Below are 230686 nucleotides of genomic sequence, written 5' to 3' on the forward strand. Positions count from 1 at the left end.
GCTGGATCAACGGCAGCCAGGCCGATCAGGTCGACCAGCTCGTCGATCTCGGCAAACGCGACGTGCTCTTCGTCTACGATTACCGCCGCTACCAGAACGACACCATTCGCTTCGCCCGGCGGGCGGCCGCACAGGGCGCACGCATCGTGCTGTTCACCGACCGCTGGCTTTCGCCGATCGCCGATTTTGCCACCGTCACGCTGACGGCACCGGTCGACACCGTCTCGCCCTATGACACGATGGTGCCGGCCATCGCCCAGACCGAAGCGCTGATCGCCGCGCTGACGGCCCGTCTCGCCACCCAATCACGCGCCCGCATCGAGAAGATGGAGGAGCTGCGACGCGGCTACGCCATCACCGAAGATGCCCTCAACCCGAACGTCGACGACGGCCGCTGACACGCTTGCCGAAAGGCAAAAACCACAACCGAGGAGAATCCCAATGAGTGCCGTTACAGTAAAGGTCGGGGACGACATGCTAAGACGCGACAGCGACTACGAGCGCGGCCGCACCTCCGTGCTGTTCGTCGACATGCAGCGCATCTGGTGCGAACCCAATCTTGATCCGACCCATCCGCAGGACGCCGACAGCTACTATCACAAGCGGCTGCGCCAGACCGTCATCCCAAACCAGGTCCGCATCCTCGAAGCCGCGCGCAAGGCCGGTTGCGAAGTGCTGCACACCGTCATCGAGAGCCTGACGCTTGACGGCCGCGACCGCTCGCTCGACCACAAGCTGTCCGACATGCATGTGCCGAAGGGCTCGCCCGAGGGCCAGGTCATTCCCGAACTGGCGCCTGTAGACAACGAGATCGTGCTGCCGAAGACGTCTTCCGGCGTCTTCAACTCCACCAACATCGACTACATCCTGCGCAACCTCAACACCCGCTACCTGATCATCGCCGGCGTCATCACCGACCAGTGCGTCGACATGGCCGTGCGCGACGCCGCCGACCGCGGCTATCTCGTTACCGTCGTCAACGACGCCTGCGCGACCTACAGCCCCGAGCGCCACGAAGGTGCCCTTCGCGCCTATTCCGGCTACTGCTGGACCACCGATACAGACACCGTCGTCAACCGCCTTCATGGCCTGCGCCAAGCCTGAGCCGCCGTCGAAAATCTTGAGACAAGAGGGGAATTCATGACCGAGAACAACAACGGCAAGGCTCATTCCGCGCTGACGGAACTCGCGACCTTCGTCACCACCGACATCGCCGGCATCACCCGCGGCCGCAGCTTCGCCGCCTCGCAGATCGACGACTATCTGCGCAAGGGCGTCGGCTGGGTGCCGGCCAATCTGGCGCTGACGCCCTTCGACCAGATCGCCGAGAACAATCCCTGGGGCTCGGCCGGCGACCTCCGACTGATGGCCGACCCCGCCAGCAAGGCGCGCATCACCTGCCTGCCCGACGTCACGCCGCTGCATTTCTATCATTCCGATATCACCGACCTCAAAGGCGACCCTTGGGAGTGCTGCGTACGCAGCTTCCTCAAGCGCACGCTTCAAGAGTTCGAGCGCGAGGCCGGCCTGAAAGTCATCTCCGCCGTCGAGCAGGAGTTCCAGCTTCTCGGCGTCGACTGGCCCGACGCGCCGTCCTTCGGCCTGCGCGCCCAGCGCCGTGCCGAACCCTTCGGCCCGCTGTTGATGGCGGCGCTGCAGGAAGCGGGCGCCGACCCGGAAATGTTCCTGCCGGAATACGGCAAGGACCAGTTTGAGATCACCTGCCGCCCGGCGGATGCGCTGACCGCGGCCGATCGCGGCGCGACGATCCGCGCCGTCACCAAGGAAGTGGCCGCCCTCTTCCGCTGGAACGCCAGCTTCGCACCGAAGACGAGTGCCAACGGCGTCGGCAACGGCGTGCACCTGCATGTCAGCTTTACCGATCTCGACGGCAGCCCCGTCACCTTCGACGCCTCGCGCCCCGGTCGCCTGTCGAAGGTCGCCGGATCCTTCGCCGCCGGCGTCATCCGCCACCTGCCGGCGCTGACCGCCTTCACCGCCCCGTCGGTGCTGTCCTACATGCGCCTCGTTCCGCACCACTGGAGCGCTGCCTATACCTGCCTTGGCGAGAAGAACCGCGAGGCGACGCTCAGGATCTGTCCGACGCTCGACCTGCCCGGCAGCAACCCGGCCAAGCAGTTCAACATGGAGTACCGCGCCGCCGACGCCTGCGCCAGCCCGCACCTGTCGCTGGCCGTCCTGCTGAGGGCCGGTCTCGAAGGCATCAGGGCCGGCCTCGAACAGCCGCCGCTGATCAACTCGGATCCCTCCGATTTCTCCGACGAGGACCAGAAGAAGCTCGGCATCCGCCGCCTGCCTGCAAGCCTGCCGGAAGCGCTCGAAACACTTGCCGAAGACACGGTGGTGACTGGCTGGTTCGCCAAGGACTTCCTCGATTGCTACGTCGCGATGAAGCGCAAGGAAATCGAGATCGTCGATGGCCTCTCTCCCGACGAACTCTGCGCCCGCTACGCGGCCGTCTACTGATACGGATAGGCTCCCATGACTTCGACAACGGCCATCAAGAGCCCCGACCGACACGGACGGCACGACCCTCGCCAGCCGCTTCTGGCGATCGACGAGCCGCCGCCCTATGCGGTGTTCAATCCGGACGGAAAATCGCCGTTCCTGCTTTTATGCGAGCATGCGTCCAACCGCATGCCGCGTGCACTCGACGACATGGGCCTGCCCGAACACGAGCGCCGGCGCCATATCGCCTGGGACATCGGGGCCTTAGCGCTCGCTCAGCATTTGAGCCTCAGCCTCGACGCGCCGCTGTTCTTCACCAACTATTCAAGGCTGGTGATCGACTGCAACCGCCCGCTTTCGGCGCCGTCCTTCATTCCGCAAGTGAGCGAAACGACGGAGATCCCGGCAAACAGGGATCTCACTGAAGCGGAGCGAAAGCAGCGGATTGATACGCTGTTCACGCCCTTCGCCGACGCGGTTTCCCGACGCCTCGACCTGCTCGAAGCGAAAGGCGAGCGGCCGTTCGTCGTCGGCGTGCACAGCTTCACCCCGGTCTATTTCGGCAAGCCACGGCCGTGGCAGGCGGGTATTCTCTATCGTGACGCCGAGGCTTTCGCGCAGTCTTTGATCCGGGACTTGAGCACCGAAGAGCAGCTGACGATCGGCGACAACGAGCCCTACAATATTCATCCGGACGAGGACTATACAGTGCCGGTGCATGCCGACGCGCGCAAGCTGCCGGGCGTGCTGATCGAAGTCAGGCATGACCTGATCGATACCGATACCGGCGTCACAGCCTGGGGCGAGCGACTGACCCGTTGTCTCCAGACGAGTCTTGGGGAGTGCCGCCGGTGACCGAAGGCCTCTACGCCAGGGACGGACAGGCGATTGCCGGCCTGCAGAAGCTGCGTTTCTTTCCACTCGCCATCGCTGGCGGCCGCGGCGCACGCCTCATGGAGGAGAACGGTCGCGAGCTGATCGATTTTTCCGGTGCGTGGGGTGCTGCGAGCCTTGGCTATGGCCATCCCGCACTCGTCGAGGCCGTATCGCGGGCCGTCGCCAACCCGGCGGGCGCAAGCGTTTTGTCGGCGGCCAACGCACCGGCGACCGCTCTTGCGGAAAAACTGCTCAGCCTTTTCCCTGGCAAGGGACGAAACAAGGTCTGGTTCGGCCATTCCGGCTCGGACGCCAACGAGGCGGTCTTCCGGGCGATCGCGAAGGCCACCGGCCGCACCGGCGTCATTTCCTTTGTCGGCGCCTATCACGGCTGCACCACCGGCTCGATGGCCTTTTCCGGCCATAGCGTCCAGGCGGGCGCGGCCAAGGCGGAAGGCCTGATCCTGCTGCCCTACCCCGACCCCTATCGACCCTACCAGGGTGATGTCACCGGCGACGCGATCCTCGACCTCCTGAAACAGCGGTTCGCAACGACCGCGACCCCGGAACAGATCGGCTGCGCCTTCATCGAGCCGATCCAGTCGGACGGTGGGCTGATCGTGCCGCCGGAGGGGTTCTTCAAAAAATTCGCCGACCTGTGCCGGCAACACGGCATTCTCGTCGTCTGCGACGAGGTCAAGGTCGGGCTCGGCCGCAGCGGCAGGATGCATTGCTTCGAGCACGAGGACTTCGTGCCCGATATCCTGACGATCGGTAAAGGGCTCGGCGGCGGGCTGCCGCTTTCGGCAGCGATCGGCCCGGCCGAGATCATGGACTGCGCCACGGCCTTTGCGATGCAGACCCTGCATGGCAACCCGGTCTCGACGGCCGCCGGCCTTGCCGTGCTCGAAACCATCGACCGGGAGGGTCTGGTCGGGACCGCCCACCGAAAGGGCGAGCGCCTGCGCGAAGGCCTGCGCCACCTTTCCGGGCGCCACGCCCTGATCGGCGACGTGCGCGGACGCGGCCTGGCCTCGGGGGTGGAGCTGATTGCCGACCGCAACAGCCGGGCGCCGGCAGCGCGAGAAACCGCCAAGCTGATCTACCGCGCCTATGAACTCGGCCTCGTCGTCTATTATGTCGGCATGAACGCCAATGTGCTGGAAATGACGCCGCCGCTGACCATATCGGACACGGACATCGACCGGGCGCTCGACATCCTCGACCGCGCTTTGGGCGATGTCGCAGCCGGCCGCGTTTCCGACGCGGTGCTCGCCGACTTCGCCGGCTGGTAAGAGATCTCCGTCGGCGGGACTGCTCCCTACCAGCCCTCCTCCAGGACCCGTGTCAGCATGTCGGCGAAGAAGTCGGCGCTTTCCCGGCTGAGGCAGAGCGGCGGCTTGATCTTCAAGACGTTCAGATGGTCGCCGGTCGGCTGCATGATGACACCGAGTTCAAGGAGACGATCGCAGATGGCAGCGGTCTCTTCCGTTGCCGGTTCCAGCGTTTCGCGATCGCGGACGAACTCGACGCCGAGATAAAGCCCCATGCCGTGCACGGCGCCGACGAGCGGAAAGCGCTGTTCCAGCGCTTCGAGCCTCGTCTTGAGGTAGCCGCCGACGACACGCGCATTCTCCTGCAGTTTCTCCTCTTCGAGAAGATCGAGCACCGTGAGCCCAACGACGGAACTGACCGGACTGCCGCCAGACGACGAGAAGAAATAGCCTTCCTTCTCCAACGCGTCGGCAATCTCGCGCCGGGTGATGACGGCCCCGAGCGGATGGCCATTGCCCATGCCCTTGGCGACGGTGATAATATCGGGCACCACGCCCTGCTCCTCAAACCCCCAGAAATAGTCCCCGAGCCTGCTGTAGCCGACCTGCACCTCATCGGCGATGCAGACGCCGCCGCGCTGCCGGACCATGGCATAGACGGCGTCGAGGTAGCCTTTCGGCAGGGGAATGCCGCCGGCATTGCCATAGACCGGCTCGCAGATGAAGCCGGCAAGGCCTTGGCCCCCGTCCTCCAGTTCGCGCAGCTTGGTCGCCACCGATCGCACATAATTGTCGGTCGTGTCGGATCCCCGGAACGGGCCACGATAGGTATTGGGCGCCACCACCGCATGCACCCAGTCGGGACGGGTCTCGAGTGCCTGCGGATTGTCGGCGATCGAGGTCGAGACCGCGTCGCTCGCCACCGTCCAGCCGTGATAGGCTTCGAGCAGGCTGACGACGTTGCGCTGGCCGGAAAAGGCCCAGGCAAGCCGCAAGGCGAGATCGTTGGCTTCCGAGCCGCTGTTGACGAGGAAGACCGTATCGAGGCCATCAGGCGCCAGTGCTGCAAGCCGTTCGGAAAACTCGGCGACCGAGGCATAGTGGAAACGCGAATTGGTGTTGAGCAGCGACCATTGCCGGCCGACCGCGGCCGCCAGCCGCGGATGTCCGTGGCCAAGGATGGTGACGTTGTTGACCATGTCGAGATAGGCCCGGCCCTCGACGTCGAACAGGTGCTCCTTCCAGCCGCGCTCGATCTGCGGCGGCGTGCGGTAGTAGTTCTTCTGCGGCTTGGCGAAATGCTGCTGACGGCGATCAAGGAGGTCGGCAGCATGGGGCCTGGGCGCATCGCAGTCGAATCCGAGGATGCCTGATGGTGACGGGCAGAGCACGCGCCAGGCGTCCGCCTGGCGGGCCGGAGCAAACAGCGGTGGAATCAGCCCCGGCTCGCGGCAGAGCTGCACCCGCATCAGGCCGAGCCCGTGGCCGGCCTCGACCGCCACGCCGATCGGCATGCCGGCGGCGACGGTCTCATCCGTATCTTCAGGCGGCTCGAGACCGGAGAGGTGGAGAACCACTGAAGGACCGTTCAGGACCATCCGCCCGTCATGCCATTCGGTTCGGCCGGCAAAAGGTGCCCTGACGACGGTGCCGGTCGGCAGGCAGAGATCGACATGCAGCGCGAAGGTCGGCGCCGGCGTCGATGCCCGAAGCGTGCTCTCGGTCAGCCGATACTCGCCATAGCGGGTCGACGCCATGCCGATCGCATGCGCCGCCGTCTGCAGCAGCGAGGTTGGAAGGCCATCGTGCTGCCAGCGCTCCTCGGGAAGCAAGGGGCTCAGGATCGAAAGATCGATCTGGCGCACCCCGGCCGGCTCTATCTCGATGAGCAGTCCCTCGCCGACCACCGGCGTCGTCGCCTCCGGTGCCGCATCGACGGCACGCAAGATCGCATATTGCATCAGGGCCGGCCGCACGGAGACGGCAACGTCGAAGATCTCGCGCTCATGCGCGGCGTTGCCCTGCACATAGGCGTTGTCGGGGTCGATGGTGAGCTGCTGTTCGGAACTGGCGACCAGGACCGCGGCGCGCGCGACGATCAACGGCCACAACGCCTTCAGTTCGCTTTCCTCAAGCGGGCAGACCGCGTGAAAGGCCCGGACGGCCGGCAGAATGAAGAGAGGATCGCCATCGGCATGGTGCAGCAGCGAGGCGCAGGTGACCGCCAGTTCGGCGACGAGCCAGCCCTTCAGAATATCGCCGAAATCAATGACGCCATCCGGGATCGGTCTGCCGGCGGTATCCGGCTGACCAACGACATTGTCGTCGGTCACGTCGTGGTGGATGGCCTGGATGCGCAGATCGGCTGTCAGGGGTTGAAGCCGGCGCATGGCCCCGACCATGGCCTCGGCAATTCGTTTCTTCAGGCCCTCGTCGGTCATGGCGGCAAGCAGGTGCAGTGCGACCGGTGCGGCGTGCCGCAGGTCCCATTGCAGTTCACGGTCAAGGCCCGGATGATCGAAATCACGGAGCGCCACCGCCAGCCGCCCGGCGATGTCGCCGAGTGCAGCCACCGTTTCCGCCGCCAGATACTTGCGCCGCGTCAACGGCACGCCATCGAGATAGGTCAGCAGACGAACGCGATAGGCCTCGCCGCGCACCGTCACCTCGACGATGTCGTTGCCGTCGAGCGCGCGCACGACCTGCGACGCCCGCACCGAGCCGGCCTGGCGGGCGAGATGCAGCAAGGCGGCGCTCTGGGCCTGCAGCTCCTGCAGGTCATAGGCCGCCTGGCAGATCTTCAGCACGAACCGCGCCTCGCCGGTGTCGATCCGATAGTTGCGATCCTGCTGGCTTCCCAGTTCGGTCAAGGCGCCGGAGAGGCCGAAATGCTCCGAAAGAATGCGCGACGCGTCCTCAGACGTCACATCGGGCCTTGGCAGCTGCGTGCGAAGCTTCAGCGCGTCTTCAACCATAGTGTTGCCTTTCTCACATCCGGCACCATGCCAACTTCCGAATCGACCGAGCGGGTCTGCCGGCTATTGCGACACACCTTCAAGGCGATAACGCGTTCCAGGATAAAGAAGGCGCGCCGTCGTCACATTGGCAGTGTCGGACCAGGTGCGACGCCGGATCATCAGGCAGGGCTCGTTACGATCGATGCCGAGCAGCTTGCATTCCCAAGGTTGCGGCGAGACCGCCTCGACGATCTGTTCGGTACGGGTGATCGGTGCGACCGCCGTCAGATAGGCGTTCGGCGTCATGTCGCGAAAATCCTGCTCCATATATTTCGGGCAGATGGCCGGGTTGACGAACCGGTCTTCGATCTGGATCGGCAGGCCGTTTTCCGAATGGACCATGATCGAATGGAATACCCGGGCTCCCGTCGCAAGCCCGAGCGCATAGCCGATTTCCGAAGGCGCCACCTCTTCCTGCATCAGCGTCATGCGCGAGGTGTGCGCATGGCCGCGTTCACGGATCTCGTCGGCAATATTGCGCACCTCCAGAAGTGCGGTGCTGCCCTTGTGTGCCGCGACGAAGGACCCGACCCCCTGAACGCGGGTGATCGCGCCTTCGGTCGCCAGCTCTCGCAGCGCCCGGTTCGCAGTCATGCGGCTGACGCCGAGATCGGCGACGATCTCGTTTTCGGAAGGGATGCGGTGATGTGCCGGCCATTCCCCGCTGTCGATGCGGGTGCGGATGAACTGCTTCACCGCCTCGTAGCGTGGCACCGGTCCGTCCTCGAATGCGGCCATGTCGTTCCTTCGCCTGGGTGCCGTCATCAGCTCTTGCCCCGTCTTTTCCGGATAGCGAACAAATCATGCGCATCCGGCAATGATTCTTTTCGTTCATTTCGCGCTTGCGCGCCACCGTAAAATATCTATAGTTCCATATACAACTACGTACAGGAAAATCGCAACATGGCAACTTTTCCCGTCAACCGGCTCTTCGCCGACCATGCGCTTCTGCCTACCGGCTGGGCGCAGAATGTCGCCATTGCGCTCGACGCTTCGGGCGGGATCGCGTCCATCAAGGCCGACCAGCCGATCGCCGAAGGTGACGAACGCGTTGCCGGGCCGCTGATCCCCGCCATCGCCAACCTGCATTCCCACGCCTTCCAGCGCGCCATGGCGGGCCTCGCCGAGGTCGCCGGCAGCGGCGATGACAGCTTCTGGACCTGGCGGGAGGAAATGTATCGCACCGTCGGGCTCGTGAACCCCGACGATGTCGAGGCGATCGCCGCCAAGCTCTATATGGAGATGCTGAAGGGCGGCTTCGGACATGTCGCCGAATTCCATTACCTGCATCACACGGCCGATGGCACGCCCTATTCCGATTCGGCCGAGATGTCCCTGCGCATTCTTGCTGCCGCGCAGTCGACCGGCATAGGCCTCACCCATCTGCCGGTCTTCTATGCCCACGCCAATTTCGGCGGCGTCGCTCCGAATGCCGGCCAGCGCCCCTTCCTGCATGATCCCGATCGTTTCCTCGCACTGCTGGAGCGGCTGGCGCCGCTCTGCCGCGACAACGGCCAGACGCTCGGCTACGCCATCCATTCGCTGCGCGCCGCGACGCCGGAAGAGATGCGCACGATCCTCGAACAGGCCCCCGTCAACGGCCCGATCCACATCCACGTCGCCGAGCAGACTAAGGAAGTCGGGGACAGTCTCGCCTGGAGCGGTCGTCGCCCGGTTCAATGGCTGCTCGACGAGATGCCCGTCGACGAGCGCTGGTGCTTGATCCACGCCACCCATCTGACCGACGAGGAGAGACAGCGGCTGGCGCGGTCCGGCGCGGTCGCCGGCCTCTGCCCGGCAACCGAAGCCAATCTCGGCGACGGCATTTTTCCCGCCGTCGACTACATGGCCGAAGACGGCCGCCTCGGCATCGGCACCGACAGCCATGTGGCAACCAGCGTTGCCGAAGAGCTGCGGCTGCTCGAATATGGCCAGCGGCTGCGCGACCGCCGCCGCAACCGGCTTGCCGCCGGCCCGGGCGCCTCGGTCGGCCACACCATTTTCGATGCAGCCCTCAAGGGCGGAGCCCAGGCGGTCGGCCAGAAGACCGCAGGCATCTCGGTCGGCGCGCGTGCCGATTTCGTCGTGCTCGACGGCTCCAATCCGTACGTCGCCGCCGCAAGCGGCAATCAGATTCTCGACCGCTGGCTGTTTGCGCTCGGCGGCGAGACCGTGCGCGACGTCATGGTCGCCGGACAGTGGAAGATCCGCAACGGACGCCACCATCTGGAGGAAGACATCGACCGCGCCTTCGCGCGGGTGCTCATGAAACTGAAGTAGCAATCGAAGCGAATATCAAAAAAGGGGAATGCGCATGTCGATCAGCAAACTGAAACTCACCCTCGCCGCCACCGGCCTCGTGCTTGCCGCTTCCGCCGGCAACGCCAGTGCCTCCTATTGCGGCGACGGCAAGACCGTCACCTTCGCCGGCATCGACTGGGAAAGCGGCGCCTTCATCACCGAAGTGATGAAAACGATCCTGTCCAAGGGCTACGACTGCCAGGTGGATTCGATCCCCGGCAACTCGGTCACGCTCGAACAGGCGACCGCCAACAACGACGTCCAGATCTTCGCCGAGGAATGGCTCGGCCGCTCCGACATCTGGAACAAGGCCGTCGAGGAAAAGAAGGTCGTCGCCGTCGGCAAGACCTTTGTCGGCGCCAGCGAAGGCTGGTTCGTGCCGGAATACGTCATCAAGGGCGATGCCAGCCGCAACATCGAGGCCAAGGCCCCGGACCTGAAGAGCGTCTCGCAGCTTTCCGACGCCAAGATCGTTGAAATCTTCGCCGATCCGGAGGAGCCGTCCAAGGGCCGCTTCCTCAATTGCCCGTCCGGCTGGACCTGCGAAGGCGTCAGCACCGCCAAGCTCGATGCCTACAAGCTCGGCGAGACCTATGTGAACTTCCGCCCCGGCACCGGCACAGCGCTCGATTCCGCCATCACCTCGGCCTATCTGCAGGGCGAACCGATCCTGTTCTACTACTGGTCGCCGACCGCGATCATGGGCAAGTTCAAGCTCGTGCAGCTTGAAGAGCCGGCCTACAGCGAAGCCTGCTGGAAGGAGCTTTCGAGCGCCACCGGCAAGCGCGATGAGGGCTGCGCCTTCCCGTCCGTCGACGTCTCCTACGGCGTCAACAGCACCTTCGCGCAGGAAGCCCCCGAGATCATCGCCATCCTGGAAAAGGCGACCTTCCCGCTGGAAGACGTCAACAGCAGCCTTGCCTACATGACCGACCAGAAGGTCGATGCGGTAGCGGCAGCGGCCGAGTTCCTGAAGACCAAGGGCGACATCTGGGGCAAATGGGTCTCCGACGAGGCCCGCGGCAAGATCGAAGCCAGCCTGAAGTAAAGTCCGTTCGGTCGGCCGGCGCGGGTCCGATGCGCTTCGCCTCTGTCCGAGACAGGGCGGCTCTGTCAGACCCGCGCCGGCCGCACCCTTCGACATCCCGAGGCAAGCGCCATCGGCGGCCGTATCGCGTCCGTCATGGCCCGAGCAAGGAACGACATCCGATGTTTCCGGATTCCCTCAATCTCTCCATCCGCGCGCCGGTGAACGAGTTCATCCAGACGCTGGTCAGCAGCTACGGCTGGGTCTTCAAGGCGATCAGCGCGGTGATTCTGAAAGCCGTGCTGTTCATCGAATGGATCCTGCGCGGCCTGCCCTGGTGGGTCGTCATCCTCGCCTTCATGGCGCTCGCCTGGCAAAGCTCCAAGCGCTGGACGCTGACGGTCGCCGTCGGTGCGCTGCTCTTCTTCGTCGGCGTGCTCGGTCTCTGGGACCTCACCATGCAGACACTGGCGCTGATGCTGATGGCGACACTGGTGTCGGTAGCCATAGGCGTGCCCATGGGCATTCTCGTCGCCAAGAGCCGGCTGGTGCGCAACATCACCCTGCCGGTGCTCGACGTGATGCAGACCATGCCGAGCTTCGTCTATCTGATCCCGGCGCTCATGCTCTTCGGTCTCGGCAAGGTGCCGGCGATCCTCGCCACCATCATCTATGCCGTGCCGCCACTGATCCGGCTCACCGACCTCGGCATCCGCCAGGTCGACCACGAGGTCGTCGAAGCGGCAACGGCCTTCGGCGGCAGTCCCAACCAGATCCTCTTCGGCGTCGAACTGCCCTTGGCGACGCCGACGATCATGGCTGGTCTCAACCAGACGATCATGATGGCGCTGTCGATGGTGGTCGTCGCCTCGATGATCGGCGCGCGCGGCCTCGGCGAACAGGTGCTGAACGGCATCCAGACGCTCGACGTCGGCAAGGGCCTGGAAGCCGGCATCGGCATCGTCATCCTCGCCATCGTACTCGACCGCATCACGCAAGGTTTCGGCAAGAGCCGGACGGAGGATCCCCGCAATGGCTGATATCGAGATCCGCAACGTCTACAAGATCTTCGGCCAGGACGCCAAGGCGGCGCTCGCCATGGCCAAGGACGGCCTCGACAAATCAGAGATCCTTGCCCGCTCCGGCTGCAGCGTCGGCCTCAACGACGTCAGCCTGACGATCGGCGCCGGCAAGATCTTCGTCATCATGGGCCTGTCCGGTTCGGGCAAGTCGACGCTGGTGCGCCACATCAACCGGCTGATCGAACCGACCAGCGGCCAGGTGGTGTTCGACGGCAGCAACATTCTCGAGCTCGACGCCAAGGCGCTCCGCACCTTCCGAATGCACCGCGTCAGCATGGTTTTCCAGAGCTTTGCCCTGATGCCGCACCGCACCGTGCTGCAGAACGTCGTCTACGGCCAGCGCGTGCGCGGCCTCTCCAAGGCCGACAGCCGCGACATCGGCATGAAATGGATCGAGACCGTCGGTCTTTCCGGCTACGATGCCAAGTTCCCGCACCAGCTGTCGGGCGGCATGAAGCAGCGCGTCGGCCTCGCCCGGGCGCTTGCCGCCGATACCGATGTCATCCTGATGGACGAAGCCTTCTCGGCGCTCGATCCGCTGATCCGCGCCGACATGCAGGACCAGTTGCTGCAGCTGCAGCAGAATCTTTCGAAGACCATCGTCTTCATCACCCATGACCTCGACGAGGCTTTGCGCATCGGCTCGGAAATCGCCATCCTGAAGGACGGTCAGGTGGTGCAGGTGGGAACGCCTGACGATATTCTCGACAAGCCCGCCAACGACTATGTCGCCCGTTTCGTCCAACGTCGCCAGGGAAGGCCGGAAGCGCATGACTGAAACCATCCCCCTTGATGGACCGGCGAGCTGGGAGGAAATCGCCGCGGTCGCAAACGGCGGTCGCCTGACGCTTTCCACCGCCGCCCGCGAGCGCATCGTCAAGGCGCGCGCCGTGGTCGAGGCGCTGGTCGATCGCGGCATTCGCGGTTACGGCATCAACACCGGCGTCGGCGCGCTTTGCGATGTCATCATCGACAGGGAAAACCAGGAAGCGCTGTCGCGCAACATCATCCTCAGCCATGCCTGCGGCGTCGGCGAACCGCTGGGGCGAGCCGAGGCACGGGCGGTGATGGCCGCCCAGATCGCCAACTTTGCCCATGGTTATTCCGGTGTTCGCATCGAGACGGTCGAGGCGCTCACGGCCCTGCTCAACGCCGGCCTCATTCCCAATATCCCCTCGCGCGGCTCGGTCGGCTATCTCGCCCATGCCGCCGCGATCGGCCTCGTGCTGATCGGCCATGGCCAGGTAAACGACGGCAAGCAAACCCTAGGCGGTGCCGAGGCGCTGCGACGGCTTGGGCTGCAGCCCCTGCGCCTGCAGGCCAAGGAGGGCTTGAGCCTCGTCAACGGCACGCCCTGCGCCACCGGCCTGGCAGCGCTGGCGCTGTCGCGCGCGCAAAAACTCTTTGCCTGGGCGGATGCGGCAGCGGCACTGACTTATGAAAACCTCGGCAGCCAGGCCAATGCCTTTGCCGCCGGCCCGCTGGCGCTGCGCTATTCTCCAGGACTGCAGGCGGTCGGCAAGACTATGCGCGACTTCCTGGCGGATAGCCCGATGCTGGCGGCAAGCGCCGGCATGCGCACGCAGGATCCCCTAAGCCTGCGCGCCGTGCCGCATGTGCATGGTGCGGCCCGCGACGCCTTCGACCATGTGGCCGAGGTGGTCAACCGGGAGCTTGCAAGCCTCACCGACAACCCCGCCGTATCCGGCACCCCGGAGGCGCCGGAGGTGCACTCGCAGGCCCATGCCGTGGGTGCTGCCCTCGGCCTTGCCATGGACAGCCTCGCGGTCGCCGTCGCCGAAGTTGCGGCCATATCCGAGCGTCGCATCGACCGGCTGGTGAACCCGCTCGTCAGCGGCCTGCCCGCCTTTCTCGCCGGCGACAGCGGCGTCTCTTCCGGCTACATGATCGCCCAATATACGGCCGCCGCCCTTGCCGCGGAAAATCGCCGGCTGGCAGCGCCCGCAAGCCTTGATGGCGGCATCACTTCGGCGCTGCAGGAAGATATCCTGACACATGCCACGCCCGCCGCCTGGAAGGCGCTGGCCATCGTCGACAACCTCGAGCGCATCCTCGCGATCGAGCTTCTGGCCGCCGCCCAGGCCTACGACCTGCAGCCGCGCACAAACGCCAAGGCGAAACGCACCGGGGCGCTCTACCAGCGCATCCGGACCGCCATTCCCGCCTATGCCGACGACCGGCCGATGAACGAGGATTTCGACCGCATGCGGCTCGTCATTCAGGAAAGCACGCCATGAAGTTCCTGCCCGCTTCCGGCCACAAGCGCATGCCCTGGAAAAACGGCGGCGGCGAAACCATCGAGATATCAGTCTTTCCGGACGGTGCGTCACTTTCGGAGTTTGACTGGCGGGTGAGCATGGCGACCGTCGCAAGCGACGGCCCGTTCTCCGCTTTTCCCGGCATCGACCGCACGCTGTCGATCCTTAGAGGCAACGGCATGACGCTGCTGATCGACGGTCGCGACCCGGCCCGGTTGACCGAGGCGGATGCACCCCTTGCCTTTCCCGCCGACGTTGCCACTTCGGCCAGCCTGATCGACGGCAAGATCGTCGACCTCAATGTCATGACACGGAGAGGCAAGCTGACGCATCACGTGCGCAGGCTGGCGGTCGAGGGCGAGCATTCGCTGGCGAGCGAGGCTGCCACCGCCATGGTCTTTTGTCATCGCGGTGCGGTGACGCTGGACGCCAACGGGCAGATGCTTGCGCTTGCGGCCGGCGACGCCATGACGCTCTCCGGGCCGCTTGCCGTCACGTTGAAGGCGCCGGCGCCGTGCGAGCTGTTTTTCATCGAGATCGACACAGCGCGGGGCGTCTGACGCCGGAAACACCGCCGGCCTGCGCCCGGATCAGGTCCGGCGCAGATGCAGCAGCGAATAGGGCCGGCCGTCGTCATCAACAGGCGAACGGCCGGTGGTTTCAAATCCCAGACGGGCGTAGTAGCCTGCACCGGAACGATTCTGCTCGTTGACATCGACCGTCAGCACCGGATGCAGCGTGGCCGCATGTTCGACCAGCACGCGCCCGACACCGCCGCCGCGGGCCTCGGCATGGACGAACAGGGCGTCGATCCGCGCCTCGCTCATGCCCATGAAGCCAAGGGCGACATCGGCGGCATCGACAGCAATCCACAGCGCCGCCTGCGGCAGGTACTGGGTGGCGACCATCTCTTCGATGGCAGCGAAATCTTCGCTTGAGAGAAAGTCATGGGTCGCAACGACGGCGCTGCGCCAGATATCGAGCGTGCGCGGAAAATCGGCGGGACGGGAACAACGAATGGAAATCGTCATCTGAGAAATCACTATGAAATGGCCGTTCGCTTTCGTGAACCACTGACGAAGGCACGCCTGCTGGCGAGTGTCACAGGCGCAAACAGCAATGGGAGACAATAACGCCATCTCGGAACGCATGCGCATGGGCTCGCCACAATACGCACGAAAGCGAATTCTTCAAGCTGGCTGCCGCTCTTGCCTTCAACAAGGGCCCGCGCCAACCCCGTTCCCGTCTCACGCTATGGTGATCTCCACGTGCCGATCGGGCGATGGCCTTGCCGACAGCATTCTCCGTTCAGAAATCAGTAACCATACGGCGTGTTACCCGGGGAACAGCGCAGTCGACGCCACACGATAGTCTCCGTGCCACGGTTTGACAGTCTCCCATCGACAAACACAAGGCTTGGAGGATACGGGCATGATCAAGACCGGTTTCGGCGTTTCCATCACAGTGCTCGCCTTCTCGGTCGCAGTGATCGCCTTCATGCATGTTGCCCTGTCCCAATACCGCACGGATATCACCGCGCCCGATTACAGCGTGATCACCTCGTCGATCCACGAATAACCGCAGCCTCGCGCCGCCGTCTCCGTTCGCCGCCTGAGCGGCGCCGATATCAGCGGCATCGCCTCTCCGCCATTCGACACGGCCCTGTGGCCGACACCGGCGCAGTGAACGGCCGATTGGCGTGTTGGGAGACCCTCACCAACCCCTCCCCCTTGCCGACGTCGACAAAGACTTCCCTTCGCAAAACTTTGCTGCTTGGATGGAGCGCACGGCCGCTTCGTTGCCGATGCCCACCCATTGCCAGAGAGTTTCCGATGTCGAGCGATCATTCCCATCTCTGGCCCGGCGTTCCGCTTGCGCTCGGATCGGCGGTCCTCTTCGGCGCGTCGACGCCGCTTTCGAAGCTGCTGCTCGGCGCTGTCGATCCCTGGCTGCTTGCGGGCATGCTTTATCTCGGCGCCGGGATTGGCCTGGCGATCATCCACCGCGCCCGCGCTCTGGTCGGGCTTGATGGCGTCGAAGCGCCGCTGGCGCGCGCCGACATTCCCTGGCTGATGTCAGTCATCCTGTTCGGCGGCGTGCTCGGTCCGCTGCTGCTGATGTTCGGCCTATCCCAGACCACGGCCGCCTCCGGATCGTTGCTCCTGAACCTCGAGGGCCTGGCAACGATGGCCATCGCCTGGCTGGTGTTTCGCGAGAACGTCGATCGCCGGCTGCTGCTGGGTGCTGCAGCCATTCTCTGCAGTGCGGTCCTTCTGTCGTGGAACGGTGCGGGCCTGAGCCTCGATCGCGGCAGCCTGCTGATATCAGGCGCCTGCCTTGCCTGGGGCATCGACAACAATCTGACGCGAAAGCTTTCCTCCGCCGATCCCGTCCAGATCGCCATGATCAAGGGCTTGGCGGCCGGCGCCACCAACCTCGTGCTTGCCCTGTCGCTCGGCGCCTCGCTGCCGTCAGCCGGCCTCACCACTGCCGCAGCCCTCGTCGGCTTCCTCGGCGTCGGCATCAGCCTCGTCCTGTTCATGCTCGGCCTTCGCCATCTCGGCACGGCGCGAACCGGCGCCTATTTTTCGCTCGCCCCCTTCATCGGCGCGCTTCTGTCGATCGCCCTCTTCCGCGACACGATCACCCTGCAATTCCTCTCAGCCGGCCTCTTGATGGCCTTCGGCCTGTGGATGCACCTGGCCGAGCGCCACGACCACGAACACGCCCACGAGGCGCTCGAGCACGAACACGCCCATATCCACGACGAGCATCACACCCACAGCCACGACGGCCCGGTCACCGAGCCGCATTCCCACTGGCACCGGCACGAACCGATGTGGCACAAGCATCCGCATTATCCTGACCTGCACCATCGGCATCGTCATGGGTGATCGGCGTCGAACTACGTCGACATGGTTGCGCTCTGTCAAGAGCCCGGTGTCTGCCTCCACGCGAGGTGCAGAACGTCGAATATGAGTCGTTCGACATCGCTGTGCCCTTCCTCACCCTCTTGTCCGTGCAGCCGACTCAGCAGATTGTTGGCCGCACATCGCACATTGGAGCCAGCGAGCCGAATGGAGCCTCTCTCTATCGACGGTCGAGCTACATTGCTACCTTGGGTGACGCTGCCCTACCCTGTCACCATCGATGAGTTCACTTTTAGACCGGTTCATATTCAGGCTCTCGGGGAGTTGGTGCATGATACAGTGGCGCAGCGCTTAGCAGCCATAATCTCGGCTCACGTCGATCAACGAGGAGTGCCGTTGCAGCAATGTACCCTATTGATACGAGAGGGTGCGGCAGAGCCTTGGAACGTAGAGCTGGATGCTGCTGCTCAGGGCGCAACGCGAATTTTGGCCATCGCCTGCCTCTCGGAGCAGCGCCTTATGGCGCGATTTTTCCCGCACTTGAACGCGACGATGTTTAGATTGGAAAGTTTCGCGATTTCGTCGAGACATGAGCATTTAGCGCTGCACTATCCGAGGCGAGGCGGCTCGCTACTAGTCGGTGGATACCGCTTCGGTCAGGTGATGTTCCAACAACCCTTCCAGATCGAGGCAACAAGCTGCGAACGTGTAAATGAAGCGTTGGCATGCGCGATTTCCGATGCCGAGACGCAAGCTCCAGAAATCGCCGAGCGCATCCACACTGCGCTCGAAGTTTTTCTTCTGGGGCATTCAGAAACGCCAGACTTGGCGACATCAACGTGCGTCATGCTCTCAGCTATTGCGTTCGAGAAGCTGCTTGGCCCCTTTCCCGGCAAACAAGTCGCGCTGCTGCTGGCAGATGCCGTGACGAAGCTTTGGGCACCATATGCAGACCGATCAATTGCGCAGTCGCGCACCGTAAGAAGGGATCCGGCTTTCCCTGATCAACTGCAATGGCCCGTACATAAAAAATGGGCAAAGGAACTATACGAAGCACGAAGCGCGTCGGTCCATGCTGGAGCGAAAACAAAATTCTCGGTGAATTGGGACCTCGGCCAGCATATGGTAGCCTCAGCTTACGCGTTTCCGCTGCTCATCAAACTCCTGCTTTGCGAAGCGGGCACATATGAGCTGCAAGATGACGACATCTCGGACTGCCAGGTATTCGACCATCTCTTGGACAGCGACTGGGGCAATGGCGCCGACAACGAACCCGAATGGGACTCGATTGTCGTGAGCGGCAGGCAAAGAGTAGGAATACGAACGACAATTCAGCGTATCATGCTTCGCGTGAAGTTGGATGCGACTGAGACCGATGACGCCGAATGACGTATTTCGGAAGAGCGCTCCCTCGCTTAGCAAAAGCCGATGTTAAAAATCAGAACGGCGCATCACGCAACAGCCGGGTCGGACAATGGAGAAATGGTAGCGGAGGAGGGATTCGAACCCCCGACACAAGGATTATGATTCCTCTGCTCTAACCTACTGAGCTACTCCGCCGGGTACCGCGTCAAGGCTTCGAAGGCGAAGCCGTTTTGACTGGACGGGCGGCTTATAAGGCCCGGTTCAGCCAAGTGTCAAGCCAAGTCGCGGGGAAAATGTGAAGTTTTCCCGCGCGATCGGAAATGTCTGCCTCAAGCCGCCGCGGGTGCCGCCAGAAGCACCTTCAATGCGGCTTCAGCACCGGCTTCGCGCTCGGATTTGCGGATGAAGCCGCCGCCATAGACGCGGGCGTCTTCGCCGACGCCGGAATAGAGCGCGCAGGCCTGGCCCGGCGCGATGCCGGCTTCGCCCTCGGCAAGCTCGACATAAAGACCCTCGGCGTCGCGCTTCAGGATGGCGGGTGCCGGCTGGCGGGTGGAGCGGACCTTGGCGAAGCAGTCGAAGCCTTCAGCTGCCACGACTTCGAGATCTTCGTCGCCCAGCCAGTTGACGTCGCGCAGGTAAACCCGGCGCGTTTCCAGCGCTTCCTTGGGGCCGACGATGACGCGGCGCGAGCGGGCGTCGAGATAGACGACATAGAGCGGCTCGCCGGTGGCGATGCCGATGCCGCGGCGCTGGCCGATGGTGTAGTGCAGGATGCCGTCATGGCTGCCGAGCACGCGGCCGTCGAGATGCACGATCTCGCCGGCAAGCGCCGCATTCGGCTTCAGCTTCGAAACGATATCGCTGTACTTGCCCTGCGGCACGAAACAGATGTCCTGGCTGTCGGCCTTCTGGGCGACGACAAGGCCCATTTCCTCCGCCAGCACCCGCGTCTCGGCCTTGGAGAGGTGGCCGAGCGGGAAGCGCAGATAGTCGATCTGCTCCTGCGTGGTGGCAAAGAGGAAATAGCTCTGGTCGCGATCGGCGTCGGTCGGGCGATAGAGCGCCCGCTGGCCGGCATAGCGCGGGTTCGGGCTCGGCCGCGAACGGATGTAGTGGCCGGTCGCCAGCGCATCGGCACCGAGCTCCTTGGCGGTCGCCAAGAGATCGGCGAACTTGACCGTCTGGTTGCAGGCAACACAGGGGATCGGCGTTTCGCCGGCGACATAGCTTTCGGCAAACGGGTTGATCACCGTTTCGCGGAAGCGCGCTTCGTAATCGAGCACGTAGTGCGGGATGCCGAGCGTTTCGCAGACGCGGCGCGCATCGTCGATGTCCTGGCCGGCGCAGCAGGAGCCGGCACGGTGCACGGCGGCGCCATGATCGTAAAGCTGCAGCGTGATGCCGAGAACATCGTAACCCTCGCGTTTGAGCAGGCCGGCGACGACGGAACTATCGACACCGCCGGACATGGCGACGACGACACGCGTATCTTCGGGCTTGCGGTCAAAATCGAAACTATTCACGGGATCCAATCCGGCCTTCGGGTGGCGGCGACAGCGCTCGCCCCTGTTTCACGCTTCATGCGATGCAATGCCGGGCAAATAGCGCGCGGCCCGCTCTCGCTTCTACGGCGCCGCGCGTCTTATCAGTCGCGCAAAGATCGCTGTAGCACTAAAATTTCCAGAACATCTTCTCCGCTTCCTGCGGTTCCACTTGAAAGCGGGATGCTCCAAAGCGCGTCGCGATCCCAAGGATTCGCCTGTTGCGCTTTACGTTCTTGTCTTTGGGCGTGTCGTTATCACAAAACCGCTGCGCATCTTTGCGCGACATGCACTCGTCGCCGACATATAGAAACTTGTCCGCCCGGCGGCAAGGGCGGCGTCATGGCGCAAGGCCGGCCGCGGCGGGCCCGTCTCAGATCAGTTTCAGCCGCATGGCGCGGGCGATCGCCTGCATGCGGTTGACGGCGTCGAGCTTGCGGGTCGCGCTCTTGAAATAGCTGCTGACCGTATAGGTAGAGATGCCGAGAATGATGGCGATCTCGTCGCTGCTCTTGCCGGCGGCCGCCCAGCGCAGACATTCGATCTCGCGGCTCGACAGCTTTTCACGCGCCGAGCTGCCGGTGTCGAAGGTGCGCTCGAGGCATTCGAACAGCTGAACGAGGGAGAGATACAGCGTCGCCTGCTCGACGCCGACCGGCGGCTCCCGCCGCCCGGACAGCATGGCGACGAAGGGGTCGCCGCTGCTGGTGTGCAACTGGACGGCGAAGTGACGCGCCATTTCGGGATGGGCAAGTAGCCGGTGCACCATCGCCTCGTCGGCTGGCTTGCCGGCGGCGTCGAGCAGCTCGGCGCCGCCGGTCACCGGCAGCTTGGTGCCGCGCAGGCGCTCGACCAGCACGCTCGACTGAAAGGTCTCGCAGGCGTCGTATTGGCGCACCAACTCGGACGGCCAATTGCTCAGCACCAGGCGTTCTGAAAAGCGCTGCTGCTCGGCCAGCGGCAGGCGCGCGATCATGAAATGGCCAAAACCGTAACGCGCGATCAACCGCCGCATCAGATGCAGAAGCTCGTATTCGGTGCGGACGGCAGCCGTATCGATTTCGGAAATCATCTCCGCCGTCTCAGCCTCGCGCAGCAAGGCTGGGTCATTCGATTCCTTCATCTCTGATCACCACATCACCAGTGCCAACGCGCCTGGTCGAGAGAATACAACGGCCCCGAAAATCATCCGGCGCATGAACTTCACCCGGCAGCCAGAATACAGCCACCCCCTCCGGCATGCCCGCGAAAGCAACGCGACCGGTTGTGAAAATATGACGATGCACCAAGAATGAATCGGGAGCGCACAAACGTCGCTCATCCTTTATTTCGGCGCCTCGTTACCAAGAATTTTAGTTAAAGTGAAATGTGGTAATTGCATGGCTCCCATGTAAAATCCGCGATAATCCAGAGCTTTCCGGACAATAAGGCGGCTATTGTCGAGCGCGACAGGCGTCGCGATCGCCGGCGGGACGTTGCGGAAGTGATCGAGGGAGTGTGCGGAAGTATTTAAAATTATGAGCAAATCGTTACTGACGGCTTAGGCAAATGTTAAATGTGGCGGGCTAAGGTCAGGCTCATATGGTCTTGAGTTTGTGTAGAGAGTCCCATGACCGAAATGATGCGACCACGTGTAAAATATGTCATCGGCCCCGATGGCAGCCCTCTGACGATTGCGGATCTGCCGCCGGCGAATACCCGGCGCTGGGTTATCCGCAGGAAGGCTGAGGTGGTTGCCGCTGTCCGCGGCGGCCTTTTGAGCCTTGAGGAAGCGTGCGAACGCTATACCCTCACTGTCGAGGAATTCCTTTCCTGGCAGTCCTCCATCAACGATCACGGTCTGGCCGGCCTGCGCACGACACGCATCCAGCAATATCGCCACTAAAAGCCCCCGACAGGGCCATAGGTTGAACGGCGGCCCCGGGATTTCCGGTGGCCGCCGTCTTCGTCTTTTCCATCGCCCGCCTCGCCTGCCAAAAGGCACCATTTCGGCGACAGTGCGTTTCCTCCCGTTTCCGCCAAACCGGTTTCGAACGCTGCAGTCATGCGATAGCATCGTCGGCAACACGCAAACGTTGAATGTGAAGGGATGCTGAGATGGATATCGCCCATGAAGAGACCGGGTCGCACGGCCGCTACTCGACATCAGTCGAGGGATATACCGGCGAGATGACCTATTCTCGGTCATCGCCGAAACTGATCATCGTCGATCACACCCTGGTTCCCGACGAGCTGCGCGGCAAGGGCGTCGGCCAGGCGCTGGCAAAACATGCGATCGACGAAGCGCGCAAGGGCGGCTGGAAGATCATCCCGCTCTGCCCGTTCATGCGCGCGCAGGCGCTGCGCCACCCCGACTGGCAGGATGTGATCCAGGCCTGAGTTGGCCGCCGTCACGAAAGCGCGTCGCGGTCTCCAGGATTGACCTTTTGCGCTTTAGCTCTCGTTTTGCGCATGTCGTTGTCGCAAAACCGCCGCACACTTTTGCGCGACATGCTTCACGCAGTTCCGAAATGGGAAAACCCGCCCGACAGCTGGCTGTCAGGCGGGTTTTTCATAGCTGTGACAATCGTGCCGGATCGGGCCATGCCAGAGGCATCGCCCGACAAAGAATGAAAATCGTCTGCCTCGAAACGACCTACAGGCTTACGCCCTAAGACGCGTCGTTGTGTCCCGTTCCTCGAGCGCCGCCGCCTTCGCATATTCGGCCTGCACTTCTTCGAGCGCGAGTTCGGCAGCGTCCTGCTGCGCCTTCAGCTCACGAATGGAGACCTGAAGATTGTCGGCTCTTTGACGAGCAGCCTTGGCGAAAGTGGGATAGGCAAAATGCGAGGGATCGGAAATGCCCGACTTCTTTTCCTCGAAAACAATCTGATTTTCCAGATCCTTGGTCATCCGTTCGAACTCAGCCATCATCATCTGAAGCTGGCTCAGCTGACGCTGCTTCTCCCTGACCTGAAATTCCTTCAGGCGGACAAGGCTCTCACGTGCTTTCATACGCAATACTCCCGTGGATAACGAGACCCCGGTTACTGATTTGGCCCGTCGAGCCTGCCCCAACAGACAGAAAACGAAAAATCGACAGCGATATTAACAAAAGCCTACCGCTGGTAACCTTTCGTTTACGGGCATCGTTAATCATAGGCGTGATGATTTAAGGCTCCGTAAATACTGAGGCACGAAATATGACGGCCCCGGCATTAACGAGTCAGAAGAGTCAGATAGCGGCATTTCCTCATGTTTCGTATGAAAAGTGCCGTTTTGGATTCACGTTTGAAATCAGGAGACTGCTAAAAATATTTAACAATCTCGATACACCTTGCCAGAGTGAATCAGAATTTGTTAACCATTTGATGGCAGCCTCCAAATCAGGCAACGACTGGATCCGTATCGCGTAAGGGGGCCACGATGACCTTGGGCGGCGGAAAAGGGGAAGAATATGCGGGTTCTACTAATTGAAGACGACAGCGCAACGGCTCAGAGCATTGAGCTGATGCTCAAGTCCGAGAGTTTCAACGTTTACACCACCGATCTCGGTGAAGAAGGCGTCGATCTCGGCAAACTCTACGACTACGACATCATCCTTCTCGACCTCAACCTTCCGGATATGTCCGGTTACGAGGTCTTGAGAACGCTGCGTCTTTCCAAGGTGAAGACGCCAATCCTCATTCTGTCGGGCATGGCCGGGATTGAAGACAAGGTTCGCGGCCTCGGCTTTGGCGCCGACGACTACATGACCAAGCCGTTCCACAAGGACGAACTGGTGGCGCGCATCCATGCGATCGTCCGCCGTTCCAAGGGTCATGCCCAGTCGGTCATCTCGACCGGCGAACTGATCGTCAATCTCGATGCCAAGACGGTGGAAGTCGGCGGACAGCGCGTCCACCTCACCGGCAAGGAATACCAGATGCTCGAGCTGCTCTCGCTGCGCAAGGGCACGACGCTCACCAAGGAAATGTTCCTCAACCACCTCTACGGCGGCATGGACGAGCCGGAACTGAAGATCATCGACGTCTTCATCTGCAAGCTGCGCAAGAAGCTTGCCAATGCTGCCGGTGGCGCCAACTACATCGAAACCGTCTGGGGCCGCGGCTACGTTCTGCGCGAGCCGGATGGTGCGGAATACGCCGAAACCGCCTGATTTTCAGGCTCTCTTCCGGGCGCGGCATGGACCCGCATATCCAGGCATGACGCCAACGGACAATTTTTGAACGAACCCGCCCTTCGAGGCGGGTTTTTTCGTTGCCGCCGACGCTTCGCCGTTCCCACCGGCGCAGTCCTGCTGTTCTGCTCTCGGCTACTGCATAATTCCTTAAATCGGAATCGATTTAAGGAGAAAATTATGCAGCAGGTTTAATGCGTTACAGCGTCCTTAGCGCGTCATATTTGACGCGCGGCGCTGTATCAGATGCTTCGTGGCGCTACCGGATCCTTATCGGGCAGACGGCGGCAGCGACACGTGGCGGAAGTGGCGACACCCACCTGCCCTCGGCCCTGGTCGCTGGCGCCACGCAAGACCGCGAAGGCGGGACAGCAAAAAGCCGCAGCAATTGCCGCGACTCGTTCAGATCCGATGCAGGTTGCGCTCGGCGTCAGGCCGCCATCGACTGGCTGGCAAAGACGCTTGTCAGGATCTTACGATCGAAGGGCTTCAGCAGGAAGTCATCGGCGCCGGCGCGCTTGCCCGCCATCATCTTCTTCAGGTCCGCCTCGACGACGCAATAGTAGATGCGCACCGATGCACCGTTCGGCAGCCGCCTGATATTGGCGATGAGATCGAGAGCGCCGTCCAAACCGGCATCGACGACGAGAATGTTCGGCAGCTCGGCTTCACAGCGCACCAGCGCCTCGAGCCCGCTCGGCGCTTCGTAGACAAGGAAGCCCATCCCGGACAGGATACGTTTCCCAACCTTCCGGACGACATCCGAGCCGTCGGCAATCATCAAGCGCCGCATGTCCAACTCCTTCATGACTTACCTACGCGCGTAGTCGCACGCTTGAAACAACCCTATACAAATTTGGCAAAGATTTCGTTACGGATCATCCTTACCACAGCCTTTCCGGCAGCTTTCAACGTGCTGAAAACATTAATTTTTCAGAGAGCGGTCCAGAAACTGGGAAAAGCAGGCGATCAAACTGCGGGCACACGAATGTCCGGCGCGGGGGCCATTGCCACGCCGCGCCGGACCTGTATCAAAACAGAATAAAGTCGTGCCGACCTTAAGCTTCAGCCGGCGTCATGCGCGCGGTGAAGATGATCTCTTCGCCGGTGGAAACCACGTCGATCGTCATGCCGGCTTCTTCGCCGAGCAGCACCGTGTAGTAGGGTTGGATCGAGTGTGCATCGACCGCTTCTTCCGGCGTGCCGGACAGAAGTTCGACCAGCCGCGGCGGCACGCGCATCATCCGGCCCTTGCAGACCAGCGTGAACACCGCATCAAGCTCGGGATTTTCGAGCGTGATGTCGATGACGCCGCCGCGCGGGATCGCGCCATAGGCGATGAGGAAGAGGTTCAGGAGCAGCTTGACCCGGTTCTTGGCGATGATGGCGCGCGGCCCGTGCCAGTTGACCTCGGTCTTCTTCTCGGCCGCAGCAAAATCCTTGGCCGCCTTTTCCGCTTCGCCGGTGTCGATCGATGCGCCGACCGAGCCGGATGCGCCGAAGGCGAGACGCGCGAACTTCAAGCGGACCGACGCATTGAGCGCGCTGGTGCGGATGAGGTCCATGGCGTCGGCATCGGCACCGCCCTCGTCGAGAAGTTCCAGGCCATTGTTGATGGCGCCGACCGGCGAGATAACGTCGTGGCAAACCCGGCTGCACAGAAGCGCAGCCAGATCGGGTCCCGTCAATGTCAGGTTCGGATTCGTTGCCATCGTCTTTCCTTGTTCGGTTCTATCGGCATGCCGACATGAGGCACGCGCTCGAGCAGAGCCGGTAATGCCTCAGGCGCACAGACGCAAGCCATGGGCTGCCCGGCGCAGCCGTTCATCAGTGGATCATAATGACACCACATTTGGTAAACCGATTGTTAAGACCATCGGTTCAAATTGCAGGGAAATGGTCCAGACCCCCGCTGGCCGCGCCATCACAGGCGATGCCGGCCACAGCAAACCCGCAAGCGAGTGATTTTCGCGCCTGACGGAGGAAACGATGCAGCAGATCATGAAGGCGGCCACGACGGCTGGCCGCGCTATCCTGGCGACGATGTTCCTGATGGCGGGCGCCATATCCGCCGCCCAGGCCCAGCAGGCAAACAACAGCCAGTATTCGATGCAGGAGATCGTCGACGCCGGTCACGGCTTCTTCGGTGAAACCTCGGGCGGTCTCGCCAAGGTGGTGGAGCGCGCCTTTGAGCGCTACGGCCTGCCGAACGGCTACATTCTCGGCCAGGAAGGCTCCGGCGCCTTCATCGCCGGCCTGACCTACGGAGAAGGCGAACTCAACACCAAGAATGCCGGACAGCACAATGTCTTCTGGCAAGGCCCGTCGCTCGGCATCGACTGGGGCGGCCAAGGCAGCCGCACCATGATGCTGGTCTACAACCTGCCGAGCGTGCCGTCGCTCTACAAGCGGTTCGGCGGCGTCTCGGGCTCGGCCTATGTCGTGGCCGGCGTCGGCATGACGGTGTTGACCGACGAACAGATCGTCGTCGTTCCGATCCGCACCGGCATCGGCGCCCGGCTCGGCGTCAATGTCGGCTATCTCAAGATGACGCAGAACCCGACCTGGAACCCCTTCTGACCCCAACGGCGGCGCGGCTTGCGCGAAATCCCGCCTCAAATACTTGCAGCGCACGAAACGTCATGTTTAGTGCAGGGAAGTAATATGAAGCGCCTTGCCCTGGCTGTGACGGTCGGGCGGGGCGTTTGCTTCCGGTCCAGCTTTGAAACGGCCAGCTCGTGATTGAATTCTCGCTCCTCTTTGCCCTGGGCTTCCTGACGGCGATCATCATCGGCCTTCTCGTCGCGCCGGCCATTCACCGCCGCATCGTGCGCTTTGCCGAGGACCGCCTGAAGGCGACCATGCCGCTCAGCCCCCAGGAAGTGCGGGCGCAGAAAGATGCCGCCCGCGCCACCTATGCCGCCGAGAACGCCCGCACGCTTCAAGCCCTGAAGCGCGAGCGCGACAAGGGCGTCTCGCTGATGCTCACCAACGAAAAGACGCTGCAGGAGGCCCGCCGCCTGAGTGGCGAGAACGCCGACCTTCACGCCCAGCTTGCCGACATGAACGTCGAGGCCGCCGACATGCGTTCGGCGATCCGCCAGTTCGATCAGCGGCTGGAGCGCATGAAGGCATCGCTGGAGAGCGTCGAGCGCGACAATGTCGGCAAGACCGAGAATATCCAGACGCTCACCAATCAACTGGCGCAGCATGCCACGGATATCGACAATCTGCGGCTCGACCTTGCAGCACGCGAGACCGAGGTGGAAAACCTCAAGAGCCGCATTGCGGGCCTGCGCGACGAGCGCGAGGCGCTGCGCGTGGACCTGAAGACCGAAAGCGCCCACGCCAAGGAGATGGCGCTGCTCCTCGCACGGGACGAGAGCCGCCTGCAGCGGCTGGAAGACAAGCTTGCACGGGAACTGGCCGCGGGTGCTGATCGCGAAAGCGCGCTCGAGCGACGCGCCGATGAAATCGAACGACTGAAGACCAAGGTGAAAGACGTGAATCAGGACATGCGGGATGCAGCCAGGGCCCTGCGCGCGGCGGGTGTCGCCTTCCCCGCGCGCAAGGACCGTCGCGCGAGCGGCAACGAGCCGCCGCAGGGCGCTGCCACCCGCCCTGCGCAGCTCACCGAGCAACCGGTCGCGATGCCGCTGGAAACTGTCGCCCTTTCCGACGAACTCAAGAACCGCGCAACCGCCCTGTCGGAACGCCTGACCAATTCCAGGACCGCCGCCCATGACGATGCCTTGCGCGAGGAAGTGGCCGAAATTGCAGCCGGCATGGTGGCGCTGACGGCAACGCTCGAAGGTGCGGCCTCGCCGATCCTCAGCCTGCTCGCGGGTGACGAAACGAACGACGCGGCGGGCCGCAGGAGCCTGGCAAAGCGGGCAAAGGAAATCCTGCCGCGGGAATAAAGCATGTCGCGCAAAAGTGTGCAGCGGTTTTGCGATAGCGACACGCCTTATACGTGCGTTCCGCGCGGCTCAGATCCGGCCGTTGATCAAGGCAACCTGATGCAGCGCGATCCCGGCTGCCATCGAGACATTGAGGCTGTCGAGCCCGGGCCGCTGGCGAATGCGCGCGGTGCGGACGGATTTCAGGATGGCCGGCGGCAGCCCCTCCCCTTCCGTCCCGACGAGCAAGGCGGTGCGCATGGCCGGCGGTATACCGCCGATATCGGTTTCGCCGGCCGGCGAGAGGCCCCAGATCGCAAACCCCTCGTCCTGCAGCCGTTCGATCAGCGACGCCGCCGACCCCTCGCGCGCAAACGGCACAGTCAGCACCGAGCCGACGGAAACGCGGATCGCCTTGCGGTACATCGGATCGCAGCTCGTCTCGTCCATCAGCACCGCGTCGACGCCGAAGGCGGCCGCATTGCGAAACAGCGAGCCCATATTGTCGTGATTGGAGATGCCGCAGGCGGCGAGAACCAGGCTTGAAGCCGGCAGCGAGGCGAGAAGCGCGTCCCGACCGGCAATCCCGTCGCGCCGCCCGAGCGCCAGCACGCCACGGTGCATGTTGAAGCCGGCAATCGCATCGAACACCGGTGCCGCCGCGACATAAACGGGCACATCCGCGGGAAATCCCGCCAGAACGTCCTCGATGCCGGCCACGCGGCTTTCAAGAAGCAGGATGGCCTCGGCCGCAAGCCCGCGGCCGGAGCGATGCGCCGCCGCCAGCATGCGCAGCACTACCGTGCCTTCGGCGATGAAACGGCCCTGCCGGCCCGTCAGGTCCCGTTCCTTGATCGACACGAACCCGGCGATGCGCGGATCTGCCGGATCATCGATGCGGATCAGGGGCGAGGCGCTTAAGGCCATACCGTCAGTTCGTCCTGACGGTGATGTCGGCAACGATGCGGCCAGCACCGATGTCGAAGACGATGGCACGCGGTTCGGCGCCAGGCAGATTGCCGTAGAAAAGCACCTGCGAGCCCGACAGCGCGACGTTGGTCACCGTGAAGCCGGCAGGGAGGGCTGCGACCGCATTGACCGGCGCCTCGCTCGGAACGGCAATGGCCGCGGATTGCGCCTGCGCGTTTTCGTCCGTGCGGGTCAGCTTGTAGACAATCGTTCCGAGGACAGCCATAAGCATGACCAACATCACGCCTGCCGAGACGAGCTGCAGCCGCACCATCTTGCGGCGTACGTTCTCCATCGCCGGGTCTAGCGGCTTGTCTTCCTGGTCATCGGGCGCGGTCGCGGTCATGGCTGGCCTTTTATCGGATTTAAAACGGAATGAACGACCCCTTTAAACAAGCAGCAGCCAATAGGAAAGTCCTGACGGCGGGCGAGGACGCCGCAGGGCGGCTCGATTCCTTCCTGACCGAGGCGCTTTCGGGCGAATTTTCCCGCAACCGCATCAAGAGCCTGATCGAGCAGGGGGCCGTTTCGATCAACGGCAAGCCGGTGACGGAGCCGAAGAAGAAGGTCCAGCCCGGCGACCATTTCGAGATCGATTTGCCGGAGCCGGAAGATCCGGAGCCGAAGGGCGAGGACATCCCGCTCGACGTGCTCTATGAGGACGACCATCTCATCGTCCTGTGCAAGCCGGCCGGTCTCGTCGTCCATCCCGGCGCCGGCAACTGGACGGGCACGCTCGTCAACGCACTCATTCACCATTGCGGCAACAGCCTATCCGGCATCGGCGGCGTCAAGCGGCCCGGCATTGTCCATCGCCTCGACAAGGAAACGAGCGGGGTCATGGTCGTCGCCAAGAACGACGCCGCCCATCGCCATCTGTCGGACCAGTTTGCCGATCACGGCCGCACCGGCCCGCTCGAGCGCGCCTACCGGGCCGTCGTCTGGGGACGGCCGCGCCAGTTGAAGGGGACCATCGACGCCCCTCTCGGCCGAGCGGGGGACCGCACCAAGCGCGCGGTGAAGCGCGAGGACAGCGACGACGCCCGCGAGGCGATCACCCATTACGAGGTTGTCGAGCGCTATCTGGAAAAGCCCGACGGCACCAGCCTGGCATCAACAGTCGAATGCCACCTCGAGACCGGACGCACCCACCAGATCCGTGTGCATATGGCCCATATCGGCCACCCGCTGATCGGCGACCCGGAATATGGCGCAGCCTTCCGCACCAAGGCCAATCTCCTGCCGGAGGCGGCAAAGTCGGTGGTCAATCAGTTTCATCGACAGGCCCTGCACGCCTTCATGCTGCAGTTCGAGCATCCCTCGACCGGCGAGATCATGCACTTCGAGGCCCCGATGCCTGAAGACATGGAATCCCTGGTCGAGGCCCTGCGGGGTGGAGCGTAACGCTCCCCTTGAAATTCGACCGGGCGATTCCAATCTTAGATGCGCCTCTATTCGTGATCTGTCTCGCCTCCGGCGTCACATGTTAGTGAAACCGGACTCCTTGAATCATGCTTTCGCCGTACTTATTTTGTAGCCTCGTGGGGTCTTGACGAAGACCCACATGCCCGGCCTGCCGCCCGGAGGCCGGAGACTATAGAGGGGGTGCTTCATGGCCCGAAACAATTTGCCGTCCATTGCCGCTGGTGAAGGCGGCCTCAATCGCTATCTCGACGAAATCCGCAAATTTCCCATGCTCGAGCCGCAGGAAGAGTACATGCTCGCCAAGCGGTATCAGGAGCACGATGACCGCAACGCCGCTCACAAGCTCGTCACCAGCCACCTGCGCCTCGTCGCCAAGATCGCGATGGGCTATCGCGGCTATGGCCTGCCGATCGGCGAAGTCGTGTCTGAGGGCAACGTCGGCCTGATGCAGGCCGTCAAGAAGTTCGAGCCTGATCGCGGCTTCCGCCTCGCGACCTACGCGATGTGGTGGATCAAGGCTGCCATCCAGGAATACATCCTGCGCTCCTGGTCGCTGGTAAAGATGGGCACCACTGCCAACCAGAAGCGGCTGTTCTTCAACCTGCGTCGCCTCAAGGGCAAGATCCAGGCGCTCGACGAAGGCGACCTGAAGCCCGAACATGTCAAGGAAATCGCCACGACGCTGAAGGTCAGCGAGGACGAAGTCATCTCGATGAACCGTCGCCTGTCCGGCGATGCTTCGCTGAACGCCCCGATCAAGGCAAGCGAAGGCGAATCCGGACAATGGCAGGATTGGCTCGTCGACGACCACGACAACCAGGAACAGATCCTGATCGAGCAGGACGAACTCGACAGCCGCAAGGCCTTGCTGGCAAACGCGATGAAGGTGCTCAACGATCGTGAACGCCGCATCTTCGAGGCGCGTCGCCTCACCGAGGATCCGTTGACGCTCGAAGACCTGTCGACCGAGTTCGATATCAGCCGCGAGCGGGTGCGCCAGATCGAAGTCAGGGCCTTTGAAAAGGTTCAGGACGCTGTCCGCAAGGCGGCGCTGGAGCGCGCCCAAGCCTTGCGCGTCGTTGAAGGCGCGTAATCCAGGACTGATAGAATCGAAACGAAAAACCCGGCGAGGTTCTCGCCGGGTTTTTTGTTGCCTTCCGTTCGACCTGTCCGGCGTTACTGCCCGGTCGCCGCCGTGTTGCCTGACGATCCCCAGGCGCGCATAGCCTGGCTGAAAGCCTCGTTGCCGCTCTGGCCCTTTTCGAGCGTCAGCAGTGCACGACGGCCATTCCGGTATGTCAGCGGGATATCGATCCAGCCGCGGCTGCGCAGCAGCTCGGTGTTGCTGCCGACCGCTTCGGCAAGGTCGTTGAGCGCGATCATGTGGAAGTCGTCGGTGATCTTGGCGGGCACTGCGATCAGCGCATCGCCGCGATCCTGCTCCGTCCGCTTCATCGAAACACGCTGCACGCCGTCGATGGCCCCGCCCTCGAAGTTCTGCGGCAGCGAGAACACGAACTCGATCACGTGGCTCGCCGGCAGGGACGGATCCGCATTACGCTTGATCGTCATCAGAGCCGTCAGCCCGCGATCCGGGACGGTGATCTGAGCCTGGATTGCCGGTTCCGGCTTGGCGTCGCCCCCCGGAGACTCCTCCTTGACCGACCAGGCGACCGTTCCCGGAATGGCCGTCGGAGAGGATTGGCCGAGCCGCTCCTCGTAGAGGAACATCTTCTCGCCGTTGGCAACAGCCACATCCGGCTGCGCCGGCTGTGCGCCGGGCTGCTGGCCTGCGGCGGGCGTTCCGGCTTCGGCACCGGGCGTGCCGGCAACATTTTCCTGCGGCTTTCCGGCCTCGGTCTGCGGTGCGACGGACTTGCCTTCCTGCGCGGCGCTTTCACCGTTCACGACGGCCGGGCCGGCATCCGTTTCCGAGCCATCGGCAAGCAGGCGCTGGGTAAATTTCGTCGACGTGTCGTCCGGGACAGCCGTGTCGTCATGCGCGCCGGGTTGTTGCACGGCGGTCTCGCCGGTTTGCGCCGGAGGCGTGCTTTGTTCAGCGGGTGTCTCGCCCGAGCTGGAAACAGCTGATGTTATCGATGCCACCACGCCGGAGATCCAGGCATTGCTCGCTTCCCGGTTCTGCCAGTAGGCAAAGCCTCCGCCACCGAGCGCGAGCAGCAGGCCTGCGGCAACGGCCAAGCGCTTGATGCTGAAGCGCGAAGGCTTCGGCGTCGTGCGGTAAGACGTGGGGCGCGAAGGGGCGGCTGCTGGCATCTCGATGCCGCGATCGGCATCTTTGCCCATTGCGGCTCCCGCCGCCGTGGTCGCACCGCCTTCAAGACCGAGAAGATCGTCGATGTGATCCCAGGCCGTACCCGCACGCTCCTGTTGGCTTGCGGTCTCGGCCGAGCCCGCGGCTGGCGCCGGCGATGTCTTTTCGACCGGCCATGACCAATCGGAAATTTCGGCGTCGCTGGCCTTTTGCGCCGGACGTTCGGTAATCGAGGCAAAGGGATCGTCGTCGTCGAACGACCACGAACGGCTGGCATCCGCCTTCGGCGCCGCCGGTTCGATTTCTACAGGCTTTTCCTCGACCGGATGCATGCCCAGAAGCTCAGGCGTGCCGGCATCGTCAACCACGTCGGCCGGTCTTGCATCCAGCGCGGCAGGCGCAGGAGCGGACTTCGTGTCTTCCCAGTCAGGCAGTTCCCATTCCGAGCGCGCCGGCGTTTCCGCGGCAGGTTCGGCAGCGGGCGCATCCCACGTCACTTCCTCAACCGGCTCGGGTTCAGGCTCGATTGCCGGGGCAACCGGAGCATGGTCATAGCTATCTTCAGCCGCAGGCTCGGCGGCCGCGACGATTTCCTCGTCGTGCACCTCAGCAGCGACCGGCAGCTCGTCCTCGACGGGCGGCTCCCAGGTCGTCACGGGCTGCTCCTCGGCGACTTCGACCTGTTCGGCTGCTACCTCGGCATATTCGGCCGGTGCTTCGACCGGCAGGGGCTCGGCATCGCTGACGGCTTCCGGCGCCGGCTGTTCGGCAGCGGCCGTCGCCGGCTCGCTCTCGGCCTCGACCTGTTCGACAGGCGCCTCGACAGCTTCCACCGGTTCCGCCGCCACCGGCTCGGCCGTTTCCACAACCTCAGCCTCTGGCTCGACCCGGTCGATCGCCGGGAGGGCCTCAGCATATTCGCTGTCGACCTCCCCGATCGCGTTTTCGAGCTTCGCCAACTGACGATTGATCATATCATCCGACGGACGCGGATTCATGTTCTCGAGCTGGCGACGCACGGCGGCGCGCGCCTTCTCGTAGACCTTATCCCGCATTTCAGGTGTGTTTTCCGACAGGCCGTCAACGGTCCTGCGAATAACTGCAACAAAATCCGCCATCAGAACTTTCTCATACGCTCAGGCATGTGTTTGCGATCACGACGCAATGTCAGTCCGCCGACACTAGTCCTCAAAGGGGTCCGTCACAAGTATCGTGTCGTCCCGCTCCGGGCTGGTCGAAAGAAGAGCCACGGGTGCGCCGATGAGTTCTTCGACCTGGCGAACATACTTGATCGCCTGTGCCGGAAGATCTGCCCAGCTGCGTGCGCCGACAGTCGATTCCTTCCAGCCTTCGAGTGTAATATAGACTGGCTTTGCCGAAGCTTGCTGCGCCTGGCTTGCCGGAAGATGGTCGATCTGCTGTCCGTCGAGAGTATATCCGACGCAGATCTTCAGTTCATCGAGGCCATCGAGCACGTCGAGCTTGGTCAATGCGATGCCGGTGATGCCGTTGGCGGCAACCGACTGGCGGACGAGCGCAGCATCGAACCAGCCGCAACGGCGCTTGCGCCCGGTGACCGTGCCGAACTCGTGGCCGCGTTCGCCGAGGAACTGACCGATCTCGTCATGCAGCTCGGTCGGGAACGGTCCCTCGCCGACGCGCGTCGTGTAGGCCTTGGTGATGCCGAGGATGTAGCCGAGCGAGCCCGGGCCCATGCCCGAACCGGCCGCTGCCTGGCCGGCAACGGTGTTGGACGAGGTGACGAACGGATAGGTGCCGTGGTCGATATCGAGCAACGTGCCCTGTGCGCCTTCGAACAGGATGCGGGCGCCCTTGCGCCGGGCCTTGTCGAGCAGCACCCAAACGGTGTCCATGAACGGCAGGACCTTGTCGGCAACCGAAGACAGTTCGAGCATGATCGCATCATGGCTGATCTCCGGCTCGCCGAGGCCGCGACGCAGCGCGTTGTGGTGCGTCAGCAGGCGATCGACCTTGGCCGGCAGGGTTTCGAGATCGGCAAGGTCCATCACGCGGATCGCACGGCGACCGACCTTGTCTTCATAGGCCGGGCCGATGCCGCGGCGGGTGGTGCCGATCTTGGTGCCGCTGTTGGAGGCGGCGTCTTCGCGGATGCCGTCGAGTTCGCGGTGCAGCGAGAGAATGAGCGTGGCGTTGTCGGCAACGCGCAGGTTCTCCGGGGTAATCGTGACGCCCTGCTTGCCGAGCTTGTCGATCTCGGCGATCAACGCATGCGGGTCGATGACGACGCCGTTGCCGATGACGGCGAGCTTGCCGGGACGCACGACGCCGGACGGAAGCAGCGACAGCTTGTAGCTGACGCCGTCGATCACCAGGGTATGGCCGGCGTTGTGACCGCCCTGAAAGCGCACGACGATATCCGCGCGTTCCGAGAGCCAATCTACAATCTTGCCTTTGCCTTCATCACCCCACTGGGATCCGACCACCACGACATTCGTCATAATTCTCTTCCTGTTGACGGGCGCAAGTAGGGTTGCGCTGTTCTCAAAACCCGCGCATCTATACTGTGTTGTCTCCGGGAAAGCGACCCCGTTATGACGGGCGTTCCGCCCTTTTTGCATGACAAGCGCTGGATTTAGCGCCTATATCTGGCGTCTCTCCCGCCCTTTCGGCAATCGATCCCCGTCATCCCAGCAGGTTGCAGCATCGTGAATTCCAGGGCCTATTTCTATCTCTGCGTCACAGCACTCTTCTGGGGCGGCAATTCCGTGGCCGGAAAAATGGCCGTCGGGCATGTCAGTCCGATGATGTTGACGACCCTTCGCTGGGTGTTTGCGCTCCTCGTCATCCTCGTGCTGATGACGCCGCAGATCCGTCGCGACTGGGAGAAGATCAAGCAGCATTGGCTGCAGCTGCTCGCCTATGGGGCGATCGGCTTCACCACCTTCAACGCCCTGCTCTATTCCGCGCTGAAATATACGAGCGCGATCAACGCCGTCATCCTGCAGGCCGGCATTCCGATGCTGATCTTCCTGTTCAACTTCATGCTGTTTCGGACCCGCGCTTCGATCGCCCAGGTGATCGGCTTCACCGTGACGCTGGTCGGCGTGCTGATCACCGCCGCGCACGGCGACATCGCCAGCCTGCTGCAGTTGGAGTTCAATTTCGGCGACGCCCTGATGATTGCCGCCTGCATCGTTTATGCCGCCTATACCGTCGCACTGCGCTGGAAGCCCGCGATGCATTGGCAGAGCTTCATCGCGGCCCCCGCCTTCGGCGCGCTGCTCAGCGCCGTTCCGCTGCTGTTCTGGGAAATCGGCAACGGCACGGCGATCGTTCCTGACATGACCGGCTGGATCATCGTCCTCTACGCCGCCATATTCCCGTCGTTGATGTCGCAGGTGCTCTACGTGCGCGGCGTCGAGATGATCGGCGCCAACCGTGCCGGGCTCTTCATCAATGCCATCCCGGTCTTCGGCACGTTGCTGTCGGTGATGCTGGTCGGCGAGACATTCCATACCTTCCATTTCATCGCCTTGCTGCTTGTTCTCGGCGGCATCGCCATTGCTGAGAAGGGTCGGCCGAAGCACTGATACCAACCTGCGCGCCTGCGTAGTGAAGTGCCCGTATTGCAATCTCTAGACCTGGGGAGACACTTTAAGGCTTGGTTAGCAGATGAATGTTTCTGTCCGACCCAGATTTTCTTCCCGGGGCTAAGGCAGTGAAAAATATTAGAATTTCGACACGTATCTACTTGCTGACGGCGAACAGTCGGTCGGGCTTCGCGAGATCAACACCGCCGTCAACCAGATGGATCAGATGACGCAGCAGAACGCCGCGATGGTGGAGCAGACCTCGGCTGCCAGCCAGACGCTCGCCTCGGAAAGCAGCGTTCTCGCCGGCCGGCTGGCGCATTTCACCGTCGAGGAAAAGCAGTGGCGTCCTGCCGCCCGTCATGCGGCCTGATTCCATAGGGGCACAACCGAGACTAAGGCGCCGGCCGAGCCGGCGCCTTACAGCGCCGCGCGTCTGTTGAGACGCGCAAAGGTCGCTGTAACACTTTGAGTTGCTGCATAATTTCGTCCTTAAATCGATTCCGATTTAAGGAATTATGCAGTAGTTGTTTCAGGCGAGTGCGCGTTCCATGTAGACTGCATCTTCGCCGTAGCTTGCAAGCTTGCTTGCCAGCCGCGCGTCCATGCGGACCGAAAACCCTTGCCGCTCCCAGAAGCCGCGCGAGCCGTTGACCGAGACCAGCGACATCGAGCGATAGCCTTCCGACCGGGCGATATCGGCAAGCAACGGGACGACGTTGCCCCCTGCCCCGGATCCGCGCGTCTCCGGTAACAGCGCCAGATCGTGAATGTACCAGGTGTCGGCGGCTGCCGGGATCTCTCCCAGCATCGAGTTCAGCGAGGGCGGCGCCCGCCTGACCCAGGGATGGCTCAGCACATAGCCCTGGGCAACGCCGCCGACCTCCAGCATGAAGCAGCCCTCTGGGCTCAACTCCAGCCGGTCGGCAAGCACGTGGCCGTCCTCGGGAAACGCCTCATGTACCACCAGCTGAATTTCAGAGACCGAAACGAGATCGGGAAGGCTGGCTTCGCGCCAGCGGAATGTCTGTCCTGCCATGGCTGTCATCAACATTTCAAACCGAAAGAACGCACCGGCTTGTCCCGATGCGTTCCTGGTCGTTCTCGAGTTTAATCTTGGCCGTTTGTCGCAAAGCAGGCCGTTCGCTAAAGCGCATCGCGATCTATAGGATTCGCTTGCTGCGCTTTAGCTCGTGTTTCTGCGCATGTCGTTATCGCAAAACCGCTGCGCACTTTTGCGCGACATGCTCAGCGCATCGGCCCGAAAATCATGCCCGGTTTGCGCCCGCAAGCCTCGCCCACCACCCGGCGGGCAAGGCTGATGCATCGGTGCTCATTCGACGTTGAACACCAGCGGCTTTGCCTGGCGGATAGCGGCGTTGGCGCGCAGCTTGTCAAGCACGACCTCGGAAACCGGGCCGTCAACATAGAGCAGTGCGATCGCGTCGCCGGCTTCCTTCTCGCGCCCGAGCTGGAAGTTGGCAATGTTGACGCCGGCATCACCGAGCGTCATGCCGATGAAGCCGATCATCCCCGGAACGTCTGTGTTGGTGATGTAGACCATATGGCTACCGACATCCGCGTCAAGGTTGATGCCCTTGATCTGGATGAAGCGCGGCTTGCCGTCGGAGAACACCGTGCCGGCGACCGAGCGGGTCTGGTTGGCGGTCTTGACCGTCAACTTGATGTAGCCGTCGAAGACGCCGGTCTTGTCGCGCTTGACCTCGGAAAGGATGATGCCCTTTTCCTTGATCATGATCGGTGCCGAAACCATGTTGACGTCGGCAACCTGCGGCCGGATGAGGCCGGCGAGCACGGCGCTGGTCAGCGCCTTGGTGTTCATCGACGCGGTCGCACCGTCGTAAAGGATCTCGATTTCCTTGATCGCGCTTTCGGTCACCTGGCCGACGAAGGCGCCAAGCACGTCGGCAAGCCGGATGAAGGGTTTCAGGATCGGCGCTTCTTCGGCAGTGATCGAGGGCATGTTGATCGCGTTGGAGACGGCACCCTTGATGAGATAGTCCGACATCTGTTCGGCAACCTGCAGGGCAACGTTCTCCTGCGCTTCCGTGGTGGAGGCGCCGAGATGCGGGGTGCAGACGACGTTCGGCAGGCCGAAGAGCGGGCTTTCCGTTGCCGGCTCGACCTCGAACACGTCGAAGCCGGCGCCGGCGACATGGCCGGACTTGATCGCGTCGGCCAGCGCCTTCTCGTCGACGAGACCGCCACGGGCGCAGTTGATGATGCGCACACCGGGCTTGGTCTTGGCAAGCGCTTCGGCATTCAGGATGCTGCGGGTCTTGTCCGTCAGCGGCACGTGCAGGGTGATGAAGTCGGCCTGCGCCAGCAGCTCGTCGAGCTCGACCTTGGTGACGCCCATTTCCTCGGCACGCTCCTTCGACAGGAACGGGTCATAGGCCAGCACGTGCATCTTGAGGCCGATGGCGCGCGAGCAGACGATCGAGCCGATGTTGCCGGCGCCGATGACGCCGAGCATCTTGCCGGTGATTTCGACACCCATGAAGCGGGACTTCTCCCACTTGCCGGCCTGCGTCGAGGTATCGGCGGCCGGAAGCTGGCGAGCAACGGCAAAAAGCAGCGCTATCGCGTGTTCGGCGGTGGTGATCGAATTGCCGAAAGGCGTGTTCATGACGATGATACCGCGGCGCGAGGCCGCCGGGATATCGACATTGTCGACGCCGATGCCGGCGCGGCCGATGACCTTGAGGTTGGTCGCAGCCGCGATCAGCTTCTCGGTCGCCTTGGTGGCCGAGCGGATGGCAAGGCCGTCATAGTTGCCGATGATTTCGGCAAGCTTGTCCTTGTCCTTGCCGAGCTTCGGCTGGAAATCGACGTCGACGCCGCGGTCGCGGAAGATCTGGACGGCGGTTTCCGACAGTTCGTCGGATACGAGAACGCGAGGTGCCATGATGGCCTCCTTGAAAAGATCAGGTCTGAACGGGAATGCGGTACAAGGGCTTCGCTCCCCATCGAGAGCGAAGCGGATCACTTGGATCAGGCCGCTGCCTGCGACAGCGTCGCCTTCTGGGTCTCGAAAGCCCAGGTCAGCCACGGCATCAGCGCTGCCATGTCGGATGCCTCGATCGTGGCGCCGGCCCAGATTCTGAGACCGGAAGGTGCGTCGCGATAATGGCCGACGTCGAACGCGACACCTTCCTTTTCGAGCAGGGCAACGACGCCCTTGGCAAAGGCCGCCTGTCCGTCCGCATCAAGTGCTGCGACGTCCTTGTCGGCTATCTTCAGGCAGACCGACGTATTGGAGCGGGTCTCGTCCTTGACCGCCAGATTGGCGATCCAGCCGTTGGCTGCAACGAAGTCGAAGATCACCTTGGCATTGGCGTCGGCACGCGCCATCAGACCCTTGAGCCCGCCAACCTTCTCAGCCCAGACGAGCGCGTCGATATAGTCTTCGACGCAGAGCATCGACGGCGTGTTGATGGTCTCGCCGGTGAAGATGCCTTCGATCAGCTTGCCGCCGGAAGTCATGCGGAAGATCTTCGGCAGCGGCCAGGCCGGAACGTAGGTCAGCAGGCGCTCGACGGCACGCGGCGAAAGAATGATGACGCCGTGTGCACCCTCGCCGCCGAGAACCTTCTGCCAGGAGAAGGTAACGACATCGAGCTTGGCGAAATCGAGGTTCTGCGCAAAGGCGGCAGACGTCGCGTCGCAAATGGTCAGGCCCTTGCGGTCGGCCGGAATGAAGTCGGCGTTCGGAACGCGGACGCCCGAAGTGGTGCCGTTCCAGGTGAAGACGACGTCACGGTCGAAATCGATCTTGGAGAGATCGGGAAGTTCGCCGTAACCGGCTTCGAACTTGCGCACATCGGCGAGCTTCAGCTGCTTGACAACGTCGGTCACCCAGCCGGCGCCAAAGCTTTCCCAGGCGACCATGTCGACGCCACGCTGGCCGAGCATCGACCAGAGCGCCATTTCGACGGCGCCGGTATCGGAAGCCGGCACGATGCCGATGCGGTAATCGGCCGGCACTTCAAGAATGTCACGGGTAAGATCGATGGCCTGCTTGAGCTTCGTCTTGCCGACCTTGGCGCGGTGCGAACGACCGAGCGGAGCGTCGGAGAGAGCATCGAGCGACCAACCGGGGCGCTTCGAGCAAGGGCCAGAAGAAAAATGGGTGTTGTTCGGACGGGTGTCCGGCTTGGCAGGCTTCGTCATGTGCTATCCTTCCAGATAGATAGCCCTTCGTTGGGGAAGGGTGTCCCGCCGTCGGAAATATTGCGGGTCCGGAAGGAAGTCAAGCGACTTGTGTCGCAATCGAGAAAATTTATGGCGCCGGGGGCAAGATCAGCAAAGGCAGAACCATACCCGCCGACCGATTGTTACCAGAACGAGAACCGCAGGCCCGCTCTGATCTCGTGACGGGAAAGACCGTCGTCGAAGCCTTTTGCGCCGCTCGCCCCGGCAAGCGCCTCGGCGCCGAAGCCGAACATCTCGCCGTCGCCGATATGCGAATAGCGGTAGCCGACATCGAGCTTCAGGCGATCGCTCAGATCGTAGGAGACGCCGGCCATCAGCGCATAGGTGAAGCGCCAGCTGTCGCGACCGTCAAATGAGGTTGTGGCCGGAGCACCGGCGCAGGCGCCGCCACCAGCAACGCAACTCTCGCTCGCAAATGCTGTATTCCAGCGCAGATTGGTCACGCCGATACCGGCGCCGAGATAGGGCGTGAAGCCGGCCAGGGTTCCGAAGTCGACATAGGCGTTCGCCATCAGGCCCAGCGCGGAAAAATCTGCCGTCGTGGAAAAGGCGCAGGACGTGCCCGCCCCCTGCCCGGCGCAGGGGTTGGCGCCAAGCGACGAGCCGTCGAAGCGACCCTCGAAATAATCGGCCGTGAGGTCAGCGCGGAAGGTGTCGGTGATCTGGTAGCCGAGGCCGATCGTGCCCGAAAGCGGCTTGCCGAAGCGTGCACCGTCGAAGGGAATATTGCTGTAGCTGCCGGTTCCCGCGTCGAAGGTGCGGTAGGAGGGATCGCCCTCGTCGCGCCAGCCGCCGTAACCGATGTCACCACGCAGATAGAGGCCGCTGCTGCCGGTTGCTTCCCGGGCAATCGTGATTTCGGGGGCGTCGATCAGCGCCTCGTCTGCGGCAAGCGCAGGACCTGAGAGGAACAGACCGATGAACGCGGCTCCGCAGATCCCGTTTCGCCATTCCATGCCCATGCCCTTTCGCTGCAATTACCGTCGCCGGACGGGCTGCACCCACCGGCTGCTTTGTTCGGCGTTAACTATTGCAGACGGAGGTTAACTCCCGGTTAACCATGCCCGTTAGGAGTTGCGCAAAGCTTTGGGCAAGACGACAAAGACCGCCCAAGGGCGGCCTTTGCGATTTTCGGTATTGCGTCGCTTACTTGTAGACGATCGGCTCCGGTGGCGGTTCGTAAGGAACTTCGCAGACATTGCCGAAGGAATAGCGCAGACCGGCGCGCGCCTCATGGATGTAGAAGCCCTCGTCGGAACCCGGACCGCCACCGTTGGCGTAGCCGAACATGTCGCCATCATCGACCTGGCGGAAGCGGTAGCCGACATCTGCCTTGAGATTGCAGGTCAGGTCGATGGCAGTACCGGCCATGAGCGCGTAGGTAAAGCGCCACTTGCTCTCGCCATCGTGCTCCGTCGTCGGGTCGCACCTACTGGGGTCCCCGATTACGCAGCTGGTGTTGCGCAGCTTGCCCCACTTGACGTGCGTGGCACCGATACCGGCGCCGACATAAGGGGTGAAGGCGCCGTAGGTGCCGATGTCGACATAGGCGTTGGCCATCAAGCTCCAAGCGGAAACCGAGCTTACATCGCGCGACCTGCAGGGCTCGCCCGGGAAGCTGCCGCATTCGCCTAAGGTCGAGCCGGTAAAGTCGCCGTCGCCCCAATAGTCGAGCGTGACGTCGGTGCGCAGGTAGTTGTTGAACTGGTAACCGACACCGCCGCCAATCACCCAGGAGTCATCGATATCGGCCGATTCGAAGTCGGTTATGGAGCCGCTCGGCCCCCCCTGGTAGAAATGCGCACCCCGCAGTTTGTTCCAGGCATAACCGACGTCGCCACGCAAATACCAGCCGCTGGTCTGGATCACTTCAGCCGGCTGCTCGACGATCGGTGCTTCCACGGGGGGTTGGTAAATGTCGGCAGCAAAAGCTGCTGTGCCGCTGAGCAAGACTGCAACAACGCCACTCAAAATTCTCTTCATGGCCCACTCCAATACATTCGTTGCTTGGCGCACCATGAAAATGGCGTCCAAATCCTGACGTTGGCTATGGATAATGAGGGGGAAAGGTTAAGCTCCGATTAACTACAAAAGTTTACCGTGTGCATTAACGAACGTTAATACTCCAAGCTGTTGCATGTTGTTCTTGGCAGACAAAGAAAAGGCCGGTGAATCTCACCAGCCCTGGAGGAAACTGCCGGATGTGTGCTTTCAGAGCGTTTCCGGTTTAGATGGAATCGCAGAAACGCTCTATCTCTTTGTTTTACGCATTTCCTGACGGAAAACCGCTGCGCACTTTTCCTGGAAAGCTTTAGGCAGCGTTGCGCGCGCTGCCGATGACATTGATCAGCCCGTCGACGATCCGCTCGACCTGGCTGCGGTCATCGCCCTCGGCCATCACCCGGATCAGCGGCTCCGTGCCTGACGGACGGATCAGCAGGCGGCCGGACTTGGCAAGCTCGGCTTCGGCATCGGCGATCGCCTGCCGCACGGTTGCGTCCTCAAGTGGCTTACCGGCCGAAACCCGCACGTTCTTCAGCACCTGCGGCACCGGCTCGAAGCGATGGCAAACCTCGCTCACCGGCTTGCCGAGGCGCTTGACGACCGCAAGGATCTGCAGCGCGGCCACGAGACCGTCACCGGTCGTGCCGAAGTCCGACAGCACGATGTGGCCGGACTGCTCGCCACCGACATTCAACCCCTCCTGGCGCATCTGCTCGACGACATAGCGGTCGCCGACCTTTGTGCGATGCAGGTCGATGCCGCGGCTCTTGAGATAGCGCTCCAGACCCAGGTTGGACATGACGGTTGCGGCAATCGCGCCGCCGCGCAGCGTGCCGTCCTCGGCCCAGCTGTCGGCGATCACAGCCATCAGCTGGTCGCCGTCGATGACAGTACCGTTTTCGTCAACGATCAGAACCCGGTCGGCGTCGCCGTCAAGCGCGATGCCGATGTCGGCGCGCACCTCATGCACCTTCCTGGAAAGCGCTGCCGGATGGGTCGAGCCGCAATCGAGGTTGATGTTCACCCCGTTCGGCTCTGTGCCGATCGTCACCACTTCGGCGCCGAGTTCCCACAGCGCCTGGGGTGCAACCTTGTAGGCGGCGCCGTTGGCGCAATCGATGGCGATCCGCAGGCCTTGAAGGGTGACATCGCGCGGCAGAGTGCGCTTGGCATGTTCGAGATAACGATAAATGTCGCCGTCGACGCGCTTGGCGCGGCCGATGTCTTCGGCCTTGGCGAGCTGCCCCGAAAGATCCTGGTCGAGCAGCGCTTCGATCTTGGCTTCGATATCGTCGGAGAGCTTGTAGCCGTCGGGGCCGAACAGCTTGATGCCATTGTCCTGGAACGGATTGTGTGACGCCGAGATCATCACGCCGATATCGGCGCGCAGCGAGCGCGTCAGCATGGCAACGCCGGGCGTCGGGATCGGTCCGAGTAGAAACACGTCGAGACCTGCCGCCGTGAAGCCGGCGACCATGGCGTTTTCAAGCATATAGCCGGAAAGACGCGTGTCCTTGCCGATCACCACCCGGTGGCGGTGGGCGCCATTTCGGAAGATCGTGCCAACGGCGATGCCGACCCGCATGGCGAGATCCGGCGTCATCGGAAAAATGTTGGACTGACCGCGGATACCGTCCGTGCCGAAATACTTGCGCTTCATAAGAACTCCATCGTTCTGCTGGGTCAATGCCGGCTTTGCCTGCTTCACCTGTCTGCGCGCGCCGCGACTGGGTTTCATTGACCAGACCTCATATCATTCCGGCTGTTGCCGTTGCTCGCCCATGACTTCGACACCGAAGCAAAGGCTGAGAGCATTTCGATTCTTCTTTGACACAAAACCAATGCAAACGGCAGCGACGATAGCATCAGAAATCATTACATCGCGTTACCAAGTGCAATTCGGTGCGGGGCAACAAAAAGCCGCCGCACCCTCCGGCGCGGCGGCTCTTGAGATAAGCGTCTGAACCAAGACCGCTATTGCGGCTGCGGCTCGAAACCACCTTCGGACTCTTCGCCCTTGCTGCCCGACGAGCCCTCTTTCTTGACCCCGGCCGAAGGCACGGCGGAGCCGCGATGCGGCGGCGTGTCGTCGCCAAGGTCGCGCGCCGGCTTTTCGCCGCGGATCAACGACTTGATCTCTTCGCCCGTCAGGGTTTCGTATTCCAGCAGGCCTTCCGCCAGTGCCACAAACTCGTGGTTCTTCTCGGTCAGGACCGTGCGCGCTGTTTCATAGGCTTCATCGATCAGACGACGGATTTCGTTGTCGATCTTCTGAGCCGTTGCTTCCGAAACGTTCTTCTGCTGGGCGACAGAATGGCCAAGGAAGATTTCCTGCTGGTTCTCGCCATAGGAAACCTGACCGAGCTGGTCGGAGAAGCCCCACTGTGTGACCATCGCACGGGCAAGCTTGGTCGCCTGCTCGATGTCGGACGATGCGCCGGAGGTAATGTTCTCCTTGCCGAAGGTCAGTTCTTCAGCGACGCGTCCGCCCATCATGATGGCAAGCCGCGAGACCATCCACTTGTAGCTCATGGAGTAGCGGTCGCCTTCCGGCAGCTGCATCACCATGCCCAGCGCCCGTCCGCGCGGAATGATCGTCGCCTTGTGCAGCGGATCGGCCGAGGGAACGTTGAGCGCCAGGATCGCGTGACCGGCTTCGTGATAGGCGGTCAGCTTCTTTTCCGCTTCGGTCATGGCGGAGGAGCGGCGCTCCGCACCCATCATGATCTTGTCCTTGGCGTCTTCGAACTCAAGCATGGTGACGACGCGCTTGTTGCGGCGCGCAGCCATCAGGGCAGCCTCGTTGACGAGGTTCATCAGGTCGGCGCCGGAGAAGCCGGGCGTGCCGCGGGCCAGAACCTTGAGGTCGACGTTCGGCGCCAGCGGCACGTTGCGAACGTGCACCTTGAGGATGCGCTCGCGACCGTTGATGTCGGGGTTCGGCACGACGACCTGACGGTCGAAACGACCCGGACGCAGAAGGGCCGGATCGAGAACGTCGGGGCGGTTGGTCGCCGCAATCAGGATGATGCCTTCGTTGGCTTCAAAGCCGTCCATCTCGACCAGCAACTGGTTGAGCGTCTGCTCGCGTTCATCGTTGCCGCCGCCGAGACCGGCGCCACGATGGCGACCGACCGCGTCGATTTCGTCGATGAAAATGATGCAGGGCGCATTCTTCTTGGCCTGCTCGAACATATCGCGCACACGGCTTGCGCCGACGCCGACGAACATTTCGACGAAGTCCGAACCGGAGATGGTGAAGAACGGAACATTGGCTTCGCCGGCAACCGAGCGGGCAAGCAGCGTCTTACCGGTACCGGGAGGGCCGACGAGCAGCACGCCGCGCGGAATGCGGCCGCCGAGGCGCTGGAACTTCTGCGGGTCGCGCAGGAATTCGACGATTTCTTCCAGGTCCTGCTTGGCTTCGTCGACACCGGCGACGTCGTCAAAAGTGACGCGGCCATGCGCTTCCGTCAGGAGCTTGGCCTTGGATTTGCCAAAGCCCATCGCGCCACGCGAACCACCCTGCATCTGGCGCATGAAGAACAGCCAGACGCCGAGGATCAAAAGCATCGGCAGCAGCGTGCCGATATAGCTCAGGAACCCGGAGGAACCGTCGGTTTCCGGACGAACGGTCACCGTCACGTCCTTGGCTTCCAGACGCTCGGTGAGCGCGGTGTCGACCGAAGGCGCATAGGTCTGGAACGTCGCGCCGCTTTCAGAATAGCTGCCGATGACCTTCGAGCCGGTGATCACGACTTCCTTGACGCGGCTCGCATCGACGTCCTTGAGGAACTGCGAGAACGGAATCTCGCGCGAGCCGGTGCGCTCGGTCGGCTGCTGAAACATGCTAAACAGCGCGATCAGCAAAAGCGCTATGATTGCCCATAGGGCAAAATTACGAAAATTAGGGTTCATCGAACTCCCCGGAACCTGTCACAACCCGCACATTTCGCCGGGCCGCTTTCTTGCCCCTAACATAGGGTTCTGGCGGCGCCTTGCCAAGGCAAACCGCCAACTACCGTTCCATTTCTGTCAACAGATCGTGAACCGGCGACCGAACATAGGGCTGACGCCCGAACAATCCGGCAATCATGTCTGCCATGATCAGGTCGAAACCTGGCAAAAAGGTGTCGTAGGGGCCAATGCGAGGCTCAATGTGGGCTTCCGCGATGCAATTGTCGTCAGTGGATACAACATGAGGCGCGGAAAACGACGCCCGCTTGGCAACGCCCGGTGGCAGTCCTGCGGCAATAAGTCTCTCCTGTTGCAGGCCGCCATCGCCAGCAGCGCTTATCTGCACCATGCCATTTCCGACATTTCCAACCGTAAAGCGGCCATCCCAGATACCGGTCGCGCCGGGCCTCAGCACCAGAAGCGGCAGATCGCGTGCCTCGCGATAGAGGTAAAGGCCGGTCGCGCGCCTATCGAACACCACCCGCCCAGCGGTCAGCCGCCCCGGCTCGCCCCGCTCAAGGAACGCCACCACTCGCGTGACCGTGTCCGCGGCCAAGGGATGCGTCCGACCGCCGACAACAGTCGCCATCGCCAGAAGTGCGCGCCGGCAGTCGGCGTCGACACATCCGGCGACAGCAGCATCGGCAACGCTTACGACCAAGCTTTCGTGAACGCGAGCGTGAAGCTCGAGCCAGGCGGCCGCCCTCACCGATGAGCGGGCCCGGAAAGCCGCGTCCCATGTGGCAACCGCTTCGTCATCTGCGTCAGCGAGGCGCTCGCGGGTTCGCACCCGCTCGAAACGCATATTGACGTTGCTCGGATCGTCGAACCAGCCGACGCCCTCGGCGGTAAGAAATGCCCGGATGTCGGCGCGACGCAGGCCGAGGAACGGGCGCAACACCCAGAAGCGTCTGTCGTAGAGCGTTTCGTCGGCCATTCCTGCGCCGCCGGGTCCCTGCCCGCGCTCGGACCGCATCAGGATCGTCTCGCGCTGGTCGTCGAGCGTATGTCCGGTGACGATGCAAGTGGCGCCAAGATCATCGACAGCGCTCGCCAGCAGCTGATAGCGCTTTTCGCGCGCGGCGGCCTGAATTCCGGCGGAGGGTTTTGGGCCATCCCAGCGTTTGGTGACATGCGCGATGCCAAGGCTGGCGCAGAAGCCGGCCACGGCCTCCGCTTCGTCGGCCGAGCCGGGCCTCAGGGCATGATCGACCGTGCAGGCAGCAAGGGAAAGGTCGGCATTGCCGGTTGCCTCGATCATCCTGTTTAGGGCGAGAAGCAGTCCTTTGGAATCGCTGCCGCCGGAGACGGCTACGAGCAATCGGGCCGGCCGATTGAAGGATGAAAGAAATCGTTTCGCCGTTTCGAGAACGGCCAGGTTGACTTGCGTCTCAGCAGCCAAAGCGGCTTTGCTCGCTCGTCACCTTTGCGCGCACGGCCGGTGAGGCCTTCGGGTAGCGCTTGTTCACCTCGCGCAAGGTGGCGCAGGCGGTTTCCTTGTTGTCGAGTGCGCCGAGCGACATGCCGAGTTTCAAAAGCATCTCCGGAGCCTTCGGCGACTTGGCGTGCGCCTGGTGCGCATTCAGGAACGTCTTGGCGGCTTCGCTGTATTTGCCCTGCGAATACTGCGCCTCGCCCATCCAGAAGCTGGCATCGGCTGCCTTTTCGCCCTGCGGGAACACGTCGAGATAGTCGCGGAATTCCTGCTCGGCGGTGCTGTAGTCGCCGGAAAGCACGTGGCCATAGGCCGACTGATAGAGGTCGCCGGGGTTGTCGAGCGCTGCCGTCTGCTGCTCGCTATCCGGGTTGGCGTTGAGCCCGCCACTGTTGCCCGGAAGTGCCACGCCGGTATCGACACCGGGAGGCGTGGCATTGGCGCCCGGCTGTGCGTCAGTCGTGGTCGAAATGGGATTGCCGCTCTCGTCAAAGACAATCTGTCCGAGCGTCGTCGGAGGTGCGGCACCGGGTGCGCCCTGATTAGTGCCCGATGCGGCCATGCCGGTGCTGGGATCGACAGGCGCCATCGTCTGGCTATCCGTCACCCCCGGGGTGACGGACGCCTGATCGCTGGACTTCGGCGTCTGCAGTGCGCCGCTCTTCTTGGGGGAGGCCTTGCCGCTTTCCAGATCCTGGAAGCGGAACTCGTTGTCCTCCTGGAACTTCCGGATCTGCTCCTGCATCTGCAGAAGCTGGAAGCTCATTTCTTCGATACGCCCGTTGAGCGAGCGGATCTGTTCTTCAAGTTGCCCGACCCGTGTGGTCTCGGAGGCCTGTACCTTCACGACGGGAAGACTGTGCGAGCCTGCCGTGTCGGCGTTTGTCGTTCGGGCCGAAAGCCCGGAAAGCGGCATGGCGTTTACTGTCTGGCCAAAGCCCGAAAGGGCCGCGAGACCAAGCAGTCCAGCCACGACAAATTTCTTCATTTCATTTGTCCTGTTCGAATACCGGTTTTCCCACCCTGGAATCGGGGCCCGCAATACATCTCGCCGATTCATCTGGATGATTGCCGCACAGTTTTCCAATTACCCTGAAAAAGCAACGGAGTTCGGCCAAAGTGTGGTAAAAAAGCAAAGGGCGGCACAAGGCCGCCCTTTTAATTTAGCGATGCGTGATCGGAAGATCACATGCCGGCGCCACCGAGGACGGTTACGGCGCGGCGGTTCTGCGACCAGCACGAGATGTCGTCGCAAACGGCGACCGGCTTTTCCTTGCCGTAGGAGATCGTCTTCAGGCGATTGGCAGGAACGCCGCGCGAGATCAGATAGTCCTTGGTGGAAGCAGCGCGGCGAGCGCCAAGTGCCAGGTTGTATTCGCGGGTGCCGCGTTCGTCGGCATGGCCTTCGACGGTGACGGCGTAGTTCGGATACTTGGCAAGCCACTGAGCCTGGCGGTCGAGCGTCTGCTGGGCGTCGGCGCGGATCGAGGTCGAGTCCGTGTCGAAGAAGATGCGGTCGCCGACATTGACGGTGAAGTCCTGCTGCGAACCCGGCGTTGCGGAACCAGCGCCGCCGAGACCGAGCTCGTTGGCGTTGTTCGGAAGGTTCTTCTTCGAGGCGCAGCCAGCGATGGCAAGGGTCATGACAAGTGCGATCATGACCGGGTTGCGAGCGATGGTCTGCATGCGGCCTGCGGCCGGGGTGTCAATTCGGCTCATGCGCCGGTCTCCTTGAGAAGTGTCTGAATTCACGGTTGCCAGACTGTAACCGGAAGCGGTTAATCGCTTTTCAACAGTTATGGTTAACAAATCGATAATTTAAGCGCGGCGCCTGCTAGACCAGCACTTTGCGGCGAGAAGGCGGCGTCACTGCCACAATCCCCGCCGCAAAGGCGAGCCTGCTATTCAAGCCGCGGAGACCAGGCCGGGTCCGAGGCAAAGCCCTGCGTCGGGACGGCCTGCTCGTTGTAGCCGGTGAGGTCGATCGAGTAGAGTTGCGGTCCGCCGGCACCGGCGTTCTGGCGGAAGAACATCAGCACGCGGCCGTTCGGCGCCCAGGTCGGGCCTTCGTTGTGGAAGCCCGTGGTCAGGATGCGTTCGCCCGAACCGTCGGGCTTCATCACGCCGATCGAGAACTTGCCGCCGGATTGCTTGGTGAAGGCGATCAGGTCGCCGCGCGGAGACCAGACCGGCGTCGAATAGGAGCCGTCGCCGAAGGAGATGCGGCGCTGGCCGGACCCGTCGGCACCCATCACGTAGATCTGCTGGCGGCCGCCGCGGTCGCTTTCGAAGGCGATCTGGCTACCGTCAGGCGAATAGGATGGCGCCGTATCGATCGCCGCCGTGCTGGTGAGGCGCGTGGTCGTGCGCGAGCGCAGGTCCATCGTATAGATGTTGGCGTTGCCCTCCTGCTGCAGGCTCATGATGACGCGCTGGCCGTCCGGCGAGAAGCGCGGCGAGAAGGTCATGCCCGGGAAATTGCCGACCACCTCGCGCTGCCCGGTTTCCAGCTGCAGCAGGTAAACGCGCGGCTGGTTGTTTTCGAACGACATGTAGGTGACTTCCTGACGGTTCGGCGAGAAGCGCGGCGTCAGAACGAGGTCGTTGGAGTTGGTGAGCGCCCGGGCATTTGCCCCATCCTGGTCCATCATCGCGAGCTGGCGCTTGCGGGCAGTCTTCGGGCCGCTTTCGGCGACATAGACGACACGTGTATCGAAATAACCCTTTTCGCCGGTGATCCGCTCATAGATCGCATCGGCGATGATATGCGCGACTCGGCGCCAGTTTTCAGGCTGGGTGAAGAACTGCTGGCCGGTCATCTGTGAGCCCGCAAACGTGTCCCAAAGACGGAACTCGGCCTTCAGACGGCCATCGGCCTCCTGCGTCACGCGACCGGTGACGAGCGCCTGGGCGTTGATGACCTTCCAGTCCTCGAACCGCGGTGCCGCGTCGGGGTTGCTGATCTTTTCGATGAAGGCGCCCTTGTCGATCGGCGCGAACAGACCCGAACGCTTGAGGTCGGCTGCGACCACGTCGGAGATCTTCTTGCCGAGCTCACCCTGCAGGAAGTCGGTGATCGCGATCGGCAGCGGCTCGACATTACCCTTGTTGATGTTGATTTCGACGACCGCGTTCGCAGGCGTCGCCGCCACAACGGCGGTCAACATGCCGACGGCGACCATCAGGGCACGGAAAAGAGAGCACTTGATCATAAAGACAAGCCTTTCAGCTTAGTACGAAGGTTTGCACGGTTTGGGTTTGCTATCCGGCATGGATTCCAATCCCGGCAGCTCACAGTGCGAACTCGGAGGGGTCGAAGTTCAGCACGAGGGTATTCCATCCTTTTTCGCCGTCATATTTGTCCGGCGGCAGGTTCTGCAGCGGCGACGAGCGGCGAAGCGCACGCAGCGTGCTGCTTTCGACGGCGCGGCGCGTTCCTTCCGGTCCGCCGGTAGCGGTCACCTCCGGCTCGCCGACGATGTTGCCGGCCGGATCCAGCTGGACCCGGATCGAAACCCGCACTTCCGCGACACCGGTCAACCCGGCAATCAGCGACCAATTGCCCTGGATCTGGCCCTTCACACCGTCGATCTCGTTGGCGCTGAGACCGACGCCGATGGTCTTCTTGCCACCGAGCGCCGCCTCGTCCGATGAGCGCTTCTTGCCGCCGGCGGACGGATCCTGCCGGTTGAGAAGGGCGGCAATTTCGTCAGCGTTGAACTTGCTTTCCTCGCTGGAAGTCGCCTTCTTCTGTTCCTTCGGCGTTTGCTCGTTCTTGCGGTCGGGTGTCTTTGCGGACTGCGCCGGCTTTTCCACCTTGGGCTTGGCCGCCGGCGTCGGCACCTTTTCCGGCAGCGCTTCGGCTTCCGGATTTTCGGCCGGCTTTTCTTCAGCGGGCGCCGGTTCCGGCTTGGTCTCTGGCTTTACTTCCTGCTTGGGTTCAGGCAGTGCGGCAACCTCCGTCGCCGGTTCGGAGGCGGGCTTCGTCTCCTCGACCTTCTTGATTTCTTCCTCGACCGGATCGGGCGTCGGTTCGGGCTTCTCGTTCTTTTCCGGCGCGGCCGTGGCCTCGCTCTTCGACGGCTTGGCGTTCGGCGTCGGCGCCGTCTTCAGGTCGACATCGTTGTCGCCGATGTTCTCGGCAGGCTCGTTCGTCGCGGGCCGCTTGGTCGGAACCGGCGAGGATTTCTCTTTGACCGGCGCCTTCTTGTCGCCTTGCTGGACCTGCGTCATTTCCGAATAGGGTACGATGTCGACAGGCAAGGCTTCGACGTCAGCGACCTCGAAGTCAGCCGGACTGCCGAGCGAAACCAGCGCCCAGGTCAGGACCAGAGCGTGCAGCAGACCAGATGTGGCGAGACTGCCCTTCATGGCCAAGGATCACTTTTCCTGTTCTTGCAGCGTCACGAGGCCGAGGTTCTTGAACCCGGCAGCGGAGATGCGCGCCATGACCTTCATCACCGTGCCGTAGTCGGCATTGGTGTCGCCGCGGACATAGATGCGTTCGTTGTAGCCGGTGGTGGCAATCGCCTCGAGCTTCGGCACGACCTCTTCGATCGCGATCGGCGTTTCCTGCAGGTAGATTTCACCAGCCGGGTTGACCGACACGGTGATCGGCTGCGTATCGGAATTAAGCGCCTTGGCCTGCGTTTCCGGCAGGTCGATCGGCACGCCGACCGTCATCATCGGTGCGGCGACCATGAAGATGATCAGCAGCACCAGCATCACGTCCACGAAGGGCGTGACGTTGATTTCGCTCATGATCGCTTTCTTGCCGCCCCGGCGACGACGACCGCCGCCCGAACCTTTGGCTCCGCCAACCGACATACCCATCAGCGTGGTCTCCGTGCTCTCTGGCGATTATTGCGCGGCCTGGCGCGGGTTCTGCAGCTTCTCGTCGATCTGCCGCGACAGGATCGCGGAAAACTCGTCGGCAAACGCTTCCATGCGCGCCGACAGCTTGCCGGCGTCTGCAGAAAACTTGTTATAGGCGATAACGGCGGGAATAGCGGCGAGCAGACCGATCGCGGTTGCCAAGAGCGCTTCGGCAATACCCGGCGCCACGACCGCAAGGTTGGTCGACTTCGAACCGGCGATCGCCTGGAACGAGGTCATGATACCGACGACTGTACCAAAAAGACCGATGAAGGGTGCGGCCGATCCGATGGTCGCGAGCGAGCCGAGGCGCGCTTCCAGCGATTCCGATTCACGGGCAAGCGTCACGTCCATGGCCCGGTCGATACGCATCTGCAGACCGATCGGCGAGCGTGCGCCGCGCTCGAAGCTTTTCTTCCATTCGCGCATCGCCGAGACGAAGATCGCGCCCATGCCCGAAGTCTGGCGGTCGGAGAGCGTACGGTACAGCTCTTCCAGCGACTGGCCCGACCAGAACACCTGCTCGAAGCCGTCGAGCTGGCGACGGGCACGGCCGTAGTTCAGCGTCTTGTCGACGACGATCGCCCATGTCCACACCGAAGCTGCAATCAGCCCCAGCATGACCAGCTTCACGACAAAGCCCGCTTGCATGAACAGCGACCAGAGGGTCACATCGTGCGTCGCAGCGGCCAATCCAACCTGTTCCATCGTTTTCAGTCCCCGAATCCAAACACCCGGCAAGAGCGGCTCATGCTCGTGACCGGGTAGCCCAAACGTCCTGTTGCAAGAATGCCCCGGTGCCGCCGCTGGTCGCACCATCGCGACCTTTATTAGCTTATGGTTGCCTTCTTGCCGTCAATTTTGGTCAAAGGATGACGTGCACTGCACAAATCCTGATGGGCTGATTAAGACACCATTATGGTTAAGGGAGTGTTACCATGACTGTGTCTTTCCGGCCGCACTTCCGGGCCGCGGCCGCATCTCGGAACCACACAAACGACACGACATCGCAGCTTCGATTAGATTGAGGCTTTCAGGGCAGCATGTTCGGCGGGCTGATGGGAGAAAACTCCGATGGCGCGCCATCGATCGGCAGCTCGCGCGGCAGCTTGAGCATCGGACACATGCTCGCAAAGAAGGCTCCTTGGCTTAGCCGACGCTTTGCCTTGCCCGCGTGAACTTCGTCGCCAGTGCCTCCGGCAGCCGGCGGGGACGGCCCTGGCCGTTGATCACGGCGATGATCACCTTGGCGGCGATCAGCAATTGCTCATTGCAGCGGATTTCCTGCAACAGCACCATCTTGGCCCCTCCGGCCTTCTCGGTGACCGTGCCGATCGTCAGGATATCGTCCATGCGCGCCGGTGCCTTGAAGTCGATCTCCATGCGATGCACGACGAAGACGAGGCCTTCGCTATCTCCCTCGATCGCCAGCGTCGCCTGCTCGACACCGAGCAGTCGCAGGAAATCGGTGCGGGCGCGCTCCATGAAATGCAGGTAGCGGGCGTGGTAGACGACGCCGGAAAAATCGGTGTCTTCGTAATAGACGCGCTGGACCAGTCGATGGCCGTCTTCGGTCAGTTCGCCTGCAAGCGAGATCAGGGACATGCTTCTCTCCGACAAGAATTTCCCAAATCCTGTGCAGGAACAAAAAGGCATTTGCAAGCATTGCAGCTTTGTCACAAACCTATCCTACACGTGACACAGCTTTCCTTCCTGATCAGGAGATCCGTGCATGAAGATTGCGATCCTCGGCGGCGATGGTTTCATCGGCTGGCCAACGGCCCTTCATCTGTCCGACGCCGGCCATGACATCCATATTCTCGACAATCTCTCACGCCGCTGGATCGACACGGAACTCGGCGTTCAATCTCTGACCCCGATGGATTCGATCCAGGAGCGCACCCGCATCTGGCATGCCGAAACCGGCCGCCGCATCCATTTCAACCTGATCGATCTTGCCCGCGACTACGAGCTTCTGAAGAACTGGCTGGCGGAACATCGTCCCGACGCGATCGTGCATTTCGCCGAACAGCGCGCCGCGCCCTATTCGATGAAGAGCGACCGGCACAAGAACTACACCGTCAACAACAACGTCAATGCCACGCACAATCTGCTCAATGCGCTGGTGGAACTCGAGCTCGATGCGCATCTGGTGCATCTCGGCACCATGGGCGTCTATGGATATTCCACGGTCGGGGCGGCGATCCCCGAGGGCTATCTGCCGGTCGGCATCGAAACGATGTCAGGCGAAACCGTGAGCCAGGAGATCCTCTATCCCTCCAATCCTGGTTCGATCTACCACATGACCAAGTGCCTGGATCAGTTGCTGTTCCAGTTCTACGCCAAGAACGACGGCCTCAGGATCACCGACCTGCATCAGGGCATCGTCTGGGGCACCCACACGGAGCAGACCCGGCGTCACGCCCAGCTGATCAACCGCTTCGACTACGACGGCGACTACGGCACGGTGCTCAACCGTTTTCTCATCCAGGCGGCGATCGGCTATCCCCTGACCGTGCACGGCACCGGCGGCCAGACACGCGCCTTCATCCACATTCAGGATTCGGTGCGCTGCATTGAACTGGCGCTGAAGAACCCGCCCGCCCGTGGCAGCCGTGTCGAGATCTTCAACCAGATGACGGAAACCCATCGGGTGCGGGACCTGGCCGAAATGATCGCCGCGATCTCCGGTTCGCAGATCGCCTGGCTGCCCAATCCGCGCAAGGAAGCGGCGGAAAACGAACTGGTCGTCCACAACGAAAAATTCCTGGCGCTCGGCCTCAACCCGACCCTTCTCAGGGATGGCTTGCTTTCCGAGATCGTCGATGTCGCCAGGAAATTCGCCCATCGCGTCGACCGTTCGCGCGTTCCGGCCGTTTCCGCCTGGACCAAGGATATTGCGACACGTATCAACCACGACCCTGAGGGCAAACGGCTGAAATCCGTTTCATGACATCGATCGAGAGCAAACCGGAGGGGCTCGCTCCCTCCTCCCCTGCCTCCTCGCACCATGCATTCGTGACGCTCGTCACCAATGCCGACTACGCGCTCGGCGCCCGCGCGCTCGCCCGCTCGATCCGCCTCACGGACACGCCGGCCGATATCGTCGTTCTCCACACGGGGGGCGTATCGGCCGACGCCCTCGCGCCGCTGGCCGAATTCGGCTGCCGCCTGGTCGAAACCGAATTGCTGCCGCTCTCGGATGCCTTCAACGAGCGCCACGCCCGCCGCAACGTCCACGACAAGGCTCCGTTCACCAAGGGGCGCAAACCGGCGTTTCATTCGCCTCTCGACAATTTCTGCAAGCTGCGGCTTTGGCAACTGATCGACTATGTCAGTTGCGTGTTCATCGACGCGGACGCGATCGTCCTCAGAAACATCGACCGGCTGTTTCACTATCCGGAGTTTTCCGCGGCCCCTAACGTCTATGAGGGCCTCGCCGATTTTCACCGCTTGAATTCCGGCGTCTTCATCGCCGAACCATCCGTCGCGACTTTCCGAGCCATGCTCGACAGGCTCGATGCGCCGCAAGCCTTCTGGCCGCGCACCGACCAGACCTTTCTGCAGACCTTCTTTCCCGAATGGCACGGCCTGCCGGTCACGATGAACATGCTGCAATATGTCTGGTTCAACCTGCCCGAACTCTGGGATTGGTCTTCGATCGGCGTGTTGCACTACCAATATGAAAAACCGTGGGAGAAGGACCACCCGCGCACCGAGCAGCTTCGACCGTTGATCGACCTCTGGTTCGCCTATCTCACGGGCGATGATATCCCTGACATCGCAACCCTTGCCAATCCGGCCCGGTCATGAGGCGCGTGCTTGTTTCCGGCGGCACCGGTTTTGTCGGACGCTTCATCGTCGAGCATCTGATGGCGAGCGGATATGAAGTGGTGGTCGGCGGCCGCACGCCACCCGCATCCGCCTTCTTTTCGAAGCCTGTCGCTTTCGTCCCGCTCGCGCTCGCCCCGGATATCGACCAGAGTGCTGCCTTCCGGCACATCGACCACTTTGTCCACGCCGCCTTCGAGCATGTCGCCGGCCGCTATCGTGGCGGTGAAGGCGACGATCCGGAAGGGTTCCGCCGCAGCAATCTCGATGGCTCCGTCCGCCTGTTTCAGACGGCTCGCAATGAGGGCGTGAAGCGCTGCATCTTCCTGTCGAGCCGCGCCGTCTATGGCGAGCAGCCGCCGGGAGCAGGCCTCTTTGAAGACATGCCCTGCAATCCCGAAAGCCTCTATGGCGCGCTCAAGCTGGAAGCCGAAAACGAACTCGACGCACTGGGCACAGCCGCATTCAAGACTGTGAGCCTGCGTGTGACCGGCGTCTACGGCGTACCCGGCGAAGGTGCTGCTCACAAATGGCAGCCGCTTTTCGATGACTATCTCTCGGGCCGTGTGATCGCGCCACGTGCCGGCACGGAAGTGCATGGTGAGGATGTGGCCACCGCCGTGCGCCTTGCCCTGCAAACACCATTGGATCGCCTGCAGGGCGGCGTGTTGAACGTCTCCGATGTCCTCATCGACAATCGTGCCATTCTGGCAATGGTTCAGGATATTACCGGATCCAGGCAAGCCCTTCCGGGACCGGCCGCGCTGACCGCGTTCAACGCCATGAATACCGAGAAGATCCGGGCACTTGGCTGGCAACCGGGCGGGCTGGAGCGATTGCAGGCAACGGTCAGAAGTCTGCTCGCCTGACGCTGCTGGCACGCCCGGCCATGGGCATCCATAAACAGAAGGGCCCGGCGTCGAGGACGACGCCGGGCCCTTCTTTTCAGTCACGTACCGGCTAAATCAGGCACGCGATCCCCCAGCTCAAGCCACCGAGGGCAGGCCCATCATCGGCTCGATCCGCGTTTTCGTCTGCTTGGCCGGCACCTTGTCCGCCGGCAGCACGAAAAGAAGGCTGTGCGAGATGACGATCGCCGCTGCCAGCAGTAAGCCATAGGCCATCAGGATCACCGTCATCGGGACGACGAAGTTGAGCTGCGGCAGGGCACCGAGCATCAGCGGCACGTACCACGAGGTTGCCGAGACGGCACCGGAGATGAGGAAGGTGCTGCGCTGTTTGGTCGACATGCCTTCCATCAGCGAACGACCGATCTGCATCTTCACCTTCGGCAGGATCACCGCATGGATGAAGGCCCCATTGACCGTCAGGATGGCGACGATGGTCATCTTCGCCCAGACCTTCTCATTGCCGAGCTTGATCGGCTCGAAGTAGCCGTAGTAGGTCATGAAGCCAAAGCCGGTGACCCACAAGAGGATCAGGCCCCAATTGACGATCTTCGACCCGAAGTGGAACACCGCCCAGTGTTCCGGGGTCACTTTCCCCTTGATGAAGAATCTGACGATCATCAGATCCAGAACGGTTGCAGCGCCCAGCCCCAGCGCCAACCCTATGAAGTGGAGTATGCGTAGACCCGTCTTGAGCGCGGCGACGGGATCGAGGCTCAGCGTATTGATCAGAAACATGAGACCCATTGTAAAGTACCTTTTCGATATCGGCAGGATCACATGGGAATGGCGCCACCCCGAATGGCGCACCCTGCAAAATTCCCTCAGACTGAATGAAATCGACGCTGAACTAAAACCGCTTCTGTCTGTCCCTGGACGGCACGTGATACTGCTAATGCCCTTAATCGCCCGGCGTCTTGTTACTGTCGAAATCGGCTCAAAGCGCGGCACAGATGTGGCAATAATGAGAATACAATAAAGTAGGCATATGCCATGCACAGATATTCAGTGCCTGCCTCGGCGACATAGCCTGAAATCGCGACAGTAACGACGGCCGGCGTTGACCCTAGCCTATGTCGATGGCAACGACCTCCGGCGGCGATCCGATCCGCACCGGCAAATTCGAAAGACCCAATCCGCCTGAGACGATCATGTGGCGATCGTCCTCGATGATATGCCCGTAGGCATAGCGGTTGCCGTATCGCGACGGCACGAGCGGCGCATAGCCCAAAAACCTCACCTGCCCGCCATGGGTATGACCGGCCAGCGTCAGCGACACGCGCTGAGGCACATCGACGAAGATATCCGGTTCGTGCGCCATCAGAATGATCGGATCGTCACCGTCAATGCCGGCCAGAGTGCCGGGCAGGTCATCGAGCCCATCGATCATGCCGGCACCATCCGACGCCGGATAGGAGGGCTCGAGCTGATCCGCCAGACCGGCCCTGCGGATCATAGCGAGCACGCCGTCCCGCCGAAATACGCCATTCGGCCGCGCGCCTAAGCCATGCGGCCGGGCCGCCTCAGCCAAGGTCGATGACGACGATCTCCGGCGGCACGCCGAAGCGGACCGGCGCAATCGAGCAGCCGAGCCCGCCGGAAACGATCAGGCTGCGATCCGCCTCGACCATATGACCGTAGGCGTAGCGATCGCCGAAACGGGAGGGAACGACGGGAGCATGGCCGAGAAACCGGACCTGCCCGCCATGGGTATGGCCGGAGAGCGTCAAGGCGACGCGCGACGGCACCTTCGGAAAGATGTCCGGTTCGTGGGCAAGCAGGATCACCGGCGCGTCGTCGCCGACCTGCGCCAGCGTGCCGTCGAGATCGTCGAGGCCCTGCATATGCGTGCGTATCCATTTCCTGCCCGGCACCAGGGCAAGCTGGTCTTCGAGGCCGGCGAGCCAGAAGCCGAGGCCATTCTTTTCCAGCCGAACGGCGCGATTGCTGTAGACGCTGATGCCGACGTCGGCGAGCGCCTTGTGACCGAAGGTGAGACCGCCGCCGTTCTTCTGCGCGGTCCTGTCCTCCCACCAGTCGTGATTGCCCATGATCGCATGCACGCCAAGCGGCGCCTCGAGCGTCGCAAGTGCCTTCGACCATTCGCTGGAATGCACGTAGCGGGTCACCAGGTTCATGCCGGCGGCATAGTCGCCGAGAAGGACGGTGATATCACCACCAAGCGCATTGGCTTGCCGGCAGATCGAAGCGATGCGGTTGGCCGACATCCACGGCTCGCAGGCATGGATGTCGGCAAGGGCCACCACGCGCAGCTTCAAGCCGGGCGTCCAGCCCGGTGGCGTCAGCGAATATCGCGTCACGTTCAGCCGGGCGAGCGGCTCGATCGCAAAGGCATAACCGCCAAGTGCCGCCATGCTGGCTATGCCACCGCCGAGAAACTTCAGAAGTCCGCGGCGCGTGATCATTTACTCGTCCTCGAGCGTCAATCGAAACTGGGTCGCCTCGAGATCCCTAGGTGGATTGAGGCCGAGATGCTTCCAGGCGTTGGCGGTCAGCACGCGGCCGCGCGGCGTACGCTGGATGAAGCCCTGCTGGATGAGATAGGGCTCGATGATGTCCTCGATCGCGTCGCGCGGCTCGGAAAGCCCGGCGGCAATGGTCTCGATACCGACCGGCCCCCCGCCGAAATTCTGTGCGATCATCGAGAGGTAGCGGCGATCGAGCTGGTCGAGCCCCATGCTGTCGACAAGAAGCCGCGTCAGCGCCTCGTCGGCGATCTTCTTGGTGACCGCTTCGGCTCGCGCCACTTCGGCAAAATCGCGCACCCGCCTAAGCAGGCGGCCGGCGATGCGCGGCGTGCCGCGCGCGCGGCGGGCGATCTCGCGCGCGCCGTCGTCGGTCATGCCGAGCCCCATCAGCCGGGCCCCACGGCGCACGATCGATTCCAGCTCCTCGACCGTGTAGAAATTGAGCCGGACCGGAATACCGAAACGGTCACGCAAAGGCGTCGTCAACAGGCCGAGACGCGTGGTCGCCGCCACCAGCGTGAACTTCGACAGGTCGATCTTCACCGACCGCGCCGCCGGCCCCTCACCGATGATAAGGTCGAGCTGGAAGTCTTCCATCGCGGGATAGAGGATTTCCTCGACCGCCGGGTTGAGCCGGTGGATTTCATCGATGAACAGGACGTCGCGCTCTTCAAGATTGGTCAGAAGTGCGGCCAGATCGCCCGCCTTGGCAATGACCGGCCCGGAGGTGGAGCGGAAATTGACGCCCAGTTCCTTGGCCATGATCTGCGCCAGCGTCGTCTTGCCGAGGCCGGGCGGCCCAACGAACAGCACGTGATCGAGCGCCTCGCCGCGGTTCTTCGCCGCTTCGATGAAGATCTTCAGGTTGGCGCGCGCTTCCGCCTGGCCGGTAAATTCGTCCAGCGACTGCGGACGCATGGTCGCATCGAGATCTTCGCCGCGCTTTTCCGGCGTTATCAGGCGTGCGGCTTCAGTCATCCATCCGTTCCAATCGATCGGGCATTCTTGCGCAGGGCGTCAAAGGGAATGCCCGTTTTGCATCGACCGGCACGACAACGCAAGGAATCATCGCGCCAGTTCCTTGAGACCCAGCCGGATCAACTTGGCACTGTCCGCATCCTCGCCGCCGTTCTTCAGCGCCGCGGCAACCGCATTGGCGGCCTGGTCGCGGGAATAGCCGAGATTGGTCAGCGCCGACACCGCGTCTGCAACTGGCGCCGAGGCAACACCCTCGCCCAGTTCCTGCTTAAGCCCGAGCGAGGCGGAGATTTCGCCGGCGAAAGCCGGCGCCTTGTTCTTCAGTTCGGTGACGATGCGCACCGCCACCTTCGGACCGACGCCGGGCGCGCGCGACACCGAGGTCTTGTCCTGCAGCGCAATCGCGTTTGCGAGCTCGCCCGGCGTCAGCGTCGAAAGGAGGGCGAGCGCCACCTTGGAGCCGACGCCCTGCACGCTCTGCAACAGGCGGAACCACTCGCGCTCCAGCGCCGTCAGGAAGCCGAACAACTTCAACTGATCCTCGCGCACATAGGTTTCGATAAACAGCACCGCCGCCTCTCCCGCCGAACCGAGCTTCGACAATGTGCGCGCCGAACAATGGGCGACATAGCCGACGCCATGCACGTCGAGAACGACGTGATCCTCGCCGATTTCGTCGATAGTACCCTTCAATTTGCCGATCATGTGGCGTCGTCTCTCATGGATGGATTGCGGGATGATCGGACCGACCATCGGAAATTAACGGCACCAGTGCAACTACCCCATCAGGGCGGCAAGCCGGCTGGTCACCGACAGGCGGTTGTGCGCGTGGCAAATGGCGATCGCCAGCGCGTCGGCAGCGTCATTGCCCTTGAACTCCGCCTTCGGCATCAGGACCTTCAACATCATGTGGATCTGCTGCTTTTCGCCATGGCCGACGCCGATGACGGCCTTCTTCACCGCATTCGGCGCATATTCGGCGACCCTCAAGCCCGCGCGCGCCGGCACCAGCATGGCGATGCCGCGTGCCTGCCCGAGCTTCAGCGTCGCCGTCGCGTCCTTGTTGACGAAAGTCTGCTCCACAGCCGCCTCGTGCGGCTGATAGCTGTGCACGACTTCAGCGAGGCCATCATGCAGCTGGCAGAGACGCGAGGCGAGATCCATGTCGCCGTCCGATGTCACCGTCCCGGACGCGACGAAGCGCAGCGAATTGCCGAGCGTTTCGATGATGCCCCAGCCGGTACGGCGAAGGCCCGGATCGATGCCGATGATGCGAATCGTGGTCTGCATGAAATTCACCCTATGCTGCGCGCCTGGACGCTGCCAGCAAAAAGTGAACAAAACAAAAACATCCACACAGGGAAAGTGCCCCGGCCGGAAATCTCGGTGACCACCCTTGGATTGAGGAATTTTGACCTTACATAGGCATTCAATCAATTTCGCTCAACAAAGGCCTTGCTCATGGCGACGTTCTCCGTCCTCGATCTCTCCCCGATCACCGAAGGCGGCAGCGTCGCCCAGTCGCTCGAAAACTCAAGGCGGCTGGCGCAGGCGGCCGAGGAAAACGGCTACAAGCGGTTCTGGCTGGCCGAACACCACGGCATGAAGGGCATCGCCAGCGCTGCGACCTCGATCGTCATCTCCCATGTGGCCGCAGGAACGAAGACGATCCGCGTCGGCTCCGGCGGCATCATGCTGCCGAACCACTCGCCGCTGGTGATCGCCGAACAGTTCGGAACGCTCGCTGCGCTGTATCCCGACCGCATCGATCTCGGCCTTGGCCGTGCGCCGGGCACCGACATGCGCACCGCCCAGGCCTTGCGCCGCAACATGGAAGCGAGCGCCAACAACTTCCCCAACGACGTCGTCGAACTGCAGGCGCTGCTCGGCCCCGTCGCCGAGGATCAGACGATCATCGCGGTTCCAGGTGCCGACACCAATGTGCCGATCTGGCTCCTGGGCTCGAGCCACTACAGCGCCCATCTTGCCGGCATGCTCGGCCTGCCCTTCGCCTTCGCCTCGCATTTCGCGCCCGACATGCTGCTGTCGGCCCTCGAAATCTATCGCGAACGCTTCACGCCCTCGCAAACGCTGGACAAGCCGCATGTGATGGTCGGCGTCATGGGCGTGGCGGCGGCCACCGATGAAGAGGCGAACTATCTCTTCACGTCGATGCAGCAATCCTTCGTCGCCTTGCGACGCAACGCCCGCGGCCGGTTCCCGGCACCGGTCGCGTCGATGGATGGGCTGTGGAGTTCGGATGAAAAGATCTTCGTCGATCACGCGATGTCCTACGCCATCGTCGGCGGACCGGAGACGATCCGGAGGAAGATCGAAACGTTCCTCGGCCAGACGAAGGCCGACGAACTGATCGTCTCGATGCCGATCTTCGACATGGATGCCCGTCTCAAGTCGCTCCGCCTCTTCGCCGAGGCGCAGCGAGCTTGACGCCTTACTGCATAATTCCTTAAATCGCAATCGATTTAAGGACAAAATTATGCAGCAACTCCAAGTGTTACAGCGACCTTTGCGCGTCTAAATAGACGCGCGGCGCTGTAAAGCATGATGCGTCAGCACTCCGTGACCCGAAAGGCCGGCGGGATCTCGTCCATGCGGTCGAAGAAACGATCCGGCCCGAGCGATTTCAGAAACGTCGGGTCGGCATAGCCCCAGCCGACGGCGCCGGCCGCGATCCGCGCCTGGCGGGCAGCCTCGATGTCGCGGGCCTCGTCGCCAATCGCAAGGATGCGCGACGGGTCGATGCCGGCGAACTTGACGACCCTCTTGAAATGCTGCGCCTTGCCGAACAGCGTGGAGCCGCACTCAAAAAGGTCGACAGCAGCGGCGGTCTCGCCCAGCGCCCTGCGGATGGCAGCTTCGCCATTCGAACTGACGACGGCAATGCCGACTCCGGCCGACTTCACCCCCGTCAGCATTTCCGGAACGCCGGGGAAAAGCTGGATTGCCTGCGCTTGGGTGGCCATCTCCTGCCGCATGAAGGTAGCAATCCGCGGCAGCTTCCACATCGGCACGCCCAGATGCGCGATGATCTCGCGACTGCCCATGGCGCGCAGCCCCTTGAACTCCTCCACCGACAACTGGCGAAACCCGAAGTGCGCGGCCGCAAGGTTGCTCGCCGCCATGAACCACGCCGCCGTATCGGCAAGCGTGCCATCGAAATCAAAGATCGCGAACTCATACTTCATCGGTGGTACCCAAAGAAAAACCCGTGCCCTACCGGACACGGGTAAATCAAAATCTTCTAGGCGGAAAGATCCGGTTCAGGCGGAAAGCTTCGCCATGACTTCGTCGGACACTTCGAAGTTCGAATAGACGTTCTGGACGTCATCGTCGTCTTCGAGGATGTCGATGAGCTTCATCAGCGACTGTGCCTTCTCCTCGTCGACCGGCACGGTGTTCTGCGCCTTCCAGATCGCATTGACGGTTTCAGCTTCGCCGAGCGTGTCTTCGAGCGCCTTCGAAACTTCGCCGATCGCCTCGAAGCCGCAGATGATCGTGTGGCCTTCCTCGTCGGTGGTCACGTCGTCGGCACCGGCCTCGATCGCAGCTTCCATCACCTTGTCCGCGTCGCCGACCGAAAGCTTGTAGGTGATCTCGCCAACACGGTCGAAGGAGAAGGAAACCGAACCGGTTTCACCGAGCGCGCCGCCGGCCTTGGTGAAGGTCGAGCGGACATTGGAGGCGGTACGGTTGCGGTTGTCGGTCAGCGCCTCGACGATAATGGCGACGCCGCCCGGGCCGTAGCCTTCGTAACGGACTTCTTCATAGTTCTCCGCATCGCCGCCGGATGCCTTCTTGATCGCGCGTTCGATGTTGTCCTTCGGCATCGACTGCGCCTTGGCGTTCTGAATCGCCAGGCGCAGGCGCGCGTTCATTGCCGGATCGGGCATGCCGGTCTTGGCGGCAACCGTGATTTCGCGCGCGAGCTTGGAAAACATTTTCGAGCGCACCGCGTCCTGACGGCCCTTGCGGTGCATGATGTTCTTGAACTGTGAATGGCCAGCCATGGCACCCTCTGCATGCATGAATTTGAATGGAATGGGGCGCCTTATAGTTTTATTGCCGCTTTCCGTCCAGCAGGGGGCGTTTCTTTTCAGTTGGCGGAGATGCTCGCGCGGCTGAGAACGAAGGCATGGCCGTCCTCGCGGCGGCAGGAAAGACCCGTTCGTTCCGAGAGGCAGGAAAAGGGACCGCCCGACCATGTCGCCCCGTATTCGAGCACCGGCCCGGCGGAACAGCAACTGGGATCGCCAACCTCGCGATTGATCGTTGCCGCACCGGCGCGCCCGAGCATTGCCCTGACATAACGCGGCGCGATGATATCGCAGGCGAGTTCCGGCCCGCCGTCGGCCGGCTGGTAGGTCGCCGTGCCGCCCGCGGGCGTATAGATGCAGCCGATATTGCCGGACGGCATCACGAACTCCTCCTGCTCGGCAACGGGCGCGGCAGTCGCCAGGGGAACGCTTTGCGGTTGCTGAGTATCGGGAGACGGCATGCGCGGCGCCGGCGCGCCGCCGGCCTGTGCCATGGTTGAAAGGGACAAAAAGACGAGTACGCCGACCACTGACAACTTCATTGGGCAATCCCGATGTTCAGACGCCCTGGAGAATATAAATCAGTGGTTTGCTTGGCAAGGAACGCAGCGAAACTTTGACGCTCGCCCCCGTCGCAAAGCTCCTGTCGAAATCATCGCCGAACATATCGAGGAAGGCATTGATCGGGGGCCCGCGCCGATGCATTGGCAGGATCAGTGCTGCGCGCAGTCGCGAAACCACACGGCTCATGCTTTCGGCTCCCATCGTCAGCCCGCCATCGACCGGCACCATCAAGATGTCAAGCCTGCCGATCTGCCGGTAGTGGCTGTCGTCGAGCTCATGGTGCAGATGGCCGAGATGGCCGATGCACAGGCCCGCCACCTCGAAGATGAAGATGGAGTTGCCATCGTGCTCCATCGTCGTGGCGCCGGAGCGAATGTCCGTGGTGACATTGCGGATATAGGTGTCGCCGACGACGAGGTCGTGCCGAGCCGGCTCGCCATCGTCACCCCAACCATGCAGCACCGTGCGGATCGCCGGATCCGGCGTCAGTGTGTAGTGGCTGGAATGCGCCTTGTTCATCGTCGCCACCGTCGGCGGCGCCGACGGGCGGAACCAGCCGTTATAGTCCGTGGCGATCGAGACGCCGCCGGGCGTCTCGATCAGAAAGGTGGAATGACCGAGATAGGTGATCGTCACTTCACCAGCGGCCGTCTGCCCTTCGGTGGCGGCGGCCGGTGTGAAACTGGCGAAAGTGGCCTGCGGCAACGTCTCGGCAATCGCCTGGCATTGGCTTACCTGCGCAGGCGCTGCCTGTGCATGCGCGACCGATGGCCAGAAGGTATGCAGAAGCCAGATGGCAGCAAAAGTGTAGGCAAGGTAGCGGAGCATCATCCTTCACCTTTCACACCTCGCGCATGCCCTGTGCTCAAGCAGATTTCGGCATGGGTACAGGTCGTGCGGCCGTTCGACAGTATCGGCAGCGAACGCGTCTACTGCATAATTCCTTAAATCGGAATCGATTTAAGGAGAAAATTATGCAGCAAATTAAGAGCGTTACAGCGTCCTTTGCGCGTCATATTTGACGCACGGCGCTGTAGGTCGAGAAACGCCGCCGTCACGGGCGAAGGGAGGATTGTTCAAGCGCGCCGTCACGTCCAGCGACAAAGGTGCGGCCAGCGCTCACGTTTGCGTCATTGTGCTGGCATTGCGAACAGTATCGGTCGCCCCGCTCACAACGCAGCGCCCCGGCGTTTCCGCCGGGGCGCTGGATCACAAGCAGCGTTGCGCTCGTGTTACTCGGCCGGCGTCGCCATCGGTTCGGCCGCCGAAGCCGGCTTGCGCCGGCGCAGCGAACGCAGCGCGACGTAGAAGACCGGCGTCAGGAACAGGCCGAGGAAGGTCACGCCCAGCATGCCGGAGAACACCGCCGTTCCAAGCGACTGGCGCATTTCGGCACCCGGTCCCGTGGCGATCATCAACGGCACGACGCCGAGAATGAAGGCGAAGGCCGTCATCAGGATCGGCCGCAGGCGCAGCTGGCTCGCCTCCACTGCCGCCTCGACCGGCGTCTTGCCTTCGTCCTCGCCTTGCCGTGCAAACTCGACGATCAGAATCGCGTTCTTGGCTGCAAGGCCGATCAGCACGATGAGCCCGATCTGGGTCAGCACGTTGTTGTCGAGACCACGGGCGAACACGCCGACCAGCGCTGCAAGCACGCCGAGCGGCACGATCAGGATGATCGCCAGCGGCAGTACCCAGCTTTCATACTGGGCCGCAAGCGCCAGGAACACGAAGACGACCGACAGCGCGAAGATGAAAACCGCGGTGTTGCCGGTCTGGCGTTCCTGGAAGGCGAGTTCCGTCCACTCGAAGGTCGTTCCCTGCGGCAATAGCTGGGCGGCGAGCGCCTCCATCTTGTCGAGAGCCGTGCCGGTCGAAATGCCGGGCGCAGGATTGCCCTGTATCGGCACCGATACGTACATGTTGTAGCGCTGCACGAGGGCAGGACCCGCCGTGTCGCGGATCTCCACCAGCGTGCCCATCGGCACCAGGGCGCCAGTGGCCGAACGGACTTTCAACGCCAGGATATCGTCCCGCTCCAGACGGTATTGCTGGTCCGCCTGCGCCCGCACCTGATAGACGCGGCCGAAGGCGTTGAAGTCGTTGACATAGGAGGTGCCGAGGTTGATCGACAGCGCCTCGAAGATATTCGGGATCGGCACGTTCAACGTCCTGGCCTTGTCGCGGTCGATCGCCAGGAAGTATTGCGGGCTCGACGCCGAGAACGTCGTGAAGACCCCGGTCAGCCCCTCGGTCTGGTTGGCAGCGCCCATCATCTGGTAGGCAAGCCCCAGCACGCGGCGCATGTCGGCGCTCTGTCGATCCATGATCTGCATCTTGAAGCCGCCGGAGTTGCCGATGCCGCGCACCGACGGCGGCGGCACGGCGATGATGAAGGCCTCCTGGATGCTCTGCAGGCTGCCATAGAGCTGACCGATGATCTGGTTGGCGCCCTGGCCGTGTTTCAAGCGCTCTTCGAAACTCTCGAAGGAGGCAAAGATGACGCCCGAATTGGAGGCGTTGGTAAAGGTCGCACCGTTGAAGCCTGCGAAGGCGACGGCGCTCTTCACGCCGGGCACCTCCTGGATGATCTTCGACGCGCGCTTGACCACTGCATCGGTACGGTCGAGCGAAGCCCCATCCGGAAGCTGAATGACGACGATGGCGTAACCCTGGTCCATGGTCGGCACAAAGCCGCTCGGGACGATCTGCGCCATGTACCAGGTGGCGCCAAGCAGGCCGACGAAGACGATGAGCGCCGCAGCGAGCGCCGTTCTTGTCGAAACCAGCTTGCGCACGATCCAGGCGTAGCCTTCGGCCATGCGGTCGAAACCGTTGTTGAATCCATCAGCCAGCGACCGGCCAAACCGGGTGAGCGGGTTACGGCTTTCGTGATGGCCGTTCTCATGCGGTTTCAGCAAGATCGCGGCAAGCGCCGGCGATAGCGTCAGCGAATTGAAGGCGGAGATCACCGTCGCCACCGAAATCGTCACGGCGAACTGCAGATAGAACTGGCCGGCAATACCGGGGATGAAGGCCGTCGGGATGAAGACGGCGGTCAGCACCAGCGAGATCGCGATGACCGCTGCCCCCACTTCGTCCATGGTCACGTGCGACGCCTCGCGCGGGGTCATGCCGCGCGCCAGGTTTCGCTCGACGTTCTCGACCACGACGATGGCATCGTCGACAACGATGCCGATTGCCAGCACCAGACCGAACAATGTCAGCATGTTGAGCGAGAAGCCGAAGGCGTAAAGCAACGCGAAGGTGCCGACCAGCGACACCGGGATCGCCACGATCGGGATGATCGCCGTGCGCCAGGATTGCAGGAAGACCAGAACCACGAGCGCCACCAGAATAGCGGCTTCGCCGATCGTCTTGTAGACCTCGTTGATCGACTCGGAGATGAACTCGGTCGGATTGTAGACGATCCGATATTCGAGGCCGTCTGGAAAGTCCTTCGAAACGTCCGTCATCACCTTCTGGATGGCGTCGGCCGCGTCGAGCGCATTGGTGCCCGGCCGCGAGAAGATGCCGAGCGCCACTGCCGGACTGCCGTCCAGATAGCTGTTGTTGACATATTCGCGGGCACCAAGCTCGATGCGCGCCACGTCCTGCAGCTGCACCAGACGTCCGCTCTCGGTCGCCTTGACGATGACGTAGCGGAACTGCCGGGCGTCGCTGAAGCGACCGTCGGTCGTGACCGTGTACTGGAATGCGCTGTCGCCCGGTGTCGGCGGTGCGCCGATCGAACCGCCCGAGACCTGCACGTTCTGCTCGCGCAGCGCCTGCACGACGTCGCCGGCCGTCATCGCGTAGGCCGAGAGTTTTTCCGGATCGAGCCAGACGCGCAGCGCATATTCCCGCTCGCCGAACAGAATGACGTCGCCGACGCCGTCGAGGCGGACCAGCAGATCGCGGATGCGGGTGCGGGCATAGTTCGAGACGTAAAGCTGGTCATAACGTTCGTTCGGCGACAGCAGATGCACGACCATCATCAGGTCGGGCGAACTTTTCGCCGTGGTGATGCCGATGCGCCGGACATCTTCGGGCAGGCGCGGTTCGGCGATGGACACGCGGTTCTGCACCAGAACCTGGGCCTGATCCAGGTCCGTTCCGAGCTTGAAGGTGATCGTCAGCGCCATCGAACCGTCGGCGGTCGAATAGGAGGACATGTAAAGCATGTTCTCGACGCCGTTGATTTCCTGCTCCAGCGGCGTTGCCACCGTATTGGCGATGGTTTCGGCGTCCGCACCCGGATAGGCCGTGCGAACGACGATCGTCGGAGGCGCGATTTCCGGATACTGCGCCACAGGCAGCTGGAAATAGGCAATGCTGCCGACGATCAGCAAGACGATCGAAAGCACCGATGCGAAGATCGGGCGGTCTACGAAGAAATGGGCAAACCTCATTGCGCGCTCTCCGTCGCCTGAGCTTCGGGAGGCAGCTCAACGATCTCAGGCTTCACCTTGGTGCCCGGGCGTGCCCGCATCAGGCCGTTGACCACGATGGTTTCGTCGCCGGTCATGCCGCTGCGAATGACGCGGTAGCCGTGCAGCTTGGGACCCAGCCGCACCGGCTTGGTCGCGACGGTGCCGTCTTCGCGCACCTCGTAGACGATGCGTTCGTTCTGGTCGGCGCCGATTGCTTCATCCGGAACGAGCACGGCCTTGTAGGTGTTCGAGCCCTCCAGTTCCGCACGGCCGAAGAGGCCCGGCTGCAGCACGTAGTTGGGATTGTCGAAGCGGGCGCGCACCCGCATCGTGCCGCTTGCCTGGTCCAGCCGGTTCTCGGCGAAATCGAGCTTGCCCTTGAACGGCGCCTCGTTGGCATCGGCGATCGTGACCATGACCTCGAGCGAGCCGCCGCCCTCCTGCAGGGCGCTGCCGCGTTCGCGGGCAACGCGCGCGTAGGAAAGCAGACGTCGCTCATCCACGTCGAAGTAGAAGTCGATCGGATCTAGCGAAACGATCGTCGTCAGCACGGTCTGGTCGGCCTGAACGAGGTTGCCCGTCGAGATCAGCCGGCGGTCGACACGGCCAGTCAGCGGCGCGCTGATCGTCGTATAGTCGAGATCGAGCTTGGCGCGTTCAACCGCGGCTTCCGCTCCGCGCACGCTGGCCTGTGCCGAAAGCAGTTCACGGCGGTGATCGTCAAGCGTCGAGACCGAGAGCGTGCCGGTCCCGGTCAGGGATTCCGTCCGCTTGAACTGCGTTTCGGCAAAGGCAAGAGACGAACGCGCCGACTCGAGCGTCGCCTCGGCCTGCGACAGCGCGGTGCGATAGGGGCGCTGATCGATGACGAAGAGTTTGTCGCCCTTCGTCACCAGTGCACCATCGGTGAAATTGACCTCGTCGAGGTAGCCGCCGACGCGGGCGCGGACGGAAACCTCATCGACCGCTTCGAAACGGCCGATGAACTCGTCGCTGTCGATCACATCGCGAACGACCGGCTTGGCCGCGGTGACGGTGGGAAGCTGCGCATCCTGCGCGACCACGTTCGTCACCGAGAGAAGGGAAATCGAAGCGCCGAAAATCATCGGCAAATGCCACTTTGAAAACATGCACGCTCTCCGAATGCACCGACAGCGCCGCGCGTCAAATATGACGCGTAAAGGACGCTGTCACGCTTGAAACTCGCTGCATAATTTCCTCCGTAAATCGACGCCGATCCAAGGAATTATGCAGTAAAATCGAGAACGCCCGGCATGGGACATTGGTCGTCCGAATACCTGCGGCGACATTTCGAACCCGCAATCCTGTGCTGCGGATGGTATTCAATATGGAAGACTTGCTGACGTCGGCCGCGTCCGAAACGGCGCTGACGTGGCGTTACCCTGCCATCATTTCGCCGGGTTGTCACCTTGAAAAAGATCAATTCCGGGAAGGTGATACGCAAACAAACCCGCGCCTTGGTCAGGCGCGGGCGAGACGATCCGGCGGCCGGAAATCGTCAATCCGAGGATGGCTCAGGCCCAGAAATCCGGGATCGTTTCTGTCAATCTCGGGCCGAGGCGCAGCGGCGCGATCTTTTCGGCGAGGCCGGTGCGGTCGGAAATCTCGACGCCGAGACCGCAGATGGTCGCCGGCCCGGACGCCGCCTCGAAGCGCCCCTTCGGCATCTTCGAAATGAAGCGGTTGAGCGGCTCTTCCTTGTCCATGCCGAGCGACGAATCATAGTCGCCGCACATGCCGGCGTCGCTCATATAGGCGGTGCCGCCATTGAGGATCTGATGGTCGGCCGTCGGCACATGGGTGTGCGTGCCGACGACGAGGCTCGCCCGTCCGTCGACGAAATGACCGAAGCACTGCTTCTCGCTCGTCGCCTCGGCATGAAAGTCGAAGACGATGGCGTCCGCCTGCTCGCCAAGCGGGCAGGCATCGAGGATCGCCTCGGCCGATTTGAAGGGATCGTCTAGTTCAGGGTGCATGAAGACGCGGCCCATGACATTGGCGACGAGCACGCGCGCGCCGTTGCGGGCAAAGAACAGGTTGGATCCGCGCCCGGGCGTGCCCGCGGGATAATTGGCCGGCCTCAGGAACTGATCGTGCCGCTCGCAGAAGACGACCGCCTCCTTCTGGTCCCAGACGTGGTTGCCGGTGGTGACGACATCGGCACCGGCATTGATCGTCTCGAGAAAGATATCCTCGGTGATGCCGAAGCCGCCGGCGGCGTTCTCACCGTTGACGATGACGAAATCCAGCTTGAGGTCACCGACCAGTCCCGGAAGACGCTCCCAGACCGCCGTGCGGCCCGTCTTGCCCACCATATCTCCCAGAAACAAAAGCCTCATGCCCGTTCAATCCCACCAGAGCAGTTCGAGCAAAAGTGCGTAGCGGTTTTGCGTCCGGAACTGCGTAAAACAAAGAGATAGAGCGTTTCCACGCATCCGTGTTTGCCTGAAACGCTCTAGAAATGTCGAAACCCGCTCTCCGTGAGGACGGCGTCCAGCGCGACGTCGTGCGGTTCAGCGGGCACTGATGCCACTTCCTGGCAGTCGAATGCAATCCCGATCAGCTTCGGCAGGTGGCCTTTGTTGCGCAGTCTGTCGATGGCGCGGTCGTAATAACCAGCGCCGTAGCCGATGCGATGGCCGGTCGCATCGAAGGCCGACAGCGGCACAAGCATGATGTCCGGGTCGAGTTCCGGCGCGTCCGGGCCGGGCCCCGTGGTGCCGAAGCCGGTCTCGATGACGGAAGCGCCGTTGAGCAATTCGCGAAACACGATCGTCTTCTTGTCCATGATCACAGGCAGGCAGAGCCGCGCGCCGCGATCCCGAAGGCGCGCCATCAACGGCCGGATGTCCACCTCGGAACGGATCGGCCAGAAGCCGGCGACGATGTGGCCGGGATCAAGCGCAATGACATCGCCGGCGTGATCGGCCATGGTCAGGCTCGCTTCGATACGGATCTCGGGCGCCATCGCGTCGCGAAGCGCCAGACTGTCCTTGCGCAAGGCGGCTTTCAGATCCCTTGGTGACATCATTCCCCTCCGACAGACTACACGCAAACATTTCGACCGGCGTCACATTCTTTTCCCGAAATGAAACAGAACGCAGTTTTCCGGTCGATTTCCCGCCTCGACGTCTGTGGCATAGCGCGTGGCGGTCTTTAGCTCGAACCACGTCACCGCCGGTTTTGCAACAGTTTGCGACAGTCGGACGCCCCTTTCCCGCAACGGCACAGAGTTAGCGTTCCGTTCATCATGGGCCACGGTTCCGCTTTCGCATGAGTGGAGCCGCGTGCAAATACAGACATGATTTCAAACAATTAGCAGGAACTAATGCCCGCGTTCGATGTATGGACGCGCTCCTGCAGGCAGCAGTGGAAAAGCCGACGTCCATGAAGGACCAGATGAACGAACTCGATCCGTTGGAATTGCGTTGCCTGACGCTGGCCGCCCGTGGCCGCACGCGCCAGGACATGATGCGCGAGACCGACATCCCGCTCGATCGTATCGACAGAGCGCTTCAGGACGCCATGCGCAAGCTGCAGGCAGGCAACCTTGCGGAAGCGATCTTCCGCGCCGCCCGGCTCGACATCATTTCATAACATCCAGAGCGAACGATAGACCGGATCCCGACCTGTCCCCTCCCGCCAGCAATCATCAAGCCGCAGGTCACCGAGCCCGGCATCATGCAGCAGATGCGGTCTATCATGCGGGATCGCAGGCGGCGGCTCCGCAGAAGCGGCTCGCAACATCCGCCGGGCTTTTGATCCGAGCCGGGCACGGAGTGTGGTCTGGAGATCTGAGAAGAAGACAAGAGCAAGAACGCTCATCGGGACAGCCTTGATCGATAGAACGGACTGATTGTCCTCGCCTCATTGACATCCGACAAACGAATTGCAAGCATGGCTACCATCAGAAACTCTGATGGCAGAGACAATGTCCGCTCCACTCGACAGTGATCTTCTAAGGACTTTTCTCGCCGTTGCCGACGCCGGCAACCTGACGCGCGCCGCCGACAGCATCGGGCGCACGCAGTCTGCCGTCAGCATGCAGCTCAGGAAGCTCGAGGACATGCTGGGCGACGCGCTGTTCGAGCGTCATTCGCGCGGGGTGGTGCCGACGGCGCAGGGCTTACGCCTCGTCGACAACGCCCGGCGGATCGTGGCGCTGCTCGACGATACCGCAGCATCGATGCGCCTGCCGGCGCTCGATGGGACGGTCAGGATCGGGATTTCGGAGGAATACATCAACTCCACACTGCCGAAAGCCCTGGGCGCCTTCGCCGCCGTTCATCCCGGCGTGGAAGTGACGGTGCAGCAGGGCGTGTCGATGTCGAACGTCAACGCCCTTGCCGCCGGTGAAATCGACATCGCCGTGGTTTTCGAGCCCGGCGGACCGACGAGAAACGAAGTCCTCATGGTCGATCCCACCGTCTGGGTGACCTCGGACCAGCACGCGGCCCATGAACGCCGGCCGCTGCCGATCGCCACCTACACCTATCTGGCAGGCGGGTGGTGCGATGACCTTGCGATGAAGAGCCTGAGGAAGCGCGGGCTCGAAAGCCGAGTCGCCTATGCCAGCCGCACCAGCAACGGCCTGATCGCCGCCGTGATCTCGGGGCTTGCCATTGCGCCGCTGTCGCGCAGCGCCATCCCGGCCGGTTGCCGCGAACTGACCGAGGAAGACGGTTTCGGCGTCATCGATTTCTCGAATGTCGTGCTGCGCACCCGGCCGGGCAATCGATCGCAGACCGTCGATGCGATGGCCGACGCCATCCGCAGCGCTTTTGCTGCTGGCTGAGATCGTTTTTGAAGGGGAAAAGTGCGATCCACACAACCGATGGATATTTTACGATCCCGGGTGCCTACAAAGTAGGTGGGCGCCATGTGTCCGGGCCCACGAGCCCAGCCAGGGACGGCTCCCTAGAGATCGAGTAAGGCCCCGGGGATTGTGGATCCTGTCGGGAAGCGCAGACCGCAGCCAACATATAGAGCCTATCCGTGCGTCGCGCCAGTGGCGGCCCGACGAAAGAGCTCAGTTTGTCGAAGATGTCGTCCGGCCATTGAGCTTGGCGGCAATGGTGTGGATCTGCGATGTGACTTCGGTCAGCGCCGAGGCCAGGAGCTCCTCGCTTCTTGCCTGGTCGGTAAGAGCGCTGTCGCGCCCTCGCTTGAGGGTGTCGACTTCGGCTTCGAGCGCCTTCAGCCGGCGGTTCACTTCGCTGAGCTCGTCCATGACCATGATGCCGGCCATAACAGTCAGACGCAGATCGCCGATCTCGCCGAACTGGGTCTTCAAGTGACCGACATACTGATCGAAGTTCGTGGCCAGTTCGATCAGATGATCTTCCTGTCCTTCTTCGCAGGCCATGCGATAGGCCTTGCCGTCGATCGATACTGTCACCTGCGCCATGTCGCTTAAACCTCAGCGGTCGAGCACCGCTCGAATGGTTTCCATCGCCGTCACGAGGCGTCGGGAAACCTCGCGGTTGACCTCTTCAAGTCGGTTTGCCCGGAATTGGGATTGGTCGAGTTCCTGTGCCAGCCGCGACCGATCCGTATTGACCCGTCGGACCTCGCCCTCAAACTCACCGAGATCGCGTTCCCTGTCAAAACGGCTGTCGATCGCGTTTTCCAGGGACTGAACCGCGTTCTTCAGTTCGTCGATCGCCGCTTTGACCGTCTTTGCCGGCATGTTTTTCGATACCTCGCCCGTGAGGCCGAATCGCCAGAATCCTGTCCGCCGCTTCGGCTCACTCCTTTTTAAACCTATTACGCAAATCTCAACAATGCCAACTACAGCAAAGGATTACGGAAGCTGTGGATGGTTTGTATAGCCGGCTCATCCGGCCGCAGCGCAAAAACTCTGCTGCAACGCGAGATCACCCCTTGAAAACCATGCTGCCAATGGCCGCGGAAGGCCTGTATTTGTTGACTCGCGCGGCGCAGATGCTATGTGTCTGCCGCTTCTTGCACGGTCTTTGGAGGATAGAGACCGTCCCCTGACCACCGAACTCAAAACGGAACAGTCATGATCTCTCGCGAAAAACACGACCGGATGGCGAATGCGATCCGTTTCCTCTCCATGGACGCCGTCGAGAAGGCAAATTCAGGTCATCCCGGCCTGCCCATGGGTGCGGCTGACATAGCGACAGTCCTCTTCACGCGCTTCCTCAGCTTCGACCCCAAGAACCCCTCCTGGCCCAACCGCGACCGCTTCGTGCTGTCGGCCGGCCACGGCTCGATGCTGCTTTATTCGCTGCTCCATTTGACGGGCTACGAAGACATCTCCATCGAAGAGATCAAGAAATTCCGCCAGCTCGGCGCCCGCACCGCCGGCCACCCGGAATATGGCCATGCCGCCGGCATCGAGACGACCACCGGTCCGCTCGGCCAGGGCATTGCCAACGCCGTCGGCATGGCGATCGCCGAGCGCAAGCTGCGCGACGAGTTCGGCAAGGACCTGATGGAGCACTACACCTATGTGCTCGCCGGCGACGGCTGCCTGATGGAAGGCATCAGCCAGGAAGCGATCTCGCTTGCCGGCCACCTCAAGCTCAACAAGCTGATCGTCTTCTGGGACGACAACAACATTTCGATCGACGGCCCGATCTCGATCGCCGACTCGACCGACCAGCACGCCCGCTTCCGCGCCAGCAACTGGAACACCATCGCCGTCGACGGCCATGATCCAGAAGCCATTGCCGCTGCGATCGAACAGGCGCAGAAGTCCGACAAGCCGACGATGATCGCGGCTAAGACGACGATCGGTTTCGGCGCACCGAACAAGGCCGGCACCCACAAGGTTCACGGTTCGCCGCTCGGCGCCGAGGAAATCGCCGCCACGCGCGAGGCGCTCGGCTGGGAATCTGAAGCTTTCGTCGTTCCTTCCGACGTGCTCGACGCCTGGCGCCTCGCCGGCCTGCGTTCGACCAAGACCCGCAAAGATTGGGAAGAGCGCCTCGACAAGAGCGACGCCGAGAAGAAGGCACAGTTCGTTCGCCGCTTCTCCGGCGAACTCGAAGGCCGCCTGGCCTCGGCGATCGACGACTACAAGCGCAAGCTTGCCGAAACCAAGCCGTCGCCGGCAACCCGCAAGGCCTCCGAAGACGCGCTCGAAGTCGTCAACGGCGTTCTGGCCGAAACGATCGGCGGCTCGGCCGACCTGACCGGTTCCAACAACACCAAGACCAGCCAGACCAGGTCGATCACCCCGGACGATTTCTCCGGCCGCTACATCCACTGGGGTGTGCGCGAACACGGCATGGCGGCTGCCATGAACGGCATGGCGCTGCATGGCGGCGTCATCCCCTACTCCGGCGGCTTCCTGATCTTCTCGGACTATTGCCGTCCGTCGATCCGCCTGGCGGCCCTGATGGGCATCCGCGTCATCCACGTGCTGACGCATGATTCCATCGGCCTTGGCGAAGACGGCCCGACGCACCAGCCGGTCGAACACATGGCGGCGCTCCGCGCGATCCCGAACCTCCTGATGTTCCGCCCGGCGGACGCCACGGAGACGGCCGAGTGCTGGCAGCTGGCACTTGAAAGCCACAACCGCCCGTCCGGCATCGCGCTCACCCGCCAGAACCTGATGGCGGTGCGCACCGAGTATGAGGAAGAGAACCTCTGCGCTCGCGGCGCCTACGACCTGATCTCGGCAAGCGACGCCAAGGTGACGATCTTCGCCACCGGCTCCGAAGTCGAAATCGCCGTCAAGGCCTGCCAGGCACTAACGGCCAAGGGCATCTCGACCCGCGTGGTCTCGGTTCCCTGCTTCGAACTCTTTGCCGAACAGAGCGAAGACTACCAGCAGGCGATCATCGGCAACTCGCCGGTCAAGATCGCCGTCGAAGCCGGCATCCGCCAGGGCTGGGACCATTTCATCGGCAGCGACGGCGCCTTCATCGGCATGTCGTCCTTCGGTGCCTCCGGCCCCTACAAGGAACTCTACAAGCACTTCGGCATCACGCCCGAGGCGGTTGTCGCCGCTGCGGAAGCCAAGCTTTCCTGATCACGCCGCGGGGCGCGTTTTCGAGCGCGCCCCGCTTTTTTCCGACCATGCCATTCAGACAGGGAGAGACCCGATATGACAGTGAAAGTCGCCATTAACGGTTTTGGCCGCATCGGCCGCAACGTGCTGCGCGCCATCGTTGAATCCGGCCGCAAGGATATCGAAGTCGTTGCCATCAACGACCTCGGCCCGGTCGAGACCAACGCGCACCTGCTGCGTTTCGATTCGATCCACGGCCGTTTCCCGGCTGACGTGAAAGTCGAGGGCGATGCGATCGTCATCAACGGCGGCAAGCCGATCAAGGTCACCGCGATCCGCAACCCGGCCGAACTGCCGCACAAGGAACTCGGCGTCGACGTCGCGATGGAATGCACCGGCATCTTCACCGCCCGTGACAAGGCTGCCTTGCACCTGGAAGCCGGCGCCAAGCGCGTCATCGTTTCGGCTCCGGCCGACGGCGCCGACCTGACGGTCGTCTACGGCGTCAACCATGACAAGCTGACGAAGGATCACCTCGTCATCTCCAACGCCTCGTGCACGACGAACTGCCTTGCACCGGTAGCCAAGGTCCTGAACGATGTCATCGGCATCGACCACGGCATGATGACGACGATCCACTCCTACACCAACGACCAGCCGTCGCTCGACCAGATGCACAAGGATCTGTACCGCGCCCGCGCTGCGGCCCTGTCGATGATCCCGACCTCGACCGGCGCTGCCAAGGCCGTTGGCCTCGTTCTGCCGGAACTGAAGGGCAAGCTCGACGGCTTCGCCATGCGCGTCCCGACCCCGAACGTCTCGGTCGTCGACCTCAAGTTCGTCGCCAAGCGCGACACCACCAAGGAAGAGATCAACGCTGCGATCAAGGCAGCGGCTGACGGCCCGCTCAAGGGCATCCTCGGCTACACGCTCGCTCCGAACGTCTCGATCGACTTCAACCACGACCCGCATTCCTCGGTCTTCCACATGGATCAGACCAAGGTGATGGAAGGCAAGTTCGTGTCGATCCTGACCTGGTACGACAACGAGTGGGGCTTCTCCAACCGCATGTCCGACACTGCGGTTGCGCTCAGCAAGCTCATCTAACTCGGATGTTTCGCGCCCTTTCCCAAACGACGGTCCGCTGGCGTCCGCTGGAGGGGGAAGGGCTCGAACATCTGACGCTGACACAAATCGACACAGCTGACGGCGCGGTCATCCGCGCCGTCAGCGTTCTGATCGGCGAGCGCGGCGGTGCGCCCTACGGCGTTCGCTACCGGATCGATTGCGATGCCGCCTGGCGCGTCCGGGACTTTTCCATCGCCACCACCGACGGCAAGCGCCTGCATCTTCGGTCCGACGGGCATGGCCACTGGCGTACGGAGGCGGGTATCCCCCTGCCCCTTTTCGATGGCTGCATCGACATCGACCTTGCCGGCACGCCGTTCACCAACACCCTGCCGATCCGCCGCCTCGGCCTTGATCGCAAGGCAGGTAAGGCGCGGCTGAAAATGCTCTATGTACCGTTCGACACCCTCGAACCAGTGGTCGACGGCCAGCACTATACCTGCCTCGATGATGGCAGGCTCTATCGCTACGAGGCCGAGGACCGGAGCTTTGCCGCCGACCTGCCCGTGGACGCGGACGGCCTCGTCATCGACTACCCCACCCTTTTCCTGAGACTATCACCGGAGACTATCTGATGACTTTCAAGACCCTCGACGACCTGACCGACATTGCCGGCAAGCGCGTGCTTGTGCGTGTCGACCTCAACGTGCCGGTCAAGGACAGCGTGGTCACCGACGCAACCCGCATCGAACGGGTCGCGCCGACCATCCACGAGCTGTCGGAAAAGGGCGCCAAGGTCATTCTGCTGGCGCATTTCGGCCGCCCGAAGGGTGAGCCGGTCGCCGACATGTCGCTGAAGACGATCGCGCCGGCAGTGGAAGACATCCTCGACCAGCGCGTTCACTTTGCCGCCGACTGCATTGGCGACAAGGCCGCCAACGCCATTGCCGAAATGAACGACGGCGACGTGCTGCTGCTCGAAAACACCCGTTTCCACAAGGGTGAAGAAAAGAACGAGCCCGACTTCGTCAAGGCACTTGCAGCCAACGGCGACGTCTATGTCAACGATGCCTTTTCCGCCGCCCACCGCGCCCACGCGTCGACCGAGGGCCTCGCCCACCACCTGCCCGCCTATGCCGGCCGCACCATGCAGGCCGAGCTCGAAGCGCTTGAAAAGGGTCTCGGCCAGCCGAAGCGCCCGGTCGTTGCCATCGTCGGCGGCGCCAAGGTCTCAACCAAGATCGACCTGCTGCAGAACCTCGTGAAGAAGGTCGACGCACTCGTCATCGGCGGCGGCATGGCCAACACCTTCATCGCCGCAAAGGGCATCAATGTCGGCAAGTCGCTTTGCGAACACGACCTTGCCGATACCGCCAAGGCGATCATCGCCGCTGCAGCTGAAGCCGGCTGCGCCATCGTTTTGCCGGAAGACGGCGTCGTCGCCCGCGAGTTCAAGGCCGGTGCCGACAATGAAGTGGTCGACGTCGACGCTATTCCCGCCGACGCGATGATGCTCGACGTCGGCCCGAAGTCGATTGCTGCGGTCAACGACTGGATCTCCAAGGCGGAGACGCTGGTCTGGAACGGTCCGCTCGGCGCCTTCGAAATCGCGCCCTTCGACAAGGCGACGGTCGCCGTTGCCAAGCATGCGGCTGCGCGCACGCGCCAGGGTTCGCTCGTGTCGGTCGCCGGCGGCGGCGATACGGTTGCCGCCCTCAACCACGCCGAAGTCACCGACGATTTCAGCTATGTTTCGACCGCCGGCGGCGCGTTCCTCGAATGGATGGAAGGCAAGCCACTGCCGGGCGTCGACATCCTCAAGCAGCAGAACTAAGCCAAACGCTCAGGCGCGCGGGTTACCCGCGCGCCTGAGACACAGAAAAAACCAAGACAATTCAAACGATTAAAATAATTTAAATCGTTTCAGCCGCTTTTCCTGCCTTTTTCCCGGACAATTTCTCCTGTTACTCGCGCCTCGTTTGGGGGCGTGGCGGCCGCTTGCGTACCGTCGGTCCCGAAACTGTTTCAGTGGTCGCCTGGTCCTTGTTGATCGGCACTGAGCGGGATGAGGAAAAGTGTGTGCGGTTTTCCGCCCGCATCCCGCTCTACTTATTGGGAACGATCACGTTTATGATATGGGCCGGCCCGGCCCAAATCATCGTGACCTAGGGAGAAAAACATGAGCGAAAGACTGGAAGACATCGCGGTTGCCATGGTCGCAAACGGCCGGGGACTGCTTGCCGCCGACGAGTCCACGGCGACGATCAAGAAGCGCTTCGACGGCATCGGCCTGGAATCGACGGAGACATCGCGGCGCGACTATCGCGAGATGCTGCTTCGGGCCGACGAGGCGATGCGCAAGTACATTTCCGGCGTCATTCTTTACGAGGAGACCCTGTTCCAGAAGGCTGCCGACGGCACGCCGCTGGTGGACGTCATCCGCGCCGTCGGCTCGATCCCCGGCATCAAGGTCGATGCCGGCGCCAAGCCGATGACCAATTTTCCAGCGGAAACGATCACCGAAGGTCTCGACGGGCTCGCCCAGCGGCTGACGAAATATTACGAAGCAGGTGCACGCTTTGCCAAATGGCGCGGGGTGATTGCCATTTCGGACACATTGCCGAGCCCGGGCGCCGTCAAGGCGAACGCCCATGCGCTCGCGCGCTATGCCGCCCTCTGCCAGGAAGCCGGCATCGTTCCGATTGTCGAGCCGGAGGTGCTGATGGACGGCGCACCCGGCGATCACTCGATCGATCGGTCGCAGGACGTCACCGAATGGACGTTGCGTATCACTTTCGAGGCCCTCGCCGAGATGCGCGTGAAGCTCGAAGGCATGATCCTCAAGCCGAGCATGGTGATCGACGGCAAGAAGGCGCGCAAGGCGTCCGTTGCCGAAGTGGCCGAGCGCACGATCAAGGTGCTGCGACACACCGTGCCATCAGCCGTTCCCGGCATCGCCTTCCTGTCCGGCGGCCAGACGACGGAGGAGGCAACGGCCCATCTCTCGGCCATGAATGCGGCCCACGATCTGCCCTGGAAGCTTACCTTCTCCTATGGCCGCGCCCTGCAGCAGGAAGCGCTTTCCGCCTGGAACGGCAAGGCCGAGAACGTCGCCGCCGGCCAGCGGGCCTTCTCGCACCGCGCCGAAATGTGCAGCCTGGCTGCCAAGGGCAGTTGGAAGAAGGACTTGGAGAAAGCCGCCTAAATGGGCTTTGCGCCCAGTAGAGGACAGGATGAGGGGCCGATTGTCGGCCCCTTTTCCTTGCGGCAAGCAAAGTCTGTCGCCCGCCGCGAACCGGAAGATGCCGAACTTGTCACCAAGACAAGTTGGCGACTTTGCCCACCCCGATGCCTGCCTTAAACCTTTCGCTCCAGGCCATCAGGCGGCGCGGATCGCCGCCGCACCCAGCGGAAGCGAGCGTTTATGACTTCTTTTGCCCCCCTGCGTTCCGTCGACTATGTGACCGTCGACGTTTTCACCGAGGATCGTTTCGCCGGCAACCAGCTCGCCGTCATTCCTGATGCTCGGGGTTTAAGCGATGCGCAGATGCAGGCGATCGCGACCGAGTTCGGCTATTCCGAAGTCACCTTCGTGTTGCCGCCGGAAGATCCTGCCAATACGGCCCGCGTGCGCATCTTCACCCCGACGATCGAGATCCCCTTCGCCGGACATCCGAATGTCGGCACTGCCTTCGTCATCGGCCAGCAGGCAGAGCTTTTCGGCCGGGCCACCGGCGATCACCTACGGTTTGAAGAACTGGCCGGCCTGGTCGAAGTCGTCTTGTCGCGGACGGGCGGCGCTGTGACGGGTGCGCGTATCGCCGTGCCGCGCGCCTTGAGCATTGGACCGAGCATCGATGTCGAGACGATCGCCGCCTGCGCCATGCTTCCGTCCGATGCCGTCTGCACACACAGCCATGCGCCGGTGCGCGTTTCCGTCGGGCTGCCCTTCGCCGTTGCGGAGCTGAAGGATGTCGCTGCACTGTCGGCGGCACGTCCCAACGTCACCGCCTTCGAGGCGGCCAATGGGCGCTACAAGCCGGATGAGGACAGCTTCAGCCTGTTTCTCTACGCCCGTTCGGCCGAACGGCCATGGCAGCTGCGCGCCCGTATGTTTGCACCGCTCGACAATGTCATCGAAGACCCGGCGACCGGAAGCGCCTCGGCCGCCCTTGGCGCCTATCTCGTCTCGCTTGTCCCCGAGGAGACTATCGACGTCGATCTGACGATCGAGCAAGGCGTCGAGATGGGTCGCCGAAGCATCATTGAGGTCAGCGTCAGCAAGCAAGGCGGCACCGTGCGCCGAACCAGTGTTGCCGGCGCCTGTGTGACTGCGATGCGCGGTGCCATCGCGCTTTAAACCTGACAGGACAGGCATTCATGAGAGCGCCTCGGTCACTCCCGGCCGGCGCGCTTAACGACCTCATCGATGAATTGCGTCTTGGCTTCGGTGTAGCCGTCGCCATCGAAGGCAAATGCCGCCGCAAGGCGCCGCTTCAACGTTGCGTAAGCGCCCGCCATCTCGCGGCTTCGGCGCAACTGATCACGAAAGATCAGGCGGCGCAGGTGAGTGTCGCTGAAAGGTGGGCAGAGATAGACGCGCTGCCCCGGCGATCCCTGTTTGGCAAAGGCCCAGACGCCATCGTCATATCTGTTGCCCCGTGGCAGTCAGGCGGTTTCCTTCGGCACCAGGGCAACGATATCGCCGAAGATATCGCGCCATTCCGCGTCGTCCATTTCGATGAAGCCAAAACTGCGCAAGAGGAATGCGCCTTCGGTTGCCAGAAAGGCGAGACGCGCGCGGCGCCCCTCCTCGGTCGACAGATCGAGACTGTCGAGCCGTCCACGGTACCAAATCCGATTCTTCTCCATATGCTCTTCACGCTGCAGCAGTGCTGCCATCATCCCCGACGTTCGAGCATTCTCCGCCGTATTCATGTGCTCCGTCACTTCCGCGTGCGCGCGCATCGCCGTCGACGCGTCCGAAGCATCGCCCACTTTCGTCGCCACCGCGCTGTCGAACTGGTTGAACCAGCGCTCCATCATCGCGTCGATCAGGCCATCCTTGTTGCCGAAGCAGTATTGCACGCCACCCTTGGTGATGCCCGCCGCCTTGGCCACCGCGTCGATCGTCAGGCCGGCGGCACCGACGGCGCTCACAGTCGCCTCCGCCGCATCCAGCACCTTGTCGCGATCGATCGTCCGGCGTCGTCCCATTTCCGATTCCCTCTTTCAATTCCATACGTATGTATTTATATAACCGCTCTGACGTTAACAAGGCCATAGGTCCCGCAGGCAGCGGGTCGGCCACAGAGGTGTACCATGTCCCCGCATAACCGCTGGCTCATTCTTGCCATCGTGTCGAGCGCGCTGCTCCTGATCGTCGTCGATATGACCGTGCTTTACACGGCCCTTCCCCGGCTGACCCACGATCTCGGCTCCTCCGCGTCGGAAAAGCTCTGGATCGTCAATGCCTATGCGCTGGTCGTTGCCGGCCTGCTTCCTGGGCTCGGCACGCTTGGCGACAGGCTCGGCCACAAGCGGCCGTTCATTGCCGGTCTCGCGGTGTTCGGCCTCGCCTCGCTACTGGCTGCCTATGCGCCGAACCCGTCGATCCTGATTGCCGGCCGCGTGCTTCTCGCGGTCGGCGCCGCCTTGATGATGCCGGCGACGCTCTCGATCATCCGGCTGACCTTCACCGACGAGCGCGAGCGGGCGCTGGCGATCGGCGTCTGGGCCGCCATCGCCTCCGGCGGTGCGGCGATCGGCCCGGTGCTTGGCGGTTTCCTGCTCGAATACTTCTGGTGGGGCTCGGTCTTTCTCATCAACGTGCCGATCGTTGCCGTGGCATTGCTGCTCGGCGTGGTCGTGCTGCCCGACAGCAAGGGCAACAAGGAGCACCCGTGGGATCCGCTCGGCTCCTTCCAGATCATGATCGGCCTGGTCGGGCTTGCCTATGCCATCAAGGAGATGAGCAAGCGCGAACCGTCGGCTGAAGCCGGCCTCATCGCCGCCGTGATCGGCGCCGTAGCGCTCGTTCTCTTCGTGCGCCGGCAGAGGCGCAGCCCATATCCGATGATCGACTTCGGCCTGTTCCGCAACGCCGCCTTTTCCTCAGGCGTCGCCGCAGCCCTGGTGGCATCGGCAGCGCTCGTCGGCGTCGAGCTCGTGCTCAGCCAGCGGCTGCAGCTTGTCACCGGCTATTCGCCGCTTGAGGCCGGCATCTTCATCCTGCCGATCCCGCTTGCCGCCTTCGTTGCCGGGCCGCTCACGGGCATGGTGCTGCCGCGTCTCGGCGCCGAGATGGTGCTGCGCACCGGCCTTATCACTGCGGCTGCCGGCCTCGGCGCGTTTCTTGCCGTGCACGAAGCCGGCGTGCTCGGTCAGATCGTCAGCCTGGTCGTGCTCGGCCTCGGCATTGGCGCTTCGATGACAGCAGCCTCCAGCGCCATCATGTCCAACGCCCCGCCGGAACGCGCCGGCATGGCCGCTTCCGTCGAGGAGGTTTCGTTCGAGCTGGGCGGCGCGATCGGCATCGCGGTGCTCGGCAGCGTCATGTCGGCGGTCTACACCGCCTTCGTCATGCTGCCGGAAGGGGCGGGCATATCGCCGGTCGCACGCGACAGCCTGGACGAGGCGCTGATCCTGGCGGCAACGCTGTCGCCCGATGCGGCCGAAAGCCTGGTGACACTCGCCAGATCGGCCTTCGAAAAAGCATTTGTCGCCGTCGTCCTGTTGTCAACGGGCCTCCTGTGCACCACGGGTGCCGGCATCTGGTGGTTCACGCGCGGCAAGCCGCGGCAGCCGGCCGCATCCTACCGCGCCCATTGACCTCGGATGATCAATGCTGCGTTGCCTCGCATTGGGCAATCGCCGCCACCATGGCCTGGAAGCGCACATGGTGGCGAACGGCATCCAGATCGGAATCCTGCTTGAACCACAGCAGCTGGTAGCAGGAACTCTGGGGCAACAGGCTCTCGAGCATGTCGAGCGCCGTGTCGACATCGCCGAGGATCGAATAGACGCAGGCGGTGTTGTAGCGCGCGACGACATCGTCCGGATCGATGGCGATCGCGCACGCCGCCCATTCGCGCGCGCGGTCCGCCTCGCCCATATGGGCAAGTGCCAGTGCGCCGCGATGCGCCGGACCGGAATTTTCCGGGTGCAGCTCCAGCGCGCGCTCCGCCCGGGAGATGCCGATCTTCGCCCAGTGTCCGCGCTCTGTTTCCTGGCCGAGCGACTTGTAGGCGCTCATCAGGTGGATCGGCGAGAGGTAGTCGTCGGGACGGATTTCCGCCGCCCGCTTGAAGAACTGGATCGCCGTTTCGAACTCGCCGCGCATGAAGAGAAAGCGCCCGTAGTGAAAGTTTGCCTCGTAGAGCTGGGGTTCGAGCGCCAGCGCGCGCTCGAACTCGGCGGCGGCTTCTTCGCTTTGCCCGTCCTGATGCAGGACCAACCCTCGGGAAGCGTGCGCCTCCGCCAGGTTCGGGTCGAGCGCCAGCGCCCGCTCGCTCGTGCACAGAATGCTCTCGAGTGGGAACTCGTGCTCGTGCCAGTCACGCAGCGCCGACTCGCAATCGGCGATGCCGGCATAGGCACGGGCAAAGTTCGCATCGAGTTCGACGGCCTTCAGGAACATGCGTCGGGCGAGCAGCAGATAGGAGCGGGTCCAGGCATGCGAGAACTGCCGACCGCGCAGATAGTAGGTGTAGGCTTCGACGCTCGTGGTCGGATCCCGTTCGATCGCCTTCTTCTCCTCCGGCAACAGCTTGATGCGCAACTGATTGACGATCGCGTGGGTGATTTCGTCCTGAATGGCGAAGATGTCGGTGAGATCGCGGTCGTAGCGATCCGCCCACAGATGCGTGCCGGTCAGCGCGTCGATCAGCTGCCCGGTGATGCGGACGCGCGTGCCGGCCTTGCGCACGCTGCCTTCGAGGATGAAACGAACGCCGAGCTCCTGCGCCGCCGTTTTGACCCTGACCGACCGCCCCTTGTAGGTGAACACCGTGTTGCGGGCGACGACGTGGAGCTGCGAGATCTTCGACAGATCGGTGATGATGTCTTCGGTGATGCCGTCGGAGAAATACTCCTGTTCCGGGTCGTGGCTCATATTGGTGAAGGGCAGCACCGCAACGGACAGGCCGTAGCCGTCGTCCACCGTCACCGTATGGGTCCCGTTCAACACCTTGGCAGTCTTTGTGGGCGCCCCCACGGCCACCGAATAGACATGCACGCCCGCCGCGATGTTCTTCAGCGCGTGCTGCCCCTTGTCGACGAAGCCGACATCCAGCCTTGAGCCGACATGATCACGAACCGAAGCGGAGACCGCGATGCCGGAGGGCTCGGCCAGGCCTTCTAGCCGGGCGGCGACATTGACGCCATCGCCGAAGATATCGCCGTCCTCGACGATCACGTCACCCAGATGCACGCCGATGCGCAGCTCGATGCGCTTCAGCTGCGGCACGTCTTCGTTGCGGATGAGCATGCCGCGCTGAATGTCGACGGCGCAGGCGACCGCGTTCACCACACTGGCGAACTCGACCAGAATGCCGTCGCCGGTCAGCTTGACGATCCGGCCCTTGTGTCGACTGACCTTGGGATCGACCAACTCGTTCTTGTGCCGCTTCATGGCGGCCAGCGTACCGGTCTCGTCAGCACCTATGAGGCGGCTGTAGCCCACGACATCGGCAGCAAGGATGGCAGCAAGGCGGCGTTCCAAGTAACCCCCGAATTCATCTCCTTGATGAAGCGGACAATCTAGCGCGTTCTTCATGATCTGTCCTGCGCACTTTTCCAGCTACTACTATTGATCGAGTAACGGGATAGCAGAGTAGATCGACCGGCACAGTTTCCAAAGGCACAACCGTGGCATCGCACTGCGATGAATTGGACCCGTCAGGGTCGAACAAGGACCGTAACCATCATCATGACGATCGCGAACACGGCGATCTTCCAGAAATCGCGACGCTGCCTCAGACCCGGCAGGCCGATCGGCCAGATCAGCTGGATGGCCATCGCCAGAAGCAGAATGAGCGCCAGCGCCTTCGACATATCCAGCCTATCCCCGCGGAAGTTCCCGCAACCCGGCGGAACTGTCACGCCGCCGTCACCTTGTCGTCGCATGTAGCAGCGCACGCCGCCTCGGCGCGCAACTGCTTATGATCCCGAAATTCGATTCCGATTCTTGGGATGATGCATTAGAGGGCTATTGTTTCCGCCGCCGATTTGCAATGACCGGCGGGACAGAATCCGGCTGGCAATTCAGGGCGCACCGCCCTAACTTGCTGACGGCAGAACGATTTTCGGATGGATAATGAGAAAGAACCTGCTCCCCGTTGCCTCTCTCCTGCTGGGCACGCTGTTTCTCTTTCTGGGCAACGGCCTGCAGGGCTTGCTTCTACCGGTCAGAGGTACGGCCGAGGGCTACCCCACCACCATCCTTGGCCTGATCGGCACGTCCTGGGCGGCCGGCTTCGTGCTTGGCTGCTTCCTCGCACCGAACGTCGTCAAGCGCATCGGCCACGTGCGCGCCTTCAGCGTCTTCACGTCGCTGATCGCCATCGTCGCGCTGATGACCGGCATCCTGATCGACCCGACCTGGTGGCTGATCCTGCGTGCGCTGACGGGCTTTTCCACGGCCGGCACCTCGATGATCATCGAAAGCTGGCTCAACGAACGCGCCACCAATGAGAGCCGCGGCGTCATCTTTTCCCTCTATATCGCCATCACGCTTTTCGGCGTCGTCGGCGGCCAGATGATGATCCCGTTCGGCGACACGTCCACCAGCATCTTCTTCATGATCTGCGGCATTCTCTACTGCGTCGCGATGCTGCCGACCCTCTTGTCGAAGGCGGCCTCGCCGCAGCCGCTGAAACAGGTCCAGCTCGACCTGCGCGGGCTTTACAGCAATTCGCCCGTCTCGTTTCTAGGGATCCTGCTCGTCGGCATCGCCAATGGCGCCTTCGGCACGCTCGGCGCCGTCTTCGGCCGCCAGGCGGGCCTCTCCGACAGCACCGTCGCCGCGATGATGAGCGTGGCGATCTTTGCCGGCGCGGTGATGCAGTTGCCGGCCGGACGCCTGTCCGACCGCATCGACCGGCGTTATGTGCTTGCCGCCCTTGCCGGCGTCGGCGCACTTGCCGGGCTCCTGATCTTCCTGGTCGAACCGAGCCAGGTCTGGATCGTGCTGACGCTGATCGCGATCTATGGCGCCGCCGCCAACGCGCTCTATCCGATCGCCGTCTCGCATGCCAACGACTTCGCGACGGCCGAGGATTTCGTCAAGGTTTCCGGCGGATTGCTGCTGCTCTACGGCATCGGCACCATCATCGGCCCGACGATCGGCGGTCCGGTCATGACCGCGACCGGCCCCTATGGCCTGTTCATGATCACCGCCTGCGCCCATATCCTCATCACCGCCTATGCGATCATCCGCAGCCGCATGCGCGCACCGGTTCCCGTCGCCGAGCGCGATGCCTTCTCGCCGATCAATGCCGGAACGGCAACGACGCCAGAGAGCCTGCAGCTCTCGCCGCGCGCCGCACCGTTCGATGAGACACATGCTGCCAACGACGGCGATACCGACCCTGAACAGGAGGATAAGTCGAATGGGCACGTTTGACGAAGACCAACCCAAGAAGAAGCTGGCGCATGAGATCGGCAGCGACCTGTCGTTGCTGTCGGTCGACGAACTCACACAGCGCATTGCGCTCTTGAAAGAGGAAATCGCCCGGCTCGATGCCGAACGGGAACGCAAATCCGCGAGCCGATCGGCGGCGGAGAACCTGTTTCGCTGACGGTCGCGCAAGGAACGATCGACCCGAAACGGCGCCTTCTTAATGGCATATTAAGCATTCTCTGCGATTGTTTGATCATCCGGAGCTTTCCGGACTCAGACAATTTCTCCGACTGGCGAATGGGTCTGATTTTTCTCCCTGTTTTACCTTGAGAGCCGCTTTCCGCGGCTCTTTTTTTGTTTTGATATATGTTGCCGTAAAGAATTGTGGAGATTAACCCTTTCTTAAGAATGCTCTTGCGCGAAATGCGCTATGGCATCATTCTTCAGGCATAGAGGCCGGCAAGGAAATTTTTCCCAAAGCCGCCCGTTACCCGACTGTCGTGATGCGTTTGAACCAGGGAAAACAGGTCATGTCCGAAAGAGGATTGAATACCGTCAGTTTCGCGGGACACGCGGCGGCGTCGGCGCAGTTCAAGGCGCTGTATTCGGAAGGCATGGGTCTGGTCGAAGAAACCGCGAGCTATCTCGACGGCCCGGGTCGCCTGGCATCCAAGGTCCTGCCGCGCATGGCATCGGTCCTCTATGCAGCAGAATCCATGCGTCTGACCACCCGCCTGATGCAGATGGCATCCTGGCTCCTGCTTCAGCGCGCCGTCAACAACGGCGAGATGAGCCGCGACCAGGTGCTTTCGGAAAAGAGCAAGGTCCGCCTCGACAGCTTCAACGTCGACCGCAGCGCGCCCGGCTGGAGCGAACTGCCGGAGGCCTTCCGCGACCTTATCGAGCGCTCATTGCGCCTGCAGAACCGCGTCGCCCTGCTCGACCGCGAGATCTACCGCCCGCAGGAAGCCTCGACCTTCGTTCCCGACAACCAGAACGGCGTCAAGGCGCAGATCAAGCTCTTGCAGACCGCCTTCGGCACCAACTGATTCAGGCAAGATATTCGGCAGCTTGCTACCACCGACACGAACCCGGCCATTGAGCCGGGTTTTTTCATGCGCGCCGCTCAAGCAGGCTTGCATGCGAGCGGCCATCGTTGGCCCATTCCCAGGCCGGAAACGGAAATCCGGACAACAAAAAGCCCGGCAGGGCCGGGCTTCGAAAACGCGCCAAGAGGGCGTGCGATTAGAGGCCGAGGCCTTCGAAACGCTTCTTGAACTTGGAGACGCGGCCGCCGCGGTCCATGAGCTGCTGGTTGCCGCCCGTCCAGGCCGGATGCGACTTCGGGTCGATTTCCAGGTTCATGGTGGCGCCTTCCGAACCCCAGGTCGAGCGGGTTTCGTATTCGGTGCCGTCAGTCATGACCACCTTGATCAGGTGATAGTCGGGATGGATGTCTGCCTTCATAACGATCTTCCTAGAGTTCCAGGGTCCAATTGTCGCAAGGCATTGCGACTTCGAGACCGAACACGTAAATGAAGCCGCGGACCGGCTGATGGGCCACGGCTTCCCAATTCGATGCCGTGCCTATACATCAAGGTCTGCGGGATAACAAGTGCCGCGCGGAAGACTCATGGGCAAACCCGCCCCCTCCGTGGTTGGCGAACGGGGGTCATGTGTCCGAACGAGAAAACCAGTCGCCAGCGCGCAAGTCCATTCGCCCTCTCGCCACGCTGCTGCCCTACCTCTCGCGCTACCGCCATCTGGTCATCGGCGCCGGGATTTCGCTGGTTATCGCTGCGGTGACGACCCTGACGCTGCCGCTCGCCGTCAGGCGCATGGTTGACAACGGCTTCTCCAATTCCGATAGCGGCTTCATCAATACCTACTTCGCGATGCTGATGATGCTCGCCATCATCCTCGCTCTGGCCAGTGCCGCGCGTTATTTCTTCGTCATCACCCTTGGCGAGCGCATCGTCGCCGATCTCCGCCGCAACGTCTTCCAGCACGTCACCCGGCTTTCCGCGTCCTTCTTCGACGTCAACCAGTCGGGCGAGATCGTCTCGCGGCTGACGGCCGACACCACGCAGATCAAGTCCGCCGTCGGCGCGACGGCGTCCGTCGCGCTTCGCAACCTGATCCTGTGTCTCGGCGCCATCGGCATGATGGTCTATACCAGCCCGAAGCTTTCGAGCCTGGTGCTGGCCGCAATCCCGGTCATCGTGTTTCCGCTGGTGGGCTTCGGCCGCTCCGTTCGCCGCCGGTCACGCGAGGCACAGGACACGCTGGCGACGGCATCGGCCTATGCCGGCGAGGCGATTGCCGCCTCGCGCACAGTGCAGGCCTTCAACAGCGAGGACATCGCCAACACCCGCTTCGGTACCGCCGTCGAGGATGCTTTTGGCGCCGCGCGCGCGGCCATCAAGGCACGCTCCGTGCTGACTGCCTTTGCCATCACCATGGTGTTCGGCAGCGTCGTTGCCGTGCTCTGGTTCGGCGCGCGTGACGTGTTGGCAGGCAATCTCTCGGCCGGCACCCTCAGCCAGTTCCTGCTCTATTCGGTGTTCGCCGCCGGCAGTCTCGGCTCGCTGTCGGAGGTCTGGGGCGAACTTTCGCAGGCAGCCGGTGCTGCAGAGCGGTTGAATGAACTCCTGACCGAAGTTCCCGAAATCAAGGCGCCCGAAAACCCCGTCGCCATGCCGTCGCCGGCGCTCGGCGCCATCAGCTTCGACGAAGTCTATTTCGCCTATCCCGCCCGTCCCGACTACAAGAGCCTGAATGGCCTCAGCTTCACGATCAAGCCCGGCGAAACCGTCGCCATCGTCGGCCCGTCCGGTGCGGGCAAGAGCACGGTCTTTTCGATGCTGCTCCGGTTCTACGATCCGGCAAAGGGCGCCGTTACTGTCGACGGCGTCGATATCCGCACCGTCGACCCGAAGGACCTGCGCGACCGCCTGGCAATCGTGCCGCAGGATGTCACCATCTTCGCCTCCTCCGTTCACGACAACATTGCCTTCGGCCTGCAGGGCGCAAGCCGCGAGGCGGTGCGCACTGCTGCCATCGCCGCCCAGGCCGACGAATTCATCGGCCGAATGGAAAAGGGCTACGACACGCTTGTCGGCGAGCGGGGCATCACGTTGTCGGGCGGTCAGCGCCAGCGTATCGCCATTGCCCGCGCCATCCTGCGCAACGCGCCGATCCTTCTGCTTGACGAGGCAACCTCGGCACTCGACGCCGAGAGCGAAACGCTGGTGCAGAAGGCGCTTGAAGGCCTGCTGCATGAACGCACGACTGTTGTCATCGCCCACCGGCTTGCAACCGTCCTGAAGGCCGATCGCATCCTCGTGATGGAGCATGGCCGCATCGTCGAAGAGGGAACCCACGCCTCGCTGATCCGGCAGGACGGGCTGTACGCCAAGCTGGCCCGGTTGCAGTTCAACCACGGCGCCGAGGAGCTGTTCCTGAACACAAAGAAATAAGGCGACCACTACGATAGTCTCATGCCGGCATGTCCGGCACGCCATTGCAGCTGGGAAGCCGGACCCTATTCTATAGGTGCCGGTCTTTTCGGCCGCCACGACAGGCGTGGACTGTTCAGGGAGGAACCTTAATGACGTTTTCGAAGTTGACCCGACGAGCGGCGCTTGCGCTCGGCTTCACCGCACTTACCGTTCTCGGCTCAGGTATCCAGGCAGCCGCCCAGGACTTTCCCGATCGCCCGGTAACGCTCGTCGTACCCTTCGCCGCCGGCGGCTCGACCGACGTCGTAGCCCGGATCGTGGCGCAGAAGATGTCGGAGGATCTCGGCCAGCAGGTCATCGTCCAGAACGTCGCCGGCGCCGGCGGCAACCTCGGTGCCGACAATGTCGCCCGCGCCGATCCGGACGGCTATACGATCCTCATGGGCACCGTCGCCACGCATGCGCTCAACCCGCTGATCCTCAAGACCAGACCCTATGACCCCGAAAAGGACTTCGCTCCGATCTCGCTGCTGGTCGTCGTGCCGAATGTGCTGGTGGTCAATCCGGAACTGCCGGCCAAGACCGTCGAGGAATTGCTGGCACTGCTCAAGGCCAAGCCCGACGAGTACGCCTACGCCTCTTCCGGCAACGGTACGCCCCTGCATCTGTCTGGCGAACTCTTCAAGAAGATGGCCGGCGTCAGCATGCAGCATATCCCCTACAAGGGCGCTGGCCCGGCGCTGAACGATGTCATCGGCAACCAGGTGCCGATCATGTTCGACAACCTGCCCTCCTCCTCCAGCCACATCAAGGCCGGCACCTTGCGGGCGCTTGCGGTCACGACGGCCGAACGCGCGCCATCCTTCCCCGATGTCCCGACGGTCGCCGAGTCCGGCATACCAGGCTATGAAACCTATACCTGGAACGCGCTGTTTGCGCCGGCCAACACGCCCGAGCCGGTTGTTGCGCGCCTGAACGAAGCCGCCAACAAGGCCCTTGCGGACCCGGCCGTGGTCGAGCGCATGAAGGAATTCAGCGCAAAGATCGTTGGATCGACGCCGCAGGAACTCGCCGCGCACGTGAAGGCAGAGCTGGAAAAATGGACGCCGGTCGTTCGCGACGCCAACATCCAGATGGATTGATCTAAGGATATGCGGAGCCGCCCCTCATCCGGCTGCCGCCACCTTCTCCCCGCCTGCGGGGAGAGGGCTAGGGTGAGGGGCAGCTAAGGACACGTCATAAGACGCAATCACGCCCCGGCCGCACCCCGTCCGGCCACCCGGCCGGAATAGATGCAGCCGCCGAGGAACGTGCCTTCGAGCGCGTTGTAGCCATGCATGCCGCCGCCGCCGAAACCTGCGACTTCGCCTGCGGCGTAGAGACCCGGCACCGGCTCACCCGACTGTTCCAGCACCTGGCCCGACAGATTGGTCTGAAGACCGCCAAGCGTCTTGCGCGTCAGGATGTGCAGCCGGACGGCAATCAGCGGCCCGGCCTTGGGATCGAGCAGGCGGTGCGGCTTGGCGGTACGCAGCAGCCGGTCGCCGCGATAGGACCGCGCCCCGCGGATCGCCGTGACCTGCGCGTCCTTCGAGAAGGGATTGGTGATCTCGCGGTCGCGAGCCTCGATCTGCTCGCGCAGGTGATCGACCGACAGCCGGTTCTCGCCGGTGAGGGCGTTCATTGCCGGTACGAGATCGTCGAGCCGATCGCGAACGATGAAGTCCTCGCCCCTGTCCATGAAGGCCTGCACCGGCCCGGGCGGATTCTTGCCCAACCGCTTGAGCAGAAGCGAGATGCTCTTGCCGGTCAGGTCCGGGTTCTGTTCGGAACCGGACAGGGCGAACTCCTTCTTGATGATCGCCCGCGTCAGGATGAACCAGCTGTAGTCATGGCCGCTGTCGCGAATGGCCCGCAAGGTGCCGAGCGTATCGAAGCCGGGCATCGCGGGTGCTGAAAAGCGATTGCCGTCGGCATCGCACCAGAAGGACGACGGACCGGGCAGGATGCGGATACCGTGGTCCGGCCAGATCGGATCGAAGTTCTTCAAGCCCTCGGTATAGTGCCACATGCGGTCGGAATTGATGACCGAACCGCGGGCACGCCCGGCAATCTCCAGCATGCGGCCATCGACATGGTGCGGCACGCCGCAGACCATCGTCGCCGGCGGCTGGCCCAGCCGCTTGCGCGGCCAGTTGCGCCGCACCAACTCATGGTTACCGCCGATGCCGCCCGACGTCACGATCACCGCGCCTGCCGATATCTCGAAATCGCCGACGACATCGCGCGAGCTGCGCTCACCCCGGCCAACCGGATCGGCCTTGAGCACCGAACCGCGCGCGCCGGTAACAGCGCCATCCGTCGTCACCAGTTCGTCGACGCGGTGGCGGAAACGAAAGCGAACGAGGCCGCGGCTTTCTGCCTCCCGCGTCAGCCGCACGAACGGCTCCAAAACCGCAGGACCCGTGCCCCAGGTGACGTGGAAGCGCGGCACCGAATTGCCGTGCCCATGCGCAAGACCGCCGCCGCGCTCGGCCCAGCCGACGACGGGAAACCAGCGCATGCCGAGCGAATGCAGCCAGCTGCGCTTCTCGCCGGCGGCGAAATCGAGATAGGCATCGGCCCACAGCCGTGGCCAATGATCTTCGGGACGATCGAATTGCGACGAGCCCATCCAGTCCTGGCGGGCGAGCTGGCGGCTGTCCTTGACGCCCATGCGCCGCTGCTCGGGACTGTCGACGAAGAAGAGGCCGCCAAGCGACCAGAAGGCCTGGCCGCCGAGGTTCTGCTCCCCTTCCTGATCGAGAACGATCACCTTGCGGCCAAGTGCCGCCGCTTCCGACGCTGCCACAAGGCCGGCAAGCCCTGCACCGACGACCAGTACATCACAATCCATCAAAGGCGCCCTCCCCTGCATCCCCGGGGGCGCAAGCTTTCGGCTGCGTCCCAGGGCGCAAGTGTTACGCGTACGTCAAGGTCAATTCAAGGGCGGTGGACTGCTGGCCTACCTTGGGCCGCGCGCCTATTTTTCCGTCAGCTTCAGCTCGATGCGGCGGTTCTGCCCCCGCGCCTCGACGCTCTCGCCCTCGGCGATCGGCTGATATTCGCCGAAGCCAGCCGCAACCAGCCTGTCGGCCGGCACGCCCTTCGAGATCAGAAACTTGACGACCGATGTGGCACGGGCCGAGGAAAGTTCCCAGTTGTCGGCAAAACGGCCGGTACCGGAAAGCGGGACATTGTCCGTGTGCCCGTCGACGCGCAGCACCCAGTTGATCTCCGCCGGAATCTCCTTGGCGAGATCGAGAAGAGCCGAGGCGAGTTTGGCCATTTCTACCTGGCCCTCGGGATTGAGTTCGTTGCCGCCGGAAGGGAAAAGCACCTCCGACTGGAAGACGAAGCGGTCGCCGACGATGCGGATGTTTTCGCGATCGGACAGGATTTCGCGCAGCCGCCCGAAGAAGTCCGAACGATAGCGGTTCAGTTCCTGCACCCGTTGCGCCAGCGCGACATTCAGCCGGCGGCCGAGATCGGCGATCTTGGTCTGCGAAGACAGGTCCTTGGCTTCCGACGCCTGCAACGCCTCTTCGATTGCTGCGATCTGGCTGCGCAGCGCCGCGATCTGCTGGTTCAGAAGTTCGATCTGGCTGATGGCGCGTGCGCTCGTCTGCCGTTCGGCGTCGAGCTCCGCACCGATACGCCCCAGCTTCTGGTTGGCGGCATCCGTGCTGCCGGCGCCCTGATCGAGCAAGGCCTGCAGACGAGACCGCTCGCCTTCAGACTGGGACAGGGAAGCCTGCAGATTGGCGAGCGAATCCTCGAGATCCTGCTTGCCGCTCTTTTCAAGCGCCAGCAGTTGCGTCAGCTCGTTGATCTGGCTGTTCAGCCGGTTCAGCACTTCATCCTTGCCGCTGATTTCGCGGCTGAGCAGAAATTGCGCCAGCACGAAGACGCTGAGCAGGAACATGATCGACAAGAGCAGGGTCGACAGCGCATCGACGAAACCGGGCCAATAGTCGATCGTGCGCTGTGTACGGCCTTTACGGGCGAGCGCCATGGATCAATCCCCTCCGGAATCGTCGGCATGGCTGAGCTTGGCCTGCGATCCGGATTTCTCGCCGTTCACCGAAATGCGCTCGGTGTGGCCGATGCGCGTCGTCAGCTTGTCCAGCGTCTTGCGCATGGCCTTCGCCTCTTCCTGCTGCGCCTCGATCCAGTCACGCAGCATCTGCTGCTCGCCGCGCATGTTCTTGACCAGTCCTTGAATGCCCTCGGCAAGGCTCGCCATCGCCGCCGTCGTGCGATGGCTGGAACCGCCTTCATGGTTGAGGCGCACAAGCTGGTCCGTCAGGCGCTTCAGCTCCTCGACCGGCGCGCCGGCCGACAGGTCGCCGGCAATGGACAGTTCCGAACCGACGTCGGTCACTGACGACAGCCAGTTTTCAAGCTCGGTGTAGAAGCGGTTCTGCGCCCGGCCCGCTTGCAGATCGAGAAAACCGAGGATCAGCGAGCCGGAAAGGCCGAAGAGCGATGTGGAAAACGCCGTGCCCATGCCGGCCAGCGGCGCCGACAGACCGGTTTTCAGGGCGCCAAGCACGTCTTCGGTGCTGCCGGAACCGGCATCCAGTGACTGGATGACGGTGTTGATGGAGCCGATCGTGCCGAGCAGGCCCCAGAAGGTGCCGAGCAGGCCGAGGAAGACGAGAAGGCCGGTCAGGTAACGCGTCGTGTCGCGCGATTCATCCAGACGTGTTGCGATCGAATCCAGGATCGACCTCAGCGCGGTCGTCGAGATCGCCGTCTGGCGACCGCCGATCAGCGCGCGCATCGGCGCAAGCAGGACCGGGTCCCGTCCGACCTTGTCGGCACTGCCGGCGGCGCGGAAGGAATTGAACCAGCGCACCTCGGGGCGAAGCCCGAGCACATGATTGAATGCCAGCAGGATGCCGATCAGCAGCACCCCGAGGATCAGGCCGTTCAAGCCAGGATTGGCGAGGAAGGCATTGTGCGCCTGGCGGAAAAGGATTGCGCCGACGAAACCGACGATGATCAGGAAGATCGCCATGGTCCAGAAAAAGTGCATGGGGCTCGAAAGCTTATGCGGATTGTAGTCTGCTTCCACGCCTTCCCGACCGTCCCACCCGGACAGATGCAGTTTCGTCATGGGTATACCATTCTCCCGGTTGCATTTGGCGGAACGGTGCCGCGACGTGTCGGAGCCTACTGCATAATTTCTCAAATCGGAATCGATTTAAGGAGAAAGTTATGCAGCAGGTTTGAGGCGCTACGGCGTCCTTGGCGCGTAACACAAGATGCGCCGCGCTGTAGTGAAACTTTGCGCCGAATTGAAGGAAAAACAAAAGCCCCCGACGCATGGCGCACCGGAGGCTTGCAGCAAAAGCCGGACGGCCGCCATTTACTTCGACGGGATCGGACGGTGAACGACGTCACGCAGCGCCTTGGTGATGTATTCGTTGCCGCAGATGATCGAGCCCTCGTCGACCGGCTTGGCGCCGCCATCGATATCCGTCGACCAGCCACCGGCTTCGCGGATCAGCAGCACGCCGGCCGCAATGTCCCAGGCTGCCAGGTCGCGCTCCCAGTAACCGTCGAAACGACCGGCGGCAACATAGGCGAGATCGAGCGATGCCGAGCCCATGCGGCGGATGCCGGCGACTTCGCCCATCACGTGGCGCAGTTCGATCAGGTATTTGCCGTGGTTACCACGACCGAGATGTGGCGTGCCGGTGGCGATCACCGCATCCGACAGGGCCTTGCGCGAAGCGACGCGCAGGCGACGGTCGTTGATGAAGGCGCCGCCGCCACGCTCGGCCGTATAGAGTTCGTCCGTCGCCGGGTTGAACACGACAGCGCCGACGATCTCGCCCTGGCGCTCAAGCGCGATCGAGACAGCGAAATGCGGAATGCCGTGCAGAAAGTTGGTGGTGCCGTCGAGCGGATCGACGATCCAGCGATGCGCCCCATCGGTACCGATGATCTCCTCGCCCTCCTCGCCGAGGAAGCCGTAGGTCGGGCGGGCTTTCAGCAGTTCTTCGCGGATCAGCTTTTCGGCCTTGCGGTCGGCCTGGGACACGTAGTCGCCCGGTCCCTTGAGCGAGACCTGCAGGTTCTGTACTTCACCGAAATCGCGTGCCAGCGACTTGCCGGCCTTGAAGGCGGCTTGAACCATGACATTGAGGAGAGCTGAACGGGCCATCTGGCGATCCTTGTGAAGCGAAGGCCGATCGAGCCTTCTCGATCGGACATTGAACCTGTGTGACGGAACATGGGGTAGCGCCTGCCGAATGGGCAAGGCCTGTCATCGAGTTCCGTCGTCAAAAAACCGAGTGAAGATCACTCCGCCCGAGACGCGCCGGAAGACCATGGCGCCAAGGGCAAAAACCGGGGCTTCAAGACCACAAAAGCCCCGGAAGTTCAAGAGAAATAGCGCCCAGCCCCGCCAAGCCGGCGAGATTCGGGCGCCTGGAAGGCCGGTCAGGTCGAGCGGAACTTGTTGGCCGCGCTCAATGCCGCCTTCTGCTGCTGTTCGTTGAGACCGAGATAGAAGTCTTCCAGCGCATCGTCCTTGAGCCCGGCGCGGCGCGACAAAACATACCACTTTGCCGCTTCGACCGGATTGGGGCGAGTGCCAATGGCGTTGACATAGAGATGCGACAGCCGGTTCTGAGCCACGACATTGCCGCCTTCCGCCGCCCGCTTCATCCAGCCGAAACCGTCCTCCAGGTTGCGATCGCCGGCAATGCCTTCGATCATCCAGATGGCGATGTCGAGCTGCGCCGTGTCGTAGCCGGCATGGGCCGCGCGAAGCAGCCACTCCCTGGCCCGCGCCCGCTTGGCCTCGTCGAGGCCGTCGACGTTGAGATAGATCTGCGACAGTGCATATTGCGCGTCGGCGATCCCCTGCGCGGCCGATTTTTCGTAGTAGGGCATCGCTGCCTTCAGACCCTTCGGCCCTGGACTGTCGGCCACCAGCGTCTGTCCGTAGTTGAACTGGGCGGAACCATTGCCGAGATCGGCGGCCTTCTTCATCAGCTCGTCGGACTTCTTGCGGTCGCGCTTGACGTATCGCCCCTCCATCAGGATCAGCGCATATTTGAACATCGCCGCCGGGTCTCCGTTTTCGGCCGCCTGCCCATACCAGAACGCCGCCTGCTTGGCATTGCGCACGACGCCGAGGCCCTGCTGCAGGATTTCGGCGACGAGCGTCTGGGCGGCAGGATCACCGAGCTGCGCCCGCGGGAGCGCCAGATCCATCGCCGTCAGATAGTAGCCGCGCTGGAAGGCGCCGTAGGCGTCGTCCACCTTGCCGGCGAACGGCTTTTCCGCCGGCAAAGCCGGCAGTTCGGCGCCCATGCGGTCGAAGACATTGACGCCCTGTGAGGGCACCGTGCCGTCGCCGGCTTTTTTCTTGTCCGCCGGATCGGCCGGTTTGCCTCCAGGCTTGCCCTCTTCCGGCATGGCTGCACCATTGAAGGGGGTGATGCGGCCGCGCTTCGCAGCGCCGCCGTCATCGGCATTGACGCCTTGCTCCTGCACAGAGGCTGGCTCCTCCTGCGCGGGAACCGGTTGTTCCTGCCCGGGAACTGGCTGTTGCTGCGCACGCGCCGGCATCGCCACGGCAGCGGCGACGACAAGAAGGGCAACGCCCCAGCTGAGCTTTGACGACAGTCGGTTTAACATCGACACGTCTTAATCTTCAAACCGTGGCGCTTTTTCGTCAAGAAGCGCGTTGACGGTCGCAACGACCGACGGCGCCTGCTCGGGCTCGCCGAAGACGGCCAGTCGCAGCGCCACGAACTCGGCGCCGGTCTCGGCGGCCGCCAGCGCAGATTGCGGATCCGTGCCGCCCATGACGATGCAGGGGATCTCGATCATCGAGGCCCACCATTCGGCCAGCGCCAGGTTCTTCGGATGCGCATCCGGCTTGATGTCGCCATCGGTCTTGCCGAAGAACACGTAGTCCGGGCGCACTTCGCCGATTTCAAGCGCGTGGTGGCGGTCGGCGGCATTGCCGCCGCCGACGATGAGCTTCGGCGTGTGCTTCTCGACCGCCTCGCCGAGCACTTCGGCATTGCCGGAAATGTGCAGGCCGTCGGCCTTGGCGCGTCCCGCGACACGGGAATCGCCCTCGATCAGCGCGGCAGCGCCGGCCTCCTGGATGATCGGCACGAGGCGCTCGGCGTGTTTCTGGAACTCGGCGTCGTCGAGGCCGTATTGCGGCACGATCACCGAAGCGACGTCGCCGCCCTTCAAGGCGTCGGCAAGCACCTTGGCGCGATCCGCCAGATCAGCGATATCGGGCGCGATCAGCACCAGGCGGCAGCGTTCTATTGTCTTGCTCATGACATCCATTTCCGGCTGTGCCCGCATGTCGGCGGAAACCAGCGCTCGATTTCGTTTGGGAAAACCGATAGACGGAGACGTCAAAAGGATCAACCGCCACCGATGCTTCCCGACCTGGACTTCTATCTCGTCGCCATCCCGGCGGTTCTTCTTGTTGGCCTCAGCAAGGGCGGCATGGGCGAGGCGCTTTCACTGATGGGCGTGCCGATCCTGTCGATGGCCGTCTCGCCGGTCCAGGCTGCGGCGCTGTTGCTGCCGATCCTGATCGCGATGGACCTCGTCTCGCTCTGGATGTGGCGCAAACACGGCGATCGCAAGACCCTGGTCATGCTGCTGCCTGGCGCCATCGCCGGCATTCTCATCGGCTGGGCGACGTCAGCCTATGTCTCGCGCGACTATCTGCGCCTGATCATCGGCCTCATCACCGTGCTGTTCGTCTTACGCTATGTCTACAATGTCTGGCGCATGCGCAACGGAATAACGATCACGCCCAAGAAGCAACGGGCCGGCCCCGCGACGCTCTGGGGCTCGTTTGCCGGCTATGGCAGCTTTGTCGCCCATGCGGGCGGCCCGCCCTTCCAGATTTACGCCCTGCCGCTTCAACTCGACCCGCGCGAATACACCGGCACGATCGTACGCTTCTTCGCCATCCTCAACGCCGTCAAGCTCATCCCCTACTTCGCGCTCGGCCAGCTCGACATGAGCAACCTCAAGATCTCGGCGACGCTGTTTCCGCTGGCGATCATTGCCACCATCTGCGGCGCCTTCATCGTTCGCCGCATGAAACCGCAGATCTTCTATCCCTTCATGTATACGATGGCTTTCATCGCCGGACTGAAACTGCTGTGGGATGGCCTGAACAGCCTGCTGGCCGGCGCCTGAACGCATCCAAGCAAGCCATCATATTGCGAAGCAATACGGAAATGCCGCAGCGCACAAATTTCTTGCCGCCTGCGGAGAATTCGCTTAACGTCCGGACATGACCATTGCGGACCCTTTCGATGCCATCGCGGATCCCAACCGGCGTTACCTGCTGGAGGAACTGCGGCGCGCGCCGAAGACGGTCAACGAACTGGCTGAAGGATTGCCGATCAGCCGACCGGCGGTATCGCAGCATCTGAAGGCTCTGCTGGACTGCAATCTGGTCTCGGTTTCGGCCAATGGCACCCGGCGCATATACGCCATCAACCGCCCTGGCTTCGACGGGCTCAACCTTTGGTTGGATCAGTTCTGGGCGTGAGGGGCTGACGGAAGCGTAACCGCCTGCTGACACAAATCGACCGGGTCTCAAACCCGGTCGAGCGATCCGTATATTCCGTTGAGGGGATTGGTTGTGAACCTTGTTGCGTCGTCTCCGCGGAGAGGACACCTCCCGTTGTTACTGGGAAATACCGTTCATAATCAGTGAGTTGAGGAGCGAAGCCTTTCGATTTCGTCCTTGATGCGCAGCTTCCTTCGCTTGATGTCGCTGATCATTTCGTCCTCGGTGGACGGCTGGTTCATTGCTGCATGGAGCTCCTGCTCCAGTGCGCCATGTTTTTTCTCAAGCGTTGCAAGATGAGCCTCAATGGTCATTGGCAGTCCCTTCCTTTTGCTTGCATCCGGCAGGTAAATGCCGGATGTTCCATGGTTGTAACCTTACTACTGTGCCACGCCATTTTTCATTTGTCGAAGGCGAAATGATGACGACGGATAACTTCCCGTTACCGCCCAAGATGTGATAGAGCGGCGCATGAAATTCCGGTTCGAGGAGGACTTCGCAACCGGGCTGATGGGGATCGCTTTGCATGCCGGACCAGGACCAAGCCGAACTCAGATTGACCGCCGCGCGGCTGAGGCAGGAACATGAAGACTATGATGCTGCCATCAACGCCATGATCGAGACCGGCTGCGATGCGCTGAGAGTTCAGCGCATGAAGAAGAAGAAGCTGGTCATCAAGGACAAGATCACCAAGATCGAAGACCAGATCATTCCCGACATCATTGCCTGAAGCGGAACTTTAAAGACGTGCTCGACACCACGACCCCACCCGTCGCCATCATCATGGGAAGCCAGTCCGACTGGGAGACGATGAAGAACGCCGCCGATACGCTCGACGCGCTCGACATTGCCTATGAGGCCCGCATCGTTTCTGCGCACCGCACGCCTGACCGGCTGGTCAGCTTTGCCAAGGGCGCGCGCGACGAAGGTTTCAAGGTCATCATCGCCGGTGCCGGCGGTGCCGCCCACCTGCCGGGCATGTGTGCCTCGATGACGCCGTTGCCGGTCTTCGGTGTGCCGGTGCAGTCGAAGGCGCTTTCCGGCCAGGACAGCCTGCTGTCGATCGTGCAGATGCCGGCCGGCATTCCCGTCGGAACGCTGGCGATCGGGCGCGCCGGGGCGGTCAACGCCGCGCTGCTGGCCGCAGCCGTGCTGGCGCTCAGCGACAACGACCTTGCCGACCGCCTCGACGACTGGCGCGAGCAGCAGACCGTCGCCGTCGCCGAGTATCCGGTGGACGACGCATGACAACCGTTGGCATCATTGGCGGCGGCCAGCTCGGCCGCATGCTGGCCATGTCCGCTGCACGGCTGAATTTCCGCACCATCGTCCTCGAGCCGCAACCCGACTGTCCGGCGGCACAAGTGGCAAACGAACAGATCGTTGCCGCTTATGACGATGAGAAAGCGCTCGACGCGCTGGCGGCCGCTTGCGATATCGTCACTTACGAATTCGAGAATGTGCCGGTCGCAGCCGCCGAGAGGCTTGCGCGGGCCCGGCCGGTATTTCCGCCGCCGAAGGCGCTTGAAGCCGCCCAGGATCGCCTGGTCGAAAAGCGCTTTCTCAATGACAGCGGTATCGTTACCGCCCGCTTCCATGCCGTCGACAGCCAGGCTGATCTTGAAGCAGCCCTTGCCGACTTCGACGGTTCCGGCGTGCTGAAGACCCGCCGCCTCGGCTATGACGGTAAGGGCCAGCGGGTGTTCCGCTCTGGGCAGGACAGCCCGCAAGGAGCCTTCGCGGCGCTCGGTTCCGTGCCGTTGATCCTCGAAAGTTTCGTGCCGTTCGAACGGGAAATCTCGATCATCGCTGCCCGCGCAGCCGATGGCACGGTCGCCTGCTACGATCCGGCTGAGAATGTCCACCGCAACGGCATTCTTCATACCTCCACCGTGCCCGCCGCCATCGGGCCTGCGACGGCTGAGACGGCGCGCGTTGCAGCCAAGGCGATCCTCGACGCGCTCGGTTATGTCGGCGTCATCGGCGTGGAGTTCTTCGTGCTGGCCGACGGCAGCCTGGTTGCCAACGAAATGGCGCCGCGCGTGCACAATTCCGGCCACTGGACGGAAGCGGCCTGCATCGTCTCGCAGTTCGACCAGCACATTCGCGCCGTGGCCGGCCTGCCGCTCGGCAATCCCGTTCGTCACTCCGACTGCGTGATGCAGAACCTGATCGGGGACGATATCGCCGAGGTGCCGGGCTGGCTTGCCAAAGACAATGTCTTCGTCCATCTCTACGGCAAGACGGAAGCGCGACCGGGCCGCAAGATGGGTCACATCACCCGCCTGACGTGAGCCTGAAAGCCACAGAAATGCGGGGCAAGGCGCCAAAATCCGGTGTCTTGCGGTTGACACAACTGGGGTGACACGGTATTTGCCATCCCACCTTACGGAGCGCGCTGCATGGCGCGCTTTTGATTGTTAGAAATACCGGGCGAATTTTGTTTCCCCGAAACCTGCGGATCAGGAAAATGAAGATCAAGAATTCGCTCAAGTCGCTGAAGACCCGCCACCGCGAAAACCGTCTGGTTCGTCGCAAGGGCCGTATCTACATCATCAATAAGCAGAACCCGCGCTTCAAGGCACGTCAGGGCTGAGGCTCCGACTGGTTTCTGTTTGGCACCTCGCTTCGGCGATGTCCCAAAATTGATTTTGATCTTATTCCGTGGCGAGCTAACATGCTCGCCATGCGAGTTTTTGTGCCTTTGATTCTGGCGTGTTTCGCCCTTCTCGCCGCCTCTGTTGGAGCCGGCACCCTGAGTTTCGCCGCAGAACCAGCGCCGGAAACCGAGGCCGCCAGCCTCACCACCCCCAAGCAACGCCTGGACGCCCTGTTCTCCGACCTGAAGAAGGAACGGGACGCCGACAAGGCGCGCGAACTCGCCAACCAGATCCGCCTGGAATGGCAGGATTCCGGCAGCGCGACGGTCAACCTGCTGATGCAGTGGGCCGACAAGTCGATCACCGACAACAAGCAGGCGGCCGCCCTCGATATCCTCGACCAGGTGATCACGCTTGCACCCAGCTACGTCGAAGGCTGGAACCGCCGCGCGACCCTGCACTACACGATGGGCAACTATCGCAAGTCGATGTCGGACATCAATCATGTCCTGTCACTCGAGCCGCGCCACTTCGGCGCGCTCGCCGGCATGGCCGCGATCCTCGGCTCCGCCGGCAAGGATGAGCTGGCGCTACGGGCCTGGGAGCAGTTCCTGGAGATCTATCCCGCCGATCGCAGGGCGCAGGAGCAACTGGGCGAACTGACCGAAAAGCTTGCAGGCAGCAAGACGTAGTCGGGCGGATGCCGAAGCAAGCACGGACCCCGCGATGACGCCTTCCACGGAACTGACCGCCGTTCGCAACCTTGCCGTAGCCGCGCGCCAGTTCATGGAGCCGATCTGGCTGGAATGGCATAGCGCCTGGAAAGGCGATGCGCCAACCACGCCCTCCCAATGGACATGCGGACGGACAAGCCTGTTTCTGTCGCGTGCCCTGACGGCTGACGGTTTCGAGGCTTCGTGGGCAAGCGGCACGCCCCGTCTGTCACCGTCGGGGGCGGCGCTGGGCGATTTCGGCTTCCTCAGCGACACCGGCTGGCAAAGCCACGCCTGGGTCGAGTGCGGGGACCTCATTGTCGACATTACCGCCGACCAGTTCGGCGCCCCTCCCATCCTCATCACCGATCGGCACGATCGCCGCTACGGCAACGGCGCCCGCGACACGGCACTGCCGGAGTTTATTCGGGCTCGTGAGCGCGCAGTCGACGAAATCTGGCCACGATGGCTCGGCTTTACAGCGCCGCGCGTCTATTTGGACGCGGAAAGGACGTCGTAGCGCTTTAAACTTGCTGCATAATTTTATCCTTAAATCGGATCCGATTTAGGGAATTATGCAGTAGATGTCTGCGGACACTGCCGAACAAGAGGAGCCGCCGAGACAATGTTTCTAGCCGCCCTGTTCATCGTTACCCTCACGCTCGCGGGCATCGTTTACAACCTGCGCAGTGCACGCGACATCAGTGCGCGGTTCCCGAACGCGGGCGAACTGATCGACGTCGGCGGCTTCCGCATGAACAGCGTCCACCTCCCGGCTAAGGCAAGGGCCGACCTGGCGCCGCTCGTCTTCATCCATGGCGCCAGTGGTAACCTGCTCGATCAGCTGCATGCCTTTGCTCCTGCCTTCGAGGGCCGCGCGGAGATGCTGTTCGTCGATCGGCCGGGCCACGGCTACTCTGAACGCGGCGGGCGGGCGAACGACCGCCCCGACGGCCAGGCGGACGCGATCGCAAAGCTGATGGAGAAGAGAGGCATGACCCGGGCGATCATCGTCGGCCACTCCTTCGGCGGGGCGATCGCCGCAAGCTTCGCCCTTCGCCATCCGGAGAAGACGACCGGCCTCATCCTGCTGGCGCCGGCGACCCATCCCTGGCCAGGCGGCATCGACTGGTATTACCGGCTGACGGCCCTGCCCTATGTCGGCTGGCTGTTCGCCCATACGCTCGCCGCGCCGATCGGCCTCAGGCGGATCGACAGCGGCACACGTTCGGTCTTCTACCCAAACCCAAGGCCCGTCGACTACATCGACAAGACGGCGCCGCACCTCGTGCTGCGGCCCCTCGCCTTCCGCAACAACGCCGTCGATGTCGCCAATCTGCATGCCTATGTCAGCGAGGTCGCGCCGCGGTATCAGGAGATCACCGCGCCGACGATCATCGTCAGCGGCGACAGCGACGACATCGTGCTCGCCGATATCCATTCGCGCGGTCTGGCACGCGACATTGCCGGATCGGAACTGCTGTGGATCGGCAACCTCGGCCACAAGCCCGATTACGTCGTCACCGATGTCGTGGTTGCCGCAGTCGAGAAGCTCGCGGGCAAACCCAGGGATCTGGGCGCCGCCGTGAGATTTGCGGAAGAAAGGCTCAACGACGGCAAGGCACTCTGATTGGAACCAAGCTTTGTCCTAACCGATCGAGACCTGTGCGGTTTCATGGTTTGCCGAGCGTTTCGACGAGATAATCGATGAACACGCGAACCTTGGGCGAAAGATGCCGTCGGCTCAGGTAGACGGCATAGAGGTTGAACGCACTCAGATGCCAGCCTTCCAGGAGGGGGACCAACCGGCCCATGGCTATATCGTCTTCGACGATGAAGTCCGGCTGCACGATGACCCCGCCACCAGCAAGTGCCAGCGCGCGAAGCAGGTCACCATTGGTGGCATGCACGACAGGGTGAATCCGAACCTGCGTCTCGCGCCCCTCGACATCGTAAAACATCCAGCTATCCCCGAGCGAGAGATAGGAATAGCTAAGCGTCTCATGGCTGCCGAGATCGGACGGTTGCCGCGGTGTGCCGCGGCGCGCGAGGTAGCCTGGTGACGCACAGGCGATCATCCGCACCGGTGCGATCTTGCGGGCGATAAGGTTGGCGCCGGGGGCGCGGGCAATGCGCAACGCGACGTCGACACCGGAATGGGCGAGATCGACAAGCACATCGGTCAAGTCGACATCGAGGGCGGCACCGTGAAGACGGAACATTGGCTTTGCCAACGGAAAGGAACCAGCCATGAAAAGAGTGTTTTCGGCGGTGGCCGCGACGGCATTGATGCTTGGCGGCGTGGCCGGCGCGGCATTCGCCCAGGATGCCGGGGCGGAAAAGGCGATGCCAGCCCTGATGGAAGAGCTGGCAAAATATCAGGCCGGCGAAAAGACCATCGCCAAAAATCTCGCGACGTTCGACACCCTCGACTTCGACGTCTACACCAACCAGAAATGGGACAGGCTGCACGAAAGCCACGCAAAGGATATTCTCGTGCACTATCCCGACGGCCACACCACCAAGGGCATCGACGCTCACATTGAGGAGCTAAAACCGATGTTCGTCTTTGCCCCGGACACCCGGATCGAGCAACATCCCGTCCGCTTCGGATCAGGCGAATGGACCGGCGTCATCGGCGTGATGGAAGGCACCTTCACCAGGCCGATGCCCATCGGCGGCGGCAAGACGATCGAGCCGACGGGAAAGGCGTTCAAGATCCAGATGGCAACACTGGGTCACTGGACCAAAGAAGGTGTGATGGATGAGGAATACCTGTTCTGGGACAACCAGGGCTTCATGAAGCAAATCGGCCTTGCCCAATAGGCAGACAGAAGCCCCGGGAGCAGATTCAACGCTCCCGGGGCCTCATCGCATTCTGAAACGACCGACGAGCGTCAGATACCGCTCATGCCGTCCGAGCCGATATAGGCGATGCGCAGCATGTTGGTGGCACCAGGCGTGCCGAGCGGCACACCGGCCGAGATGATCACGCGTTCGCCGGGCTTGCCGAAACCCTCGTGAGCAACGATGCGGCAGGCGCGGTTGACCATGTCGTCCAGATCGGTCGCATCCTCGGTGACGACGCAATGCAGACCCCAGACGACAGAAAGACGGCGGGCGGTCTGCACGATCGGCGAAAGCGCGATGATCGGAACCTGCGGACGCTCGCGGGCGGCACGAAGGCCGGTCGTGCCCGACGAGGTGTAGCAGACGATCGCAGACAGCCGGAGCGTCTCGGCGATCTGGTGGGCCGCCAGCGAAATCGCGTCGGCACCGGTTGCCTCAGGGGGCGTGCGCTGAGCGTAGATGATGCTGGAATAGTGCGGGTCGCGTTCGACGTTGCTGGCAATCGACGCCATGGTGGCAACGGCTTCCACCGGATACTCGCCGGAGGCCGATTCTGCCGACAGCATGATCGCGTCGGCGCCTTCAAAGACTGCAGTCGCCACGTCGGAGACTTCAGCGCGCGTCGGCACCGGCGCCGAGATCATCGATTCCAGCATCTGCGTGGCGACGACCACCGGCTTGCCGGCGCGGCGACAAGCCCGCGTCAACTGCTTCTGCAGGCCCGGGACGGATTCGAGCGGCATCTCGACGCCAAGGTCGCCGCGCGCCACCATCAGCGCGTCGGAAAGCTCGATGATCTCGTCGATGCGGTCCAGCGCCTGCGGCTTTTCGATCTTGGACATCAGGCCGACGCGGCCACGGGCGATCTTGCGGACCTCGGCCAGATCTTCGGGGCGCTGGACGAAGGAAAGCGCCACCCAGTCGAACTCTCCGGTCGCCAGAACCGCGTCGAGGTCGGAGCGGTCCTTGTCGGTCAGAACGCCGACGGCCAGCAGCGTGTCGGGCAGGCTGACGCCCTTGCGGTCGGAAATCTTCGTGCCGGCGACAACCGTCGTGACGATGCTCTTGCCGTCGGTCTTTTCGGCGCGCAGGTGCAGCTTGCCGTCGTCGATCAGCAGGCGATGGCCCGGCTTAACCGCTTCGAGGATCTCCGGGTGCGGCAGGAAAACGCGGGTACTGTCGCCGGGCTCGTCCTTGTTGTCGAGGGTAAAGGTCTGGCCGACCTTCAGCTCGACCTTCCCCTCGGCAAACTTGCCAACGCGCAGCTTCGGGCCCTGCAGGTCGCCGAGAATGCCGATCGGGCGGCCACAGCGCGCCTCGACCGCGCGGATGCGCTGCACCAGCGTGCGCATCACCTCATGGCTTGCGTGGCTCATGTTGATACGGAACAGATCAGCGCCTGCCTCGTGCAGCTTCTGGATCATCTGCTCGTCGGAGGACGCCGGCCCGAGCGTGGCGAGGATTTTGACTTTTCTGTTCCGCTTCATCAATTCTGGCTTTCCTGCGTGCCGGGCGTGTCGGAGAGCTGAACCATCCAGCTCCCTTGCCGCCCCGTGTCATATTCCTTGAATCCCATCCGCTGGAAGCCGCGGGCAAAGCAGTCCTGCACGCCCGAGATCTTGAATTCGTTTTCGGCGACGCACATGTTGACGTCGCCGGTCCAGCGGCCGCCACGGGCCGCGTCTTCAGCGTAGAGATAATAGTATCGCGATTGGAGTTCGCCCTCGATCAGGGTCGCGCAGGTGGTCGCGGGAACCTGCCACCACCCCTCGGTTACCCAGCCTTCCTTGGCGCGGTAACCGATCGCCACGCCGACCAGATTTTGCGTGCCATTGCAGACGCGAAAATCGGCACGGGCCTCGCCGGCGAAAAGAAATGAGCCTGAAATTGCCAGGGAAAACAGGAGGATCCCCCCCAATGTCGACAGCCCCGGCTTCGCTTTGGAAAATGGATATCTGGACACGGTTTCCGATGGAACTCCGTTTTGATTTGCGTGGCCTTTCTTGCGACGGCCAGCCCGGAAAGTCAACGTAACTCTAATCGATTACATCGGGCCGATTGCGTGTCGATTGCGCAAAACAGTTGCGTTTTTCTTGTGAATGTCGCCGACGCATGCAATCAAAAGCACACCGCCCGAAAGCAGACTGGAACGGCATGCAGCACCATTCGCCCTGTGAGATCATCGAAGCCAACCCCACAACCGGGCTCGTCCTTCTCGCCGATCACGCCATGAATCGCCTGCCGGAAGAATATGGCAGGCTCGGTCTGCCGGAGGCTGCGTTTCAGCGACATATCGCCTACGATATCGGCGTCGAACATCTGGTCCGCCGGCTCTCGGCCGCGCTCGACGCCCCGGCGGTTCTCGGTTGCTTCTCGCGGCTCCTGATCGACCCCAATCGCGGCGAGGACGATCCGACGCTGATCATGAAGATCTCGGACGGCGCGATCATTCCGGGAAACCACCCGATCACGGAGCAGGAATGGGACAACCGGCTGAACCGTTTCCATCGCCCCTATCACCGTGCTGTCGCCGCAACGCTGGAGCGCAGTGCCGTGGCCTCAGGCAGCGCCCCGCTGGTCATCTCGATCCATTCCTTTACGCCCGCATGGAAGGGCGTCGCCCGTCCATGGGACGCCGCCGTGCTCTGGGACAACGACCCGCGCGCGGTCCTGCCGCTCATCGAAAAACTCGAGGCATCGGGCGATATCGTCGTCGGCAACAACGAACCCTATGATGGCGCCCTGCGTGGGGATACGATGTTCCGGCACTGCATGGCACCAGGCATTCCCCATGCCCTGATCGAGGTTCGACAGGATCTGATCTCCGACGAGGCCGGCATTGCCGCATGGGCCGATCGCCTGGCTCCGATCCTTGCCGGTCTCAACGCCCGCCCCGAACTGCATCGCTACGAGCGGCACCCTTCACGCACCGGCGCCTACGACGTTTAGAGCGCCGCGCGTCAAATATGACGCGCAAAGGACGCTGTAACGCTTTAAACTCGCTGCATAATTCCTTAGATCGAATCCGATTTAAGGAATTATGCAGCAGGACGAGGAAGACAAGATCATGACCGAGCTTACCCCGGACCAGCAGACCGCCTTCGAGGCCGCCGCCTTCCGGCGTCTCGTCGAGCACTTGCGCGAGCGCAGCGACGTGCAGAACATCGACCTGATGAATCTCGCCGGCTTCTGCCGCAACTGTCTGTCCAACTGGTACCTCGAAGCGGCCAACGAGGCCGGTGTGGCGCTCGACAAGGAGCAATCCCGCGAGATCGTCTACGGCATGCCCTATGACGAGTGGCGGGCGCTGCACCAGAGGGAAGCCTCGAGCGAGCAGAAAGCCGCCTTCGAAACCAACCGCCCCAAGGAATAAGGCTTAAAGCGCGCCGCAAACTCCAGGATTCGCTTACTGCGCTTTAAGCTCTTGTTTTTGTGCATGTCGTCATCGCAAAACCGCTGAACACTTTTGCGCGACATGCATTGGCAGCGAGCAACCGCCACGGAAATGCCAGCGTTGTTGCGCAATGGCCCTTGACCTTGGCCGCCGTTCGCGGCACGTCACGGCACCCGAGAATTTCATTCCCCGCAAAAGGAGAAGAACATGTCAGATGCACACGGCGTCGCACGCGACCAGCTCCGCGCTTTCATCGAACGGATCGAGCGCCTGGAAGAAGAAAAGAAGACCATCGCTGACGACATCAAGGACGTCTACGGTGAAGCCAAGTCCACCGGCTTCGACGCCAAGATCCTGCGGAAGGTCATCTCCATTCGCAAGCAGGATGCCGACGAGCGCATGGAACAGGAAGCGATCCTCGACACCTATCTGCAGGCGCTCGGCATGATTCCTGCCGCGGCTGAAGAAGAATAATTTCTTCTGCGATATGCAGCAAAAAGCCCGCCGGTATCACCGGCGGGCTTTTTTGTTGGGTCTCATTTGCGCGAAGCTCAGTTGGTGCTGAACTTCTTCACTTCCATGAAATTGACCGCGTTGCCGCTGAAGCGGGCTGTGTCGACGGTCCCTGCACCACTGCTGAAGCCTGCGGCATAAACAGTCGTTGGGGCGGTGCGCAGCGTCTTGCTGACGAAGCGCGGTGCCTTCACCGGTTTCGAAAGCGTCGCGACGCGGCCGGCCGAAAGGGCCCATTCGGAGATGATCTTCTGCGTCAGCTTCGGCTCTGTACGAACCGACGAACGGGTCGCTGCGTCGGCATCGTGCTTCTTTGGACGGCCACCCTTTGCCGGGGCTTCGGCCTGAGTGTCGAAGGCGCTGTCAAAAACATCGGCGCGGCCATTCGTCGAGGTCTGCGGCGCATAGGCGGCCATTTCGACCGGCTGGGCCACGGGCTCGCGCTGGGCCTGTGTCGGCGCCGCAAGTGCGACGCGCGTCGATGCCTCGGCCGTCGTATCACGCGGCGGCTCGGCCGAAGCCAGAACCGGACGTTCTGCAAAGGCAGGCACGGCAACCTTGGCGTCAGCGACAGCGGCAAGAGCCGCATCGCCCGCCGGGCGCATGGCCGGCACCGGCACGAAGCCGAGCGCCTGCATGTCGGTTGCCAGAGGATCGACCGATGCCACGAGCGTCTCACCGGCAGCGGCGTTCATGCCACCACGATCAAGCATCTGCGGGACCGGCACCTTGACCGGCGCGAGATCGGCAAATTCGCTCGGCATTTCCGGCGTCTGCGGCAGGGCAGCAGCAAGTGCTTCCTGGGCAGCGTTCTTCTGCGGCGCGACCAGTGCCACTGCTACGCCGCCATTCTCAGGCGCATCCTTGAAGGCCGGGCGAACGGCCGGAACCGGCGCATTGATGTTCTGATCGGCCGTGGTCGTCTCGCCGGCAACCGAACCGGCAACCCCCGGAAGCGCTTCCTGGGCGGCAGGAGCCGACGCCGTCTGAACCTTGGCCGGAGCGGCTTCTTCATCGCTCGGGCCGGCAGCGATTGCCGAGGGCTCTTCATCCTCGTCGCCGCCACCGCCAAAGAGCATGGCGAACAGGTTGCCGCGGCGCTTGCCGCCCTCGGCATCGCCTGCGCCCTTGGCGCCACCACCGGCAACTTCGATCGCCGAGGCGCCGACGCGACGCTTATAGTCGGCGACGGCCTGGTTATAGCCTGGCAGCGGCTTGCCGTCGGAGGGAACGTGCATGGTCTTGCCGTCGGGGAAGAGGCGGGCCAGTTCGTTGCGGGTCATGCGCGGCCAGGCGCGAACGCCGCCGACATCCATGTGAACGAACGGCGAGCCTGAAGTCGGGTAGTAGCCGACGCCACCGACCTGGAATTTCATGCCGATTTCGCGCACCGTCTTCAGCTTCACGTCGGGAATGTAGAAGTCCATCGCCTTGCCGAGCATGTGCTGGCTCTTCTTGGCGACACCCTTGGAGCGCGAACGCAGCATGCCGTTGGTGGACGGCGAACGGTAGGCCGAAACAACGTGGATGTAATCGCGCGAGCCGCTCTTGGTATAGACTTCCCACACGAGGTCGAGCAGGCGCGGATCCATCTTGGTCGGTTCGTTGCGACGCCAGTCGCGCAGGAAACGGTTGATCTGCTGCAAGCCCTTCGGGTCATAGCGACCGTTGCGCTTGAAGGTGATCTGCGCCTTCTCCTGCGTGTGGATGAAATAGAGCTTGAGTGTGCGCGTCTGACCGGCGGCCTCGACGGGAGGTGCCATGCCGGGCGTGACCAGTGACACCGCAAGCGCGATGGAAGTCAGAACCTGCGGCACCTTACGGGTCATCGCCGAGCAGAGTCTGCTAGCTAAGGAGCCGAGAGGCTTCTTAAAACCGAACAAATTTGGCATTCAATCCCCGTCCGACGGACAACCGTGCTTCGCTGTCTCAGATGACTGTCAAATAAGGTGACAGAATGGCAAATATGCCACAGTCGTCACCGCCCCTTATAATATAGTGAATACTTCACTAACAAGGTCTAAACGGCGGTGACCGAATTGCACGGCTAATGAGTTGTGAATGCGTCGATTTTACGCCGCCTCGCGCAGGGGATTATCGGGATCGATGCCATAATCCTTGAGTTTGCGGTAAAGCGTCGATCGGCCGATGCCGAGCTTGCGCGCCACCTGGCTCATCTGGCCGCGATAGAATTTCAGCGCAAAACGAATCAGTTCCTCCTCCACTTCGGCAAGTTTGCGCACGTCTCCACCCTCGTCGACGCTGGCAATTGCATTCTCCATGCGGCCGTCATGCGCGGCATCGGCCTCCATCGATTTCGCCGTGCTGGCAAAATCGGGATAGACGCTCGTGGCCGGATCGGCAGCAGTGGGGCGCTCGGGGCCGGCATCGCCCCAGGAAAAGCCCGAGCGGTCGGAGACGACGTAACCCGGGATCTGCGTGGCGATCTGCGGGAAGTCCTTGACCGTCAACTCGTTGCCTTCGGCCAGAACGACCGCGCGGAAGATCGCGTTTTCCAGCTGGCGGATGTTGCCAGGCCAGTCGTAGGCGGTGAGCAGCGCCATCGCACCGCTCGAAACGGTGAGCGGCGTGCTGAGCCTCTGCTCGGACGCGAACCGGTCGACGAACGAGCGCACGAGGACCGGGATGTCCTCCTTGCGCCGGCGCAGCGCCGGAATGGTGATCGGGAAGACGTTGAGGCGATAGTAGAGATCCTCGCGGAACCGGCCCTCGCGCACCTCGTTGATAAGGTCCTTGTTGGTGGCCGAAATCAGCCGCACGTTGACCCGGTGCGGATGGCGTGCGCCGATCGTCTCGATCTCGCCCTGCTGCACCGCACGCAGCAGCTTCACCTGCACTTCGAGCGGCAGGTCGCCGATCTCGTCAAGGAATAGAGTGCCGCCATCGGCGTCGACGAACTTGCCGGTATGTTTTTCGGTCGCACCGGTGAAGGCGCCCTTCTCGTGACCGAAGAGAATGCTCTCGACCAGATTGTGCGGGATGGCGCCACAGTTGACGGTGATGAACGGCTTGCCCGAGCGGTCGCTGGCCGACTGGATCGCCCGCGCCACCATTTCCTTGCCGACGCCGGATTCGCCTTCGAGCACGATCGGGATATTGGACTGCGCAGCCCGACGCGCGAGGTCGATCACCCGGATCATCGCCGGGCTCGCCGACACGACGTCATCGAAGCCGACGGCACCGCCGCGCGGACGACGCGAGGTTTTGACCTTGCCGTCGCGGCTGGCCATCTTCAGCGCGTTGCCGAGCGCCACGGACAGCCGCTCCGGAGAAACCGGCTTGACCAGGAAGTCGAAGGCGCCAGCCTGCATCGCATGGACGACGGTCTCGATACCGCCCTGCCCGGTCTGCACGATGACAGGCGTATCGACGCCCCGTTCCGCCAGCGCCTCGAGAAAGCCGTGGCCGTTCATTTCGGGCATCAGCAGGTCGAGAAGGATGACGTTGATGATGCCGCCCTTGCGCTCGAGCAGCTCCAGGCCGCTGCGGCCGTTGTCGGCGAGATGCGCGACATGACCGAGACGCTCGATCATGTTCGTCAGCAACCGGCGCTGCACCGGATCGTCATCGATGACAAGAATGTGTGATGTCACGGAAGCCTCCTGCTTTGGACACGCGGTACTTTTGGCCAACGTCATGTGCCAAATCACGTCAGGCATCTGTGCCATAAAGGGCTGAACATCATGTTTTGAGAAATGCTTGCATTTTATCCATTGCCGGCGATAGCAATGGGACCCGTATCGCTTGCCTCTTCCCGTCACGAACAAGAGAAATCCGACGATGACCTTCCGCACCCTCTCCCTTGAGAAAACCGTCGTCCGTGCCGCTACCGGCCCCGCCCAAGGCGCTGTGGCCGAGCTCGGCGATCTGCCCTCGTGGCGGCTGGAGGACCTCTATCCCTCAGCAACCTCGGACGCCTTCCGCTCCGATATGAAGAAGGCCGAGGCGGATTCGATCGCGTTTGAAACCAAGTGGAAAGGCAAGCTTGCGGCCGCCGCCACGAAGACCGGCAACGACGGGATCGGCGCCGCCGTGAAGGAATTCGAGGCGCTGGAAGACATCATGGGGCGCATCGCGTCGTTTGCCGGCCTCACCTATTTCTCCGACACCTCCAAGCCGGAAAACGGCAAGCTCTATGGCGACGTGCAGTCGAAGCTGACCGACATGTCCGCGCATCTCCTGTTCTTCTCGCTCGAACTCAACCGCATCGACGATGCCGTGATCGACGCAGCACTCGCCAATGACAGCCTGGCCGCGCACTACAAGCCCTGGCTTCTCGACCTGCGCAAGGACAAGCCCTATCAGCTCGACGACAAGCTCGAGCAGCTGTTCCTCGAGAAGTCGATGACCGGAGCGGCCGCCTTCAACCGCCTGTTCGACGAGACCATGGCGTCTCTGACCTTCACCGCCGACGGTGAGACCATGCCGCTCGAAATCGCCCTGAACCTGCTGCAGGATCCCTCGACCGAGGTGCGCAAGAAGGCGGCGATGGCGCTTGCCGAAACCTTCAGGGCCAATATCCGCACCTTTACGCTGATCACCAATACGCTCGCCAAGGACAAGGAAATCTCGGACCGCTGGCGCGGTTTCGAGGATATCGCCGACAGCCGGCACCTCGCCAACCGTGTCGAGCGCGAGGTCGTCGATGCGCTCGCGCAGGCGGTGAAGTCAGCCTATCCGCGCCTCTCGCACCGCTACTACGCCATGAAGGCAAAGTGGCTCGGCATGGAACAGATGGAGTTCTGGGATCGCAACGCGCCACTGCCGGAAACGCCGAATGCGCTGATTTCCTGGAACGAGGCGAAGGACACGGTGCTTTCGGCCTATCACGCCTTCGATCCCGAGATGGCCGCGATCGCCCGTCGTTTCTTCGACGACCGTTGGATCGACGCGCCCGTGCGCCCCGGCAAGGCCCCAGGCGCCTTCGCCCACCCGACCGTTCCGTCGGCGCACCCCTATGTGCTCGTCAACTATATGGGCAAGCCGCGCGACGTGATGACGCTCGCCCACGAACTCGGCCACGGCGTGCATCAGGTGCTCGCCGGCGAACAGGGCGCGCTGATGGCCTCGACGCCGCTGACCCTTGCCGAGACGGCATCGGTGTTCGGCGAAATGCTGACCTTCCGCGCCCTTCTCAACCAGACGAAGGACAAGCGCGAACGCAAGGCCATGCTCGCGCAGAAGGTCGAGGACATGATCAATACGGTCGTGCGCCAGATTGCCTTCTACGAATTCGAACGCAAGCTGCACACGGCCCGCAAGGAAGGCGAACTGACCGCCGAGGATATCGGCAATCTGTGGCTTTCGGTGCAGGCGGAAAGCCTCGGGCCGGCGATCCGGATTTCCGAGGGCTACGAGACCTATTGGGCCTATATCCCGCACTTCATCCACTCGCCGTTCTACGTCTATGCCTATGCCTTCGGTGATTGCCTGGTGAACTCGCTCTATGCCGTCTACCAGAACGCCGAGAAGGGCTTCCAGGAGAAGTATTTCGAGCTTCTGAAAGCCGGCGGCACCAAGCACCATTCGGAATTGCTTGCTCCCTTCGGCCTCGATGCCACCGATCCGTCGTTCTGGGCACAGGGGCTGTCGATGATCGAAGGGCTGATCGACGAACTCGAGGCGCTTGATAAGGCGTGATCCGACGCGGGCCGAGCCCGCGGTCTGGAGCCTTTCCAGGAAAAGTGCGAAGCGGTTTTCCGTCCGGAAATGCGAAAAACAAAGAGATAGAGCGTTTCCATAACTCCGGTTAAGACGGAAACGCTCTACTGCATAATTCCTTAAATCGGAATCGATTTAAGGAGAAAATTATGCAGCAAGTTTAGGGTGTTACAGCGTCCTCAGCGCGTCAATTTGACGCGCGGCGCTGTAGGGATGAATGGGCTGGCAGCGAAGCGGCATTGATGAACGAAAACGCACCTTATGTGCTTTTCCGGGACGACAGCGAAAATCGGACCACGGTTTTCGCCGAGCCGGAGCGCGTCGTCACGGCGCGGACCAAAGCCGAATTCCACCGCGGCCTCGCCGAGCTTGAACGCGCCCATCAGGCGGGTAAATGGATTGCCGGCTTCATGGCCTATGAGGCCGGTCACCTCTTCGAGGAGAAGCTGGCGCCCTTTGCCGAGGAGGGTCGCGAAACACCGTTGATGTCCTTTGGCATCTTCGACGCGCCGAGCGACGAGCATCGGCTGGCAGAGCCGCAACGGCGGATGGAGAACGAGCCTTTTCTTGCCGAGCCGCGTGCCGCCTGGGATTTTTCTACCTATCGCGAGCGGTTCGACCGTCTGCATCAGCACCTGCGCCAGGGCGATTGTTACCAGGCGAACCTGACCATGCCGATCCGCGCCCGCTGGTCCGGCGATCCGCGAGCCGCCTTCTGGTCGCTGATCGAGCGTCAGCCGGTCAAATACGGCGCCCTCGTGGCGCTCGACGGCCCGATCCTCGTCTCACGCTCGCCTGAGCTTTTCTTCCGGGTCGATGCGGACAGGTGGATCGAAACGCATCCGATGAAGGGCACGGCGAAGCGCGGCGGCTCGGCGCAGGAGGATGCCGACATCATCGAGGCCATGCGCGCCGACGAGAAGACGCAAGCCGAAAACCGGATGATCGTCGACCTCCTGCGCAACGACATCTCCCGCATCACCGAGGTTGGGACGCTCGACGTCCCGAAACTCTTCGACATCGAGACCTATCCGACCGTGCACCAGATGGTCAGCCATGTCAGGGCCAAGCTGCGGCCCGACGTCGGCATCACTGATATTTTCACCGCGCTCTTTCCCTGCGGCTCGATCACCGGCGCGCCGAAGATGCGGGCGATGCAGATCCTGCACGAGCTCGAAGACGGCCCGCGCGACGCCTACTGCGGCGCGATCGGCTTCATCGCGCCCAACGGCATCATGCGCTTCAGCGTCGCGATCCGCACCATCTCGCTGTTTGCCGATGGAGAGGCCGTCTTCAATGTCGGCGGCGGCATCGTCTTTGATTCCGGCGCCCAGTCCGAATATGACGAATGCCTGCTGAAGGCGCGCTTTGCCGTCGGCGATGCCGAGATCGCGCGATGACGGATTTTTCCCTGATCGAGACCCTGCGCTACGAGCCCGATGCGGGCTTCGTTCGGTTGAAATTGCATCTCGCCAGACTGAAACGATCCGCAAGGCGGTTGGGGTTTGCCGGCGCTGACCGCGCCGAGGCCGAGTTGTATGCCACCGTTCAAGGTGCAACGGGTCCCCTCCGCGTCCGCCTGACGCTTGACCGCAACGGCGCGATCGCCGTCACCACGGCGCCCTTCACACCGCTTGCCGGAGACACTGTCTGGCGCGTGCGTTTTGCAGAAACGCGGCTCTCCTCCGAAGACAAACTCCTGCGCGTCAAGACCACGCGGCGCGGTGTCTACGAGGCGGCGCGTGCAGAATACCCGGCGACCGAGATCGACGAGGTCCTGCTGCTCAACGAAAAGGGCGACGTTTGCGAGGGAACCATCACGTCGATCTTCCTCGACGACGGCAGCGGCCCGCTGAAGACACCGCCGATCGCCTGTGGGCTTCTGGCGGGGGTGCTGCGGACGGAACTCATCTGCCAGCGGCGGGCGCGTGTCGCCCGCCTGTCGCTCGGCGATCTGGCAAAAGGCCAGCTCTATGTCGGAAATTCGCTACGGGGCCTGATCCGGGCGAAGCTCGGGGTCTGATCCCGGCAAGGTGTACCGCTTGACCCGGTCGCGCCCGTCGCGTTTGGCGAGATAGAGCGCCTCGTCGGCGCGGGCATAGATGTCCTTGACGCCGTCGCCTTCCCGATACTCGGCCAGCCCGACCGAACAGGTGTAGTAGAACTCCGGAATACTTGCGAGCGGCCTGGCGCCGCGCACCTTGTCGAGCAGGCGGTCGAGAATGAGGTTGCCTTCGCTGATGGTGGTGTCGGGCAGGATCAGCATGAACTCTTCACCGCCGATGCGGCCGAAGCAATCGGAGCGGCGCACGAACTCCTGCATCTGGCGGGCAAAGTCGAGCAGCACCTCGTCGCCCTGATGGTGACCGTAGCGATCGTTGATGGCCTTGAAATAGTCGATGTCGATAATGGCGACGCACCCCCACATATGCGGGTTCTGCGCGCAGTTGGCGATGAATTCGCCGAGCCGCCCCATTGTGTAGCGCCGATTGGGGACATTGGTGAGTTCGTCGACCTGCGAGGCACGCAGCGCGAAATCGCGATCCTGCCGCAGCTCGCGCTCTTCGACACGAATGGTGGTGATGTCGACGGCGACGCAGAGCATCCACCCCTTGGCATCGACGGTTTCCGTCATCCATAGCCAGCGGCCGTCATGCAGGTCGGTCTCCATCGCGCGAAACGGGATCTTGCCGCGTCGATTGACCGTTGAGGCTATCCAGGCATTGATGTCGCTGGTCTTGAGCACGGTTCCGCGACCGGCGACATGGTTGCGCCGCATGATGTCGGCCCAGGTCGGCGTCTCGTCGGCGCCGATGAAATAGGCGGCGCGAAAAGCCTCATTGGCAAATTGCAGCCGGTCGTGCTGATCGTAGAGCGCCATCAGCACGGGCGTTTGGGCCTGCAGGCCCATCAAGGTCTTTATGTGGTCGCCGGTCACGTTCAGTCTGCAACGCCTCCAGGTTGGCAAGGAAACAACAATCATGGCGCGAGGCGGATAGTTGTATCAAAGCTATAGCACGGAGAGCTTGTGACAAGCTTGGCGCCATGCGAAACGATAGGGAATATGGTTAAATCGCGCGAATGATCCGACCAGTCCGCATGAAGCACACACCTTACGACGGCTCCTCCAAGCCCTTCACCATCGGCCTGACGCAGCTTGATCCCGATCGCTGGATCGAGCCGGATGATCAGCTGCAGCACTATCTCGACCAGAAGGCGCAGTTGCTGGCACGGTCCCGCAGCGCCGTTTTCGTTGCCGAGGACGGGACGCAGCAGGCGCAGAATGAACTGCTGCAAATCCTGTCCGACTACCTGCCGGCTCGATATCCCGACATCTACTGTCGGCAGGATGATGCGATGATGGTCAGCGGGCGACGGGTGGCCCTGTCCGGCGACGACGCGCTTGTGGTTGCGGGCTCGCTCGTTCAGGACGACCTGGCGATCATGCAGCGCGGCGACCGCGGCTGGCGCCTTGGCGCCGCCTACATCGCCTTCCCTTCATCCTGGTCGCTTGCCGAAAAGTTCGGGCGCACGATGGAGGAGATCCACGCCCCGGTTCCCGGCTTCGAGCACGGCACGCGCAACGCCGAACTCATCAGCCGCATGTTCGACAACCTGCCGCCCGGCCGTTTCGTCGAACGCTTCAACTGGGCCGTCAATGTCGACGGCTCCCTGCATCTGCCGAAGTCGAAATCGGAAGGGTTTTCGGCAGGTGCCGTCGAGCTGACCGAAGAGCGCACCTTCATCCGCATCGAGCGCCAGACGCTCAGAAAATTGCCCGAGACCGGCGCGATCGTCTTCACCATCCGGATCTATTCCGATCCCTTGGCGCTGCTGCGACAGCGAGCGGATGCGGCCACGCTGGCCCTTTCCTTCGTCGAGCAGTTGCGCTCACTCGATCTGCCGCAGGCGGCCTACAAGGGCCTCGTCAGCAAGCGGGATGCCCTGATATCGGCCCTGCTTTCCATCGCCGGTTAAGCAATATCGCAGATCAGCGTTGACCCGCCAGCCCTTTATTGTGACAGCAAACTATGCTCTAGGGCCTATCGCACGGCGCGAGCCTTATTTTCAGATACTTTCAACACCGTCACAGGGAAAGTTTCCTCAGGAGAAAGACCAAAATGGCAGACACCACCTACCCGGTTTACGGCGAGATCACCGGCCCGATCGTCATGATCGGCTTCGGTTCGATCGGCCGCGGCACCTTGCCGTTGATCGAGCGCCACTTCAAATACGACAAGAACCGGTTGATCGTGGTCGAGCCGCGTGAGGATGCTGCCGACAACGAGCTCTTCGAGCGCCACGGCGTCCGCCACGTTCGCGCCCATGTGACGAAGGACAACTACAAGGAACTGCTGAAGCCGCTCCTGACCGAGGGCGAAGGCCAGGGTTTCTGCGTCAACCTGTCGGTTGACACCGGCTCGCTCGACCTGATCAAGATGTGCCGCAAGCTCGACGTTCTCTACATCGACACGGTCGTCGAGCCGTGGCTCGGCTTCTACTTCGATGCCGAAATGGACAACGCCGCGCGCACCAACTATGCGCTGCGCGAGACCATGCGCAAGGAAAAGGACAAGAACCCGGGCGGCACCACTGCCGTTTCGACCTGCGGCGCAAACCCAGGCATGGTCTCCTGGTTCGTCAAGCAGGGCCTCTTGAACCTCGCCAACGACCTCGGCGTGAAATACGACGAGCCGCATCAGGACGATCGCGACGGCTGGGCCAAGCTGATGAAGAAGGTCGGCGTCAAGGGCATCCACATCGCCGAGCGCGATACCCAGCGCACCAAGAACCCGAAACCCTACAACACCTTCTGGAACACCTGGTCGGTGGAAGGCTTCATCTCCGAAGGCCTGCAACCGGCCGAGCTCGGCTGGGGCACCCACGAGAACTGGATGCCGAAGAACGCCAAGAAGCACAAGAAGGGCTGCAAGGCGGCAATCTATCTGGAGCAGCCGGGCGCCAACACCCGCGTGCGCACCTGGTGCCCGACGCCGGGCCCGCAATACGGCTTCCTCGTCACCCACAACGAGTCGATCTCGATCTCGGACTTCTTCACTGTTCGCGACAAGGACGGCGAAGCGACCTATCGCCCGACCTGCCACTACGCCTACCACCCGGCTAACGACGCCGTTCTGTCGCTGCATGAGATGTTCGGCAGCGGCGGCAACGCCCAGCCGATGCATCACGTCCTCGACGAGAAGGAACTGGTCGACGGTATCGACGAGCTCGGCGTACTGCTCTATGGCCACGACAAGAACGCCTACTGGTACGGCTCGCGCCTGTCGCTGGAAGAAACTCGCCGCATCGCCCCTTACCAGAACGCGACCGGCATGCAGGTGACCTCGGCCGTGCTCGCCGGCATGGTATGGGCGCTGGAAAATCCGAAGGCAGGCATCGTCGAAGCCGACGAGATGGACTACAAGCGCTGCCTCGAAGTGCAGTTGCCCTATCTCGGCCCAGTCGAGGGCCACTACACCGACTGGACTCCGCTTGACGGCCGCCCGGGCCTGTTCCCGGAAGAGATCGACACCAAGGATCCCTGGCAGTTCAAGAACATCCTCGTTCGCTAAACCGCTGACATTGCGAAGCATCCGGCCCGGGGCATTTCTGCCCCGGGCTTTTTATCGATATGGGAAAAGCCCGGCGCGCCGACCCGGCCGCTCTTGCTTTCAACTCTTGATCGCGGCATGGTTCGGCGAAACGAAACAGACGCTCGGCACAAAGCGAGGGAAATCGCCAATGAAGCCATTCGCAATTCTGACCCTTCTCGCGACCGCCGCGGCCCTGGCCTCCTGCCAGTCGTCGCCACGGGAGATCGGAGGGGCACCGCCCGCTCGCCAGGCAGCGGGTGTCGAAGGCTCATGGACGGATCCGAACGGCATCGTGTCGACCTTTGCGGGCGGAACCTTCTCGACCCGCACCACCGACAGCAACCAGTTGTTGGCTTCCGGCAACTACGTGAAGCTCAGCCCGACGCTCGTCGAGATCAACATGACCTCGCTGGTGCGCAACACCCAGTCCAAGGTCAATTGCGCGCTGGTCACGACCAACCAGCTGAATTGCACCACCGATGCCGGCGCGCAGTTCTCGCTGGCGCGACGCGGCTGAGACACGCGTTGGGACACAGATCAAAGCCCCCGCAAGGGGGCTTTTTTATTGCCTTTTCCCTGCTTAACCCTGCTGCATGTTTCCTTAAATCGCAGTCGATTTAGGGATAAAAACATGCAGCAATTCAAAGTGCTACAGCGACCTTTGCGCGTCTGAGAAGACGCGCGGCGCTGTAGTTGCAGATGCGGCAACCGGAGGATGGTTTTAGCGCTTGAAGTCGCCTCGAAGTGATGAAAACATCCGCCCCGGCAAAGCCGCCCCGGCCGTGGGGACCAGATCCGTGACACGGCTCTGCAATCGGTCGGCAGACAACAGGCAAAACAGGAGAACATCATGATCAGACACATGCGGACCGGCCTGATGACCGCGTCCATCCTTGCCCTCTCCTCGGGCGCAGCCTTCGCCGATTATGAACTGAACATCCTGCACATCAACGATCTCCATTCCCGGATCGAATCGATCAACAAGTTCGATTCGAGCTGCTCGGCCGAAGAGGAAGGCAAGAACGAGTGCTTCGGCGGCGTCGCGCGCCTGAAGCCTCTGATCGACCAGAAGCGCCAGGAACTGTCGGGCAAGAACGTGCTGTTGTTGAACGCCGGCGACAATTTTCAGGGCTCCCTGTTCTTCACCACCTATAAGGGTCTGGTCGAAGCCGAATTCCTCAACCTGATGAAATTCGACGCCATGACCGTCGGCAACCATGAATTCGACGAGAGCGAGGACGGCCTTGCCGGCTTCCTCGACAAGATCGAATTCCCGGTGGTGACCGCCAACGTTCTGCCGAGCCACAAGTCGAAGATCGGTGACCGGATCAAGCCGTCGATCGTTCTCGAAGTCGGCGGCCAGAAGGTCGGCATCGTCGGCGCCGTCGCCAACGACACGCCGGAACTGTCCTCGCCCGGCCCGGATATCCTGATCGGCGACGACGTCGCCACTACCACAGCCGCTGTCGAAGAGCTGAAGAAGCAGGGCGTCGACAAGATCATTGCGCTCACCCATGTCGGCTACCCCCGTGACCTTGCCGCGATCGCCAAGATCCCCGATGTCGACGTCGTCGTCGGCGGCCACTCGCACAGCCTGCTGTCGAACACCGACGAAAAGGCCGAAGGCCCCTACCCGACGATGGTCGACAACCCCGGCGGCTACAAGGTTCCCGTGGTTCAGGCCGGTTCCTACACCAAATATCTCGGCGACCTCGTCGTCACCTTCGACGACAAGGGCGTGGTGAAAGCTGCCAAGGGCGATCCGATCCTGGTCGATTCCTCCATCAAGCCGGACCAGTCGGTGCTCACCCGCGTGGCCGAACTCGGCAAGCCGATCGAGGAACTGCGCTCCAAGATCATCGGCAGGACCGAAGCGCCGATCGACGGTTCGCGCGACAATTGCCGCGCCAGGGAATGCGAAATGGGCAGCCTCGTCGCCGACGCCATGCTCGACCGCGTCAAGGGCCAGGGCGTGACGATCGCCATCACCAATGGCGGCGGCCTGCGCGCCTCGATCGACGCCGGCGACGTCTCGATGGGCGAAGCGATCACCGTGCTGCCGTTCCAGAACACGGTCGCGACCTTCCAGATCAAGGGTGACGGCATCCGTGAAGCGCTGGAAAACGGCCTCAGCAAGCTCGAAGAGGCAGGTGGCCGCTTCCCGCAGGTTGCCGGGCTCAAATATTCCTTCGACCGTTCGAAGCCGGTCGGCAGCCGTGTCGTCTCGGTCGAGGTGAAGGAGGGCGAGGCCTATGGTCCGCTTGATCCGGCAAAGACCTACTCGCTGGTCACCAACAACTACATGCGCAATGGCGGCGACGGCTACGACGTGTTCAAGGCCAAGGGCGAAAATGCCTATGACTACGGTCCGGGTCTGGAAACCGTTCTGGCCGACTACCTTGCGGCGCATCAGCCGTTCAAACCTTACACCGATGGCCGCATCACCGAAGTTGCTGCAGCCGCCGGCGCGACGACCGACGCAACGCAGCCGGCTGCCGGCGCTGCCGCCGCCACGCCGGCTTCCGGTCCGCAGAAGCATGTGATCGCCAAGGGCGACACGCTTTGGGATCTCGCCAAGTCGTTCTACGGCGACGGTGCGCTGTGGGCAAAGATCTCCGAGGCCAACGGCAAACCGGCACCGCGCCACCTGCATGTCGGCACCGAACTGGAGATTCCGGCAAAGTAAGACAATTTGCCTCCCCTTCGAAAGCCGGCGCGGGCTTCCCTGCGCCGGCTTTTCTTCTTAGAAGGACGTGAAGCAAATGCGTGTCCCGACGGATACGCGACCATGAGGATCGAGATGACCAACACGCCCGCTGCGATCACCCCCAGCGATCACCCGACCGTTAAATCCGGAAAGGTCGGCGTTCTGCTCGTCAATCTCGGCACGCCCGATGGTACCGACTACACCTCGATGCGCCGCTATCTCAAGGAGTTCCTGAGCGATCGCCGCGTCATCGAATGGTCGCGGCTGTTCTGGTATCCGATCCTCTACGGCATCGTGCTCAACACCCGCCCCGGCAAGGTCGGCAAGGCCTACGAGATGATCTGGAACAAGGATCTGAACGAGAGCTACCTGCGCACCTACACCCGCAACCAGGCAACCTTGATGGCGGAAGCCTTCGCCGATCAGCCGCACATCGTCGTCGATTGGGGCATGCGCTACGGCCAGCCTTCGATCGCCTCGCGCATGGAGGCGCTGCAGAAGGCCGGATGCGAGCGCATCCTGGTGTTCCCGCTCTATCCGCAATACGCCGCGGCTACCACCGCCACCGTCAATGACAAGGCGTTCGAAGCCCTGCTCAAGATGCGCTGGCAGCCGGCGTTGCGCACCGTGCCGCCCTATCATGACGATCCGGTCTATATCGACGCACTGGCAACCTCGATCACGCGGCATCTGGCGACGCTCGACTGGGAGCCGGAAGTGGTGCTGACCTCCTTCCACGGCATCCCGAAGAGCTACTTCGAAAAGGGCGACCCCTATTATTGCCAGTGCCAGAAGACCGCCCGCCTGCTGCGCGAAAAGCTCGGCTGGTCCAAGGACAAACTGCAGGTGACCTTCCAGTCCCGCTTCGGCCCGGAAGAGTGGCTGCAACCCTATACCGACAAGACGGTGGAGAAGCTGGCGCGGGACGGCGTCAAGCGCATCGCCGTCATCAACCCCGGCTTCGTTTCCGACTGTCTGGAAACGCTCGAGGAAATCGCCGAGCAGGCGGCCGAAAGCTTCCATCACAATGGCGGCGAGAAGTTTTCCCACATCCCCTGCCTCAACGACAGCGCCGAAGGCATGACCGTGCTCGAGCATGTCGTGCGGCGGGAGCTAAGCGGCTGGCTTTGAAGCCGAAATCTGCGGCAACCGCTTGAAATAGACTGGCCAATCCCCACGTCTGGGTTAGAGTGTCACCTCAAACTGGGGTTGTGAACATGGGGGACTTGTCTTTGGGCGGCATGGATATTGCGGTCATCGCATTTGTGGTTCTTGTCGTTCTGGTCCTCTTTGCCGGAATCAAGACTGTGCCGCAGGGCTATCGCTATACGGTGGAGCGCTTCGGCCGCTACACCAAGACGATGGAACCGGGTCTCAACATCATCATTCCGTTCATCGATCGCATCGGCGCCAAGATGAACGTGATGGAGCAGGTCCTCGACGTTCCGACCCAGGAAGTCATCACCAAGGACAACGCCAGCGTGTCGGCCGACGCTGTCGCCTTCTATCAGGTGCTGAACGCGGCGCAGGCCGCCTATCAGGTCTCGAATCTCGAAAACGCCATTCTCAATCTGACGATGACCAACATCCGCTCGGTCATGGGGTCCATGGATCTCGACGAGCTGCTGTCGAACCGCGACACGATCAACGACAAGCTGCTGCGCGTCGTCGATGAAGCCGCCAACCCCTGGGGCATCAAGATCACCCGCGTCGAACTCAAGGACATCGCGCCGCCGAAGGACCTCGTCGACGCCATGGCGCGGCAGATGAAGGCCGAGCGTGAAAAGCGCGCCCAGGTGCTGGAAGCGGAAGGGTCGAGAAACGCCCAGATCCTGCGCGCCGAAGGCGCCAAGCAGTCGGCGATCCTGCAGGCCGAGGGCCAGCGCGAGGCCGCCTTCCGCGACGCCGAGGCGCGCGAACGCCTGGCCGAGGCCGAAGCCAAGGCAACGCAGATGGTGTCGGCAGCGATCGCCGCCGGCGATGTTCAGGCGATCAACTACTTCGTCGCCCAGAAATACACCGAAGCGCTTGCCTCGATCGGCACCGCCAACAACCAGAAGATCATCCTGATGCCGATGGAAGCGTCCGCGCTGATCGGCTCGCTCGGCGGCATCGGCGCGATTGCCAAGGAAGTGTTCGGCGACAACCAGGCGCCCGCCCCCCGGCAGCGCCAATCGACGACGCCACGCACCGGCCCGGCCTCCGGTCCGTTCGAACCGCAGGGACAATAGGCGATGGTCCAGCGCATCATCCTTGAACTCGGCCCCTGGAGCTGGTGGGTTCTCGGTCTTGCACTATTGGCCGCCGAAGTCGTGGCACCCGGCGTCTTCCTCGTCTGGATCGCCATTGCCGCGCTCATCACCGGTGTTCTGTCGCTGCTGCTGTGGGACACCGTCGTCTGGGGCTGGCAGGTTCAGCTCATCGTCTTCGCATTGCTCTCCATCATCGCCGTCCTCGTCGGGCGGCGCTTCATCTCCTCATCGTCCGGGGAGACGGACGAACCGCTGCTCAACCAACGGGCCCAGAGCCTCGTCGGCCGGACGGCCGTGCTTGAGAAGCCGATCGCCGAGGGCCACGGCCGCGTGCGTCTGGACGACACGATCTGGATCGTCGAGGGCCCCGATCTGCCCGCCGGCACACGTGTGCGCATCGTTGCCAGCCACGGACGCCATTTGACGGTCGAGAGCGCCTTGCCATCTCCCCGTCGTTAATGCGTTTTTCCCGTTTGGAAACGATTGGTTAACCACGCGGCTTTACGATTGCGAAAGGATTGCAATCAGGCTCGCGGACAAACGGCAGATGGTGCCAGACAACTCTCGCTCGACCGGAAGAGACGCGCGGCGTTTGACGCTGATGGCGTTGTTGCTGGCCGGCACCGCGATGGCTGTACCACTGTCGGCGCGCGCCCAGACCGTCGCCAACTCCGCCGTGCCGACGACCCCTGGCGTCGTTGCCCCCGGCACCGCAGCGCCGGCGATCGCCGACCCGCAGGTGACGGGAACCGTCAGCGCCGACGATCTGTCTCCGGCTTCCGACGAAGACCTCATCCGTCTCAACCGCCGCGAGGAAACGGTCGACGGCTTGCGGGCGCGAATAGATCCCGAAGACGACCGCGCACCCGGCGTTCGCATCGGCACGTTCACCTTGCGGCCGACAATCAGCGAAACGATCAACCACGAATGGCGCAACGACGGCGATACCAAGCAAAACCGAGGCTATCTCGAGACCGGCATCGGCGGCACCTTGACGTCGGACTGGTCCCGCCATGAGCTGACGGTCACGGGTGCCGGCGTGTTGCAGAACAATATTTCCGGCGAAGGCGAGGAAGAACCGCGCGCCGACATCGACGCGGAACTGCGCCTCGATCTCTGGGATGAAACCGTTGCGCGCCTGCGAGCAGGCTACAGCTTCGAGCGCGAGGACGCCGACGATCCGAACGCGATCTCGAATGCCAGGACACAATCGGGCGTCAACACCTATCGGCTCGGCGCCGCCATCGAGCGCGACTTCGGTCTCATCCGCGGCTCGGTCGGGCTCGATCTCGACCGTCGGACCTATGGCGACGTCGAGCTGGAAAACGGTACGACGCTTTCGGTCGAGGACCGCAACCGCAACAGCGGGACCCTGACGGCACGCGTCGGCTATGAAATGTCGCCGGCATTGATCCCGTTCATCGAGGCCGCGGTCGGCAGGTCGACTTACGATCTTCGCCAGGACACGCTCGGCTTCGAACGATCCTACCAAAGCTACGCGACACGCGGCGGCCTGGAGGTCGACCTCGGCGAAAAGCTCAACGGCGAGCTCGCCCTCGGCTACGAGACCTATCGTTTCGAGGACGACCGGCTCAGCGACGTCAGCGGCCTGTCGGTCGACGGCCGCCTCAACTGGTCGCCGCAACGCGGCACGGATGTGCTCTTCGGACTGTCGACCGGTCTCAACCCGTCGACGACGGCGGGTGTCTCCGGTTCGATGGACTATGCCTTGACCAACATCATCACCCACGAGATGCGCTCCGATCTGGTCGCACGGCTGTCGAACACCCTGATCATCCGCAAATATCCGTCGGACTCCCGCTCCTCCGACGAGACGACCTGGCGCACCGGCGCCGGCCTCACCTGGGATATGAACCGTTACCTGGCACTGACCGGCGACGTCAGCTACGAGCGCACCACGCCCGACGTCGGCGATCCGACCGACATCACCCGCGTCGGCGTCGGCCTCGTCCTGCGGCGCTGAGGCAACGGCCCCGCGCCCCCGAACACCGGGCGGACACGATACTCAATGCAAACCTCGAAAAGAAAAAGGCCGCGTCCCCCGGGGAACGCGGCCTTCTCGTTTTGGATGGACCGGAATTACTTCAAGCTGCTCAGCAGCGCCTTCAGCGGTCCTTCGACGGTCGGGCGGATATCACTGCGTTCGAGCGCGAAGGCGACGTTGGCGAGGATGAAACCGTCCTTGGCGCCGCAGTCATAGGTCTCGCCGCGGAAATGGTAGGCGGCGAACTGCTGGCTCTCGGAAAGCTTGAGCATGCCGTCGGTCAGCTGGATCTCATTGCCGGCGCCGCGCTCCTGCTTCTCCAGGATCGGGAAGATTTCCGGCTGCAGGATGTAGCGGCCGTTGATGAAGAAGTTCGACGGCGCCGTTCCCGGTGCGGGCTTCTCGACCATCTTGGTGATCTTGAAGCCGTCGCCGACCTTGTCGCCGACACCGACGATCCCGTATTTGTGGGCCTGATCCGGTGCGCATTCCTCGACTGCGATGACGTTGCCGCCGCTCTGCTCATAGAGCTCGACCATACCCTTCAGGCAGCCCTTCTCACCCTTCATGATCATGTCGGGCAGCAACAGCGCGAACGGCTCGTTACCGACCAGTTCGCGGGCACACCAGACGGCATGGCCAAGGCCGAGCGGCGCCTGCTGGCGGGTGAAGCTTGTCGTGCCGGCCTTCGGCAGAATGTTGTCGAGAAGCTCGATCTCGATCTTCTTGTTGCGTTCGCGCAGGGTCTGGTCGAGCTCGACCTGGATATCGAAATAATCCTCGATAACCGCCTTGCTGCGGCCGGTGACGAAGATCAGGTGCTCGATACCGGCTTCCATCGCTTCGTCGACCACGTATTGAATGACCGGCTTGTCCACCACCGTCAGCATTTCCTTCGGCACGGCCTTGGTGGCCGGCAGGAAACGCGTGCCCAGACCAGCGACCGGGAACACGGCTTTGCGGACTTTACGCTTGTCGGTCATCGGTACCTCCTTCAATCGGATTTCAATCCTGAGTGTTGCTGTAGGAATCCTTAAATCAAAATCAATTTAAGGAATCGTGCAGCGCTTTGCAGTGCGGCGGCAATCTCTACGTAACGATGTGAACGCACGCTGAACCGGGACGAAAAAAATCCTGATATCGACGGATTCGCATTTTCTTGCCCCGGAAGAAGCGTTTTCTTCGGCGGAAGACGCAACGGTCTTTTCATGGTAAAGGGTTTGTTGACCACGTTTCTGTAGATTCGTCCTAAGTCCGGCGCTGCATCGACTGCGGCCGGATCCGAGAACGGGAACCGCCGGCGGTCGACGAACCGCAAGGCCGGCTCCAGACTGCCACCATGCGGAGATGTCCCGGCTATGACGGCTGAGGCTCCGCAGAGAAACGGAACCGACAGCTGATGATCAGAACCCGCAGGACGTTTTTCCGTCATATCGCAGCCGCCTTCGTCCTATCCGCCGTCGCGCTTGGCACCTCCCCTGCGCGCGCCGATGCCGGATTCCAGAGCTGGATCAACAACTTCTATGCCACGGCTGCAAAGAGCGGCATCACGCAGGCGACCTATCGCAAGGCCTTCGCCGGCGTGAAGACCCCGGACGCGACCGTCATTGAAAAAGCCAATTACCAGCCTGAGTTCAAGCACAAGATCTGGGAATACATCGATTCCCGCGTCAATCCCTACACCAAGCGCGTCGGCCAGGAGATGGCCGCCAAGCACGCCCGCACGCTCAATGTGCTCGAAAAGCACTTCGGCGTCGACAAGACGATCCTGCTGGCGATCTGGTCGATGGAATCGAACTACGGCGCCGTTCTCGAAAAGGACGACCGTCTGCACTACGTGCCGCGGGCGTTGGCAACCCTTGCCTATGCCGATCCGAAGCGTGCGAAATACGCCAAGACGCAGTTGATTGCCGCACTCAAGATCCTGCAGAGCGGCGATATCACCCCGCGCGAACTGACCGGCTCCTGGGCCGGCGCCATGGGACACACGCAGTTCATCCCGACGAGCTACCTGCTTTACGCGATCGACGCGGACGGCAACGGCCATCGTGACATCTGGAACTCGGTGCCCGACGCGCTTGCGACAGCCGCCAACCTGTTGAAGAAAAACGGCTGGCAGTCGGGCGAAACCTGGGGCTACGAGGTCGCGCCGCCGGCCAATGCCGCGAAATATTCGGGGCAGACGAAGACGCTGGCCCAGTGGGCAGCACTCGGTTTCCTCAGGCCGAACGGCAAGGGCTTCCGCAATGGCAATTCGCGCGCCGAACTGAAGCTGCCGAGCGGCGGCGAAGGTCCCGGCTTCCTGATGACTAAGAACTTCTTCGTCATCAAGCGCTACAACGCGTCGGATAGCTACGCGCTCGGCGTCGGTCTTCTTGCCGATCAGATCGCCGGGTACGCCGGCATGCAGCAGCGGTGGCCGCGCCCCGATGGCTCGCTCGATATCAGCGAGAAGTTCGAGTTGCAGAACCGCCTGAAGGAACTCGGCTATTACAGCGGCGAGGTCGACGGCAACTTCGGATCCGGCTCGAAGGCTGCGATCCAGGCGTTCCAGTCGCAGAACGGCTTGGCGCCGGATGGGCAGCCGACGCAACATCTACTGCGCGCCCTGCGCAACTGACGCGCACGCCCGAAACGCGACGGCGGCCTTGCCGCCGCCGTCCGTTCGATGGATGATCAGACATGCAAGCGAAAACCAAGGCCCACATGGCAGGTGGCGGAATGCCCTTGAGGATTGCGACGGTGATCATCGCTGCGGCCGCGATGCTGTTCGTCGGTTTTGCCGCAAGCTATGCCGAGGCCCAGGAGCGGGTGCCGCGGCGCAACCTCTTCCAGATGCTGTTCGGCGGCCTCGCGCGCGAGCGGCGGCCGGTTATCGACGAGCGATACGAGTTTCCGCAACAGCCGCGGCCCAGGCGCGCGCGCCAGGCCCAAACCCCACAGCGGCAGAAGGCCCCGGGCCAGCAAAAGGCAAAGCCCGCCATTGCCGATGCGGCTCCGGTGCCGCAGCCGGTCGAAAAGGCGCCGGACGCCAAGAAGGTTCTGGTCGTCGGCGACTTCATGGCCGGTAGCCTTGGGGATGGCCTGAAGACCGCATTCGAGATGACGCCGGGCATTACCATCGAAACGCGCGCAAACGGTTCGTCCGGCCTGGTGCGCGAAGACTATTTCAATTGGCCGGTGACGCTGCCGAGCTATGTGGGCGAGATCAAGCCTTCCGTCATCATCATCAGCCTCGGCGCCAACGATCGCCAGCAGATGCAGATCGGCAGCATCAAGGAAAAGTACCGCACCGATCCTTGGACCGAGGAATACCGCAAGCGTGTTCATGCGCTGGCAGAGCTCGCGCACAAGGAAAAGCTGCCGGTGCTGTGGGTCGGCATGCCGCCGTTCCAATCCGCGGCGATGACAGCCGACATGGTGACGTTCAACGGCCTCTATCGCGAGGAAGTTGAAAAGGTCGGCGGCCAGTTCGTCGATATCTGGGACGGTTTCGTCGACGAAGCCGGCAAGTTCGTCCTGACCGGCTCCGACATCAACGGCCAGCAGGTCCGGTTGCGCGGCGCCGACGGGATCAACCTGACCAAAGCAGGCAAACGCAAGCTCGCATTCTATGTCGAAAAGGACATTCGCCGCCTGCTCGGGGATGCCGCCGCAACCGACAATGACGTGCCGGGCGCCGATGGGCTGAAGGATCTGGTCGTCACCGCGCCGCTGGCCAACGAGGACATCGTCAAGACGCAGCCGATCGGCCTGACCGATCCGGAACTCGATGGCGCTGCGGCACTGCTCGGCGATGCTGCGCCCAACAAAGGCACCGGCAAGAGCCCGCGCGACCGGCTGGTCGACAAGGGCGATGTGGCGGCCGCCCCGGTCGGCCGCGTCGATGATTTCCGCCTTGCCAAGCCCGGGACCGTCATCAGCAATCCGGTGATCCGGAACTAGAGCGTTTCCGGTTTAGACGGAGTCGCGGAAACGCTCCATCTCCTTGTTTTTACGCATTTCCTGACGGAAAACCGCTTCGCACTTTTCCTGGAAATGCTCTAACCCTCCTTCTGGCGACTGAGTGCTGCAAGCGACGCCCCGGCGATCCCGTTCGCCGAAGAGACCGACCTTGAAAACGAAAGGGCTCCGCCATCATCTGGCGGAGCCCTTTCATGTTTGTGAGCGACTGGTTTCAGCGCGGCAGGATCGTTGATCCCATCAGCGCCTCGTCGATCGCGCGGGCGGCCTGGCGGCCTTCGCGGATCGCCCACACGACGAGCGACTGGCCGCGGCGCACGTCGCCTGCCGTCCAGAACTTGTCGACCGAAGTCTTGTAGTCGCGGTCGTTGGCAACGACATTGGTCGAGCCGCGACGGTCGGTGTTGAGCGTCAGCTTGTCGCCGAGATCCTTCACCACGCTATCGGTGAAGGGGCCGCTGAAGCCGATGGCGATGAAGGCGAGATCGGCCTTGATGATGAACTCCGTGCCGGCGATCGGCTTGCGGCGATCATCCACCTGGCAGCACTTGACGCCGATGAGGTTCCCGTCCTCGTCGCCGACGAACTCCAGCGTCGCGACCTGGAATTCGCGGATCGCGCCTTCGGCCTGGCTGGACGAGGTGCGCATCTTGGTCGCCCAGAACGGCCAGACGGCGAGCTTGTCTTCCTTTTCCGGCGGCTGCGGGCGGATGTCGAGCTGGGTGACCTTGACGGCACCCTGGCGGAAGGCGGTGCCGACGCAGTCGGACGCGGTGTCACCGCCACCGACGACGACGATATGTTTGCCGCCAGCCAGAATGGGCGCGGACGGCCAGCCGGTGCTGTCGATGTTCTCGCGGCCGACCCGCCGGTTCTGCTGCACGAGATAGGGCATGGCGTCATGCACGCCGGCAAATTCGACGCCGGGGATGCCGGCATTGCGCGGCGTCTCGGAGCCGCCGCAATAGAGCACTGCATCGCTACCGTCGATCAGGTGTTCGACCGGCAGGTCGACGCCGATGTTGATGCCGCAATGGAACGTGACGCCCTCGCCCTTCATCTGCTCGACACGGCGGTCGATGAAGTTCTTCTCCATCTTGAAGTCGGGGATGCCGTAGCGCAGCAGGCCGCCGGGCTTGCTCTCGCGCTCGTAGACGTGAACCTCGTGACCGGCACGCGCCATCTGCTGGGCAGCAGCCATGCCGGCCGGGCCGGAGCCGATGACGGCGACCTTCTTGCCGGTCTTGGTCACGGCCGGCTGCGGCACGATGTAGCCCATTTCATAGGCCTTGTCGGCGATCGCCTGCTCGATGGTCTTGATCGCGACCGGCGCATCCTCGAGGTTCAGCGTGCACGCTTCCTCGCAGGGCGCGGGGCAGACACGGCCGGTGAATTCCGGGAAGTTGTTGGTCGAGTGCAGGTTGCGGATCGCCTCGTCCCAGTTGCCGTTGTAGACCAGATCGTTCCAGTCGGGGATCTGGTTGTGTACCGGACATCCGGTCGGCCCGTGGCAGTAGGGGATGCCGCAGTCCATGCAGCGCGCCGCCTGCTTCTGCACTTCGGGTTCCGACATCGGAATGGTGAATTCGCGGAAATGGCGGATGCGGTCGGACGCCGGCTGGTACTTTGCCACTTGCCGGTCGATCTCGAGAAAACCAGTTACCTTACCCATCGTATCATCCTGATAGCTTCGCGTCTGAACAGGCGCTTGAGACAAGCGCGCGTGATGAGCCCCCGAACCCTTCTTAGAACCGGGAGCCCTTTTCACCGGGGCCTCTATTCGGCCGCCTCTGCCATTTTCATGCGTTCCATGTCTTCGAGCGCACGACGATATTCGACCGGCATGACCTTGCGGAATTTCGGCCGGTAGTCTGCCCAATGATCGAGGATCGCCTTCGCCCGGGGCGAGCCCGTGTGGTGCAGGTGATTGGAAATCAGCTGGTACAGCCGCTCTTCGTCGTGACGTGTCATATCGCCGGATACGTCGACCATGCCCTTGTGCATGATGTCGCCGCCGTGGTGATGCAGCTTCTCGAGCATGTCGTCTTCTTCCGGCACCGGCTGCAGCTCGACCATCGCCATGTTGCAGCGACGGGCGAAATCGCCTTCTTCGTCCAGCACATAGGCGACCCCGCCGGACATGCCGGCGGCGAAATTGCGGCCCGTTGTGCCGAGAACGACGACGACACCGCCGGTCATGTATTCGCAGCCGTGGTCACCCACGCCTTCGACGACGGCAATGGCGCCGGAGTTGCGCACGGCGAAGCGTTCGCCGGCAACGCCGTTGAAGTAGCATTCGCCCGATATCGCGCCGTACAGCACCGTATTGCCGACGATGATGGAGTCTTCAGGCACGATCCTGGCGTTTTCAGGCGGCCGAACGATGATGCGGCCACCGGAAAGCCCCTTGCCGACATAGTCGTTGCCGTCGCCCACCAGGTCGAAGGTGATACCGCGCGCGAGGAATGCGGCGAACGACTGGCCCGCCGTGCCCTTGAGGGTGACGTGGATCGTATCATCCTTCAGGCCCTTGTGGCCCCAGCGCTTGGCAAGCGCGCCCGAAAGCATGGCGCCGGCCGACCGGTCGACGTTCTTGATCTCGGCTTCGAAGGCAACGGGCGCCTTGGTTTCCAGAGCTGACTTCGCCTTCTCGATCAGCGTGCGGTCGAGCACGTCGTCGATCGGGTGCTTCTGGCGGCTGGTCCAGTAGGTTTCTTCCTTCGGAGCCTCGACCTTGTGGAAGATCTTCGAGAAGTCGAGACCGTTGGCCTTCCAGTGGGCGAGCGCGCCGTCCTTCTCCAGGAGTTCGGAAGCGCCGATAATTTCATCGAGCCTGCGAACGCCGAGCGAGGCGAGGATCTCGCGCACTTCTTCTGCAACGAAGAAGAAGTAGTTGATGACGTGCTCGGCCGTACCCTTGAAGCGCTTGCGCAGCACCGGATCCTGGGTTGCGACACCGACAGGACAGGTGTTGAGGTGGCACTTGCGCATCATGATGCAGCCGGCGGCAATCAGCGGCGCGGTGGCGAAACCGAACTCGTCGGCGCCGAGCAGCGCACCGATGATGACGTCGCGACCGGTCTTCAGGCCGCCGTCGACCTGAAGCGCCACGCGCGAACGCAGACCGTTCAGCACCAGCGTCTGCTGGGTCTCGGCAAGTCCGATCTCCCAGGGGCTGCCGGCATGTTTCAGCGAGGTCAGCGGCGATGCGCCGGTGCCGCCGTCGAAACCGGCAACGGTGATGTGGTCGGCGCGCGCCTTGGCGACACCGGCAGCAACCGTGCCGACCCCCACTTCCGAGACCAGCTTGACCGAAACATCGGCTTCCGGGTTGACGTTCTTCAGGTCGTAGATCAGCTGTGCCAGATCTTCGATCGAGTAGATGTCGTGATGCGGCGGCGGTGAAATCAGACCGACGCCCGGCGTCGAATGCCGGGTCTTGGCCACGGTCGCATCCACCTTGTGGCCGGGCAGCTGGCCGCCTTCGCCGGGCTTGGCACCCTGGGCCACCTTGATCTGCAGCATGTCGGCATTGACCAGATATTCGGTGGTCACGCCGAAGCGGCCGGAGGCGATCTGCTTGATCGCCGAACGTTCCGGGTTGGTCGAGCCGTCGGGCAGCGGCAGGTAGCGGTCGCTTTCCTCGCCGCCTTCGCCGGTGTTCGACTTGCCGCCGATCCGGTTCATGGCGATCGCCAGCGTCGTATGGGCCTCGCGGCTGATCGAGCCGAAGGACATGGCACCCGTCGAGAAGCGCTTGACGATGTCGGTGGCCGACTCGACCTCGTCGACGGAGATCGGCTTGCGGCCGGCAGCCTCCGCGTTTCTGACGGTGAACAGGCCACGGATCGTGTTCATCCGCAGCGCCGAGTTGTTCACCATCTCGGCGAACTCGCGGTAGCGGTCCTGGGCGTTGCCGCGCACCGCGTGCTGCAACGAGGCGATCGCATCCGGCGTCCAGGCGTGGCTTTCGCCGCGCATGCGGTAGGCATATTCGCCGCCGATATCGAGCGTGTTGGCAAGCACCGGATCGGCACCGAAGGCCGCCTGGTGGCGGGCGACGGTTTCGGCGGCGATCTCTTCGAGGCCGATGCCCTCGATCGTCGTTGCCGTTCCGAAAAAGAACTGCTCGACGAGCTTCGACGACAGGCCGACTGCGTCGAAGATCTGCGCGCCACAATAGGACTGGTAGGTCGAGATGCCCATCTTGGACATGACCTTGAGGATGCCCTTACCGACAGCCTTGATGTAGCGGTAGACCACTTCGCTGCCGTCGACTTCCTTGGGGAAATCGCCGCGCTTGTGCATGTCGGTGAGCGTATCGAAGGCGAGATACGGGTTGATCGCTTCGGCGCCATAGCCGGCGAGCAGGCAGAAGTGATGCACTTCGCGCGGTTCGCCGGATTCCAGCACGATGCCAACCGAGGTGCGCAGACCCTTGCGGATCAGGTGATGGTGCACGGCGGCTGTGGCCAGCAGCGCGGGGATAGCGACGCGGTCCGGACCGACCTGGCGGTCGGAAAGCACGATGATGTTGTAGCCGCCCTTGACCGCCGCTTCCGCACGCTCGCAGAGGCGGTCGAGCATTTCTGGCATGCTTTCGGCACCGCGCGAAATGTCGTAGGTGAAGTCGAGCGTCTTGGTGTCGAACCGGTCCTCGGTGTGACCGATCGAGCGGATCTTTTCCAGATCGCCATTGGTCAGGATCGGCTGGCGCACTTCAAGCCGCTTGGCGTGCGCCATGCCGGCATGGTCGAGCAGGTTCGGGCGCGGACCGATGAACGAGACGAGGCTCATCACCAGCTCTTCGCGGATCGGGTCGATCGGCGGGTTGGTGACCTGCGCGAAGTTCTGCTTGAAGTAGGTATAGAGCAGCTTGCGCTTGTCCGACATTGCCGAGATCGGCGTGTCGGTGCCCATCGAACCTATGGCTTCCTGGCCGGTGGTGGCCATCGGCGACATCAGGATCTTGGTGTCTTCGAGCGTGTAGCCGAAGGCCTGCTGGCGGTCGATGAGGGAAACATCGCGACGCAGCGCGCGCGGCTCCACCGGCTTCAACTCCTCGAGGATCAGCTGGGTATCGTCGAGCCACTTGCGGTAGGGATGCTTGTCGGCAAGCGAAGACTTCACCTCCTCGTCGGAGATGATGCGGCCCTGCTCCATGTCGATGAGCAGCATCTTGCCCGGCTGCAGGCGCCACTTCTTGACGATCTTGCTCTCGTCGACCGGAAGCACGCCGGCTTCCGAAGCGAGGATGACGCGATCATCAGAGGTGACGATATAGCGGGCCGGGCGCAGGCCGTTGCGGTCGAGCGTCGCGCCGATCTGGCGACCATCGGTGAAGGCAACGGCTGCCGGTCCGTCCCACGGCTCCATCAGGGCTGCATGATATTCGTAGAACGCCTTGCGCTCGGGCGACATCAGCTGGTTGCCGGCCCAGGCTTCGGGGATCAGCATCATCACCGCATGCGAGAGCGAGTAGCCACCCTGCACCAGGAATTCGAGCGCGTTATCGAAACAGGCGGTATCCGACTGGCCCTCATAAGAAATTGGCCAGAGCTTGGAGATGTCGTCGCCGAACAGTGGCGAGGACACCGAGGCCTGGCGGGCCGCCATCCAGTTGACGTTGCCGCGCAGCGTGTTGATTTCGCCGTTGTGGGCGACCATGCGATAGGGGTGCGCGAGCTTCCAGGACGGGAATGTGTTGGTCGAGAAGCGCTGGTGAACCAGGGCGACGGCCGACTGGAAACGCTCGTCCTCCAGATCCTTGTAGTAGGCGCCGACCTGGTAGGCCAGGAACATGCCCTTGTAGACGATAGTCTGCGTCGACAGCGACACGACGTAGAAGCCGAGATCACCGCCTTCGGCTTCCGCATAGATGCGGTTGGAGATCACCTTGCGCAGCGTGAACAGGCGGCGCTCGAACTCGGCGTTGGTTGCGGCATCGCGGCCGGCACCGATGAACACCTGGACATGGTGCGGCTCGGTCGCAGCGATGTCAGGGGCCTTGGAAAGCGACGCGTTGTCGACGGGCACGTCGCGGAAGCCGAGCACGTGCTGGCCCTCCTCGGCGACGACTTCATTGATCACGTCCTTGAAGTGGGCGATCAGCTTCTCGTCGCGCGGCATGAAGAGATAGCCGACGCCATACTCGCCGGCCTTCGGCAGGGTGACGCCCTGCTTGGCCATTTCCTCGCGGAAGAAGCGGTCGGGGATCTGCACGAGGATGCCGGCGCCATCACCCATCAGCGGGTCGGCACCAACGGCACCGCGGTGCGTCAGGTTTTCGAGCATGAAGAGGCCGTCGCGCACGATCTGGTGCGACTTCTCACCCTTCAGATGCGCGACGAAGCCGACGCCGCAGGCATCGTGTTCGTTGCGCGGATCATAGAGACCCTGTTTTCGCGGCAGGCCGGACGGGAATGCGGGCGTTTTTTCAGCCGTCGCAACAGTGTGTGCGAGGTTGAGCCCAGATTGCTGTGATGGCGTGTGATCCGTCATCGTCTTCCCTCCTGTTGAACCCGGCACGTCCGGGCATACCTGCGCCCGCGCATGGCTCTCCGTCGCACGCATCCGCGTGCCGCAAAGCCGGGGCATTCATCGTCTCATGATCCTGATCAGGTCGCAAATAATGCACGGCATCATCAGGCATTGATGTTAGTGACCATCCTGATGGCAGGCGTTAACAACCGGATGAAATCCGGCGGATCCCCCTGCGCCACACGCCGATTGCCGATTTTTTGGGCACTTGCGGCGATTGTTCCGGTCCCTAGACCGAAATAGGACAGCAAGACTGTCCTATTTCATGCGCTCTATGCCAGAAACCGCCCCCCTCCGCAAGGGGCATATGAGCAAATATTAGAAGAGATTTTGCCGAACATTGCCGGAAATTTCCCGGTTTTATAATTTAATTACGGCAAACCGACGTTTTCTTCCTTTTGGTTTCAAACTGGTATCCTGTTGGCTTTCATGGCGGACACCGCGATTGATCCGGCTAGGAAGTGGGTTATGGTCGCCCGAACGACGTCGATACGACCGTGAAACAGGACGACATGTGATGATTTTTTCCTCTGACAACTGGGCCGGCGCCCACCCGACCATCGCCCAGAGCCTCGTAACCCATGCCGATGGTTACGCATCCGCCTACGGCACCAGTGAGCTCGACCGCAAGGTGGAGAAAAAACTGTCGGAGGTTTTCGAGCGTGATGTCGCGGTCTTCTTCGTCGGCACCGGAACCGCCGCCAATTCGCTGGCGCTGGCCAGCACCAACCGCGCCGGCGGCGTCACGTTCTGCCACCGCGAGGCCCATGTGACCGCCGACGAATGCGGCGCTCCTGAATTCTTTACCCACGGCTCGAGGCTGAAGCCCGTCGACGGCAAACACGGCAAGATGGACGCATCCCGTCTGGAAGCGGAAATTCGCCGCTACCCGCTCGACAATGTCCATGGCGGCCAGCCGATGGCGGTCACGCTGACACAGGCGACCGAAAGCGGCACCGTCTATTCGCTCGGTGAAATCGAAGCGATCGCAGCGGTCGCCAAGGGGCACAAATTGCCGCTGCACATGGACGGCGCGCGCTTTGCCAATGCGCTGGTCAGCCTTGAGGTGACACCGGCCGAGATGACCTGGAAGCGTGGCGTCGATCTCGTTTCCTTCGGCGGCACGAAAAACGGCTGCTGGTGTGCCGAGGCCCTTGTCCTCTTTGATCTGTCCAAGGCGCATGAGATGCATTTCCTGCGCAAGCGCTCGGCGCAGCTGTTCTCGAAATCGCGCTTCGTCTCCGCCCAGTTCGACGCCTATCTCGCCGGCGACCTCTGGCTCGACCTCGCCCGGCGTTCCAACGCCATGGCACGGCGCCTTGCCGACGGCATCGCCGCGTCGCGCAACAGCCGGCTCGGCTGGCCGGTCGACGCCAACGAAGTGTTCGTCATCCTGAAAAAGGACGTAGCGAAGAAGCTGCAGGAGCAAGGCGCGGTCTTCTACGACTGGCCGGTTCCGCACGATCTCGCCGGAAGCCTGGCGGCCGACGAAGGCCTCTATCGCCTGGTGACGAGCTTTGCCACGAAGACTGACGACGTCGACCGCTTCGTCGCTGCCTGCTGAGGCGAATGCGTAACTCTCCAAACCGGATTCGAAGCGCGGCGCTGTAGCTCAAGCCTGGCCCTGCAGCGTCCGCACCTTCGACAGGATCTCGGTAGAGAGCGCCGCGATCAGCTTCTGATCGGCGCCCTTGCTCGGGACCAGCACGAACTCGACATCCTCCAGCGGCGGCAAGGTACCGGCGGGTATTTCCCGCAGGCCCTGCGGCGCCATGCTGCGCGGCTGGACGAGCACGCCCATGCCCGCCTGGGCCGCGGCCGTCAGCCCGCTGAGGCTGCCGCAGGTGCAGACGATCCGCCACGGCAACCGATGCCGGTCGAGCACCTCGAGCGCCACGCTGCGCGTGATGCTCGGCGGCGGAAAGGCAATCAGAGGCAGCACTCTGTCGCGTTTTATGCGCTCGGGATCGCGCGCCAGCCAGACCAGCGGCTCGCGATAGACCAGCTCGCCACGCGGATCGCCCAGCCGGCGCTTTGCCAGCACCAGGTCGATCTCGCCGCCATCCTGCATCTGGTAGAGCACGCCGCTGAGCGCTACTGTCAATTCGAGCTCCACCGAAGGATGCGCCCGGACGAAATCTTCGAGCACGCCCGGCAGCCGGCTGGTGACGAAATCCTCCGACACGCCCAGCCTCAACCGACCACGAAGGTTGCTTTCGGCAAACAGCGCCTTGACCTCATCATCGATCGCCAGCATCGAACGCGCATGGGCAAGCAGGGCCTGACCATCCGTGGTCAACGCCACCCGGTGCGTGTCGCGGGCAACGAGCTTGCGCCCGAGCGAGGCCTCAAGCCTTTGAATATGCTGGCTGACCGTCGATTGGCCAAGCGCCAGCCTCTCGGCGGCGAGGGTGAAGCTGCCCATCTGTTCGAGCGCCACGAAGCTGCGCAGTTGCACGAGGTCCAGCATGTATTATCCAACTTCGCAATAACTGTTATTGCTTGCATCCTGCTTCATAATGACCTTTCTCGGCAAGACGTCTTTCCATCGAGTCAGTCACAGACATGCGCCGCTACCTTCCCGACACGTTCACCCTGCTTCTGCTCCTCACCGTGCTTTTGGCATCGTTGCTGCCGATCCATGGCGAGGCGACCGCCTGGTTCGCCATCGCGACGAAGGTGGCCGTGGGCATGGTCTTCTTCCTGCATGGCGCGAGGTTGTCGCGCGACGTCGTCGTCGCCGGCTTCCTGCATTGGCGGCTGCATCTGGCGATCCTGGCATCGACCTTCGTGCTGTTCCCGCTTGTCGGCCTTGCAGTCGGCTTCATGCCGTCATCGATCCTGCCGCCGGCGCTCTATACCGGCATCCTGTTCCTTTGCGTGCTGCCCTCGACGGTGCAGTCGTCGATCGCCTTCACGTCGGTTGCCGGCGGCAATGTCCCGGCAGCGATCTGCTCCGCATCCGCCTCCAACATCTTCGGCATGTTCCTGACGCCGCTTCTCGTCGGCCTCCTGTTTTCCGCCGGCGGCCATGGCGGCGTGTCGCTGGATGCGCTGGAACAGATCCTGCTGCAACTGCTGGCACCGTTCATCGTCGGCCAGCTGTTGCAGCCCTGGATCGGCGGCTGGATCCGGGCGCGCAAGGGTTTGCTGTCGCCCGTCGACCGTGGCTCGATCCTCATGGTCGTCTATCTCGCCTTCAGTCAGGCCGTCACATCGGGACTATGGCAGACGTTTTCGCTCGCCGATCTCGGGGGGCTGGTGGCAATCGAAGTGGTCATGCTGGCGCTCGTGCTCGCCGTCACCATGTTCGGCAGCCGCCTGCTCGGTTTCAACCGCGCCGACGAGATCGCCATTACCTTCTGCGGCTCGAAGAAGAGCCTTGCGAGCGGCATTCCGATGGCGAGCGCGATCTTCGCCGGCCAGAACATCGGCGCGATCGTGCTGCCGGTCATGCTGTTCCACCAGATCCAGCTGATGGCCTGCGCGGTGATCGCCCAGCGTTACGCCGCCCGCAAGGAGCCCGACACAGTCGCCGAACCCGTCAGCACATAACAAAAAAGGCGGGGCCCTCGCGGGCGCCGCCTCTTCAGACATAGGGGGCTTGCGGATTAGAGATTCTGAGCCTCGATCTGCTTCGGCTGCGATGCGACCGACGTGATGTCGATCCGGCGCGGCTTGGCGGCTTCCGGGATCTCGCGGGTGAGGTCGATGTGCAGCAGGCCGTTCTTCAGCGAAGCGGACTTGATCTCCACATGGTCGGCGAGCTGGAAGCGGCGCTCGAAGGCGCGCTTGGCAATGCCGCGATGCAGGAACTGGTTTTCCTCGCCCTTGTCCTCGCTCTTTTCGCCCTTGATCGTCAGCGTATGTTCGCGCGCTTCGATCGACAGTTCGGTTTCGTCGAAGCCGGCAACCGCCATGGTGATGCGGTAGGCGTTCTCGCCGGTGCGCTCGATGTTGTAGGGCGGATAAGTCTGTGCCTGGTCAGGCTGGCCGAGGCTGTCGAGCATCGTGAAGAGGCGATCGAAGCCAACGGTGGAGCGATAGAGAGGGGAAAAATCAACGTGACGCATGGTGTCCTCCTGGGAGCAACTGTTTGCGATGTCTGGTCTGCCACCCCATCCAGGCAGCGGCGCGACCGGTGAGCGGACCCGTCATCGGCGTCCGTGAGCAAAACATGGGAATGCGATTTCGTCAGTTCAAGGCATGCCGCCCGAAGATTGTTGGCAGGTGAATGGCGGATGAATGGCAGGTTCGGCCGCGGTTCAGATCGTGGGCGTTAGAACAACCACACTGGGAGGAACTCTCCTGGGGCTGAAGTGACATGTCCCTTCTCCTTCAGCGGCCGGAAACGGTGATCGTCCGGATTTCACCCACCGTTTCCGGCTTTTTTCTTTGACGGCGCCAAGCCCGCCGCCTATCCCTGATGATACCGATCAACGCGCCTTCACCCTGGTTTCATCAGTCATGACCACGATCCTCCGCTCGACACCTGATAATCCGATACCGGACAATCACGTGGCGGGCTTCTTCGATGGAGCCGGTGGCCGCAAGATCCGCTATGCCATCTTCAAGACCAGCACGCCGGTCGCGCGCGGCACCGTGGTCGTGCTGCAGGGCCGCAACGAATCGATCGAGAAATACTTCGAGACCATTGCCGAACTCAACGCTGCCGGCCTCTGGGTCGCCACCTTCGATTGGCGCGGCCAGGCGGGCTCGGAGCGGCTCCTGCCCGATGCCCGGCGCGGCCATGTCGAGCGTTTCTCTGACTACGAGCGCGATCTGACCACCTTCCTCGAGCAGATCGTGCTGCCGGACACCCGGCTGCCCTTTTCCATCGTCGCTCACTCCATGGGCGCGCTGGTCGCGTTGTCGCTCGCCCCGCTGCTTTCGAGCCGCATCGATCGATTGGTGGTGCTCGCCCCCTTTGTCGGCCTCGGCGGGCAGGTGATCGGCGGACGCAGCATCGCCAGCATGGCAACAGTTATGCGCTGGCTCGGCCTTGGGCGGCTGCCGCTGCACGCCGACAAGGGCAATCGCCCCTTTGAAAACAATGTGCTGACCGCCGATCGCCGGCGCTATGCGCGCAACCTGGCCATGACAGAAGCCTATCCGGAATTGCGGCTTGGGCCGCCGTCGGCGCGCTGGCTGACTGAAGCGTTTCGCGCGATGCGACGTGTCGCCCGACGCGAGCACCTCACCCGCATCACCCTGCCGACGATCATCCTGGCACCGACAGCCGACCGCCTGGTGCCGCATCTCGCCGTCGAGTGGCTCGCCCGCAATTTCCGCGCTGCCCATATGATCCCGATCGATGGCGCGCGCCACGAACTGCTGCACGAGGCCGATCGCTATCGCGCCCAGGCCATGGCGGCAATTCTTGCCTTCGTCATTCCCGAGGAGGACGACAAGGACGAAGGCGAAGCGGCCTGACAGAACTCATACCAACCTGCGTTGGTATCAGCCTTTCAGAGTTTCCAGCGCCTGCGCATGCAGCGCGGCGCTGCCGGCAGCGATGACCTCGCCGCCCATTTCCGCCGGGCCACCCTGCCAGTTGGTGATGATGCCGCCGGCCTGCTCGATCAGCGGGATAAGGCCGCCGACGTCATAGGGCTTCAGCCCGCACTCGATCACCAGGTCGACGTGACCGGCCGCAAGCAGCGCAAAGGCGTAGCAATCGCAGCCGTAGCGGAACAGACGCACCTTGTCCTGCAGCGCCTCGAAGCGAATCTTGTTGTCGCCGGTGTAGAGATGCGGCGAGGTCGTGAACAGCACCGCGTCGGAAAGCGTGTCGCAGGCGCGGGTCGAAAGCACCTTGTCGCCGTCGGGGCCGCGATAGAGCGCCTGCTTGCCATCGGCAAGGAAGCGTTCACCGGTAAACGGCTGATCCATCAGGCCCATCACCGCATCGCCATTGCGATAAAGACCGATCAGCGTGCCCCAGACCGGCAGACCGGAGATGAAGGCGCGCGTGCCATCGATCGGATCGATCACCCAGACATATTCGCGATCGAGCCCGACATTGCCATGCTCCTCGCCGAGGATGCCGTGACCGGGGAAATTCGCCTCGATCAGGGCCCGGATCGCAGCTTCCGCCGACTGATCGGCTTCCGTCACCGGGTCGAAACCGCCCTCGAGCTTGTTGACGACGCTCGTGCCGATACGGAAGCGCGGCAAGGTTTCCGCCTTGGCGGCATCGGCGAGACGATCGAAAAAGGAGCGGTCCGGTAGCATGTCACTCTCTTTAGGGAAGGAAACAGGAAGGTCCGACCTGCATAGACGAAATTTGCAGAAAGGCAAACGGCCAGGCGGCAGGCCGTCACCGATCGGACAAGGCGTGGCGTGCCTACTGCATAATTCCTTAAATCGGATCCGATTTAAGGATCAAATTATGCAGCACGTTTAAAGCGTTACAGCGTCCTTTGGCGTCATATTTGACACACGGCGCTGTATCGTTTCAACGCTGTCGATGCAGTGAAATTCCTTTGATGCACTGCAAAAGTTTTCACTGGCTCAACTTGACAATTGTGCAGTGCAATATTAGGGTTTTTCTGCAGTCACTCGTGACTGTAAATACCCTCCTTGGGTGTTTCCTCCCTAGACTTAACCGCGCCACTGGCGCGGTTCTTTTTGAGGTCTACTCCGCGGCAAGCGGCAGATAGGCGCCATAATCCTCGACATGACGCGCCAGCGAAGCAATAAAGCTGGTGAGATCGGCGACCAGCGCGCCGAAACCGGGCTTCCTGGCCAGCGTCGTCTCATCGACATAAAGCCCGCGATTGATCTCGATCTGCAGCGCGTGCAGGCCGCGGCTCGGCCGGCCGTAGTGTTCGGTGATGAAGCCGCCGGCATAGGGCTTGTTGCGGGCAACGGTGTAGCCGAGTTCCTGCAGCAGATCGACGGCCATCCTCGACAGCTCCGCCGCAGCGCTGGTGCCGTAACGATCGCCGACGATGAAGTCCGGCCGCTGGGGGCTGCCCGGTAGCTGCACGTTGCCGGGCATCGAATGGCAATCGACCAACACTGACAGGCCGAACTGGACATGCGTGCGGGCAATCAGCTTGCGCAAGGTGGCATGGTAGGGCTTGTAGATCGTCTCGATCCGCGCCAGCGCCTCTTCGACGGGAAAGCGGCCGCGATAGATTTCCATGTTCTCGGCGACGAGCCGCGGCACGGTTCCAAGGCCGCCGGCCACCCGCATCGAACTGATGTTGGCGTGCGGCGGCACCGGTCCGTCGAACATGCGCGGGTCGAGTTCGTAAGGCTCGCGATTGACGTCGAGGAAGGCCCGCGGGAAGTGCGCCAGCAGCATCGGCGCACCAAGGAACATCGCATTCTGGAACAGCTCGTCGACGTAGTGATCTTCGGAACGGCGGATCGCCAGCGCATCGAGGCGCGACTGATCGAGAAAGGCCTGTGGATAAGAGCGGCCGCTATGGGGCGAGTTGAATACGAAGGGAATCCGCTGACTTGCAGGTTCCAGAACCTCAAACAGCTCCCTCTCCGTCATCTCCCCCATCGGAACCCTTTTTACCATGTCCGGTTCTTGCTGTTGTCATCATGTTGCCAGTTGGTCGGCTCTGTGTCCATAGTGCGCCCACTCCGGTTTCTGGGGAGTTGACGCGCCGCGTTCACGAGATATTTACCCCGTTGCGGTTTGGATAGAACGCCGCAATCCATACGCAATGAATAAAGAGAAGCAACGGCCGAGTTCATGACTGTGAAAATCCTTCTTGCCGAAGACGACAACGATATGCGCCGCTTCCTGGTGAAGGCGCTCGAAAAGGCTGGCTACAAGGTCATGTCCTATGACAACGGCGCCAGCGCCTACGACCGCCTTCGCGAAGAGCCGTTCTCGCTTCTCCTGACCGACATCGTCATGCCCGAGATGGACGGCATCGAGCTTGCCCGCCGGGCGACCGAACTCGATCCGGATCTCAAGGTGATGTTCATCACCGGCTTTGCCGCGGTCGCGCTGAACCCGGATTCGAAAGCCCCGAAGGACGCCAAGGTCCTGTCGAAGCCCTTCCACCTTCGCGACCTCGTCGACGAGGTCAACAAGATGCTGGCCGCCTGACGCCAGACATTTTTTCCACAGCCGCCGCCGCCGTCCGCGACACTTGCTCCGGATCGGCGCGGTTTTCAGATCGACCGCCGCGATCCACAGGGATCTTCGGCGGTCTTTTCATTTCAGTGACTTAGCGTAAAGCCCGGAAATCCGGGGCTTCCCGCGGGCTATAACAGGCGGCGTGCGGCGGCTGAAAACGACCAGACAAATTTCTGTCAAAAAACCTTCGAAAACCCTATTGACGCGACAGCGGGTTCTATGGTCTATGCGCCTCATCGGATGGGCGTGTAGCTCAGCGGGAGAGCACTACGTTGACATCGTAGGGGTCACAGGTTCAATCCCTGTCACGCCCACCATCCTTACTCAGGCGAACCTCCCGATCGCCAGAAACTTTCAAACAGACGAAGAACGAAACGCAGGCTCGGCGATCAACCGCCGCCGCTGTCTATCGCTGATACATTCCCGAATGCAGCATCTGACCCCGGCCAAAGACCGACGAGCACAGATCGGAAACCGGCGCCTTGACGGCATTACCACGCAAGACGCCGAGCGATGGCACCGCAACCGGAGCCGCTGCACGAAATAGTGGGGCCGCGTCATGGATCGGCCTGTCTTGCCGCCCTACCTTGCTCCCGCGAGCTCAGCGCGCCCCCCGACATGAGGCAAGTGCCCTGTCGGCGGTAAAGTGCCCAGGCTTCGAGAGCCCGAGCGGGAAAGAAAGGAACGGACAATGCCAGCCATCAAGAACATCGTCCTGGTACACGGCGCCTGGGGTGACGCCTCGCATTGGCGTCACGTCATACCGCCGCTGCACGCCAAGGGCTACAGGATCGCAGCGGTTCAGAACCCGCTGACGTCGCTTGCCGACGACATCGACCGGACAACGAAACTTGTGGCGGCACAGGACGGACCGACATTGCTGGTCGGCCATTCCTATGGCGGCGCTGTGATCACCGGCGCCGGCCACGCACCGAATGTTGCCGGTCTGGTCTATATCGCCGCTTTCGCGCCCGACGAAGGCGATAGCCTCGGCAGCATCTTCGCCCGCCGCGACGCCCCGTCCGGCGCAGGCAGTATCCGGCCCGACAAGGACGGTTTCCTCTGGCTCGACCAGGCGACGTTCCGCCAGAGCTTCGGCCAGGATCTCGGCGAGACCGAAGCGCTTGTCATGGCCGTCACGCAGAAGCCGATTGCCGGACGTTGCTTTGAAGACAAGTCCGGCCCGCCGGCCTGGAAGGTGAAACCCAGCTGGTATCAGGTGTCGAGCCGCGACAACATGATACCGCCGGAAACCGAACAGTGGATGGCCGAGCGCATCAAGGCGAAAAAGACGATCACGCTCGACGCGAGCCACGCGTCGCTGGCCTCTCACCCGACAGACATCGTCGCGCTGATCGATGAGGCGATCGCCTCGCTCGGCTAGAGCATCTCCAGGAAAAGTGCGAAGCGGTTTTCCGTCAGGAAATGCGTAAAAACAAGGAGATGGAGCGTTTCCGCGACTCCGTCTAAACCGGAAACGCTCTAAACGCGCTGTGGCAACGAAATCCCCGTCGATCGCATGGACCGGCGGGGTTCATGTCGAACAGGCTGCCCGACGACCGAAGACGCCTTCAATGTGCGACGGCGGAAGCGACGGACATCAGTTCTTCGCGGCGCGGTACGCCGAAGAGATTTTTGCCGCCATCCGGCACCTCGGTGAAACTCCAGCGCACGACGCCGTCACGATCGAGTAGGAATTCGCCGACGAGTTGCCCCGTCCCGGTCGCCATCATGCGTTCGTCGGCGTCGGTGATCTCGTAGGCGTCCGCCTTGTCGAGATAAGCCGTCGCTGCCATCGGGTCCATCGGTTCCGGCAATAGATCAGGCATGTTCACCTTCATCGCCATCATCGTCTTCTGGGCCATCTTGTACGGCCAGACGTCCTCGTCCTCGGTGAATTCGAGGTTGGGCAAGCCGAACGCCCGATGCGAGACCCGCTCCGGATCGGAAGCCGCCAGCAAATGCGGCAACGGGTGGTAGCGGAAATAGAGCCGGGCCCGCTCGATCGGCGTGTTGACGATCGTCAGGCTCTCGATGCCCTTTTCGCGCAGGGCCCCGTCGAGCTGCGCCATCGCGGCGATCTGGCGCCTGCAGAAGGGGCAATGCAGGCCGCGGAACAGGCCGACCAGCACCGGCTTGCGGCCGCGAAAATCGTCAATGGAAATCTGCCCGTCCTGGGTAATCGCATCGAGCACCACGTTCGGGGCCCGGTCACCGGGCTGTAGTGGTCCATTGTGTTGTCCAACCATGATTTTGTCTCCTCATGCCGGTCGTGGGTTACGGAGATGCAGGGGCAGGTCTCGCGCAATGACATGAACGCAACCGCCTCGTCCGGTGCAGAACCGATTGGCGACACAGGTCTCTCTTTCGGAAACCGTCGGCGGCCGATCATGCAATCTGGATCTTCGTATTTACCTTCGACGGACCTGCCCTGCGGCGCCCTAGTCGAGGAACGGCAGTATCATCAACGCTTCGGGATCAAGACCGTGCCGAGTGCATATGTCGCGAGCCGAGGCGAAGTGCCTTTCCGCACCATCGAGATCACCCGCATCAAGACAGAGCGTCGCCAAACCATCATAGCACGGAAACAGCAGCTGCGCCTCTCGCGTTTCGAAAGCGAGTTCGAGTGCTTCCTCGTACAGGAGACGCGCGACATCGGGGCGACCGTGACACTGGTCGATCTGTCCCAGTACCAGCAGCGATACCGGCAGGTGATCGCGCTGATCGAGTTCGCGGTCGATGGCGATCGCCCGTTCGGCCGCCGGAATGCCATCGGCCGCACAGCGGTCTGTGAAGGTGCAATAGGCCACGGCCAAATTGGAAAGAAGGCGCGCCTGAAAGCCGAGATCCCGTATACGCTGCGCCAGGTCGAAGCCGAATTTGCAGACTTCGATTGCCCGTCGCGGCTCGATGATCGTGTAGAGAACGGCAAGGTTAGTGTAGCCTCGGCAAGCTGCATTGAGCAGATCGGCCGCCTCGGCGACCGCGACACTGCGCTCGATCGTTGCAATTGCCTCGGTGCCGCGGTTAAGGCGCGCCAATGCCACGCCTTTCGTATTGAGTGCTTCCGCCGTTACGCGATCCATCTCGCGTCGAGCGTCCAACGCTTCGGGCGCCAAGGTCCCGACACGCTTCAACGCATCGTCGGCCCAGGCCATGGCGTCGACATAGTTGCCCATGCGAAAGGCCAGGTGACCGCGCTCCTGCGAGAGGTGGGCGCTTTCGATCGGCGCGTCCGCGTTCTCCAAAAGAAGGGCAGCCGCCGCGAACGCTGCCAACGCCTCGTCGCGCCGCGCCGTTTCCCATAGGAGATGTCCAAACTTGCGCTGAATGCGAGCGGCGGAGACCCGGTCGTCGGTGGTGCGATAGACGTCGAGGAGCCAAGCATAGTGCCCTGCAGCCGCGTCGCGCTGGCCCGAAGGACTGAGCAGATCGGCGACTCGCTCGCGGGCGGCAAGCCATTCGGCCCCTTCCTCGCCAACCGCTGCCCAGGCGGCCATGGCCTGCTTGTAGAACCGGATGGCATCGTCGTTCGCATAGATCGCCTGCGCGTGTTCTCCAGCCGCCATCAGATAGTGTGCGCCTTTCGACTTTTCCTCCGACTGGCTGAAATGGTGGCCAAGCAGCGCCATCTCCTCCAGCCTTGTGGTCTGTGCGCCGTAGCGTCGCTCGAGACTTTCGGCGACAACGGCATGAATCTCCGCGCGCCGACGCAGAAGCAGGTTGTTGTAGACCACCTCCTGCAGCAGGGTCTGGGTAAAGCGGTAGGTCTGCACGCCCTGCAAGCGGCCGTCCCGCGTCTCCTCGATAATCTCGGTATCGCACAGAAGATCCAGCGCCGCATCGATCGTGGTTTCGTCGCCGGCAACGATCCGCAGCAAGTCGACGTCAAACCGCGGACCGATGACCGCCGCATAATGAAGCAGTCTGCGCGATTGCGGCTGCAGCCGGTCGATCCTGCCCAGCAACATGGCTTCGATGGTCACGGGAATATCGACGCTGGCCTCGCGCTCGACCACCCGCCAGGCGGTCCCGTGGTGCTTCAGGGCGTCGACTTCAATCAAGCCGCGTACGATTTCCTCGATGAACAGTGGATTTCCGCCCGCACGTGCCAGTATACGGCCGGCCAGTCCCCGGTGCAGGCCATCCGCACCGAAGAAGGCTGAAAGCAGCCTGCGCCCCTCAGCCTCGGTCAGCGGCGCGAGTCGCAACGCCGTGAGGCTCGTTCGACCAGGCTTCAGCCGCTCGACCGCCGTGTCGGGGCGCTGCGTCGTCAGCATCATCAACGGACCGCCCTCCATCCGGTCGAGGGCAAAAGCAATGGCATCGAGCGACGCGGCATCAGCCCAATGCAGGTCCTCGATCACCAGCAGCAGCGGCGCGCGTGACAGACGCCGCTCGAAGATGGCTCTAACCGCCGCAAAGAGTTGGCGACGCATCTGCTCCGGCTCCACATGCCGCGACATTTCGTCGTGCGTCCCCATCCCCAGGATGCGAAGGAAAAGCGGCACAAGCTGTTCCAGCTTTTCTGGCGTAAAGCCGATCTCCGCCAGCCCTGCAGTGAGAAGCTCGGTGGTTCGCGCCAATGTGTCGAAGGTCGAAATGCCGTAGGCCCCGCGCAAGACAGACGCCAGAACCCCGTAGGACGGCTCGCCCAGCGACGAAGAGCTTGCGCGACGAACGACGACGTGGCCGAAGCGCGGATCGACGGCGACCAGCGCCAGAAACGCGTTGACGAGCCGCGATTTCCCCATCCCCGCTTCACCGGACAGCTGCACCAATTGCGCGGTCCCGTCACAGGCAAGTTCCAGACAATTGAGCAGACGCTTCATTTCCCCATCGCGCCCGACCAATGGCGCTGTCAGGCCCAAGGCCTCCAGACCGCGTGCGGCCCCGGGTGCATCAAGAACCTCGATAAGCCGGTACACCTCGACGATGCCGGCCTTGCCGCGCAATGCGGTTGCACCCAGCGCTTCATAAGCGAAGGCATGGCGGGTCACGCGATATGTGACCGGTCCAACGAGGATCTCACCGGGCCCGGCCATTGACTGCAGGCGCTGGGCGGTGTTCACCGCGTCGCCCGTGACCGAATAGGATTTGCTGTCTCCGGCTCCCAGGCCGCCTGCAACCACGGTACCGGTATTCAACCCGATATGCAGGTTCAGCGGCGCACCGATGCGATCCTGCCAACGTTCACCAATCAGGCTCGCGCGCGCGATCATATCGATTGCCGCCCGAAGGGCTCGCTCGGCATCGTCCTCATGCGCCACCGGGGCGCCGAAGAGGGCGAGCAGCGCATCGCCGATGAATTTGTCGACGAAGCCGCCATAGGCTTCGACCGCTTCTGTCAACTCTGCAAAGAACTCGTTCTGAAACGTCTGCAGGATCTCCGGATCCATATGTTCGCCAAGGCCTGTGAAGCCGCACAGATCGGCAAAAAGGATGGTTGCGGTGCGGCGGTCGGCATCTTCGTTGTCGCTCGATGCCGGTACGGATGAATCCCGTGCCGCCCTTGGCACCGGCATCACCGCAGCCTGCCCAGACACCAAAACCTTTGCTGCCGCCGGCTTGTCCATCGGCGTGCCGCAATTCGGGCAGAAAGCGAAACTGGGGAGACAGTCCGCGCCACAGCGCGGACACTGGCTCCGCTGCTTGGCTCCGCATCTCGGGCAAAACGAAAATCGCCCCTCGATCTCGCAACCGCATTCATGACAGTTCATCAATGGCGAACCTTCGAAGAGGCCCGGCGTGCCGCATGCCATCCAGAGCCGTTTGGACACAATCAACGCAAAAGAATGGACCCGCTCGCACGGCTTTGCAAGCAAGCACTAACATTAAGACATCAGCGGCTGACAGGATCCGAACAGGCCGCACCATGCCCCCTTGGGAGGTATGCTGCATTCTGTTTCCGTCGGTTGCGCGATCCCTCGACCGACGGAAACAGGGGCTTAGAGATCAGGAGTGGGCGCGGCGTTGAGCGTGTCTGCGCCGCGTCGGCCGCCTCGCAAATATCCCAAGATCGATGGCGGTGCCGTCCGGCGCGCAGCAAACCTCTTCGGGATGGCGATCGCTTGCTTCCATTGCGAAATGGATCGCCGCCGCCTCGTTGGTGAAGAGCCCTCCGACCAACCCCTTGCGGTCGGAGACAACCCACCATCCGTGGCTATCGCGCCCGACGACGAAACGCGCGCGTGCCAGCAAACCGCGACGTACCTGCTGCATACTGCCCATGATCGAATGTTCCTTGTTGACGAATGGTGCGGCGGCTCAGCCGGCGACCCAGGGAATGACGGTCTGGATGCCGTAGGCGAGCCCGAGCACGATACCGAGGCGGATGCCGATGCCGAGGAAGGCGTCGCGAACCGCACCGTTGTCGGCGGGATAGCTGTCGGTCCCCTGCGACCGGCGTCTTTGTTCCGCCTGTGCGGCAAGATGGGGAAAGCGTGACATGGTCTGTCTCCTTTGTTGTGTTTGATACGAAGCTCGTGCCGTGCCGGTCGTGCACAGCGGCAAGAGCCGCCCAATCTGCGATGACATGGAACCGCCCCGTCGAAGGCCGTGGCCTCAGCTCGCAAGCGCGAGGGGCAGGCGCGGGCTGACATGTTGACCGCCACGAACCTCGATCAGCGGTTCGAGCGCCGAGCGGATCTCGGCCGCCGTCTCCGGCGACACCGTCGTCAGCGGCAGCCGGACTTCGGGGCTTAAGCCCCGTGCCAGGTGCAAGGCGTATTTGATCGGGCCCGGATTGGTTTCGCGTTCAAGCGCGGTGAACAAGGGCTGGAGCCGCTGATGGATGGCGACGGCTGCCTGGCTGTTGCCGGTTGCGATCGCGTGATGCAGGGAAATCATCAGCCTCGGCACCACATTCGCCGCCACCGAAATCGTGCCGTGCCCACCGCAAAGATTGAACGGCAGCGCCGTCTGGTCGCTGCCGGAGAGTTGGCAGAGCCGCGCCTTGACCGATGGCGGCGATGCGAGGAAGCGACCGATGTCGCCCGTCGCATCCTTGATGCCGACGATGCCGGGTAGCTGCGCCAATCGCTCGAGCGTGCGCGGCGCGATATCGACGCCTGTGCGCGAGGGCACGTTGTAGACGATGACAGGCAAATCGACCGCCCGGACGACCGCCTCATAGTGGCGATAGATCCCTTCCTGGGAGGGCTTGTTGTAGTACGGCGCAACGATGAGCGCAGCGTCGGCGCCGAGCGCCTTGGCCTCAGCGGTCAATCCGATCGTCGTTTCGGTGCTGTTCGTGCCCGTGCCCGTGATAACAGGGATCTTCCTTTCGGCGACCTCGACACACCGTTCGATGACCATCGATCGCTCCGCGCGGGAAAGCGTCGCCGCTTCGCCGGTGGTTCCGCAGGCGACGATACCGGAAATGCCGTGGCGGATCTGCCATTCGACGAGCGACATCAGGCCGATGGTGTCGACCTTGCCGTCCTTGAATGGCGTGACCAACGCCGTGATCGCCCCTTCGAGGCGAAGCGAATGATCGCTCATGAAAATGTCCTTCAGGTTGGGAAATGGCCGCGGCGAGTGCTGTCGCTTTCGATGGAAAAGCGAAAGGCGCGGCAGCATTGCAGGAAGGCCGAAAGGATCGCCGATGCCAGATCGGCGTGGCGGGCCTTGAATGTCAGGCGGCCGGCATCGGCCGGTGCGTAGCGAAGCGTGCAGGTCCACAGGCCGCATTCATGGCTGAGGGTTCGCAGGCAGAGCTTGGCTTCGGTCGCGGTCGTCAGATGGATCACCGCGTCGACGAGCGCGTCGGCGGCCATGAGTTCGCGGAAACGGCGCGACGGCCAGTCTTCGGCGACCAGCTCGGGCATGTCTTGGAGCAGCCGCACAGCCTCCCAGACGTGGTGTTCACGCAGGCGACGCACCGCCGCGATGCGCAGGAGCAGGAGCTTCAAGGCATCCGGCCCGCTTTCGGCGCGGTCCGCCCCCTCGAAGCGATCGATACCGGGTTGACGATCCGGTGCCTCGGGACGATGGCGAAAGCTGAAATCGTGAAGGGTCATGGTGCTCACCCGTTGTCGATGAGTGAAGGCTAACCCCGCCTCGCGTCCGGTTTCGATTGCGACTTGCATCCGGCGGCATAAGATTTTCATAAGGGAGATCAAATGCCGGGTGTCCAAGCCAAAGGCACCCGGCTACAGTGCCGCGAGGGGCGAATATCCGGCCGAGATGCGGGCAGCGCGGCGTCGAAATATTCTGACGCAAAAGATGACGTGCACGCAATTTTGCGCTAGGTAGCCCCTGCACTGGCGGTCGGTGACCGCCATACCAGCACAATGACATTTCGTCCTTGAAGGAAACCGTCCATGCCTGCCTATCGCTCCCGCACCACCACCCACGGCCGCAACATGGCCGGCGCCCGCGGCCTTTGGCGCGCGACGGGCATGAAGGACAGCGACTTCGGCAAGCCTATTATCGCGGTGGTCAACTCGTTCACGCAGTTCGTGCCGGGCCACGTGCACCTCAAGGACCTCGGCCAGCTCGTCGCCCGCGAGATCGAGGCGGCCGGCGGCGTTGCCAAGGAATTCAACACGATCGCCGTCGATGACGGCATCGCCATGGGCCATGACGGCATGCTCTATTCGCTGCCGTCGCGCGAGATCATCGCCGACAGCGTCGAATACATGGTCAATGCGCACTGCGCCGACGCCATGGTCTGCATCTCCAACTGCGACAAGATCACCCCCGGCATGCTGATGGCGGCACTGCGCCTCAACATCCCCGCGGTCTTCGTGTCCGGTGGCCCGATGGAGGCCGGCAAGGTCGTCCTGCACGGCAAGACGCATGCGCTCGATCTGGTTGATGCCATGGTCGCTGCCGCCGACGACAATGTGTCGGACGAGGACGTCAAGGTCATCGAACGCTCCGCCTGCCCGACCTGCGGCTCCTGCTCCGGCATGTTCACCGCCAATTCGATGAACTGTCTGACCGAAGCGCTGGGCCTGTCGCTGCCCGGCAACGGCTCGACGCTCGCGACCCACGCCGACCGCAAGCGCCTCTTCGTCGAGGCCGGGCATCTGGTCGTCGACATCGCCCGCCGCCACTACGAGCAGGACGACGAAAGCGTGTTGCCGCGCAACGTCGCCTCCAAGCAGGCCTTCGAAAACGCCATGGCGCTCGACATCGCCATGGGCGGCTCGACGAATACCGTTCTTCACATTCTCGCCGCCGCCCATGAGGGCGAGGTCGATTTCACCATGGCCGACATCGACCGGCTGTCGCGCAGGGTTCCCTGCCTGTCGAAGGTGGCGCCGGCCAAGAGCGACGTGCACATGGAAGACGTGCACCGCGCCGGCGGCATCATGTCGATCCTCGGCGAACTCGAAAAGGGTGGCCTGATCAACCGCGATTGCCCGACCGTGCACAGCGAAACTCTCGGCCACGCCATCGACCGTTGGGACATCACCCGCACGACGAGCGAAACCGTGCGCAATTTCTTCCGCGCGGCCCCCGGCGGCATCCCGACCCAGGTCGCCTTCAGCCAGGAAGCCCGCTGGGACGAACTGGACACCGACCGCGAAAAGGGCGTCATCCGCTCGGTCGAACACCCCTTCTCCAAGGACGGCGGCCTCGCCGTGCTCAAGGGCAACATTGCGCTCGACGGCTGCATCGTGAAGACCGCCGGCGTCGATGAGAGCATCCTGAAGTTCTCCGGTCCGGCACGGGTGTTCGAAAGCCAGGACGCATCGGTCAAGGCCATCCTCGCCAACGAGATCAAGGCGGGCGACGTCGTCGTCATCCGCTATGAAGGTCCGAAGGGCGGCCCGGGCATGCAGGAAATGCTCTATCCGACGAGCTATCTGAAGTCGAAGGGCCTCGGCAAGGCCTGCGCGCTGATCACCGACGGCCGGTTTTCCGGCGGCACGTCGGGCCTCTCGATCGGCCACGTCTCGCCGGAAGCGGCGAACGGCGGCACGATCGGCCTAGTGCGCGAAGGCGACATGATCGACATCGACATCCCCAACCGCACGATCAGCCTGCGCGTCGACGAGGCAGAACTTAGCCGCCGCCGCACCGAGCAGGATACCAAGGGCTGGAAGCCGACCGAAGTGCGCAAGCGCAAGGTGACGACAGCACTCAAGGCTTACGCCGCCTTCGCCACCTCCGCAGACCGCGGCGCGGTTCGCGACCTCGGCGATCGCTGAACGCTCGACAATTTGAGAAACAAAGGCTCCCGCTCGTGGGGGCCTTTTTTGTGCGCTCTATGCCCTCATCATGTCGATGCGAGTTGGAATCCCAACTGGGGCACTTCGGACCTGATCCGCCCCTATATTCTGGACGGCAAGCAACTGGTGATCCACAGCGCTCCGGGTATCGATCCGACCACGGGCGAAGAGGTCACCTACCACCTTGAGTTCCAAAAGGTTTGAAGATCGGCCCTGCGGCCACTCCGATGCACGACGACCTTAGAGATGACGCGTTTCGGCCGGCGGGTGGAACCAGTTGTTGTTGCGGCCGTCCATATATTGCACCGGCGCTTCGGCAAGCACTGCCGGATCAAGATCGTCGAGGGCGGCCAGATTGACGGAATAGTAGGCGCCGCCGATCTCCTCGATATAGCCGTGACCATAGGCGGCGATGCCACAGGTCTTGCAGAAGCGGTGATGCCCGCTGAAGCTGCCGAACTGGTAGTCGGCGATATCGACTTCCTCGGCCTGAAGCCGGAACGCATCCGGTTTCACGATCGCGCCCCAATAGCGCTTCTTCCAGCAGATCGAGCAATTGCATTTGCCCGTACCGGCGTCGAGATCGATATCGGCCTCATAGCGGATCTTTCCGCAATGGCAGCTACCCCGATAGGTCAGTTTCATCACATTCACTCCCAATTCGAGACCCGAACAGCGCACATTTCAATGCGGCGACACGACAACTTATTGTCAATTCACTTATCGCATGATGACAACATATTGTCAATTATGCGCGCTACGGTTTTCAGAAGGCGGAAGCAGGCGGGTGAGTGCTATGTCCACAAGATGCATCTGATCTCGAGATGCCTGATCTCCGAAGGGGTACTGGCTGGCAATTGCCCTTGTAGGTCCGCTTGGCCATTCCCATTTTCTCTTCCTGCGATCAAAACGCTTGCGACAAGCGCGCCACAATGACAACATGCTGTCATTATTCACCGTGACACAATGGTAGTCGCTGTCAACATGGATGACCCTGTCCGCACCCCCGCCGGCGACGCCTTCGCCCAGTTCGCCATTTCGGTGCTTCGCCTGGCCGGTCCGTTGACGGCAGCAGGCGACGTGCTCGCCAAACCTTCAGGCCAGACGAGTGCACGCTGGCAGGTATTGGCGGCCGCGAGCCACGCCCCGATGTCGGTCGCCGATGCCGCACGCGCGCTCGGTCTTGCCCGGCAGGGTGTGCAGCGCATCGCCGACCTGCTCGAACAAGAAGGACTGATCACCTATGGCGACAATCCCGCACACCAGCGGGCCAAGCTGATGGTACCGACGCCGCGCGGCGAAGAGGTGCTGGATGAAATCAAGGCCAGGCAGACCGTCTGGGCCGATGCCTTTGGCGCGGAGCTCGGCGAGGAGCGGCTGCAGCGGGCAACGGCATTGATCGTCGAAGCCATCGCGCTGCTGCGGGATCGCCCGACCACAGGCTAGAAGCATCGCGTGCAAAAAGTGTGTAGCTTGGGAACCAGGTTACATCGATCCGCTTGCGCAGCGTGTCCTAGGCAAACAGCTGGAGATCAGCACGCAACCGCTCCGGCCCGCCTTGGCCGAGCCTCTCGTCGACCATCTGGTGGGCCGCCTTCCAGATCGGTACGGCGCGCGCCAGCAGGCGCTCACCCGCTGGCGTCAACCGCAGCCGACGCGACCGTCGATCCCCTTCGTCGGCAAAAATCTCGACCAGCCCGCGCCGCTCCAGCGGCTTCAGTGCCGCCGTCAGCGTCGTGCGATCCATGGCGAGCAGCGAGGCCACGACACCCATGTTCGGCGGCGCCGGGCGATTGAGCGACATCAGCAGGGAAAACTGGCCGTTGGTGATATCGAGCGGCCGCAAGGCATCATCGAATTGGCGGGCGATCGCACGGGCGGCACGCTGGACATGCAGGCACAGGCAGGTGTCCTTTACGAACAATGTGGTCTCGAACGGGATGACGGGCGATTTTGACATAAGTGATTAATGTTGATATCAACGTAATTAGTCAAGTGCAACGTTGGAAGGAGGAACGGGCATGAGACAGGATCATGCGGTCGTATCGCCACAGGAATGGCTGAAAGCGCGAAAGGCGCTTCTGGCCCTGGAAAAAGAGCACACCCACCTCAGAGACAAGGTCAACGCGGCGCGCCGTGCCTTGCCCTGGGTGAAGATGGAAAAGCCCTACGTCTTCGACACGCCGAACGGACAGAGGTCGTTGGCCGAACTCTTCGACGGACGCAGCCAGCTTGTCGTCTACCACTTCATGTTCGGGCCAACCTGGGAGGCCGGCTGCCCCGGCTGCTCGTTCCTCGCCGACCATTTCGGCGGCATGCTGCCGCACCTCAATCACCACGACGTCACGTTGATCGCGGCATCAAACGCCCCGCTTTCGAAGCTCGAAGCCTACAAGAAACGCATGGACTGGCATTTCCCCTGGGTCTCGGCCGAGGGAAACGGCTTCAACAGCGACTTTCACGTCACCTTCACGCCGGCCGAACTCGCTGAGGGCAAGGTCGTCTACAACTTCACCGAGACGGAAAGCGCCAATGCGCACGAGGAACTGCCGGGCCTCAGCGCCTTCCAGAAGGCCGACGACGGCACCGTCTACCACACCTATTCCACCTATGCCCGCGGGCTTGAGGAACTGGTCGGCACGCTGATGCTTCTCGACCGCGCACCAAAGGGGCGAAACGAGGACGGCACGCAGGGTTTCGTGCGCCGCCACGACGAATACGAGCATGCGCCTCGACGCAAAGCCGGTTAAGCCTCCCGGCACCGCGCCCGGAACGGAACCTTTTGGCTCCGGGCGCGTTTCTTCCCGCTCGTATCTCTGATTGAACCGGTCGTATCTCTGATCGAATTTTAGGCATCGCTGGGAGAGGAGACTTCGGTGAAGGCAGAACCGGAAGAAGCGCATCGCTGGCTCGAACAATTGCTCGGCGATTGGCAGGTGCGCACATCAGGCGCACCTGAAACGGACACCCCATGGACCGAACATGTTCGCAGCCTTCGAGGTCTCTGGACGGTCTGCGAAGGTCAGGGCACGATGCCCGACGGCAACTTCGGCCAGACCTTGATGACGCTCGGCTACAACCCCGAAACACGACGCTTCATTGGAACCTGGGTCGGATCGATGATGACCCACCTGTGGATCTATGACGGCGAACTCGAGCCCGACGGGCTGACGCTGTCACTCTACAGCGATGGGCCGGACTTCGATGTTCCAGGCAAACAGGCCAGGTATCGCGACGCAATAACCCTTGACGGCCAAGCCCGACGCCTGCTGACGGCGCATGTCAGGACGGATGACGGGACCTGGAAGGAAATGATGACGGCGGAGTACACCCGCCTCTGACATAGGATTTCACGCATCTTACCCCGCACGGCCGACCTCGGTCGGCGCAGCTTCCAATTTTGCAACCGGAGGACATGAGATGGCAGGCCATCACGGCAAATTCGTCTGGTACGAACTGATGACGACGGACACCAAGGCGGCAGAAACCTTCTACAAGGACGTCGTCGGGTGGAATGCCCGCGACGCCGGCATGCCTGGCGTCAGCTATACCCTGTTTACCTCAGGCGACCACCAGGTCGCCGGCCTGATGACCATGCCCGAAGGCGCGCTGGAGATGAACGCGCCACCCGCCTGGCTCGGCTATGTCGGCGTCGACGATGTCGATGCGGTTGCGGCGAAGGTTGCGGCCAAGGGCGGCAAGATCCACCGGGCGCCCGACGATATCCCCGGCATCGGCCGCTTCGCCATCGCCACCGACCCGCATGGAGCGGTTTTCGCCCTGTTCACCGGCACCGGCGAGCCGCCCCCCCCTGTCGACCCGATGACGCCGGGGCAGATCGGCTGGCATGAGCTGATGTCCGGCGACCTCGACGCGGCCTTCCCCTTCTATGCCGACCTCTTCGGCTGGACCAAGGATAACGACATGGATATGGGGGAGATGGGCACCTATCGGATCTTTGCCATCGACGGGGTCCAAGCCGGCGGCATGATGACCAAGCCGAAGGATATCCCGTCACCCTATTGGCTTTACTACATCAACGTCGCAGCGCTCGACACGGCCATCGAGCGCATCAAGTCCGGCGGCGGCAAGATCGTCCTTGAGCCCATGGAAGTGCCGGGTGGAGCCTGGATCATCCAGGCGCTCGACCCGCAAGGCGCCCTCTTCGCCCTTGTCGGCCAGAGAGGCTGAACACAATCGCAATCGAAACGGACCTGCCTGGTATCCATCGATAGGCTCCAGGCAGGCCGAACCGCCCCCCGTCCGGCATGCCCCTGGCAATTGCGCATGGCGTGCGCCGCACGCATCCCTCAGTTGCGGTTTTACCCATGGTATTTTAGGGTATTTCAGGGATATTTAACACCTTATGCGATAGTACTGCGGCCTGTATCACTGATCGCGGAAAAGCATTCCTTCTCCGCGGCAAGAAATTGTCGCGACTCCGGCACGATGACCGGTAGCATTGGTGGACCAACTTCGCGCAAATGACCAAGTACACCCACAATGAGCGACAGGCCAGCGAGAGTGGTCGCGACATTCGCTCCGCCAAGATGCTGCGCCGCAAACTGCAGTGGCTGGTTGCCATCGTGGTGGCCTGTACGGGCGTGCTTGCCACTGAAATCATCGCTGCCTCCTATTCCGACTTCGTCATTGCCCGGCGCAACCTTAGGGAAGTCATCGCCTTCTGCCAGGTTCTCGACACGGCAACCTATCTCTCGGCCGAGCGCGGGCCGTCGAATGGCGTGATGGGTATCGGCATCGCCCCTGGCTCTCCGGTTCAGGCGCGCCTTGCAGAATTCCGGGCGCGCAGCGATGCAGCGCTTGCCGAAATCGTGGCCGGCGCGACCGATGACAGCCGGTCTGAGCCGGCGGCGGCACTCTCTCCTATTCTCGTCGAAGTCCAACGCCGCCTTGGCGCCGCCCGTGCCGAGATCGATCGCATCGCCGCCATGCCGCCGGAACGCCGCGACCTGACGGAAATCCAGATGGCGATCGAGGGTATGTTCGCGGTGATCGACGCGATGCGCCCCGCATTCGACTGGAACATCCAGCGCCTGACGAACACCGATCCTGATCTGGCGGGCATCGCCATCGCCGCCCATATGCTCGCCAATCTGCGCGAGGACGGTGGCCGCCTTGCATCTCAGCTTATGGCTCCGGTCGCAGTCGGAAGACCATTGCAGGCCAAGAACATAGCCGACAGCGAGCGAACGCGCGGCCGCCTGCAGGAAATCTGGTCCGTCGTCGGCAAGCCGGGCGCGCTGCCGGGGTTGAAGCCGAAGAACATTGCCGATATCGCCGCGATCGAGCACCAGTTCTTTGGTGAAGGCTTTGCAATCGTCGACAGCGTCGTGTCGGTCGGCAGGCATACCGGGCATTACCCGATGACGGCAGAACAATTCACCGACCGCTACGTTCCGAAGATGAAGCCGCTCGAGATCCTTCGCCGCGACTTCATGGACGCCACGGTGGAGAGGCTCGCCACCAGCAAGACGCAGGCCTCGATAAAGCTGACGATCGCCACCACGGCAACCTTCGCCTTGTTCATCGTTCTCCTCATCCTCATGCGTCGCGCGCGATCGCTGGTCTTCGAACCGCTGCTGCTTGCGCGCCACAGCATCATCGAGCTTGCCAATGACCGCCCGATCGCGCGATTGAGCGGCAAGGGTGGCGAAGGCGAAATGGGACGGCTCTTCGATGCGATCGACGTGCTGCGACAGCGGCTCGACGAACGCACCCTCCTGATGAAGCACCTCGAACGCCAGGCCGAAACCGACGAGCTGACGGGGCTGCTCAATCGTCGTGCGCTGGAACTGATCGGCGGCGCCGAGGATCAGGCAGGTAGCGACAAGAACGCCTGCCTGATCCTCATGGATATCGACCACTTCAAGCAGATCAACGACACCCACGGCCATCTCGTCGGCGACATCGTGCTGAAGGAAACCGCCCGTATCCTTCGCTACTCCGTGCGCTCGTCCGACCTGGTCGCGCGTTTTGGCGGCGAGGAATTCGCCGTCATCACGCCGGGCGACGATATCGATGCGGCCCGCGCCCTTGCGGAGCGCATCCGGTCCAACCTTGCGGGTGCGCCGATCACCGTTGCCGACGGCCGGGAACTGAACGTCACCGCAAGCTTCGGCGTCGCCGGCGCCAATGCCAATCCGGGCTGGAAAGGCCTGATCGAAAGCGCCGACACCGAGCTTTATCGCGCGAAATCCGAAGGCCGGAATCGCGTCTGCGGCTAACTGACAGCTGAGCGCCTCGTCTCGTCATCAGCCGGACAGCCGTGCCCGCGCTGCCAGAAAATCGAGCATCACCCTGACGCGCGACGGCAGCGCACCGCCCTGGCCCTGAAACACGGCGTGAAACGTCTCGCGATCTCCCGGATTGAGATGTTCGACAATGGGCACCAGCCGGCCGGCATCGATGTCGTCCCGAACCGTGAATGTCGCCATCCGTGCCAGTCCGACGCCTGCAAGCGCCAGACGGCGCAACCCCTCCCCGTCGCTCACCCGCACCCTTTCGCTCGGCGGAAGCAATATTGCTTCGCCATTGGACAACAGCGGCCAACCATCGACGGCCCTGATATAGCTGAGGCTCAGGCGGTTGTGCGCCATCAGCTCGTCAAGGCTCTCGGGCTTGCCGCAACGCTCGAGATAGGAGGGCGCCCCGACGATGGTCATCGACGTACTGCCAAGCTTGCGCGCAATCAGCCTCGACGCTTTGAGCGGCCCGGCGCGGATCGCGATGTCGACGCGCTCCGCCATCAGGTCGACGACGGCATCGGTCTGGATGATGTCGACCGAAAGCCCCGGATAGGCGCTCAGAAATTCCGGCAGCAGTGGCATCAGCACATGGGTGGCAAAGGACGCGCTGGCATTGAGGCGAACACGGCCCGCCGGCATATCGCCGGCCGCCGCCTGTCTCTCCGCGTCATCGATATCGGCGAGAATGCGGGCCGCCCGCTCGTGGAAGGCGCAACCCTCCGGCGTCAGCTGCAATTGCCGCGTCGACCGGTTGATCAGCCGAACGCCGAGCCTCTCTTCCAGCCGCTGCACCAGTTTGCTCACTGCCGATGGCGTCATGCAGCATTCGCGCGCCGCCGCGGAGAAGCCGCCGAGTTCGACGGCCCTGACGAAGACGGCCATTTCGCCGGAGCGGTTGATCGAGTGTCGCGACATGTGACTTCAACTCACAAATGATGTTCCGGCAGATGGTCTACTTCTCAAATCAACGAGACACCACCTTTCTCTTGCCAATACAGGCATGACCGCAACGAGGAGTTCGAATGATGGAATACAGACGGCTTGGATCGTCAGGATTGAAGGTTCCCGTGCTGAGTTTCGGCGCTGGCACGTTCGGCGGCAAAGGCCCGCTTTTCAGCGCCTGGGGCAACAGCGACGATGCCGAGGCGCGCCGTCTCGTCGACATCTGCATTGAGGCCAGTGTCAATCTGTTCGATACGGCAGACGTCTATTCGGATGGCGCATCCGAAGAGGTACTGGGTGCGGCAATCAAGGGACGGCGCAACGACGTGCTGATCTCCACCAAGATGTCGCTGCCGATGGGCGATGGTCCGAACGATGCCGGTTCCTCGCGCTCGCGGTTGATCAAGGGGGTCGACGATGCCCTGCGCCGCCTCGGCACCGACTACATCGACCTGATGCAGTTGCACGCCTTCGATGCCGGCACGCCGGTCGAAGAGGTGCTTTCGACGCTCGACACCTTGGTGCGCGCCGGCAAGCTGCGCTATGTCGGCGTTTCCAATTTCGCCGGATGGCAGCTGATGAAGTCGCTTGCTGCCGCGGAAAAGCACGGCTACCCGCGCTACGTCGCCCATCAGGTCTACTATTCGCTGGTCGGACGCGACTACGAGTGGGAGCTCATGCCGCTTGGTCTCGACCAGGGCGTCGGTGCGCTCGTCTGGAGCCCGCTCGGCTGGGGGCGCCTGACCGGCAAGATCAGACGCGGCCAGCCCTGGCCGGAAGGAAGCCGCCTGCACGATACCGCCTCCTTCGGCCCGCCGGTCGATGACGAGAAGCTCTACGATATCGTCGACGTGCTCGACGCACTGGCAGGCGAAACCGGCAGGACCATCCCCCAGATCGCCATCAACTGGCTGCTGCAGCGCCCGACCGTGTCGAGCGTCATCATCGGCGCCCGCAACGAAGAGCAGCTGCGCCAGAACTTGGCCGCCGTCGGCTGGTCGCTGACCGCCGAACAGACGGCACGGCTCGACAAGGCCAGCCAGAAGACCGCCGCCTACCCCTACTTCCCCTATCACCTCCAGGAGGGCTTCGCGCGCCTGAACCCGCCGGCGGTGTGATCGCCTACGTCTGCCGATCGACGCGCCGGAGAAATCCGGCGCTGTCTTTCGCGCTTGCTTTCTCTCTTCGCATTGCACAAACTTCCCGGGAATGGCGGCGTAATAACGACCTGCCATCAAGGGGACAAAATCCGGTATGTCGATCAAGGCCAGCATCTACCACCTGACCCACTATACCTATGACCGCCCGATCAGGCTTTCACCGCAGATCATCCGATTGAAACCGGCGGCCCATTCCAAGACCAAGGTCATCAGCCACTCGCTGAAAGTTTCGCCGGCCAACCACTTCGTCAATCTGCAGCAGGATCCCTACGGCAACTACCTCGCACGCTACGTGTTCCCGGAACCGGTCACCGAACTGAAGATCGAAGTCGACCTCGTCGCCGACATGACCGTTTACAATCCCTTCGACTTTTTCATCGAGGAGGAGTCCGAGCACTGGCCCTTCGCCTACCCGCAAGACCTGATCGACGACCTGAAGATCTACATGACGCCGGAGCCGATGGGGCCGGCGCTGTCTGCGTTCACGGCGGCGGTGGACCGCTCGCGACAGCGAACCATCGACATGGTCGTCGGCCTCAATGCCAGGCTCCAGCAGGAAATCGGCTATGTCATCCGCATGGAACCCGGGGTCCAGCCGCCTGAGGAAACGCTGACATCGGCCAGGGGATCGTGCCGCGATTCGAGCTGGCTGCTCGTCCAGATCCTACGCAATCTAGGTTATGCCGCCCGCTTCGTCTCGGGCTACCTCATCCAGCTTGCACCTGACCTCAAGGCGCTCGACGGCCCATCCGGCACCGAGCACGACTTTACCGATCTGCACGCCTGGGCCGAGGTCTACCTGCCCGGCGCCGGCTGGGTCGGGCTTGACCCGACCTCCGGCCTCCTAACCGGCGAAAGCCATATTCCGCTTGCCGCCACGCCGCATTACCGCAACGCCGCCCCGATCTCCGGCGGTTTCTTCGGCGATCCAGAGACCCGCACCGACTTCGCCTTCGACATGAAGGTCTCGCGCGTCGCCGAGCATCCGCGCATCACCAAGCCGTTTTCCGACGAAAGCTGGCAGGCGCTGAACGCGCTCGGCGAACATGTCGATCGGGTGCTGTCCGAAAACGATGTGCGCCTGACGATGGGCGGCGAGCCGACCTTCGTATCGATCGACGATTTCGAAGCCGACGAGTGGAACACCGAGGCCGTCGGACCGACCAAACGCGAGAAGGCGGATATCCTCATTCGCCGACTGCGCGAACGCTTCGCGCCCGGCGGATTCCTGCACTACGGCCAGGGCAAATGGTATCCGGGCGAAAGCCTGCCGCGCTGGACCTTCTCGCTCTACTGGCGCAAGGACGGCGTGCCGATCTGGCGTCAGGCGGATCTCATCGCCGAGGAGAACGGGCGGCATGACGTGACGGCAGAGGACGCCGAACGCCTGCTGCATGGGGTGGCAAGCGAGTTGAGCGTACCGGCCGAGATGGTCGTGCCGGCCTTCGAAGACCCCGCCGACTGGTTGCTCAAGGAAGCAAACCTTCCCGACAATGTCGATCCGGCCAACTCCAAGCTGAAAGACCCCGAGGAGCGCAGCCGCATGGCCCGGGTGTTCGAGCGCGGCTTGACGGCACCGACCGGCTACGTGCTGCCGGTACAGGCCTGGAATGCGCGTGCCACCGGCCTGCGATGGATGAGCGAGAAATGGCAGACCCGCCGCGGCCGCATCTTCCTCGTTCCCGGCGACAGCCCCGTCGGTTATCGCCTGCCGCTCGGCGCCCTGCCCTATGTCGCTCCGTCCGCCTATCCCTATATCCATCCCGTCGACCCGACCGTTCCGCGCAACGACCTGCCTGATTTCGCCGAAACCAGCGTTCGCCCGCAGCATTCGCGCTTCCAGGCATCGGAAGCGCCGGAAACCCCACAGCCGCAGCCACGCGACGAAATCGCCGGGTTGGTGCGCACGGCCATCAGCGTCGAGCCGCGCGACGGCAGGCTCTGCGTCTTCATGCCGCCGACGACAAGCATCGAGGAATATCTCGACCTGATCGCGTCAACCGAGCGCGCCGCGGCAGCGCTCGGCCTGCCGGTCCACATCGAGGGCTACGCGCCGCCCCACGACGAGCGCATCAATGTCATCCGCGTGGCGCCCGATCCCGGTGTCATCGAGGTCAACATCCATCCCGCGGCCAACTGGCGAGATTGCGTCGATATCACCACGGCGATCTACGAAGAGGCGCGCCAAAGCCGGCTCGGCGCCGACAAGTTCATGATCGATGGTCGCCACACCGGCACCGGCGGCGGCAATCATGTCGTCGTCGGTGGCGCCAATCCCAATGACAGCCCTTTCCTGCGCCGGCCGGACCTGCTGAAGAGCATCGTCCTCTATTGGCAGCGCCATCCGTCGCTCTCCTACCTGTTCTCCGGCCTCTTCATCGGGCCGACCAGCCAGGCCCCGCGCATCGACGAAGCCCGGCACGACCAGCTCTACGAGCTGGAGATCGCACTCGCGCAGGTGCCGCTGCCCGGTTCCGCGACGCCGCCGCCACTGCCCTGGCTGGTAGACCGGCTGTTCCGCAACCTGCTCGTCGACGTCACCGGCAACACCCACCGCGCGGAAATCTGCATCGACAAGCTGTTTTCGCCGGATGGCCCGACGGGCCGCCTCGGCCTCATCGAATTCCGCGGCTTCGAGATGCCGCCCAACGCCCGCATGTCGCTTGCCCAGCAACTGCTGGTGCGCGCGCTCATCGCCCGTTTCTGGAAACACCCGCTCGACGGCCGCTTCGTGCGCTGGGGCACCGCACTTCATGACCGCTTCATGCTGCCGCACCATGTCTGGCAGGATTTCCTCGAAGTGCTCGCCGACCTGCGCACCCACGGGTTCGATCTTCGACCGGAATGGTTCGAAGCCCAGCTCGAGTTCCGCTTCCCCTTCTGCGGCGAGGTCGAATACGAGGGCGGCAGGCTGGAAATCCGCCAGGCGCTGGAACCCTGGCATGTCATGGGCGAACAGGGAGCGATCGGCGGCACCGTGCGCTATGTAGATTCCTCCGTCGAGCGGCTGCAGGTCAAGCTCGATACGCCCAATCCCGAGCGCTACACGGTCACCTGCAACGGCCGGCCCCTCCCTCTTGCCAAGACCGGCACCAACGGCAGCGCCGTTGCCGGCGTTCGCTACAAGGCCTGGCAGCCGGCCGCCGGCCTTCACCCGGTTTTGCCCGTGAACACTCCCCTTACATTCGATATCTATGATACATGGTCGAATCGGGCGATTGGCGGATGCGTCTACCATGTCGCCCATCCGGGCGGGCGCAGTTACGAGACATTTCCGGTTAACGGCAACGAGGCAGAAGCGCGGCGACTGGCGCGGTTCGAGCCCTGGGGCCATACCCCGGGAGGCTACCTGCTTCATCCGGAAAGCCCGTCGATGGAATTTCCGATGACGCTTGATCTCAGGCGTCCGCCAGGAGCGTAAATGGCGAAGAAGCAGAGAGCAGCGGCCGGCCGGCTGGGCATCGATGACGATCCGGTCTTCGGCTACCGTGCACTTCCCGGCATTGCCGACGAGATGCTGGACGCGCATGGCAACGTGCGGCCCGTCTGGCAACGGCTGCTTTCGACGCTCGGCCGCCTCGACGAAACGGATCTCGCCAATCGCTTCGCGCGCGCCGACCGCTACCTGCGCGACGCCGGTGTCTTCTATCGGGTCTATGGCGGCAAGGACAGCTCGGAGAGAAGCTGGCCGCTGTCGCATATTCCGGTCCTGATCGACGAGCACGAATGGGCGGCAGTCTCGCAAGGCCTCATCCAGCGCGCCGAACTTCTGGAGAAGGTGGTCGCCGACGTCTATGGCGAAAACCGCCTGGTGCGCGAAGGCCTGCTGCCGCCGGCGCTGGTCGCCTCCAACCCCGAATTTCTTCGGCCGCTCGTCGGCGTCAAGCCGGCCGATGGCCATTTCCTGCAATTCATCTCCTTCGAGATCGGCCGTGGCCCGGACGGCAACTGGTGGGTCCTCTCGGATCGCACGGAGGCGCCGTCCGGTGCCGGCTTCGCGCTGGAAAACCGGGTCGCCACCACCCGCGCCTTCTCCAATCTCTATGCCGAAACGCATGTGCATCGCCTGGCCGGCTTCTTCGGCGCCTTCCGCGACACGCTGCAGGCGCGCAAGCTGCATCCGGACGATCGCATCGCCGTGCTCTCGCCCGGCATCGCCAACGAGACCTATTTCGAGCATGCCTATATCGCCCGCTATCTCGGTTTCATGCTGCTGGAAGGCGAAGACCTGACGGTCGTCGGCGGCCGGGTGATGGTGCGCACGGTCGCGGGGCTTAAACCCGTCGGCGTGCTCTGGCGCCGCCTCGACGCCGCCTTCGCCGATCCGCTGGAACTCAACCAGTCCTCGCACATCGGCACCCCCGGCATTGTCGAGGCCCTGAGGGCCGGATCCCTAGCGATCGTCAACGCGCTCGGTTCCGGCATCGTTGAGACGCGCGCCTTCTTGGCCTTCATGCCGGCCATCTGCCGGCATCTTCTCGGCGAGGAACAGAAGCTGCCGTCGATCGCCACCTGGTGGTGCGGCCAAACATCCGAGCGCGCGCAGGTCGCCGCCAATATCGAACGCATGGTCATCGGCCCGGCCTATGCGACGCGCCCCTTCTTCGACGACAACGGCCAATCGGTGCTCGGGGCGTCGCTGGCCGAAACGGACGCGGCAGCGATTTCCGGCTGGCTCGATGCGGAGGGCGGAAAACTTGTCGGCCAGGAGGCGGTCACGCTGTCGACCACGCCGGCCTGGGTGCGCGGCCGCCTGACGCCGCGACCGATGAGCCTGCGCGTCTTCGCCGCCCGCACCCGCGACGGTTGGCAGATCATGCCCGGCGGCTTTGCCCGCATCGGCTCCGGCGACGATGTTGCCGCCATCGCCATGCAGGCCGGCGGCACGGCCGCCGACGTCTGGATTGTCAGCGACCGGCCGGTCGAGCGCACCACCCTGTTGCCGGCAGAAGAAAGCTTCACCCGCAACATGCCGGGAAGCCTGCCGAGCCGGGCTGCCGACAACCTGTTCTGGCTCGGCCGTTACATCGAGCGGGCGGAAGGGGCGTTGCGCATCCTGCGCGCCTGGCACGGCCGGTTTGCCGAGACCGCCGACCCGAGCCTGCCGCTGCTCCAGGACGTCACCGATTATCTCGCCGCCCTCGATATCGATACCCACCAGGCGGTACCTGACAGCCTGCTGGCCAATATTTCCAGTGCGCTTTTCAGCGCCGGCAACATCCGCGACCGCTTCTCGCCAGACGGCTGGCTGGCGCTCAACGATCTGTCGCAGACGGCCCGCAAGTTCCACGCGACCGTGCAATCGGGCGACGATGCCACCCGCGCCATGACCGTGCTTCTGCGCAAGCTCGCCGGCTTTGCCGGTCTTGTGCACGAAAACATGTACCGCTTTACCGGCTGGCGCTTTCTCTCCATCGGCCGCTACATCGAACGTGGCCTGCACATGACGCGGCTGCTTGGCCATATGTCCGGCCCGGATGCGCCTGACGGCGCCTACGACATGCTGCTGGAGATCGGCGACAGCGTCATGACCCATCGCCGGCGCTACAACGTCAACACGGCAGCGCTGACCGTGACCGACCTGCTGGCGCTCGACCCACTCAACCCGCGCTCGGTGCTCTACCAGCTCAACGAAATCAAGAACGAGGTGGAGCTTCTGCCCAACGCCTATGTCAACGGCCAGATGTCGCCCTTCTACCGCGAGGCCATGCGCCTGCATTCCGGCCTTGCCGTCATGACGCCGGAGGCGATGAACCTTAGCGTCTACAACAGGCTGGAGCGAGATCTGGAAAAGCTCTCCAACATTCTCGCCAACACCTATCTCGGCTGACCGGCAGGACACGCCCATGCTCTACGACATCAGCCTGAAGATCACCTACGGCTACGAAGTGCCGGTGTCCGGCGGGCGCCATCTGGTGCGTGTGATGCCGGCGACGCTGCCCGACCGGCAGCGCCTCGTCGTCGGCTCGGTCAGCTGTCACCCGATGCCGGCGGAACGCTCCGAAAGCGTCGACTTCTTCGCCAATCCCTTCACCGCGATCCTGTTTCGCTCCGCCCATGACGACCTCGTGATCCGCATGCAGGCGCGGGTGCAGGTGGAGCCGCTGCCGCTGACGGCCGATTTCTCGGCAGATCTTTCCCGCTTGCCGGCGGAACTGGCCGCCTGCTGGTCCGTCGACCCGGACGCACCGCATCATTTCGTCGGCCCGAGCCCGCTATTGGCAGAGGTGCAGGCGATCGCGGCCTACGCGCGAGCCTTGGTCACGCCCGGAATGACGATCCGCCAGATCGCCACCGCGATCTGTGCGCGCATTCACCGGGACTTCGTCTACGACAGCGAGGCGACGACGGTGAACACCACACCGGCAGAGGCGTTCCAGCTCAAGCGCGGCGTCTGCCAGGATTTCACCCATGTGATGATCGTAGCGCTCAGAAGCCTCGGCATCCCCGCCGGGTATGTCAGCGGCTTCTTAAGAACAATCCCCCCCGCCGGCAAGGAGCGCCTGGAAGGGGCCGATGCCATGCATGCCTGGGTTCGCATCTGGTGCGGCACTACCGCGGGCTGGCTTGAACTCGACCCGACCAACAATATCCCGGCCGGAACGGACCATATCGTCGTCGGTCACGGCCGCGACTACGGCGACGTCGCACCTGTCATCGGCGTGCTGAAGAGCTACGGCGGGCAGAAGACCGAACAGGCCGTTGACGTCATTCCGGTCACCTGACCCGATTTGAGACATGGCATTCCCGTTTTCAAACACCACAGCATCCCCGGAACCCGCTGTAAGCACTGGTTTTCCTGTATTCCGCTAAAATTGAATCTATCACCTGAACGATATCGTAAGCCATCGCCGCTAAACGTCGCCTTCAAGTTTGCAACGTGTTCCTTGGGGTGTGCAGAGATGGGAAAACGATCCACGATCAACCGGTCCTTCATGGCGATGCTGAAGGATCGTGGCGGCAATTTCGGCATGATGGCGGCCTTGGTAATGCCATTGGTCCTTGCCGCCGGTGGCGTTGCCATCGACATGGCCAAGATGGTGACCACCAAGAATCAGATGCAGGACGCGGCCGACGCGGCAGCACTTGCGGCGGCTTCCGCCTTGGTATCGAAGGAGAAGCCCGATATCGCAAAGGCAAAGGAAATTGCGACCAACTTCCTGAAGGCCCAAACCGCCGGCGGCAATAGCGTCGACCTTCCGGCCAACGACGATGGCGCAACGGCCAGCGGCTTTGCCGCATCGGCCAATGCGGCTCCGATTGAAGAACTGGAAGTCAATTCCTCGACAGTCGACATCATCGAGAGTGCCAACGGTGCAACCGGCAAGGCCTTCAAGGTGACGGTCGCCAACAAGCAGACCCTTCAGTTCAATGCGATGACACGCCTCCTTGGGCAGAAATCGATACTGATCGAGACCCGCGCCACGGCGGAAAGCGCCACAGAAACCAAGAATGCGCTGTCGATGTATCTCGTGCTCGATCGCTCCGGCTCGATGGCCTGGAAGAGCAATACGCAGAACACGGCCAAAAGCTCGTGCCCCAACTATACCGAATCAAACTGGGGCAAATACCCCAATCTGGCAGCGACCAGTCCTTGCTACGTGACGAAGATCGACGCGCTCAAGACCGCGGTCAAGGATCTGCTCGCGCAGTTGAAAGCTGCCGACCCGAAGGATCTCTATGTCCGCACGGCAGCCGTTTCCTATAACTCGGCGCAGGATACCGCCGGCAATATCGCATGGGGGACTGCCGGAACGGGAACCTACGTCAACGCCCTCGTCGCGACGGGCGGCACGGCATCCGGCAATGCCTTCAAGACCGCCTACAGCCGGGTAACGGCCACCACCGAGGACACGGCGCACAAGACCAAGAATGGTCAGGTTGCGACGAAGTACATCGTCTTCATGACCGACGGCGCCAACAACAACACGAGCGATGACACAACGACGCTGCAATGGTGCGATACGGCGCGCAAGAACAACGTTCAGGTCTATACCGTGGCCTTCATGGCACCCGATCGCGGAAAGGCATTGCTCAAGTCCTGCGCGACCACGGTAGCAAACTACTTCCAGGCGGAAGAAGCAGCCGACCTGATTGCAGCCTTCAAGGCGATCGGCGAGAAGGCTTCGGCCATGGCGACCCGCCTGACAAAGTAACCAAAGAAAGCGCGCGCCACCATGCCGCCCGGTCCCGCCGGGCGGCATTTTTCGTTTGGGGCGGCGAGGTAAGCCACGGCTCTTTGCCAGACATCCCTTCTATTCAGGCAATTCTAATCCTTTTAAAAACACCTGTTGCAAGCGCTTCGGATCGATGCATAAATTGCCCATCCCCGGTCGGTTCCGGCCTGCGACCTCCCAACGCAAAAGGGTAAGACAGTTCTGATGATGAACAAGATTTCCGCCAACGAACTGCCGCAGCCCGCACTTCGTTCTTCCGAACCCGACCAGCTTGCAGTCGAAATCCTCGAGCGCTTGAAGTACCGCATCGGCAAGGATCCCAAGGTCGCCAAGCCGCACGACTGGCTGACCGCCGCTATCCTCGTGGTGCGTGACCGCATCACCGACAAGTGGATGGATTCGACCCGCCAGACCTACGCGACAGGTGCCAAGCGCGTTTATTATCTCTCGCTCGAATTCCTCATCGGCCGCCTGATGCGCGACGCCATGACCAATATCGGCCTGATGGAGGAGATGCGTGATGCGCTCGCCTCGCTCGGGGTCGATATCGACGTCATCGCTCTGCTTGAGCCCGACGCGGCACTCGGCAACGGCGGCCTAGGCCGACTTGCTGCCTGCTTCATGGAATCGATGGCGACCGTCGATGTGCCCGCCTATGGCTACGGCATCCGCTACATGCACGGCCTGTTCCGCCAGCAGATGGCCGATGGCTGGCAGGTGGAACTGCCGGAGACCTGGCTTGCCCATGGCAACCCCTGGGAGTTCGAGCGGCGCGAAAGCTCCTATGAGATCGGTTTCGGCGGCGTTGTCGAAACCGCCAATGTCGACGAAGAGATCCAGCGCTTCGTCTGGAAGCCGGCCGAGCGCGTGATTGCCACCGCTTTCGATACGCCGGCCGTCGGTTGGCGCGCCAAGCGCGTCAACACGCTGAGGCTCTGGACGGCGCAGCCGATCGACCCGATCCTGCTCGATGCCTTCAATGCCGGCGACCACATCGGCGCGCTGCGCGAAAGCAACAAGGCGGAAAGCCTGACCCGCGTGCTCTATCCCGCCGACGCGACGCCGGCCGGCCAGGAGCTTCGTCTGCGCCAGGAGTATTTCTTCTCGTCCGCCTCACTGCAGGACATCCTGCGCCGGCACCTGCAGCAATATCCTGATTTCACCTCGCTGCCCGATGCCGTCGCGATCCAGCTCAACGACACCCACCCCGCGGTCTCGGTCGCCGAACTGGTGCGCCTGCTGACCGATCTGCACGGCCTCGATTTCGAACAGGCCTGGGATATCACCCGCAGAACCATTTCCTACACCAACCATACGCTGCTGCCGGAGGCGCTCGAAAGCTGGCCCGTGCCGCTGTTCGAACGCCTGCTGCCGCGGCACATGCAGATCGTCTATGCGATCAACGCCAAGATCCTGATCGAGGCACGCAAACAGAAGGGCGCCACCGACGAGGAGGTCCGCAGCATCTCGCTGATCGACGAAAGCGGCGACCGCCGGGTGCGCATGGGCAACCTTGCCTTTGTCGGCTCTCATTCGATCAACGGCGTGTCGGCGCTGCACACCGAACTGATGAAGGAAACGGTGTTTGCCGACCTGCACCGGCTCTACCCCGATCGAATCAACAACAAGACCAACGGCATCACCCCGCGCCGCTGGCTGATGCAGTGCAATCCCGGCCTGTTCAGCCTGATCCGTGAGGCGATCGGCGACGAATTCATGGACAATACCGAGGCGCTGCAGGCACTCGATGCCTTTGCCGACAAGCAGGATTTCCAGGAGCATTTTGCCGCGGTCAAGCGCGCCAACAAGGTGAAGCTCGCGCAACTCGTTCAAAGCCGACTCGGCATCAGGCTCGACCCGTCGGCGATGTTCGACATCCAGATCAAGCGCATCCACGAGTACAAGCGCCAGCTCCTGAACATCATCGAGGCGGTGGCGCTCTACGACCAGATCCGCTCGCATCCCGAACTCGACTGGGTGCCGCGCGTCAAACTGTTCGCGGGCAAGGCGGCGCCGAGCTACCACAACGCCAAGCTGATCATCAAACTGGCAAACGACGTCGCCCGCGTGGTCAACAACGACCCGGCCGTCCGCGGGCTTCTGAAGATCGTCTTCGTGCCGAACTACAACGTCTCGCTGGCCGAGATCATGGTCCCCGCTGCCGATCTGTCCGAGCAGATCTCGACGGCCGGCATGGAGGCCTCCGGCACCGGCAACATGAAGTTCGCGCTGAACGGCGCGCTGACGATCGGGACGCTTGACGGCGCCAATGTCGAGATGCGCGACTGGGTCGGCGAGGAGAACATCAAGATCTTCGGCCTGACGGCCGAGGAAGTGACGAATGCGCGTGCCGAGGGTCACAATCCGCGCGCCATCATCGAGGGATCGCGCGAGCTGTCGCAGGCGTTGCAGGCGATCGCTTCGGGCGTGTTTTCGCCCGATGACCGCAACCGGTTCACCAGCCTGGTCGATGGCCTCTACAATCACGACTGGTTCATGGTCGCGGCCGACTTCGAAGCCTATGCCAAGGCGCAGCGCGAGATCGACCAGCTGTGGACGACGCCGTCGGCGTGGTATTCGCAGGCCGTGCGCAACACCGCGCGCATGGGCTGGTTTTCGTCCGATCGTACCATCCGGCAATATGCCGGCGAAATTTGGAGAGCCGGATGACCCCTTCGGCCGGCAAAGACCCGGAACCTCCAGCCTCAGCCCTGCTGTCAATGCCGGCCATTGCGGCCATCCTCACAGGCACGCACCACGATCCCTTCGCCATACTCGGCGTGCAAGCGGTCGGGAAAGGCTATGTCGCCCGCTGCTTCATTCCGGGCGCCGACAGCGTCGTTGCGGAAACGCTGTCCGGGCAGGAACTCGGCGTCCTCGAGCGGCGCGACGACGCCGGCTTCTTCGAGGGACCGGTCTCGCTGCGCAAGATCCAGCCGGTGCGCTATCGCGCGCGCAACGATGGCGGCGAGTGGATCGTCGTCGATCCCTACAGCTTCGGGCCTGTGCTTGGGCCGATGGACGACTACTATATCCGCGAGGGCTCGCATCTCCGGCTGTTCGACAAGATGGGCGCCCATCCGATCGACCATGAAGGCGCTCAAGGCTACCATTTCGCCGTCTGGGCCCCGAACGCCAAGCGCGTCTCCGTCGTCGGCCAGTTCAATGACTGGGACGGGCGTCGCCATGTCATGCGCCTTCGCACCGACACCGGCATCTGGGAGATCTTCATCCCCGGCGTCGAGGCAGGCCTTGCCTACAAATACGAGATCCTCGACCGCCAGGGTACGCTTCTGCCGCTGAAGGCAGACCCCTTCGCCCGCCGCTCGGAGCTTCGCCCCAACACCGCCTCGGTGACGACACCTGAGATCGCGCAGGTTTGGGAAGACGATGCGCATCGAGCCCATTGGGCATCGGCTGACGCCCGCCGCCAGCCGATCTCGATCTACGAGGTGCATGCCGGCTCGTGGCAGCGCCGCGACAACGGCGACATGCTGTCCTGGGACGAGCTTGCCGACCGCCTGATCCCCTATTGTGTCGACATGGGCTTCACCCATATCGAATTCCTGCCGATCTCCGAATTCCCCTACGATCCCTCCTGGGGCTACCAGACGACCGGCCTCTATGCGCCGACGGCACGCTTCGGCGAGCCGGAGGGGTTCGCGCGTTTCGTCAACGGCTGCCACAAGGTCGGCCTCGGCGTCATTCTCGACTGGGTCCCGGCGCATTTCCCGACCGACGAACACGGACTGCGCTGGTTCGACGGCACCGCACTCTATGAGCACGAAGATCCGCGCCAGGGGTTTCATCCCGACTGGAACACGGCGATCTACAATTTCGGCCGGCAGGAAGTGCTGTCCTTCCTCGTCAACAACGCGCTCTATTGGGCGGAGAAATTCCACGTCGATGGCTTACGCGTCGATGCTGTGGCCTCCATGCTCTACCTCGATTATTCGCGCAAACACGGCGAATGGGTGCCGAACGAATACGGCGGCAACGAGAACCTGGAGGCGGTCCGCTTCCTTCAGACGATGAACACCGAAATCTACGGTGTTCACAAGGGCATCCTGACGATCGCCGAAGAATCGACGTCCTGGCCCAAGGTTTCCCACCCGGTCCATGCCGGTGGTCTTGGCTTCGGCTTCAAGTGGAACATGGGCTTCATGCACGACACGCTGCAGTACATGTCGCGCGAGCCCATCCACCGCCGCTTCCACCACAACGACCTGACGTTCGGTCTGCTCTACGCCTTCAGCGAGAACTTCGTGCTGCCGCTGTCTCACGACGAGGTCGTGCACGGCAAGGGTTCGCTCATCGCCAAGATGACCGGCGACGACTGGCAGAAGTTCGCCAACCTGCGCGCCTACTACGCCTTCATGTGGGGCTATCCCGGCAAGAAACTCCTGTTCATGGGGCAGGAGTTTGCGCAGTGGCGCGAATGGTCGGAGGAACGCGCGCTTGACTGGAACCTGCTGGAATATCACCTGCACGAGGGCATGCGGCGGCTGGTGCGCGACCTCAACGGCACCTACCGTTCAAAGCCGGCGCTGCACGCGCGCGACTGCGAGGGCGATGGCTTCGAATGGCTGCTCGCCGACGACCGGGACAATTCGGTCTTTGCCTGGCTGCGCAAGGCGCCGGGTGAAAAGCTCGTCGCCGTCATCACCAATTTCACGCCCGTTTATCGGGAAAATTACACGATCCCGCTTCCGGTCGCAGGTCGCTGGAAGGAAATTTTGAACACCGACGCGGAAATCTATGGGGGGAGTGGCAAGGGCAACGGCGGCGCCGTTCAGGCACAAGAGGATCAGACAGGCGCAATAACGGCAACCATCACCTTGCCGCCCTTGGCAACGCTGATGCTGGAGCAGGATTAAAGCATGTCGCGCAAAAGTGTTCAGCGGTTTTGCGATGACGACATGCGCAAAAACAAGAGCTTAAAGCGCAGCGCGCATCTGAAAGATCGCGACGCGCTTTAGAGCATTTCCAGGAAAAGTGCGTAGCGGTTTCCGCCAGGAAATGCGTAAAAACAAAGAGATAGAGCGTTTCTTCGACTCCATTTAGATCGGAAACGCTAGCGTGTTCCAGCCCGACGGAATGAAGCGGGAGGCGGGAGCACAAGAAGAAATTTCGAGGGCCGCAAGGCGTCGCAAAAAGTCGCCGTGACGATCCCGAAGAACAATGATTTTGGGGAGGACAAATGGTGGAAAAGCGTACGCAACCTCTGGCCCGTGATGCCATGGCCTATGTTCTCGCAGGCGGCCGCGGCAGCCGCCTGAAGGAGTTGACCGACCGACGGGCAAAGCCGGCCGTCTATTTCGGCGGCAAGGCCCGCATCATCGACTTCGCACTCTCGAACGCCTTGAACTCCGGTATCCGCCGCATCGGCGTCGCCACGCAGTACAAGGCCCATTCGCTGATCCGCCACCTGCAGCGCGGCTGGAACTTCTTCCGCCCGGAACGAAACGAAAGCTTCGACATTCTGCCGGCAAGCCAGCGCGTCTCGGAAACGCAATGGTACGAAGGCACCGCCGACGCGGTCTACCAGAATATCGACATCATCGAGGATCACGGCGTCGAATATATGGTCATCCTCGCAGGCGACCACATCTACAAGATGGACTACGAATTGATGCTGCAGCAGCACGTCGATTCCGGCGCCGACGTCACCATCGGCTGCCTCGAAGTGCCGCGCATGGAAGCAACCGGCTTCGGCGTCATGCATGTGGACGACAAGGATCGCATCATCGCCTTCGTCGAAAAGCCGGCCGACCCGCCGGGCATTCCCGGCAATCCCGAGATGGCCCTTGCCTCGATGGGCATCTATGTCTTCCACACCAAATTCCTGATGGATCTGTTGCGGCGCGACGCGGCCGATCCGAAATCGAGCCGCGACTTCGGCAAGGACATCATCCCCTATATCGTCGAGAACGGTAAGGCGGTCGCCCATCGCTTCAACCGGTCCTGCGTGCGCTCGGATTTCGAAAGCGAGGCCTATTGGCGCGACGTCGGCACGATCGATGCCTATTGGCAGGCCAATATCGATCTCACCCATGTAACGCCGGAGCTCGACATCTACGACAGCACCTGGCCGATCTGGACCTTCGCCGAGATCAAGCCGCCGGCCAAATTTGTGCATGACGACGAGAACCGTCGCGGCTCGGCGACCTCCTCGCTCGTATCGGGCGACTGCATCATCTCAGGCGCTGCGCTCAATCGCAGCCTGCTTTTCACCGGTGTCAGAGTAAATTCGTATTCCCGACTGGAAAATGCCGTCATCCTGCCCGATGTGAAGATCGGTCGCCACGCGCTGCTCAGCAATGTGGTAATCGACAGCCGCGTGGTCATTCCGGAGGGCCTCGTCGTCGGCGAAGATCCGGAACTGGATGCGAAGCGCTTCCGTCGTTCGGAAAACGGCGTTTGCCTGATCACCCAAACGATGATCGACAAACTGGGAATGTAGGTCCGCCGCTGATGAACATCCTCTCCGTTGCGTCCGAAGTGTATCCGCTGGTCAAGACCGGGGGGCTCGCCGACGTCGTCGGTGCCCTCCCGGCAGCACTGTCGCCGCACGGTATCCGTACCCGCACCTTGGTGCCCGGCTATCCCGCGGTGCTGCAGAAGCTGAAGAAGAAAAAGAAGGTCGGCAGCTTTGTGAACCTGTTCGGCAGCCCGGCCTCGGTTCTCGCAGCCGATCTCGACGGGCTCGACCTGCTCGTGCTCGATCTGCCTGTTCTCTACGAGCGCGATGGCGGCCCCTATGTCGACGCCACCGGCCGCGACTATGTCGACAATTTCCGCCGCTTCGCCGCCCTGTCGTTGGCCGCGGCCGAAATCGCCGCCGGCGATGTGGTGTCCGGCTGGAAGCCCGATCTCGTCCATGTGCATGATTGGCAGACAGCGCTGACGCCGGTCTATATGCGTTTTGGCCGCGCAGCCGCGACGCCGACGGTGATGACGATCCACAACATCGCCTTCCAGGGGCAGTTCGGCCCGGAGATCTTCGCCGAGCTCGCGCTTCCGCCCGAAGCCTTCTCGATGCAGTTCGTCGAATATTACGGCGATGTCGGCTTCCTCAAAGGCGGTCTGCAGACCGCAAGCGCGATCACCACCGTCAGCCCGTCCTATGCGCAGGAGATCCTGACGCCGGAATTCGGCATGGGCCTCGAAGGCCTGCTCAAAAGCAGGCTTTCCGACCTCGTCGGCATCGTCAACGGCATTGACGCCGATGTCTGGAATCCGGCGAGCGACCCGCTGATCGCCCAGCATTTCAGCGCGACGACATTGAAGCAGCGCGCCGCCAACCGGCACGCGCTCGAAGAGCGTTTCGGGCTGGAACAGGGCAATGGCCCGATCTTCTGCGTCATCAGCCGGCTGACCTGGCAGAAGGGCATGGACCTCGTGGCCGAAGTCGCCGACGAGATCGTGGCGATGGGCGGCAAGCTCATCGTTCTCGGCTCCGGCGACACGGCGCTCGAAGGCGCGCTCCTCGCCGCCGCCTCGCGCCACCGCGGCCATGTCGGCATGGTCACCGGCTACAACGAACCGCTCTCGCACCTGATGCAGGCCGGATCGGACGCGATCCTCATTCCGTCGCGCTTCGAGCCCTGCGGGCTGACCCAGCTCTATGGCCTGCGCTACGGCTGCGTGCCGGTGGTCGCGCGCACCGGCGGACTTGCCGACACCATCATCGACGCGAACGAAGCCGGGCTGTCTGCCAAGGTGGCGACCGGCTTCCAGTTCACGCCGGTCAGCGCCGACGGGTTGCTTCTTGCGATCAGGCGCGTCTTCCGTGCATACAACGAACCGAAAGTCTGGGCGCGTCTGCAGACCCAGGGCATGAAATCGGACGTTTCCTGGGCCAGAAGTGCCGAGCGCTACGTCTCTCTATATTCCGGTCTTCTCGGGAAAGGCTAAGTCAGAATGATAAGAACAGTCACCACCACACCCTATGGCGACCAGAAGCCCGGCACGTCGGGCCTGCGCAAGAAGGTTCCGGTGTTCCAGCAGAAGAACTACGCCGAGAACTTCATCCAGTCGATCTTCGACGCGCTCGAAGGCTTTGCCGGCCAGACCCTGGTGATCGGCGGCGATGGCCGCTTCTACAACCGCGAAGTCATCCAGATCGCCATCAAGATGGCGGCCGCCAACGGCTTCGGCCGCGTGCTGGTCGGCCGCGGCGGCATTCTGTCGACGCCCGCCGCCTCCAACGTCATCCGCAAATACGAGGCCTTCGGTGGCATCGTGCTCTCGGCCAGCCACAATCCCGGTGGCCCGACCGAGGACTTCGGCATCAAGTACAATATCGGCAATGGCGGCCCGGCACCGGAGAAGGTCACCGACGCGATCTATGCCCGCAGCCAGGTGATCGACACCTACAAGATTTCCAATGTCGCCGACGTCAATCTCGATGCCGAAGGCTCGCAGCAGATCGACGGCATGACCGTCACGGTCATCGACCCGGTGGCCGACTATGCCGAACTGATGGAAAGCCTGTTCGACTTCGGCGCCATCCGCAAGCTGATCTCGGGCGGTTTCCGCGTCGTCTTCGATGCGATGAGCGCCGTCACCGGCCCCTACGCCAAGGAGATCATCGAGAAGCGTCTGGGCGCGCCGAAGGGCTCGGTCATGAACTTCATTCCGCTGCCGGATTTCGGCGGCCATCATCCCGACCCGAACCTCGTGCACGCCCGCGCGCTCTACGAAACGATGATGGCGCCCGATGCGCCCGATTTCGGCGCCGCCTCCGATGGCGACGGCGACCGCAACCTCGTCATCGGCCGTGGCATCTTCATTACCCCGTCCGACAGCCTGGCAATGCTGGCGGCTAACGCGCATCTGGCGCCGGGCTACGCCAAGGGGCTTGCCGGCATCGCCCGTTCGATGCCGACAAGCGGGGCGGCCGACCGGGTCGCCGAAAAGCTCGGCATCGGCCTCTACGAGACGCCGACCGGCTGGAAATTCTTCGGCAACCTGCTCGATGAGGACATGGCGACGATCTGCGGAGAGGAAAGCGCCGGCACCGGCTCCAACCACGTGCGCGAAAAGGACGGCCTCTGGGCGGTTCTGCTGTGGCTCAACATCCTTGCCGCGCGCAAGGAAAGCGCGCTCGACATCGCCCGCAAGCACTGGGCGACCTACGGCCGCAACTACTATTCGCGCCACGACTACGAAGAAGTGGATTCCGATGCCGCCAACGGCCTGGTTAAGGCGCTTCGCGACCAGCTCGCAATCCTGCCCGGGAAATCTTTCGGCGCGCTCAAGGTCGCGACCGCCGACGACTTTTCCTACCATGATCCAGTCGACCATTCCGTCAGCAAGAACCAGGGCATCCGCATCCTGTTCGAGAGCGGATCGCGGGTCGTCTTCCGCCTGTCGGGCACCGGCACCTCTGGTGCGACGCTGCGCGTCTATATCGAGCGCTTCGAGCCGGATCCGGCCCGCCACGACATCGACACCCAGGAAGCACTCGCCGACCTCATCGCCGTTGCCGACGAAATCGCCGGCATCAAGACCCGCACCGGCCGCACCGAGCCGAGCGTGATCACCTGACGGAGCGCCCCATCCGGGGCGCGCGAAGACCTGACATTGCTACTGCATAATTCCTTAAATCGGAATCGATTTAAGGAGAAAATTATGCAGCAGATTTAAAGCGTTACAGCGTCCTTTGCTCGTCATATTTGACGCGCGGCGCTGTAAGAAAAAACCGAGGGGTGCCTGATCGATGCCGACCGCCGGACTGCCACCCCTCGGCACCACCTTAACCCCGCAAGGCACGCGCTTTGCCGTCTGGTCGCGCAATGCCGCACGCATCGACCTCTGCCTGTTCGACAAGGCGGGCGCCAAGGCCCTGCGCCAACTGCCGATGGCGCGTGACGGCGACGTGCACAGCCTCGTGGTTGCCGATGCACCGAAGGGAACCCGCTACGGCTTTCGCGCCGATGGCGTCTATTCGCCCGACCATGGCCTCTGGTTCGATCCATCAAAACTGCTCGTCGATCCCTACGCCGTCGAGCTCGACCGGCCGTTCCGGCACGATCCCAGGCTCACCATCTTCGGTGAGGACACCGCCGATCTCGTGCCGAAGGCGATTGTCAACGACGTCGGGACAGCCAAGCCGAAGCCGCCGATCTTTAGGGCGGGTGGGCTCATCTACGAGATCGCGGTCAAACCTTTCACCATGCTGCATCAAGGTATTCCCGAGGCAAAACGCGGCACGGTCGCAGCGCTCGCCGAGCCTGTCGTCATCGATCATCTGAAGCGCCTTGGCGTTGCCGCCGTCGAACTGATGCCGATCGTCGCCTGGATCGACGAGCGCCACCTGCCGCCGCTCGGGCTCAGCAATGGCTGGGGCTACAATCCGATCGCACCGATGGCGCTCGATCCACGGCTGGTGCCGGGCGGGATTAGGGAATTGCGCCAGACCGTCGAAGCACTGCGCAAGGCAGGCATCGGCGTCATCCTCGATCTCGTCTTCAACCATTCCGGCGAAAGCGATCGGCTCGGCACGACGCTGTCGATGCGCGGGCTCGACAATCTCACCTACTATCGCCACGTGACCGACAGGCCCGGCGATCTCATCAACGATACCGGCTGCGGCAACACGATCGCCTGCGACCACCCGGTCGTCCAGACACTGATCCTCGACAGCCTGCGCCACTTCGTGTTGGCCGCCGGCGTCGACGGTTTCCGCTTCGACCTTGCCTCGATCCTCGGCCGCGACATGGGCGGTTTCCATCGTGATGCCCCCCTGTTTGAGGCGATTGATGCCGATCCGGTTCTTGCCGATCGCGTGCTGATCGCCGAGCCCTGGGATGTCGGCCCCGGCGGCTACCAGCTCGGCAACTTTCCCGCTCCGTTTCTCGAGTGGAACGACCGGGCGCGCGACGACGTCAGGCTCTACTGGCGCGGCGACCGGCATGTGATCGGTGCGCTTGCGACCGCTCTTGCGGGCTCTTCCGATACGTTCTCCCGCTGGGGCGACGCCGGCACCCGAACGGTCAACTTCATCGCCGCCCATGACGGCTTTACCCTTGCCGACATCGTTGCCTATGCCGGCAAGCACAACGAGGCGAACGGCGAGGAAAACCGCGACGGCCACAACGAAAACCACTCGTGGAACAACGGCGCCGAGGGCGCGACGGCCGATCCCGAGATTACGGCTGCGCGCCGGCATGATGTCATGGCCCTGCTCGGCACGCTGTTTGCCTCCCGCGGCACGATCATGCTGACCGCCGGTGACGAGGGTGGGCGCACCCAAAGCGGCAACAACAATGCCTATTGCCAGGATAATGACACCACCTGGATCGACTGGAGCGCGATGGACGAGGCGCTGGTCGCCCATGCGGCAGCGCTTTCAACGCTGAGAAAGCGCTTCGACGTCTTCGGCGAGACGGCCTTCTTCACCGGCAAGGGCGATGTCGAATGGCTGCGCCTCGATGGCCGCGCTATGGCCGTGGCGGATTGGGAACACCCGGCAACGGACAACCTGATGATGGTGCTCGCCACCCGAGACGGCAAGAAGAAGCGGCCGACGCGGCTTGCCGTCGTCGTCAATCGCAGCCACGCGCCGCACCCGATCCATCTGCCCGAAAGCCTCGACGGCCGCTGGCAGGATGCGCTTTCCGATAAGCCTCCACCCACCTTCGTGCCTCCTCGCTCGGTTTGCTTCTTCGTCGAAAATTTCTGAACTATTCCGACCACTTGCTAGAACTCACCCGACCGTCCTATAGATTCGTCGGGGGGCCACTTTCAGGACAGTCACATGCTGAAGGACATTTCACTTTCCGAAATCAGGTCGCGCGTCGGTATGGAGATCGGCGTCTCCGACTGGATCACGGTCACGCAGGAAACGATCGACAAGTTCGCCGAGGCAACCGGCGACTATCAGTATATCCATGTCGATCCGGTGCGTGCCGCCGCCGAAACGCCGTTCGGCGGCACGATCGCCCATGGCTTCCTGTCGCTGTCGCTGTTGTCGGCGATGAACTACAGCTGCCTGCCGAAGATCCGCGAACAGACGATGGGCATCAATTACGGGTTCGAGAAGGTGCGCTTCATCGCTCCGGTGAAGAGTGGCGCCCGGGTGCGTGGACACTTCACCATGGCCGACGCGCGCTTCCGTGGCGGCAGCATGCTGATGATCACCTATGATGTCACGGTCGAGATCGAGGGCGAGCGCAAGCCGGCGCTGACCGCCACCTGGCAGACGATCATCCAGTTCGATCCCAAGGATCGCCCCGCCGATGCCTGAGGCAGAGGCAGAGGCAGAGGCAGAGGCAAGCGAACAGGGTGTGTGCAGTGCGTTTACAGCGCCGCGCGTCAAATATGACGCGCAAAGGACGCTGTAACGCCTTAAATCTGCTGCATAATTTTCTCCTTAAATCGATTCCGATTTAAGGAATTATGCAGTAGCGACCAGCCGAAATCCTGAACCGATCGAGCGCGCTGCTGGCAGAATGTGCGATCGCATCGTTGAGATGCGGTGCCTGTTCGACGCCACCGCGGCTTGACCGCCGCTTCTCGACGCTCAGGATCTGGTCAGAACGTGATCACGTGGCGGATGACCTTGCCCTGGTCCAGGAGGTCGAACGCCTCGTTGATCTCCTCAAGCGGACCTGTGCCCGACAACAGCCTGTCGACGGGCAGCGTGCCGCGTCGATAAAGCCCGATGAACCGCGGAATATCGCGGCTCGGCACGCAGCTTCCCATGTAGCTGCCGCGAAGCGTACGCTCTTCGGCGACCAGGCTGACGGCCGGGATGGCGATCTGGCTTGAAGGATGCGCAAGGCCGGCTGATGCGGTCGCCCCGCCGCGTCGAGTGATGCGATAGGCAAGCTCGAACGCCTTGACCGAACCGGCCGCTTCCAAGGCATGATCGACACCGCCTGATGTCACCTCGCGGATCGCATCCCCCACATCAGGATCGGTGGCGACAAAGGTGTCGGTCGCGCCAAGGGAACGTGCCAGCGCCAGCTTGTCCTCGGAGAGATCGATCGCCACCACCCGCTCCGCGCCCGACGCGACCGCTCCAAGCACGGCGGCAAGCCCGACGCCGCCGAGACCGACCACGGCAACCGACTGGCCCACTTGCACGCGGCAGGTATTGACGATCGCGCCGACGCCCGTCAGCACGGCGCAGCCGAAAAGCGCCGCCTCGACCAGCGGCAGATCGGCGTCCACCTTGACGGCCGAATGGCGTGAGACGACCGCATAGTCGGCAAAGCCGGAAACGCCGAGATGATGGTGAACCGGAACGGCGTCGCAATGGATCCGACGCTCCCCGGAAAGTAGCGTTCCCTTGCCATTGGCCTCCGCCCCGGGGATGCACAATGCCGGACGACCTTCTGCGCAAGGCAGACAGTGACCGCAGCTCGGCATGAAGCTCATCACCACCCGGTCGCCGGGCTTGAGGTCGCGCACCGCGCTGCCGACCGTCTCGACCGTGCCTGCCGCCTCGTGACCGAGCGCCATCGGCACCGGTCGTGGCCTGTCGCCGTTGATCACCGAAAGATCGGAATGGCAGAGACCGGCAGCGCCGATGCGCACCAGCAGTTCGTCCGGGCCCGGCGGATCGAGCTCGACGATCTCGATCGAGAGTGGCCGCGACCTGGCATAGGGCCGCTCGAACGGCGCGTGCCTCAGCACTGCTGCACGTGTTTTCAAACTATCCTCCCGCAACAGCGCCGCGCGTCAAATATGACGCGCTGGGACGCTGTAATACTTTAAGATTGCTGCATAATTCCTTTAATCGATTCCGATCTAAGGAGTTATGCAGCAGCAATCGGGGGCAGCTTAGCCGCCGGAGAACTCCGGCGGCAAGATCACATCGCGCACTCGGCCACAGGCATTGCGGATCCGCAAGCACGCACGGGAAATCGCTGGCGTGAGAGCGTTTCCATCCTAAACGGAGTCGTGGAAAAGCTCAGTGGCCGGCATCCGCCGCGCCCTCGGACAGCATGCCGAAGACGTAAGGGGAAAACGACCGCCAGCATTCGACGCGGAACGTGTCCTCGGCGATGCGCGAAAGCACGATCTCCACCTTGCCGAGGATCGTGCGCGAGCAGGCGCCGACCGGAAAGATCGGCAGCGACAGATCCTGCGGGCAGCCGCTGTTGATGGCCACTTCTGCACCAGGGCCGCTGACGATGACGGCAACGTTGCGATGAGACACGTCGACGGCCGAGTGCAGCGTGCCGCTCGAGGCAGCCGCGGCCATCAGGTCGCCTTCGCCCTCGTCGATCAGCAGCCACTCGTCAGGCCCGAGCCAGAGCGCATGGCGCTTGCCGCTCAAAGCCGAGGTCTTCGGCCGCGTCGGCAAGGTGACGCCGAGGGCCGCCGAAAGACCCGGCAGCGCATCGGCGCCGGCCCTCAGCGAAAGGCGCGACGCGGCAGGTGCCGGCGTCAGGACCACCTCGGCGAAACCGCCGCGGGTCGTAAGAGCGGCGTTGCGGGTTGCAATTGCCAGATCAGCCATGGAGGCGACCCCCTTCCTTGTCAAAGAACACCATGTCGCTCACCTCAACGGCGATCGTCCTGTCGGCCATCGGCACGTAAAGCGTCTGGCCAAGGCGCGCGCGTCCACCGGCAACGACGGCCAATGCGATCGAGCGGCCGCAGTTTTCCGACCAGTAGGACGACGTCACGTGGCCGAGCATCGTCATCGGCTTCGGCTGGTTCGGATCGGCGACGATCTGTGCGCCCTCCTCCAGCACCACCTTCGGGTCCTTGGTCAGCAGCCCGACGAGCTGTTTGCGACCGTCCTTGACCAGGTCCGGGCGCTTGAGGCCGCGAATGCCGACGAAATCGGCCTTCTTCTTCGAGACCGCCCAGGAGAGGGCGGCATCGTCGGGGGTCAATGTCCCGTCGGTATCCTGGCCGACGATGATGTAACCCTTCTCGGCGCGCAGCACGTGCATGGTCTCGGTGCCGTAGGCGCAGGCGCCCATCGGTTCGGCCCGCTCCCAGATCGCTTCCCAGATCGCCTGGCCGTAGTCGGCAGGCACGTTGACTTCGAAGCCGAGTTCGCCGGTGAACGACATGCGGAAGAGCCGCGTCGGCACGCCGCAGATCTTGCCCTCGGCCACGCTCATATGCGGGAAGGCCTCGTTGGAAAGATCGATGCCTTCGACGAGCGGGGCAATGATCTCGCGCGCCTTCGGACCCTGCACCGCAATGACGGCCCATTGTTCCGTCGTCGAGGTCAGCCAGACCTTCAAGTGCGGGAACTCGGTCTGCAGGTAATCTTCCATGTGGTTCATGACGCGCGGCGCACCGCCGGTCGTGGTCGTCACATGGAAGCGATCCTCGGCAAGCCTGCCCACCACGCCGTCGTCATAGACGAAGCCGTCGTCGCGCAGCATGATGCCGTAGCGGCAGCGGCCGGGCTTCAGCGTGTCCCAGGCATTGGTGTACATCAGGTTGAGAAACGCGGCCGCATCCGGGCCGACCACCTCGATCTTGCCGAGCGTCGAGGCGTCGAACAGGCCGGCAACCTCGCGCACGGTCTTGCATTCGCGCCCGACCGCCTCATGCATGCCCTCGCCCGCCTTCGGATAGAACCAGGCACGTTTCCAGTTGCCGACATCCTCGAACTCGGCGCCGTGCGCCTCTTCCCAGGGGTGGATCGGCGTCTTTCGGGCGGGATCGAAGAGGCTCCCGCGCGAGTGGTTGACGATCGCGCCGAAGGTCACCGGCGTGTAGGGCTGGCGGAAGGTCGTCAGACCCACCTGCGGGATGTCCTTGCCGAGCGTTTCGGCGGCAATGGCAAGGCCATGCATGTTGGACAGCTTGCCCTGGTCGGACGCCATGCCATTGGTGGTGAAGCGCTTGATGTGCTCGATCGAATGCATGCCTTCGCGCACCGCAAGCCGGATATCCTTGGCGCAGACATCGTGCTGGAAGTCGATGAAGGCCTTGACGGTGGTGTCCGGCCCCGCCCCTTCGGCAGCGCCGATCATGCCGCCGGTCCAACTGAACGCATTTTCGCCGTGGAGCGTCACCTGGGCGCCGCCCTCGGCCCCTGCAGCACGTGCGGTCAGTTCGCCGGCAGCCAGTGCCTCGTCGATCGTTGCCTGCAGGTCGTCGGTGCCGTTGCAGGCGCCGATCGACAGGCAATCCTGCAGATAGGTGCCGGGCAGGAAGCGCTGCGTCGCCGCATCGAATTTCACCTTGCCGCGCGACTGCGAGAACAGGTGCACCGACGGCGTCCAGCCGGACGACACCAGCAGCGCGTCGACTGCGATCTTGCGCGCCGATCCGCCGCCGTTGCGGGCAACGCTGATCGAGGAGACGCGCAGCTTGCCGCCGGCATTGACGACGGAGTGTCCCGTCAGCACCTCGATGCCGAGGTGGCGGGCTTCCGCCAGCACCGCTTCGCCCGGATTGTCGCGGCAATCGACGATGGCCGGAACGGCAACGCCGGCCCGCTTGAGATCGAAGGCGGCCTCATAGGCGGAATCGTGTGCCGTGTAGACGCCGACCTTGGAGCCGACGGCCACGCCGTAATGGTTGAGGTAGGTACGGCCGGCCGAGGCGAGCATGATGCCCGGACGGTCGTTGTTGGCGAACACCATGTGGCGCTCGATCGAGCCGTTGGCGAGGATGACCTTTTTTGCCCGCACCTGCCAGAGGCGCTCGCGCGGCAGCGCCTTGTCGAGGGCCGGCAGATGGTCCGTCACTCTTTCGACGAGGCCGACGAAGTTGTGGTTGTAGTAGCCGAAGCCGGTGGTGCGCGTGAGCACCGTGACGTTGTCCATCGCGGCCAGCGTCCTGGCCGCCGCCTGGGCCCAGTCCCAGCCTTCCTTGCCGTCGATCGTCGTGCCGCGTTCATAGCGCAGCGCACCGCCGACTTCCGGCTGCTCGTCGCAGAGGATCACCTTGGCGCCGGCCTTGGCGGCGGCAAGCGCTGCGGAGAGGCCGGCAGCACCGGCACCGATCACCAGCACGTCGCAGTGGGCATAGCGGCTGGCATAATGATCCGGGTCGGCTTCCGTCGGCGCGACACCGAGACCAGCCGCACGGCGGATGAACGGCTCATAGATCGCATGCCAGGCCGCCTTCGGCCACATGAAGGTCTTGTAATAGAAGCCGGCGGCAAAGAACGGCGACAACAGGTCGTTGAAGCCGCCGACGTCGAAGGCGAGCGACGGCCAGCGGTTCTGCGATTCCACCTTCATGCCGTCGAAGACTTCCTGCACCGTGGCGCGCACGTTCGGCTGGCGACGGGCAGCGTCACGTGACACGTCGAGCAGCGCGTTCGGTTCTTCGGCGCCGGCCGACAGGATGCCGCGCGGACGATGATACTTGAACGAACGGCCGACCAAGTGAATGCCATTGGCAAGCAATGCCGAGGCGACAGTGTCGCCTTCCAGTGCCGTCAGCGTGCGTCCGTCGAAGGTGAAGCGGGCGGTACGCGCCGGCGTCAGACGGCCGGCACCTGCAATACGATTGGCGCCGCTCATCGTGCCGCTCCCTTGTCCTGCTCGCCCTTTAGAATGGCGGCAACATCGGGCTTTGGCTCGCCCGCCTTGTAGGTGGTGTAGAACCGGTCGCTCACCGTATCGCGCGCGGCGTTGAAGAACCGACCGCAGCCATGGATATGGCGCCAGCGTTCGAAGATCAGGCCCTTGGGGTTCTGGCGGAGGAAGAAGAACTCCTCGAACTCCTCGTCGCTGATTTCGGCAATGTTGGCCGGCCGGACGATATGGGCGTCACCGGCATTGCGGAACTCGAGCTCGGAGCGCTCTTCCTCGCAATAGGGGCAATAGATCAGAAGCATCTCGAAATCCTTGGCAATCAGTGCGCAACGGCGGCGGCGGCCGCCTCGTCGATCAGTCGGCCGGTGCGGAAGCGGTCGAGCGTCAGCCCGGCGGCCAGCCGATGCGGTTCGCCCCTCGCGATGAGGTGCGCAAAGAGGTTGGCCGAGCCCGGCGTCGCCTTGAAGCCGCCCGTACCCCAGCCGGCGTTCAGGAACAGGCCTGGAACCGGCGTGATGCCCTGGATCGGCGAGCGGTCCTGCGTCACGTCGACGATACCGCCCCACTGCCGCATCATCTTGACGCGGCGGAACATCGGGAAGAGCTCGCAGATCGCATCCAGCGTATGGGTGATGATCTGCAGGCCGCCCGTCTGGGAGTAGGAATTGTACTGGTCGGTGCCGGCGCCGATGACGAACTCGCCCTTGTCGGATTGCGAGATATAGGCATGCACGGAGTTCGACATGACGACGCAGGGGAAGATCGGCTTCAGCGGCTCGGACACCAGCGCCTGCAGCGGCTGGCTCTGCAGCGGCACGCGCACGCCGGCCATTTCCATCAGCACCGACGAATGTCCGGCAGCGGAGACGCCGATCTTCTTGGCGCCGATGAAACCGCGACTGGTATCGACGCCGGTCACCCGGCCGTTCTCATCACGGCGGATGCCGGTCACTTCGCAATTCTGGATAATGTGCACGCCGCGATCGGACGCGCCGCGGGCATAGCCCCAGGCAACGGCGTCGTGTCGGGCCGTGCCGCCGCGCCGCTGCAACGCCGCGCCGTTGATCGGGTAGCGGGCATTCTTGGCGATGTCGAGCGGCGGGCAATAGGCCTTAGCCTGTTCCGGCGTCAGCCATTCATTGTCGATGCCATAGAGACGGTTGGCATTGATATGGCGCTTGAACGACTGCTGGTCATGGATGTTGTGCGACAGCATCATGACGCCGCGCGGCGAATACATGACGTTATAGTTCAGATCCTGCGACAGGTTCTCCCAGAGCTTCAGCGAATGCTCGTAGATGTCCATGCTCTCTTCATAGAGATAGTTGGACCGAATGATCGTGGTGTTGCGGCCGGTGTTGCCGCCGCCGATCCAGCCCTTCTCGAGCACCGCGACATTGGTGATGCCATGCTCCTTGGCAAGGTAGTAGGCAGCGCCCAGGCCATGGCCGCCGCCGCCGATGATGATCACATCATAGTCCTTGCGGGGCTCGGGCGAGGCCCACTGCGGGCCCCATCCCTTGTGGCCGCGCAAAGCCTCGCGCGCCACGGCAAAAACTGAATATTTGCGCATCCGCCTGTTACTCCATGAACCCCGGTGATCATTCTCGTTGGCGTTAGAAATCGCAAATCCGGCGCCCGCGCAACGTTTCTTTTGCGACGCAAACGGGCGGACTTGCGCGGAGTTGCGACATCGCGACATCACACCATCTGCGACGCGATGATACACATGCCGGGCCACCATTGCGGTTTTTTCCGCACAGCCTCATGTCCTTGCTGGACTTTCCGTGAGCGATCTGGTATCCGCACCTTCAATCGTCGAGCTTTCGGCTCAGCGAACGTAGCTTTTTTTTGCCTCCGACACCTGACGTGAGGCAACAACTCGAAACAACCAAAGGAACGGGATTCACGTGCAGGTACTTGTCCGCGATAACAATGTTGATCAGGCGCTCCGCGCTCTCAAGAAGAAGATGCAGCGCGAAGGCATTTTCCGCGAAATGAAGATGCGTGATTTCTACGAAAAGCCGTCCCAGAAGCGCGCCCGCGAAAAGGCTGAAGCCGTTCGCCGCGTTCGCAAGCTGGCGCGCAAGCGTGCACAGCGCGAAGGCCTCGTGGCCCGTTAATTTGTCGATTTTTCGACGCTTTTCGATCTAAGTCGTGGCGGGGGCGAAATATCGCCGCCGCCTTTCTTTTGGTATGGACATCTTTTCCGTCGTCGGGCTAGCGTGACAGTCGCAGCCGGCAACGGTGGCCGGTCGCGGCGTTTGACGCCGAACGGTTTGCCGCAGGCCCTGGTAGCCTCGGCTGTGGGGCCCCGCGAATTTCGCCGGCCTCCTTGAACGGGAAGCCGATGGCTTTCGGACCTAGTCGCATTGAGGGATCGACCTTTGACACTTGCTGCCATGACTGCGGACGTCGCCGGTTTCACCACCCAAGAGGCGCGCCGCCGCCACCAGCGCAAGCCGAAGCTTGCCGCCTTGTTCCTCCTCGGATCGGCTCTGCTTCTGGCGGGATGCCAGACCGACGGACCTGAATCGATGGCCAAGGTCGAGCGCGAACAGGGCTCGCAGGGAAATATCGCATCGCTGTCGAGCGTGATCGCCTCCAACCCGAGCGACCCGGAGGGTTATAACGTCCGTGGCTCCGCCTATGGCCGTGCCGGCGAATACCGCCGCGCCATCGCCGATTTCGACCAGGCGATCCAGCTCAACCCGCGCTTCTACCAGGCCTTTGCCAACCGTGCGCTCGTTCACCGCAATATGGGCAATACCCAGGCCGCACTTGCCGACTACAACATGGCGCTGCAGTTGAACGCCAACTATGACGTCGCCTATATCGGCCGCGGCAATCTCTACCGCCAGGCCGGCCAGCTCGATTCCGCCTTCAACGACTTCAACAAGGCGATCCAGCTCGACACCACCGACCCGCGCGCCTACCACAATCGCGGCCTGATCTACCAGGCGCGCAACCAGCACGGCCAGGCGATCGAAGACTTCTCGACGGCGATCTCGCTGTCGCCGAGCTCGCCGGAGCCCTACAACGGTCGCGGCATTTCCTACGTCGCCCAGGGCGATGACGACAATGCATTCTCCGACTTCAATACCGCCATCACGCTCGACGGCAAGGTTGCCGAATCCTGGGCGAACCAGGCGCTGGTCTATGAGCGCAAGGGCGATAAGGCCAAGGCCTCGAAGTCCTACTCGCACGCCCTGCAGCTCGACCCGAAATACGAGCCGGCGCGCGCAGGCCTCGCCCGCGTGAAAGCCTCGTAAGAAGCAACGGCTCCTCTCTTGTTTCAACGCCCGCGACCACGTCGCGGGCGTTTTCGCTTGTCCGTCAGGCCATTGCAGCGCCGAGCGTCCAGTATGACGCGCAAAGGACGCTGCAACGCTTTAAACCTGCTGCATAATTTTCTGCGAGCCTCGCCATTGGCGGCGGCGCCAAGGTGATCGGCGGCGGCACCAATAAGGCCTTCATGCTGCAGCCGGTCAATGTGCAGGTGCAGGAGGGGCTGAACATAGCGATTGGCATCGACGAACTGACGCTCGCCCCCGCAAGCTGATGAGGCGAGCTGATGAAATGTCGGCGAGATGATCCTCGCCGGCAGTTCGACGCGTCAAACGAAAACTCCCGCCATAGGGCGGGAGTTTTCTATTCCAGCATCGCTTGCAGCCGCTTAGTGGTTCAGCGCCTTGACGATGTCTTCCGTCACCTTCTTGGCGTCGCCGAGCAGCATCATGGTGCCGTCCTTGTAGAACAGCGTGTTGTCGATGCCGGCGTAGCCGGAGCCGAGCGAGCGCTTGACGAACAGGCAGGTCTTGGCCTTGTCGACGTCGAGGATCGGCATGCCGTAGATCGGCGACGACGTGTCGTCGCGCGCGGCCGGGTTGGTGACGTCGTTGGCGCCGATGACATAGGCGACATCCGCCTGGGCGAACGCCGAGTTGATGTCTTCAAGCTCGAACACCTCGTCATAGGGCACGTTCGCTTCAGCGAGCAGCACGTTCATGTGACCAGGCATACGGCCGGCAACCGGATGGATCGCGTATTTCACGTCGACGCCCGCCGCCTTCAGCTGGTCGCCGAGTTCGCGCAATGAATGCTGCGCCTGGGCAACGGCCATGCCGTAGCCCGGAACGATGATCACCTTGGAGGCATTTGACATCAGGAACGCCGCATCGTCGGCTGCCCCCTGCTTGACGGTGCGCTGGACGCCGTCGTCGACGGCGGCTGCCGCCGCTTCGCCGCCGAAGCCGCCGAGGATGACCGAGATGAACGACCGGTTCATGCCCTTGCACATGATGTAGGACAGGATCGCACCGGACGAGCCGACGAGCGCGCCGGTGACGATCAGCGCCAGGTTGCCGAGCGTGAAGCCGATACCGGCCGCGGCCCAACCCGAATAGGAGTTGAGCATCGACACGACCACCGGCATGTCGGCGCCGCCGATCGGGATGATGATCAACACGCCAAGCGCCAGCGACAGCGCGACGATCAGCCAGAACACGGTCGTGCTCTGGGTGAAGACCAGCATGATCACCAGGACGACGAGCGCGATCGCAAGGCCAGCGTTGACGAAGTGACGCCCGGTCAACAGGATCGGCTTGCCGGACATGCGTCCGTCGAGCTTGAGGAAGGCGATGACCGAACCGGTAAAGGTGATCGCGCCGATGGCGACGCCGAGCGACATTTCGACCAGAGCCTGGGCGTGGATGTCGCCTACGGCGCCGATGCCGAAGCTTTCGGGCGTATACATCGCCGCGGCGGCGACCATGACTGCCGCCAAACCGACGAGCGAGTGGAAGGCGGCGACAAGCTGCGGCATCGACGTCATGGCGATGCGCCGGGCGATCACCGCGCCGGCACCGCCGCCGATGGCAAGGCCGAGCACGATCAGCAGGAAGCCGCCGAAGGTGGGCTTTGCCAGAAGCAGCGTGGTGACGATGGCGATGCCCATGCCGACCATGCCGTAGGTGTTGCCCTTGCGGCTGGTGGCCGGGTGCGACAGGCCGCGGAGTGCCGTGATGAAGAGCACGCCCGAGACGAGATAGAGGAAGGCTGCGAAGTTAGCGTTCATCGGCCGGCCTCACTTGTCTTTTTTCTTGTACATGGCGAGCATGCGCTGGGTGACCAGAAAGCCGCCAAAGATGTTGACCGAGGCGAGCACGAGCGCGATGAAACCGAAACTGGTCGCAAGCCCCGAGGCCGAGATCCCGACGGCGAGCAGTGCACCGACGACGATGACCGAGGAGATCGCGTTGGTGACCGCCATCAACGGCGTGTGCAAGGCCGGCGTCACCGACCAGACGACGTAGTAGCCGACGAAGATCGACAGGACGAAGATCGCCAGTCGGAAGACGAACGGGTCGATCGCACCGCCGGTGGCGCCATGTGCGAGCGCGCCGGCTGCTTCAGCGGTATCGGGAAGGTTCAACGCTGCCTGCTGGACGGCCGCAACCGCCTTATCGAGCGCATCGAGCGCTTTTTCCAATGCTTCGTTCGCCATCAAAGATCCCCCTTCTTCTTCGGCTCGAAATTCGGGTTGACGATGGCGCCGCCATGGGTGAGCGCCGTCGCCTTGACGAGCTCGTCTTCCATGTTGAGCGCCAGCGCCTTCGTTTCCTTCGAGACCATGGTCTCGAGGAAGGTCACGAGGTTCTTGGCGTAGAGGCCGGACGCCGATGCGGCGATCCGACCGGGCACGTTGAGGTGGCCGATGACCTTGACGCCTTCGACATCGGCAACCTTGCCGGCTTTAGCGCCCTCGACGTTACCGCCGCGCTCGACAGCAAGGTCGACCGCGACCGAACCGGGCTTCATGCTTTTAAGCATGTCGCGCGTGACGAGACGCGGCGCCGGGCGGCCCGGGATCAGCGCCGTGGTGATGACGATGTCCTGCTTGGCGATGTGTTCGGCGACGAGTGCCGCCTGTTTCGCCTGATACTCCTTGGACATTTCCTTGGCGTAGCCACCGGCGGTTTCGGCCGCCTTGAATTCCTCGTCCTCCACAGCGATGAACTTGGCGCCGAGCGAGGCCACCTGCTCCTTGGCGGCGGGACGAACATCGGTCGCCGAAACCACGGCGCCGAGACGGCGGGCGGTGGCGATCGCCTGAAGGCCGGCAACGCCGGCACCCATGACAAAGATCTTGGCGGCCGGAACCGTGCCTGCGGCCGTCATCATCATCGGCAGCGCCCGGTCGTATTCGCAGGCGGCATCGATAACCGCCTGGTAGCCGGCAAGGTTTGCCTGGCTCGACAGCACGTCCATCGACTGCGCGCGGGTGATGCGCGGCATCAGCTCCATCGCAAAGGCGCTGAGGCCGGCCTTGGCCATGTCGGCAACCGCATCCTCGTTGCCGTAGGGATCCATGATGGCGATGACGATGGCGCCGGATTTGTAGCCGGCAATTTCGGCACTGTTCGGCCGGCGCACCTTGAGGACGACATCGGCCGTCTTCGCATCGGCGATCGCGCCGATCCTGGCGCCGGCCTTCTCGTATTCCGCATCCGGAACGCGCGACAGAAACCCGGCGCCGGTCTCGACGACGACGTCGAAGCCGAGCCCTTTGAGTTTCTTCACGCTATCCGGTGATGCCGCAACGCGACCCTCATTCGGATCCGTTTCCTTGGCGATAAAGACAATTTCGCTCACAAGTCCCCTCCCTGGCCGCAATCGAGCCAAGGCTGGAATGCGGGCATCCTGTCCGACTGCAAAGCGGCCGCTCATGCGAGCAGGCGCCCTCCCATGTGCAAAGCACACATTCCCCTGGAGACAGGCTCGGCCTGTCCTCCACTCCCCCTCACGCGGTGAGGATAAAGCGCCGCGCGTTCTCCAACGAACGCATCGAGGCGCTGCGAACTTTCAAGAGCCGAAACACTGATATCGACGCTCCCGGTCGATGTCATGCGGCTCCAATCCGGACCTCAAGTCCGGCAGTCAAGGGCAAACCTCCACCCGGCCTGTCCCTGGCTAGACGTGTCACTGCATGTTGCCTTAAATCGTATCCGATTTAGGGATAAAAACATGCAGCATTTCAGAGTGCCACAGCGACCTTGGCGCGTCTGATAAGACGCGCGGCGCTGTAGTAATGCCGATTAGCGAAGGAAGAAGAAACCGGCGACGTTGAGAAGGATGAACAGCACCAGCGAGCTGAAGAAGCCCATTGTGGTGAAGAAGCCGGCTGCCATGGCGATCAGCAGAGCCACGCAGAACAGCGTGCCGTACTTCGTTGCACTGAGGAAGAAATCGTAGGTCTTCTCGTGTTCCGCATAATCCATCGGAGCGCCCATCTCGACCGGTCCAGAATGATGCTCAGCCATCGTCCAATTCTCCCAGAATGCTGCGGCGCGACCATTGGCCTTCGCCGCCCTTCAACCTTGATCCAAGAATGGCCTTGGCGGAAAACCGCGCAGAAGCCCTTTAGCTGCCCATACACAATGCCGGGCCCGGGCGCAACGAAAACCCGCCGCCGCGCCCGGCCACCTGGGGCGATATGCCGCGTGCGTCTCTAGCGGAACACGGATGTGCGATAGGAACGGCCGGAACCGTTCTGCGCGATACGCGCTGTCGGCAGAATCGTCAGTGGCGCGAACGGCACTTCCTGGCGGTCCGCGAACATCAGGCGACGCTCGAACGATTCGGAATCGAAGATCGGGTAACGGTCGAGGATCGAAGGCCGCTGCCCCCTAACCTGCGCAACCAATAGCGCTCCGTCGGCATTGTAGACGCCGAGGTTCTCGCGCTTGGCGACAACGGTCTCGGAAGCAAAGATGCGCTTGTAGAACGCCGCGTGCCGCGGCCGGCAGGCGGTCAGGCACCGGTCGGCGGTGAAATACTCACACGCCATCGCCACCGGGCGCAGCGTCAGGTAGGGAAGTGCCCGCATCTCGTCGCCGGTGACATCCGGATCGACCGCCAGCCGGCCGGGATCGACCAGCACCATGCCCGCGTCGAGAAAGACATCGATCTCGGGCGCAAAGATCAGCCCTGACGTGCTGGCCCTGTGCTCCGGTGTGACATGATGAACGCGCACCGTGCTGACCAGGTTCTCGTCGAGATAGATGCCGAAGACATAGGCGTGACTGTCGAAGTCGAGATCGTCGATCAGGGTCGAGCCGGTCAACTCCATCAGGTTGACGGCCTTGTAGGCCTTGTAGCGAAGCCGGGCGATGTCCTCCATGTCCTCGCCCGTCTCGACCCGCCGATATTCGACGCGATCCAGAAGAAGCATCAGCTTCTCAGAAAAACTCCCAGGCTCCGCCCGGTGAAGACCTTCACCCATTTCCTGACCCTCATGGTTAACAGATCGTTAACCTATTGACGGTCAGTCCGGCAGCAACAACAAAATGGCACAACTCGCCTTTAACTTATTGTTAACCTTAATACTTCGTTAATTTTTGTGGTTAACAGGGCGTTAACGCGCAACAAGGCAGCGCGAACCATGCGGCGGTACAAAGACTGACGTGGAGGAGACGATCGCGGAGTAAAAAACGAAGCGGCGCAGCCCAAGTGTCAGGCGATGCGCTTGCTCGTCGGCGTGGTGACCGGTTTCTGGACACCATTCTTGCAGAATGCCTCGATGGCGGACGCCGGCATGGGGGCCGCGAACACGAAACCCTGTATCAGGTCGGCGCAGTGGTAGTCGTTGATCAGCTGCAGCTGGTCCGCCGTCTCCACACCCTCGACGACGATCTTCAGGCCCAGAGCACGACCGAGGTTGGCCGTGCCGCGCAGCAGCTTGAAGCGTCGCGAATCCTCGCGAATGTTGCGCACGAAAGAGCGATCGATCTTGATGATGTTGACCGGCAACGCGTCGAGGTAGCTGAGGCTGGAATAGCCCGTACCGAAATCATCTATGGCTATTGTGATGCCGCTGTCGCGCAGCTCGGCAAGGATGGCCTGCACCTTGACCGGCTCATCCATCAGGCAGCTTTCCGTGACCTCGAGATGCAGACGAGAAGCATCAAGCCCGGTCGCCTGCAGTATGTCGGCCACCACGGTGACGATATCGTTGCTGCGCAGGTCGAGCACCGACAGATTGACCGAAACGGAAACGTGGCCAGGCCAGCTCATGCAATCCTCGCACGCCTGCTCCAGCACGAAGCGGGTGATCTCGGTGACGAGGCCCAACTCCTCGGCAAGCTGGATGAAGACGTTCGGCGGCACCGGCCCGCGCTCGGGATGCGTCCAGCGCGCCAAAGCTTCGCAGCATTCAAGACGCGCGCCGTTCGGTGTGAACATCGGCTGGTAGGAAAGCGTCAGCGCGCCAGCGTTGATCGCATCGCGCAGATCGCTCTTCAGCTTCTGGCGGTCGAGATAGCGCGCGTCCATCTCGTCTTCGAACACAGTGCAACCGCCCTTGTTGCGCGCCTTGGCCTCCGACAGCGCAAGATCGGCCTTGATCTGCAGCTCTTCCAGCCGGAAGGCGCTGCTCGGCACGAGAACGACGCCGGCGCTCATGGTCATGTTGAAGGTGAAACCGCTCGCCACATAGGCGCCGCGCAATCCGGCGTGGACCGCGCGCATCTGCTCTTCGAGATCGGGCAGGTGCAACCTGTTGGGAAAGAAGACGACGAACTCGTCGCCCATCAGGCGGGCGGCGATCGCCGTATTGCCGACCAATGTCTTCAGCCGCCCGGCAATCGCCTGCAGCAGCCGATCGCCGACGATGTGGCCGCGCATGTCGTTGACATGCTTGAACTCGGCGACGTCGAGCACCATCAGGCCGACCTCGACGTCCTCCTTGCCCTCGAGCGCCACGGCGCTGTGGGCAAGTTCGGCGAAATAGTCGCGGCTCGGCAAGCCGGTCAGCGTGTCGAAGCGCACCATTTGAAGAATCTGCCTGTCGGCCTGAACACGCGCCGTCACGTCCTCGAAAATCAGCACGACCTCGCCGTTTTCATGCCGACCGGCGGAAAACTCGAGAAACAGATCATCGGTCACCGGGACCAGAACCTGGGTCTTCTTGCCCTTGATCAGGAGGTCGAGCTGCCGGGAGATCGCACGCGTCTCTTCGACGCTGAGCGACATGCGCCTGACGCCGCGACGCACGACATCGTCCAGCAGCCGATCCCGAAGGTCAGCCTTGTCGCCGAGCATCAGCAACTCGCAGGCGCGCTCGTTGGCAACGACGATCCGATTGTCGCGGTCGAGCATCAAAAGCCCGTGCGTCATGTTGTTGAGCGCCGCATCGAATTGGCCGGCAATCGTTGCTATCTCTCGGGCCGCCAGCACGTTCTCATAGAGAAAGGCGCGCACATTGTTGGCCATCATCCAGGTCGAGAAGATGAAAGGCAGGATCAGAACCGCCAGGACGAGCATGAATCCATCCTGCAGCGTGATCAGCCCGATCACGATCGGCAGGCAGGCGGACGAAGACAGAAGCAGCACCGCCCGTTCGGAGCCGTAGTTTCGCCCGACCAGCGAGATCATCGACGCGAGCGTGACGGAGATACAGGCGAGTTCCGAGAAGGAATCTCGGCTGACGGCGATCGCATAGCCGCAGGCAATCCCGCAGGTGAGCGTCACGCCGACGCCGCCGAGAATGTAGCGGTTCTCCCATTTTCGAACGGTGGCCCGGTCGGCATTGGAGAAATCCTGGCGATCAAAGCGCGCCATGTCCAGATTGCGCAGCACCCAGAACACGACGATGGCTGCGGTGCAGATGAGATAGAGCGGATCGGAAGTCTTGAGATAGACGAGCGCGAAAGTCACGACATGCGAGAGCATGCCGATCAGCAGAGTCCTGCGATGTTCGTAGAGCGAGCTCACAGACGACAGATAGACATCCGTCGGGAGAGCGCCCCGTTCATTGCGCGTCATGAACCCATAGCTCCGGTTTTCCGGATTTTTAGAGGCGATGATTTAACGAAAGATTTCGGGAAAACACCGCCTCGAAGCCTTGTATTGCAACATTTAAACGGTGCCCAGCGGGAGCTTTTCCGAAACTCAACCTAATATTGCGAAACCAACGAACAGAAGATGCTTTCCACAACCATGCATAGACAAAACCACGTTTACTTTCTGACATCGTATTTAAGGCGATTCTGCTTAGCAAACATCATATCCACCGATTCACTCGGGATGTGGTTACCCAAACCTAAAGAAAAGCCACTAATTCCTGCCACGCACATGCGAACCTTACCCTGGACGGCGTCAGCTTCACATCAGTGAGCTTCCCAGTTGACTTTCAGCCGCATCTGGCGGCAAGGCTTTGCAAAGCGAGATACGGAGCCTGATGATGTCGAAACCTGTCGTTGCCATCCCCTGCGATTTCCGCGAATTCGACGGCAATGTCTGGCATGTCGTTGCCAATCAATATGTTCGCGCCGCCGTCGAAGGCGCCGGCGTCATGCCCTTCCTCATTCCAGCGCTCGAGACCGGCAACGATATCGACGAAATTCTCGATCGTGTCGACGGCGTGCTGGCAAGCGGCGCCCGCTCCAATGTTCATCCCTCGCTCTACGGCCGCGAGGCCAAGGACACCGACGGCCCCTTTGATCCAGGCCGCGATGCCACCAGCCTGCCTTTGATCCGGCGCGCGCTCGAGCGCGGCGTTCCGCTATTTGCCATCTGCCGCGGCATCCAGGAGCTCAACGTTGCGCTTGGCGGCACGCTGGCAAGCGAAATTCAGGAACAGCCGGGCGTCTGGGATCACCGCAAGCCCGACGTTTCCGAGCTGGATGTCGCCTACGGCATCCGCCAGGACGTGATTGTTAGGGAAGGCAGCTGTCTCGCGCCGGTGCTCGGTGCCGGCCGCGTGCGCGTCAATTCCCTGCATCGGCAGGCAATAGGCGCTGCGGCCCCGCGCCTGGCCATCGAGGCGGTGGCCGACGACGGCACCATCGAAGCCGTCTCGGTGATTGGCGCCAAGGCGTTCGCCGTCGGGGTGCAATGGCATCCGGAATATTGGGTGCGGACGGACGCTCCGTCGGCGAGCCTGTTCAAGGCATTCGGCGATGCCGTGCGCGCCTACGCGGCGCGGCGGATGGCGGCATAGAGCATTTCCAGGAAAAGTGCGAAGCGGTTTTCCGTCAGGAAATGCGTAAAACCAAAGAGATAGAGCTTTTCTGCGACTCCGTCTAAACCGGAAACGCGCTAACCTGCGCGCTGGGTGAACGGCGTTTCCGGCACCGGCGTCAGTGCCTTGCCAGTCGAGAACCAGGCCTTCAGGTTATCGACGACCAGATCCGCCATGGCGTTGCGGGTGACCACCGACGCCGAAGCCACATGCGGCAACAGCGAAACATTCGGCAGCGCCAGTAACGCGTCGGGCACATGCGGTTCGTTGTCGAAAACGTCGAGCCCCGCCCCCGCAATGACGCCATTCTCAAGCGCCGCGACCAGCGCTGCCTCATCGACAGTCGAACCGCGGCCGACATTGATCAGAACGCCGTTGCTTCCGAGTGCCGAAAGCACCCCGGCATTCACCGTCTTTCGTGTCGCCTCCGTTCCCGGAACGATGACAACAAGCGTATCGACGGCGGCGGCAAGCCCTTCGAGCGTCGGATAGTAGGCATAGGTCAGGCCATCGCGTGGGCTGCGGGTGTGATAGGCGACCGAAACGCCGAAGGCTTCGAGCCGCTTGGCAATCGCAAGCCCGATGCGCCCGAGACCATAAAGCCCGACCGTGCGGCCACGCAGCGACAGGGGCGACAGTGCAAAGGCGCCGTCCCGCGCCCAGCGACCCTGGCGCAGCCATTGCTCTGCCTGCGGTAGCTGCCGCAGCGTATTGATCAGCAGACCGACGGCGGTGTCGGCGACCTCTTCTGTCAGAACGTCGGGGGTATTGGTGACGACGATACCCTTGGAGGCGGCATGCTTCACATCGACGCCGTCATAGCCGACACCGAAATTGGCAATGATTTCGAGACCGGGCAGCGCATCCATCAGGCCGGCGGGAACGCGACCGGAGACGGCAATGCCCCTGACGTCGACCATGTCAGCGGTCACCAGGTCAGGGTCCGCACGTTCCAGCCGCACGATTTCAAACGTGTCGGGCAGCCGCTGCAGCACTCGTTCGTTGATTTTTCCGGGCACGAGGATGCGGGGAAGGCTCGAGGACATGGGTACTCCTGGTATTACTGCATAATTCCTTAAATCGGATCCGATTTAGGGATAGTCCTTTGCGCGTCATATTTAACGCGCGGCGCGGTAAAGCGCGTCGCGATCTCCAGGATTCGCTTGCCGCACTTCAAGTTCTTGTTTTTGTGCATGTCGCCTTCGCAAAAACCGCTGCACACTTTTGCGCGACATGCATTAGGGATTTCTTCAGGCGGTGACGCGCAGCGGGCCGGTCGACTGACGGATGCGCATTTCCGGCTTGATCAGGTGGATGCCGTCGGGCTCGTGGCTGCCGGAAAGCCTGTCGAGAAGCGCGCGCGCCGCACTGCGGCCGACATCGGCCTGGCCGTTCCAGACGGTGGTCAATGCCGGCGTCGCGATCGACGCCTCTTCCAGGTCGTCATAGCCGGTGACGGAGATATCGACGCCGGGAACAAGGCCGGCGCGCGCGATGCCGTTCATCATGCCGATCGCCACCAGGTCGTTCCAGCAGACGACCGCGGTCGGCTTCTGCGGCAGCGACAGCAGATGCACCGCCGCCTCGAAGCCGCCCTGCTTGGAGCGGGGCCCAGGAATGCGCAACTCTGGATCAACCTCGATGTTGGCCTTGCGCAGCGCGTTGACATAACCCTGATAGCGGTCGCGACCGGTCGAGGTCTGGTCGGTGCCGCCGACCATGGCGATACAGCGGTGGCCAAGGCCGATCAGATGGTTGGTCGCCAGCGAGATGCCATAGGCGTCGTCGCCACGGAAGATCGGCACGTCCAGCCCCTCGATCGATCGGGCGATCAGGATCGCCGGCATGCCGTTGTCCTCGGCAAGCTGGATATCCTCCGGCGGAGTGCCGATGGCCGGGGACATGATGACGCCGTCGCCGCCGAGTTGCAGCAGCGTCTCGATGAAGTCACGCTGCTTGTCGACCGAGTCGTAATGGTTGGAGAGGATGAAGGTCTGCTTGTCGCGATCGAGCTCCGCTTCGATCGCCTTCAGGATTTCCCCGTAGAACGGGTTCATGATGTCGTGCACGACGACGCCGATGATGCCGGAGCGCGACGTCCTGAGGCTGGCAGCGCGGCGGTTGTAGATATAGCCGAGTGTGCGGGCCTGTTCCTTGATCTTGTCGCGTGTGAGGGTCGCCACCAATGGGCTGTCACGCAATGCCAGGGATACCGTTGCCGTCGAAAGACCGAGTGTTTCCGCGATCGTCGAAAGCTTGACCTTTTGCGCCACGATGCCCCCTGTTTAAGCCTAGTTGCCTATCCTCAAATTTAAATCCCTATTTAAACTGTTTAAATCGCCGCCGCAATATGCCGCGAAACAAGCCTCAGTCGGCTGCGCGCGCTGCCTGCAGATTGCTATCGACAGCCCGCAAAAGCTTCATCAGCGTGCGTACCTGCTTGTCCGTCAGCCCGCGTGTCGCCAGATTTTCCGAATGCTGTCCGGCCTCCGCGATCGTCTGCAGCCGGTTGCGCCCAGGCTCGGTGAGATAGACCTTGGTCAGCCGCGCATCGTCATCATCAGGACGACGTTCGAGGAAACCCTGCGCTTCCATGCGGCCGATCGTGCGCGTCATCGTCGGCGCCTTGACGCCAAGCTTGGCTGCAAGCCCGCCTGCCGTCAGCCCGTCCGTTTCGGCGAGCGCCAGCATCACGCCGTCCTGGCCGGCATAAAGCCCGCTTTCGAGCAGGTTGCGCGACAAGACCGTGCGCATGGAGCGTGCCGCCTGGACAAGGATCGAGGCGAGATCGTGCTGTTCGGCGAGAAGCTCGTCCTTCTTCTTGCCGTTCTTGCCTTTCTTTTCGGCCTTGTTCTTCTTGCCCATTGGACCTCCTGCCGAATCCCGTCTTAGACATTTATAGCAATACAGCTTGCGATTACGAACTGTATGACTCAAATAACATTTTTACGACGATTGACGTGAAGGATCGAAGAGAAATGTCGATGCCCCAGGCCCGATGGCAGGACAATCCGACCGACCTTCCGCGACAAGCCCGGCGCGACTGGATCGCCGTGCTGCCGCTCGGCGCTCATGAGCAGCATGGCCCGCACTTGCCCTTCGACACGGACACGCTGATTGCTGCGGGCATCGTCGCGCGCAGCATCCCTGTTCTGCCGGCCACCCTGCCCGCCACCTTCCTGCCCGTAGAGCCCGTCGGCTATTCGATCGAGCACATGGATGTCGCCGGCAGCCGGTCGCTCGCCTACGACGAGGCTGTCCGCCGTTGGCTCGGCATCGCCGAAAACCTGCACGGTCTAGGCATCCGCAAGTTCGTGATGCTGAACGCCCATGGCGGCAACTCGCCGTTGATGACGATCGTTGCGACCGAGGCACGGGTGCGTTTCGGCATGCTGGCGGTTGCGACCAGTTGGACCCGCTTCGGCCAGCCGGACGGCTGGATCACGCCCGAGGACAAGGCGATCGACATTCACGGCGGCGATATCGAGACGTCGGTGATGCTGGCGCTCCATCCGGAAAAGGTCGAGATGGCGAAGGCCCGTGCCTTCCCCTCGCGCCAGAGCGACTATGCCGGACGCTTCAGGCATTTGCGCGCCTATGGCCCGCATGCCTTCGGCTGGAAGATGTCCGACCTCAACCGCGAGGGTGTTGCCGGCAATGCTTCAGCGGCCACCGCCGCGCGCGGCGAGCAACTGCTGTCCCACGCGGTCAAGGGCGTGATCGAGCTTTTGACCGATGTCGCCGGCTTCGACATGGCCGAACTTACCTGAAGAATTGGGTGGGCTGTGCCGGCAAACACTTTGTTTGTGCTTTTGCGCTATCAGCATGAGCAGCAGCAAACGACGACAGGCGGCGCTAAGCCGGAAACCCATGGCGAAGATCATCGCGCTCGGCGCCTATTTCTATCAGGCCCTGATCGCCTTCGGCCTGTTGATCATCGTCGCCCATTGGCTGGCCCCGGCCGACTATGCCGGCTATTCGCTCTTCATCTCGCTCAGCCAGTTCGGCGCGATCGCCGCCTTCGAATGGGTGCGTTTCTCCTGCATGCGGTTCTACCCCGGCCCGTCGGCGGAAAGCGAAGCGGCGGAGCGGCGAACGATCGTTGCGGAGGCAGCGGCCTGCGCGCTTTTCTGCCTTCTGGCTGCGACTGTGTCGCTCGCCTTCGGCGTCTCGCCGCCGGTGGCGCTCGTCGGCGGCCTCGTTGCCGTCGCGCAAGGCGGCAGCGACCTGCACCTGACCATGCTGCGCTTCCGTCAGGATTTTCGCGCCTTCTCGGTGCTGCAAGGCTCCCGCGCCACCATCCTGGCGGCGGGAACATTGCTCGGTGCGGTCGTGTCGCCAACGTTCCTGTCGACGGTCACCGGCCTGCTTGGCGGTTATGCCCTCTACGCGCTGCTCGCAGCGCTGCTGTCGCGCAGAGCAGGGCCGCGGCCTTCGGCATCGCTCGAGATGGCGCGCGTGCGAAAGCATCTGGTCTATGGCAGCGTTTCCGCGGGTGCGGCCACCGCCTCGATGTTCGCGCCGCTCGCGCTCAAGGCGATCGTCACCTCGGTCCTTGGGCCCGGCGGTGCGGCCGGTGCGCTGCTCGCACTCGATCTGTTGCAGCGCCCCTTCGTCCTCATCGTCTCCGCCCTGCAGGCGATCCAGTATCCCGAGATCGTCGCCGCGCACGACAAGGGCGGCGAAACGCCGGTGCTTCGCCGCCAGCTCGGACAGTATTACGCCCTGCTGACCAGCTTCGCGCTGATGATGGCGGCCGGCATCTTCGCGGTGCTGGTGCCGGCGACATGGCTGGTGATCAGCCCGAGCCTGCAGGCCGGATTCCTTGCGACCGCCCCCTTCGTCATCATCCTCTCGCTTGCGCGCGTGCTGACGCAGATCATGCTGCCGACACCGCTGCACCTGAAGCAGCGCCTTACCTCGATCTTCGCGCTCGCCGCCATCGACTGCGCGCTTCTCAATCTTCTTGCCCTTGCCAGCGGCTTCCTGCTGGCGCTGACCGACGCCGTCATGATGGCCGGTGGCGCGCTCGGCGCCATATTCGCATCGTTGATCGGCCTGCGCCTGATGGCGACCTTGGCCTTCGATTTCACCTGGCCGCCGGTCCTCTTCGCCGCCGCGGGCCTGGCGGTAACCATCGTCGCCTTCGTCCTGTCGTACCAGTCCGCTTATGTCGCCACAGCAGCCGGCATCCTTATTGGTGGGGCCTGCTGCCTCTTGGCGCTCGATCGCCTGCGGCTTGGCATGCGCGCGTGACCTCAGGCACGATAAGGAAAACTGAACCTCTTTCCGCTTATATCTGAGCCAACGTAGAGGCGAAGAACACCATGAAGATCATTGTCGGAATAGCCACGGCGGGCCGCCGCGAGGTGCTGTCCGAAACGCTGCAGCACCTGACCCGGCAGGATCGCAAACCGGACGCCATCCTCGTGTGCCCGTCTTCGCCGGACGACGTGGATGAAACATTCGCCGAAACACTATCTGTTCCGGTGACGATCGTCGCGGGTGAGCGCGGGCTGACCAAACAGCGAAACGCCATTCTGTCGTCGATCGACGCCGGCGACCTGCTCGTCTTTTTTGACGACGACTTTCTGCCGCAAGTCGCCTTCCTGGCAAACGCAGAGACGCTTTTCCTCAAGGAACGGGATATCGCGGTTGCAACGGGGCTGGTGCTGGCGGATGGCATTCATGGTCCCGGCATCCCGGTCAAGGAAGGGCTGGAAATCCTCGATCGCGATCGGACGACAGGCAGCCTGGCCACGCTCGAACCTGTTTACAACGCCTATGGCTGCAACATGGTATTCCGATTGTCGGCAATTGAAGCCGACGACACCCGGTTCGACGAACGACTGCCGCTCTACGGCTGGCAGGAGGATGTCGATTTCTGCCGCCGTCTCGCGCGTTACGGTCGCATCGTTCGAAGCGGCGAATTGCGTGGCGTGCACCTCGGCAGCAAGCGCGGCCGCACCTCTGGCCTGCGTTTCGGATATTCCCAGGTGGCCAACCCGCTCTACCTCTTCCGCAAGGGCAGTGTCAGCTTGAGGTGGACCATCCGTCTCATGGGCAGCAATGTCGCAGCAAACACGATCGGCAGCCTGGGACGTCAAGGGCTTGTCGATCGACGCGGCCGGCTCAAAGGAAACCTCATTGCCTTCGCCGATCTCCTGCGCGGCAGGATCGACCCCCTGCGCATGCTCGAACTCTGACTGGGCATTCAGCTCCGACCAGGCAAGCTGGTCAGCCCCGTCCTGCCGCCAGCAGGTTAAGCAGAACGACCGCACTTGCGTTCCATGAGAACCGCTCGGCATTCTCGTGCCCGGTGCGCACAAGCTGCCGCCGAAGGGCAACATCGGCGGATATGTGCCGCATGACCTCGATCAGAGTTTCCGCCTTCGTCGGATCGAAATAGAGAGCCGCCTCGCCGCAGGCCTCCCTGACCGGCGGGATGTCGGCAGCAAGTACCGGACACCCTTGCGTCATCGCCTCGAGCGGCGGGATACCGAACCCTTCGTAGAGGCTCGGGAACAAGAAGGCCGTGGCGTGGCGCTGCAGCCCGGCGATCTCCGCGTCGGTGAGGCGCCCGGGAAAAATCAGGTTGCCGCGCGACGTCGGAGCGATGTCGCGAAAGACGCTCGGATCCGTGCCGCCAACGACGACGAGCTTGCTGCCGGTTGCGCCCAGGGCCTCGAAGGCACGCACCGCGAATTCGACGTTCTTGTTGGGCTTCAAGGTGCCGACGAGAAGGAAGAAGGGCGTATCGGCAAGGCCAAGCTTCGCAACGATTTCCCGATCCGGCTGCAGGCCCGAAAAATGGTCGGTGGCATTGTAGATCACGTCGATGCCCGTGGCCGGGACGCGAAAAATGTCTGCCAGCTCGCCACGAGAAAAGTACGAAACGGTGCCGATCTTCGCGCGCCGCGTCAGGATGTAGCCGAGCGCGCCATGGAACAGACGGTAGCCGCGACCGAAGGAGGCCGGATGACGAAAGAGCGTGACGTCATGGATCACCACCACCTGGTCGGAATGCAGCACCGGTCCGCTGCCGCCAAGGCCGATCAGCGTGTCACGACGCGCTCGCCAATAGAGTGGCCCCTGCTCCCAGAGATGGCCCGGTCCCGAACCGAAGCGCTCGATCGATATCGCCGATAGCTGAAGATCATCCGGTGTCGACGCCGGAGCCAGCAACCGCCAGCGCACATCCTTCAACGCTGCCGGCACATCGCCTGCGGCAATGCGGGCATCGAGCGCGCGGGTGATTTCGCGCGCAAAACGCTGCACGCCGGTGAGCGGTTGGGTCAGAAACCGGCCGTTGATGGAAATCGTCTTCACGCACGCACCCTTGTCGATAGGACGCGAACTCTCCCTGATTTTGATGAAAGGAGCGTTATCGCTGCCCGGCTGCCCCGTCTTGGTGGCGGCAAAGGCGCGGCCAAAATGGGCTTCGCCATTTGCGCATCGCCGCCGCATCTCCTATATGAAGCGCGACATGGATGCCCGCTTCCCGCATCCCGAGATACCAGAGGTTCCCATGACCGAAACATCCCCGCAGAAGCCGATTCCCGTCACCGTGCTCACCGGATATCTCGGCGCCGGCAAGACGACGCTGTTGAACCGCATCCTCAGCGAGAACCACGGGCGCAAATACGCCGTCATCGTCAACGAATTCGGCGAGATCGGCATCGACAACGACCTGATCGTGGAATCCGACGAGGAAATCTACGAAATGAACAACGGCTGCGTCTGCTGCACCGTGCGCGGCGACCTGATCCGCGTGGTGGAGGGCCTGATGCGCCGCCCCGGCCGCTTCGATGCGATCATCGTTGAAACCACTGGCCTTGCCGACCCGGTCCCGGTCGCCCAGACCTTCTTCATGGACGATGACGTGCGCGCCAAGACCGAGCTTGACGCCGTTGTCGCGCTGGTCGATGCCAAGCACCTGCCGCTCAGGCTGAAGGACAGCCGCGAGGCGGAAGACCAGATCGCCTTCGCCGACGTCGTGCTCCTGAACAAGACCGACCTTGTCAGCCCGGAAGAACTCGACCGGATCGAGGCGACGGTTCGGGTGATCAACCCGTCGGCCCGCATCTACAAGACGCAACGCTCCGACATCGACCTCACCAAGGTTCTCGACCAGGGCGCGTTCAACCTTGAGAAGGCGCTGGAAAACGACCCGCATTTCCTTGAGCAGGACGATCATGAACACGATCACACCTGCGGTCCGGATTGCGGCCACGATCATCACCACGATCATGACCACCATGATCACGATCATCACCACCATGACCACGCCCCGTCGCCGATCCATGACGTGACGGTGCAGTCGATCTCACTGCGCGGCGGCGAGATGAACCCTGATCGCTTCTTCCCCTGGATCCAGAAGATCACCCAGACGGACGGCCCGAACATCCTGCGGCTGAAGGGCATCATCGCCTTTGCCGGCGATGCCGAGCGCTATGTCGTGCAGGGCGTGCACATGATCATCGAGGGCGACCACCAGCGCGCCTGGAAGGAAGGCGAGAAGCGCGAAAGCCGCCTGGTCTTCATCGGCCGCGACCTCGACCGCGAAAAGCTGGAGCGCACGTTCAAGGCCTGCGAAGCTTAAAGCCTGATACTGGAAGCCGTGATCCGGCTCCAAGATCAAATAAGTGGAGCATGATGTCGGCCGAAAACCGCTTACACTTTTCGACATCGTGCTCTACTGCATAATTCCCTACATCGGATCCGATGTAGGGATAAAATTATGCAGCGAGTTTAAAGCGTTACAGAGCCCTTTGCGTGTCATATTCGACGCGCGGCGCTGTAAGGCCTGCCGAACCAGGGGACCATAACAATCTGATGCCGACAGTCGCTCCGCTTGATCTTGAAGGCCACGTCGTTGGTGTAGCCTTTCTCAAGGGCATACCTTTCTTCGCCGAAGCCACCGGCGCCATCCACCGTCTCGACCATGGCCACAAGACGACGGAAGTCCATGAGGGCCTGCTGTCTCTGGTTGTCGACGAGGCGAACGACACGCTGCTGACCGGCGGCGAGGACGGCAAGGTGATGCGTACGGCCGCCGACGGCACGGCGACGCTGGTTGCCGAAGCGCCGCGCAAGTGGATCGCCCAGGTCGCCGCCGGACCGCAGGGAGCCGTCGGCTATGCCTATGGCAAGACCACGCATGTGCGGCTGGCCGACGGCACGACGAAGGAATTTACCGAAGAGCGCACGGTCGAGGGCGTCGCCTTTGCACCGAAGGGCCTGCGCGTTGCAGCGGCCCGCTACAACGGCGTGTCGATGCACTGGGTCGCGACCGCGGGCCAACCGATCGATCTCGACTGGAAGGGTGCCCATACCGGCGTCACCTTCTCCCCCGACGGCCGCTTCCTCGTGACCACGATGCAGGAAAATGCCCTGCACGGCTGGAAGCTCGATGCCAAGCCCGGCGCCGAGGCGCGCCACATGCGCATGACCGGATATCCCGCCAAGGTGAAGTCGCTCTCGTGGTCCGCCAAGGGCAAGTGGCTTGCCTCCTCAGGCGCGCCGGCCGCCATCGTCTGGCCCTTCCAGGGCAAGGACGGACCGATGGGCAAGGCGCCGCTGGAACTCGGCACCCGCGCCGACACCATGGTCACCTCCGTTTCCTGCCATCCGGCCGAGGACATCGTCGCGATCGGCTACCAGGACGGCATGATCCTGGCCGCCCGTTTCGCCGACAGCAAGGAAGTGCTGCTGCGTCGCCCCGGCAAGGGCGCGGTCACCGCCATGGCCTGGAGCAAGGACGGGCGCCAGCTCGCCTTCGGTTCGGCCGAGGGCGACTGCGGCGTCGTCGATATCGCAGGATAAAGTCTGCTCCATGCCGCACCGCCTATGCCGCACGCTGGCATCTGCCCCCTCACCCTAACCCTCTCCCCGCAAGCGGGGCGAGGGGACGTGGCATACGCTTTATCACGGATACCGAACAAATGGCCGGGTGAAACCGCGCCACAAGTTCCTTCTCCCTGTCCTGACGGGGAGAAGGTGGCGGCAGCCGGATGAGGGGCTGCCTCATCACTCACGGGCCCCTACCCCAAACAATCAGATCTTCACAAGCGTCGCCGTCACGTACATGAAGGCCACGCCAGCAGCGAGCAGGTGATGCCACGAAGTCCGAATTGACCGGCACGCCTGATTGCGAACCGTTCGCAACTACACTGATAATGCAAATGCAACTCATTCTCACCTGATGAAGACGCAGGCGGATGCGATGAACGGATTGGTGCATCGGTGGGTATCGTTGCGGGAAAAAGCGCGGCGGCTGCTGCATAATTCCTTAAATCGGAATCGATTTAATGAGAAAATTATGCAGCAGATTTAAGGCGTTACAGCGTCCCTTGCGCGTCACAGTTGACGCGCGGCGCTGTATGTCTCCGAAGCGCTCGGCTTCGGAGACATAGGCTGACCAACAAATGCCCGCAGGCGGCAACCTCAATGGCTGAGGCGCAACCGCAGCGAGGGCTGCTCACCATTCGAGTTCCAACTGCGAACGGCCGTTGGACGTCTTCTCGATCGTACGCCCGGTCTCGTCCACAGTCGCCGTCACCCGCTGGCGAAACGCAGAGAAGCTCTCGAAGGTCACGACATCCACCGGCTCGTCGAACTTCATCGTCAACCGGTAGCGCCCGGGCTGGGCCGTCAGCGCCTGCACCGAAAGGATCTCGCCTTCGAATGGCTGGCCGAGGTAAAGACCTTTGACGCGCGAACCGAGCATCCAGGGATTGAACGGCGGCCGATTGCCGGCGGCAGCATGAAGGGTATTCCAGTCGCGGTAGCCGTACTGGGCGGCGATCAATTCGAGGGAACGGGAGTGGCTGATATCCTCGCCTTCAGAGGATAACCGCGATCGCAGGCGTTTTGCCTGGTCCTTGAGGGCATTGAGCTGTGGTAGCGTGTCTGATCCGCGCATTGACAGGGTCTCCTGCTGCGGCATGCATTTTCAGGGATGGGAGCCCGCATTGCCACCGGTTCGCATGCCGTTTCGGCTGACCGTGTCTCAACGAAGGGCTTCACCAAAGCATGACGCTCGCGGACGGCAGGGGCCCTCGCCCTTCGCGTCCATTAGGGGAAGCGACGCGAACTGTCAAATGTCCGCCTGCTTCCTGTTGCGCAGGAACCTGAGGTGTGAAACGACTTCCTCACTACGCTGGAGGATCTCATGAGTGAAATCACCATCCTCGCATTCGCCTTTGTCGCTTTCATCGGTATTGCCACTCCCGGCCCGACCGTCCTGCTGGCGCTCACCAACGGCTCGCGCTACGGCATCAAGCGCGCACTTGCCGGCATGGTCGGCGCCGTCCTTTCGGATTTTGTGCTGATCGGCGCGGTGGCGCTGGGCCTCGGCGCCCTGCTTGCCGCCTCCGAGTTCTGGTTTACCGTGGTCAAATGGCTCGGTGCCGCCTATCTCACCTTTCTCGGGGTCATGCTGTTGCGGTCGAAGGGAACGCTCGACGTTTCCGTCGACAAGGACAGTGCCGATGCCACGGCGCCCACGATTTTTCTGAAGAGCTTTCTGGTCGCCGTCACCAACCCGAAGGGCTATCTCTTCTTCTCGGCCTTCATGCCGCAATTCATCGACCTCGCCTTGCCGCAGGCACCGCAATATGCAGCGCTTGCTTTCGTCTTCGCGCTTGTCGATTTCGCCGTCATGCTCGGCTACGCCCTGCTCGGCTCTCAGGCGGCTCGCTTTCTCAAGCATTCCGGGGCCGTCTGGCTCGAACGTATCTGTGGCGGCGCCCTGCTGGCTCTCGCCGGTTCCCTCGCTTTCTATCGCCGCGCCACCAACTGACATGCTGTTCGGCAAGGCCATCCTCGACCAGATTGCCAAAGGAGACGTGACGCTGGCCTTCCGGCGCTGGACGAGGCCGACCGTCAAGGCCGGCGGCAGCCTGCGCACGGCGGCCGGCCCATTGTCGATCGGCACGATCGACGTCATCAATGCCGAAGACATCAGCAAGGAAGATGCACGCCGCGCCGGCTACCCGACGCGCGAGGTGTTGCTTGCCGAGCTCGACGATCGCCCCGACGGCACGCTTTACCGCATCGCCTTCCATCGCGCGGGCGATGATCCGCGCCTGTCCCTGCGCGATGACACGACGCTTGGGAAAGCCGACCGGGCCGCAATCGCCGGCAGGCTCGCACGCTTCGACGAAACCGCCGGCCAGACATGGGCCGAGCCGACACTCCGCCTGATCGCTTCGCGCGACGGCATCACCGCCGCCGAGATTGCCGAACAGGTCGGCATCGATAAGCTCAAGCTCAAGGCGCGCATCCGCAAGCTGAAGGAACTGGGACTGACGGAAAGCCTGGCGGTCGGCTACCGGCTGTCGCCGCGCGGCCGGTCCTTCCTTGGTCAGGTTTGAGCGATGCCAGGCAAGACAAGGGAGAAAACATGATCGGATATACGATGGTCGGAACGACCGACCTCAAGCGGGCCGAACGGTTCTACGATCCGCTACTGCATAATTCCTTAAATCGGATCCGATTTAAGGACAAAATTATGCAGCAGGTTTAAAGCGTTACAGCGTCCTTTGCGCGTCATATTTGACGCGCGGCGCTGTAATGGCGCTGATCGGCCAGGAACGCTGCTGGTGCGACGAGCAGGTGGCATCCTGGGGACGCAGGGATGACGACCGCGCGCCGCGCTTCTTCACCGGCTATCCCTTCGACGGAAATCCCGCCGGCATCGGCAATGGCGCCATGACCGCCTTCCTCGCACCAAGCGCTGCGGTGATCGACAGGCTGTTTGCAACGGCAATCGAACAAGGCGGCAGTGTCGAGGGCGAGCCAGGCTTCCGCCCGCAGTATGGCGAGGGTTTCTACGCCGCCTATGTGCGCGACCCCGACGGCAACAAGCTTGCCTTCGTCTGCTACTGCATAATTCCTTAAATCGGAATCGATTTAAGGACAAAATTATGCAGCAACTCAAAGTGTTACAGCGACCTTTGCGCGTCTAAATAGACGCGCGGCGCTGTATGACGCGCGGCCGTCTGCCGCCGAGGCGTGATTTCCTGTTCATATGACCTGCTCCCCCACCTCTCGCATGAGACAGATGGGGGAGCAGCGAAAAATCCGCCTCCGCAGGGTTGGAGACGGAAAGAGATCAGGCGGCGCGCTTGACCGGCGGCAACGCCAGCTTGCGCCCGCTGGCAACGATCAGGCCCGCTGCACCTTCGAGCCAGCCATCGCGAAGCTCAAGCGCCAGGAAGCGGTTGCGTTCGAATGGGCCCGGCATCACCAGATGCTGCGTGCGCGCGGTGAAGAAGCCGAAACGCTCGTAATAGGCCGCATCGCCGACCAGCAGGATCGCGCCGTGGCTGCGGTTCTTGGCCTCTTCGATGGCTGCACGCATCAGCATGCCGCCGATGCCCTTGCCTTCATGGCCAGGATCGACCGCAAGCGGGCCGAGCAGCAGCGCAGGAATGCTGTGACCCTCGCGGTTGACGCCGGCCTCGACATTCCACAGGCGAACGCTGCCGATGACATGGCCGTCGAGATCGCGGGCGACGAAGGCAAGACCTTCGGCCGGCACGCGGCCGCTGCGCAGCTTTTCCGACGACTTGCGGCGCCGCTCCGGCCCCATCGCCCGGTCGAGCAGGTTTTCGCGGGCAACGACGTCACCCGGGTTTTCGTTGTCGATAACGAATGTGGACGGCGCGAAAAACGCGCGCAGGGCATCAACAACAGCGGCCATCCGGGCCTCCCGTCATCAAAACCGCTTCAGGCGGCATCTAAGAAAATTGTGAAGTGGCGCTCCCGACCGAAGACGGGAGAGGCCGGATCAGATCACGTAGGACTTCAAGGGCTCGAAGCCGTTGAAGGCGACGGCCGAATAGGTCGTCGTGTAGGCGCCGGTGCCTTCGATCAGAACCTCGTCGCCGATCGAGAGCGTGATCGGCAGCGGATACATGTTCTTCTCGTACAGCACGTCGGCCGAATCGCAGGTCGGGCCGGCGAGCACGCAGGGCTCCATTTCGTCGCCGTCACGGGCCGTGCGGATCGGGTAGCGGATCGCCTCGTCCATGGTTTCGGCGAGACCGCCGAACTTGCCGATGTCGAGGAACACCCAGCGGTGGCTGTCATTGTCCGACTTCTTCGACACGAGAACGACTTCCGCCTTGATCACGCCGGCATTGCCGACCATGCCGCGGCCAGGCTCGATGATCGTTTCCGGGATGTGGTTGCCGAAGTGCTTCTTCAGCGCGCCGAAGATCGCCTGACCGTAGGCTTCAGCCGTCGGCACGTCCTTGAGGTACTTCGTCGGGAAGCCACCGCCCATGTTGACCATCTTGAGCTCGATGCCCTGCTTGGCCAGTTGCACGAAGACGCGCTTGGCATCGGCAAGGGCCGAATCCCAGGCGTCGAGCTTCGTCATCTGCGAACCGACATGGAACGAGACGCCGTAGGAAACGAGGCCATGCTGATGAGCGTAGACGAGCACGTCGACGGCCATCTGCGGGACGCAGCCGAACTTGCGCGACAGCGGCCATTCGGCGCCTTCGCCATCGGTCAGCACGCGGCAGAACACGCGGGCGCCGGGGGCGGCACGGGCAATCTTCTCGACTTCCTCGTGGCTGTCGACCGCAAAGAGCGACACACCCAGAGCATGAGCGCGGGCAATGTCGCGCTCCTTCTTGATGGTGTTGCCGTAGGAAATGCGCTGCGCGGTCGCACCGGCATCGAGCGCCATTTCGATTTCGGCGACGGACGCGCAATCGAAGGAGGAGCCCATGCCAGCGAGCAGGCGCAGGATTTCCGGCGCCGGGTTTGCCTTGACGGCGTAATAGATCGAGCTGTCGGGCAGCGCGTGGCGGAAGGCCGTGAAATTGTTGCGCACGACGTCGAGGTCGACAACGAGGCACGGGCCTTCGGGTCGTCGGGTGTTGATGAAGTCGATGATGCGTGCCGTGGTCATGGCCTTATTCCCCTGATCCAAAATGCTCCGCTTTCGCGAAGGACAAAGGGCATACGCGCGAATGCTCTGGAACCAGCCGGTGGAGACCCCGGAACCATGCATGCGCTCGATGCGCGAACGGTGAACCGAAGCCCGCCTAGGCTTCAATTCGGCTTTGTCTGCCATGGATTGGAGGGGATAACCCAACCGCACTTCCGGCAATGAAGGTGTGCCTCTTCAGTAACCCCGGCTGTTGGAGAGCCGGCAGACACCAGAAAGGCCCGCACCGTCGTTGCTTCAAGATGTCCTCGCATTTCCCGGTTGGCCGGAATAGCGACTGGAGGGGTTAGTTCCAGGTACCTTACCGATACCCTCACCTAATCGAGGGTCGGCGGACACCCACAGGCACGTGCGACTTTGGGCAAGGGCGTAGGTAAGAAAAAACCTTGTCGTAATCAAGAGTTTTTTCGCTGCCGGGTTGAATTTTTTTTGAGACCGGCAACACTGTTGGCGTTCACGTTTACTGAACAATCGGCACCGATGCGAAGACCGCCGCAAGCGATTGAAAGGTCTGGGTTTATTTCGGGGCCTCGCCTATCCGGTCGTCAAGATCCGGGAAGCGGATAAGCCCGGCTGGAAAGACAGCCGCGGAACAGGGAAACGTGAAAGAAGCATTCGCGGCGAATCAATGCTGCCGCGACCAGGAAAGACGAGAGAAAGACCGGCCCATGGACACGCTCACCCGCATCCGCGCCTTCATCGATGTCGTGGACGCCGAAGGGTTTTCGGCCGCGGCCCGCCGCGTCGGCAAGTCGAAGGCGCTGCTGTCGAAATACGTGCGCGAACTCGAGGACGAACTCGGCGCGCTTCTGCTGAACCGCACCACAAGGCAATTCTCGCTGACGGAAGCCGGCCACACCTATTACCGAACCGCATCGGAAATCCTGAAGGAGATCGACAATCTCGCCGATCTCGTACGCGCCAACAATTCCGATCTCAAGGGCCGCCTGCGGATTACCGCGCCCCGCACCTTCGTCGATGCCGAGATTGGCCAGTCGCTGATGGATTTCGGCAAGCAGCATCCGGAGCTGTCGCTGGAGATCGTCTCCGACGACCGTTTCGTCGATCTCGTCGAAGAAGGCTTCGATGTCGCCATCCGCATCACGCGGCTGGAGGATTCGACGCTGATCGCCCGCAAGCTCGACGATTTCCAGGTGCTGATCTGTGCGGCCCCGGATTTCCTGGAGAAGGTCGGGCCGATCGCCCACCCAACCGACCTTTCGAAGCTCCCCTGCATTCTCGATACCAATGGCCGGTCCTATTCCAACTGGCGCTTCATCGAGCCCGACGGCTCCTCCTTCACCGTTCCCGTGAGCGGCCCGATCGAGGTCAACAGCCCGCTTGCCTCCGTGCGCGCCGCCGTCTCCGGCATCGGCGTGGCGTTGGTTCCAGACTTCATCGCCCGCCCCAAGGTTGCCACCGGCGAACTCGTCACGCTTTTTGACGATTTTCTGCCCCGGGATCGCGGCATCTACGCGATCTATCCGCATCGCCGCTACCTGCCGGCCAAGGTGCGCACCCTCGTCGACTACCTGCATGCCTGGTTCCGCAAGCCGCGTTGACGCGGAAAGGTCCCAAATCCGTCCCATTTCCAGTACATTGCGGGAACGATTCGAAGGCGCTGTCACGCCCTGACCGAAAGGATTGCCGTTTCATGAGAATTAAGCGCCTCGTCATGGCCGGCCTTGCCACCCTGCTTGCGCCGACCCTGGTCTTCGCCCATCCGCACATCTTCGCCGAGGCCCGCCTGGAAGTGGCCTCCGACGACAAGGGCGAAGTCAGCGAGCTGAGGAACGTCTGGCGTTTCGACGAGCTGTTTTCCGCAAGTGTCGTTCTCGATTTCGACAAGAATTCGAACGCCACGCTCGATCCGGACGAACTGGCCGAAGTCGGCCAGACGGTGCTGGAGTCGCTGTCGGAGTACAATTACTACACGACGGCCCTGGAAAACGGCAAATCCATTAAGGTCAACAAACCCGAGCGCATCACCGTCGACTACAAGGACGGCCAGCTCCTGATGATGTTCGCGGTCAAGCCGGCCGAACCGATGCCACTCAAGGGCAAGCTCTCCTTCGGCGTCTACGACCCGACCATGTACACGGCCATGGATTTCCCGACCGACGACGACCTGACCGTGGTCGGCGACAAGATCGCCGCCTGCGAGCACAAGGTCGTCCGCCCTGATCCTGACGAAGTCCTTGCTGAAAACAAGGACACGCTGACCGATGCCTTCTGGAGCGACCCGACCGGCACCGACATGTCGAAGCTCTTTGCAACCAGGATAGAGATCACATGCTGAACACCCGCAGGATCGGCGGCCTGATTGCCGCCACGCTCGTGTTGACCGCACTGTCAGCCGGCCTTGCCGCGGCGCAATCGCCGCTCGGCATCGGCACCGCCGAACCGTCCTTTCAGACGACCGGCTTCCTCGGCGGCTTCTTTGCCTGGGTGAATTCGGAACAACAGGGCTTCTACCGCACGCTGACCGGCGCGCTGAAGGGCATGCGCGACAACCCGTGGCAGCTCTGGTCGCTGATCGGCCTTTCCTTCGCCTATGGCGTCTTCCATGCCGCCGGCCCCGGCCACGGCAAGGCTGTCATCTCTTCCTACATGATCGCCAACGAGACCGAGCTGAAGCGCGGCGTGCTGCTCTCCTTCATGTCGTCGATCCTGCAGGGGGTCGTCGCCATCCTGCTCGTCGGCGCCGTTTATCTTCTTTTGCGCGGCTCCTCGATCAGCATGACCGACGCGACGCGCTCGCTGGAAATTGCCAGCTACGCGCTGATCGCCGCCTTCGGGGGCTGGCTTTTGTTTCGCAAGCTGCGCTCGATGATGCGCCCGGCGGTTCTCATGGCAGCGGCCGGCGGCGGGCATGTTCACCTCGAGCATGACCATCACGATCATGCCCACCATCGCCACGACCACAGCCATCATCATCACGATCATAGTCACGGCGCCGGCGAAGTCTGCTCCACCTGCGGCCATGCGCATGCGCCGGATCCGTCGATGCTCAAGGGGGATCGCTTCGCCATCAGCGAGGCCTGGTCGGCGATCGTCGCCGTCGGCCTGCGTCCCTGCTCGGGCGCACTGATCGTATTGTCCTTCGCCCTGCTCAACGGCCTTTATCTCGGCGGTATCCTGTCGGTCTTCGCCATGTCGATCGGCACGGCGATCACGGTATCGATCCTGGCGACACTCGCCGTCACGGCAAAGGGTTTTGCCGTGCGCTATGCGTCAAGCGCCGCATCGGCCACCCGCATCTCGAATAGCATCGAGATCGCCGGCGCCCTGCTCGTTCTGATCCTTGGACTGATTCTGCTGGGTGCAGCGCTGCAAAGTTGATGCCGTTGACTTGCTCGTCGGATCTGACGCGCAAGAGGCTGGCCTTTGCATCTAATCTACAATTGCTGTGGCTCAAAGCAGACAGGAGGCGTCGGTCAGAGGCCGCGCTTGCGCTGATGCCGCGCCCGCAGCCAGAAGATCAGGAAGAAGCAGAGAACGAAGACCACGCCGAAAGCGCCGGCCAGCCAGACCGAGATATCGCCAAGTCTCAGCATGATCGACGGCAGCATGAAGAAGCCGACGCCGACGACGGCCAGAATGACGGCCGCGGCGATCGCCGGCGATTTTTCCTTGTTCGCTTGGTTTTCTCTGCTCTTCTCGGGCGCGTTCACGCTCACTCCTTTGGCGCGAGGTCCGCGCGAATATCTTCCAGTCGCCGCTTCTGGCGACCGTCGGCATCGAAATTATCAGGCGACAGCCAGTTTTCGAATGCGGCATTGAGCAGCGGCCATTCGCTGTCGATCATCGAGAACCAGGCGGTGTCGCGATTGCCACCCTTGGATATCATATGCTGGCGGAAAATGCCTTCGAAACTGAAACCGAGACGCGCGGCGGTCGTCCGGCTTGCCTCATTCTCGCTGTTGCATTTCCACTCGTAGCGGCGATAGCCGAGTTCCTCGAAAACGTGCTTGGCCATGAGGTAATGCGCCTCGGTCGACAGCGGCGAGCGGGCCATCGCCGCGCCGTGCACAACGGACCCGACCTCGACAACGCCGTTGGCCGGATCGGCGCGCATATAGTTCGCCATGCCGACGACCTTGCCGTTCGCCTTGTCGCGAAACACTTCGGTGACCCAGCCGGATTTTTCCTGGGCGGCGGTCAGCCAGGCATCGAAATCGTCGATGCCGCCGAAATCAGCTTGCGCGAAATACTTCAGCAGCGGGTTGATGGCCATGCCGCCAAGCCCGTCCCACAGGTCCTGCCGGTGCGTGTCGCGGTCATAGGGTTCGAGCCTGATGTAGCGACCTTCGATCGCCACCGGCTTCGGCGCCGGACATCCTTCCCAGTTGCTCAGATCACGCATCGGCCACCTCTCCTGCTGCAGCAATTCAAAGAGCTATAGCGACCTTTGCGCATCTGATAAGACGCGCGGCGCTATAGTCTTCGGCATAGGGCAGAGAAGCGGCCAACACAAATTCAAACTGGTGATCAATCCATGAGCGATGCGATCAGGCCGGCACCTTGGCCGACGACACCGTCGCCTCGATATGATCGACGAGCGCATCGGGTAGGCCGAGACGGCCTGCAAGCAGATCGAGATAGCCCCGCTCGGCGCGGCTTTCCGGCTCGATCGCCAGGCGCGAGGCGGTATAGACCTCGACGCGCTCCTCCTCGGTCTTCGCAGCACCGACGATGGCGTCGATATCGACCGGATTGGCAAGCTCGCCCTCCAGGAACGCCGACGCATCGGCCGACAGGCCGGACACAGAGAGCTTGTCGATGATATGGCGACGCTCGACCTCGTCGATATGGCCGTCCGCACGCGACGCGGCGATCATGGCGCGCACGAGCACAAGCGCGAAGTCGTTGCTGATCTTTTCCGGTTCGGCGGCAAATCCGGAATCGGTCGGCGGTGGCAGCAGTTCCGGCTGCTTCCGGGCGGCGGGGTCAGTGACCGGAGCATTGCCTGACTGGTAGTTCTTGTAGGCCTGGTAGCCGAGGCCGGCGATGGCCGCGAGCCCCCCGAGCACGGCCGCATTGCCGGTCAGCTGCCGGCCTGACTTGGTGCCGAGCAGCACGGCGGCGATTGCGCCGGTTGCAAGCGGATTGTCCTTGGCAAGCTGCGTTACCTGGCCGGCGCGGTCGCGCACCGTGCCACCCGCTCCAGGGACCTGCGATCCGAGAAACTGGTCCAGCAATTTCTTCGCGTCGAACATGGGGTTTCGCTCCTTGTCGGTTCCAGGCGGATGAAAACATGCGGAACAGGGCGCCGCCTGCACCCGCTCCATCAAACCGATTGAGACATAGGTACGTTGCAGTGGAAATACAAATTCGCGTTTTACACGAAAAAGGCCGGACTGACGCCCGGCCTTCGGATTCTCAAGCGAAGGGGCGTCCCTCAGCCCTTGAGTGCAAAGGCTTCGGCCGCCAGCTTGGTGATGCCGGCCCAGTCGCCCTTTGCCACCAGATCCTTCGGCGCTACCCAGGAACCGCCGACGCAGACGACGTTCGGCAGCGACAGGTAGTCGCGCGCATTCGAAAGCGAAATGCCGCCGGTCGGGCAGAAGAAGGTGCCGGCAAGCGGCGACGACAGCGACTTGAGGTAGGCAGCACCACCGGCCTGTTCCGCCGGGAAGAACTTCATCACGTCGTAGCCTTCTTCGCGCAGGCCCATGACTTCGCTGGCGGTCGCAGCGCCCGGCAAAAGCGGGGCGTCGTGGTCGTTGGCAACGTCGATCAACTCCTGCGTCGTGCCCGGGCTGACGATGAACCGCGAACCGGCTTCGACCGCCGCCTGGAACTGGGCGGCATTGAGAATGGTGCCGGCGCCGGCAACCGCGCCCTCGACCTCATTGGCAACGGCGCGGATCGCTTCGAGCGCTGCCGGCGTGCGCAACGTGATCTCGATTGCTCTCAGTCCACCGGCGACAAGCGCCCTTGCCAGCGGCACGGCCGTCGCCACATCGTCGATCACCAGAACCGGCACGACCGGCTGCAGTCTGAGGATGGAAAGAAGCTTGTCGGTTTTCGCACTCATGCAGATCGTCCTTTTAAAACGATTGAATATGCGTTCCCGCATACTCCGCCTGCTGCCGCTTGTCGAGGCCGAACGCAGAGCGGATACGCCGTTCGTATATGAGCAAAGAAAAAAATGACATCGACAACAAAGAGATACTTGAGCCTTGCTGGCAAAACGATAGTTTGATTGCAATCGACCCTCTCGAAATGCGGGATCCCCATGGCGAAGGAGATAGAGCGCAAGTTCCTGGTGGCATCCGGTGGATGGCGGGAGCATGCCGACAAGGGCACCCAGCTCCGGCAGGCCTATGTCGTCACCATGGACGACCGATCCGTGCGCGTGCGGATCCACGGCGACAAATGGGCGCGGCTGACGATCAAGATCGGCAAGTCTGCCCTGGTTCGCAATGAATACGAGTATGACCTGCCGATGGACGACGCCGGGGAAATGCTGACCCAGGCGGTCGGCATCGTCATCGAGAAGCGACGTTACCGCGTGCCGCACAAGGGCTTCACCTGGGAGGTTGACGTCTACGAAGGCGCGCTTAAAGGGCTCGTGGTCGCCGAGGTCGAGATGAAGCGGGAAACCGATCTGCCGGCACTTCCAGACTGGCTGGGGCGGGAGATCACCGGCGACCGGCGTTACTCCAACCAGGCGCTCGCCACCGACGGACTTGTGGAAGAACAGGCATGAGCTACGCCTTCAGGCCAGGCCGGGCCTTCACCGACGATTTCAGGAGTGTGGGCGCCGAACAATTCGAGCAGGCGATCGAAGTCCTCCGGCTTCGCCCGGACGGTGTTCACGAGGCCATCCACGACGCCCGAAAATGCTTCAAGCGCGTGCGCGCGCTCTACCGGCTGGTCGCCTCCGATGTGCCGCTGTTTCAAAAACAGGAGAATGCGCGCATTCGCGACATGGCGCGCAATCTATCGACTGTCAGGGACGCCGCCGCACTCGTGGAAAATGCCCGCTATCTGCATGAAGGCGCCCGCAGCGAAGACGAAGAGAAGGCCCTCGACCACGTCTGCTCGCGACTGATTGAGCGGCGCGACCGGATCGCCGCTGGCGAAACGGATATCGAGGACAGGGTCGCGGCGACCATCGTCAATTGCGAACAGGCAACGGCAGCGCTCGTCCACGTCTCCTTCGATGACCGCCGCCGCAAGACGGCCGACCGGTTGGCGAAGGGTTGGCGGCGCACGTTGAAGCGCGCTGCCGGCGCCCGCGAGGCTTGCAAGGCGAGCACCGAGGCCGCCTCTTTCCACGAACTGCGCAAGCGCGCCCAGGATTATCGCATGCACCTGGCCTTGGTGCGGGAGGCATGGCCGTCGGCGATGCAGGTGAAGCGCCTGGATGCCAAGGCGCTTGTCGATGTTCTCGGGCATCTCAATGATCTCGACGTCATGACCTCGCTCGTCAACGAGGACCCCGGCCTCGCCGGCAACAGCCAGGATCAGGCCTATCTGATCTCCGCCGTTATCGCCCGGCAGGTCAGCCTGCGCTCGGAGGCGCTGGAACGCGCAGCCGACGTGTTTCTCGATACGCCGGATGACGAGAGCCGGACCATCCGGCTGCTCTGGCTCGACGCCGGCCGCTAGCCGCCGACCGCGACAGATGGCCCCTGTAAGGGAGGCCGGATTGCACTTGCGGCGCGAAAGCTGTATTTGCACGGCCCATGACCGACATTTCAACGACCCCGCGCCCTGAGACGCATGGCCAGTTCATGGTCGCAGCGCTCTACCATTTCGTCGCCTTCTCGCGTTTCGCCGAATTCCGCGAACCGCTGCAGGCCGTTTGCGACGAGAACGGTGTCAAGGGAACCCTGCTTCTCGCCCATGAGGGCATCAACGGCACGATCGCCGGCACCGACGCCGGCATCACGGCCGTGCTTTCCTATCTGCGCTCCCAGCCGGAATTCGCGGGCCTGGAACACAAGGAAAGCCGTGCCTCCTCGATGCCGTTCCTGCGTATGAAGGTGCGGCTGAAAAAGGAAATCGTCACCATGGGCGTCGACAACATCGACCCCAACAAGATTGTCGGCACCTATGTCGATGCGAAGGACTGGAATGCGCTGATCTCCGATCCCCAGACGATCGTCATCGACACGCGCAACGACTACGAAACGGCGATCGGCATCTTCAAGGGCGCGGTCGACCCGCAGACCAAGACCTTCCGCGAGTTTCCCGACTGGGTGCGCAACAATGCCGGCCTGCACAACAAGCCGAAGATCGCCATGTATTGCACCGGCGGCATCCGCTGCGAAAAGGCGACCGCCTTCATGAAGGAGCAGGGCTTCGACGAGGTCTTCCATCTCAAGGGCGGCATCCTGAAATATCTCGAAGAGGTGCCGCAGGAAGAAAGCCTGTGGGAAGGCGCCTGCTTCGTCTTTGATGACCGCGTGTCGGTCACGCACGGGCTTGAAGAGGGCGAGCACACGCTGTGCCATGCCTGCCGCCAGCCGCTGACACCGGCCGACCTCGCCTCGCCACGCCACGAGGACGGCGTCTCCTGCATCCATTGCTACGAAATCCGCACCGATGAGGACCGTGAGCGCTATCGCCAGCGACAGCGCCAGATCACACTCGCCAAGAAGCGCGGCGAGAAACATCTCGGAAGCTGATCGGCGACGACCGGTAGGCATTCTCTGCGCGGGACAAAAGACTCAGCCCGGCAATGCCTCGCATTCCTGCAGCGCCATCGCCGCCCGATCCCATTCGGGCCGACTGCGTGTGAAGATCGCATCCGTCGGCTGAAACGCGGAGAGATCGTCCAGCGTGCCGGCATAGATCGTCAGGCGGCCGTCATCCGGCAGGCCGCTTCCAAAAATCTGGCTGCCGCAGGTGTCGCAGAAATGGCGGACGGAGATGTTGCCGTTTGCGGCGACGGTCTGGTAGCTGCGATAGGACCCGGTCGCAATCACATCCGAACGATCGAAGATCATGTAGCAGCAATGACCGGTACCGGTGATCCGCTGGCAATCGCGACAATGGCAGAAACCGGAATAGCACGGCGCGCGCCGTGTCTCGTAGCGTATAGCGCCGCAGTGACATCCACCCTTCATGCCCGTTCCTCCCGAGATTGCGGAGAACATAGGGCGCAGCCGCCAGCGGTCAAAAGAAAACCGCGCGCCGGGGTGCGGCGCGCGGTTCGGTATTCGACTGTCGAAGCTCTGGAAATTACCAGCTCGGGATCAGCGCACCCTTGAAGGTGTCGTTGATGAAGGCCTTCACCTTTTCGTCGTGGTAGGCCTCGACCAGCGTCTTCACCCAGGGCGCATCCTTGTCGGCGGTGCGCACGGCAATGACGTTGGCGTAGGGCGACTTCTCGCCTTCGATGGCGATGGCGTCCTTCTTCGGGTGCAGGTCGGCCTCGAGCGCATAGTTGGTGTTGATGACCGCCGCATCGACGTCGGCGAGCGAGCGCGGCAGCTGGGCTGCATCAAGCTCGGCGAACATGATGTTCTTCGGGTTCTCGGTGATGTCGGCCGGAGTGACCTTCAGCCCGGCCTCTTCCTTGACCTTGATCAGGCCTTTCGAGGCGAGAACGAGCAGCGCGCGGCCGCCATTGGTCGGGTCGTTCGGGATGGCGATGGTCGCGCCG

207 protein-coding genes, 2 tRNA genes, 1 other RNA gene and 4 pseudogenes (2 of these 214 only partly in view) are annotated in these 230686 nt (G+C 62.6%); 109 read left to right on the forward strand and 105 right to left on the reverse strand.

Going from position 1 to position 230686, the window contains the following annotated elements; all coding sequences use genetic code 11:
* The 5 genes in view from BC363_RS17955 to BC363_RS17975 are tightly spaced (at most 43 nt apart) and all read left to right on the forward strand, a layout consistent with a single transcriptional unit that may run on beyond the window.
* On the forward strand, nt 1-398 hold the 3' portion of the coding sequence (locus BC363_RS17955; protein ID WP_065780873.1) for a MurR/RpiR family transcriptional regulator. Its footprint begins 484 nt before the window's first position; 398 of the gene's 882 nt are visible here — the last part of the coding sequence; the start codon falls outside the window, past its left edge; it ends in the stop codon at nt 396-398.
* 43 nt (nt 399-441) lie between these two features.
* Nucleotides 442-1104 (forward strand): isochorismatase family cysteine hydrolase, encoded by a 663-nt coding sequence (locus BC363_RS17960; protein ID WP_083222454.1) that lies wholly within the window; start codon nt 442-444, stop codon nt 1102-1104.
* 36 nt (nt 1105-1140) lie between these two features.
* A complete protein-coding gene (locus BC363_RS17965; RefSeq protein ID WP_065780874.1) occupies nt 1141-2487 on the forward strand; it encodes a glutamine synthetase family protein in 1347 nt (448 codons plus the stop codon).
* 15 nt (nt 2488-2502) lie between these two features.
* A complete protein-coding gene (locus BC363_RS17970) occupies nt 2503-3324 on the forward strand; it encodes an N-formylglutamate amidohydrolase (RefSeq protein WP_065780875.1) in 822 nt (273 codons plus the stop codon).
* Nucleotides 3321-4640 (forward strand): aspartate aminotransferase family protein, encoded by a 1320-nt coding sequence (locus tag BC363_RS17975; protein ID WP_065780876.1) that lies wholly within the window; start codon nt 3321-3323, stop codon nt 4638-4640. Before BC363_RS17970 ends, BC363_RS17975 begins: the two co-directional genes overlap by 4 nt.
* Nucleotides 4641-4666: 26 nt before the next feature.
* Here BC363_RS17975 and BC363_RS17980 read toward each other — a convergent pair whose 3' ends face one another.
* Complete coding sequence (locus BC363_RS17980; RefSeq protein WP_065780877.1) at nt 4667-7594, reverse strand: aminotransferase; 2928 nt, start codon at nt 7592-7594, stop codon at nt 4667-4669.
* Between the two features lie 63 nt (nt 7595-7657).
* Complete coding sequence (hutC, locus tag BC363_RS17985) at nt 7658-8401, reverse strand: histidine utilization repressor (RefSeq protein ID WP_065780878.1); 744 nt, start codon at nt 8399-8401, stop codon at nt 7658-7660.
* A gap of 138 nt (nt 8402-8539) precedes the next feature.
* On the opposite strand from hutC, the gene hutF reads away from it, so the two are divergent.
* The 6 genes from hutF (at nt 8540) to BC363_RS18015 (ending at nt 14885) form a co-directional block, all read left to right on the forward strand.
* Entirely contained in the window at nt 8540-9916 is a 1377-nt protein-coding gene (hutF, locus tag BC363_RS17990) for a formimidoylglutamate deiminase (protein WP_065780879.1), read from the forward strand.
* Nucleotides 9917-9950: 34 nt separating this feature from the next.
* Complete coding sequence (locus BC363_RS17995) at nt 9951-10985, forward strand: ABC transporter substrate-binding protein (RefSeq protein ID WP_065781127.1); 1035 nt, start codon at nt 9951-9953, stop codon at nt 10983-10985.
* A gap of 161 nt (nt 10986-11146) precedes the next feature.
* Nucleotides 11147-12004 (forward strand): proline/glycine betaine ABC transporter permease, encoded by an 858-nt coding sequence (locus BC363_RS18000; protein WP_053249722.1) that lies wholly within the window; start codon nt 11147-11149, stop codon nt 12002-12004.
* Nucleotides 11997-12824 carry a betaine/proline/choline family ABC transporter ATP-binding protein gene (locus BC363_RS18005; RefSeq protein WP_065780880.1) on the forward strand — a complete coding sequence of 276 codons (828 nt, stop codon included), beginning with the start codon at nt 11997-11999 and terminating at the stop codon, nt 12822-12824. The genes BC363_RS18000 and BC363_RS18005 overlap by 8 nt, the downstream gene beginning before the upstream one ends.
* The gene (gene hutH / locus BC363_RS18010) at nt 12817-14304 is read left to right on the forward strand and encodes a histidine ammonia-lyase (RefSeq protein ID WP_065780881.1); all 1488 of its coding nucleotides are present in this window, start codon (nt 12817-12819) and stop codon (nt 14302-14304) included. The genes BC363_RS18005 and hutH overlap by 8 nt, the downstream gene beginning before the upstream one ends.
* Nucleotides 14301-14885, forward strand: coding sequence for a HutD family protein (locus tag BC363_RS18015; protein ID WP_065780882.1), 585 nt, complete (start codon nt 14301-14303; stop codon nt 14883-14885). Before hutH ends, BC363_RS18015 begins: the two co-directional genes overlap by 4 nt.
* A gap of 30 nt (nt 14886-14915) precedes the next feature.
* On the opposite strand, the gene BC363_RS18020 is transcribed toward BC363_RS18015, so the two are convergent.
* Nucleotides 14916-15482 carry an acetyltransferase gene (locus BC363_RS18020; protein WP_348272158.1) on the reverse strand — a complete coding sequence of 189 codons (567 nt, stop codon included), beginning with the start codon at nt 15480-15482 and terminating at the stop codon, nt 14916-14918.
* A 274-nt stretch (nt 15483-15756) separates the two neighbouring features.
* Here BC363_RS18020 and BC363_RS35505 point away from each other — a divergent pair, with 274 nt between their 5' ends.
* The 3 genes from BC363_RS35505 to BC363_RS18030 all read left to right on the forward strand — a co-directional run bounded on the left by BC363_RS35505 (nt 15757) and on the right by BC363_RS18030 (nt 18584).
* Entirely contained in the window at nt 15757-15903 is a 147-nt protein-coding gene (locus tag BC363_RS35505) for a hypothetical protein (RefSeq protein WP_167590805.1), read from the forward strand.
* 254 nt (nt 15904-16157) lie between these two features.
* The gene (locus BC363_RS18025) at nt 16158-17219 is read left to right on the forward strand and encodes a DMT family transporter (protein ID WP_065780884.1); all 1062 of its coding nucleotides are present in this window, start codon (nt 16158-16160) and stop codon (nt 17217-17219) included.
* Nucleotides 17220-17402: 183 nt separating this feature from the next.
* Complete coding sequence (locus tag BC363_RS18030; protein ID WP_065780885.1) at nt 17403-18584, forward strand: hypothetical protein; 1182 nt, start codon at nt 17403-17405, stop codon at nt 18582-18584.
* 94 nt (nt 18585-18678) lie between these two features.
* Here BC363_RS18030 and BC363_RS18035 read toward each other — a convergent pair.
* The 4 genes from BC363_RS18035 to BC363_RS18045 all read right to left on the reverse strand — a co-directional run bounded on the left by BC363_RS18035 (nt 18679) and on the right by BC363_RS18045 (nt 21227).
* A tRNA-Met gene (locus BC363_RS18035) sits at nt 18679-18755 on the reverse strand.
* 134 nt (nt 18756-18889) lie between these two features.
* Entirely contained in the window at nt 18890-20086 is a 1197-nt protein-coding gene (gene mnmA / locus BC363_RS18040) for a tRNA 2-thiouridine(34) synthase MnmA (protein ID WP_065781129.1), read from the reverse strand.
* A 148-nt stretch (nt 20087-20234) separates the two neighbouring features.
* Nucleotides 20235-20393, reverse strand: coding sequence for a hypothetical protein (locus BC363_RS35160; RefSeq protein ID WP_161952474.1), 159 nt, complete (start codon nt 20391-20393; stop codon nt 20235-20237).
* A gap of 84 nt (nt 20394-20477) precedes the next feature.
* A complete protein-coding gene (locus tag BC363_RS18045) occupies nt 20478-21227 on the reverse strand; it encodes a LuxR family transcriptional regulator (RefSeq protein WP_065780886.1) in 750 nt (249 codons plus the stop codon).
* A 486-nt stretch (nt 21228-21713) separates the two neighbouring features.
* On the opposite strand from BC363_RS18045, the gene BC363_RS18050 reads away from it, so the two are divergent.
* Together BC363_RS18050 and BC363_RS18055 are read left to right on the forward strand one after the other, a co-directional pair.
* Nucleotides 21714-21989, forward strand: coding sequence for a DUF1153 domain-containing protein (locus BC363_RS18050; RefSeq protein ID WP_003527546.1), 276 nt, complete (start codon nt 21714-21716; stop codon nt 21987-21989).
* A 212-nt stretch (nt 21990-22201) separates the two neighbouring features.
* Nucleotides 22202-22483, forward strand: a complete 282-nt coding sequence (locus BC363_RS18055) for a GNAT family N-acetyltransferase (protein ID WP_065780887.1) — start codon at nt 22202-22204, stop codon at nt 22481-22483.
* Nucleotides 22484-22747: 264 nt separating this feature from the next.
* Here the strand turns inward: BC363_RS18055 and BC363_RS18060 are convergent, their stop codons facing one another.
* The gene (locus BC363_RS18060; protein ID WP_053249711.1) at nt 22748-23098 is read right to left on the reverse strand and encodes a hypothetical protein; all 351 of its coding nucleotides are present in this window, start codon (nt 23096-23098) and stop codon (nt 22748-22750) included.
* Between the two features lie 442 nt (nt 23099-23540).
* Here BC363_RS18060 and ctrA point away from each other — a divergent pair, with 442 nt between their 5' ends.
* Complete coding sequence (ctrA, locus tag BC363_RS18065) at nt 23541-24242, forward strand: cell cycle two-component system response regulator CtrA (RefSeq protein WP_025424706.1); 702 nt, start codon at nt 23541-23543, stop codon at nt 24240-24242.
* Nucleotides 24243-24693: 451 nt separating this feature from the next.
* Here the strand turns inward: ctrA and BC363_RS18070 are convergent, their stop codons facing one another.
* Nucleotides 24694-25056, reverse strand: coding sequence for a response regulator (locus BC363_RS18070; protein ID WP_065780888.1), 363 nt, complete (start codon nt 25054-25056; stop codon nt 24694-24696).
* A gap of 265 nt (nt 25057-25321) precedes the next feature.
* Nucleotides 25322-25975: a histidine phosphotransferase family protein gene (locus BC363_RS18075; protein ID WP_065780889.1), complete on the reverse strand. Its 654-nt coding sequence runs from the start codon at nt 25973-25975 to the stop codon at nt 25322-25324.
* A 277-nt stretch (nt 25976-26252) separates the two neighbouring features.
* Here BC363_RS18075 and BC363_RS18080 point away from each other — a divergent pair, with 277 nt between their 5' ends.
* Entirely contained in the window at nt 26253-26843 is a 591-nt protein-coding gene (locus BC363_RS18080) for an EipA family protein (RefSeq protein WP_083223385.1), read from the forward strand.
* Between the two features lie 158 nt (nt 26844-27001).
* Nucleotides 27002-28183 (forward strand): hypothetical protein, encoded by a 1182-nt coding sequence (locus BC363_RS18085; protein ID WP_065780890.1) that lies wholly within the window; start codon nt 27002-27004, stop codon nt 28181-28183.
* A 69-nt stretch (nt 28184-28252) separates the two neighbouring features.
* Here the strand turns inward: BC363_RS18085 and BC363_RS18090 are convergent, their stop codons facing one another.
* Nucleotides 28253-29089, reverse strand: coding sequence for an RNA methyltransferase (locus BC363_RS18090; protein WP_065780891.1), 837 nt, complete (start codon nt 29087-29089; stop codon nt 28253-28255).
* A 4-nt stretch (nt 29090-29093) separates the two neighbouring features.
* On the reverse strand, nt 29094-29477 hold the full coding sequence (locus BC363_RS18095; RefSeq protein WP_065780892.1) for a hypothetical protein: 384 nt from the start codon (nt 29475-29477) through the stop codon (nt 29094-29096).
* A 29-nt stretch (nt 29478-29506) separates the two neighbouring features.
* On the opposite strand from BC363_RS18095, the gene BC363_RS18100 reads away from it, so the two are divergent.
* Together BC363_RS18100 and rpoH are read left to right on the forward strand one after the other, a co-directional pair.
* On the forward strand, nt 29507-30535 hold the full coding sequence (locus BC363_RS18100; protein ID WP_065780893.1) for an RluA family pseudouridine synthase: 1029 nt from the start codon (nt 29507-29509) through the stop codon (nt 30533-30535).
* Nucleotides 30536-30743: 208 nt separating this feature from the next.
* Entirely contained in the window at nt 30744-31649 is a 906-nt protein-coding gene (gene rpoH / locus BC363_RS18105; protein WP_065780894.1) for an RNA polymerase sigma factor RpoH, read from the forward strand.
* Between the two features lie 83 nt (nt 31650-31732).
* Here the strand turns inward: rpoH and BC363_RS18110 are convergent, their stop codons facing one another.
* The gene (locus BC363_RS18110) at nt 31733-33949 is read right to left on the reverse strand and encodes a hypothetical protein (protein WP_065780895.1); all 2217 of its coding nucleotides are present in this window, start codon (nt 33947-33949) and stop codon (nt 31733-31735) included.
* 63 nt (nt 33950-34012) lie between these two features.
* Nucleotides 34013-35311, reverse strand: a complete 1299-nt coding sequence (locus tag BC363_RS18115) for an adenylosuccinate synthase (protein WP_065780896.1) — start codon at nt 35309-35311, stop codon at nt 34013-34015.
* Between the two features lie 207 nt (nt 35312-35518).
* On the opposite strand from BC363_RS18115, the gene BC363_RS18120 reads away from it, so the two are divergent.
* Both BC363_RS18120 and BC363_RS33615 read left to right on the forward strand, forming a co-directional pair.
* The gene (locus tag BC363_RS18120) at nt 35519-36403 is read left to right on the forward strand and encodes a DMT family transporter (protein WP_065780897.1); all 885 of its coding nucleotides are present in this window, start codon (nt 35519-35521) and stop codon (nt 36401-36403) included.
* A 172-nt stretch (nt 36404-36575) separates the two neighbouring features.
* A pseudogene (locus BC363_RS33615) lies at nt 36576-36776 on the forward strand (chemotaxis protein); the annotation flags it as partial.
* 159 nt (nt 36777-36935) lie between these two features.
* On the opposite strand, the gene BC363_RS18130 reads toward BC363_RS33615, so the two are convergent.
* The 15 genes from BC363_RS18130 to ybgC form a co-directional block, all read right to left on the reverse strand.
* Entirely contained in the window at nt 36936-37442 is a 507-nt protein-coding gene (locus tag BC363_RS18130; protein WP_065793322.1) for a GNAT family N-acetyltransferase, read from the reverse strand.
* A 294-nt stretch (nt 37443-37736) separates the two neighbouring features.
* Entirely contained in the window at nt 37737-39332 is a 1596-nt protein-coding gene (gene serA / locus BC363_RS18135; protein ID WP_065780900.1) for a phosphoglycerate dehydrogenase, read from the reverse strand.
* A gap of 86 nt (nt 39333-39418) precedes the next feature.
* Nucleotides 39419-40597, reverse strand: a complete 1179-nt coding sequence (locus tag BC363_RS18140; RefSeq protein WP_065780901.1) for a phosphoserine transaminase — start codon at nt 40595-40597, stop codon at nt 39419-39421.
* 164 nt (nt 40598-40761) lie between these two features.
* Nucleotides 40762-41595, reverse strand: a complete 834-nt coding sequence (locus tag BC363_RS18145; protein ID WP_065781131.1) for an outer membrane protein — start codon at nt 41593-41595, stop codon at nt 40762-40764.
* A gap of 190 nt (nt 41596-41785) precedes the next feature.
* Nucleotides 41786-42622, reverse strand: a complete 837-nt coding sequence (locus BC363_RS18150) for an outer membrane protein (RefSeq protein ID WP_083223386.1) — start codon at nt 42620-42622, stop codon at nt 41786-41788.
* A 328-nt stretch (nt 42623-42950) separates the two neighbouring features.
* Nucleotides 42951-44303: a phosphoglucosamine mutase gene (gene glmM / locus BC363_RS18155; RefSeq protein ID WP_065781133.1), complete on the reverse strand. Its 1353-nt coding sequence runs from the start codon at nt 44301-44303 to the stop codon at nt 42951-42953.
* Between the two features lie 314 nt (nt 44304-44617).
* Nucleotides 44618-46561: an ATP-dependent zinc metalloprotease FtsH gene (gene ftsH, locus BC363_RS18160; protein ID WP_065780903.1), complete on the reverse strand. Its 1944-nt coding sequence runs from the start codon at nt 46559-46561 to the stop codon at nt 44618-44620.
* Between the two features lie 100 nt (nt 46562-46661).
* Complete coding sequence (tilS, locus tag BC363_RS18165) at nt 46662-48002, reverse strand: tRNA lysidine(34) synthetase TilS (RefSeq protein WP_141690364.1); 1341 nt, start codon at nt 48000-48002, stop codon at nt 46662-46664.
* A complete protein-coding gene (gene ybgF, locus BC363_RS18170) occupies nt 47992-49023 on the reverse strand; it encodes a tol-pal system protein YbgF (protein WP_065780904.1) in 1032 nt (343 codons plus the stop codon). Before ybgF ends, tilS begins: the two co-directional genes overlap by 11 nt.
* Before the next feature lie 197 nt (nt 49024-49220).
* Nucleotides 49221-49754, reverse strand: coding sequence for a peptidoglycan-associated lipoprotein Pal (gene pal, locus BC363_RS18175; RefSeq protein WP_065780905.1), 534 nt, complete (start codon nt 49752-49754; stop codon nt 49221-49223).
* 182 nt (nt 49755-49936) lie between these two features.
* Complete coding sequence (tolB, locus tag BC363_RS18180) at nt 49937-51247, reverse strand: Tol-Pal system beta propeller repeat protein TolB (protein ID WP_065780906.1); 1311 nt, start codon at nt 51245-51247, stop codon at nt 49937-49939.
* A gap of 79 nt (nt 51248-51326) precedes the next feature.
* On the reverse strand, nt 51327-52406 hold the full coding sequence (locus BC363_RS18185; RefSeq protein ID WP_065780907.1) for a cell envelope integrity protein TolA: 1080 nt from the start codon (nt 52404-52406) through the stop codon (nt 51327-51329).
* A gap of 9 nt (nt 52407-52415) precedes the next feature.
* Nucleotides 52416-52868, reverse strand: a complete 453-nt coding sequence (tolR, locus tag BC363_RS18190) for a protein TolR (protein ID WP_053249667.1) — start codon at nt 52866-52868, stop codon at nt 52416-52418.
* A 27-nt stretch (nt 52869-52895) separates the two neighbouring features.
* Entirely contained in the window at nt 52896-53618 is a 723-nt protein-coding gene (gene tolQ / locus BC363_RS18195) for a protein TolQ (RefSeq protein WP_065780908.1), read from the reverse strand.
* Nucleotides 53619-54059: 441 nt separating this feature from the next.
* Nucleotides 54060-54515, reverse strand: a complete 456-nt coding sequence (ybgC, locus tag BC363_RS18200; RefSeq protein WP_065780909.1) for a tol-pal system-associated acyl-CoA thioesterase — start codon at nt 54513-54515, stop codon at nt 54060-54062.
* Between the two features lie 127 nt (nt 54516-54642).
* Here ybgC and BC363_RS18205 point away from each other — a divergent pair, with 127 nt between their 5' ends.
* The 3 genes from BC363_RS18205 to BC363_RS18215 are packed head-to-tail and all read left to right on the forward strand — an operon-like array spanning nt 54643 to nt 57610.
* Nucleotides 54643-55863 (forward strand): NAD-dependent epimerase/dehydratase family protein, encoded by a 1221-nt coding sequence (locus BC363_RS18205; protein ID WP_065780910.1) that lies wholly within the window; start codon nt 54643-54645, stop codon nt 55861-55863.
* A complete protein-coding gene (locus tag BC363_RS18210) occupies nt 55860-56723 on the forward strand; it encodes a glycosyltransferase (RefSeq protein WP_065780911.1) in 864 nt (287 codons plus the stop codon). The genes BC363_RS18205 and BC363_RS18210 overlap by 4 nt, the downstream gene beginning before the upstream one ends.
* Complete coding sequence (locus tag BC363_RS18215; RefSeq protein ID WP_065780912.1) at nt 56720-57610, forward strand: NAD(P)-dependent oxidoreductase; 891 nt, start codon at nt 56720-56722, stop codon at nt 57608-57610. The genes BC363_RS18210 and BC363_RS18215 overlap by 4 nt, the downstream gene beginning before the upstream one ends.
* Nucleotides 57611-57727: 117 nt before the next feature.
* On the opposite strand, the gene BC363_RS18220 is transcribed toward BC363_RS18215, so the two are convergent.
* The 6 genes and pseudogenes from BC363_RS18220 to ruvC form a co-directional block, all read right to left on the reverse strand.
* Entirely contained in the window at nt 57728-58396 is a 669-nt protein-coding gene (locus BC363_RS18220; RefSeq protein WP_065780913.1) for a hypothetical protein, read from the reverse strand.
* Between the two features lie 319 nt (nt 58397-58715).
* Nucleotides 58716-59042: pseudogene (locus BC363_RS18225) on the reverse strand (metallophosphoesterase); the annotation flags it as partial.
* 130 nt (nt 59043-59172) lie between these two features.
* Nucleotides 59173-60075, reverse strand: a complete 903-nt coding sequence (locus BC363_RS18230) for a metallophosphoesterase (RefSeq protein WP_065780914.1) — start codon at nt 60073-60075, stop codon at nt 59173-59175.
* Entirely contained in the window at nt 60076-61116 is a 1041-nt protein-coding gene (ruvB, locus tag BC363_RS18235; RefSeq protein ID WP_065780915.1) for a Holliday junction branch migration DNA helicase RuvB, read from the reverse strand. It abuts the gene before it with no gap.
* Nucleotides 61117-61203: 87 nt separating this feature from the next.
* Nucleotides 61204-61821: a Holliday junction branch migration protein RuvA gene (gene ruvA / locus BC363_RS18240; RefSeq protein WP_065780916.1), complete on the reverse strand. Its 618-nt coding sequence runs from the start codon at nt 61819-61821 to the stop codon at nt 61204-61206.
* 72 nt (nt 61822-61893) lie between these two features.
* On the reverse strand, nt 61894-62406 hold the full coding sequence (gene ruvC, locus BC363_RS18245; RefSeq protein WP_053249697.1) for a crossover junction endodeoxyribonuclease RuvC: 513 nt from the start codon (nt 62404-62406) through the stop codon (nt 61894-61896).
* A gap of 171 nt (nt 62407-62577) precedes the next feature.
* On the opposite strand from ruvC, the gene BC363_RS18250 reads away from it, so the two are divergent.
* On the forward strand, nt 62578-63564 hold the full coding sequence (locus BC363_RS18250) for an LLM class flavin-dependent oxidoreductase (protein WP_065780917.1): 987 nt from the start codon (nt 62578-62580) through the stop codon (nt 63562-63564).
* Nucleotides 63565-63686: 122 nt separating this feature from the next.
* Here the strand turns inward: BC363_RS18250 and BC363_RS18255 are convergent, their stop codons facing one another.
* From BC363_RS18255 to BC363_RS18290, 8 genes are all read right to left on the reverse strand, one after another.
* The gene (locus tag BC363_RS18255) at nt 63687-64322 is read right to left on the reverse strand and encodes an HAD hydrolase-like protein (protein ID WP_065780918.1); all 636 of its coding nucleotides are present in this window, start codon (nt 64320-64322) and stop codon (nt 63687-63689) included.
* Nucleotides 64323-64397: 75 nt separating this feature from the next.
* Nucleotides 64398-65144 (reverse strand): YebC/PmpR family DNA-binding transcriptional regulator, encoded by a 747-nt coding sequence (locus BC363_RS18260; protein ID WP_065781135.1) that lies wholly within the window; start codon nt 65142-65144, stop codon nt 64398-64400.
* Nucleotides 65145-65230: 86 nt separating this feature from the next.
* Complete coding sequence (locus tag BC363_RS18265) at nt 65231-65713, reverse strand: hypothetical protein (RefSeq protein ID WP_065780919.1); 483 nt, start codon at nt 65711-65713, stop codon at nt 65231-65233.
* A 16-nt stretch (nt 65714-65729) separates the two neighbouring features.
* A complete protein-coding gene (locus BC363_RS18270; RefSeq protein ID WP_065780920.1) occupies nt 65730-66566 on the reverse strand; it encodes an MBL fold metallo-hydrolase in 837 nt (278 codons plus the stop codon).
* Between the two features lie 401 nt (nt 66567-66967).
* The gene (locus BC363_RS18275) at nt 66968-70147 is read right to left on the reverse strand and encodes a multidrug efflux RND transporter permease subunit (protein WP_065780921.1); all 3180 of its coding nucleotides are present in this window, start codon (nt 70145-70147) and stop codon (nt 66968-66970) included.
* Entirely contained in the window at nt 70144-71298 is a 1155-nt protein-coding gene (locus BC363_RS18280; protein ID WP_065780922.1) for an efflux RND transporter periplasmic adaptor subunit, read from the reverse strand. Before BC363_RS18280 ends, BC363_RS18275 begins: the two co-directional genes overlap by 4 nt.
* 405 nt (nt 71299-71703) lie before the next feature.
* Nucleotides 71704-72528: a YmdB family metallophosphoesterase gene (locus BC363_RS18285; RefSeq protein ID WP_053249648.1), complete on the reverse strand. Its 825-nt coding sequence runs from the start codon at nt 72526-72528 to the stop codon at nt 71704-71706.
* Nucleotides 72529-72644: 116 nt separating this feature from the next.
* Nucleotides 72645-73217: a 5-formyltetrahydrofolate cyclo-ligase gene (locus tag BC363_RS18290; RefSeq protein ID WP_065780923.1), complete on the reverse strand. Its 573-nt coding sequence runs from the start codon at nt 73215-73217 to the stop codon at nt 72645-72647.
* Between the two features lie 359 nt (nt 73218-73576).
* On the opposite strand from BC363_RS18290, the gene BC363_RS18295 reads away from it, so the two are divergent.
* Nucleotides 73577-73786 (forward strand): hypothetical protein, encoded by a 210-nt coding sequence (locus BC363_RS18295; protein ID WP_025424753.1) that lies wholly within the window; start codon nt 73577-73579, stop codon nt 73784-73786.
* A 322-nt stretch (nt 73787-74108) separates the two neighbouring features.
* Nucleotides 74109-74984 (forward strand): LysR family transcriptional regulator, encoded by an 876-nt coding sequence (locus tag BC363_RS18300; RefSeq protein ID WP_065780924.1) that lies wholly within the window; start codon nt 74109-74111, stop codon nt 74982-74984.
* Nucleotides 74985-75005: 21 nt separating this feature from the next.
* On the opposite strand, the gene ssrS is transcribed toward BC363_RS18300, so the two are convergent.
* From ssrS to BC363_RS18315, 3 genes are all read right to left on the reverse strand, one after another.
* A non-coding RNA gene (gene ssrS, locus BC363_RS18305) (6S RNA) lies at nt 75006-75163 on the reverse strand.
* 55 nt (nt 75164-75218) lie between these two features.
* Nucleotides 75219-75596, reverse strand: coding sequence for a cell division protein ZapA (locus BC363_RS18310; protein ID WP_065780925.1), 378 nt, complete (start codon nt 75594-75596; stop codon nt 75219-75221).
* A 12-nt stretch (nt 75597-75608) separates the two neighbouring features.
* On the reverse strand, nt 75609-75878 hold the full coding sequence (locus BC363_RS18315; protein WP_053249644.1) for a DUF4164 domain-containing protein: 270 nt from the start codon (nt 75876-75878) through the stop codon (nt 75609-75611).
* Between the two features lie 336 nt (nt 75879-76214).
* Here BC363_RS18315 and tkt point away from each other — a divergent pair, with 336 nt between their 5' ends.
* The 6 genes from tkt (at nt 76215) to BC363_RS18345 (ending at nt 83604) form a co-directional block, all read left to right on the forward strand.
* Complete coding sequence (gene tkt, locus BC363_RS18320; RefSeq protein ID WP_065780926.1) at nt 76215-78197, forward strand: transketolase; 1983 nt, start codon at nt 76215-76217, stop codon at nt 78195-78197.
* Nucleotides 78198-78272: 75 nt separating this feature from the next.
* The gene (gene gap, locus BC363_RS18325; RefSeq protein ID WP_065780927.1) at nt 78273-79283 is read left to right on the forward strand and encodes a type I glyceraldehyde-3-phosphate dehydrogenase; all 1011 of its coding nucleotides are present in this window, start codon (nt 78273-78275) and stop codon (nt 79281-79283) included.
* Between the two features lie 5 nt (nt 79284-79288).
* Nucleotides 79289-79879, forward strand: coding sequence for a putative glycolipid-binding domain-containing protein (locus BC363_RS18330; protein WP_065780928.1), 591 nt, complete (start codon nt 79289-79291; stop codon nt 79877-79879).
* A complete protein-coding gene (locus BC363_RS18335; protein WP_065780929.1) occupies nt 79879-81078 on the forward strand; it encodes a phosphoglycerate kinase in 1200 nt (399 codons plus the stop codon). The genes BC363_RS18330 and BC363_RS18335 overlap by 1 nt, the downstream gene beginning before the upstream one ends.
* Nucleotides 81079-81423: 345 nt before the next feature.
* The gene (locus BC363_RS18340) at nt 81424-82449 is read left to right on the forward strand and encodes a class I fructose-bisphosphate aldolase (protein WP_065780930.1); all 1026 of its coding nucleotides are present in this window, start codon (nt 81424-81426) and stop codon (nt 82447-82449) included.
* Nucleotides 82450-82686: 237 nt separating this feature from the next.
* Nucleotides 82687-83604: a PhzF family phenazine biosynthesis protein gene (locus BC363_RS18345; protein WP_065781137.1), complete on the forward strand. Its 918-nt coding sequence runs from the start codon at nt 82687-82689 to the stop codon at nt 83602-83604.
* 35 nt (nt 83605-83639) lie between these two features.
* On the opposite strand, the gene BC363_RS33620 is transcribed toward BC363_RS18345, so the two are convergent.
* Together BC363_RS33620 and BC363_RS18350 are read right to left on the reverse strand one after the other, a co-directional pair.
* On the reverse strand, nt 83640-83912 hold the full coding sequence (locus tag BC363_RS33620) for a GrpB family protein (protein ID WP_083223388.1): 273 nt from the start codon (nt 83910-83912) through the stop codon (nt 83640-83642).
* A complete protein-coding gene (locus tag BC363_RS18350; RefSeq protein WP_065780931.1) occupies nt 83913-84461 on the reverse strand; it encodes a TetR/AcrR family transcriptional regulator in 549 nt (182 codons plus the stop codon).
* A 105-nt stretch (nt 84462-84566) separates the two neighbouring features.
* On the opposite strand from BC363_RS18350, the gene BC363_RS18355 reads away from it, so the two are divergent.
* Complete coding sequence (locus tag BC363_RS18355) at nt 84567-86075, forward strand: MFS transporter (RefSeq protein WP_065780932.1); 1509 nt, start codon at nt 84567-84569, stop codon at nt 86073-86075.
* A gap of 10 nt (nt 86076-86085) precedes the next feature.
* On the opposite strand, the gene BC363_RS18360 is transcribed toward BC363_RS18355, so the two are convergent.
* Both BC363_RS18360 and BC363_RS35510 read right to left on the reverse strand, forming a co-directional pair.
* Nucleotides 86086-88020 carry a tetratricopeptide repeat protein gene (locus BC363_RS18360; RefSeq protein WP_141690365.1) on the reverse strand — a complete coding sequence of 645 codons (1935 nt, stop codon included), beginning with the start codon at nt 88018-88020 and terminating at the stop codon, nt 86086-86088.
* Between the two features lie 122 nt (nt 88021-88142).
* On the reverse strand, nt 88143-88298 hold the full coding sequence (locus BC363_RS35510) for a hypothetical protein (protein WP_139109922.1): 156 nt from the start codon (nt 88296-88298) through the stop codon (nt 88143-88145).
* Between the two features lie 262 nt (nt 88299-88560).
* On the opposite strand from BC363_RS35510, the gene BC363_RS18365 reads away from it, so the two are divergent.
* The 3 genes from BC363_RS18365 (at nt 88561) to BC363_RS18375 (ending at nt 90914) form a co-directional block, all read left to right on the forward strand.
* The gene (locus BC363_RS18365) at nt 88561-89868 is read left to right on the forward strand and encodes an MFS transporter (protein WP_065780934.1); all 1308 of its coding nucleotides are present in this window, start codon (nt 88561-88563) and stop codon (nt 89866-89868) included.
* The gene (locus BC363_RS18370; protein WP_065780935.1) at nt 89855-90043 is read left to right on the forward strand and encodes a DUF1192 domain-containing protein; all 189 of its coding nucleotides are present in this window, start codon (nt 89855-89857) and stop codon (nt 90041-90043) included. Before BC363_RS18365 ends, BC363_RS18370 begins: the two co-directional genes overlap by 14 nt.
* A 352-nt stretch (nt 90044-90395) precedes the next feature.
* Complete coding sequence (locus BC363_RS18375; RefSeq protein WP_025424772.1) at nt 90396-90914, forward strand: DUF1465 family protein; 519 nt, start codon at nt 90396-90398, stop codon at nt 90912-90914.
* Nucleotides 90915-91110: 196 nt separating this feature from the next.
* On the opposite strand, the gene rpmE is transcribed toward BC363_RS18375, so the two are convergent.
* Nucleotides 91111-91332 (reverse strand): 50S ribosomal protein L31, encoded by a 222-nt coding sequence (rpmE, locus tag BC363_RS18380; RefSeq protein ID WP_053249635.1) that lies wholly within the window; start codon nt 91330-91332, stop codon nt 91111-91113.
* Nucleotides 91333-91541: 209 nt separating this feature from the next.
* On the opposite strand from rpmE, the gene BC363_RS18385 reads away from it, so the two are divergent.
* The gene (locus tag BC363_RS18385) at nt 91542-93344 is read left to right on the forward strand and encodes an ABC transporter ATP-binding protein/permease (RefSeq protein WP_083223398.1); all 1803 of its coding nucleotides are present in this window, start codon (nt 91542-91544) and stop codon (nt 93342-93344) included.
* A 131-nt stretch (nt 93345-93475) separates the two neighbouring features.
* Nucleotides 93476-94468 (forward strand): tripartite tricarboxylate transporter substrate binding protein, encoded by a 993-nt coding sequence (locus tag BC363_RS18390; protein WP_065780936.1) that lies wholly within the window; start codon nt 93476-93478, stop codon nt 94466-94468.
* Between the two features lie 107 nt (nt 94469-94575).
* On the opposite strand, the gene BC363_RS18395 is transcribed toward BC363_RS18390, so the two are convergent.
* The 6 genes from BC363_RS18395 to BC363_RS18420 form a co-directional block, all read right to left on the reverse strand.
* On the reverse strand, nt 94576-96222 hold the full coding sequence (locus BC363_RS18395; RefSeq protein ID WP_065780937.1) for an FAD-binding dehydrogenase: 1647 nt from the start codon (nt 96220-96222) through the stop codon (nt 94576-94578).
* Nucleotides 96223-96348: 126 nt separating this feature from the next.
* On the reverse strand, nt 96349-97380 hold the full coding sequence (locus BC363_RS18400; RefSeq protein WP_065780938.1) for a peptidoglycan -binding protein: 1032 nt from the start codon (nt 97378-97380) through the stop codon (nt 96349-96351).
* 3 nt (nt 97381-97383) lie between these two features.
* Nucleotides 97384-98487, reverse strand: coding sequence for a MotA/TolQ/ExbB proton channel family protein (locus BC363_RS18405; RefSeq protein ID WP_065780939.1), 1104 nt, complete (start codon nt 98485-98487; stop codon nt 97384-97386).
* 252 nt (nt 98488-98739) lie between these two features.
* Nucleotides 98740-99540, reverse strand: a complete 801-nt coding sequence (locus BC363_RS18410) for an inositol monophosphatase family protein (protein ID WP_065780940.1) — start codon at nt 99538-99540, stop codon at nt 98740-98742.
* A 278-nt stretch (nt 99541-99818) separates the two neighbouring features.
* Nucleotides 99819-101024: a tetratricopeptide repeat protein gene (locus BC363_RS18415; RefSeq protein WP_065780941.1), complete on the reverse strand. Its 1206-nt coding sequence runs from the start codon at nt 101022-101024 to the stop codon at nt 99819-99821.
* A gap of 9 nt (nt 101025-101033) precedes the next feature.
* Nucleotides 101034-101687: a thiamine phosphate synthase gene (locus BC363_RS18420; RefSeq protein WP_065780942.1), complete on the reverse strand. Its 654-nt coding sequence runs from the start codon at nt 101685-101687 to the stop codon at nt 101034-101036.
* A 102-nt stretch (nt 101688-101789) separates the two neighbouring features.
* On the opposite strand from BC363_RS18420, the gene BC363_RS18425 reads away from it, so the two are divergent.
* Nucleotides 101790-102569 carry a sulfite exporter TauE/SafE family protein gene (locus tag BC363_RS18425; RefSeq protein WP_065780943.1) on the forward strand — a complete coding sequence of 260 codons (780 nt, stop codon included), beginning with the start codon at nt 101790-101792 and terminating at the stop codon, nt 102567-102569.
* Nucleotides 102570-102666: 97 nt separating this feature from the next.
* Nucleotides 102667-102927, forward strand: a complete 261-nt coding sequence (locus BC363_RS18430; protein ID WP_053249627.1) for a metalloregulator ArsR/SmtB family transcription factor — start codon at nt 102667-102669, stop codon at nt 102925-102927.
* Nucleotides 102928-103088: 161 nt separating this feature from the next.
* On the opposite strand, the gene BC363_RS18435 is transcribed toward BC363_RS18430, so the two are convergent.
* Nucleotides 103089-103262 (reverse strand): DUF465 domain-containing protein, encoded by a 174-nt coding sequence (locus BC363_RS18435; protein ID WP_065780944.1) that lies wholly within the window; start codon nt 103260-103262, stop codon nt 103089-103091.
* A gap of 212 nt (nt 103263-103474) precedes the next feature.
* Between BC363_RS18435 and BC363_RS18440 the strand changes: the two genes are divergently transcribed.
* From BC363_RS18440 to BC363_RS18470, 7 genes are all read left to right on the forward strand, one after another.
* A complete protein-coding gene (locus tag BC363_RS18440; RefSeq protein ID WP_065780945.1) occupies nt 103475-103678 on the forward strand; it encodes a YdcH family protein in 204 nt (67 codons plus the stop codon).
* Between the two features lie 53 nt (nt 103679-103731).
* Nucleotides 103732-104196: a 5-(carboxyamino)imidazole ribonucleotide mutase gene (gene purE / locus BC363_RS18445; protein ID WP_038576471.1), complete on the forward strand. Its 465-nt coding sequence runs from the start codon at nt 103732-103734 to the stop codon at nt 104194-104196.
* On the forward strand, nt 104193-105242 hold the full coding sequence (locus BC363_RS18450; protein WP_065780946.1) for a 5-(carboxyamino)imidazole ribonucleotide synthase: 1050 nt from the start codon (nt 104193-104195) through the stop codon (nt 105240-105242). The genes purE and BC363_RS18450 overlap by 4 nt, the downstream gene beginning before the upstream one ends.
* Before the next feature lie 176 nt (nt 105243-105418).
* Nucleotides 105419-105544: a type B 50S ribosomal protein L36 gene (gene ykgO, locus BC363_RS18455; protein WP_025424787.1), complete on the forward strand. Its 126-nt coding sequence runs from the start codon at nt 105419-105421 to the stop codon at nt 105542-105544.
* Nucleotides 105545-105625: 81 nt separating this feature from the next.
* Nucleotides 105626-106240, forward strand: coding sequence for a hypothetical protein (locus BC363_RS18460; protein WP_065780947.1), 615 nt, complete (start codon nt 105626-105628; stop codon nt 106238-106240).
* 34 nt (nt 106241-106274) lie between these two features.
* Nucleotides 106275-106781, forward strand: a complete 507-nt coding sequence (locus BC363_RS18465) for a hypothetical protein (protein WP_065780948.1) — start codon at nt 106275-106277, stop codon at nt 106779-106781.
* 105 nt (nt 106782-106886) lie between these two features.
* Nucleotides 106887-107891, forward strand: coding sequence for an alpha/beta hydrolase (locus tag BC363_RS18470; RefSeq protein ID WP_065780949.1), 1005 nt, complete (start codon nt 106887-106889; stop codon nt 107889-107891).
* A gap of 43 nt (nt 107892-107934) precedes the next feature.
* Here the strand turns inward: BC363_RS18470 and BC363_RS18475 are convergent, their stop codons facing one another.
* On the reverse strand, nt 107935-108483 hold the full coding sequence (locus BC363_RS18475; protein ID WP_065780950.1) for a substrate binding domain-containing protein: 549 nt from the start codon (nt 108481-108483) through the stop codon (nt 107935-107937).
* Nucleotides 108484-108511: 28 nt separating this feature from the next.
* Here BC363_RS18475 and BC363_RS18480 point away from each other — a divergent pair, with 28 nt between their 5' ends.
* The gene (locus tag BC363_RS18480; RefSeq protein WP_065780951.1) at nt 108512-109087 is read left to right on the forward strand and encodes an ester cyclase; all 576 of its coding nucleotides are present in this window, start codon (nt 108512-108514) and stop codon (nt 109085-109087) included.
* Nucleotides 109088-109158: 71 nt separating this feature from the next.
* On the opposite strand, the gene pyk is transcribed toward BC363_RS18480, so the two are convergent.
* Nucleotides 109159-110598, reverse strand: coding sequence for a pyruvate kinase (gene pyk, locus BC363_RS18485; protein ID WP_065780952.1), 1440 nt, complete (start codon nt 110596-110598; stop codon nt 109159-109161).
* Nucleotides 110598-110969, reverse strand: a pseudogene (locus BC363_RS18490) (DUF1036 domain-containing protein); the annotation flags it as partial. The pseudogene BC363_RS18490 and the gene pyk, both read right to left, overlap by 1 nt.
* Before the next feature lie 296 nt (nt 110970-111265).
* Here BC363_RS18490 and BC363_RS18495 point away from each other — a divergent pair.
* The 3 genes from BC363_RS18495 to BC363_RS18505 all read left to right on the forward strand — a co-directional run bounded on the left by BC363_RS18495 (nt 111266) and on the right by BC363_RS18505 (nt 112979).
* Nucleotides 111266-112060, forward strand: a complete 795-nt coding sequence (locus BC363_RS18495; protein WP_065780954.1) for an N-formylglutamate amidohydrolase — start codon at nt 111266-111268, stop codon at nt 112058-112060.
* Between the two features lie 118 nt (nt 112061-112178).
* Nucleotides 112179-112484 (forward strand): DUF1244 domain-containing protein, encoded by a 306-nt coding sequence (locus tag BC363_RS18500; protein ID WP_065781140.1) that lies wholly within the window; start codon nt 112179-112181, stop codon nt 112482-112484.
* A 228-nt stretch (nt 112485-112712) separates the two neighbouring features.
* Nucleotides 112713-112979 (forward strand): DUF2312 domain-containing protein, encoded by a 267-nt coding sequence (locus tag BC363_RS18505; protein WP_025424796.1) that lies wholly within the window; start codon nt 112713-112715, stop codon nt 112977-112979.
* A 77-nt stretch (nt 112980-113056) separates the two neighbouring features.
* Here BC363_RS18505 and BC363_RS18510 read toward each other — a convergent pair whose 3' ends face one another.
* Both BC363_RS18510 and BC363_RS18515 read right to left on the reverse strand, forming a co-directional pair.
* Nucleotides 113057-114910, reverse strand: coding sequence for a DUF882 domain-containing protein (locus BC363_RS18510; protein WP_065780955.1), 1854 nt, complete (start codon nt 114908-114910; stop codon nt 113057-113059).
* Nucleotides 114911-115090: 180 nt separating this feature from the next.
* Nucleotides 115091-116632, reverse strand: coding sequence for a sigma-54 dependent transcriptional regulator (locus tag BC363_RS18515; RefSeq protein ID WP_141690367.1), 1542 nt, complete (start codon nt 116630-116632; stop codon nt 115091-115093).
* Nucleotides 116633-116819: 187 nt separating this feature from the next.
* Between BC363_RS18515 and BC363_RS18520 the strand changes: the two genes are divergently transcribed.
* The 3 genes from BC363_RS18520 to BC363_RS18530 all read left to right on the forward strand — a co-directional run bounded on the left by BC363_RS18520 (nt 116820) and on the right by BC363_RS18530 (nt 120723).
* Nucleotides 116820-118679, forward strand: coding sequence for a M3 family oligoendopeptidase (locus BC363_RS18520; RefSeq protein WP_065780956.1), 1860 nt, complete (start codon nt 116820-116822; stop codon nt 118677-118679).
* A 263-nt stretch (nt 118680-118942) separates the two neighbouring features.
* Nucleotides 118943-120100 carry an aminodeoxychorismate synthase component I gene (locus BC363_RS18525; RefSeq protein WP_065780957.1) on the forward strand — a complete coding sequence of 386 codons (1158 nt, stop codon included), beginning with the start codon at nt 118943-118945 and terminating at the stop codon, nt 120098-120100.
* Nucleotides 120097-120723: an aminotransferase class IV family protein gene (locus tag BC363_RS18530; protein ID WP_065780958.1), complete on the forward strand. Its 627-nt coding sequence runs from the start codon at nt 120097-120099 to the stop codon at nt 120721-120723. Before BC363_RS18525 ends, BC363_RS18530 begins: the two co-directional genes overlap by 4 nt.
* On the opposite strand, the gene BC363_RS18535 is transcribed toward BC363_RS18530, so the two are convergent.
* On the reverse strand, nt 120688-121638 hold the full coding sequence (locus BC363_RS18535; protein WP_083222777.1) for a GGDEF domain-containing protein: 951 nt from the start codon (nt 121636-121638) through the stop codon (nt 120688-120690). The two genes, BC363_RS18530 and BC363_RS18535, sit on opposite strands and share 36 nt — an antisense overlap.
* Nucleotides 121639-121799: 161 nt before the next feature.
* Between BC363_RS18535 and BC363_RS18540 the strand changes: the two genes are divergently transcribed.
* The 8 genes from BC363_RS18540 (at nt 121800) to BC363_RS18575 (ending at nt 131237) form a co-directional block, all read left to right on the forward strand.
* Complete coding sequence (locus BC363_RS18540) at nt 121800-122678, forward strand: DUF3445 domain-containing protein (RefSeq protein WP_244512963.1); 879 nt, start codon at nt 121800-121802, stop codon at nt 122676-122678.
* 143 nt (nt 122679-122821) lie between these two features.
* Nucleotides 122822-124273 carry a homospermidine synthase gene (locus BC363_RS18545; RefSeq protein ID WP_065780960.1) on the forward strand — a complete coding sequence of 484 codons (1452 nt, stop codon included), beginning with the start codon at nt 122822-122824 and terminating at the stop codon, nt 124271-124273.
* Nucleotides 124274-124442: 169 nt separating this feature from the next.
* Nucleotides 124443-124811 (forward strand): outer membrane lipoprotein Omp10, encoded by a 369-nt coding sequence (omp10, locus tag BC363_RS18550; RefSeq protein ID WP_065780961.1) that lies wholly within the window; start codon nt 124443-124445, stop codon nt 124809-124811.
* Nucleotides 124812-125144: 333 nt separating this feature from the next.
* Nucleotides 125145-126980, forward strand: coding sequence for a bifunctional UDP-sugar hydrolase/5'-nucleotidase (locus BC363_RS18555; RefSeq protein ID WP_065780962.1), 1836 nt, complete (start codon nt 125145-125147; stop codon nt 126978-126980).
* Nucleotides 126981-127082: 102 nt separating this feature from the next.
* Nucleotides 127083-128132 carry a ferrochelatase gene (gene hemH / locus BC363_RS18560; protein WP_244519909.1) on the forward strand — a complete coding sequence of 350 codons (1050 nt, stop codon included), beginning with the start codon at nt 127083-127085 and terminating at the stop codon, nt 128130-128132.
* 101 nt (nt 128133-128233) lie between these two features.
* The gene (locus BC363_RS18565; RefSeq protein WP_139110256.1) at nt 128234-129232 is read left to right on the forward strand and encodes an SPFH domain-containing protein; all 999 of its coding nucleotides are present in this window, start codon (nt 128234-128236) and stop codon (nt 129230-129232) included.
* 3 nt (nt 129233-129235) lie between these two features.
* Nucleotides 129236-129712 (forward strand): NfeD family protein, encoded by a 477-nt coding sequence (locus tag BC363_RS18570; RefSeq protein ID WP_065780964.1) that lies wholly within the window; start codon nt 129236-129238, stop codon nt 129710-129712.
* 88 nt (nt 129713-129800) lie between these two features.
* On the forward strand, nt 129801-131237 hold the full coding sequence (locus BC363_RS18575) for an outer membrane beta-barrel protein (RefSeq protein ID WP_065780965.1): 1437 nt from the start codon (nt 129801-129803) through the stop codon (nt 131235-131237).
* 116 nt (nt 131238-131353) lie between these two features.
* Here BC363_RS18575 and galU read toward each other — a convergent pair whose 3' ends face one another.
* Together galU and BC363_RS34515 are read right to left on the reverse strand one after the other, a co-directional pair.
* Entirely contained in the window at nt 131354-132241 is an 888-nt protein-coding gene (gene galU, locus BC363_RS18580; protein ID WP_065780966.1) for a UTP--glucose-1-phosphate uridylyltransferase GalU, read from the reverse strand.
* A 50-nt stretch (nt 132242-132291) separates the two neighbouring features.
* Nucleotides 132292-132576 carry a hypothetical protein gene (locus BC363_RS34515; RefSeq protein ID WP_141690368.1) on the reverse strand — a complete coding sequence of 95 codons (285 nt, stop codon included), beginning with the start codon at nt 132574-132576 and terminating at the stop codon, nt 132292-132294.
* Between the two features lie 81 nt (nt 132577-132657).
* Here BC363_RS34515 and BC363_RS18585 point away from each other — a divergent pair, with 81 nt between their 5' ends.
* Together BC363_RS18585 and BC363_RS18590 are read left to right on the forward strand one after the other, a co-directional pair.
* Complete coding sequence (locus BC363_RS18585) at nt 132658-133878, forward strand: lytic murein transglycosylase (RefSeq protein ID WP_065780967.1); 1221 nt, start codon at nt 132658-132660, stop codon at nt 133876-133878.
* A gap of 62 nt (nt 133879-133940) precedes the next feature.
* Complete coding sequence (locus BC363_RS18590; protein WP_065780968.1) at nt 133941-135203, forward strand: DUF459 domain-containing protein; 1263 nt, start codon at nt 133941-133943, stop codon at nt 135201-135203.
* 232 nt (nt 135204-135435) lie between these two features.
* Here the strand turns inward: BC363_RS18590 and BC363_RS18595 are convergent, their stop codons facing one another.
* Both BC363_RS18595 and gltB read right to left on the reverse strand, forming a co-directional pair.
* Nucleotides 135436-136893: a glutamate synthase subunit beta gene (locus BC363_RS18595; RefSeq protein ID WP_065780969.1), complete on the reverse strand. Its 1458-nt coding sequence runs from the start codon at nt 136891-136893 to the stop codon at nt 135436-135438.
* Between the two features lie 104 nt (nt 136894-136997).
* Nucleotides 136998-141722 (reverse strand): glutamate synthase large subunit, encoded by a 4725-nt coding sequence (gltB, locus tag BC363_RS18600; protein ID WP_065780970.1) that lies wholly within the window; start codon nt 141720-141722, stop codon nt 136998-137000.
* 556 nt (nt 141723-142278) lie between these two features.
* Here gltB and BC363_RS18605 point away from each other — a divergent pair.
* The gene (locus BC363_RS18605; protein WP_065780971.1) at nt 142279-143325 is read left to right on the forward strand and encodes a low specificity L-threonine aldolase; all 1047 of its coding nucleotides are present in this window, start codon (nt 142279-142281) and stop codon (nt 143323-143325) included.
* A gap of 48 nt (nt 143326-143373) precedes the next feature.
* Here BC363_RS18605 and BC363_RS18610 read toward each other — a convergent pair whose 3' ends face one another.
* Complete coding sequence (locus BC363_RS18610) at nt 143374-144231, reverse strand: LysR substrate-binding domain-containing protein (protein WP_065780972.1); 858 nt, start codon at nt 144229-144231, stop codon at nt 143374-143376.
* Between the two features lie 95 nt (nt 144232-144326).
* Between BC363_RS18610 and BC363_RS18615 the strand changes: the two genes are divergently transcribed.
* A complete protein-coding gene (locus BC363_RS18615; protein WP_065780973.1) occupies nt 144327-145316 on the forward strand; it encodes a bile acid:sodium symporter family protein in 990 nt (329 codons plus the stop codon).
* A 56-nt stretch (nt 145317-145372) separates the two neighbouring features.
* On the opposite strand, the gene BC363_RS18620 is transcribed toward BC363_RS18615, so the two are convergent.
* On the reverse strand, nt 145373-145834 hold the full coding sequence (locus tag BC363_RS18620) for an Hsp20 family protein (RefSeq protein ID WP_065780974.1): 462 nt from the start codon (nt 145832-145834) through the stop codon (nt 145373-145375).
* Nucleotides 145835-146228: 394 nt separating this feature from the next.
* Here BC363_RS18620 and BC363_RS18625 point away from each other — a divergent pair, with 394 nt between their 5' ends.
* Nucleotides 146229-147194 carry an alpha/beta hydrolase gene (locus tag BC363_RS18625; protein ID WP_065780975.1) on the forward strand — a complete coding sequence of 322 codons (966 nt, stop codon included), beginning with the start codon at nt 146229-146231 and terminating at the stop codon, nt 147192-147194.
* 27 nt (nt 147195-147221) lie between these two features.
* On the opposite strand, the gene hisN is transcribed toward BC363_RS18625, so the two are convergent.
* Together hisN and BC363_RS18635 are read right to left on the reverse strand one after the other, a co-directional pair.
* Nucleotides 147222-147995, reverse strand: a complete 774-nt coding sequence (gene hisN, locus BC363_RS18630) for a histidinol-phosphatase (protein ID WP_065780976.1) — start codon at nt 147993-147995, stop codon at nt 147222-147224.
* A 403-nt stretch (nt 147996-148398) separates the two neighbouring features.
* Nucleotides 148399-149280 carry an N-formylglutamate amidohydrolase gene (locus BC363_RS18635; RefSeq protein WP_065780977.1) on the reverse strand — a complete coding sequence of 294 codons (882 nt, stop codon included), beginning with the start codon at nt 149278-149280 and terminating at the stop codon, nt 148399-148401.
* Between the two features lie 195 nt (nt 149281-149475).
* On the opposite strand from BC363_RS18635, the gene cpdR1 reads away from it, so the two are divergent.
* The 3 genes from cpdR1 to BC363_RS18650 all read left to right on the forward strand — a co-directional run bounded on the left by cpdR1 (nt 149476) and on the right by BC363_RS18650 (nt 151252).
* Nucleotides 149476-149838 (forward strand): response regulator CpdR1, encoded by a 363-nt coding sequence (cpdR1, locus tag BC363_RS18640; RefSeq protein ID WP_025424823.1) that lies wholly within the window; start codon nt 149476-149478, stop codon nt 149836-149838.
* Between the two features lie 272 nt (nt 149839-150110).
* Nucleotides 150111-150185: transfer RNA gene (locus BC363_RS18645), tRNA-Val, on the forward strand.
* Between the two features lie 374 nt (nt 150186-150559).
* Nucleotides 150560-151252, forward strand: a complete 693-nt coding sequence (locus BC363_RS18650; protein WP_065780978.1) for an alpha/beta hydrolase — start codon at nt 150560-150562, stop codon at nt 151250-151252.
* A 187-nt stretch (nt 151253-151439) separates the two neighbouring features.
* Here the strand turns inward: BC363_RS18650 and BC363_RS18655 are convergent, their stop codons facing one another.
* The 6 genes from BC363_RS18655 to BC363_RS18680 all read right to left on the reverse strand — a co-directional run bounded on the left by BC363_RS18655 (nt 151440) and on the right by BC363_RS18680 (nt 157889).
* Entirely contained in the window at nt 151440-152117 is a 678-nt protein-coding gene (locus BC363_RS18655) for a peroxiredoxin-like family protein (protein WP_065780979.1), read from the reverse strand.
* Between the two features lie 192 nt (nt 152118-152309).
* A complete protein-coding gene (locus BC363_RS18660) occupies nt 152310-155588 on the reverse strand; it encodes an adenylate/guanylate cyclase domain-containing protein (protein WP_065781147.1) in 3279 nt (1092 codons plus the stop codon).
* A gap of 235 nt (nt 155589-155823) precedes the next feature.
* Nucleotides 155824-156099, reverse strand: coding sequence for a hypothetical protein (locus BC363_RS18665; RefSeq protein ID WP_065780980.1), 276 nt, complete (start codon nt 156097-156099; stop codon nt 155824-155826).
* A gap of 36 nt (nt 156100-156135) precedes the next feature.
* The gene (locus tag BC363_RS18670) at nt 156136-156318 is read right to left on the reverse strand and encodes a hypothetical protein (protein ID WP_065780981.1); all 183 of its coding nucleotides are present in this window, start codon (nt 156316-156318) and stop codon (nt 156136-156138) included.
* A gap of 114 nt (nt 156319-156432) precedes the next feature.
* Complete coding sequence (gene dapA / locus BC363_RS18675) at nt 156433-157371, reverse strand: 4-hydroxy-tetrahydrodipicolinate synthase (protein WP_065780982.1); 939 nt, start codon at nt 157369-157371, stop codon at nt 156433-156435.
* Nucleotides 157372-157382: 11 nt separating this feature from the next.
* Nucleotides 157383-157889 (reverse strand): hypothetical protein, encoded by a 507-nt coding sequence (locus BC363_RS18680; protein WP_065780983.1) that lies wholly within the window; start codon nt 157887-157889, stop codon nt 157383-157385.
* A 303-nt stretch (nt 157890-158192) separates the two neighbouring features.
* On the opposite strand from BC363_RS18680, the gene ilvD reads away from it, so the two are divergent.
* A complete protein-coding gene (ilvD, locus tag BC363_RS18685) occupies nt 158193-160031 on the forward strand; it encodes a dihydroxy-acid dehydratase (RefSeq protein ID WP_065780984.1) in 1839 nt (612 codons plus the stop codon).
* A 261-nt stretch (nt 160032-160292) separates the two neighbouring features.
* Here the strand turns inward: ilvD and BC363_RS18690 are convergent, their stop codons facing one another.
* Entirely contained in the window at nt 160293-160697 is a 405-nt protein-coding gene (locus tag BC363_RS18690) for a GFA family protein (RefSeq protein WP_065780985.1), read from the reverse strand.
* A gap of 339 nt (nt 160698-161036) precedes the next feature.
* On the opposite strand from BC363_RS18690, the gene BC363_RS18695 reads away from it, so the two are divergent.
* Nucleotides 161037-161498, forward strand: a complete 462-nt coding sequence (locus tag BC363_RS18695) for a MarR family transcriptional regulator (RefSeq protein WP_065781149.1) — start codon at nt 161037-161039, stop codon at nt 161496-161498.
* A gap of 67 nt (nt 161499-161565) precedes the next feature.
* Here BC363_RS18695 and BC363_RS18700 read toward each other — a convergent pair whose 3' ends face one another.
* Nucleotides 161566-162012 carry a MarR family transcriptional regulator gene (locus BC363_RS18700; protein ID WP_065780986.1) on the reverse strand — a complete coding sequence of 149 codons (447 nt, stop codon included), beginning with the start codon at nt 162010-162012 and terminating at the stop codon, nt 161566-161568.
* Between the two features lie 61 nt (nt 162013-162073).
* Here BC363_RS18700 and BC363_RS18705 point away from each other — a divergent pair, with 61 nt between their 5' ends.
* The 4 genes from BC363_RS18705 to BC363_RS18720 all read left to right on the forward strand — a co-directional run bounded on the left by BC363_RS18705 (nt 162074) and on the right by BC363_RS18720 (nt 166297).
* Nucleotides 162074-162802: a thioredoxin family protein gene (locus BC363_RS18705; RefSeq protein WP_065780987.1), complete on the forward strand. Its 729-nt coding sequence runs from the start codon at nt 162074-162076 to the stop codon at nt 162800-162802.
* A gap of 126 nt (nt 162803-162928) precedes the next feature.
* Complete coding sequence (locus BC363_RS18710) at nt 162929-163393, forward strand: DUF1579 domain-containing protein (protein WP_065780988.1); 465 nt, start codon at nt 162929-162931, stop codon at nt 163391-163393.
* Nucleotides 163394-163472: 79 nt separating this feature from the next.
* Nucleotides 163473-164243: a VOC family protein gene (locus BC363_RS18715; RefSeq protein ID WP_065780989.1), complete on the forward strand. Its 771-nt coding sequence runs from the start codon at nt 163473-163475 to the stop codon at nt 164241-164243.
* A gap of 293 nt (nt 164244-164536) precedes the next feature.
* A complete protein-coding gene (locus BC363_RS18720) occupies nt 164537-166297 on the forward strand; it encodes a GGDEF domain-containing protein (protein WP_065780990.1) in 1761 nt (586 codons plus the stop codon).
* A gap of 27 nt (nt 166298-166324) precedes the next feature.
* On the opposite strand, the gene BC363_RS18725 is transcribed toward BC363_RS18720, so the two are convergent.
* Complete coding sequence (locus BC363_RS18725) at nt 166325-167233, reverse strand: LysR family transcriptional regulator (protein WP_065780991.1); 909 nt, start codon at nt 167231-167233, stop codon at nt 166325-166327.
* A gap of 110 nt (nt 167234-167343) precedes the next feature.
* Between BC363_RS18725 and BC363_RS18730 the strand changes: the two genes are divergently transcribed.
* The 12 genes from BC363_RS18730 (at nt 167344) to BC363_RS18785 (ending at nt 188850) form a co-directional block, all read left to right on the forward strand.
* Nucleotides 167344-168378, forward strand: coding sequence for an aldo/keto reductase (locus BC363_RS18730; RefSeq protein ID WP_065781150.1), 1035 nt, complete (start codon nt 167344-167346; stop codon nt 168376-168378).
* A gap of 136 nt (nt 168379-168514) precedes the next feature.
* Nucleotides 168515-171841, forward strand: coding sequence for a transglutaminase family protein (locus BC363_RS18735; protein ID WP_065780992.1), 3327 nt, complete (start codon nt 168515-168517; stop codon nt 171839-171841).
* On the forward strand, nt 171842-174250 hold the full coding sequence (locus BC363_RS18740) for a circularly permuted type 2 ATP-grasp protein (RefSeq protein ID WP_065780993.1): 2409 nt from the start codon (nt 171842-171844) through the stop codon (nt 174248-174250). It begins immediately after the preceding gene.
* 16 nt (nt 174251-174266) lie between these two features.
* Nucleotides 174267-175145 carry a transglutaminase family protein gene (locus BC363_RS18745; protein ID WP_065780994.1) on the forward strand — a complete coding sequence of 293 codons (879 nt, stop codon included), beginning with the start codon at nt 174267-174269 and terminating at the stop codon, nt 175143-175145.
* 177 nt (nt 175146-175322) lie between these two features.
* Entirely contained in the window at nt 175323-176576 is a 1254-nt protein-coding gene (locus BC363_RS18750; protein ID WP_083223392.1) for a TadE/TadG family type IV pilus assembly protein, read from the forward strand.
* 228 nt (nt 176577-176804) lie between these two features.
* Nucleotides 176805-179267, forward strand: a complete 2463-nt coding sequence (locus BC363_RS18755) for a glycogen/starch/alpha-glucan phosphorylase (RefSeq protein ID WP_065781151.1) — start codon at nt 176805-176807, stop codon at nt 179265-179267.
* Nucleotides 179264-181474 carry a 1,4-alpha-glucan branching protein GlgB gene (gene glgB, locus BC363_RS18760; protein WP_065780996.1) on the forward strand — a complete coding sequence of 737 codons (2211 nt, stop codon included), beginning with the start codon at nt 179264-179266 and terminating at the stop codon, nt 181472-181474. The genes BC363_RS18755 and glgB overlap by 4 nt, the downstream gene beginning before the upstream one ends.
* A gap of 323 nt (nt 181475-181797) precedes the next feature.
* Entirely contained in the window at nt 181798-183060 is a 1263-nt protein-coding gene (gene glgC / locus BC363_RS18765) for a glucose-1-phosphate adenylyltransferase (protein WP_065780997.1), read from the forward strand.
* 11 nt (nt 183061-183071) lie between these two features.
* Nucleotides 183072-184514 (forward strand): glycogen synthase GlgA, encoded by a 1443-nt coding sequence (glgA, locus tag BC363_RS18770; RefSeq protein WP_065780998.1) that lies wholly within the window; start codon nt 183072-183074, stop codon nt 184512-184514.
* A 6-nt stretch (nt 184515-184520) separates the two neighbouring features.
* A complete protein-coding gene (locus BC363_RS18775) occupies nt 184521-186149 on the forward strand; it encodes an alpha-D-glucose phosphate-specific phosphoglucomutase (protein WP_065780999.1) in 1629 nt (542 codons plus the stop codon).
* A gap of 172 nt (nt 186150-186321) precedes the next feature.
* Entirely contained in the window at nt 186322-188286 is a 1965-nt protein-coding gene (gene glgX / locus BC363_RS18780) for a glycogen debranching protein GlgX (RefSeq protein ID WP_065793319.1), read from the forward strand.
* A gap of 75 nt (nt 188287-188361) precedes the next feature.
* Nucleotides 188362-188850, forward strand: coding sequence for a MaoC family dehydratase (locus tag BC363_RS18785; RefSeq protein ID WP_065781000.1), 489 nt, complete (start codon nt 188362-188364; stop codon nt 188848-188850).
* A 287-nt stretch (nt 188851-189137) separates the two neighbouring features.
* Here the strand turns inward: BC363_RS18785 and BC363_RS18790 are convergent, their stop codons facing one another.
* The 5 genes from BC363_RS18790 to BC363_RS18810 all read right to left on the reverse strand — a co-directional run bounded on the left by BC363_RS18790 (nt 189138) and on the right by BC363_RS18810 (nt 195647).
* Nucleotides 189138-190262, reverse strand: a complete 1125-nt coding sequence (locus tag BC363_RS18790; RefSeq protein ID WP_065781001.1) for a zinc-dependent alcohol dehydrogenase family protein — start codon at nt 190260-190262, stop codon at nt 189138-189140.
* Between the two features lie 259 nt (nt 190263-190521).
* Nucleotides 190522-191073, reverse strand: coding sequence for a sarcosine oxidase subunit gamma (locus BC363_RS18795; RefSeq protein WP_065781002.1), 552 nt, complete (start codon nt 191071-191073; stop codon nt 190522-190524).
* The gene (locus tag BC363_RS18800; RefSeq protein WP_065781003.1) at nt 191066-194059 is read right to left on the reverse strand and encodes a sarcosine oxidase subunit alpha; all 2994 of its coding nucleotides are present in this window, start codon (nt 194057-194059) and stop codon (nt 191066-191068) included. The genes BC363_RS18795 and BC363_RS18800 overlap by 8 nt, the downstream gene beginning before the upstream one ends.
* On the reverse strand, nt 194056-194376 hold the full coding sequence (locus BC363_RS18805) for a sarcosine oxidase subunit delta (RefSeq protein ID WP_065781004.1): 321 nt from the start codon (nt 194374-194376) through the stop codon (nt 194056-194058). Before BC363_RS18805 ends, BC363_RS18800 begins: the two co-directional genes overlap by 4 nt.
* Nucleotides 194377-194393: 17 nt before the next feature.
* Nucleotides 194394-195647: a sarcosine oxidase subunit beta family protein gene (locus BC363_RS18810; protein ID WP_065781005.1), complete on the reverse strand. Its 1254-nt coding sequence runs from the start codon at nt 195645-195647 to the stop codon at nt 194394-194396.
* 337 nt (nt 195648-195984) lie between these two features.
* Here BC363_RS18810 and rpsU point away from each other — a divergent pair, with 337 nt between their 5' ends.
* From rpsU to BC363_RS33630, 3 genes and pseudogenes are all read left to right on the forward strand, one after another.
* Nucleotides 195985-196197 (forward strand): 30S ribosomal protein S21, encoded by a 213-nt coding sequence (rpsU, locus tag BC363_RS18815; protein WP_025424858.1) that lies wholly within the window; start codon nt 195985-195987, stop codon nt 196195-196197.
* A gap of 264 nt (nt 196198-196461) precedes the next feature.
* On the forward strand, nt 196462-197346 hold the full coding sequence (locus BC363_RS18820) for a tetratricopeptide repeat protein (RefSeq protein ID WP_139110252.1): 885 nt from the start codon (nt 196462-196464) through the stop codon (nt 197344-197346).
* A gap of 143 nt (nt 197347-197489) precedes the next feature.
* Nucleotides 197490-197636: pseudogene (locus tag BC363_RS33630) on the forward strand (DUF992 domain-containing protein); the annotation flags it as partial.
* 114 nt (nt 197637-197750) lie between these two features.
* On the opposite strand, the gene BC363_RS18825 reads toward BC363_RS33630, so the two are convergent.
* The 6 genes from BC363_RS18825 to BC363_RS18850 form a co-directional block, all read right to left on the reverse strand.
* A complete protein-coding gene (locus tag BC363_RS18825; RefSeq protein ID WP_065781007.1) occupies nt 197751-199151 on the reverse strand; it encodes an NAD(P)(+) transhydrogenase (Re/Si-specific) subunit beta in 1401 nt (466 codons plus the stop codon).
* A gap of 9 nt (nt 199152-199160) precedes the next feature.
* Nucleotides 199161-199580: a proton-translocating transhydrogenase family protein gene (locus BC363_RS18830; protein WP_065781008.1), complete on the reverse strand. Its 420-nt coding sequence runs from the start codon at nt 199578-199580 to the stop codon at nt 199161-199163.
* Complete coding sequence (locus BC363_RS18835; protein ID WP_065781009.1) at nt 199580-200728, reverse strand: Re/Si-specific NAD(P)(+) transhydrogenase subunit alpha; 1149 nt, start codon at nt 200726-200728, stop codon at nt 199580-199582. The genes BC363_RS18830 and BC363_RS18835 overlap by 1 nt, the downstream gene beginning before the upstream one ends.
* Nucleotides 200729-201171: 443 nt before the next feature.
* Entirely contained in the window at nt 201172-201396 is a 225-nt protein-coding gene (locus tag BC363_RS18840; RefSeq protein ID WP_065781010.1) for an aa3-type cytochrome c oxidase subunit IV, read from the reverse strand.
* A gap of 188 nt (nt 201397-201584) precedes the next feature.
* Complete coding sequence (locus tag BC363_RS18845; RefSeq protein WP_244519910.1) at nt 201585-202307, reverse strand: hypothetical protein; 723 nt, start codon at nt 202305-202307, stop codon at nt 201585-201587.
* 281 nt (nt 202308-202588) lie between these two features.
* Nucleotides 202589-204898: an EAL domain-containing protein gene (locus BC363_RS18850; protein ID WP_065781012.1), complete on the reverse strand. Its 2310-nt coding sequence runs from the start codon at nt 204896-204898 to the stop codon at nt 202589-202591.
* A gap of 418 nt (nt 204899-205316) precedes the next feature.
* Here BC363_RS18850 and BC363_RS18855 point away from each other — a divergent pair, with 418 nt between their 5' ends.
* Nucleotides 205317-206075: a gamma-glutamyl-gamma-aminobutyrate hydrolase family protein gene (locus tag BC363_RS18855; RefSeq protein ID WP_065781153.1), complete on the forward strand. Its 759-nt coding sequence runs from the start codon at nt 205317-205319 to the stop codon at nt 206073-206075.
* Between the two features lie 98 nt (nt 206076-206173).
* Here BC363_RS18855 and BC363_RS18860 read toward each other — a convergent pair whose 3' ends face one another.
* The 3 genes from BC363_RS18860 to BC363_RS18870 form a co-directional block, all read right to left on the reverse strand.
* Nucleotides 206174-207142 carry a 2-hydroxyacid dehydrogenase gene (locus BC363_RS18860; RefSeq protein WP_065781013.1) on the reverse strand — a complete coding sequence of 323 codons (969 nt, stop codon included), beginning with the start codon at nt 207140-207142 and terminating at the stop codon, nt 206174-206176.
* A 204-nt stretch (nt 207143-207346) separates the two neighbouring features.
* Nucleotides 207347-208369 carry a LacI family DNA-binding transcriptional regulator gene (locus tag BC363_RS18865; RefSeq protein ID WP_065781014.1) on the reverse strand — a complete coding sequence of 341 codons (1023 nt, stop codon included), beginning with the start codon at nt 208367-208369 and terminating at the stop codon, nt 207347-207349.
* A gap of 94 nt (nt 208370-208463) precedes the next feature.
* Nucleotides 208464-208961, reverse strand: coding sequence for a MarR family transcriptional regulator (locus BC363_RS18870; RefSeq protein ID WP_065781015.1), 498 nt, complete (start codon nt 208959-208961; stop codon nt 208464-208466).
* Between the two features lie 113 nt (nt 208962-209074).
* Between BC363_RS18870 and BC363_RS18875 the strand changes: the two genes are divergently transcribed.
* The 3 genes from BC363_RS18875 (at nt 209075) to BC363_RS18885 (ending at nt 212302) form a co-directional block, all read left to right on the forward strand.
* Nucleotides 209075-209866: a creatininase family protein gene (locus BC363_RS18875; RefSeq protein WP_065781016.1), complete on the forward strand. Its 792-nt coding sequence runs from the start codon at nt 209075-209077 to the stop codon at nt 209864-209866.
* A gap of 100 nt (nt 209867-209966) precedes the next feature.
* Nucleotides 209967-211352 (forward strand): hypothetical protein, encoded by a 1386-nt coding sequence (locus tag BC363_RS18880; protein ID WP_065781017.1) that lies wholly within the window; start codon nt 209967-209969, stop codon nt 211350-211352.
* Nucleotides 211353-211423: 71 nt separating this feature from the next.
* Nucleotides 211424-212302 carry a glycosyltransferase gene (locus tag BC363_RS18885; protein ID WP_065781018.1) on the forward strand — a complete coding sequence of 293 codons (879 nt, stop codon included), beginning with the start codon at nt 211424-211426 and terminating at the stop codon, nt 212300-212302.
* Nucleotides 212303-212333: 31 nt separating this feature from the next.
* Here the strand turns inward: BC363_RS18885 and BC363_RS18890 are convergent, their stop codons facing one another.
* Nucleotides 212334-213425, reverse strand: coding sequence for a glycosyltransferase family 1 protein (locus BC363_RS18890; protein WP_065781154.1), 1092 nt, complete (start codon nt 213423-213425; stop codon nt 212334-212336).
* A 199-nt stretch (nt 213426-213624) separates the two neighbouring features.
* On the opposite strand from BC363_RS18890, the gene BC363_RS18895 reads away from it, so the two are divergent.
* Complete coding sequence (locus tag BC363_RS18895; RefSeq protein WP_065781155.1) at nt 213625-214698, forward strand: GTP-binding protein; 1074 nt, start codon at nt 213625-213627, stop codon at nt 214696-214698.
* 233 nt (nt 214699-214931) lie between these two features.
* Nucleotides 214932-215921, forward strand: coding sequence for a WD40 repeat domain-containing protein (locus tag BC363_RS18900; RefSeq protein WP_065781019.1), 990 nt, complete (start codon nt 214932-214934; stop codon nt 215919-215921).
* Between the two features lie 655 nt (nt 215922-216576).
* On the opposite strand, the gene BC363_RS18905 is transcribed toward BC363_RS18900, so the two are convergent.
* A complete protein-coding gene (locus BC363_RS18905; RefSeq protein WP_065781156.1) occupies nt 216577-217020 on the reverse strand; it encodes a glyoxalase superfamily protein in 444 nt (147 codons plus the stop codon).
* Between the two features lie 249 nt (nt 217021-217269).
* On the opposite strand from BC363_RS18905, the gene BC363_RS18910 reads away from it, so the two are divergent.
* From BC363_RS18910 to BC363_RS18920, 3 genes are all read left to right on the forward strand, one after another.
* A complete protein-coding gene (locus BC363_RS18910; RefSeq protein ID WP_065781020.1) occupies nt 217270-217899 on the forward strand; it encodes a LysE family translocator in 630 nt (209 codons plus the stop codon).
* A 1-nt stretch (nt 217900) separates the two neighbouring features.
* Nucleotides 217901-218473, forward strand: coding sequence for a winged helix-turn-helix transcriptional regulator (locus BC363_RS18915; RefSeq protein ID WP_065781021.1), 573 nt, complete (start codon nt 217901-217903; stop codon nt 218471-218473).
* Between the two features lie 199 nt (nt 218474-218672).
* Nucleotides 218673-218999 (forward strand): VOC family protein, encoded by a 327-nt coding sequence (locus BC363_RS18920; protein ID WP_202618587.1) that lies wholly within the window; start codon nt 218673-218675, stop codon nt 218997-218999.
* A 214-nt stretch (nt 219000-219213) separates the two neighbouring features.
* On the opposite strand, the gene BC363_RS18925 is transcribed toward BC363_RS18920, so the two are convergent.
* On the reverse strand, nt 219214-219804 hold the full coding sequence (locus tag BC363_RS18925; protein ID WP_065781023.1) for an N-acetyltransferase: 591 nt from the start codon (nt 219802-219804) through the stop codon (nt 219214-219216).
* 87 nt (nt 219805-219891) lie between these two features.
* Nucleotides 219892-221025, reverse strand: a complete 1134-nt coding sequence (odc2, locus tag BC363_RS18930; protein WP_065781024.1) for an ornithine/lysine decarboxylase — start codon at nt 221023-221025, stop codon at nt 219892-219894.
* A gap of 707 nt (nt 221026-221732) precedes the next feature.
* Here odc2 and BC363_RS18935 point away from each other — a divergent pair.
* The 3 genes from BC363_RS18935 to BC363_RS18945 all read left to right on the forward strand — a co-directional run bounded on the left by BC363_RS18935 (nt 221733) and on the right by BC363_RS18945 (nt 224406).
* Entirely contained in the window at nt 221733-222626 is an 894-nt protein-coding gene (locus BC363_RS18935; protein ID WP_065781025.1) for a LysR family transcriptional regulator, read from the forward strand.
* A 92-nt stretch (nt 222627-222718) separates the two neighbouring features.
* Entirely contained in the window at nt 222719-223363 is a 645-nt protein-coding gene (locus BC363_RS18940) for a DUF1007 family protein (RefSeq protein WP_065781026.1), read from the forward strand.
* Nucleotides 223357-224406, forward strand: a complete 1050-nt coding sequence (locus tag BC363_RS18945) for a nickel/cobalt transporter (RefSeq protein WP_065781027.1) — start codon at nt 223357-223359, stop codon at nt 224404-224406. Before BC363_RS18940 ends, BC363_RS18945 begins: the two co-directional genes overlap by 7 nt.
* 95 nt (nt 224407-224501) lie before the next feature.
* Here the strand turns inward: BC363_RS18945 and BC363_RS18950 are convergent, their stop codons facing one another.
* From BC363_RS18950 to BC363_RS18965, 4 genes are all read right to left on the reverse strand, one after another.
* The gene (locus tag BC363_RS18950) at nt 224502-224738 is read right to left on the reverse strand and encodes a hypothetical protein (RefSeq protein WP_065781028.1); all 237 of its coding nucleotides are present in this window, start codon (nt 224736-224738) and stop codon (nt 224502-224504) included.
* Nucleotides 224739-224740: 2 nt separating this feature from the next.
* Nucleotides 224741-225430, reverse strand: a complete 690-nt coding sequence (locus BC363_RS18955) for a GNAT family protein (RefSeq protein WP_065781029.1) — start codon at nt 225428-225430, stop codon at nt 224741-224743.
* Between the two features lie 145 nt (nt 225431-225575).
* The gene (locus BC363_RS18960; protein WP_065781030.1) at nt 225576-226283 is read right to left on the reverse strand and encodes a tellurite resistance TerB family protein; all 708 of its coding nucleotides are present in this window, start codon (nt 226281-226283) and stop codon (nt 225576-225578) included.
* A gap of 182 nt (nt 226284-226465) precedes the next feature.
* Entirely contained in the window at nt 226466-227104 is a 639-nt protein-coding gene (locus tag BC363_RS18965; protein WP_065781031.1) for a 2-dehydro-3-deoxy-phosphogluconate aldolase, read from the reverse strand.
* A 201-nt stretch (nt 227105-227305) separates the two neighbouring features.
* Here BC363_RS18965 and BC363_RS18970 point away from each other — a divergent pair, with 201 nt between their 5' ends.
* From BC363_RS18970 to BC363_RS18980, 3 genes are all read left to right on the forward strand, one after another.
* Entirely contained in the window at nt 227306-227779 is a 474-nt protein-coding gene (locus BC363_RS18970; protein WP_065781032.1) for a CYTH domain-containing protein, read from the forward strand.
* Nucleotides 227776-228684, forward strand: coding sequence for a CHAD domain-containing protein (locus BC363_RS18975; protein WP_065781033.1), 909 nt, complete (start codon nt 227776-227778; stop codon nt 228682-228684). Before BC363_RS18970 ends, BC363_RS18975 begins: the two co-directional genes overlap by 4 nt.
* Before the next feature lie 77 nt (nt 228685-228761).
* Complete coding sequence (locus tag BC363_RS18980; protein WP_065781034.1) at nt 228762-229706, forward strand: rhodanese-related sulfurtransferase; 945 nt, start codon at nt 228762-228764, stop codon at nt 229704-229706.
* 42 nt (nt 229707-229748) lie between these two features.
* On the opposite strand, the gene BC363_RS18985 is transcribed toward BC363_RS18980, so the two are convergent.
* Together BC363_RS18985 and BC363_RS18990 are read right to left on the reverse strand one after the other, a co-directional pair.
* Nucleotides 229749-230147: a GFA family protein gene (locus BC363_RS18985; RefSeq protein ID WP_065781035.1), complete on the reverse strand. Its 399-nt coding sequence runs from the start codon at nt 230145-230147 to the stop codon at nt 229749-229751.
* Nucleotides 230148-230262: 115 nt separating this feature from the next.
* Nucleotides 230263-230686, reverse strand: partial view of a MetQ/NlpA family ABC transporter substrate-binding protein gene (locus BC363_RS18990; protein WP_065781036.1) — the 3' portion only. The gene runs 353 nt beyond the window's last position; 424 of the gene's 777 nt are visible here — the last part of the coding sequence; its start codon lies off the right edge, out of view; the stop codon is at nt 230263-230265.

It is taken from the genome of Ensifer sp. LC384 (assembly GCF_001695865.1).
In the GTDB taxonomy this organism is placed as follows: Bacteria; Pseudomonadota; Alphaproteobacteria; order Rhizobiales; family Rhizobiaceae; genus Ensifer.

What these genes read in the sequence shown, in the direction of transcription:
- BC363_RS17960 (WP_083222454.1), top strand. Translation starts at nt 442, where the DNA reads ATGAGTGCCGTTACAGTAAAGGTCGGGGACGACATGCTAAGACGCGAC.
- BC363_RS17965 (WP_065780874.1), top strand. Translation starts at nt 1,141, where the DNA reads ATGACCGAGAACAACAACGGCAAGGCTCATTCCGCGCTGACGGAACTC.
- BC363_RS17970 (WP_065780875.1), top strand. Translation starts at nt 2,503, where the DNA reads ATGACTTCGACAACGGCCATCAAGAGCCCCGACCGACACGGACGGCAC.
- BC363_RS17980 (WP_065780877.1), bottom strand. Translation starts at nt 7,594, where the DNA reads ATGGTTGAAGACGCGCTGAAGCTTCGCACGCAGCTGCCAAGGCCCGAT.
- hutC (WP_065780878.1), bottom strand. Translation starts at nt 8,401, where the DNA reads ATGACGGCACCCAGGCGAAGGAACGACATGGCCGCATTCGAGGACGGA.
- hutF (WP_065780879.1), top strand. Translation starts at nt 8,540, where the DNA reads ATGGCAACTTTTCCCGTCAACCGGCTCTTCGCCGACCATGCGCTTCTG.
- BC363_RS17995 (WP_065781127.1), top strand. Translation starts at nt 9,951, where the DNA reads ATGTCGATCAGCAAACTGAAACTCACCCTCGCCGCCACCGGCCTCGTG.
- BC363_RS18000 (WP_053249722.1), top strand. Translation starts at nt 11,147, where the DNA reads ATGTTTCCGGATTCCCTCAATCTCTCCATCCGCGCGCCGGTGAACGAG.
- BC363_RS18005 (WP_065780880.1), top strand. Translation starts at nt 11,997, where the DNA reads ATGGCTGATATCGAGATCCGCAACGTCTACAAGATCTTCGGCCAGGAC.
- hutH (WP_065780881.1), top strand. Translation starts at nt 12,817, where the DNA reads ATGACTGAAACCATCCCCCTTGATGGACCGGCGAGCTGGGAGGAAATC.
- BC363_RS18015 (WP_065780882.1), top strand. Translation starts at nt 14,301, where the DNA reads ATGAAGTTCCTGCCCGCTTCCGGCCACAAGCGCATGCCCTGGAAAAAC.
- BC363_RS18020 (WP_348272158.1), bottom strand. Translation starts at nt 15,482, where the DNA reads ATGCGCATGCGTTCCGAGATGGCGTTATTGTCTCCCATTGCTGTTTGC.
- BC363_RS35505 (WP_167590805.1), top strand. Translation starts at nt 15,757, where the DNA reads ATGATCAAGACCGGTTTCGGCGTTTCCATCACAGTGCTCGCCTTCTCG.
- BC363_RS18025 (WP_065780884.1), top strand. Translation starts at nt 16,158, where the DNA reads ATGTCGAGCGATCATTCCCATCTCTGGCCCGGCGTTCCGCTTGCGCTC.
- BC363_RS18030 (WP_065780885.1), top strand. Translation starts at nt 17,403, where the DNA reads ATGGAGCCTCTCTCTATCGACGGTCGAGCTACATTGCTACCTTGGGTG.
- BC363_RS35160 (WP_161952474.1), bottom strand. Translation starts at nt 20,393, where the DNA reads ATGTCGCGCAAAGATGCGCAGCGGTTTTGTGATAACGACACGCCCAAA.
- BC363_RS18045 (WP_065780886.1), bottom strand. Translation starts at nt 21,227, where the DNA reads ATGAAGGAATCGAATGACCCAGCCTTGCTGCGCGAGGCTGAGACGGCG.
- BC363_RS18050 (WP_003527546.1), top strand. Translation starts at nt 21,714, where the DNA reads ATGACCGAAATGATGCGACCACGTGTAAAATATGTCATCGGCCCCGAT.
- BC363_RS18055 (WP_065780887.1), top strand. Translation starts at nt 22,202, where the DNA reads ATGGATATCGCCCATGAAGAGACCGGGTCGCACGGCCGCTACTCGACA.
- BC363_RS18060 (WP_053249711.1), bottom strand. Translation starts at nt 23,098, where the DNA reads ATGAAAGCACGTGAGAGCCTTGTCCGCCTGAAGGAATTTCAGGTCAGG.
- ctrA (WP_025424706.1), top strand. Translation starts at nt 23,541, where the DNA reads ATGCGGGTTCTACTAATTGAAGACGACAGCGCAACGGCTCAGAGCATT.
- BC363_RS18070 (WP_065780888.1), bottom strand. Translation starts at nt 25,056, where the DNA reads ATGCGGCGCTTGATGATTGCCGACGGCTCGGATGTCGTCCGGAAGGTT.
- BC363_RS18075 (WP_065780889.1), bottom strand. Translation starts at nt 25,975, where the DNA reads ATGGCAACGAATCCGAACCTGACATTGACGGGACCCGATCTGGCTGCG.
- BC363_RS18080 (WP_083223385.1), top strand. Translation starts at nt 26,253, where the DNA reads ATGCAGCAGATCATGAAGGCGGCCACGACGGCTGGCCGCGCTATCCTG.
- BC363_RS18090 (WP_065780891.1), bottom strand. Translation starts at nt 29,089, where the DNA reads ATGGCCTTAAGCGCCTCGCCCCTGATCCGCATCGATGATCCGGCAGAT.
- BC363_RS18095 (WP_065780892.1), bottom strand. Translation starts at nt 29,477, where the DNA reads ATGACCGCGACCGCGCCCGATGACCAGGAAGACAAGCCGCTAGACCCG.
- BC363_RS18100 (WP_065780893.1), top strand. Translation starts at nt 29,507, where the DNA reads ATGAACGACCCCTTTAAACAAGCAGCAGCCAATAGGAAAGTCCTGACG.
- rpoH (WP_065780894.1), top strand. Translation starts at nt 30,744, where the DNA reads ATGGCCCGAAACAATTTGCCGTCCATTGCCGCTGGTGAAGGCGGCCTC.
- BC363_RS18110 (WP_065780895.1), bottom strand. Translation starts at nt 33,949, where the DNA reads ATGGCGGATTTTGTTGCAGTTATTCGCAGGACCGTTGACGGCCTGTCG.
- BC363_RS18115 (WP_065780896.1), bottom strand. Translation starts at nt 35,311, where the DNA reads ATGACGAATGTCGTGGTGGTCGGATCCCAGTGGGGTGATGAAGGCAAA.
- BC363_RS18130 (WP_065793322.1), bottom strand. Translation starts at nt 37,442, where the DNA reads ATGGCAGGACAGACATTCCGCTGGCGCGAAGCCAGCCTTCCCGATCTC.
- serA (WP_065780900.1), bottom strand. Translation starts at nt 39,332, where the DNA reads ATGGCACCTCGCGTTCTCGTATCCGACGAACTGTCGGAAACCGCCGTC.
- BC363_RS18140 (WP_065780901.1), bottom strand. Translation starts at nt 40,597, where the DNA reads ATGACGAAGCCTGCCAAGCCGGACACCCGTCCGAACAACACCCATTTT.
- BC363_RS18145 (WP_065781131.1), bottom strand. Translation starts at nt 41,595, where the DNA reads ATGGAATGGCGAAACGGGATCTGCGGAGCCGCGTTCATCGGTCTGTTC.
- BC363_RS18150 (WP_083223386.1), bottom strand. Translation starts at nt 42,622, where the DNA reads ATGAAGAGAATTTTGAGTGGCGTTGTTGCAGTCTTGCTCAGCGGCACA.
- glmM (WP_065781133.1), bottom strand. Translation starts at nt 44,303, where the DNA reads ATGAAGCGCAAGTATTTCGGCACGGACGGTATCCGCGGTCAGTCCAAC.
- ftsH (WP_065780903.1), bottom strand. Translation starts at nt 46,561, where the DNA reads ATGAACCCTAATTTTCGTAATTTTGCCCTATGGGCAATCATAGCGCTT.
- ybgF (WP_065780904.1), bottom strand. Translation starts at nt 49,023, where the DNA reads ATGAAGAAATTTGTCGTGGCTGGACTGCTTGGTCTCGCGGCCCTTTCG.
- pal (WP_065780905.1), bottom strand. Translation starts at nt 49,754, where the DNA reads ATGAGCCGAATTGACACCCCGGCCGCAGGCCGCATGCAGACCATCGCT.
- tolB (WP_065780906.1), bottom strand. Translation starts at nt 51,247, where the DNA reads ATGATCAAGTGCTCTCTTTTCCGTGCCCTGATGGTCGCCGTCGGCATG.
- BC363_RS18185 (WP_065780907.1), bottom strand. Translation starts at nt 52,406, where the DNA reads ATGAAGGGCAGTCTCGCCACATCTGGTCTGCTGCACGCTCTGGTCCTG.
- tolR (WP_053249667.1), bottom strand. Translation starts at nt 52,868, where the DNA reads ATGGGTATGTCGGTTGGCGGAGCCAAAGGTTCGGGCGGCGGTCGTCGT.
- tolQ (WP_065780908.1), bottom strand. Translation starts at nt 53,618, where the DNA reads ATGGAACAGGTTGGATTGGCCGCTGCGACGCACGATGTGACCCTCTGG.
- ybgC (WP_065780909.1), bottom strand. Translation starts at nt 54,515, where the DNA reads ATGTCCCTGATCTCGCTTGCAGGCGAACTGACCGAAGACGGCCATCGA.
- BC363_RS18205 (WP_065780910.1), top strand. Translation starts at nt 54,643, where the DNA reads ATGAAGATTGCGATCCTCGGCGGCGATGGTTTCATCGGCTGGCCAACG.
- BC363_RS18210 (WP_065780911.1), top strand. Translation starts at nt 55,860, where the DNA reads ATGACATCGATCGAGAGCAAACCGGAGGGGCTCGCTCCCTCCTCCCCT.
- BC363_RS18215 (WP_065780912.1), top strand. Translation starts at nt 56,720, where the DNA reads ATGAGGCGCGTGCTTGTTTCCGGCGGCACCGGTTTTGTCGGACGCTTC.
- BC363_RS18220 (WP_065780913.1), bottom strand. Translation starts at nt 58,396, where the DNA reads ATGGGTCTCATGTTTCTGATCAATACGCTGAGCCTCGATCCCGTCGCC.
- BC363_RS18230 (WP_065780914.1), bottom strand. Translation starts at nt 60,075, where the DNA reads ATGATCACGCGCCGCGGACTTCTGAAGTTTCTCGGCGGTGGCATAGCC.
- ruvB (WP_065780915.1), bottom strand. Translation starts at nt 61,116, where the DNA reads ATGACTGAAGCCGCACGCCTGATAACGCCGGAAAAGCGCGGCGAAGAT.
- ruvA (WP_065780916.1), bottom strand. Translation starts at nt 61,821, where the DNA reads ATGATCGGCAAATTGAAGGGTACTATCGACGAAATCGGCGAGGATCAC.
- ruvC (WP_053249697.1), bottom strand. Translation starts at nt 62,406, where the DNA reads ATGCAGACCACGATTCGCATCATCGGCATCGATCCGGGCCTTCGCCGT.
- BC363_RS18250 (WP_065780917.1), top strand. Translation starts at nt 62,578, where the DNA reads ATGGCGACGTTCTCCGTCCTCGATCTCTCCCCGATCACCGAAGGCGGC.
- BC363_RS18255 (WP_065780918.1), bottom strand. Translation starts at nt 64,322, where the DNA reads ATGAAGTATGAGTTCGCGATCTTTGATTTCGATGGCACGCTTGCCGAT.
- BC363_RS18260 (WP_065781135.1), bottom strand. Translation starts at nt 65,144, where the DNA reads ATGGCTGGCCATTCACAGTTCAAGAACATCATGCACCGCAAGGGCCGT.
- BC363_RS18265 (WP_065780919.1), bottom strand. Translation starts at nt 65,713, where the DNA reads ATGAAGTTGTCAGTGGTCGGCGTACTCGTCTTTTTGTCCCTTTCAACC.
- BC363_RS18270 (WP_065780920.1), bottom strand. Translation starts at nt 66,566, where the DNA reads ATGATGCTCCGCTACCTTGCCTACACTTTTGCTGCCATCTGGCTTCTG.
- BC363_RS18275 (WP_065780921.1), bottom strand. Translation starts at nt 70,147, where the DNA reads ATGAGGTTTGCCCATTTCTTCGTAGACCGCCCGATCTTCGCATCGGTG.
- BC363_RS18280 (WP_065780922.1), bottom strand. Translation starts at nt 71,298, where the DNA reads ATGTTTTCAAAGTGGCATTTGCCGATGATTTTCGGCGCTTCGATTTCC.
- BC363_RS18285 (WP_053249648.1), bottom strand. Translation starts at nt 72,528, where the DNA reads ATGAGGCTTTTGTTTCTGGGAGATATGGTGGGCAAGACGGGCCGCACG.
- BC363_RS18290 (WP_065780923.1), bottom strand. Translation starts at nt 73,217, where the DNA reads ATGTCACCAAGGGATCTGAAAGCCGCCTTGCGCAAGGACAGTCTGGCG.
- BC363_RS18295 (WP_025424753.1), top strand. Translation starts at nt 73,577, where the DNA reads ATGAAGGACCAGATGAACGAACTCGATCCGTTGGAATTGCGTTGCCTG.
- BC363_RS18300 (WP_065780924.1), top strand. Translation starts at nt 74,109, where the DNA reads ATGGCAGAGACAATGTCCGCTCCACTCGACAGTGATCTTCTAAGGACT.
- BC363_RS18310 (WP_065780925.1), bottom strand. Translation starts at nt 75,596, where the DNA reads ATGGCGCAGGTGACAGTATCGATCGACGGCAAGGCCTATCGCATGGCC.
- BC363_RS18315 (WP_053249644.1), bottom strand. Translation starts at nt 75,878, where the DNA reads ATGCCGGCAAAGACGGTCAAAGCGGCGATCGACGAACTGAAGAACGCG.
- tkt (WP_065780926.1), top strand. Translation starts at nt 76,215, where the DNA reads ATGATCTCTCGCGAAAAACACGACCGGATGGCGAATGCGATCCGTTTC.
- gap (WP_065780927.1), top strand. Translation starts at nt 78,273, where the DNA reads ATGACAGTGAAAGTCGCCATTAACGGTTTTGGCCGCATCGGCCGCAAC.
- BC363_RS18330 (WP_065780928.1), top strand. Translation starts at nt 79,289, where the DNA reads ATGTTTCGCGCCCTTTCCCAAACGACGGTCCGCTGGCGTCCGCTGGAG.
- BC363_RS18335 (WP_065780929.1), top strand. Translation starts at nt 79,879, where the DNA reads ATGACTTTCAAGACCCTCGACGACCTGACCGACATTGCCGGCAAGCGC.
- BC363_RS18340 (WP_065780930.1), top strand. Translation starts at nt 81,424, where the DNA reads ATGAGCGAAAGACTGGAAGACATCGCGGTTGCCATGGTCGCAAACGGC.
- BC363_RS18350 (WP_065780931.1), bottom strand. Translation starts at nt 84,461, where the DNA reads ATGGGACGACGCCGGACGATCGATCGCGACAAGGTGCTGGATGCGGCG.
- BC363_RS18355 (WP_065780932.1), top strand. Translation starts at nt 84,567, where the DNA reads ATGTCCCCGCATAACCGCTGGCTCATTCTTGCCATCGTGTCGAGCGCG.
- BC363_RS18360 (WP_141690365.1), bottom strand. Translation starts at nt 88,020, where the DNA reads ATGAAGAACGCGCTAGATTGTCCGCTTCATCAAGGAGATGAATTCGGG.
- BC363_RS35510 (WP_139109922.1), bottom strand. Translation starts at nt 88,298, where the DNA reads ATGTCGAAGGCGCTGGCGCTCATTCTGCTTCTGGCGATGGCCATCCAG.
- BC363_RS18365 (WP_065780934.1), top strand. Translation starts at nt 88,561, where the DNA reads ATGAGAAAGAACCTGCTCCCCGTTGCCTCTCTCCTGCTGGGCACGCTG.
- BC363_RS18370 (WP_065780935.1), top strand. Translation starts at nt 89,855, where the DNA reads ATGGGCACGTTTGACGAAGACCAACCCAAGAAGAAGCTGGCGCATGAG.
- BC363_RS18375 (WP_025424772.1), top strand. Translation starts at nt 90,396, where the DNA reads ATGTCCGAAAGAGGATTGAATACCGTCAGTTTCGCGGGACACGCGGCG.
- rpmE (WP_053249635.1), bottom strand. Translation starts at nt 91,332, where the DNA reads ATGAAGGCAGACATCCATCCCGACTATCACCTGATCAAGGTGGTCATG.
- BC363_RS18390 (WP_065780936.1), top strand. Translation starts at nt 93,476, where the DNA reads ATGACGTTTTCGAAGTTGACCCGACGAGCGGCGCTTGCGCTCGGCTTC.
- BC363_RS18395 (WP_065780937.1), bottom strand. Translation starts at nt 96,222, where the DNA reads ATGGATTGTGATGTACTGGTCGTCGGTGCAGGGCTTGCCGGCCTTGTG.
- BC363_RS18400 (WP_065780938.1), bottom strand. Translation starts at nt 97,380, where the DNA reads ATGGCGCTCGCCCGTAAAGGCCGTACACAGCGCACGATCGACTATTGG.
- BC363_RS18405 (WP_065780939.1), bottom strand. Translation starts at nt 98,487, where the DNA reads ATGACGAAACTGCATCTGTCCGGGTGGGACGGTCGGGAAGGCGTGGAA.
- BC363_RS18410 (WP_065780940.1), bottom strand. Translation starts at nt 99,540, where the DNA reads ATGGCCCGTTCAGCTCTCCTCAATGTCATGGTTCAAGCCGCCTTCAAG.
- BC363_RS18415 (WP_065780941.1), bottom strand. Translation starts at nt 101,024, where the DNA reads ATGTTAAACCGACTGTCGTCAAAGCTCAGCTGGGGCGTTGCCCTTCTT.
- BC363_RS18420 (WP_065780942.1), bottom strand. Translation starts at nt 101,687, where the DNA reads ATGAGCAAGACAATAGAACGCTGCCGCCTGGTGCTGATCGCGCCCGAT.
- BC363_RS18425 (WP_065780943.1), top strand. Translation starts at nt 101,790, where the DNA reads ATGCTTCCCGACCTGGACTTCTATCTCGTCGCCATCCCGGCGGTTCTT.
- BC363_RS18430 (WP_053249627.1), top strand. Translation starts at nt 102,667, where the DNA reads ATGACCATTGCGGACCCTTTCGATGCCATCGCGGATCCCAACCGGCGT.
- BC363_RS18435 (WP_065780944.1), bottom strand. Translation starts at nt 103,262, where the DNA reads ATGACCATTGAGGCTCATCTTGCAACGCTTGAGAAAAAACATGGCGCA.
- BC363_RS18440 (WP_065780945.1), top strand. Translation starts at nt 103,475, where the DNA reads ATGCCGGACCAGGACCAAGCCGAACTCAGATTGACCGCCGCGCGGCTG.
- purE (WP_038576471.1), top strand. Translation starts at nt 103,732, where the DNA reads ATGGGAAGCCAGTCCGACTGGGAGACGATGAAGAACGCCGCCGATACG.
- BC363_RS18450 (WP_065780946.1), top strand. Translation starts at nt 104,193, where the DNA reads ATGACAACCGTTGGCATCATTGGCGGCGGCCAGCTCGGCCGCATGCTG.
- ykgO (WP_025424787.1), top strand. Translation starts at nt 105,419, where the DNA reads ATGAAGATCAAGAATTCGCTCAAGTCGCTGAAGACCCGCCACCGCGAA.
- BC363_RS18460 (WP_065780947.1), top strand. Translation starts at nt 105,626, where the DNA reads ATGCTCGCCATGCGAGTTTTTGTGCCTTTGATTCTGGCGTGTTTCGCC.
- BC363_RS18465 (WP_065780948.1), top strand. Translation starts at nt 106,275, where the DNA reads ATGACGCCTTCCACGGAACTGACCGCCGTTCGCAACCTTGCCGTAGCC.
- BC363_RS18470 (WP_065780949.1), top strand. Translation starts at nt 106,887, where the DNA reads ATGTTTCTAGCCGCCCTGTTCATCGTTACCCTCACGCTCGCGGGCATC.
- BC363_RS18475 (WP_065780950.1), bottom strand. Translation starts at nt 108,483, where the DNA reads ATGTTCCGTCTTCACGGTGCCGCCCTCGATGTCGACTTGACCGATGTG.
- BC363_RS18480 (WP_065780951.1), top strand. Translation starts at nt 108,512, where the DNA reads ATGAAAAGAGTGTTTTCGGCGGTGGCCGCGACGGCATTGATGCTTGGC.
- pyk (WP_065780952.1), bottom strand. Translation starts at nt 110,598, where the DNA reads ATGAAGCGGAACAGAAAAGTCAAAATCCTCGCCACGCTCGGGCCGGCG.
- BC363_RS18495 (WP_065780954.1), top strand. Translation starts at nt 111,266, where the DNA reads ATGCAGCACCATTCGCCCTGTGAGATCATCGAAGCCAACCCCACAACC.
- BC363_RS18500 (WP_065781140.1), top strand. Translation starts at nt 112,179, where the DNA reads ATGACCGAGCTTACCCCGGACCAGCAGACCGCCTTCGAGGCCGCCGCC.
- BC363_RS18505 (WP_025424796.1), top strand. Translation starts at nt 112,713, where the DNA reads ATGTCAGATGCACACGGCGTCGCACGCGACCAGCTCCGCGCTTTCATC.
- BC363_RS18510 (WP_065780955.1), bottom strand. Translation starts at nt 114,910, where the DNA reads ATGCCAAATTTGTTCGGTTTTAAGAAGCCTCTCGGCTCCTTAGCTAGC.
- BC363_RS18520 (WP_065780956.1), top strand. Translation starts at nt 116,820, where the DNA reads ATGACCTTCCGCACCCTCTCCCTTGAGAAAACCGTCGTCCGTGCCGCT.
- BC363_RS18525 (WP_065780957.1), top strand. Translation starts at nt 118,943, where the DNA reads ATGAACGAAAACGCACCTTATGTGCTTTTCCGGGACGACAGCGAAAAT.
- BC363_RS18530 (WP_065780958.1), top strand. Translation starts at nt 120,097, where the DNA reads ATGACGGATTTTTCCCTGATCGAGACCCTGCGCTACGAGCCCGATGCG.
- BC363_RS18540 (WP_244512963.1), top strand. Translation starts at nt 121,800, where the DNA reads ATGAAGCACACACCTTACGACGGCTCCTCCAAGCCCTTCACCATCGGC.
- BC363_RS18545 (WP_065780960.1), top strand. Translation starts at nt 122,822, where the DNA reads ATGGCAGACACCACCTACCCGGTTTACGGCGAGATCACCGGCCCGATC.
- omp10 (WP_065780961.1), top strand. Translation starts at nt 124,443, where the DNA reads ATGAAGCCATTCGCAATTCTGACCCTTCTCGCGACCGCCGCGGCCCTG.
- BC363_RS18555 (WP_065780962.1), top strand. Translation starts at nt 125,145, where the DNA reads ATGATCAGACACATGCGGACCGGCCTGATGACCGCGTCCATCCTTGCC.
- hemH (WP_244519909.1), top strand. Translation starts at nt 127,083, where the DNA reads ATGAGGATCGAGATGACCAACACGCCCGCTGCGATCACCCCCAGCGAT.
- BC363_RS18570 (WP_065780964.1), top strand. Translation starts at nt 129,236, where the DNA reads ATGGTCCAGCGCATCATCCTTGAACTCGGCCCCTGGAGCTGGTGGGTT.
- BC363_RS18575 (WP_065780965.1), top strand. Translation starts at nt 129,801, where the DNA reads ATGGTGCCAGACAACTCTCGCTCGACCGGAAGAGACGCGCGGCGTTTG.
- galU (WP_065780966.1), bottom strand. Translation starts at nt 132,241, where the DNA reads ATGACCGACAAGCGTAAAGTCCGCAAAGCCGTGTTCCCGGTCGCTGGT.
- BC363_RS18585 (WP_065780967.1), top strand. Translation starts at nt 132,658, where the DNA reads ATGATCAGAACCCGCAGGACGTTTTTCCGTCATATCGCAGCCGCCTTC.
- BC363_RS18590 (WP_065780968.1), top strand. Translation starts at nt 133,941, where the DNA reads ATGCAAGCGAAAACCAAGGCCCACATGGCAGGTGGCGGAATGCCCTTG.
- BC363_RS18595 (WP_065780969.1), bottom strand. Translation starts at nt 136,893, where the DNA reads ATGGGTAAGGTAACTGGTTTTCTCGAGATCGACCGGCAAGTGGCAAAG.
- gltB (WP_065780970.1), bottom strand. Translation starts at nt 141,722, where the DNA reads ATGACGGATCACACGCCATCACAGCAATCTGGGCTCAACCTCGCACAC.
- BC363_RS18605 (WP_065780971.1), top strand. Translation starts at nt 142,279, where the DNA reads ATGATTTTTTCCTCTGACAACTGGGCCGGCGCCCACCCGACCATCGCC.
- BC363_RS18610 (WP_065780972.1), bottom strand. Translation starts at nt 144,231, where the DNA reads ATGCTGGACCTCGTGCAACTGCGCAGCTTCGTGGCGCTCGAACAGATG.
- BC363_RS18615 (WP_065780973.1), top strand. Translation starts at nt 144,327, where the DNA reads ATGCGCCGCTACCTTCCCGACACGTTCACCCTGCTTCTGCTCCTCACC.
- BC363_RS18620 (WP_065780974.1), bottom strand. Translation starts at nt 145,834, where the DNA reads ATGCGTCACGTTGATTTTTCCCCTCTCTATCGCTCCACCGTTGGCTTC.
- BC363_RS18625 (WP_065780975.1), top strand. Translation starts at nt 146,229, where the DNA reads ATGACCACGATCCTCCGCTCGACACCTGATAATCCGATACCGGACAAT.
- hisN (WP_065780976.1), bottom strand. Translation starts at nt 147,995, where the DNA reads ATGCTACCGGACCGCTCCTTTTTCGATCGTCTCGCCGATGCCGCCAAG.
- BC363_RS18635 (WP_065780977.1), bottom strand. Translation starts at nt 149,280, where the DNA reads ATGGGGGAGATGACGGAGAGGGAGCTGTTTGAGGTTCTGGAACCTGCA.
- cpdR1 (WP_025424823.1), top strand. Translation starts at nt 149,476, where the DNA reads ATGACTGTGAAAATCCTTCTTGCCGAAGACGACAACGATATGCGCCGC.
- BC363_RS18650 (WP_065780978.1), top strand. Translation starts at nt 150,560, where the DNA reads ATGCCAGCCATCAAGAACATCGTCCTGGTACACGGCGCCTGGGGTGAC.
- BC363_RS18655 (WP_065780979.1), bottom strand. Translation starts at nt 152,117, where the DNA reads ATGGTTGGACAACACAATGGACCACTACAGCCCGGTGACCGGGCCCCG.
- BC363_RS18660 (WP_065781147.1), bottom strand. Translation starts at nt 155,588, where the DNA reads ATGAACTGTCATGAATGCGGTTGCGAGATCGAGGGGCGATTTTCGTTT.
- BC363_RS18665 (WP_065780980.1), bottom strand. Translation starts at nt 156,099, where the DNA reads ATGGGCAGTATGCAGCAGGTACGTCGCGGTTTGCTGGCACGCGCGCGT.
- BC363_RS18670 (WP_065780981.1), bottom strand. Translation starts at nt 156,318, where the DNA reads ATGTCACGCTTTCCCCATCTTGCCGCACAGGCGGAACAAAGACGCCGG.
- dapA (WP_065780982.1), bottom strand. Translation starts at nt 157,371, where the DNA reads ATGAGCGATCATTCGCTTCGCCTCGAAGGGGCGATCACGGCGTTGGTC.
- BC363_RS18680 (WP_065780983.1), bottom strand. Translation starts at nt 157,889, where the DNA reads ATGACCCTTCACGATTTCAGCTTTCGCCATCGTCCCGAGGCACCGGAT.
- ilvD (WP_065780984.1), top strand. Translation starts at nt 158,193, where the DNA reads ATGCCTGCCTATCGCTCCCGCACCACCACCCACGGCCGCAACATGGCC.
- BC363_RS18690 (WP_065780985.1), bottom strand. Translation starts at nt 160,697, where the DNA reads ATGAAACTGACCTATCGGGGTAGCTGCCATTGCGGAAAGATCCGCTAT.
- BC363_RS18695 (WP_065781149.1), top strand. Translation starts at nt 161,037, where the DNA reads ATGGATGACCCTGTCCGCACCCCCGCCGGCGACGCCTTCGCCCAGTTC.
- BC363_RS18700 (WP_065780986.1), bottom strand. Translation starts at nt 162,012, where the DNA reads ATGTCAAAATCGCCCGTCATCCCGTTCGAGACCACATTGTTCGTAAAG.
- BC363_RS18705 (WP_065780987.1), top strand. Translation starts at nt 162,074, where the DNA reads ATGAGACAGGATCATGCGGTCGTATCGCCACAGGAATGGCTGAAAGCG.
- BC363_RS18715 (WP_065780989.1), top strand. Translation starts at nt 163,473, where the DNA reads ATGGCAGGCCATCACGGCAAATTCGTCTGGTACGAACTGATGACGACG.
- BC363_RS18720 (WP_065780990.1), top strand. Translation starts at nt 164,537, where the DNA reads ATGACCAAGTACACCCACAATGAGCGACAGGCCAGCGAGAGTGGTCGC.
- BC363_RS18725 (WP_065780991.1), bottom strand. Translation starts at nt 167,233, where the DNA reads ATGTCGCGACACTCGATCAACCGCTCCGGCGAAATGGCCGTCTTCGTC.
- BC363_RS18730 (WP_065781150.1), top strand. Translation starts at nt 167,344, where the DNA reads ATGGAATACAGACGGCTTGGATCGTCAGGATTGAAGGTTCCCGTGCTG.
- BC363_RS18735 (WP_065780992.1), top strand. Translation starts at nt 168,515, where the DNA reads ATGTCGATCAAGGCCAGCATCTACCACCTGACCCACTATACCTATGAC.
- BC363_RS18740 (WP_065780993.1), top strand. Translation starts at nt 171,842, where the DNA reads ATGGCGAAGAAGCAGAGAGCAGCGGCCGGCCGGCTGGGCATCGATGAC.
- BC363_RS18745 (WP_065780994.1), top strand. Translation starts at nt 174,267, where the DNA reads ATGCTCTACGACATCAGCCTGAAGATCACCTACGGCTACGAAGTGCCG.
- BC363_RS18750 (WP_083223392.1), top strand. Translation starts at nt 175,323, where the DNA reads ATGGGAAAACGATCCACGATCAACCGGTCCTTCATGGCGATGCTGAAG.
- BC363_RS18755 (WP_065781151.1), top strand. Translation starts at nt 176,805, where the DNA reads ATGAACAAGATTTCCGCCAACGAACTGCCGCAGCCCGCACTTCGTTCT.
- glgB (WP_065780996.1), top strand. Translation starts at nt 179,264, where the DNA reads ATGACCCCTTCGGCCGGCAAAGACCCGGAACCTCCAGCCTCAGCCCTG.
- glgC (WP_065780997.1), top strand. Translation starts at nt 181,798, where the DNA reads ATGGTGGAAAAGCGTACGCAACCTCTGGCCCGTGATGCCATGGCCTAT.
- glgA (WP_065780998.1), top strand. Translation starts at nt 183,072, where the DNA reads ATGAACATCCTCTCCGTTGCGTCCGAAGTGTATCCGCTGGTCAAGACC.
- BC363_RS18775 (WP_065780999.1), top strand. Translation starts at nt 184,521, where the DNA reads ATGATAAGAACAGTCACCACCACACCCTATGGCGACCAGAAGCCCGGC.
- glgX (WP_065793319.1), top strand. Translation starts at nt 186,322, where the DNA reads ATGCCGACCGCCGGACTGCCACCCCTCGGCACCACCTTAACCCCGCAA.
- BC363_RS18785 (WP_065781000.1), top strand. Translation starts at nt 188,362, where the DNA reads ATGCTGAAGGACATTTCACTTTCCGAAATCAGGTCGCGCGTCGGTATG.
- BC363_RS18795 (WP_065781002.1), bottom strand. Translation starts at nt 191,073, where the DNA reads ATGGCTGATCTGGCAATTGCAACCCGCAACGCCGCTCTTACGACCCGC.
- BC363_RS18800 (WP_065781003.1), bottom strand. Translation starts at nt 194,059, where the DNA reads ATGAGCGGCGCCAATCGTATTGCAGGTGCCGGCCGTCTGACGCCGGCG.
- BC363_RS18805 (WP_065781004.1), bottom strand. Translation starts at nt 194,376, where the DNA reads ATGCTTCTGATCTATTGCCCCTATTGCGAGGAAGAGCGCTCCGAGCTC.
- BC363_RS18810 (WP_065781005.1), bottom strand. Translation starts at nt 195,647, where the DNA reads ATGCGCAAATATTCAGTTTTTGCCGTGGCGCGCGAGGCTTTGCGCGGC.
- BC363_RS18825 (WP_065781007.1), bottom strand. Translation starts at nt 199,151, where the DNA reads ATGAACGCTAACTTCGCAGCCTTCCTCTATCTCGTCTCGGGCGTGCTC.
- BC363_RS18830 (WP_065781008.1), bottom strand. Translation starts at nt 199,580, where the DNA reads ATGGCGAACGAAGCATTGGAAAAAGCGCTCGATGCGCTCGATAAGGCG.
- BC363_RS18840 (WP_065781010.1), bottom strand. Translation starts at nt 201,396, where the DNA reads ATGGCTGAGCATCATTCTGGACCGGTCGAGATGGGCGCTCCGATGGAT.
- BC363_RS18845 (WP_244519910.1), bottom strand. Translation starts at nt 202,307, where the DNA reads ATGCTTCTTCTGGATCGCGTCGAATATCGGCGGGTCGAGACGGGCGAG.
- BC363_RS18850 (WP_065781012.1), bottom strand. Translation starts at nt 204,898, where the DNA reads ATGACGCGCAATGAACGGGGCGCTCTCCCGACGGATGTCTATCTGTCG.
- BC363_RS18855 (WP_065781153.1), top strand. Translation starts at nt 205,317, where the DNA reads ATGTCGAAACCTGTCGTTGCCATCCCCTGCGATTTCCGCGAATTCGAC.
- BC363_RS18860 (WP_065781013.1), bottom strand. Translation starts at nt 207,142, where the DNA reads ATGTCCTCGAGCCTTCCCCGCATCCTCGTGCCCGGAAAAATCAACGAA.
- BC363_RS18870 (WP_065781015.1), bottom strand. Translation starts at nt 208,961, where the DNA reads ATGGGCAAGAAGAACAAGGCCGAAAAGAAAGGCAAGAACGGCAAGAAG.
- BC363_RS18875 (WP_065781016.1), top strand. Translation starts at nt 209,075, where the DNA reads ATGTCGATGCCCCAGGCCCGATGGCAGGACAATCCGACCGACCTTCCG.
- BC363_RS18880 (WP_065781017.1), top strand. Translation starts at nt 209,967, where the DNA reads ATGGCGAAGATCATCGCGCTCGGCGCCTATTTCTATCAGGCCCTGATC.
- BC363_RS18885 (WP_065781018.1), top strand. Translation starts at nt 211,424, where the DNA reads ATGAAGATCATTGTCGGAATAGCCACGGCGGGCCGCCGCGAGGTGCTG.
- BC363_RS18895 (WP_065781155.1), top strand. Translation starts at nt 213,625, where the DNA reads ATGACCGAAACATCCCCGCAGAAGCCGATTCCCGTCACCGTGCTCACC.
- BC363_RS18900 (WP_065781019.1), top strand. Translation starts at nt 214,932, where the DNA reads ATGCCGACAGTCGCTCCGCTTGATCTTGAAGGCCACGTCGTTGGTGTA.
- BC363_RS18905 (WP_065781156.1), bottom strand. Translation starts at nt 217,020, where the DNA reads ATGCGCGGATCAGACACGCTACCACAGCTCAATGCCCTCAAGGACCAG.
- BC363_RS18910 (WP_065781020.1), top strand. Translation starts at nt 217,270, where the DNA reads ATGAGTGAAATCACCATCCTCGCATTCGCCTTTGTCGCTTTCATCGGT.
- BC363_RS18915 (WP_065781021.1), top strand. Translation starts at nt 217,901, where the DNA reads ATGCTGTTCGGCAAGGCCATCCTCGACCAGATTGCCAAAGGAGACGTG.
- BC363_RS18920 (WP_202618587.1), top strand. Translation starts at nt 218,673, where the DNA reads ATGGCGCTGATCGGCCAGGAACGCTGCTGGTGCGACGAGCAGGTGGCA.
- BC363_RS18925 (WP_065781023.1), bottom strand. Translation starts at nt 219,804, where the DNA reads ATGGCCGCTGTTGTTGATGCCCTGCGCGCGTTTTTCGCGCCGTCCACA.
- odc2 (WP_065781024.1), bottom strand. Translation starts at nt 221,025, where the DNA reads ATGACCACGGCACGCATCATCGACTTCATCAACACCCGACGACCCGAA.
- BC363_RS18935 (WP_065781025.1), top strand. Translation starts at nt 221,733, where the DNA reads ATGGACACGCTCACCCGCATCCGCGCCTTCATCGATGTCGTGGACGCC.
- BC363_RS18940 (WP_065781026.1), top strand. Translation starts at nt 222,719, where the DNA reads ATGAGAATTAAGCGCCTCGTCATGGCCGGCCTTGCCACCCTGCTTGCG.
- BC363_RS18945 (WP_065781027.1), top strand. Translation starts at nt 223,357, where the DNA reads ATGCTGAACACCCGCAGGATCGGCGGCCTGATTGCCGCCACGCTCGTG.
- BC363_RS18955 (WP_065781029.1), bottom strand. Translation starts at nt 225,430, where the DNA reads ATGCGTGATCTGAGCAACTGGGAAGGATGTCCGGCGCCGAAGCCGGTG.
- BC363_RS18960 (WP_065781030.1), bottom strand. Translation starts at nt 226,283, where the DNA reads ATGTTCGACGCGAAGAAATTGCTGGACCAGTTTCTCGGATCGCAGGTC.
- BC363_RS18965 (WP_065781031.1), bottom strand. Translation starts at nt 227,104, where the DNA reads ATGAGTGCGAAAACCGACAAGCTTCTTTCCATCCTCAGACTGCAGCCG.
- BC363_RS18970 (WP_065781032.1), top strand. Translation starts at nt 227,306, where the DNA reads ATGGCGAAGGAGATAGAGCGCAAGTTCCTGGTGGCATCCGGTGGATGG.
- BC363_RS18975 (WP_065781033.1), top strand. Translation starts at nt 227,776, where the DNA reads ATGAGCTACGCCTTCAGGCCAGGCCGGGCCTTCACCGACGATTTCAGG.
- BC363_RS18980 (WP_065781034.1), top strand. Translation starts at nt 228,762, where the DNA reads ATGACCGACATTTCAACGACCCCGCGCCCTGAGACGCATGGCCAGTTC.
- BC363_RS18985 (WP_065781035.1), bottom strand. Translation starts at nt 230,147, where the DNA reads ATGAAGGGTGGATGTCACTGCGGCGCTATACGCTACGAGACACGGCGC.